The organism is Enterococcus sp. 2G9_DIV0600, assembly GCF_002140615.1.
Classification (GTDB): Bacteria; Bacillota; Bacilli; order Lactobacillales; family Enterococcaceae; genus Enterococcus_D; species Enterococcus_D innesii.
This window is the reverse complement of sequence record NZ_NGLL01000001.1, coordinates 1,091,002-1,287,648: the sequence shown is the minus strand read 5'-3', so window position 1 is coordinate 1,287,648 and position 196,647 is coordinate 1,091,002. Positions and strand designations below refer to the sequence as shown.

Annotated in this window: 174 protein-coding genes, 7 pseudogenes, 1 riboswitch and 1 other annotated feature (1 of these 183 only partly in view); of the genes and pseudogenes, 47 read left to right on the top strand and 134 right to left on the bottom strand. The window is 42.6% G+C overall.

What is annotated here, in order from left to right; translation table 11 throughout:
- Positions 1-161 precede the first annotated feature (161 nt).
- Complete coding sequence (locus tag A5870_RS06115; protein ID WP_086292127.1) at positions 162-647, bottom strand: GNAT family N-acetyltransferase; 486 nt, start codon at positions 645-647, stop codon at positions 162-164.
- A 171-nt stretch (positions 648-818) separates the two neighbouring features.
- Here A5870_RS06115 and A5870_RS06105 point away from each other — a divergent pair, with 171 nt between their 5' ends.
- Positions 819-1,082 (top strand): hypothetical protein, encoded by a 264-nt coding sequence (locus A5870_RS06105; RefSeq protein WP_086292126.1) that lies wholly within the window; start codon positions 819-821, stop codon positions 1,080-1,082.
- A gap of 117 nt (positions 1,083-1,199) precedes the next feature.
- Here the strand turns inward: A5870_RS06105 and A5870_RS17290 are convergent, their stop codons facing one another.
- The 3 genes from A5870_RS17290 to A5870_RS06095 form a co-directional block, all read right to left on the bottom strand.
- Entirely contained in the window at positions 1,200-1,370 is a 171-nt protein-coding gene (locus A5870_RS17290) for a hypothetical protein (protein WP_170924020.1), read from the bottom strand.
- Between the two features lie 131 nt (positions 1,371-1,501).
- On the bottom strand, positions 1,502-2,377 hold the full coding sequence (locus A5870_RS06100; RefSeq protein WP_077454478.1) for a cation diffusion facilitator family transporter: 876 nt from the start codon (positions 2,375-2,377) through the stop codon (positions 1,502-1,504).
- A 200-nt stretch (positions 2,378-2,577) separates the two neighbouring features.
- Positions 2,578-3,603 carry an NAD(P)/FAD-dependent oxidoreductase gene (locus tag A5870_RS06095; RefSeq protein ID WP_086292125.1) on the bottom strand — a complete coding sequence of 342 codons (1,026 nt, stop codon included), beginning with the start codon at positions 3,601-3,603 and terminating at the stop codon, positions 2,578-2,580.
- Positions 3,604-3,869: 266 nt separating this feature from the next.
- Between A5870_RS06095 and A5870_RS06090 the strand changes: the two genes are divergently transcribed.
- Entirely contained in the window at positions 3,870-4,595 is a 726-nt protein-coding gene (locus A5870_RS06090) for an alpha/beta fold hydrolase (RefSeq protein ID WP_005225694.1), read from the top strand.
- A gap of 2 nt (positions 4,596-4,597) precedes the next feature.
- Positions 4,598-7,144: a bifunctional lysylphosphatidylglycerol flippase/synthetase MprF gene (gene mprF, locus A5870_RS06085; protein ID WP_086292124.1), complete on the top strand. Its 2,547-nt coding sequence runs from the start codon at positions 4,598-4,600 to the stop codon at positions 7,142-7,144.
- 66 nt (positions 7,145-7,210) lie between these two features.
- Here mprF and A5870_RS06080 read toward each other — a convergent pair whose 3' ends face one another.
- On the bottom strand, positions 7,211-8,170 hold the full coding sequence (locus tag A5870_RS06080; RefSeq protein WP_010747934.1) for an SPFH domain-containing protein: 960 nt from the start codon (positions 8,168-8,170) through the stop codon (positions 7,211-7,213).
- Positions 8,167-8,379, bottom strand: a complete 213-nt coding sequence (locus tag A5870_RS06075) for a hypothetical protein (protein WP_005225691.1) — start codon at positions 8,377-8,379, stop codon at positions 8,167-8,169. The genes A5870_RS06080 and A5870_RS06075 overlap by 4 nt, the downstream gene beginning before the upstream one ends.
- Positions 8,380-8,629: 250 nt before the next feature.
- Here A5870_RS06075 and A5870_RS06070 point away from each other — a divergent pair, with 250 nt between their 5' ends.
- Together A5870_RS06070 and A5870_RS06065 are read left to right on the top strand one after the other, a co-directional pair.
- Positions 8,630-9,040 (top strand): organic hydroperoxide resistance protein, encoded by a 411-nt coding sequence (locus A5870_RS06070; protein WP_081118133.1) that lies wholly within the window; start codon positions 8,630-8,632, stop codon positions 9,038-9,040.
- Between the two features lie 58 nt (positions 9,041-9,098).
- Complete coding sequence (locus A5870_RS06065) at positions 9,099-9,533, top strand: MarR family winged helix-turn-helix transcriptional regulator (RefSeq protein ID WP_081118006.1); 435 nt, start codon at positions 9,099-9,101, stop codon at positions 9,531-9,533.
- A 50-nt stretch (positions 9,534-9,583) separates the two neighbouring features.
- On the opposite strand, the gene A5870_RS06060 is transcribed toward A5870_RS06065, so the two are convergent.
- Both A5870_RS06060 and A5870_RS06055 read right to left on the bottom strand, forming a co-directional pair.
- The gene (locus A5870_RS06060) at positions 9,584-9,946 is read right to left on the bottom strand and encodes a hypothetical protein (protein WP_077454481.1); all 363 of its coding nucleotides are present in this window, start codon (positions 9,944-9,946) and stop codon (positions 9,584-9,586) included.
- A gap of 276 nt (positions 9,947-10,222) precedes the next feature.
- Positions 10,223-10,591, bottom strand: coding sequence for a DUF7006 family protein (locus A5870_RS06055; RefSeq protein WP_077454484.1), 369 nt, complete (start codon positions 10,589-10,591; stop codon positions 10,223-10,225).
- A gap of 451 nt (positions 10,592-11,042) precedes the next feature.
- Here A5870_RS06055 and A5870_RS06050 point away from each other — a divergent pair, with 451 nt between their 5' ends.
- On the top strand, positions 11,043-11,219 hold the full coding sequence (locus A5870_RS06050; RefSeq protein ID WP_081118005.1) for an acetyl-CoA carboxylase: 177 nt from the start codon (positions 11,043-11,045) through the stop codon (positions 11,217-11,219).
- Positions 11,220-11,274: 55 nt separating this feature from the next.
- Here A5870_RS06050 and A5870_RS06045 read toward each other — a convergent pair whose 3' ends face one another.
- The 3 genes from A5870_RS06045 to A5870_RS06035 are packed head-to-tail and all read right to left on the bottom strand — an operon-like array spanning position 11,275 to position 15,112.
- Positions 11,275-13,443, bottom strand: coding sequence for an L-type lectin-domain containing protein (locus A5870_RS06045; RefSeq protein ID WP_086292123.1), 2,169 nt, complete (start codon positions 13,441-13,443; stop codon positions 11,275-11,277).
- A gap of 33 nt (positions 13,444-13,476) precedes the next feature.
- A complete protein-coding gene (locus A5870_RS06040) occupies positions 13,477-14,520 on the bottom strand; it encodes a DUF916 and DUF3324 domain-containing protein (RefSeq protein ID WP_086292122.1) in 1,044 nt (347 codons plus the stop codon).
- A 16-nt stretch (positions 14,521-14,536) separates the two neighbouring features.
- Positions 14,537-15,112 (bottom strand): WxL domain-containing protein, encoded by a 576-nt coding sequence (locus A5870_RS06035; protein ID WP_086292121.1) that lies wholly within the window; start codon positions 15,110-15,112, stop codon positions 14,537-14,539.
- 180 nt (positions 15,113-15,292) lie between these two features.
- Between A5870_RS06035 and A5870_RS06030 the strand changes: the two genes are divergently transcribed.
- A complete protein-coding gene (locus tag A5870_RS06030; protein ID WP_086292120.1) occupies positions 15,293-16,801 on the top strand; it encodes a helix-turn-helix domain-containing protein in 1,509 nt (502 codons plus the stop codon).
- A gap of 85 nt (positions 16,802-16,886) precedes the next feature.
- Here the strand turns inward: A5870_RS06030 and A5870_RS06025 are convergent, their stop codons facing one another.
- The 7 genes and pseudogenes from A5870_RS06025 to A5870_RS05995 form a co-directional block, all read right to left on the bottom strand.
- Positions 16,887-17,774 carry an SDR family oxidoreductase gene (locus tag A5870_RS06025; protein ID WP_077454560.1) on the bottom strand — a complete coding sequence of 296 codons (888 nt, stop codon included), beginning with the start codon at positions 17,772-17,774 and terminating at the stop codon, positions 16,887-16,889.
- A 238-nt stretch (positions 17,775-18,012) separates the two neighbouring features.
- Positions 18,013-19,713, bottom strand: a complete 1,701-nt coding sequence (locus A5870_RS06020) for a DUF4091 domain-containing protein (protein WP_086292119.1) — start codon at positions 19,711-19,713, stop codon at positions 18,013-18,015.
- Complete coding sequence (locus A5870_RS06015) at positions 19,710-20,687, bottom strand: alpha/beta hydrolase (protein ID WP_086292118.1); 978 nt, start codon at positions 20,685-20,687, stop codon at positions 19,710-19,712. The genes A5870_RS06020 and A5870_RS06015 overlap by 4 nt, the downstream gene beginning before the upstream one ends.
- Positions 20,688-20,690: 3 nt before the next feature.
- Positions 20,691-22,055 (bottom strand): annotated as a pseudogene (locus A5870_RS06010) (glycoside hydrolase family 1 protein).
- Positions 22,048-22,953 carry an ROK family protein gene (locus tag A5870_RS06005; RefSeq protein WP_081117996.1) on the bottom strand — a complete coding sequence of 302 codons (906 nt, stop codon included), beginning with the start codon at positions 22,951-22,953 and terminating at the stop codon, positions 22,048-22,050. Before A5870_RS06005 ends, A5870_RS06010 begins: the two are co-directional and overlap by 8 nt.
- A gap of 9 nt (positions 22,954-22,962) precedes the next feature.
- Positions 22,963-24,315, bottom strand: a complete 1,353-nt coding sequence (locus A5870_RS06000; RefSeq protein WP_086292117.1) for a PTS sugar transporter subunit IIC — start codon at positions 24,313-24,315, stop codon at positions 22,963-22,965.
- Between the two features lie 19 nt (positions 24,316-24,334).
- Positions 24,335-26,536 (bottom strand): glycoside hydrolase family 3 N-terminal domain-containing protein, encoded by a 2,202-nt coding sequence (locus A5870_RS05995; RefSeq protein ID WP_086292116.1) that lies wholly within the window; start codon positions 26,534-26,536, stop codon positions 24,335-24,337.
- 159 nt (positions 26,537-26,695) lie between these two features.
- Here A5870_RS05995 and A5870_RS05990 point away from each other — a divergent pair, with 159 nt between their 5' ends.
- From A5870_RS05990 to A5870_RS05980, 3 genes are all read left to right on the top strand, one after another.
- Positions 26,696-27,871, top strand: coding sequence for a helix-turn-helix domain-containing protein (locus tag A5870_RS05990; protein WP_086292115.1), 1,176 nt, complete (start codon positions 26,696-26,698; stop codon positions 27,869-27,871).
- 106 nt (positions 27,872-27,977) lie between these two features.
- The gene (locus A5870_RS05985; protein WP_086292114.1) at positions 27,978-28,235 is read left to right on the top strand and encodes a hypothetical protein; all 258 of its coding nucleotides are present in this window, start codon (positions 27,978-27,980) and stop codon (positions 28,233-28,235) included.
- A 343-nt stretch (positions 28,236-28,578) separates the two neighbouring features.
- Positions 28,579-28,764, top strand: a complete 186-nt coding sequence (locus A5870_RS05980) for a hypothetical protein (RefSeq protein WP_086292113.1) — start codon at positions 28,579-28,581, stop codon at positions 28,762-28,764.
- A 48-nt stretch (positions 28,765-28,812) separates the two neighbouring features.
- Here A5870_RS05980 and A5870_RS05975 read toward each other — a convergent pair whose 3' ends face one another.
- From A5870_RS05975 to A5870_RS05965, 3 genes are all read right to left on the bottom strand, one after another.
- Complete coding sequence (locus A5870_RS05975; RefSeq protein WP_086292112.1) at positions 28,813-30,282, bottom strand: glycoside hydrolase family 1 protein; 1,470 nt, start codon at positions 30,280-30,282, stop codon at positions 28,813-28,815.
- A 91-nt stretch (positions 30,283-30,373) separates the two neighbouring features.
- Entirely contained in the window at positions 30,374-32,275 is a 1,902-nt protein-coding gene (locus tag A5870_RS05970) for a beta-glucoside-specific PTS transporter subunit IIABC (protein ID WP_034868462.1), read from the bottom strand.
- Between the two features lie 170 nt (positions 32,276-32,445).
- Positions 32,446-33,288, bottom strand: coding sequence for a PRD domain-containing protein (locus tag A5870_RS05965; RefSeq protein WP_081116752.1), 843 nt, complete (start codon positions 33,286-33,288; stop codon positions 32,446-32,448).
- Positions 33,289-34,345: 1,057 nt separating this feature from the next.
- On the opposite strand from A5870_RS05965, the gene A5870_RS05950 reads away from it, so the two are divergent.
- Entirely contained in the window at positions 34,346-35,209 is an 864-nt protein-coding gene (locus A5870_RS05950; protein ID WP_010747920.1) for a helix-turn-helix domain-containing protein, read from the top strand.
- A 257-nt stretch (positions 35,210-35,466) separates the two neighbouring features.
- Here A5870_RS05950 and A5870_RS05945 read toward each other — a convergent pair whose 3' ends face one another.
- Positions 35,467-37,260 (bottom strand): oligopeptide ABC transporter substrate-binding protein, encoded by a 1,794-nt coding sequence (locus A5870_RS05945; protein WP_081116753.1) that lies wholly within the window; start codon positions 37,258-37,260, stop codon positions 35,467-35,469.
- Between the two features lie 377 nt (positions 37,261-37,637).
- Here A5870_RS05945 and A5870_RS05940 point away from each other — a divergent pair, with 377 nt between their 5' ends.
- From A5870_RS05940 to A5870_RS05920, 5 genes are all read left to right on the top strand, one after another.
- Entirely contained in the window at positions 37,638-38,939 is a 1,302-nt protein-coding gene (locus tag A5870_RS05940) for a DUF1576 domain-containing protein (protein ID WP_081116754.1), read from the top strand.
- A complete protein-coding gene (locus A5870_RS05935; RefSeq protein ID WP_081116755.1) occupies positions 38,936-39,286 on the top strand; it encodes a hypothetical protein in 351 nt (116 codons plus the stop codon). Before A5870_RS05940 ends, A5870_RS05935 begins: the two co-directional genes overlap by 4 nt.
- Positions 39,287-39,453: 167 nt before the next feature.
- Positions 39,454-39,816 (top strand): YxeA family protein, encoded by a 363-nt coding sequence (locus A5870_RS05930; protein WP_081116756.1) that lies wholly within the window; start codon positions 39,454-39,456, stop codon positions 39,814-39,816.
- Between the two features lie 7 nt (positions 39,817-39,823).
- Complete coding sequence (locus A5870_RS05925) at positions 39,824-40,576, top strand: ABC transporter ATP-binding protein (protein ID WP_016610385.1); 753 nt, start codon at positions 39,824-39,826, stop codon at positions 40,574-40,576.
- Between the two features lie 13 nt (positions 40,577-40,589).
- A complete protein-coding gene (locus A5870_RS05920; RefSeq protein WP_081116757.1) occupies positions 40,590-42,395 on the top strand; it encodes an ABC transporter permease in 1,806 nt (601 codons plus the stop codon).
- Between the two features lie 104 nt (positions 42,396-42,499).
- On the opposite strand, the gene A5870_RS05915 is transcribed toward A5870_RS05920, so the two are convergent.
- From A5870_RS05915 to A5870_RS05900, 4 genes are all read right to left on the bottom strand, one after another.
- Positions 42,500-43,207, bottom strand: coding sequence for a demethylmenaquinone methyltransferase (locus tag A5870_RS05915; protein WP_086292111.1), 708 nt, complete (start codon positions 43,205-43,207; stop codon positions 42,500-42,502).
- A gap of 159 nt (positions 43,208-43,366) precedes the next feature.
- Entirely contained in the window at positions 43,367-44,095 is a 729-nt protein-coding gene (locus A5870_RS05910; protein ID WP_081116759.1) for a GntR family transcriptional regulator, read from the bottom strand.
- Between the two features lie 101 nt (positions 44,096-44,196).
- The gene (celB, locus tag A5870_RS05905; protein ID WP_086292110.1) at positions 44,197-45,552 is read right to left on the bottom strand and encodes a PTS cellobiose transporter subunit IIC; all 1,356 of its coding nucleotides are present in this window, start codon (positions 45,550-45,552) and stop codon (positions 44,197-44,199) included.
- Positions 45,536-46,048 (bottom strand): hypothetical protein, encoded by a 513-nt coding sequence (locus tag A5870_RS05900; protein ID WP_015509419.1) that lies wholly within the window; start codon positions 46,046-46,048, stop codon positions 45,536-45,538. The genes celB and A5870_RS05900 overlap by 17 nt, the downstream gene beginning before the upstream one ends.
- A gap of 418 nt (positions 46,049-46,466) precedes the next feature.
- Here A5870_RS05900 and A5870_RS05895 point away from each other — a divergent pair, with 418 nt between their 5' ends.
- On the top strand, positions 46,467-46,835 hold the full coding sequence (locus A5870_RS05895; RefSeq protein WP_081116761.1) for an iron chaperone: 369 nt from the start codon (positions 46,467-46,469) through the stop codon (positions 46,833-46,835).
- Positions 46,836-46,911: 76 nt separating this feature from the next.
- On the opposite strand, the gene A5870_RS05890 is transcribed toward A5870_RS05895, so the two are convergent.
- On the bottom strand, positions 46,912-48,252 hold the full coding sequence (locus tag A5870_RS05890) for a peptidoglycan DD-metalloendopeptidase family protein (protein ID WP_086292109.1): 1,341 nt from the start codon (positions 48,250-48,252) through the stop codon (positions 46,912-46,914).
- 283 nt (positions 48,253-48,535) lie between these two features.
- Here A5870_RS05890 and A5870_RS05885 point away from each other — a divergent pair, with 283 nt between their 5' ends.
- Positions 48,536-48,967 (top strand): GNAT family N-acetyltransferase, encoded by a 432-nt coding sequence (locus A5870_RS05885; RefSeq protein ID WP_086292108.1) that lies wholly within the window; start codon positions 48,536-48,538, stop codon positions 48,965-48,967.
- Between the two features lie 253 nt (positions 48,968-49,220).
- Here A5870_RS05885 and A5870_RS05880 read toward each other — a convergent pair whose 3' ends face one another.
- From A5870_RS05880 to A5870_RS05810, 19 genes and pseudogenes are all read right to left on the bottom strand, one after another.
- The gene (locus A5870_RS05880; RefSeq protein ID WP_010747907.1) at positions 49,221-50,531 is read right to left on the bottom strand and encodes an alpha-glucosidase/alpha-galactosidase; all 1,311 of its coding nucleotides are present in this window, start codon (positions 50,529-50,531) and stop codon (positions 49,221-49,223) included.
- A 19-nt stretch (positions 50,532-50,550) separates the two neighbouring features.
- A pseudogene (locus tag A5870_RS05875) lies at positions 50,551-50,652 on the bottom strand (carbohydrate ABC transporter permease); the annotation flags it as partial.
- A 147-nt stretch (positions 50,653-50,799) separates the two neighbouring features.
- Positions 50,800-51,822 (bottom strand): LacI family DNA-binding transcriptional regulator, encoded by a 1,023-nt coding sequence (locus tag A5870_RS05870; RefSeq protein WP_010747906.1) that lies wholly within the window; start codon positions 51,820-51,822, stop codon positions 50,800-50,802.
- A gap of 219 nt (positions 51,823-52,041) precedes the next feature.
- Positions 52,042-52,734 (bottom strand): response regulator transcription factor, encoded by a 693-nt coding sequence (locus tag A5870_RS05865; protein WP_010747905.1) that lies wholly within the window; start codon positions 52,732-52,734, stop codon positions 52,042-52,044.
- Between the two features lie 11 nt (positions 52,735-52,745).
- Positions 52,746-55,346, bottom strand: a complete 2,601-nt coding sequence (locus A5870_RS05860; protein WP_086292107.1) for a sensor histidine kinase — start codon at positions 55,344-55,346, stop codon at positions 52,746-52,748.
- A gap of 12 nt (positions 55,347-55,358) precedes the next feature.
- On the bottom strand, positions 55,359-55,895 hold the full coding sequence (locus A5870_RS05855; RefSeq protein ID WP_010747903.1) for a potassium-transporting ATPase subunit C: 537 nt from the start codon (positions 55,893-55,895) through the stop codon (positions 55,359-55,361).
- Positions 55,896-55,936: 41 nt separating this feature from the next.
- Positions 55,937-57,967 carry a potassium-transporting ATPase subunit KdpB gene (gene kdpB / locus A5870_RS05850; RefSeq protein ID WP_086292106.1) on the bottom strand — a complete coding sequence of 677 codons (2,031 nt, stop codon included), beginning with the start codon at positions 57,965-57,967 and terminating at the stop codon, positions 55,937-55,939.
- Positions 57,968-57,979: 12 nt separating this feature from the next.
- A pseudogene (gene kdpA / locus A5870_RS05845) lies at positions 57,980-59,664 on the bottom strand (potassium-transporting ATPase subunit KdpA).
- A gap of 265 nt (positions 59,665-59,929) precedes the next feature.
- Entirely contained in the window at positions 59,930-60,145 is a 216-nt protein-coding gene (locus tag A5870_RS17855) for an LPXTG cell wall anchor domain-containing protein (protein ID WP_254907655.1), read from the bottom strand.
- Positions 60,146-60,280: 135 nt separating this feature from the next.
- A pseudogene (locus tag A5870_RS17850) lies at positions 60,281-61,924 on the bottom strand (bacterial Ig-like domain-containing protein); the annotation flags it as partial.
- A gap of 15 nt (positions 61,925-61,939) precedes the next feature.
- Entirely contained in the window at positions 61,940-63,448 is a 1,509-nt protein-coding gene (locus A5870_RS17845) for a bacterial Ig-like domain-containing protein (RefSeq protein ID WP_242595992.1), read from the bottom strand.
- 120 nt (positions 63,449-63,568) lie between these two features.
- Positions 63,569-65,857: a hypothetical protein gene (locus tag A5870_RS17840; protein WP_010747899.1), complete on the bottom strand. Its 2,289-nt coding sequence runs from the start codon at positions 65,855-65,857 to the stop codon at positions 63,569-63,571.
- 27 nt (positions 65,858-65,884) lie between these two features.
- Positions 65,885-66,613 (bottom strand): LytTR family transcriptional regulator DNA-binding domain-containing protein, encoded by a 729-nt coding sequence (locus A5870_RS05835; RefSeq protein WP_010747898.1) that lies wholly within the window; start codon positions 66,611-66,613, stop codon positions 65,885-65,887.
- A gap of 614 nt (positions 66,614-67,227) precedes the next feature.
- Complete coding sequence (locus A5870_RS05830; RefSeq protein ID WP_081116763.1) at positions 67,228-68,262, bottom strand: DUF916 and DUF3324 domain-containing protein; 1,035 nt, start codon at positions 68,260-68,262, stop codon at positions 67,228-67,230.
- Positions 68,263-68,373: 111 nt separating this feature from the next.
- A complete protein-coding gene (locus A5870_RS05825; protein ID WP_010747896.1) occupies positions 68,374-69,021 on the bottom strand; it encodes a WxL domain-containing protein in 648 nt (215 codons plus the stop codon).
- The gene (locus tag A5870_RS05820) at positions 69,018-69,326 is read right to left on the bottom strand and encodes a hypothetical protein (RefSeq protein WP_010747895.1); all 309 of its coding nucleotides are present in this window, start codon (positions 69,324-69,326) and stop codon (positions 69,018-69,020) included. Before A5870_RS05820 ends, A5870_RS05825 begins: the two co-directional genes overlap by 4 nt.
- A 14-nt stretch (positions 69,327-69,340) precedes the next feature.
- Positions 69,341-69,763 (bottom strand): WxL domain-containing protein, encoded by a 423-nt coding sequence (locus A5870_RS17585; RefSeq protein WP_252086090.1) that lies wholly within the window; start codon positions 69,761-69,763, stop codon positions 69,341-69,343.
- A gap of 21 nt (positions 69,764-69,784) precedes the next feature.
- Positions 69,785-70,810, bottom strand: coding sequence for an adhesive domain-containing protein (locus A5870_RS05815; protein ID WP_242595990.1), 1,026 nt, complete (start codon positions 70,808-70,810; stop codon positions 69,785-69,787).
- A gap of 102 nt (positions 70,811-70,912) precedes the next feature.
- Positions 70,913-71,293: an LPXTG cell wall anchor domain-containing protein gene (locus A5870_RS05810; RefSeq protein ID WP_086292105.1), complete on the bottom strand. Its 381-nt coding sequence runs from the start codon at positions 71,291-71,293 to the stop codon at positions 70,913-70,915.
- On the opposite strand from A5870_RS05810, the gene A5870_RS05805 reads away from it, so the two are divergent.
- Positions 71,293-72,018: an Rgg family transcriptional regulator gene (locus A5870_RS05805; protein ID WP_086292104.1), complete on the top strand. Its 726-nt coding sequence runs from the start codon at positions 71,293-71,295 to the stop codon at positions 72,016-72,018. The genes A5870_RS05810 and A5870_RS05805 overlap by 1 nt on opposite strands.
- A 72-nt stretch (positions 72,019-72,090) precedes the next feature.
- Here A5870_RS05805 and A5870_RS05800 read toward each other — a convergent pair whose 3' ends face one another.
- Positions 72,091-73,653: a polysaccharide deacetylase family protein gene (locus A5870_RS05800; RefSeq protein WP_170924021.1), complete on the bottom strand. Its 1,563-nt coding sequence runs from the start codon at positions 73,651-73,653 to the stop codon at positions 72,091-72,093.
- 234 nt (positions 73,654-73,887) lie between these two features.
- Here A5870_RS05800 and A5870_RS05795 point away from each other — a divergent pair, with 234 nt between their 5' ends.
- Positions 73,888-74,562, top strand: a complete 675-nt coding sequence (locus A5870_RS05795) for a CPBP family intramembrane glutamic endopeptidase (RefSeq protein WP_086292102.1) — start codon at positions 73,888-73,890, stop codon at positions 74,560-74,562.
- A gap of 78 nt (positions 74,563-74,640) precedes the next feature.
- On the opposite strand, the gene A5870_RS05790 is transcribed toward A5870_RS05795, so the two are convergent.
- Complete coding sequence (locus tag A5870_RS05790) at positions 74,641-76,596, bottom strand: MucBP domain-containing protein (RefSeq protein WP_430599463.1); 1,956 nt, start codon at positions 76,594-76,596, stop codon at positions 74,641-74,643.
- 3 nt (positions 76,597-76,599) lie between these two features.
- Positions 76,600-77,565, bottom strand: coding sequence for a SpaA isopeptide-forming pilin-related protein (locus A5870_RS17835; RefSeq protein WP_231472428.1), 966 nt, complete (start codon positions 77,563-77,565; stop codon positions 76,600-76,602).
- A gap of 636 nt (positions 77,566-78,201) precedes the next feature.
- Here A5870_RS17835 and A5870_RS05785 point away from each other — a divergent pair.
- Positions 78,202-78,816 (top strand): helix-turn-helix transcriptional regulator, encoded by a 615-nt coding sequence (locus A5870_RS05785; RefSeq protein ID WP_086292101.1) that lies wholly within the window; start codon positions 78,202-78,204, stop codon positions 78,814-78,816.
- 116 nt (positions 78,817-78,932) lie between these two features.
- Here A5870_RS05785 and wecB (A5870_RS05780) read toward each other — a convergent pair whose 3' ends face one another.
- From wecB (A5870_RS05780) to A5870_RS05710, 13 genes are all read right to left on the bottom strand, one after another.
- A complete protein-coding gene (gene wecB / locus A5870_RS05780) occupies positions 78,933-80,060 on the bottom strand; it encodes a non-hydrolyzing UDP-N-acetylglucosamine 2-epimerase (protein WP_086292100.1) in 1,128 nt (375 codons plus the stop codon).
- A 1,168-nt stretch (positions 80,061-81,228) separates the two neighbouring features.
- Complete coding sequence (gene wecB / locus A5870_RS05765; protein ID WP_086292097.1) at positions 81,229-82,353, bottom strand: non-hydrolyzing UDP-N-acetylglucosamine 2-epimerase; 1,125 nt, start codon at positions 82,351-82,353, stop codon at positions 81,229-81,231.
- A 2-nt stretch (positions 82,354-82,355) separates the two neighbouring features.
- Entirely contained in the window at positions 82,356-83,465 is a 1,110-nt protein-coding gene (locus A5870_RS05760; RefSeq protein ID WP_086292096.1) for a capsular polysaccharide biosynthesis protein CapF, read from the bottom strand.
- Complete coding sequence (locus A5870_RS05755) at positions 83,462-84,484, bottom strand: polysaccharide biosynthesis protein (protein WP_086292095.1); 1,023 nt, start codon at positions 84,482-84,484, stop codon at positions 83,462-83,464. Before A5870_RS05755 ends, A5870_RS05760 begins: the two co-directional genes overlap by 4 nt.
- Before the next feature lie 2 nt (positions 84,485-84,486).
- Positions 84,487-85,710 carry a glycosyltransferase family 4 protein gene (locus tag A5870_RS05750; protein WP_086292094.1) on the bottom strand — a complete coding sequence of 408 codons (1,224 nt, stop codon included), beginning with the start codon at positions 85,708-85,710 and terminating at the stop codon, positions 84,487-84,489.
- Positions 85,707-86,573 carry an NAD-dependent epimerase/dehydratase family protein gene (locus A5870_RS05745; protein WP_086292093.1) on the bottom strand — a complete coding sequence of 289 codons (867 nt, stop codon included), beginning with the start codon at positions 86,571-86,573 and terminating at the stop codon, positions 85,707-85,709. The genes A5870_RS05750 and A5870_RS05745 overlap by 4 nt, the downstream gene beginning before the upstream one ends.
- Positions 86,570-87,184 (bottom strand): sugar transferase, encoded by a 615-nt coding sequence (locus A5870_RS05740; protein WP_170924024.1) that lies wholly within the window; start codon positions 87,182-87,184, stop codon positions 86,570-86,572. The genes A5870_RS05745 and A5870_RS05740 overlap by 4 nt, the downstream gene beginning before the upstream one ends.
- A 12-nt stretch (positions 87,185-87,196) precedes the next feature.
- Complete coding sequence (locus A5870_RS05735) at positions 87,197-89,014, bottom strand: polysaccharide biosynthesis protein (protein ID WP_086292091.1); 1,818 nt, start codon at positions 89,012-89,014, stop codon at positions 87,197-87,199.
- Positions 89,015-89,026: 12 nt separating this feature from the next.
- Entirely contained in the window at positions 89,027-89,791 is a 765-nt protein-coding gene (locus tag A5870_RS05730; RefSeq protein ID WP_086292090.1) for a tyrosine-protein phosphatase, read from the bottom strand.
- A 23-nt stretch (positions 89,792-89,814) separates the two neighbouring features.
- Positions 89,815-90,522, bottom strand: a complete 708-nt coding sequence (locus tag A5870_RS05725) for a CpsD/CapB family tyrosine-protein kinase (protein ID WP_005234973.1) — start codon at positions 90,520-90,522, stop codon at positions 89,815-89,817.
- Between the two features lie 9 nt (positions 90,523-90,531).
- Positions 90,532-91,311, bottom strand: coding sequence for a YveK family protein (locus A5870_RS05720; RefSeq protein ID WP_074931986.1), 780 nt, complete (start codon positions 91,309-91,311; stop codon positions 90,532-90,534).
- Between the two features lie 15 nt (positions 91,312-91,326).
- Complete coding sequence (locus tag A5870_RS05715) at positions 91,327-92,259, bottom strand: LCP family glycopolymer transferase (RefSeq protein ID WP_074931990.1); 933 nt, start codon at positions 92,257-92,259, stop codon at positions 91,327-91,329.
- 45 nt (positions 92,260-92,304) lie between these two features.
- On the bottom strand, positions 92,305-93,171 hold the full coding sequence (locus A5870_RS05710; protein WP_086292088.1) for a hypothetical protein: 867 nt from the start codon (positions 93,169-93,171) through the stop codon (positions 92,305-92,307).
- Positions 93,172-94,028: 857 nt separating this feature from the next.
- On the opposite strand from A5870_RS05710, the gene A5870_RS17580 reads away from it, so the two are divergent.
- Positions 94,029-94,703, top strand: a complete 675-nt coding sequence (locus A5870_RS17580; RefSeq protein ID WP_242595989.1) for a helix-turn-helix domain-containing protein — start codon at positions 94,029-94,031, stop codon at positions 94,701-94,703.
- Between the two features lie 56 nt (positions 94,704-94,759).
- Complete coding sequence (locus tag A5870_RS17575; RefSeq protein WP_231472426.1) at positions 94,760-95,497, top strand: hypothetical protein; 738 nt, start codon at positions 94,760-94,762, stop codon at positions 95,495-95,497.
- A 223-nt stretch (positions 95,498-95,720) separates the two neighbouring features.
- Here A5870_RS17575 and A5870_RS05700 read toward each other — a convergent pair whose 3' ends face one another.
- The 3 genes from A5870_RS05700 to A5870_RS05690 all read right to left on the bottom strand — a co-directional run bounded on the left by A5870_RS05700 (position 95,721) and on the right by A5870_RS05690 (position 98,408).
- A complete protein-coding gene (locus A5870_RS05700; protein WP_086292087.1) occupies positions 95,721-96,920 on the bottom strand; it encodes a 3D domain-containing protein in 1,200 nt (399 codons plus the stop codon).
- Positions 96,921-97,125: 205 nt separating this feature from the next.
- Entirely contained in the window at positions 97,126-97,893 is a 768-nt protein-coding gene (locus A5870_RS05695; RefSeq protein ID WP_016608128.1) for a putative ABC transporter permease, read from the bottom strand.
- Positions 97,894-98,030: 137 nt separating this feature from the next.
- Entirely contained in the window at positions 98,031-98,408 is a 378-nt protein-coding gene (locus A5870_RS05690; RefSeq protein WP_086292086.1) for a DUF7006 family protein, read from the bottom strand.
- 489 nt (positions 98,409-98,897) lie between these two features.
- On the opposite strand from A5870_RS05690, the gene A5870_RS05680 reads away from it, so the two are divergent.
- The gene (locus A5870_RS05680) at positions 98,898-99,521 is read left to right on the top strand and encodes a hypothetical protein (protein ID WP_060793034.1); all 624 of its coding nucleotides are present in this window, start codon (positions 98,898-98,900) and stop codon (positions 99,519-99,521) included.
- A gap of 62 nt (positions 99,522-99,583) precedes the next feature.
- Here A5870_RS05680 and A5870_RS05675 read toward each other — a convergent pair whose 3' ends face one another.
- The 3 genes from A5870_RS05675 to A5870_RS05665 all read right to left on the bottom strand — a co-directional run bounded on the left by A5870_RS05675 (position 99,584) and on the right by A5870_RS05665 (position 103,976).
- The gene (locus A5870_RS05675; protein ID WP_086292085.1) at positions 99,584-101,479 is read right to left on the bottom strand and encodes a glucosaminidase domain-containing protein; all 1,896 of its coding nucleotides are present in this window, start codon (positions 101,477-101,479) and stop codon (positions 99,584-99,586) included.
- A gap of 33 nt (positions 101,480-101,512) precedes the next feature.
- Complete coding sequence (locus A5870_RS05670; RefSeq protein ID WP_086292084.1) at positions 101,513-102,991, bottom strand: C40 family peptidase; 1,479 nt, start codon at positions 102,989-102,991, stop codon at positions 101,513-101,515.
- A gap of 364 nt (positions 102,992-103,355) precedes the next feature.
- Complete coding sequence (locus tag A5870_RS05665) at positions 103,356-103,976, bottom strand: TetR/AcrR family transcriptional regulator (RefSeq protein WP_015509375.1); 621 nt, start codon at positions 103,974-103,976, stop codon at positions 103,356-103,358.
- 109 nt (positions 103,977-104,085) lie between these two features.
- Between A5870_RS05665 and A5870_RS05660 the strand changes: the two genes are divergently transcribed.
- The gene (locus A5870_RS05660; RefSeq protein WP_005225613.1) at positions 104,086-104,688 is read left to right on the top strand and encodes an ECF transporter S component; all 603 of its coding nucleotides are present in this window, start codon (positions 104,086-104,088) and stop codon (positions 104,686-104,688) included.
- Between the two features lie 132 nt (positions 104,689-104,820).
- On the opposite strand, the gene A5870_RS05655 is transcribed toward A5870_RS05660, so the two are convergent.
- The 8 genes from A5870_RS05655 to A5870_RS05615 form a co-directional block, all read right to left on the bottom strand.
- Positions 104,821-105,180, bottom strand: a complete 360-nt coding sequence (locus A5870_RS05655) for a DUF1304 domain-containing protein (protein ID WP_015509373.1) — start codon at positions 105,178-105,180, stop codon at positions 104,821-104,823.
- A 2-nt stretch (positions 105,181-105,182) separates the two neighbouring features.
- Positions 105,183-105,470 carry a putative quinol monooxygenase gene (locus A5870_RS05650; RefSeq protein ID WP_086292083.1) on the bottom strand — a complete coding sequence of 96 codons (288 nt, stop codon included), beginning with the start codon at positions 105,468-105,470 and terminating at the stop codon, positions 105,183-105,185.
- 14 nt (positions 105,471-105,484) lie between these two features.
- Positions 105,485-106,120: a nitroreductase family protein gene (locus A5870_RS05645; RefSeq protein WP_008378805.1), complete on the bottom strand. Its 636-nt coding sequence runs from the start codon at positions 106,118-106,120 to the stop codon at positions 105,485-105,487.
- A gap of 14 nt (positions 106,121-106,134) precedes the next feature.
- Entirely contained in the window at positions 106,135-106,542 is a 408-nt protein-coding gene (locus tag A5870_RS05640; protein ID WP_034857624.1) for a MarR family winged helix-turn-helix transcriptional regulator, read from the bottom strand.
- Positions 106,543-106,751: 209 nt separating this feature from the next.
- On the bottom strand, positions 106,752-109,418 hold the full coding sequence (locus A5870_RS05635; RefSeq protein WP_086292082.1) for a cation-translocating P-type ATPase: 2,667 nt from the start codon (positions 109,416-109,418) through the stop codon (positions 106,752-106,754).
- 767 nt (positions 109,419-110,185) lie between these two features.
- The gene (locus A5870_RS05625; RefSeq protein WP_086292081.1) at positions 110,186-111,100 is read right to left on the bottom strand and encodes a cation diffusion facilitator family transporter; all 915 of its coding nucleotides are present in this window, start codon (positions 111,098-111,100) and stop codon (positions 110,186-110,188) included.
- 178 nt (positions 111,101-111,278) lie between these two features.
- Positions 111,279-112,418, bottom strand: coding sequence for an LCP family protein (locus tag A5870_RS05620; RefSeq protein ID WP_086292080.1), 1,140 nt, complete (start codon positions 112,416-112,418; stop codon positions 111,279-111,281).
- A gap of 193 nt (positions 112,419-112,611) precedes the next feature.
- Positions 112,612-113,076, bottom strand: coding sequence for a VOC family protein (locus tag A5870_RS05615; RefSeq protein ID WP_074535065.1), 465 nt, complete (start codon positions 113,074-113,076; stop codon positions 112,612-112,614).
- 77 nt (positions 113,077-113,153) lie between these two features.
- Between A5870_RS05615 and A5870_RS05610 the strand changes: the two genes are divergently transcribed.
- The 5 genes from A5870_RS05610 (at position 113,154) to A5870_RS05590 (ending at position 118,706) form a co-directional block, all read left to right on the top strand.
- On the top strand, positions 113,154-114,086 hold the full coding sequence (locus A5870_RS05610) for a helix-turn-helix transcriptional regulator (protein WP_086292079.1): 933 nt from the start codon (positions 113,154-113,156) through the stop codon (positions 114,084-114,086).
- Between the two features lie 74 nt (positions 114,087-114,160).
- Positions 114,161-114,520, top strand: coding sequence for a hypothetical protein (locus A5870_RS05605; RefSeq protein ID WP_010747849.1), 360 nt, complete (start codon positions 114,161-114,163; stop codon positions 114,518-114,520).
- A 149-nt stretch (positions 114,521-114,669) separates the two neighbouring features.
- On the top strand, positions 114,670-115,209 hold the full coding sequence (locus A5870_RS05600; RefSeq protein WP_080646972.1) for a GNAT family N-acetyltransferase: 540 nt from the start codon (positions 114,670-114,672) through the stop codon (positions 115,207-115,209).
- Between the two features lie 15 nt (positions 115,210-115,224).
- Positions 115,225-116,955 (top strand): ABC transporter ATP-binding protein, encoded by a 1,731-nt coding sequence (locus tag A5870_RS05595; RefSeq protein ID WP_010747847.1) that lies wholly within the window; start codon positions 115,225-115,227, stop codon positions 116,953-116,955.
- Positions 116,952-118,706 (top strand): ABC transporter ATP-binding protein, encoded by a 1,755-nt coding sequence (locus A5870_RS05590; RefSeq protein WP_010747846.1) that lies wholly within the window; start codon positions 116,952-116,954, stop codon positions 118,704-118,706. Before A5870_RS05595 ends, A5870_RS05590 begins: the two co-directional genes overlap by 4 nt.
- A gap of 69 nt (positions 118,707-118,775) precedes the next feature.
- On the opposite strand, the gene A5870_RS05585 is transcribed toward A5870_RS05590, so the two are convergent.
- From A5870_RS05585 to A5870_RS05560, 6 genes and pseudogenes are all read right to left on the bottom strand, one after another.
- Positions 118,776-119,048 carry a GNAT family N-acetyltransferase gene (locus A5870_RS05585; protein WP_016613524.1) on the bottom strand — a complete coding sequence of 91 codons (273 nt, stop codon included), beginning with the start codon at positions 119,046-119,048 and terminating at the stop codon, positions 118,776-118,778.
- Complete coding sequence (locus A5870_RS05580) at positions 119,036-119,314, bottom strand: (4Fe-4S)-binding protein (protein ID WP_170924025.1); 279 nt, start codon at positions 119,312-119,314, stop codon at positions 119,036-119,038. The genes A5870_RS05585 and A5870_RS05580 overlap by 13 nt, the downstream gene beginning before the upstream one ends.
- 190 nt (positions 119,315-119,504) lie before the next feature.
- Positions 119,505-121,697, bottom strand: a complete 2,193-nt coding sequence (locus A5870_RS05575; protein WP_086292077.1) for an alpha-galactosidase — start codon at positions 121,695-121,697, stop codon at positions 119,505-119,507.
- A 40-nt stretch (positions 121,698-121,737) separates the two neighbouring features.
- Positions 121,738-122,553: pseudogene (locus A5870_RS05570) on the bottom strand (carbohydrate ABC transporter permease); the annotation flags it as partial.
- A gap of 2 nt (positions 122,554-122,555) precedes the next feature.
- Complete coding sequence (locus tag A5870_RS05565) at positions 122,556-123,431, bottom strand: carbohydrate ABC transporter permease (protein WP_005225588.1); 876 nt, start codon at positions 123,429-123,431, stop codon at positions 122,556-122,558.
- 61 nt (positions 123,432-123,492) lie between these two features.
- Positions 123,493-124,782 (bottom strand): ABC transporter substrate-binding protein, encoded by a 1,290-nt coding sequence (locus A5870_RS05560; RefSeq protein ID WP_086292076.1) that lies wholly within the window; start codon positions 124,780-124,782, stop codon positions 123,493-123,495.
- 168 nt (positions 124,783-124,950) lie between these two features.
- Between A5870_RS05560 and A5870_RS05555 the strand changes: the two genes are divergently transcribed.
- Together A5870_RS05555 and A5870_RS05550 are read left to right on the top strand one after the other, a co-directional pair.
- Complete coding sequence (locus tag A5870_RS05555; RefSeq protein WP_086292075.1) at positions 124,951-126,474, top strand: response regulator transcription factor; 1,524 nt, start codon at positions 124,951-124,953, stop codon at positions 126,472-126,474.
- The gene (locus A5870_RS05550; protein ID WP_086292074.1) at positions 126,471-128,174 is read left to right on the top strand and encodes a sensor histidine kinase; all 1,704 of its coding nucleotides are present in this window, start codon (positions 126,471-126,473) and stop codon (positions 128,172-128,174) included. Before A5870_RS05555 ends, A5870_RS05550 begins: the two co-directional genes overlap by 4 nt.
- A gap of 106 nt (positions 128,175-128,280) precedes the next feature.
- On the opposite strand, the gene A5870_RS05545 is transcribed toward A5870_RS05550, so the two are convergent.
- From A5870_RS05545 to A5870_RS05505, 9 genes are all read right to left on the bottom strand, one after another.
- Positions 128,281-129,708, bottom strand: coding sequence for a 6-phospho-beta-glucosidase (locus tag A5870_RS05545; protein WP_086292073.1), 1,428 nt, complete (start codon positions 129,706-129,708; stop codon positions 128,281-128,283).
- Between the two features lie 16 nt (positions 129,709-129,724).
- Entirely contained in the window at positions 129,725-131,596 is a 1,872-nt protein-coding gene (locus A5870_RS05540) for a beta-glucoside-specific PTS transporter subunit IIABC (RefSeq protein WP_086292072.1), read from the bottom strand.
- A 115-nt stretch (positions 131,597-131,711) separates the two neighbouring features.
- A complete protein-coding gene (gene licT, locus A5870_RS05535; protein WP_010747835.1) occupies positions 131,712-132,548 on the bottom strand; it encodes a BglG family transcription antiterminator LicT in 837 nt (278 codons plus the stop codon).
- A gap of 227 nt (positions 132,549-132,775) precedes the next feature.
- Positions 132,776-133,822 (bottom strand): hypothetical protein, encoded by a 1,047-nt coding sequence (locus A5870_RS05530; protein ID WP_170920121.1) that lies wholly within the window; start codon positions 133,820-133,822, stop codon positions 132,776-132,778.
- 241 nt (positions 133,823-134,063) lie between these two features.
- The gene (locus A5870_RS05525; RefSeq protein WP_074932078.1) at positions 134,064-134,879 is read right to left on the bottom strand and encodes a carbohydrate ABC transporter permease; all 816 of its coding nucleotides are present in this window, start codon (positions 134,877-134,879) and stop codon (positions 134,064-134,066) included.
- A gap of 21 nt (positions 134,880-134,900) precedes the next feature.
- The gene (locus tag A5870_RS05520) at positions 134,901-135,785 is read right to left on the bottom strand and encodes a carbohydrate ABC transporter permease (protein WP_170924026.1); all 885 of its coding nucleotides are present in this window, start codon (positions 135,783-135,785) and stop codon (positions 134,901-134,903) included.
- A 30-nt stretch (positions 135,786-135,815) separates the two neighbouring features.
- The gene (locus A5870_RS05515; protein WP_086292070.1) at positions 135,816-137,126 is read right to left on the bottom strand and encodes an ABC transporter substrate-binding protein; all 1,311 of its coding nucleotides are present in this window, start codon (positions 137,124-137,126) and stop codon (positions 135,816-135,818) included.
- Positions 137,127-137,296: 170 nt separating this feature from the next.
- Positions 137,297-138,409 (bottom strand): NADH-dependent flavin oxidoreductase, encoded by a 1,113-nt coding sequence (locus tag A5870_RS05510; protein ID WP_086292069.1) that lies wholly within the window; start codon positions 138,407-138,409, stop codon positions 137,297-137,299.
- A 171-nt stretch (positions 138,410-138,580) separates the two neighbouring features.
- A complete protein-coding gene (locus A5870_RS05505; protein WP_081118156.1) occupies positions 138,581-138,952 on the bottom strand; it encodes a MarR family winged helix-turn-helix transcriptional regulator in 372 nt (123 codons plus the stop codon).
- A gap of 320 nt (positions 138,953-139,272) precedes the next feature.
- On the opposite strand from A5870_RS05505, the gene A5870_RS05500 reads away from it, so the two are divergent.
- Complete coding sequence (locus A5870_RS05500; protein ID WP_086292068.1) at positions 139,273-139,932, top strand: hypothetical protein; 660 nt, start codon at positions 139,273-139,275, stop codon at positions 139,930-139,932.
- Positions 139,933-139,974: 42 nt separating this feature from the next.
- Here A5870_RS05500 and A5870_RS05495 read toward each other — a convergent pair whose 3' ends face one another.
- The 10 genes from A5870_RS05495 to A5870_RS05450 form a co-directional block, all read right to left on the bottom strand.
- The gene (locus A5870_RS05495; RefSeq protein ID WP_016608177.1) at positions 139,975-141,351 is read right to left on the bottom strand and encodes a TrkH family potassium uptake protein; all 1,377 of its coding nucleotides are present in this window, start codon (positions 141,349-141,351) and stop codon (positions 139,975-139,977) included.
- 78 nt (positions 141,352-141,429) lie between these two features.
- Positions 141,430-142,059, bottom strand: a complete 630-nt coding sequence (locus tag A5870_RS05490) for a V-type ATP synthase subunit D (RefSeq protein ID WP_010747829.1) — start codon at positions 142,057-142,059, stop codon at positions 141,430-141,432.
- Positions 142,040-143,437: a V-type ATP synthase subunit B gene (locus A5870_RS05485; RefSeq protein WP_010747828.1), complete on the bottom strand. Its 1,398-nt coding sequence runs from the start codon at positions 143,435-143,437 to the stop codon at positions 142,040-142,042. The genes A5870_RS05490 and A5870_RS05485 overlap by 20 nt, the downstream gene beginning before the upstream one ends.
- A complete protein-coding gene (locus tag A5870_RS05480) occupies positions 143,421-145,208 on the bottom strand; it encodes a V-type ATP synthase subunit A (RefSeq protein ID WP_086292067.1) in 1,788 nt (595 codons plus the stop codon). Before A5870_RS05480 ends, A5870_RS05485 begins: the two co-directional genes overlap by 17 nt.
- Before the next feature lie 15 nt (positions 145,209-145,223).
- Positions 145,224-145,532, bottom strand: a complete 309-nt coding sequence (locus A5870_RS05475; RefSeq protein WP_005225570.1) for a V-type ATP synthase subunit F — start codon at positions 145,530-145,532, stop codon at positions 145,224-145,226.
- Positions 145,522-146,508 (bottom strand): V-type ATPase subunit, encoded by a 987-nt coding sequence (locus A5870_RS05470; protein WP_086292066.1) that lies wholly within the window; start codon positions 146,506-146,508, stop codon positions 145,522-145,524. The genes A5870_RS05475 and A5870_RS05470 overlap by 11 nt, the downstream gene beginning before the upstream one ends.
- Positions 146,509-146,511: 3 nt before the next feature.
- A complete protein-coding gene (locus A5870_RS05465; protein WP_086292065.1) occupies positions 146,512-147,096 on the bottom strand; it encodes a hypothetical protein in 585 nt (194 codons plus the stop codon).
- Positions 147,097-147,109: 13 nt separating this feature from the next.
- The gene (locus A5870_RS05460) at positions 147,110-147,580 is read right to left on the bottom strand and encodes a V-type ATP synthase subunit K (RefSeq protein ID WP_005225567.1); all 471 of its coding nucleotides are present in this window, start codon (positions 147,578-147,580) and stop codon (positions 147,110-147,112) included.
- Complete coding sequence (locus A5870_RS05455) at positions 147,577-149,538, bottom strand: V-type ATP synthase subunit I (protein ID WP_086292064.1); 1,962 nt, start codon at positions 149,536-149,538, stop codon at positions 147,577-147,579. Before A5870_RS05455 ends, A5870_RS05460 begins: the two co-directional genes overlap by 4 nt.
- Positions 149,516-149,848 carry a V-type ATPase, subunit F family protein gene (locus A5870_RS05450; RefSeq protein ID WP_170924027.1) on the bottom strand — a complete coding sequence of 111 codons (333 nt, stop codon included), beginning with the start codon at positions 149,846-149,848 and terminating at the stop codon, positions 149,516-149,518. Before A5870_RS05450 ends, A5870_RS05455 begins: the two co-directional genes overlap by 23 nt.
- A gap of 110 nt (positions 149,849-149,958) precedes the next feature.
- Positions 149,959-150,012 (bottom strand) — a sequence feature (sodium ion sensor (DUF1646 type); this cis-regulatory element may regulate processes involved in with the transportation of sodium ions).
- A gap of 709 nt (positions 150,013-150,721) precedes the next feature.
- Between A5870_RS05450 and A5870_RS05440 the strand changes: the two genes are divergently transcribed.
- From A5870_RS05440 to A5870_RS05405, 8 genes and pseudogenes are all read left to right on the top strand, one after another.
- The gene (locus A5870_RS05440; protein ID WP_086292061.1) at positions 150,722-150,934 is read left to right on the top strand and encodes a hypothetical protein; all 213 of its coding nucleotides are present in this window, start codon (positions 150,722-150,724) and stop codon (positions 150,932-150,934) included.
- A 52-nt stretch (positions 150,935-150,986) separates the two neighbouring features.
- Positions 150,987-151,487: a GNAT family N-acetyltransferase gene (locus A5870_RS05435; RefSeq protein ID WP_086292060.1), complete on the top strand. Its 501-nt coding sequence runs from the start codon at positions 150,987-150,989 to the stop codon at positions 151,485-151,487.
- Between the two features lie 55 nt (positions 151,488-151,542).
- The gene (locus A5870_RS05430; RefSeq protein WP_086292059.1) at positions 151,543-152,028 is read left to right on the top strand and encodes a tetratricopeptide repeat protein; all 486 of its coding nucleotides are present in this window, start codon (positions 151,543-151,545) and stop codon (positions 152,026-152,028) included.
- A gap of 258 nt (positions 152,029-152,286) precedes the next feature.
- A pseudogene (locus A5870_RS17570) lies at positions 152,287-152,658 on the top strand (hypothetical protein).
- A 113-nt stretch (positions 152,659-152,771) separates the two neighbouring features.
- Positions 152,772-153,356, top strand: a complete 585-nt coding sequence (locus A5870_RS05420; protein WP_086292058.1) for a hypothetical protein — start codon at positions 152,772-152,774, stop codon at positions 153,354-153,356.
- A 103-nt stretch (positions 153,357-153,459) separates the two neighbouring features.
- A complete protein-coding gene (locus A5870_RS05415) occupies positions 153,460-153,882 on the top strand; it encodes a glyoxalase (RefSeq protein ID WP_086292057.1) in 423 nt (140 codons plus the stop codon).
- Positions 153,883-154,104: 222 nt separating this feature from the next.
- Positions 154,105-154,293 carry a hypothetical protein gene (locus tag A5870_RS05410; protein ID WP_086292056.1) on the top strand — a complete coding sequence of 63 codons (189 nt, stop codon included), beginning with the start codon at positions 154,105-154,107 and terminating at the stop codon, positions 154,291-154,293.
- A 403-nt stretch (positions 154,294-154,696) separates the two neighbouring features.
- Positions 154,697-155,548: an Rgg/GadR/MutR family transcriptional regulator gene (locus A5870_RS05405; RefSeq protein ID WP_086292055.1), complete on the top strand. Its 852-nt coding sequence runs from the start codon at positions 154,697-154,699 to the stop codon at positions 155,546-155,548.
- A 72-nt stretch (positions 155,549-155,620) separates the two neighbouring features.
- On the opposite strand, the gene A5870_RS05400 is transcribed toward A5870_RS05405, so the two are convergent.
- The 4 genes from A5870_RS05400 to A5870_RS05385 all read right to left on the bottom strand — a co-directional run bounded on the left by A5870_RS05400 (position 155,621) and on the right by A5870_RS05385 (position 159,314).
- Complete coding sequence (locus tag A5870_RS05400) at positions 155,621-156,823, bottom strand: glycoside hydrolase family 3 protein (RefSeq protein ID WP_086292054.1); 1,203 nt, start codon at positions 156,821-156,823, stop codon at positions 155,621-155,623.
- Between the two features lie 130 nt (positions 156,824-156,953).
- Positions 156,954-157,484 carry a folate family ECF transporter S component gene (locus A5870_RS05395; protein WP_005225551.1) on the bottom strand — a complete coding sequence of 177 codons (531 nt, stop codon included), beginning with the start codon at positions 157,482-157,484 and terminating at the stop codon, positions 156,954-156,956.
- Positions 157,485-157,510: 26 nt separating this feature from the next.
- A riboswitch (THF riboswitch) is annotated at positions 157,511-157,612 on the bottom strand.
- A 223-nt stretch (positions 157,613-157,835) separates the two neighbouring features.
- Positions 157,836-158,018: a hypothetical protein gene (locus tag A5870_RS05390; RefSeq protein WP_077452720.1), complete on the bottom strand. Its 183-nt coding sequence runs from the start codon at positions 158,016-158,018 to the stop codon at positions 157,836-157,838.
- Between the two features lie 30 nt (positions 158,019-158,048).
- Positions 158,049-159,314, bottom strand: coding sequence for an MFS transporter (locus A5870_RS05385; protein ID WP_081118173.1), 1,266 nt, complete (start codon positions 159,312-159,314; stop codon positions 158,049-158,051).
- A gap of 222 nt (positions 159,315-159,536) precedes the next feature.
- On the opposite strand from A5870_RS05385, the gene A5870_RS05380 reads away from it, so the two are divergent.
- Positions 159,537-160,193 (top strand): Crp/Fnr family transcriptional regulator, encoded by a 657-nt coding sequence (locus tag A5870_RS05380; RefSeq protein ID WP_077452722.1) that lies wholly within the window; start codon positions 159,537-159,539, stop codon positions 160,191-160,193.
- Positions 160,194-160,250: 57 nt separating this feature from the next.
- On the opposite strand, the gene A5870_RS05375 is transcribed toward A5870_RS05380, so the two are convergent.
- From A5870_RS05375 to A5870_RS05305, 15 genes are all read right to left on the bottom strand, one after another.
- On the bottom strand, positions 160,251-160,643 hold the full coding sequence (locus A5870_RS05375; RefSeq protein WP_086292053.1) for an OsmC family protein: 393 nt from the start codon (positions 160,641-160,643) through the stop codon (positions 160,251-160,253).
- Positions 160,640-161,530 carry an ATP-binding cassette domain-containing protein gene (locus A5870_RS05370; RefSeq protein ID WP_016608213.1) on the bottom strand — a complete coding sequence of 297 codons (891 nt, stop codon included), beginning with the start codon at positions 161,528-161,530 and terminating at the stop codon, positions 160,640-160,642. Before A5870_RS05370 ends, A5870_RS05375 begins: the two co-directional genes overlap by 4 nt.
- The gene (locus tag A5870_RS05365) at positions 161,530-162,408 is read right to left on the bottom strand and encodes an ABC transporter ATP-binding protein (RefSeq protein WP_086292052.1); all 879 of its coding nucleotides are present in this window, start codon (positions 162,406-162,408) and stop codon (positions 161,530-161,532) included. Before A5870_RS05365 ends, A5870_RS05370 begins: the two co-directional genes overlap by 1 nt.
- Positions 162,409-162,411: 3 nt before the next feature.
- Complete coding sequence (locus A5870_RS05360) at positions 162,412-163,242, bottom strand: ABC transporter permease (RefSeq protein WP_086292051.1); 831 nt, start codon at positions 163,240-163,242, stop codon at positions 162,412-162,414.
- A complete protein-coding gene (locus A5870_RS05355) occupies positions 163,242-164,201 on the bottom strand; it encodes an ABC transporter permease (protein WP_077452725.1) in 960 nt (319 codons plus the stop codon). The genes A5870_RS05360 and A5870_RS05355 overlap by 1 nt, the downstream gene beginning before the upstream one ends.
- A gap of 72 nt (positions 164,202-164,273) precedes the next feature.
- Positions 164,274-165,854: an ABC transporter substrate-binding protein gene (locus tag A5870_RS05350; RefSeq protein WP_074535034.1), complete on the bottom strand. Its 1,581-nt coding sequence runs from the start codon at positions 165,852-165,854 to the stop codon at positions 164,274-164,276.
- A 50-nt stretch (positions 165,855-165,904) separates the two neighbouring features.
- A complete protein-coding gene (locus A5870_RS05345; RefSeq protein WP_086292050.1) occupies positions 165,905-166,735 on the bottom strand; it encodes a MetQ/NlpA family ABC transporter substrate-binding protein in 831 nt (276 codons plus the stop codon).
- Positions 166,736-166,990: 255 nt separating this feature from the next.
- Positions 166,991-168,085, bottom strand: a complete 1,095-nt coding sequence (locus A5870_RS05340; RefSeq protein WP_086292049.1) for an aminotransferase class I/II-fold pyridoxal phosphate-dependent enzyme — start codon at positions 168,083-168,085, stop codon at positions 166,991-166,993.
- Positions 168,075-169,274 carry a MalY/PatB family protein gene (locus tag A5870_RS05335; protein ID WP_086292048.1) on the bottom strand — a complete coding sequence of 400 codons (1,200 nt, stop codon included), beginning with the start codon at positions 169,272-169,274 and terminating at the stop codon, positions 168,075-168,077. The genes A5870_RS05340 and A5870_RS05335 overlap by 11 nt, the downstream gene beginning before the upstream one ends.
- The gene (locus A5870_RS05330) at positions 169,264-170,232 is read right to left on the bottom strand and encodes a homoserine O-succinyltransferase (RefSeq protein ID WP_086292047.1); all 969 of its coding nucleotides are present in this window, start codon (positions 170,230-170,232) and stop codon (positions 169,264-169,266) included. Before A5870_RS05330 ends, A5870_RS05335 begins: the two co-directional genes overlap by 11 nt.
- A 398-nt stretch (positions 170,233-170,630) precedes the next feature.
- Positions 170,631-171,401, bottom strand: a complete 771-nt coding sequence (locus tag A5870_RS05325) for a C39 family peptidase (protein ID WP_086292046.1) — start codon at positions 171,399-171,401, stop codon at positions 170,631-170,633.
- A 138-nt stretch (positions 171,402-171,539) separates the two neighbouring features.
- On the bottom strand, positions 171,540-172,151 hold the full coding sequence (locus A5870_RS05320) for a hypothetical protein (RefSeq protein ID WP_005225537.1): 612 nt from the start codon (positions 172,149-172,151) through the stop codon (positions 171,540-171,542).
- A 118-nt stretch (positions 172,152-172,269) separates the two neighbouring features.
- Entirely contained in the window at positions 172,270-173,157 is an 888-nt protein-coding gene (gene rsmA, locus A5870_RS05315) for a 16S rRNA (adenine(1518)-N(6)/adenine(1519)-N(6))-dimethyltransferase RsmA (protein ID WP_086292045.1), read from the bottom strand.
- On the bottom strand, positions 173,154-173,726 hold the full coding sequence (gene rnmV / locus A5870_RS05310) for a ribonuclease M5 (protein WP_077452733.1): 573 nt from the start codon (positions 173,724-173,726) through the stop codon (positions 173,154-173,156). The genes rsmA and rnmV overlap by 4 nt, the downstream gene beginning before the upstream one ends.
- On the bottom strand, positions 173,719-174,489 hold the full coding sequence (locus A5870_RS05305; protein WP_086292044.1) for a TatD family hydrolase: 771 nt from the start codon (positions 174,487-174,489) through the stop codon (positions 173,719-173,721). The genes rnmV and A5870_RS05305 overlap by 8 nt, the downstream gene beginning before the upstream one ends.
- A gap of 185 nt (positions 174,490-174,674) precedes the next feature.
- Here A5870_RS05305 and A5870_RS05300 point away from each other — a divergent pair, with 185 nt between their 5' ends.
- The 3 genes from A5870_RS05300 (at position 174,675) to A5870_RS17285 (ending at position 176,733) form a co-directional block, all read left to right on the top strand.
- A complete protein-coding gene (locus tag A5870_RS05300; protein ID WP_077452735.1) occupies positions 174,675-175,391 on the top strand; it encodes a hypothetical protein in 717 nt (238 codons plus the stop codon).
- Between the two features lie 173 nt (positions 175,392-175,564).
- The gene (locus tag A5870_RS05295; protein WP_086292043.1) at positions 175,565-176,425 is read left to right on the top strand and encodes a metallophosphoesterase; all 861 of its coding nucleotides are present in this window, start codon (positions 175,565-175,567) and stop codon (positions 176,423-176,425) included.
- Positions 176,426-176,559: 134 nt separating this feature from the next.
- Positions 176,560-176,733 carry a hypothetical protein gene (locus A5870_RS17285; RefSeq protein WP_170924028.1) on the top strand — a complete coding sequence of 58 codons (174 nt, stop codon included), beginning with the start codon at positions 176,560-176,562 and terminating at the stop codon, positions 176,731-176,733.
- Positions 176,734-176,761: 28 nt separating this feature from the next.
- Here the strand turns inward: A5870_RS17285 and A5870_RS17755 are convergent, their stop codons facing one another.
- A complete protein-coding gene (locus tag A5870_RS17755) occupies positions 176,762-178,519 on the bottom strand; it encodes a metal ABC transporter permease subunit (RefSeq protein WP_081118193.1) in 1,758 nt (585 codons plus the stop codon).
- Between the two features lies 1 nt (position 178,520).
- Positions 178,521-179,243 carry a metal ABC transporter ATP-binding protein gene (locus A5870_RS05285; RefSeq protein WP_086292042.1) on the bottom strand — a complete coding sequence of 241 codons (723 nt, stop codon included), beginning with the start codon at positions 179,241-179,243 and terminating at the stop codon, positions 178,521-178,523.
- A gap of 572 nt (positions 179,244-179,815) precedes the next feature.
- Here A5870_RS05285 and A5870_RS05270 point away from each other — a divergent pair.
- Positions 179,816-181,330 (top strand): flavocytochrome c, encoded by a 1,515-nt coding sequence (locus tag A5870_RS05270; protein WP_061054396.1) that lies wholly within the window; start codon positions 179,816-179,818, stop codon positions 181,328-181,330.
- 82 nt (positions 181,331-181,412) lie between these two features.
- On the opposite strand, the gene A5870_RS05265 is transcribed toward A5870_RS05270, so the two are convergent.
- The 4 genes from A5870_RS05265 to A5870_RS05250 form a co-directional block, all read right to left on the bottom strand.
- Entirely contained in the window at positions 181,413-183,479 is a 2,067-nt protein-coding gene (locus A5870_RS05265; RefSeq protein WP_086292040.1) for a beta-galactosidase, read from the bottom strand.
- Between the two features lie 9 nt (positions 183,480-183,488).
- Positions 183,489-184,343 (bottom strand): sugar ABC transporter permease, encoded by an 855-nt coding sequence (locus tag A5870_RS05260; RefSeq protein WP_081118196.1) that lies wholly within the window; start codon positions 184,341-184,343, stop codon positions 183,489-183,491.
- A gap of 1 nt (position 184,344) precedes the next feature.
- Positions 184,345-185,580 carry a carbohydrate ABC transporter permease gene (locus tag A5870_RS05255; RefSeq protein ID WP_016613570.1) on the bottom strand — a complete coding sequence of 412 codons (1,236 nt, stop codon included), beginning with the start codon at positions 185,578-185,580 and terminating at the stop codon, positions 184,345-184,347.
- 139 nt (positions 185,581-185,719) lie between these two features.
- A complete protein-coding gene (locus A5870_RS05250) occupies positions 185,720-186,991 on the bottom strand; it encodes an extracellular solute-binding protein (protein ID WP_081118197.1) in 1,272 nt (423 codons plus the stop codon).
- Positions 186,992-187,242: 251 nt separating this feature from the next.
- Here A5870_RS05250 and A5870_RS05245 point away from each other — a divergent pair, with 251 nt between their 5' ends.
- Positions 187,243-188,241, top strand: coding sequence for a LacI family DNA-binding transcriptional regulator (locus A5870_RS05245; RefSeq protein WP_086292039.1), 999 nt, complete (start codon positions 187,243-187,245; stop codon positions 188,239-188,241).
- Positions 188,242-188,323: 82 nt separating this feature from the next.
- Here A5870_RS05245 and A5870_RS17775 read toward each other — a convergent pair.
- From A5870_RS17775 to A5870_RS05205, 8 genes and pseudogenes are all read right to left on the bottom strand, one after another.
- Positions 188,324-188,845 (bottom strand): annotated as a pseudogene (locus tag A5870_RS17775) (GNAT family N-acetyltransferase).
- A 17-nt stretch (positions 188,846-188,862) separates the two neighbouring features.
- Positions 188,863-189,624 (bottom strand): YibE/F family protein, encoded by a 762-nt coding sequence (locus A5870_RS05235; RefSeq protein ID WP_077452746.1) that lies wholly within the window; start codon positions 189,622-189,624, stop codon positions 188,863-188,865.
- Positions 189,621-190,652, bottom strand: coding sequence for a YibE/F family protein (locus tag A5870_RS05230; RefSeq protein ID WP_086292038.1), 1,032 nt, complete (start codon positions 190,650-190,652; stop codon positions 189,621-189,623). The genes A5870_RS05235 and A5870_RS05230 overlap by 4 nt, the downstream gene beginning before the upstream one ends.
- A 164-nt stretch (positions 190,653-190,816) precedes the next feature.
- Positions 190,817-191,776 carry a D-2-hydroxyacid dehydrogenase gene (locus A5870_RS05225; protein WP_086292037.1) on the bottom strand — a complete coding sequence of 320 codons (960 nt, stop codon included), beginning with the start codon at positions 191,774-191,776 and terminating at the stop codon, positions 190,817-190,819.
- Positions 191,773-193,104 carry an APC family permease gene (locus A5870_RS05220; protein WP_010747783.1) on the bottom strand — a complete coding sequence of 444 codons (1,332 nt, stop codon included), beginning with the start codon at positions 193,102-193,104 and terminating at the stop codon, positions 191,773-191,775. Before A5870_RS05220 ends, A5870_RS05225 begins: the two co-directional genes overlap by 4 nt.
- Positions 193,105-193,227: 123 nt before the next feature.
- Complete coding sequence (locus tag A5870_RS05215; RefSeq protein ID WP_086292036.1) at positions 193,228-194,448, bottom strand: MFS transporter; 1,221 nt, start codon at positions 194,446-194,448, stop codon at positions 193,228-193,230.
- Between the two features lie 188 nt (positions 194,449-194,636).
- The gene (locus A5870_RS05210; RefSeq protein ID WP_086292035.1) at positions 194,637-195,236 is read right to left on the bottom strand and encodes a YczE/YyaS/YitT family protein; all 600 of its coding nucleotides are present in this window, start codon (positions 195,234-195,236) and stop codon (positions 194,637-194,639) included.
- A 107-nt stretch (positions 195,237-195,343) separates the two neighbouring features.
- Positions 195,344-196,647: the 3' portion of a response regulator transcription factor gene (locus A5870_RS05205; protein ID WP_086292034.1), read on the bottom strand. 181 nt of this gene lie beyond the right edge of the window; only the last 1,304 of its 1,485 coding nucleotides appear in the window; its start codon lies beyond the right edge, outside the window — the gene reads right to left on this strand; it ends in the stop codon at positions 195,344-195,346.

The window sequence follows — 196,647 nt, the reverse complement described above, 5'->3', positions numbered from 1 at the left end:
GTATACAACTATTTTTTTGTGTTGATAAAGGATTTTTTGAATTAGCTAGATACAAAAAAACCTATTGGCAATGTTTTCCAATAGGCACGATATTAAAATAAAAAATAGTATTCTTGATTCATTAAATGTTTTTTTGTTTATCAAATGAATTTTCTACTTAATTAGACTTTCTTCTCATAAATAAAATCATCCATCACAAATCCCGAACCAATTGCAACGCTACGTTCAGAAATGCGCTTAAAGCCGCGATGCTCATAAACAGCGATCGCCTGCTGGTTTTGTTTGTTGACGTTTAAATGCAGCGTTTTGCCTGATGCGATCTCCTCATACCAATCAAAGACTTGGCTGGCATAGCCTTTGCCTCTAGTGGATTGATGGAGATACAATTTACTTAAATAAATCTGATGCTGCGTTTCTTCATACGCTGTATATCCTACTGCTCGGTCTCCTTCTAATAACAAAAGATAGACTGCTCCTTGCTGGACTTCGTTTTGAATTGCTGCTGGTGATTGGTAATGAGCCAGCATATACGCGACTTGATCGGACCCAATGATAGGTGTAAACACTTCTGGCCAGATTTCTCTGATCAAACGATCCAACGTTTGGAAGTCTTCTGGTGATTGAATGATTTTTTTTGTGATTGCCATAAGAACCCCTTCTCTCTGTTGCTGTAAGAAACAGAAACTCGTTTATAAATATCTCTATTATAAGGGAAGAAGCAAAAAAAGAAAGGGCACGTTGAATAATGCCCCCTAAAAGTCTCAAAAGATGGTAAACTAAAAGTGAAAAAATGGCTACGAAAAGGAGGTAGCAACACGATGCAACTCTTACAACTACTTTTACTGGCAATCATTTTTGTTTCTTTCTTCATGGCGTTGATTGGCTGGGTTTTATCGATGACCAATGGCTTAATCTTCTCTCGTTCTCCTCAGCAATTTAAAGCGCACGCTCATGATCCTAACTATGAAAAAGAGCGACAAGCAGGCAAGCGTTTGAAAGAGATTATATTCCGACGTATTGTTCCTTTAGGAATAGCTTCTTTGATCGTCTATGGGTTATTCGCATTATTAAACGTCCTTTAAAAGTTTTTTAAAAGACTCAAACAAATTTAAAAATAACCGGCATCTTTTCCTGTTGATCAACACTCCTTTCGCTTTTGCGGAGAGGAACATCAATGCGTAAGATGCCGGTTTGTTTTTTTATTTGCTTACTGCTGCTTTAGAGGCTTGAACTTTTTTCAGTAAAGCAAAGAGGACTTGGCTATCATCGATAGCCGCAATATATTGTTGGCAAAGTGCCATCATTTCTGTTTCATCCATTTTATCTAAAGAAATAACTAAATCATTTTCTACTACCTGTTTATTATTCATAAGGCTCCCTACTTTCTTCCTTTGTTACCTCTAGTTTGCCATGAATCAGCAGGTTCCGTAAGAACTTTTCAGTTTACAAATAGGAAACGGGTGGTTTACATCCTTGTCCTATCAAGGTTTTGCCATAAAATTTATTCGGTAGCAGGCTCAATGTGGATGTCAGTATCAAACACCTGAAAACGATCAGCTAAGAGATCTTCAATAGCATCTGCCACATTATGACTCTTTTCAACCGTCAAAGATTTGTCCATCGTCACGACGACATCGAGAAAAACATTGGCGCCATACATTCTTCCTCGAATCGATTTGACAGATTTCACTTCAGAAAAACCAGCGATTGCCGCTTCATACTCCACGACTAACGATTCATCAAACCCATCAGAAAGTGAAAAGGCACTCTCACGAAAAATATCGACGGCGGTTTTGATAATCAAAAGAGCTACCACGATCGCAGTCAAACTGTCTAACCAACCGATACCAAATGAGGCGGCAAAAATAGCGATCGCCGTTCCAATACTCGTCCAGGCATCACTCCGATTGTCTTTAGCAGCTGCTAGCAAAGCGGAGCTTTTTACACGAGCAGATAATCGCTTATTGTAGTAATACATGCCATACATCAAAATAGCTGAAATGATACCGACGACTGCCGCGATCATATCGGGACTTTGCGTTTCACCGAGTAGAATTGTTTGAATGGAGGACCATAAAACCTGCAGACCAACCGCCAGCATAATCAAGGATGTTACGAGACTCGCCACATTTTCTGCTTTCCAGTGTCCATATTTATGGTCTTCGTCTGCTGGTTTTTGTGCCAAACGTAAACCGATCAAGACAGCAATAGATGCCACGATATCCGTCGCATTGTTTAATCCATCTGCCCATAATCCTTCAGAATTTGCCAAACGACCGATGGCAAGTTTGGCGATGGAAACAAAAATATAGGCAACGATACTTAAGATAGCGCCTCTTTCTGCTTGCTTTAATTCTGCATATCTTGTTTGATTCATGTCATCCCCTCCAATTAGTCAACTTGAAAATAATAGCTGAAATTTTCATCCATTGCATCATTTATTTGAGAGATTTTATTTTTTAGGAGCGGCAAACATTCACTTCTAGTGAAACGAATTTCTGTTCTGAGGACACCAAAAAAGCAGGACTCATACGGGACTCCTGCTTTTTCTACTTTTTCATTCACAAAGAAGCATGGCTACTCATTCACCAACAACTGACGATTTCTTTCACTGAATTTCTCATTGTGGGAAGAAACCATCGCCTGTGGGACACTGGTCGGCTCTAAATAGTGTTTGATTTGGTTGACTGCTTGCGCAGCATCTTGAAAGGCTCCCGCCAAAAGATTCACTTTGCCTTTGAAATAATGAATGTCGCCCGCCGCAAAAACACCTGGATGGCTAGTTTTTGTAGGAATCTCGCAATTGAGGTAAAAGTCTTCATGGCGTGCCAGATCAAAGGAAATTTTATCTAACAAGCCACTGTCACGGTCATACCCGTGTTGGATCAGTAGATGATCGCATAAAAAATCGATCGTTTCATGGTTGGCACTGTTTTTTAGTCGTAGAACCATATTGAATGTTTCTGCTTGATTCACCCCATCGATGGTGTGATTCATCAGCACTTGAATCCCTTCTGCTTTCATCTTCTTTACTTGTGCTTCATGGGCTTTCAGTTTTTCCCCTCGATAGCACAGCGTGACTTTGGCACCATAAGACACTGCTTCGATCGCATAATCCACCGCCGCATCGCCGCCGCCAGAGATCACTAGATGTTTGCCTTGGATCGCTTGCTGGTCAGGAAACTGATAGTGGATATAGTTGTCGACATTATTATGGATGAAACATGGCAATTTTTGCGGAGAAACGACACCGCCGCCAATACAAACTAAAATGGTGCGTCCAACATGGGTCCTCCCTTGGTCATCCACTGCATAAAAAAGGTTGTCTTCCTTGGTCAATTCGATGATTTTCGTTTTCAGATAGATCGTTGGATCAAACAACTTAGCCTGTTCAATCAAGTGTTCTTTGACTTTCTTCCCCTTGGTTGGCGGCAATGCACCCACATCCCAGACCATTTTTTCAGGATAAAAATTGATCTTCCCGCCTAATTGGGCTTGTGCTTCAAACAATACGACCGATAGATCACGTAATCCGGCATAAAAACTTGCATAGAGCCCCGTAGGCCCTCCTCCGATAATCAGAACATCTGCTATAGTGGTCATTGGCTAGCCTCTCTTTCGTAAATGAAAATCATTCTCAATTAGTTAGTTCGATTATAGACAACGTATCCGGGTTTGTAAAGAATTTTCTGAAAACAAATTAATTAACTTAGCCGATTATTTTTCTTTACATTGTAAAGAAAAAAGCCTTTTCCTGAACTTCTGGTAAAAAAAAGATGAGCAGATTGTTATTTTTTCTCATTTTATCTAGTGATATGTTTGTGATAGCCCCTGACTTCAAGGTATACTCTTAGAAAGTAGGTGAAAAAATGGAAGTTGAAAAATGTTACGCGCCCTTACCGGACGGGTCTGTCCTCTATTACGAGAAAACCGGTTCAGGACGCCCACTTTTTTTACTGCACGGAAATGGCGGCAGCAGTGCCTATTTCTCAAAGCAGGTCGACGCTTTGCGTCAAAAACATCAACTGTATTTAATCGATAGTCGAGGACATGGCAAATCCACCAATACGCAGAAGAAAATCGATTTTTTTAAAATGGCAACAGATCTCTTAGCAATCATTCAGCAAGAAAAGCTAACGAAAATCGCCTTACTAGGATTTAGCGATGGTGCCAATCTGGCGATGGTCTTTTGCCATCTCTACCCAGAGCATGTCAGCTGCATGATTTTAAACTCTGGCAACACGGAACCGCGAGGTGTGAGGCTCTTTTCTCGAATCGGCAGTGTCTTGCAATATCTGATCGTTTGGCTTTGTTCCCCATTCTCCAAAGGCATGCGGGGCTTTCTGCCTATTTTGGGATTGTTGTTTCGTCCAATCGGTTTATCTACAGCCGATTTGAATCACCTCAGTGTGCCGACATTGATTTTGGTCGGCAAACGTGATTCGATCAAGCTTTCCCATTCTTTTTATATTGCAAACAGTATCCCTCAGTCCAATTTTATCGTTGTCAAAGGACAAGGACATAGTTTTGCACGAAAGAATCCTGAAGTTTTTAACACGAAAGTATTATCTTTTTTAGAAAAGGTCGGTGAATAACTATGAGAATCTTTACTTGGCTCCGTGACCACCGCTCACTGTTTAAAACCCTCTTCTTAATTGCAGTCGCCGTGATCGTGTTCGGCGAGCTGCTTTCGTTAAGCAAGACGATTTCGATTGATCAACTAAAACAATTGTTTGCGCAGCTATCCCTTTGGCGAGTGGCTTTAATGGCTGTCATTGGCTTACTGTGTGTTTTTCCCATGGTCTTATATGATATCGTCTTGAATCGCTTACTAGGGGACAAACCTGAACGCCGCTATTTACTAGAAACCAGCTGGATCATCAATACCATGAACAATTTGATCGGCTTTGGCGGATTCATCAGTATCGGGTTAAGGTCGGAATTCTATGGCAAAGGAAAAAAAGGCAAAGACGTTGCCCAAGCAATATCGAAGATTTTTATCTACTTGATGTCTGGTCTTTCGATTTTATCGCTTGCAGCGCTGGCATTCGTCCTCTTCGGTCCCACGACCGATTATCTCCAACAGTATTGGATCTGGCTTTTAGGCGGCAGTCTTTATTTTCCAATCGTCTATGCGCTTAGTTTTTCCAAAAAAAATGCCTACTTAGGTGGGCTGCAACGACGTGATCGTCTGCAGCTGATCGCCGCTTCCTTATTAGAATGGCTGGGTGTTTTTGCCGCCTTCTTCACGACGGGTCTCTTGATGGGTATCTCGGTCGATGTGTTTCAACTGTTGCCGCTTTTCATTGCTGCTTCCGTGATTGGAATCGTATCGATGATTCCTGGGGAACTTGGAACGTTTGATGTCATGATGATCATGGGAATGGGTTCACTGCAAATTCCCCGTGAAAGTGTTATTGCTTGGCTCTTGCTGTTCCGCCTGTTTTATTACATTATTCCCTTTTTGATCGGTTTGATCTTTTTCTCAAAAAATGTTGGCGTCTCCCTCAACCAGCGCTTTTCTGGGATTCCCAAAAGCTTGTTGTTGGAAGTATTCCATAAGATCGAAGTATTGCTGCTTTATCTGACGGGAACGATGTTGGTACTCTCCGCCACGATCCCAGAAGCCTTTGACCAAATCAAATGGTTAGCCCATCTCAATCCGATTCGCTTGAATTTCGTGATGCAGTACCCGAGTATCTTTCTCGGCTATCTCTTTTTGATTGCTGGTCGCGGCATCTCTGCCCGTGTCAGTCGTGCGTATGTGCCGACACTTTTGTTGATTGCAGCAACGATCGGTTATGCTATTTTTGCGGGTTTCCGCTTTTCGACCATGCTGTTTCTTCTATTATTATTAGCGATCATGATTTTTTCAAAAAGCGAGTTATTCCGTAAACAGCTAGTCTTCTCGTGGGAATGGTTGACGGTCGATGGTTTGTTGATTGGTTCGCTGACGATCCTCTATGTCATTATTGGGGTCTACAATATGCCTCATCTCAATCGACATCCGACGCACCACCATTCGATGGACTTTTTGCTTTTCCCCTCTGAAAAATTGTGGCTCCAAGGCTTCGTTGCGATTTTATTTGTCGCCGTTGCGATGCTGCTGTTTGCCCGCTACTTGATGGGACCAAAGCACCAACTAGGCGTCAGTGCTGCTACTGATAAAGTGAAACATGTTTTGAACACCTATGGCGGCAATAGCGACAGCCATCTTGTTTATTTAAAAGACAAGCAAGTGTACGTTTATCCAGAAATCGGCGAGCCGACGGTCTTTTTTCAGTTTACGACCTTTAATAATAAATGCTTGGTCATGGGGGATCCTTCTGGGAAGCAAGCAGACTTTCCGCAGGCACTGGAAACCTTCTTAACAGAGATGGATCAGTGGAATTACTTGCCGGTCTTTTATGAAAGTAGTGAAGAAATGGTGATGCTGCTGCATGAATTCGGGTATGACTTTATCAAATTCGGTGAGAAAGCTTATGTGGATCTACCTAGCTTCACCCTTTCAGGAAAAAAAATGAAGGGACAGCGGGCATTGAACAACAAGATCACCAAAGAAGGCTTTACTTTTGATGTGCTCACTCCACCCTTTTCAGCCGAAACCTTTGCAACCCTTAAAGAAATTTCTGACAACTGGCTAGATGGACGGAAAGAAAAAGGGTTCTCCCTTGGATTTTTTTCAGAATCTTATCTAAGTACCGCACCAATTGCAGTCGTCCGCAATCAGCAGCAAGAGATCGTCGCGTTTGCCTCCTTTATGCCCACGTATCAAACAGGTCTGGCCTCCATCGATTTGATGCGCCACGATCCTGAAAAAGCGCCAAATGGAACGATGGATTTCTTGTTTATTCAGCTATTCGACTATTTTAAAGAACATGGGTATCAACAATTCGATTTAGGCATGGCACCGTTAGCCAATGTTGGTACTTTCCGCAGTAGTTTCTTGCAAGAGCGGATCGCCTATCTCGTTTACACCTTTGGTTCTCGCTTCTATTCTTTTGAAGGGCTACGAGAATACAAACAGAAATATGCCGCTTCTTGGTCCCCTCGCTACATCTTATATTCTCGGGACAGTTGGATCGGTTATGTCATGATTGCCCTGTTGATTGTCGATAATCAATCGGCAGACAAAACGAAATAAAAAAAGCTCAAATGCGCCGATTTGTACTCGGAGCATTTGAGCTTTTTTAATTGTTGTGCTTAGAAGTTATTCTGCTGATTTAGATGGTGCGTTTTCCCAAAGTTGTTTGACGACTGGAATATTTCCCAGTTCCGTCATGTTTGATGGCAGAATGACCGTATTGGTATTGCTATTGACCACATCTTTAAAAGCTTCGATACCTAGATATGATAGTGAGCGCTCGTCTAGTTGACTTTCTTTGATAGCTTCATTGATGGCTAAAATCCGCTTGCGTTCAGCTTCAGTGATTTTCGCGATTCGTTCCGCTTCTGCCTCGGCATCGATCCGTACACGTTTTGCCCGTGCCTCCGCGTCGATTTGGGTTTGTTCCGCCCGAGCTTGCGCATCGATTGTCATCTGAGAAGCTTTGGCTTCCGCACTCAAGACAGAAGAAGATTTCTCCCCCTGAGCTCTTGTGATCATCGACTCTTTGTCTCTGGAAGCTGTGATCAGTTTGTTCATTGATTCAATGATTTCTTGAGAAACTTTGATTTCCCCAATGTTGATTCGGTCGATCGCTAGCCCATAGCCGGCCGTGATGTCTTTGATTGAAGTAAACAGTGCTACGTTGATTTCTTCTGTCCCATTTAAAACCTCATTCAGATCCATTTTCCCAATGATCCCCCGTAAGTTTGATTGGGCATCTTGAATCATTGAGATAACGGAGTTTTCATTTTCGTAAACAAAGGCACGCACATCTGTGACGTGGTATTTGATTGCTTCATCGATCTGCACGATCACGTTGTCTTTTGTAATTGCGCTTTGCGGTTCGATCTCCAAAGGAATCTGTTTCAAGGACACTCTTTCTCTTACTGTATATAAAATCGGAACAAGAAAATGAAGACCTGGTTCCAACGTTCGAACATATTTCCCAAAACTTTCCACGACTTTGACTTCCCCTTGACGAACGATCACAGCAGTACTTGCGATCAGCCAAATCAGAATCACTAATACGAAGATAACTAAAATAATTTGGATAATGATCATTGTAAAAACCCTCTTCCATTTTCAAATAATGTATTGTTTACACGGGTCAATAAGACACCGTTTTCAACCCCGATAATCTCTAACATCACATTTTCAGCAGGAATCCCTGCAATCACCCGATATTCTGTGTAGGTGCCATAAAGACGGATATAACCTGAATAATGATCCGTCAGCGATCGAAAATAGCGTCCAACCGCTCGTTGTTCCATGTAGTCTACGATGATTTTCCACCCTCTTTGCCTGCATGCAGTAAATTCTTCGTTTCAAACTAATTGTTCATTCTGTTACAAGTGTTACTAACTATAATAGCACGTTTCACCCAAGAGAACAGTAAACTTTTTATAATTCCCTCCTTTTTAGAAAAAAAAGACAAACTGAAAACCAATTCCTTGCATTCTTCAATTAAATTGCATACAATTAAATTGTACAAAATACAAAAAACACAGGAGTGAAGAAATGATGAAAAAAATGTATTCAACAAAGATGATCAACACTGGTGGCCGTTCAGGAGAAGTACACAGCCCTGATCATTCATTTGAACTAAATATCACTGCACCTGGCAAACGAGTAGAAAATGCAACGAATCCGGAACAACTTTTTGCAGCTGGCTTTAGCGCTTGTTTCAATAGTGCCCTTGAATTGGTGAAAAGCAGCAAAGGGATCGAAGGTGCTTCTACCGTGAGCGCACAAGTGACCTTATACGCAGAAAGTGAATCAAGTTTTGTCTTGGGTGTGGAGATCGAAGGCCAAATCGAAGGTTTGTCAACAGAAGAAACACAAGAATTGCTTGAGATCGCTCATACCGTATGTCCTTACTCAAAAGCTACAGCTGGCAACATTGAAGTGACAGTCAAAGCCGTTAGCGAGTAGACTTTCGTTGAAAAAACAGCTATGATAAGAGGCGGATGTTAGAAAAAGGGGTGAAAACATGAATGTCTTAGCGTTAGAAAACCAATTGTGTTTTCCTCTATACGCCGCTTCAAAAGAAATTATCAAACAGTACAAAGACTTACTAGATCCGTTGAATTTGACCTATACCCAATATTTAGTGATGTTGGTGTTATGGGAAGAAGAAGCGATCAGTGTCAAAGCATTGGGGAAGCAATTATGTCTCGATTCTGGCACACTGACACCGGTTTTAAAAAAACTTGAGGCAAAAGGCTACCTCGCAAGAAATCGAAATCAAGACGATGAACGTTCCTTGCGGGTTACACTGACGGAATCCGGCAAAGCACTTCATAAGCAAGCGCTAGAGATTCCCTACAAAGTAACTGAATTCTTGCCCCTTGAACCGGAAGAACTGTCAGTCCTCCATGAATTGACGACAAAGATGGTACAAAAATTTCAAGAACAAGAAAAATGATCCGCTGTTTTCACAGCGGATCGTTTTTTTATCATCCAAACGAGTTTTATTTAAGAAGCTTTGGTTTTCAATTCACCGATCACATTTAGTAACTGAGTTAATTGTTCTGGGTCCTCAATTTTTTTGATGGCGATTTTCACTAATTCAAAAATTTGATCATCGGTTAGACCGGTCTGCAATATCTCTAATTCACTTACAGCTGGCTGAAAACGACGAGCCAAAACTGATCCACTCATTTTAATGCTCGCAATTTCTAGAACTCCTTGGTTAACTAATTTGCGAATCACGGACAATGATGTGTTACGATTCAAGTTGAAACGTTCACTAAATTCTGTACAGCATAATGGTTCATCTACAGCCCAAAAACAAACTAAGACTTCCCACTCTTTTTTTGAGAAACTTAAGTAATCCATAATTGCTCCTTTCCACGCCGATTAGGCTAGTTTCTATTTTCTAATTAAAACAATCGCAGCTTTTTCAATCAGCTGGCTATCCTCTTCCTCTTACCGATTGTTTTTTCTTTCACTAAAAGGATTATATATCAATAATAATCTATTTTATTCATAATTTCAAAATATTTTTTATTTTAATGATAAATAACGTGTTTAATTATTCTTTTTCTTGATAAAAAAAACGACTAGCTTACCTAGTCGTTTTCTTACTCTACTTGATACTCCTACGAAAAATAGTTATTGAACACTAAAGATCAAACTCTCATGCTCTTGTTCTTTCAAGGAATAGCCACAGAATTCTTTATTCAAATTCGGATAATCCCGTTCGATCATTTGAAGGATTTCTAGCTCCGTCAACAATTTGTCTTCTGACAATTGCAGAGAGTTCAACAAAACAAAACGAGAATCATAGCCTAAAATTTCCGGCATCAACTGCCAAAAGTTCGTGCTGTCAATTCGTTGGATCGTTTCCTCCATAGAAGCGATCAGTTTTTGGACATGATCATAGACTTTGGGATAATCAGTTTTTAATAGATCCAACAGCGCTTGGTCCAGCACTTTATCAAAATAAGCCTTTGTGTCAGTATAAATTATTGAAGAAATCACTTGTTTCATCAATCCTTTCATTCAAATGCCATATTCGACATCGTCAAGGATGGCTCCTTGTTCCTATATATAGCATACTATCGGTGATTTTCGCTCTCAAATTAAGGACAGAATTTAGAAAAAAAAGAGAAGCTACTATTCTAACCCCTAATCTTACTCAACAATAGCAAAATTTTGCCAAACTGATAAGCAAAGCGAATCAGCACTTGTCGAAAATGAGAAAATTGTCAGATTCCTTTCTTTTTTTATCTAGCGCGGTCCCTCTCCAACAGGAACTGCAACTGCATTCGCTCAGTAATTATACACTCCTACGCTTCCCTAATGAATTTAGGGTTCGTCTCATTTTCACAAACGACTGACACAGCATAATTTCAGACAGAACCTTATACAACATGTATAATTAAATTATAGAAAGACATCAAAATAAAACGAAACGAGGAGTGGATCACAGATGAAGAGTCATTGTAAATGCGGAAAAAAATTGAGTGCCCATGAAAAAAGCTGTCCAGACTGCAAACACAAAAAACAGCAAACTTTAGAATCCTTGGAAAAATTCGTTAAATACGGCAGCTTCGCATTAGCCGGTCTGTCATTAGTTTTGAAAATTGCGAAAAGCCGCCAAAGCTAACTTTATCACTTCAGTCAAAAAAAAAAAACGCCATCTGGGCGTTTTTTTTTTTTTGCTATTCATCGATGATCGTACTTTCCAACCGCCAATTGATAGCGCCTGTATAAGTTCCGGGTGAAATTAGCTCCATTTTGGGAACAAAGCGAAAGTAACAATCGTATTCTTTAAGATCAACCGTTAAATTTGCTTCGCCTGTTGGTTGCTGTTGAAAAATCACTTGTTCCTCAGAGGTTATGGAAGCCATCAGCTGATTGGTCTCCGGATCATAGAGAACCAATTGGACTTCATCCGCCAGCAGTTGTTGCTCTTGCAAAAAATCCGTCATCTGACCATTTAATTGCCAAGTTCCCTCACTAGTATTCGTGATTGATAAAAGAGGTGGTTCTTCGTCATAAGAAAGTGCTAGATAAGCATAGCCATCGTCTCTGATGGAACGCGCCAGCTCATTTACAGTGACTACAGTTCCATTGATTGAGGTAGGCGCCTGGTGAAATTCCACGATCCCACGAAAGTCGATGCCATAAAAACGTGTCTCCGATCGATTCCCTTCCGTGTCGATCACATAAACCGCCAGATAATACGTCGTACCCGGTGCCAACGCATCGGTATCCAACATCAATGTATCCGTCAAAGGCTCGGTTATTGCACTTCGTTCAATGAGTGCCACCTCTGAAAAATCATCTTCAGTGATAGCCGTTTCTTCAGTAAAAAAATCCGTAGCGTACACTTTGGCTTGAGTCGAGTTTTGGTCCTCGATCGTAATTGGTAGATAACAATTACGCTTTTGTCGCACGATCTGTCGGTTTGCTTTTGCTTCTGTTAACGACACCAAACCTGTGGTCAAGCTCGGCGGAAAGTTTCCGGTCATTTGATAATAGTGGGTTTCTGGATCCCCCGAGGTCAAACTAGAGACAAAGGCATTCCCATTAAAAATCGTTTGGACAGGAATGATGGTATCCAGATTCTCATCGATCGGAGCTTCTGTGTAATTGACGGAAAAATGAACAATGTAGTCGTTTCCTTTGACCATATCAGGCAGTGTCGTAATTAACTGCCCATTTTCAATGACAAAGGGTAAGGCGGTTCCGCCTTCCGGCAGACCATTGACCATAATTTCGCTGGCCTTACCGAAATAAACAGCTTCCGGTACGAGAGACAAGCCCTCCGGAAAAAGACTGGAAAGCGTGATGCCTGATTCTAAATCAGCTAAATCGCTGGTGTCCTTGTAGGAAAGATAGGTCGCATAGGTGATCGTCTTGCTGTTATCGACGATGGCTGGCTGGGTCAGGTTCGTCTCAGTATCCAGCAACAATTTCACTGGCTCCTTTTCAAACACACCCGTTCGTATCGTCATATCGACCAATCCTTCGACGTCGACGAATGCCACCGCCTTCTCTTGAACATAACCACCATTCGCACCAGTAAAACCGAAGTAAACCGGTGCGTTATTAGTTAAATTTAGATTTGCTTTAAAGGTATCATCCACAGGTACTATGACATCGACCCCAAAATCTGGGACTGTGTATTGTAGTGTTTGATTAGGCTGATCAAACACGACTGTAAAGAGATGCCATTGACCATCTGAAATATCTGAGACGGATACCGTATCACGATGATTTAAAACTTTGTCAATAATCAACCACCCATCAGTCGTATAAGCATCATTTGAACCAGGAAAATTCCATGCAATATGATGGCTGTTGGGCACATCTCGGTCCAGCATGCTCCCGCCTAAGACAGTGGTAGTATTGTTATAATACGTGTCAAATTCAATCGCAAAACTTTGCGGGATCGCCCCAGAACTTAGCGGATCTGTTCCTCCGACATCTGCCCAAACGCCAATGGTGGGACCGGCTTGGTTAGCCAATGCGTTTAACCCACTACTTTGCATAACAAATGTCAATCCATCACTGTCTGTATCCGTATTGTCGATAAAAAAAGCCATCTCCAAGCGAAAGGATCTTGTAAAGGAAACGGGTTTATTGAACCAGACACCGCCACTTGAGTTTGTGGTTGTGCCATCATTGATTTGAACGTAATTGAATCCCGGCTCCCCTTGAGGCGCCCCCGCTTGTCCAACGTGGGTAATCAGCGAATCATCAATTGGCAAAGTTGGAAAATTGGGGGCCACGATCGAAGCATAGATTTTTACTGATCCAAAGCTAAACAAGAATACACTAAACAAGAATACACATAACCATCCCTTAATGCCGAACTTTTTCATAGCTAACCTCCACTTTCTCTCCCTTTACAAACCTCACTCTATCGGGTCATCGCTTGAGCCTTTGTCCTTTTTTTGTCGTATGTACCACAGGAACAACAGAACAAGTAGCAGAATAACTAGGAACAAAAGCAGTCCGACGATCCAAAGCCAAACGTTGTTTTTCAGGGACGCTGCACCTAGCATGGTTTTTTGATTGACTTGGTTTGCCACTGCGCGATCAATCACGATCGTGTCATCAAAGACCCAACTTCCTTTTGGGGCAGTAAGTTCGATCCGCAAAGTATAAGTACCTGGTTCAAGAATCTCTTGATCAAATTCACTGAAAAGAGAGAGAATGGAATTCGGTGCCATCTGAAAATTTTCGGCAGAAAAACCGCCAACTCGAGTATTGCTTTCTTTTTCACGGATCGTCGTTGTTACAGCAATCTTACCAAAAGCCGTCGGTTGGTTATTGCGGATACGACTCATAAGTGTAGCTACACCATTTCGCTCTTTTGCTTTCGTCTCAATCAAGTCCAATTCAGGTAGAGGCAATGAATCGATACGTTGACGCAAGCGTACGCCTTGTTGAATTTTATAATTTGCTTGGAGATTCGTTTCTTGCCGATCGACTGTTTCTGGCAGTTCTTCTTCGAAGGAAAAGACCCCTAATATCTCACCATTGAATTTTCTTTTATCCATTGATAGTAAAAAAGTGATCTGTCTCGTTTCACCAGGCTTCAGCTCTACCGTCTGAGAAGGATTGCTGATCAATGTCGTAAACGAGATTCCTTCATTCTCTTCGGCGGTTTTCTCTTCTTGATAAGCAATGATGCCGCTGGAAGCAGTGAAGCTATTCAGAGCCGCTGCCCGTATCGTTAGTGTCTCTGAGCTTGTATTATGAAGGGCAACAGTCAAATCCTGTTTGGTCTCATCCGTTACCAGTAAGTCAAAGTAACTGACATCGCTAAGTTGATTTTGGGGAAGTTCTGAGGTTACTGTGAACCGCGTCGTTTGTGCATAACCGGTAACTTTTATAAAGCAAAACAGACTAATAAAAAAGCTGATGAGTACCAACCACTTGATTTGTTTTTTCATTGTCGCCCTTCCTTTGTTATTCTGCTTGATAAGTATTTGATAATGTCCAAGTAATCGTGCCGCTATAAGCACCACTATTGACGTTTTGTTTTGGAATCGTCAAGGTTGCACTTGTAAAATCAAAATCATTTGTTGCCAGACCCGTCGTTCCATTAGCACTAGCAATCAGCGTAGGATCTGTTGCCCCTACCATCAATTCTGTTCCTGAGACGAGGGAGGCATCGCCGGAATCAATTGACCCATTGAGGGTGACTTTTGCATTTACAAGTTCATTGTTTGCAGCATTCGTCATTTTTGATAATTGAGCAGTCAACTGCCAGCCAGCTTCATTGGGTCCACGATAATCGGTAATTGACGTTGCCTCATTCGTTGCAGTGGTAAGCACTTGATCGCCTGTCGCAATATCTTTGATGCTTGTAGTACCAAAATCAAAATTCGTCACTTGATCTAACGATAAGATTCCTTGTTCGATGGTTATTGTTGCCTGGCTGGTCATTGAAGCAGTCGGATTCGCTTCCGCCGCAAATGCCCTAACAGGTGATAGTGCCAAACTGATACCGATTAAACCTAATACTCCCGCCTTTTTCTTCATTTTTATCTCTTCCTTCCTTTTTTGATGAGTAGTCGATGGATGAAAAAAGCACCGATAAAAAATAATAATTTAGTTTGTATTTTTTCATCTTATTCTCATCTATTATAAGTATAATCCATCATGGTTATCATACGGTTCACAGATTTAGCGTAAAAAAAACGCCAAAAAGGAGAATGCCTTATGTATCGAGAATTTATTTCTCCCGCAGAAGAAAAGAAATTAGCTATTTTCAAGTATGTGTGTAATTCGAATGGAGTAACACTCGTTAAACTCTCAGAAGCCCTAAAGATCCCATTAAAAAGCTTACAAAAGTACATCTATTTTTTAAACGAAGATTTGCAGCAACTTTCACCAACGTTACTTTTGAATAAAAACAATTACAATCAATATTTTGTGGATTGTGGTGAGGAAGAAGAGCAACCTTTTTATTCCAAGCTGATGTATCATTATTTGCTCATCTCCACACAATATCACTTTATCCATTCATTGATTGGCCGTAACCAAACAACCCTCACACAGCTATGCCTTGATTTACACATTAGTCAGTCTCATGTGTACCGCTTGATCAAGAAAGTCAATCAATTACTAGAAAAGTTTCAGATTGTTATCCGAACAGATCACCAAAATCGGATTGAATTAGCGGGCAAGGAACTTGATATCCGTATTTTTATTTATAGCTTTTTAACTCAAAGTGCCCCTGCTGAATTGTGGCTTTTGTCAAGTATCTCTCCAAAAGAGACCGCCAAGTTTACCGCCTATTTTGAAACTTCGGCTTTTGATCAACTAACAAAAAACAAATTAGCTGCATTTTGGCAAACCGTTGTCGGCCGCAGTATCAAAAGAAAATATCTGCCAATAATCCCTGATAAGTATTTGGAGATGATGGAATTCTACTGCTTTTTACCAGCAGATATTCTTGACTCACTCTTCTTAAGTGCTGAGTATGTTTCAGACAAAACGCGTCGATCAGAGTATCTGTACTTGAATTTCTTCCTCCATGTCTTTTTACCGGGGGTTGTTCCCCAAGAGAAAACACAAGCCATTATTCAAGCAATTAAGTACTCTAAAACGGATCTTGTCTGTTTTTTCACTACTATGATCGAAGATTGGCATACTACCTTTGCTCCTAATCAGGGAAAAGCCGAATTCGAAAAGCTTTTGAGCAGTTGCCTGCTAGTCTTCAACCTATCGATCATTATTGGGATCGATCTCTTGGAGGTTTGGCAGCTAGAACACGAAATGCTGACGGAAAACGCTCCAACAAATGACGAGACCTATGAGGCCATCAGCCAACTTTTACTGACCCACGTTGAAAACTACCCATTTGCCGACCTGGATAAAGACTATTTTAAACAGACACAATTGTCTTATCTGGCTCATCTCTTATATTTGGAAACACTGATGAACACGCCCCCTACCGTATCGATCTATATTCAAACGACGATCCAATACCGCACAAAGCAAATGATTGAGACGAGGATTCGTTCGATTTATGCTAAAGCTTCTGTGACTTTCGTCAAGCAAATGGAAGCCGCCGATTTATTGATCACGGATAATTATGAAGAAGTGATGTTCTCCGAAAAATTAGTCTTGCTGTCAAACCTGCAAGATGAACAAGAGTGGGCAGCGATTTTTGCAAAAATCAATCAACAAATGATGACAAAGATGTTTGCGAAACAAGAGAAGTAAGCTGCCGATTCCATTTACATCCGCAAAAAAAAGCCCGAGCACCTTTGCTCGAGCTTTTTTACTACTATTTTTAGTCCTGACAATATTAAGCGAAGAAGCTACCACCAGTTACACTGTACACTTGACCAGTTACATAACTTGCTTCATCAGAAGCTAAGAAAACGTAAACGGGTGCTAATTCCACCGGTTGACCGGCACGTTTCATCAATTCTTTTTGACCAAATTCTGGGATCGCAGATTGTGGTTGACCACCAGAAATTTGAAGTGGCGTCCAGATTGGACCAGGCGCAACAGTATTGACTCGAATGCCTTTTTCACTTAATTGCGCAGCTAACCCCTTACTAAAAGAAGTAATGGCACCTTTCGTGGCTGCATAGTCTAACAGATGGGCACTTGGTTCCGCACTTTGGATCGAAGTGGTGGTGATAATGCTTCCACCGGCTGGCAAATAATCCAATGCTTCTTGAACAGTCCAATACATGGAAATGATATTTGTTGTAAAGGTGTCTTGAATTTGTTGCGTAGTCAACTCTTTGATGTCCTTCACCGCTTGTTGCATCCCAGCATTTAGAACTAACGTGTCTAAACCGCCTAATTCTTTGGCTGCTTCATGAACCAATTGACGAGCGAAGGTCTCATCTTTTAAGTCTCCTGGGATCAAGACTGCTTTGCGTCCAGCTTTCTCGATGACTGCTTTAACTTCTTGCGCGTCTTCTTCTTCAAAAGGAAGATAGTTGATTGCCACATCGGCGCCTTCTTTGGCAAAAGCGATGGCTGCAGCTCGACCAATACCAGAATCACCACCGGTCACTAATGCTTTGCGTCCAGTTAATTTGCCTGAACCAGCGTAGCTTTCTTCCCCGCAATCAGGTACTGGCTGCATCTTCCCTTGAATCGCCGGTGCTTCTTGCACCTGTTTTTCAAATTTGCCATCATAATACTTCGTTAACGGATTGTTGATTTTTTCTGACATGCTCGTTTCCTCCTTGATTATTTCTACTTCAATTTGCCATATTTTCTTATGACCTTACTTAAAAGTGTAAAGGAAGATGGAGGGAATGAGAAACGAAACGCTCAGTAGAACAAATGAAGCCCAGAGGAAAAGGAGCTTTATTCATGCTGGAAATCACCCTAGATCACAATCGAAAACGTCACCATCGATGATCCATTCTTTTAGGAAATGACTCATCAATGGTGACGTTTAAAAATGTCTATTTTACCAAAAGTGCGCGAAGTGCCTGACGAAACGCCTCCATCTCCTCGGCGGTCTGTAGAAAAACATCGGGATGACTGTGGTGGCTGTCGCTCATCCAGTGTTTGGTGTCTGTAACTTTAAGAAAATCTGCTACTAAGGCGTCCGTTTGCTTCGGTTGAGCAGCTTGGGCTGTCTTCATAAGATAAAAATCTTCAATTCCCCGTTGGAGTTGCTTATATCTTAGTGACAGCAATATATGTCCATGATTGCCAGGATAGACGAAGCAAAGATCACCGATCGGTAGTGAGCTCGTATTGTATCGAATATCGGTCCGAGCCTGTTCTGGCCAGCAATTGTATGCCCAACGCAGGAAGCCGTCTGTTTTGAACTGATACGATAAGATTCCTTGCATTCGCGTTTCTAACAAGGGACTATGCAAAAAGGTATTCGGTTTGTCGGGATAATTGCAGACATAGTACTGCATCTTCCCTGGATGGCTTTTTATCAGTGATTCGTAATGGTTGCAAGTACAGTAATAGGAAGTGACAGGATGATCGATCACTGGCAGCAGCTCAAACAATACGTCTTCTTTATCAAAAGCAGCTTTGATCTGGATCGACGGATCAATTTCTTTTAAGACCGCTAACGAGGCTCGGAAACTGTCGATTTGCTGTTTCTTCGGTTCGTCAGAAACGATGCGAACCTTCTCCCATAGATTCTTCCCTTTAAAATAATCAAATACTTGGCGTAGATACTCCTGCAAATCAGCTTTTTGATTGAGAAAGCCAAAGGTGCCTTTTCCCTCATCGTAAAAGCGAATCACCAACTTTTCTGGATGGTCCAAGTTGACCAGCGGGAAAAATGGCGGCTCCCAGACCCCTAATAAACCAAACACATCAATTTCTTCTTTGATACCCGCAGCAAAAAAACAATCCAAGTAACGCGTCAGCACAGAAAAATCGCAGGACAGTTCTCCGTCTGGCGTCTTTTTGACCTTGACCATCGAATACTCATATAAATTAGCAGGATAATCTTTGACGATGTAATTGAACCAGCCCTTCCATGGGATCTCTCCGGCGATCACTGTAATTGCTTTTTGTCCGATCGCAGCGAGACTCTCAGCCATTTCCTTGATCAAGTCAAAGTGGGCATCGCTCCATAACGGAACGTCAAAGGTGCGAGCCAAATTGCTGGGCTGCTGCCACATATTTAAGTTGAACGTCTCTAAATAGTCTTTTGGAAAAGTAAAGCCATCCACTTCAATCGTTAGGTTCTTTTCTAACAAGCATTCCTCATGGCTAGTCAAGTGTGCCCGATAGACCTTGATTTTCACGGGATATGCTTGTGGTTTGATCGTCTCATCGATCTGCCACTCCAAATAAAGAGGCGCAAAGCGATCGCCAGGATAGGTTTTGGCAGTTTGTTCAAGCAATTTATCGGCGTACGCCAATTCCTGCTGACCGACATAATAATCGATGAATTGCGCTTTGACCGGCAATTCGCTGATGATTTCAATGCGGATCATTGGAATCTCAATTTCATCGGGAATCGAAAATTCTTCTCCGATGATGTAATGATTCAGTTTGCCATCGTGTAGCAACAGCTGACAAGCAGCGTGGCTGTTGCGAACAGCTGATAGCGTGGTAATGGGTTGCGGCTCCTGGGTTAGCAACGCCGTTGATGCCTTATAACTTTCATGTACAAGGATTGCCTTCATGCTTCTTCTTCCTTTCTAGGATCAGTCAGCCGTGCAACAAGGGCTTGATAGGAAACTTGCTCAAATGCTTCCGGCATGATTGCTAATAACTGCTGCAGGCTGATATTCTTTACGATTTTTAAACGACTTTTGTCTGCCCATGATGGAAAAGCCTGCAACAGCAAGCGTTTGTTTTCATCTGAGTCGAACAATACCCGAATCGGCCACTGGCCAAGATCAGGCAGCAAAGCTGGTTTAGTAACCTTTTCTGCCCAATTCAACTCTAGCCATTCGACGCATTCATCAAACCAGCGAGCAAAGCGCGGATCGACCATTTCTTTACGATTGCCAAAGCGTTCGGTTGCCAAAGAAAGACCGTGACGTCCTTTTTGGAAAATATGACTTTCAAAAGGGACCTCATGCTCTTCTAGGGCTTGTAGGTAGGCCAGCGAGTTTTCGATAGGAACAACATTGTCTTCATAGGTTGAAAACAAAAAGGTGGGCGGCGTATCTTTCGTGACACATTCATTTAATGAAGGCGCGTCGATCTGCATGACTGTGGCAAATGAGGACAAAATCGCTGGATAGCCTAACAGGCATAAACTTGGTTTCATATGGGAGATCGTCGATAGCGCCGCCGCTAGATGACCGCCGGCCGAAAAACCGATCACAGCGATTTTTTCGGCGTCGATTCTCCATTCACTGGTTAGTTCTTGGATTTTAGCAATCGCTTTTTCGGCATCTACTAAGGAAAGGCTGAAACTGCGATGGACCCCCACATGATAGCGTAAGACCCCGGCGTGAAAGCCTTGGGCAGCAAAATTTAAAGCGATCGGCTCGGCTTCTCGCTCACTGCAAAAGGAGTAGCCGCCGCCAGGGATCACCAAGACAAACGGTCGATCCCCCACCCGATCATACTCCGCTTTTTCCTCGTGCAGATAAACCGTCAACCCGGCTTGTGCTTCTTGATCAAATAGATATTCCTGAATAAACACCGCTTACTCTCCTAACCCGTTTTTATCGATGACGTTTTGATACCAATAAAAACTGTCTTTCTTGTATCGCGCCAAGTCCAGCAGCTGCTCATCCGTGCGATTGACATAGATAAATCCGTAACGTTTAGCGATGCCTTCATGAGTACTGACTAGATCGATGGCACTCCACGGACAATAGCCGATCACATCGACACCATCTTCGATCGCGAGTGCCATTTGTTCAATGTGCTGTTGCAAATAGTCGATGCGATAATCATCGTGAATTTTACCATCGGTTGTCAAAACATCTTTGGCACCGATGCCGTTTTCCGTGATCAAGAGAGGCAGACGATAGCGGGAATAAATTTCATTCAACGTAAAGCGAAAGCCTTAAGGATCAATGGGCCAGCCAAATTCAGTCATGGGCAAATGAGTGTTTTCTACTGCTTGAAAAAAACCGGGAATTCCAAAACCAGACTGTTGATCGAGTTTTGTCTCTTTTTGAAAATAACTGCTGACGGTCATCGTGTTGTAGTAATTCAATGCAATATAGTCACAGGTACCCGCTGCCAAAATCTTTCGATCTGCTTCGGTCACTGTGGGTGCTGCGCCAATCGTCTCTAATAAATGCCATGCGTTATGATTGTACGTACCGAAAACAGCGACATCTAGGAACAACCAATTTCTCAGGGCACTCATATAAAGAGCTGCCAGCTGATCGGCTGGTTTTTCAGATGCAGGATAGACGCTGGCGATATTCGGTGCCGGGCCAATCCTGCCGCTAAAATTGCCTGCATGAAATTGCTGAGTAACCAATGCTTGTGCCACCAGCATATGATGATTTTCTTGAAATTTTTCTTTCATGGATTTTTGACTCGTACCAATGACCGAACCAGCAAGCGCCATCACATTTTGTTCATTGATGGTTTGCCATAGTGGGACTTGTTGACCAAAGTTCTCGAACAGCACTTGGCAATAATCAGCAAATGCTTGGATCGTTGCTCGGTTTTCCCAACCACCTTCTTCGGCAATGGCAAGGGGCAGATCAAAATGAAAGACTGTTACGATTGGTTGGATCTCATTTTCAAGTAAAAGGTCGATCAACTTCTGATAAAACGCCAATCCTGCTGGGTTGACTTTACCATCGGGCATGACTCGGCTCCATGAGATGGAAAAACGATAGGCTTTTAACCCTAATTCTTTAAACAATTTCACATCTTCTTCATATCGGTGATAGTGATCTGATGCTACTTTAAAATCAGTAGTCCCTTGTGGAATCTCTTTGATGTCTTGCACTGAGGGACCCTTGCCGTCTTCTGCCCATGCGCCCTCTACTTGATAAGCACTAGTGGATGCTCCCCACAAAAATGCTTCTGGAAAATTACTCATTCCAAGGTTCCTCCTTAACTGCACCGATCAAATTGGCATCCGCTTGAAAATAAGCGGCTTGGATCGCAACTGGTTGTAGTGTTTTTTCAATGATTGGTGCCGTTTTAAAAATTCCTTGATAGCTGGTGGTTATGGCATCGATCACACGCGGCTGACGACTGATACCGCCACCGATAACGATTTTCTCCAGTCCCAATAGACACTGAAGATCAAAACATAAGACGGCGACTTCTTGGGTATAGGTCGAAAGCAATGCCTCTGCTTCAGGGTCACTGGTTTTTTCAAGCGTTTCGAAAACCAGCGGGCCATCAGCTGTTACCTTCAAACAAGCAGCCAAACGCTCAATCAAGCCGACGGCGGAAAGACCGACCCCAACGAAGGAATTTCTGTCCATGATTCGCCGATCACGGATCATGAAACTGACCTCCCCTGCTTGACCGCGATTTCCACGATAGAGCTTTCCATCAAGGCAAATTCCGACACCAACACCCGTTCCTAAAATAATCGCCGCACCATTTTGAATGCCTTGCAGATTTCCAGCTTTCATTTCTCCTAACACTGCGGCCTTTGCGTCATTTTCGACCGTAATGGTTGTCACCTTTTCTTCACTTAACTGGCAAAGCAAATCGGGTAAGTTCACCCCATCGAGGTACGGCAGGGCGCCGCCAAAGAAGACCGTCCCTGTTTCATCGACGGAACCAGGAACTGCGATAGCTACTTTGGTGAAAGAATCTTGACGAGCATAGGTCTGGAGGATCATTTTGATGGTTTCATTAAATGCCTTCAGTGTTGTCGGGGTGGGAAAACACTGTCTTTCATTGACCTCGTTGTTTTTGACCCATCCCGTTTTGATGTGCGTCCCGCCGATATCAATTCCTAAATAAACCAATTGTGCCACTTCCTTTGTTTACGCTTGTACTTCTTCGGTGATTTTTTCTGTCATTCCTGTTGCTTCACTTGCTTGCTTTTTTTCAGCAGCCAGTTCTAATTCATACTCTTTCTTGTCGGCAATTTTTAAGAATGGATACCACATAACAATCCCAATCAGCATACAGATGACCATCAAGATCGTGTAATTGAGCCCTCCTGAAAACGGCATTTTGATGAAGGTCGGTGTCGTCCACGGCAACAAGCTCATAGTAGGATTCAAGCTAATAGGCAAAATCGTTGTCGCCAATCCCCAGGTCACGAACCCAGCAATCAGTTGTGTGAATACCTGTGGGATAAAGAACAAGGGATTCAAAATAATCGGCATCCCAAACATGATCGGTTCCGTGATGTTAAAGATCGATGGGATAAATGACAACTTTCCTAGTTGTTTCATTTTTGCCGATTTGCTGCGGATCATAAAAAAGGTGACAAAGCCCATGAAGCCGGCAGCATACATCCCCATGTAGATCACAGAAGGAATCAGATAAGGCAACGCTTGGCCTTGTTGGTAGGCGGCAATATTTGAAACGACCATGGTCATGCTAATCGCCCCAAGCGGCCCTTGTAAGACTGCGTTATGGATCCCAAAGAACCATAAGACGGCTAATAATTCCATAATGATGATGATGGATAATGGGCTAGCAACCAATGAATTTAACGGTGCATTAATTACATCAATAAAGAATTGGAAAATCGAGCCTGATGAAGTAAACCCAAATAAGACGCGTATGACAAAAACGACGACAAAAATAATCGTGACCACAAACACTGGTGCTAAGGATTGGGTTACCATTGGGGGAACACTATCCGGTAGCTTGATCATGATATTTTTTCTTGATAGGAAAGCATAGAAACGTGTCGCCAATAAAGCCGTCAGCATGCCGATAAACAATCCTTGTCCGCCTAGAAAATCAAGCTTCAAAGCTCCGATCGTTTGTTCCACTGCTTGGCCATCTTGCATGACGGTCGTTGCCACCGTTTGGGGCATCAACATGATGAAACTAGCTAAAGAAATAATCGCTGAGTTGCGTTCGTTGCTTCCCAACTGTTTTGCGTAAGAATACGCCAAACTGTATACGACATACAATGCAAAGACGCCAGTTGCTCCGTTGGTGATCGCTTCAACATGTTGAAAGATGCCAATTTTCGTCAAATAGTCTGTCCAACCGGGAATCGGAAAGTTACCCACGATTGTGATAAAGGCGATCCCTAAAGTGATGGGACTTGTTCGAATGAACCCTTCCATCAAAGCCGCCAAGACTTTGTTTTGCTGCAATTTTTGTGACATTGGTAATAGTTTGCTACTTAAAAATGCTTCTAATTTTTCCATTTTCTCTCACTCCTTCAATTTATATGGTTACGGTAAGCAACGTTTCTTTTTGATCGATCCGCATCAGGAATCGATAGGTACCATTAGATAAGTGTTTTGCCCCTTGATTGTCATAAAATCCGAGTACTGATATCGGCAACGACAATCTTTTCTCTTTGTCTTCTTGGGGTGCCAATAAGACGAGGTCACTCGCAATCAATTGTCGACTTGGACGAACCATCGATGCAGGGCGCTGCAATAGATAAATCTGAACGACGGTTTCTCCAGCTACTTCCGCTTGATTTTTGATGCGATAGTCCAGTTGGATCGTTTCACTGAGGACCGCACTCTCTAGCCATTCACCAGTAAACGTACCATAACTGAGACCTGTCCCGAATGCGAATAAGGGTCCATTTGATTCATCGCGGTATTTTGACAAAAAGCGATCAGAATGCTCACTAGCTGTCAAAGGTCTCCCCGTTGGCAGCTGGGCACTGTGTATTGGGATCTGCCCTACACTGCGAGGAAAGGTCATGGACAGTTTTGCTGTCGGAGAAGCCTGACCACTCAGCAGATTGGCAATTCCGATCCCACCCATCGTTCCCGGATACCAAACTAGCAGTAGGCTGTCAAACAGCGGCTCCACTTGAGTCAAGACGAGAGGCCTGCCAGTGTAAAGCACGCCGATCAAAGGCTTACCAGTCTTTTTCAACGCTTGGATCAAGCGAATTTGTTTCAGCGGTAGCTGCAAATGAGCTTTTGATGCACCTTCGCCGCTCTCCATAAATTGTTCTCCAAAGGTCAAGACGATGACCTCTGCTGCCTCAGCCGCTTTGACGGCTTCCACAAGCAGCTGATCTTCTGGTTCGATTGGTCCATTCAGCTGCTCGATGCCGGCTTTTAAAGGACCGAATTGCTCATAAGAATCAAACAAATTGTATCCGCGGGCAAAGATCAGGTTCTCAGCTGCGAAATGTTGCAACAAACCGGTTTTTAAAGGAATCGTGTCTTGTGGCTTGCCACTGACGGATGCCCAAAATCCTAAGGTCAACCGGCTTTCTCCATAAGGACCGATCACAGCGACGGTCTGGTCTTTTTTCAAAGGTAAGCTGCCATCATTTTTTAACAACACACAGCTTTTTTCTACTAGCTTAACGGCTAGCTCTTTGGCTTCATCCGATAAAACTTCCCCAGTCTGCTGCGTTCTCAACCCTCGATAAGGATTTTCAAACAGTCCTAGTTGATTTTTTAATACCAGAATACGCCAAACTGCTTCATCTAATAAAGCCGCAAGTTCAGGTTGTTTGATCAGTTCTGGTAAGTGAGTTGCATAGACCGAAGTCATCATATCAAAATCGACGCCTGCTTCCAAACCTTTTTGGGCGGCTTCTCGTTCATCTTTGGCAAACCCATGAGGGACCAATTCCTTGATGGCTGCATGATCGGAGACCAGTACCCCATCAAAACCGAAACGTTCGCGTAAAATCTCTCGGTTCAGCCAGCGACTGCCAGTTGCGGGCTCACCATTCAGTACATTGAAGGCCGTCATCACCAGCAATGCTTGAGCTTCGATCGCCGCCTGATACGGTTGCAAGTATTCATTGAATAAGCGCTGATTGGACATATCGACTGTATTGTATTCTCTACCCGCTTCTGGTGCACCATAGCCAGCAAAATGTTTGATGCAGGCAGCTACGTGATTTTCTGCCAGTCCATGGGTGAGATCGCCTTGATAGCCCGTCACGACACTTCGGGCAAAACGCTTTGCCGTATACACATCCTCTCCTGGCGACTCCATTACTCTGCCCCAACGAGGATCCCGAACAAGATCCAGCATGGGTGAAAAAATAACATGAAGACCATTTTGGTAACATTCTTTGGCGGTCATCTCAGCGGCTTGCTCGATCAAATCAAAATCGTAGGAACCTGCTTGGGCAAGGGGAATCGGAAAAATGGTCCGAAACCCGTAGATGACGTCCGACATAAACAGCATAGGAATCTTGAGTCGGCTGTGTGCTAACGTTTCCCTCTGTAACTGAATCAATTTTTGGTAATCGTTCACATTATAAATCGAACCAATCTCGTGAATCTTCAAATGTGGTGGAAGCCCCAAATCTTGCATCGGGCCAGTAGTCATCACCTCATTTTCGATGACCAGACTCCCATTTAGTTGAATCGTCTGGGCGATTTTTTCTTCAGGAGTTAGTTGCTGAAACAACTCTTTCAATTTTTCACTATCCATGTTTGATCCTTTCTGTAACCGTTTTATTTAACTGAATTATAGAAGGAAAGAAATCTTATATATACTAAAAAACTAGTATTTATAGCAATATATTTATTGAATACGAAAAAAATTACGTTATACTAAAAGAAAAATACGACTAAACTTTGAGGTGTTTCCATGAATAAAACAACGCTGACCACCGTAATGGATCTGCTTTATCGCAAATACTTGATTCCCATGATCCTCTTGGACCAAGACGGGACTCCTTTATATCCCTCACTGACCTTAACATCCAACAATCCCCTCAAACACTATTTGGAAGAAACGAATGGCCCAGTTGCCAACCTCTATCATTTTGGAAAATATATGCTGGGGTGTTTTGCGTTTCAGTTAGCCGGAAGAACCTGTTATATGGTCATCGGTCCCTGTGGCGTGATCGGCACACCCGAGACGTCTTACACGTTTCTTGAACATGAATACCACTATAATGTGCATTATTCCAAAGAAGATACATACTCCTTTGAAGAATACATCCAGCTGCTTTATACGCTGTTTGTGGAGCGGCCACTGGAAAAAGACCAAATCCATTGGCATTACCAAAATGATCCCCACGATCGATCAATGCAAACGGATCTGAGTCTGGAAACCAATCTTTATGAACGTCGTGTGCATGAAGCCACCTTTGATTCTTATCATTTTGAATTGCGTTATCTTGATTACATCAAGCGAAACGAGCCTGAAAAAGTGGTTTGGGTATTTAACAAAATGAAAGAGACTTATAGTGTTTCTCTCTCCCCTTATGAACTTGAAAGCTTGAAGCTAAAGTTCTCAGCCTTTGTCGCTGTCGTGACCCGCATGAGCATTGATGAAGGCGTACCAGTCAACCAAGCATTTGGTTTATCCGACTCTTTGATTCAAGGACTAGTTTATATTCATTCTGCCGAAGAATGCCTCCGCTATATCAAAGAAGCAACTTATCGTTTTATGGAACTTTTGCATAGCTATCCATTGGCAAAAAAATCACTATTGGTCAAAACGATCGTTAATTATATTGATAGCCATCTCTATGAAAAAGTGACCATTGATGACCTCGCTGCCATTACTGAAAAACATAAGACGCATCTATGCAATCAGTTCAAAAAAGAAATGAACAAAACGATCCACAATTACATTCAAGAACGAAAAATCAGTGAAGCCAAACATCTATTGCTGTTCACCGATTATTCCTACGAGAAAATCAGCACCCAGTTGGCATTCGCGAATCAAAGCCATTTTATCCGTAATTTCAAGGCCGTTACTGGGCAAACACCAAAAGAATTTAAAGAAAAATATTACGCTCACGCTTTAAGTTAACACACGTTTTTCTTCACTACGCCTCATCAGCAAGGGTTATTATTTTTAATAACAAATGTTGTAAGCTATCCTTTTACTCAAATCAATTTGAATGAGGAGAGATAAAATGATCCAACTTGCTCGCTTGATCTTTTGGGTACCAGTCATCTTTTTTTCGTTAGGATTGATCATCGTAACGAAACGATTGCCGCGTTTCACATGGGTTTCCTTATCCATCACGGTTTCTTTAGTGATCTTTGTTTGTAAGATTTTAGAGTATTCCTATGAGATGGCTGATGCACTGTTAATCTTTTATTTCCTAGGATTTTTGCTTTCCGCTAGTCTCCTCGGCTATATTTTTTACTTACGAACTAGAAAACGTTGACTGGTGGTTGCTGACTGCACACTTACACAGGTCGTGCATTCAGCAACTAAGGACACGTAGCTCCATCAAATATGCGGTTTCTTCCAATAGTTCTAACCACCAGCATCCCCTGAAAAGGGGTTTTTTATTGAGGGCTCTGATTTTATCCTTAAGCATACTCCGTTACTCTGTTAGATTTTGAACTTAAGTTCAATGAGATGCCAATCGTTTGTCTATCTCCTTCTTTCAAACGATCACTACTCCCATAAGCACCTTGTCTCCTTGATGGATTAAATATATAATTAAATTGTAATTTAAAACACATAACAAAAAACCGCCAACACTCTTGAAAGGAGCGTGCTCTATGAATTGGCTCACCTTTATTATCCAACCACTGACCCTGTTGTTTTTTCTTACAGTATTCTCTTTTGTCTATTTGATGCCCGAATCCGTTGTGCCTAAATTAAAAATGAAAAAATGGGCGTTGACTGTTTCATTGATCTTTCTAGCATGGCAGCTGCTAACCCCCTTTCTTTTCTTTTTTTACTGAGCACAACAAAAAAGCGGCTCTCTTTGGTGAGAGCCGCTTTGGTTTATTTTAATCCTGTAACAAACTACCGCCATTGGTAGCAATGACTTCTTTGTACCAGTAGAAACTATCTTTGCGGGAACGGTCAAAGCTGCCGTTTCCTTCATCATCCGCATCTACATAGACAAAGCCGTAGCGCTTCGACATTTCTGACGTGGAAGCCGATACTAAGTCGGTACAACCCCAAGGCGTATAGCCCATCAATTCCACACCATCTTCGATTGCTTCATACATCTGTTCGATATGCGCCTTCAAATAATCGATACGATAGCTGTCATGGATCGAACCATCCTCTTCCACCGTATCCAAGGCACCTAAGCCGTTTTCAACGATAAACAACGGTACTTGGTAGCGGTCGTACAAGTTATTCAAAGTCACACGCAAGCCGATTGGATCGATTTGCCACCCCCAGTCAGAGGCTTCCAAGTAAGGGTTTGATTCGCCTAAAGAAAAGTTGCCAGCAGTTGCTTCGCCGCCTTCTTCAGGATTGTGGCGAGCAATAGAACTCATGTAGTAAGAAAAGGACATGAAGTCGACAGGGTATTGCGCAAGAATGTCTAAATCGCCGTCTTCGAAGGTCACTTCGATGCCGTTTTCTTTAAAGAAGCGCTTCATATGTGCGGGATACTTCCCACGAACTTGGACATCAGAGAAGAAGAGATTCTCGTGGTCACGCTTGATTTCTTCCATCACATCTGCTGGATTTGGTGTAGCTGGGTAAGCTTGCATTCGTGCCAACATCATTCCTACTTTGATGTCAGGATTGATCTCGTGGGCAAATTTTGTTGCTAAACTAGAAGCCACAAATTGATGATGCACAGCTTGATACATGTCAGAAAGGTTTTGCGTGCCATCTTCGGATAATAAAGCACCGCCAACATAGCCAGAGATCCCCATGATATTGATTTCATTGAAGGTCAACCAGTATTTGACTTTGTCTTTGTAACGGGTCAAGACGGTTTCTGCGTATTTAACAAACAAATCGATTACTTGACGATTTTTCCAGCCGCCATAGTTTAACGCGATCCCAATAGGTGTTTCGTAGTGAGAGAGGGTCACTAAGGGTTCGATCCCGTATTTTGCACACTCATCAAACACATTGTCATAAAATTGCAAGCCTTCTTCATTTGGCTGAGCATCGTCACCATTTGGAAAAATTCTTGACCAAGCGATGGATAGACGGAAGGTTTTGAAGCCCATCTCTGCGTACAAGGCGATATCTTCTTTGTAACGATGGTAGAAATCTGACCCCCAACGTTTTGGATACAAGCCTTCTTTGTCATTTAAGGCAAACAAGACTTTTTCCCGAGTCATTGGTGCAGCAAATTCTGCCATGTTTTTGCGGTCTTCTGGTTTGACAGCAATCGCTGTATCGGATGTCGCTGGACCACGTCCGCCTTCGTTCCATGCTCCTTCAAATTGGTTGGCTGCAGTGGCGCCGCCCCATAAAAATCCTTTTGGAAATTGTTTTTCTGTCATGATTAGCCTACTTTCTTTTTTCTCATTGATCGGCACAGTGGATCAGCAAGAAAGCAATCTTACTGATCCTGCGACGTGCCGTTAAACGCATTTATTTTACGACTTCGATCAAATTGTCCTGCGCTGTTACTTCTTTTGACTGTGTCGTTTGGATGTCACTGTAGTCGTTAGAGTTCGTGACGATGACTGGTGTCAGCAAGGAATAGCCTTCCGCACGAATCGCCTCTGTATCAAAAGAAATCAATTTTTGACCAGCTTTGACTTTGTCTCCTTGGTTGATGTAGGCAGTAAAGTGATTGCCTTCAAGTTCTACCGTATTCATGCCGATGTGGATCAATAGTTCTGTTCCATCTTCTGTCACTAAACCAATGGCATGTTTTGTTGGAAACAAGATTTTGACTTCTGCATCTGCTGGCGCAGTGATTTCACCGATCGCTGGTTCAACTGCGATCCCTTTTCCCATAGCACCTGAAGAAAAGACTTTGTCTTCCACATCTGCTAAAGCAACCACTTGACCAGTTACTGGGCTTTTGACTGTTTCATCTTTGACGCTGGCAGAAACAGTTTTTGCTTCTGGCGCTGGCGCTGCTGGTGTTGCTTGACCGTCGACTGGTGAATCAACAGTTGTATACAATGTTGGTACTTTCAACAACATCATGATGATAAATGACGCTACGATCGCAATCACTGTACCGATGGCTAAGTGAATGACGCTATGGAAGCTGCCTGTTGCTGGATCGATATATGCAGGATACAAGAAGATCCCCATACCACCCATTGCATAACCAGTGACGTTAAAGATTGACAAGTAGATACCGACGAAACCTGAAACTAAACAAGAAACGATAAATGGTGTTTTCATTGGCAACGTGTACCCGTAGATCGCAGGTTCAGTCACACCGAAGATTGATGAGATCAAAGCTGGCATTGCGCCTTGTTTGACTTTTGGTTCTTTCGTTTTCAACCAAATCGCTGCTAACACACCCGTTTGCGTGAAACATGGTAGCACTGCTGCGGTCAAAATAATCGAAGAGCCGTTTTGCGCCATATCCATGATCGCCAATGGCACAAGACCCCAGTGAAGACCAAACATAACTAATACTTGCCATAATGCCCCTAAAGCAAAGCCGTAAATAATTGGGCTGAAATCGTACACCGCTTGGAAAGCAACACCGATCCAGCTAGAGGCTGTATTTGCGACTGGACCGACCACAAAGAAGGTCAACGGCACAGTGATCAAAATCGTTACAAACGGAACCACAAACATTTTGACTACGTCAGGTGTGACTTTGCGCATAAACTGTTCAATTTTTGAAGCGACAAAAATCGCTAAAATAATTGGCAATACGCTGTTGAAGTAGCCGCCTGCTGGCAAGGTCAAGGTTAGACCGAAGACTTTGCTCGCTTCAGCCACGCTTTCTGCTAAGCCAGGATAGACCATCGCCCCTGCGATCGCTAATGCTGTATAGGTATTCATCTTGAATTTCTTCGCTGCAGTGACGGCTAAGATCATTGGTAAGTATTGGAACAAACCATCGCCTAGAGTATTCATTACTACATAGATACCATTGGTCGCTTCCATCCCAGTTGCTGCCAGCAACGCCGTGATCCCTTTTAAGATACCAGCTGCCGCTAATGGGCCTAAGAACGGTTGGAACAGGCTTGAGATAACATCGATAAAGCGGTCAAACAAGCTGCCTTTTTGCCCGTCGCCTTCATCGATATCAAGACTGCCGCCATCGGCTAATCCGCCGACTTTCAACACTTCATCATAAACATCTGGCACATGATTGCCGATAACGACTTGGTATTGTCCGCCTGCTTTGACGACGGTCACGACACCGTCACGTTTTTGCAAATAATCAGTGTCCGCTTTGCTTTCGTCTTTTAAGTGGAACCGTAAGCGAGTCACACAGTGTTTTACAGATGAGACATTTTCTTTGCCACCAACGTGGGCCAAAATGTCTTGCGCTAATTCAGTATATTTTGCCATTTTGATTGCTCCTTTTTTATTGGTCATTTAATAAAAATAAAAAGACCAGCCATTTCTACAATAAACAAGCATGAGAGATCCCCTAAAAAAAGAGTGACGGGTTTCCTCATCTAGTATTGTAAGAAAGTGCAGGTCTTGCCAGCCGAACTGTAACGAATCCATTTCCATTCTTAGGTTAATTTTGAGTGAGCGGCTAAGTTACCGATATGCAGAATCAAATACATCAATTCCATATCGTTGACATGCCAGCCCTTTTGTTCAAATAAGTATTCTTTGATCGAATCTGCGGTTTCTTTTTCTTTTGGATAGCTGCTGAAGGCCAAGGCAATCATTGGATTTGCCAATACTGGCTCTTCTTTTTCTTGACTTTGTCGAATTAAATAATAGCGAATGTGGGTCACGAACCGTTGGAAGTAAGAAGAATTCTCATCAAACTCGATGTTCATGCTGTACTTAACGATCCGTAAAATATTGTTCGTCAACTCGGTGTGCTCATAAGCACTTTGATTGGCGCTTTTTTCAATTTGCGCATTGACGAAATGCAAAGTGATAAACGCAGCTTCTTCTTGTGAAAAATCGGGATACAGCTCTTTGCGGATCAACTCGACCGCTTGGACACTGACCGCATATTCCTTGGCATAGATTTTCTTGATTTCCCAATGCATGGGATTGGTCAAAACAATTTCTTGCTTTTGGCGACTGATGGCAAACAAGATATGATCCATCAGTGTGAAATAAACATTTGGATTGAAATCGGTTCCAACACTATCCCGAAAAAGACGCACGATTTCATAAATGACGGCCATTTGTTTTTCGTCAGCCTTCGTCATGACTTTCGATATATGTTCCACTGTCAAATCATCTTCTGGATAGTATTTTTTTTCGATTCGCTCAGCTGGAATCGGGTCACCCGGTTTCGTTTGAAAGCCGATCCCTTTTCCCATTAGGATCACTTCAACTTCATCTTCTTTTGAAAGTACAACATTGTTGTTGATCCTCTTGATAATCTTCACGAAAGATCCTCCTTGATCAGCATAGCCCGTAAAAACGTTGCATCCTTTGACGTCTATGCAGAAGGTCTTGTATTTTTTTCTTTCTCTGATGTGCCGTTAAGTGACGAGGTGATTGACTGCTCCAGACAGTGCTGCAGGCTATCGTCAAACCTAGCTGGCAGTTCATTGCGTTTTACTTCTCCCCTCCTTTGCTGATCAATGACTGGACCTTACCTTGGAACCGGTTCTTTTTTTAGCTATTAGAAATAATGGAGCAAAAAAAGAAGACCAAAGCAAAAAAGTGTACAACCCAAGAAACTTTGGGTAATCAACGCACTTTTTTCCTCTGGTCTTGCCTGCCGAACAGTAACGAATCCAGTAATGAGAACACTCTCATGTTCCGTTGAGATAATAGTACTCATTCTGAGAAAAAATGTCAACACTTTTTTTGCAAACGTTTTTCTTTTTTCGTTTTCGGCTTCGTTTCACTCTTATTTGCTCGTAGTTTTCTTACTGATAGTGAGGGGTTTTTCTGTATAAACCCTCTGTGACAACTCTTGCAGATTTTATCCAATAGCACACAACAAAAAAAAACCGTAATCTTCGTACATTACGGTCATAGCTAGAAGGATGATGCTTTACAAAAAACGATCAATCACAAAGAATTGGGGAAGGTCTGGTGCATGACAGACATTCAATGTGACTGACCGCTTTTAGCGATTCATGTGCTTCATGACTTCCACAAACGAAAAGGTGTCTTTGAGAGGGGGAAGCAATCAAATAACCTTTCGATTCTTCAAGATGTTGCTCGATCCTGCGATAAAAACCGCAGAGAGCGAGGAATATGCTGTTCCTATCATAAAGGAAACAGTCACAAGACTTATCATTGAAAGGTCAACGATAAGGTTTCGCAGAAAAGGCAGTACTAGTTTTTAAATGGGTTGATTTCCCAAGGGCCGAATGGTTCAAATTCCATGAAAAACTACCTCCTTTATTATTTGCTATACCTTATTATATTTGATAACATGTTATTAAAATCACATTGTTCAGAAATGCGTCACAATTAAGGAGGTCCCCCATGAAACAGCAAGGCTCTTTAATCAAAAAACTGCGCACAGATCGCAAAATCTCGCAAGCCAAGCTTGCCGAAGGTATTTCCTCACGCACCACCCTTTCTTCATTCGAAAATCGTAAAACAAACCTCTCATCACAAACCCTATTTGACTACTTAGACAAAATGAATATCACGGTTCATGAGTTCAGTCTGTTGATCGACAGCGAAGTCACGGATCAGAAACGTCAGCTGGTGCAAGATTTCTATACCCGTTACTATGAGCGAACACTGACTCTCGACTACTTGACTAGCCTGGAAAAACGCTACTTTGAGACACAAAATTTTTTCTATTATTCTTTGTATGTCCAAGGATTGCTGCTGCTCAACCGTGAATCATTTCTGATGAATCAAGGAGCTTACACCCAAGAAGTCGAACTGGTAAAGCAATACTTGTTTGATATCGAAACCTGGGGGCGCTTTGAGTTAAATTTATTCTCAAATTTGTTATTTATTTTTGACCAAGAAACGATCAGTTATTACTTAGATCATGGGATCAAAAAAATTCTTCACTACGCCAATGATCCATTTTATGCAAATCTGTTAAGTGTCGTGATCTTAAACGGCTGTGCCTTTGCCAGCGAAAATAAAGATGCCTATCTACTAAACAAGTTTCTGCTCTTGTCTGAACCACTCCCCAATACACCCCTCTATTTTTATTTGAAAATCCATCAAGTGCTGTATCAGGAAATTTACTCGTATTTGCAATCCGCTCAGTTGAACAAAGAGATTCTAAAAAACACCTTAGTCGTTATTGAACAAGCCGGTTACCAGAACCATAAAAACGATCTCCAACAGTTGCTTGCTGCTGTTACCAATCGTGCGATTTAGCCGCTTATTAAATGGACATTTATGTAATGTTATCTAACAAAAAAAGCTGATCTTCCAACGGAGCTCAGCTTTTTCGTCAATGTCACTCCAACCCGCCCACGAAACAGCCGCTCAAAATGAAGGGTTCAACATGCGACTTGCTTCTTCCGTCTACATGGACCAAGAAAAAACCAGTTAGGTTTTAATCCTAACTGATTTTGCTTGGCAAAAGCAACGAACACGCTGCTGCCGATTCATTTGTGTAATTTACTAACCGATTAACGAGATTCTGAAGTCACACCGATGGTTGCCCATGGGTTATGATCGGCGTCAAATGCCCAGGTAAAGTTTGCGACACGATCAGAGATCGGTAAGATTTGATTCCGATACAACGTTGGGATCGCAAAAGCTTCTTCAATCGCATATTCTTGCCATGCATCAAAAGCAGCCTTCCGTGTTGCTTCATCAAAGGAATCGATTGAATCGATCGCAGCTAACAATTCAGTATTTTCATCTGACTCAAAACGAGTGTAGTTAAATGCTGAATTTGGTCCCCATAAGCTGGTTGGTGATGGATCTGAACCAGTAGACCAAGCAGCTTGGAAGACATCGATATCTGGATCATCGTTTTTCAGCTTGTCGTAGAAGGCTTGGAAATCGATCAAACGACCTGTTGAATATTGAACATCTAAACCGATTTCTTGCCATTGTTGAACATAGTAATCCGCCAATGGTTGGGCAACTTCCCCACCAGACATTGACGCAAAGTTGATGGTCAATTTGTTGCCATCTGGATCTTCTCGGAAGCCATCGCCATCCACATCGATAAAGCCAGCGTCATTTAGAAGTTGGTTTGCTTTCTCCATATCTAAATGGTATCCTTTTGCATCGCTGTTGTGCAACGTACCATAAACAGGTGGGATCAATGTTGAAGCATTTGAACGCAAGCCGTGATAGAAACGCTCACCGATCGCATCATTGTCGATGGCATAGCCCATTGCTTGACGCAATGCTTTGTTCGCCATTTTTGCATTTGGATCAAAATCAACACTGTTTGTTTCATCATTCCATGAACCTAAATTAAAGCCAAGATACGTATAAGATTGTTCTGGACGACCTAACATTTGGTAGCCATCCATGTTTTGATACGTATCAAAGGTATCTGTTGGCATTTTTAAGACTAAATCGTATTGCTTCGCGTTTAACGCTTCATTGATTGAAGCCGAAGGGACGTTACGCATCACGATTTTTTCTAAGGTTGGTGTATCGCCATAGTAATGTTCATTCGGTACATATTCCACCGTCTCACCTGGTACGATATTACTCATTTTGTATGGACCAAAACCGATTGGATTGGTTCGAACGGGATCACTTGAAGGCATATCTGCCACTTCAATGCCTTCAAAGGCATGTTTCGCTAGTGCAGAGTTCCAGATCGCTCCACCGGATTGCTGCATACCTGGATGCATTTCTTTAAACTCGATTTCAACGACTTTGTCACTGACTGCTGTGATCCCCGAGATCGTATCAGCTTCGCCGCTGTGGTATTCTTCCATACCAACGATATTTGTAAAATCATTGTTGTAACGAACGCCATCATAGTCTTGATGTCCGATGACTTCATAAGAGAAGATCACGTCTTCAGCCGTTACATCGACCCCATCAGACCACTTCAAGTCCTCACGCAAAGTGATCGTTGCCTTGTTATTATCGACATCTAATTCTAAATCAGCTGGTCCACCATTCACAATTCGGAAATCTTCATCTTGTAGGAACAAATATTCATGGCTTGGTAACATGAAGTCACGGTCATAAGCATCTTGATAAAACTCCCATTGAAACAACCCTTGGAATTGCGTATCTGTTACTACCGCAACATCTAAGACGCCCCCATCGATCACTTCATCGTTATTTTCAACTGCAAGCTGCAAATCATTGATATCAAATCCAGCTGCCTCAGTTGATGATTCTTGTGTATCTGTCGAACCTGTTCCACCTTCGTTACTTTGTCCGCAAGCCCCTAAAACAAGCGCTGCCAATAAAGTAATCATGCCAAACTTCGTTTTCTTCATACTCTTCCTCCTTATTTAAATCCCTTCCTCGTGATTCAGTGATCACTCGATCTTCGAATAAAAAAACCAAGCAAACAGTTTTTTTTATCTTAAAATGGCTTTTTTATTAGAAAATCTGAACGAGATTAACTAAATTATAACAATTTTCGTAAAATTCTTTCTGTCAATAATTTCACCGATTGATGAAATTATTGAAAAAAGGGCGATTCTCCTTGATACATCGCCGTTATTTTTATTCGCATTTTCTTAAATTTTTCTTTTTCTCCCTTTTTTGGTTCTCATTTCTCTCGTCGTCCTGCTACTTAAAACTGTCAAAAAATACTTTTTTGTCGCTAAAAGGTGTGATACTATGAAAAAAAGGAGCGTTCAATGAAACTATGGCAGATAAACGAGTTTTCTTACAAACAAAATCGAAACCCTTTGCACCTATCTCACAGCTCTTAACCCAGCGCTTGCTTTTGGCGTATAGCATCGTCTTGATCCTCATTGGCTTGGTTGCTTCCCCTCCTCAAGCTTTGTGGCAAGGCTCGCTGGCAATCTTAAATGCCCCCAGCAATTTGATTTCTGATTATTTTGCGATCGGCAATCTTGGAAGCGCCTTTTTAAACAGTGGCTTATTGACATTGATCAGTATCCTCCTTGCGAAAAAGCAAGGAACGATTATTAGTGGACCAATGATCGCTGCTTTTTTTACCATATCTGGCTTTTCTTTTTTTGGAAAAAACATCTTTAACTCGATTCCCATTCCACTTGGTGTCTATTTATATTCTTACATACAGCAACGCCCCGCTACACAATATTCACTAGTTGCCTTATTTGGCAGTGCCGCCTCGCCGGTCATCAGTTACTTAGCATTCGGTTTAGGGTTGCCTTTACCAGTCGGGATCGCTTTTGGTTATGGGATCGGTCTATTGATCGGTTTGGCGCTCCCTCCTCTAGCAGCTCAATTTTTACAATTCCACCAAGGTTTTTCTTTGTATAATATCGGGTTTGCTGCTGGCATCATCACTATGTTTTTCACGAGTTTTTTACGGCTGTTCGACTTGGAAGTCTATTCAAACAAACAGTTGACGACGGAGTATCACTATTATCTGACTGGGTTCTTGCTCATTCTTTGTCTTGCCATGTTTCTTATCGGTTATCTTCTAAATCAGCGATCCCTCAAAGGCTTGCCTGAGCTTTTTCAAACGTCAGGGAAATTAATGACGGACTATGTCACGATTTTTTCCCTTGGGGTCACGATGATGAACATGGCGATGATGGGGATGTTGATGCTGTTCTTTGTCTTCTTCTTACAAGGCGAACTATCTGGTCCCCTTTTAGGCGCAATACTGACCGTGATTGGTTTCAGTGCTTTCGGGAATCACTGGAGAAATAGTTTGCCTGTCATGATTGGGGTGGTTTTAGCAACCAAGGTCGGTTTGACCTCTGATGTCTCGACCTTCAGTTTATTGCTGACAGCGATCTTCGGCACCAGTCTAGCCCCCATCAGTGGGTATTATGGTCCAGTTGCTGGCGTAATCGCTGGGGTGGTCCATGCAGCCTTGGTCACAAATATCACCTATTTACATGGAGGATTGAACTTATACAATAATGGCTTTTCCAGTGGATTTGTCGCGGCAGCAATGGTACCATTGTTAGATGAATACCAGCAAATCAGAAGGCGGAGAAGAAAATGATTGAAAAAGAACGGGCACGGCGAATCGTCGATGAAGTGGTCACCTACTTTTTGTCCCATGACTGTCAAAAGATAATAAGTGAGATGGCCTTTGAAGCAGAGGGGTTTAAAGCAGTTGTGCAAGGTCAATTTCCAGAGCAGCCCACTGATTTAGAACACTTTATCGACATGCTCAACACACCAAGAGATAGCACGTTAGAAAATTATTATGTGGAGCTGTTAGGCGGTCATCAAACGATCCATGAAGAAAAAGATTACTATCTATTAGGATTAATGATCGACGAAGCCGCCATTATGTATGACGAGGGCCAACTAATCGTTGAACTATTTCGCAAAAAATACAATTGAAAAGCCCTACGCAAAAAACGTTTCTAAGCGGTGACCTTCACCCTTTAGAAACGTTTTTTGTTCGTTTGTCGTGACAAAATTGAAAGTTTATTGATAGATTTTTCACACTACTTTTCAGAAAACCAGCTTTATACTTTCATCATAATAAAAAATGAGGTGACCGATAGATGAAAAAACTTCTGATTGGACTTGCAGCGCTCCTCCTCATAGGGTTCGGCGCATTGCAAGTCGCACAAACCGTCATCATGGGCGGCGACAGCTACTATGTCCAAATCACCACAGATGGTGAAAAGACGAATTCTAAGGATGACAATGGGAATGTCTATACTCAATACCATTACGAATTGCCAGGGTATGATGAGAACGGCAAAAGCAAAACCCTTGATTTCAACGGTTTCCAAGAACGACCATTGCGCAAAGAAGCCTATTTGAAGCTTACTTGGAACGAAAAAAAAGGGGTAACTGGCTATGAAGAGGTCAAAGAAAAAGATATCCCAGCCAAAGCATTAACCCAATTAAAAGGAGCGTAACGCAACGATGGAAAAAATTATTCAAGCAAATGAACTGACCAAAGTATACGGAAAAGCCAACGAAAAACAAACCGAAGCCTTAAAAGGCATCAGCTTTGATATTGAAAAAGGCGAATTCATTGGAATCATGGGGGCTTCTGGTTCAGGGAAATCCACCCTACTCAACATTCTTTCAACGTTGGATCATCCGACAAAAGGTGCCATTCGCATCAACAATAGCGATATCACCAAACTAAAAGGCGATGCCTTGGCAGATTTCCGCAGCCGTGAAATCGGCTTTATTTTCCAAGACTTCAATCTATTAGAAAACTTAACGGCTTCAGAAAACATCGCTGTCCCGTTGTCTTTACAAGGAGTCAAACCAAAGATCATCCAACAACGGATCAAACAAGTCGCAGAACGCTTGTCCATCACACATATTCTCGACAAATATCCAGCAGCGATCTCTGGTGGTCAAAAGCAACGGGTGGCAGCCGCGCGAGCCTTGATCACGGAACCAACGATCCTTTTTGCGGATGAACCGACAGGTGCCTTGGATTCAAAAAGTGCGAAAGACTTATTGAATATGATGGACGACTTGAATACCAATGACCAAGTATCGATTTTATTGGTCACTCATGATCCCCTTTCTGCCAGCTATTGCCAACGTATTTTATTTATCAAGGACGGAAAGATCCATCAAGAAGTCAAACGTGAGGATCAAAGCCGCGAAGCGTTTTACCGCCAGATCCTTGTCATTCTAGGAAACTTGGAACAATAAGGAGGAAGAACACATGCTTTGGAAACTATCACTTACCGGGATCAAAGCTCGGTTGAAGGATTATATCGTCCTCTTTTCTGGTCTAGTCATGGCTTCAGCCATCTTTTATATGTTCGAATCAATGGCGAGCAATGAAGCCTTTTTAAAAAGCAACTCGATCATCAGTATGGTGGTCTTCGTCTTTCGTTTTGGCTCGGTCCTCTTAGGGATCATTACCTTTGCCTACATCTTATACGCCAATTCTTTCTTGATGGCGATGCGCCAAAAGGACTATGCCATGTTTATGATGTTAGGAGCCAAAGGACGAAAGATCGCCCAAATGATTTTTATCGAAACCTTTATGGTAGGTATCGTTGCCACCGCAGTCGGCTCGATCTTAGGGATCGGCTTAGCAAGTGGTGTCAATACTTTGCTAGTCAATCAATTAAACTTGCAGATCTCCCATTATGCAGCATTTAGTCCCGAAGCATTGATCGTAACCGTCGTCTTCTTCTCGGTTCTCTTTTTGATTGCTGCCATCTTCAATGCACGGGCAATTGCCAAAAAATCGATTTTAGCATTATTACGAGAAACAAGCACGCCGGCACAAGTCAAACAACGGCCATTCTTGCTCTTCTTGCAAACCATTTTAGGTCTTTGTTCCTTAGCCATCGGCTATTATATGATGAGCGATTTGATGACCTTCCAATTGATCGGGATCGGCATCGCCCTTGTCACGATCGTTCTTGGCACATACCTCGTCTTTCGTTCGGTGATCATCGCTCTTTTATCCCTATTAAAGAAGAACGATACGATCGCGTTGAAAAAGTTAAACAATTTCACCTTGTCGCAATTAAGCTTTCGGATTCGTGAGTATACCCAGATGCTTTCGATGGTGGCGATGCTTTTTGCTCTAGCATTAGGTGCCTTGACGGTTGGTCTTGGCTTTAAAAACGAGATCCCTATCCTAGCAAAAACTGTTGCCCCTTATGACTTGTATTTGAACAATGCCCAAAACGCCTCTGACGAAAAAGTCAATGCGTTAAACCCGACCCTTGATGTGACCTACAGCATGAAAGAAACAGATGACACCATTTATTACGTGAAGGAACAATTCAACGAAAACAACTTGCCCAGCTCCAGTATGGATCAGATGAGTGTCGATGTCACTTACAACAAGCTGACTGGCGATCAATTAGCTTCTGATCTGACCGCCCAAGACCAATTGCGTAGCTACCTCTTACCAGAACAACGAGGTAAGGAGATCCAAGTCGTGGATCAAACCGCTTTTGGTGCAGTCAATGCGCCGGAAACTAGCTTGCGAATGGTACAAGTCAAAGACTTCCAAGCAAGCTACGATGCGTTGCGTGATTTGGCGCAAGCAAATCAAGACGCAAATTCTTCAGAAACCGCCGATATGAATTTCTCACAACGGGTCTTCGCCTACGACAGCTATAACGGGATTTTCTCTGGTTTTGAATTTATGGGCTTCTTCCTGGGTATCGCCTTCTTGACGATGTTAGCAAGCTGCCTGATGTTCAAAATTCTTTCAGGGGCAAACAGCGACATTCAACGTTACACGATGCTGAAAAAAATCGGTACCCGCACGCGTTTACTGAAAAGCTCGATCCGCAAAGAGATCGGCGTGCTCTTCCTAGTTCCTGGTATCTTAGGAATGATCCATGTCTTGTTCGGTCTAAAAATGTTCACAACCTTGATGATCGATCCGTACCATGACCTATGGCTACCTTTTGGCATCTTTATCGCCCTCTACGCCATTTATTACGTGGTGACCATTGGGTTATACACCAACATTGTTTTAAACCCCAAAAAAAAATAACAATCACACTCTGAATTGCTCAACGCAAAGAGACCACCAAGCCATAAAGGGCATGATGGTCTCTTTCATTTTTCTCGTTTTTTTCGGACAAAGGGAAGACAATTTTAGGGTTTGACCCCTAGATGCATCGCCGCCGCACCTCCTGCATAGCTTTTGACTTGCAGCACATCAAAGCCAGCTGCCTGAAATTCTCGTTTCAATGCCTCCCTGTCAGGAAAATCCCGTGCAGACTCCTGCAGCCAGGAATATTCTTGATAGCTTTTGGCGAACAGTTTGCCAAATAACGGCATGACATGGTGAAAATAAAAAGTAAACAGTTGCCGCCAGCCGATCAGTGTGGGCTGTGATGTTTCGAGACAAACGATTTTCCCACCTGGGCGCAACACCCGATGGATCTCTGCCAAGACTTGTTGGCGATCCGCGACATTTCTCAACCCGAACCCGATCGTCACATAATCAAAGTGCTCGTGTGGAAAGCTTAATGCCATCGCATTGCCGGTCTGCCACTGGATCTGCGTTTGTTGCTTTTTCTGTGCCTTTTCTTTGGCAACCGTTAACATTTCTTCGCTAAAATCAACGCCGGTCACTTGCCCCGTCGGACCGACCGCTTCATTCAACGCAAACGCCCAATCCCCGGTACCGCAGCATAAATCTAATATCTCAGCACCCATTGGTACTGCCATTCGTTTCATGGTATCCTTGCGCCACCGTTTGTGCAGCTGAAAGGAGATAATACCGTTCATTCGATCATAACGGGAAGCGATCGATTCAAATACATCATGTACTTTGGTTTCTTTGGCTGTTGTTGCCATTGCGGCACGTCCTTTCTTTTCCTCGTTTTAGACCCTAAATTCTTAACATTTAGCTGCCAGTTGCTAAAAGCTGCTGATAATTTTAGTCTAGCACGAAAAAACGAGGGGAACAAAGACCATGCTTGCCATCGTTTTTAGTCGATTTGCATTGTTAATAACTTAAAGTATTATCTTTTTGTGCATATACAAGGTTGCCATCCGATAATCATAATGAATCATCGAAAATGCCAATAGTTCGCCATTTTTTAAGTAACTATCATCCCTTACAATCAGTGCGGGCATGCCTTCTTCTAGATGAAAAAACGCTGCTTGTTCCTGTGATAGCGGTTTGCTTTGGATGAACTTGTCGATGAAGGCGACTGTCAGTTGTTTTTCTTCTGCCAAAGCTTGGAACATCGACCCCTCCATCATTGTTTCGGAGATCTCCCCCACGATTTCAGGTATATAATAGGAACGTTCAATCAAATAGGGTTTGTCATCTAATGTGCGAAAACGTTGGACTTCGATAAAGTGTTGATCTTTCGCAAATTGTTTTTGACTTGGAAGAAACAGCGCCTCTGATACTTTGACCAGCCGCTTTGAGGCTTTGACCGTTCGAATGTTTTTCTCGCCCCGTGTCAAGTCTTCATTGAAGCCAAGATCACCTTGTTCAATGGCCGGTTTTTGGTTGTTTTGAAAGCGAATATACGAGCCGCGGCCTTGCATCTGGTAGATCCAGCCCATCTTGCTCAATTTATTGAGGGCTTGACGTAACGTATAACGAGAAACGGGATAAATCGCCAAAAGCTCTCGTTCACTAGGCATCTTCCCCTGCTCATTTCCTATGTCACCCGCTTCGATCTTTCTGATCAATTCCGCTGCTAAGTCTTCAATACTGAGTTTCGTCATTTGCCTACTCCTTTCCTTCGGATTCTCTACTACTATTATCATCTTTGGCGTAAAAAAAGCCAGCTATTTTTCATAGCCGGCTTATCAAAAAAACAGATTGATTATGCCTTCGTTGCGTTTGCTTGTTCGTCCTTGTATAATTTGCCATCATACATTTTGATGAATGGGAACCAAATCAAGAAAGCAACGACTGCACAGATGATTGCTAAGACAAAGGCACGCCAGTCACCACCTGAACCAATAAAGCCAGATAATCCAATTGGGGTCGGCCACGCTACTTGAGCAATCGGTGGGTTAACAAAGCCTAAGTTGATGCCAAAATAAGCAACGGACATTGAAGCCATTGGTGCTAAGAAGAATGGGATCGCTGTGTACGGGTTGTATACCACTGGCATCCCGAATAAAATCGGTTCATTGATATTAAAGAAGGATGGCACGATCGCTGCTTTTCCTAAAGCACTTAACTGCGCTGATTTTGCAAAGAAGGCGATGAAAATCACCATTCCTAACGTCGCTCCTGAACCACCGATCGTAACAAAACTGTTGTTAAATTCACCCGCAAAGGCAATGTTGGCACCATTTTGGTTTTCCACCATATTTGACAACACGATTGGCGTCAAGAATGAGGTCACGATCGTTGCCCCATGAATACCGACGATCCATAGTGCATGCATGAAGAAGTAGATAACAAGCAGTCCGATCCAGGTACTGGTCAATTGCGTCACGAAACTAAACGGAATCGCAATGACTTTGAAAATATCTGTGCCCATTGCGACTAATGCACCATTGATAACGATCACAGCTAATGAAGTCAGTGCCGTTGGAATCAATGCCGTAAAAGAGGAAGATACTCCTGTTGGCACTGTGTCAGGCATTTTAATGACAATATTGCGTTTCACACAGAACGCATAAATTTTTACGGCAATGATCGACATGATAATCGCTGTAAAGATCCCAGTTGTTCCTAAACGAGTAACGCCGCCAGCCATTTCCCAGCCATCGATGATTTTTTGGTCATCAGAAATCACATTGACTAGTGTTGCCATACCGCCTTCAAAAACTAATTGTGGCAAGCACATAAAGAACGCCATCATAGAAAGTAATGCTCCATTGACTGGGCTAAGAACGATTTTCTCTTCTTGCGCTTGGATTTTCGTGTACTCGTAACCAAACACGACACAGAAGTAAAGTGCTAAAATCCCCATTGTTGCGGTATTACCTAACATGTAAAGATTTTGGATTTTATCGAATGACGCACTCCAAATACCCTCTAATACAGGAAAACTTTGTGGCAAAACGCTGATGATCAAGAACATTGATCCTACGATAGTGAAAGGAATCGACGCCATCCCGGCTGCCATGACCCCACGAACGATCCGTAATTGTGAGATTTTCCCCATTGGACCCATTAAGTAGCGGTCCAAGAAGGCAAACATTTTGTTATTTTCTGAATCCATTGACTGTTCCTCCTTGAGTTTCAAATGTAGTCAAATACGTGAAATATTTGTCGCGGTCATGCTCGATCAACCACGCTTTACGCTGAATGAACAAACACGCCATCATGCCGACAGAAAACAAGGCAAGTAAGATCCCTCTACCCGATTGATTCATAAAAGGAATCAACGTTGCTTGCTGCCCGATCAAAATACCAAAAATTGCAATGAGATTGACGCCGAATTGGAGCCAATAACCGATCTTTGTCACCAGTAAACGATTCGATTGCTGCCAATATTTTTGAGTTTGTTCAATAAGTATAAGTCCATCAACGATCAATAAGGCAATGGGAATCAAACCAGCCCATGTCCATTGAGACAGACTCAATAGGGTCCAATAAAGATTGACAAAGAAAAAGATCGCAGTCATATAACGAAAAAGTAAAAAACGATTAAACCGCATACTTTTGTTTGCATATTCTTTCTTGGCTGCTTGGGTTACCGGTTTCCTTTTGGTCACAAGTCCTCCTCCTTTCGTTTTGCTTTCGCTCAACAACTTGTTCGAACAAGTTATATTCTAGCAGAATTCTTGTTGAATGCAACCGATTTCTTTTTGAAAGTGTTCTCTGAAAATAATCTGCTTTTTCATTCGTTATTTCTGAAAAGTTAAGCGAATCTCAAGGAACCTTGCAGGATAGCGAGGGAATGTTCCTGACTCTTGGCTTTTGTTCGAGTAGAAAAAAGTTATTTTTAGCATTCGTTTTTGCAAACAGTGTTTGTTCCTGAAGGCTTTATCCCCCAAACAAGGCAACAGGTTTGTAAACTTGCTAACTTTACAGTACACTCTAAGTAACAAAATGTTTGATTTCGAACACGCGTTATTTTTAGTGATCGACATTCCCTGTACTCGTTCCTTAAAACGAAAGGAGATCCTCCCAATGGATGTATTAGAAACTTACTTAACCAGCATTGAAGATCCAGTAAAGCAAGAAAAACTGCGTGCCTTATTTGCCGCTATTACCAAGAAATTTCCTGACCTCGTTCCAGTCATCAAGTGGAATCAGCCGATGTTTACCGCCCATGAGACCTTTATTATCGGTTTCAGCGTTTCAAAACCGCATTTTTCTGTCTCCCCTGAAACCAAGTGTCTTGAACAGTTTGCCGATGCTATCGAAAAAGCTGGCTACAGCCACACGGATAACATTTTTCGCATCAGGTGGACTGAGCCGATCGATCAAGCATTGATTGAGGACATGATCGCTTTCAACCTGAAAGACAAAGCGGAGATGACCCGCTTTTGGCGCTGAGCCAATCGAGACTTCGTAAAAAATGAGCAACTTAAAAACCGCAGAAGCTGGTTCGCTTCTGCGGTTTTTCTGACTATTATAAGCCTAATTCTGGCGCCGGATCAAAGAATCCTGACCATAAGCTTGTTGACATCCCTAAATGTAGATGGACGCCAGTTGAATTTCCAGTCGTTCCCATACCGCCAACATATTGTCTAGCTGAGACGCTTTGTCCGACCGAAACAGCTGGCAGCGTACTAAAGTGCATGTAGTAGCTGTAAACGCCATTGGCATGTTTGATGATCACATAGTTACCAGTTGACGGACCATAGCCCGCTTCAACGACTTCGCCTGCTTGGATCGCATAGATCGGCGTTCCTGTCCCCCCAGTAAAGTCGATGCCATTATGTTGATTTCCTGATGCACCTGTTGGATCTGTTCGATACCCAAAACGACTCGAAATATGAACCGAATCGACTGGCATTTGCCATCCACTTGTGCTTGCTTGTTCCTTTGGCTCAGCTGCTTGCTGCACAGGTGCAGGCGTAGCTGCAGTTTTTTCTGACGACACCGATGTTTCTGGCGCCACTGCGGCTTCCGTCTTCGGCTGGGCTGCTGCCACTGCTGCTTGTTGAACGGCAGGACTTTCGGCGGTTTCAGCTGACTTGGCTTCTGCTGCTTGCTGACGTTTTGCTGCTTCTTCTGCTTCTTTGCGCGCTTTTGCTTCTTGTGCTTCTTGCTCAGCCAGTTGCTTCAACGCTGCTTCTTTTTGCCGTTGTGCTTCTGCTTTGTCTGCTTCCAATTGGTCTTTTTTCTCTTCCTCGGTGTTCAACGCCAAGGCAAGGTCGGCTAGTGCAACTTCTTGATTCAATTTGACATCAGCTAATTCCGCTTGTTTTCCTTGCAATGCGTTTGACTGCTCTTCGATCGCAACCAATTGTTCCTGCAACTCTTTTTCCAATTTCTGGCTCGTTGCGATATCTTCTTGCTGTTGTTCGACGATACTGTTGCTGGCATTCATGATCGTTACAGAAGCGATCGCCCGTTGAATGGCTTCTCCGATGGATTCCGCATCAACGATTTTTTGGAACAAACGATTGGAAGGTTCCGACGTTTGAATGTCACGCGCTTGATTCGCCAGTACTTCTGTGCGCTTGATGATTTTCTCTTCAAGGACTTGGATCTCTTGTGCCAAGGCATTGACTTCTTCTTCCGTCGCCGTTTTCTTTTGTAGGATTGCTTGGATTTCTCCTTCAATCGATTGAATCTCTGCCTCTGTAGATCGTTTCAGTGATTCTAATGAGGTGGATTCATTTTTTATGTCATTGATTTTTTCATTTTGCTGCTGGATCTTCTGATCAAAGCTGTCTGCGGATACCGTCACGACAGGCAGCGTCAGCAAAACAAGTGAACTTGCAACCAAAAGTGTCTTTTTCATTTTTTCTCCTTAACTAGATGTGTCTTATCGCTTTCTCTAGCATACCGAAAGATGTCACTCTTGGGGCTGTTTTCACACAAATAACATCTGGCTGCAAGAAATTGACATCTAGCTGAAACAAAGTTGTTAGAATATTTCAACGAAAAAGATTGCTTTTCTTCGCCATTTAACCTTCGTTACTTATCAATCGGTTCATCTCCTATCCGATTGCCTACGAAAATGCCGCGATTTGCAGTAATCAGCAGTGGACCTATGCTATACTGAATAAAAAAAGGAGGTTCTCATGATACAACAAGTGACCAAATTTACCGATTCTGAATTAGAAACTATCGCCCAGATTTGGCTGCAAAGCAATTTGGAAGCCCATGACTTTATTTCAGCTGCCCATTGGCAAGATAACTATGACTTTGTGAAAAAAGCCTTTGCCGATGCCCTTATCTACACCTATTCGGTGGATGATCAGCCTGTCGGCTTCATCGGGATGTTGGATGAGTATATCGCTGGTATTTTCGTTTTGAAAGACTATCGTGCCCACGGCATTGGAAAGCAGCTTTTACAAAAAGTACAAGCAGAACACGAGAAGCTGACTCTGAACGTCTACCAAAAAAATACAGCTGCTATTGCGTTTTATCTCAAACAAGACTTTACCATCGTTTCTGAACAACTGGACTCTGATACCAATGAAATCGAAAACACCATGGAGTGGCATCGTTGATGCTGCTTTTTTTCACCTTCTTTTTCCCCTTTTGATCAATCGTACGACCATAACCGCTGATCGGCTGACCCGTCGAATCAATGGATACATTAAACGTCAAAAAGCATTGCCTTCCATTTGCTGGATCGGCAATGCTTTCTTTATTTACTAGCGGTATTTCAACCAATGGTTCCCCCATTGGTGACAATCACTTCGCGATACCAATCAAAGGATTTTTTTCGATACCGTTTGAGTGAACCAGTTTCCTTTTTTATCAGTGATAATCTGGTAAATAATCCCCATGGGCTTCGATCAAATCGTCGACTAATTGGGTAATGTCTGCCAATGATAGTTCTGATGATAAATGAGGATCGAGGTATGCTGCTTGATAAATCTTGTCTTTCTCAAGGGTCAACGCTGCTTCGACAGTCAATTCTTGCACATTGATGTTGGTTCGGTTCAATGCAGCAAGCTGCGTTGGTAAAGCGCCGACGTAGGTTGGTTGGATGCCGTTCTTATCCACCAAACATGGAACTTCCACACAGACATCTTCTGGTAAATTGGTGATCAAGCCTTTATTCAAAACATTTCCAGCAATAACGGTTGGATTGCCGGTCTTGATGGCATCCATGATATAAGAGGCGTATTCCCGACTTCTCTTATGGGTCAAATCGCCATTATCGACGATATCCTCCCGCATCGTTTCCCAATCGCGAATCTGATTTTCGCAACGGGTTAAATATTCATCCAACGGAATCCCCAAATCGTCGATCAATTCTGGGTATTTTGATTTAATGAAATAAGGGTGATACTCGGCATTGTGCTCACTAGATTCTGTAATATAATAGCCAAAACGTTTCATCAATTCAAAGCGGACTGAATCACGGTGGGGATTTTCTTTCTCTTCAGCCAACTGACGGATCGTTGGATAGAAATCTTCCCCATCTTTGGTAATTTCCAATAAAAATGCCATATGATTGATCCCAGCAATTTTCCACTGGAAGTCAGCCAGATCATATTGTTCTTTGATCCCTAAATACTCGAATAATTCTGGAACACATACTTGCACACTATGACAAAGCCCAACCGTTTTGATGGATGTTGCTTTCAATACCCCCATCGTCAGCATCGCCATCGGGTTCGTATAATTCAGCAACCATGCATTTGGACAAACTTCCTCCATTTCTCGAGCAAATTCCAACATGACTGGTAACGTACGCAACGTCCGAAATATTCCGCCAATGCCCATCGTGTCACCTATTGTTTGACGTAAGCCATATTTCTTCGGTATCTCAAAGTCAATGACGGTGGAAGGTTTGTAGCCACCAACTTGAATGGCGTTTACTACAAAGTCGGCATCTCTTAGTGCTTCTTTGCGGTCATGATAGACCTGTATTTCTGCTCGGTTTTGATTGGCATTTTTATTGATCGTCTTTAACATTGCCTCGGATTCACGAAGTCGTTTCTCATCGATGTCGTAAAGGACGATGTGGGAATCTGCTAAGCTCGGGGTCAACATTGCATCTCCTAGAACATTTTTAGCGAAAATAGTGCTTCCTGCTCCAATAAAGGTGATTTTTGTCATTCTCTATTGCTCCATTCTTTTATAATTTACCGCCAGTAGTGGCAATTCCTTCAATAAATTTACGTTGAAAAATGATAAAGACAGCAACCATGGGCCAAATCGCTAGTAGCGAGCCTGCCATTTAGAGCCACTTTCTTGAAATGATTCATGCTCTTTTTATGTATCCGTTTTCTTTTTACAAAACAAATATACTGTTTACTAATCAGATTGTCAATGCCTTTTAACTAAAATAAAAAGAGTAAACACTTTACAGTGTTTACTCTTAGCATTAATCTCTTTCTTTTTCACTTTCTCTGACGATCATCTTACTGGCCACCATGATTTTAACAGGTACTTGACGAATGCCTTTGATCCGCTCTTCTACCATCCGTAAAGCAATTTTTCCCAGTTCTTCCATATCGATGGCAACGGTACTTAAAGATGGGGTCAAAAATTCTGCAACTTCGATATTGTTGAAACTGACTACTGAAATATCTTCTGGTATCCGATACCCACGTTTTTGCAAGGAGCGATATGTACCAACTGCAATCGAATCATTGGCGACCATAATAGCTGAAGGAAGGCTCTCTTTGCATTGTTCAAGCAATTGCTCAGTGGCTTTGATACCGTCTAATGTGTTCCATCCTTCTAGGTAGACATTGATGTATTCTTCCAATCCTTTTTCTTTCATCCAATACACATAAGTGATCATCCGCATATCATCTGGCGATTGATGTATCTCACTGGATGCATCCAGACGTACCCGATATCCCCCAATAAAAGCGATATTTCGATGCCCTTTTTTATACAAACGCTCTAAGTGCTCGGTTGCTGCTATAGAGAAATCCGTATATACCGCATCCCATTCTGAAGACAAAGAAGGATCATCGATCACGACTATATGAGGATTGACTGCTGCGATCTTTGCTAAAAAAGTTGGCAAGACTTGACCAATGACAAGGATTCCCTGATACTCCCTTAGCTCCTCAATGGCAACGGGGTGTTCAGACATATAATACGTTTTTTTTATGCGAAACTTATTTTGTTCTGCTTGTGCTTGAATGCCACGACGAATCGCCCGAAAATAGGGATCTTCTAATTCAGCTTCTTCCGAAACAGTGGATACCACTGCAATATTCATTGCCTTTTTCACAGGTACTTTCTTCTTACTATAGTGAAAATATTCCACGGCTTCGTTGATCTTATTTTTTGTTTCTTGCGTGACAGATAACGTAGGATCTTCATTGAGCACCCTCGATACAGTTGCGATCGATACACCCGCTCGTTTTGCGACGTCTCTAATTCCTGCCATAATACTCTCCTTTTTTACTTTATACTATGATATAAACACAAAATGATCAGAATGAAAAGAAATTTTAGTTAACAACCAACCTACTTGTTTACCCACAGTTTCAAATCATCTATGGAGAAGCAATCAGTTCAACGTCTCTTCGCAATTAACAAAAAATAGAAACGAGCAGCGACCAAAGAACCGCTGCTCGTTTTTCCTCCTTATTTCCTATGACGACCGCTACTCTGCTGGATACTCCCGCAAGCGATACCCGACGCCGATTTCAGTGATCAAATATTCTGGCTGCAGCGTATTGGTTTCGATTTTTTTGCGAATGTTTGAGATATTGACTCGCAAAGTTTGTGCATCCGCTGCAAAAGGTCCCCAGACTTCGCTAGTCAGGGTATCGTAAGTGACGACTTTGCCTAAATTCTTGAACATAACTGCCATGATGCGGTATTCGTTTTTGGTCAAATGGATCTCATTTTGATTCTTGTACAGGATTTTTTTTTCAAAATCGATCGTTAACTCCTTGTTTACAAGAATTGGGCTGCTGCTAAAGGCAGTTGTCTCCTTGTGCCGTAGTGCCGTGCGAATGCGGGCAAATAACTCATTGGTACTGAAGGGCTTCGTTACATAATCATCGGCACCGAGGTCTAATGCTTGCACTTTGTCTTGTTCATCTTTGCGAGCAGAGATCACGATGATCGGTGTGTTCATGCGCTTACGGATGATTTTCAACAGCTCCATACCATCAATGTCCGGTAAGCCCAGATCCAGCAAGATGAAGTCGATGGTTTCTTCCTGCAAGAGCATCAATGCCTCCATGCCAGTGCCGACTGATGTAAAGTTGTAATGCTCTCTTTGCAAGACGACTTCCATAAAATCAACGATATTCGAATCATCTTCAATCAATAAAAAATGTCGCTGCATGTTCTCCCTCCTTACTGCTTTAAATAAATACGAAAGATCGTACTCCCTGCTTTCGTTTCGATCGCCAATTTGCCTTCATGGGCATGGATGATGGTTTTAACGATACTCAGTCCGATACCTAATCCATTTTTTGAATCCACCGGCACTTCGGTGTCATTGGTCAAATTCGCTTGGATTTTTTGGTATTGCCCTAAGGGGATCTCCCCTTGGTTTTCGATTTCAATGACCACTTCTTGCTCTTGAGAAACTCGCAAGAAAATCGGTGTATCGGCGGTTCCATGGCGAACCCCATTTTCAATCAAATTAAACAAGGCTTGTTCGATCAAGATGGGATCGACTTGGACAAAAATCAGCTGATCAGGCATCTTCACGATGATTTTTTGTTGCGGATAGACTTTCTTTAGGTGTGTCAAAACCGCTTCGATAATTTCTTCGATTGGTTCTTCACTGCGCTTGACCGCCATATTGGTCAAGTTGATACGGGTCACCGACAATAAGTTTTCAACCATGCGGATCAACCACTGGGATTCACTTTGGATGTCTCCTAGCAGCTTTTGTTTCGTTTCCTTTTTGATCACGCCTTCGGTTTCACTCAATGTTTCGGCAATGCCAGAAATTGTCGTCAAGGGGGTCCGCAAGTCATGGGAGACCGCACGCAGCAGATTGCTGCGGACTTTTTCCCGTTCGTTTTCTAATTGGATCTGTTCTTTCTCACTCGCTAATGAGACTTGTTCCAACACGGTCGCGATTTGGGTGATCACAAGGCGCAAGTAATTCAATTGACTATTGGCCAACTGATGCTCCTCGTTGCGTTCTACCCCAAGGGCGCCTAGTGGTTTGCCGTTTAAAACGATCGGCAAGTAAAACCCATTGGCACCAATCAGAGTATCTGTGCCGCGACCAGCTTCTTTTTGATTTTTCACGACCCAAAAAGCGACGGCTTTCTCATCCTTGCCAGTCAGTTGAGACAGTGTTTCTCTTGAAGAATGCAGACTTCTTAAATGGCCTTCTCTGTCATATAACGCCACTTCTCGCTGGAGTAAGCGTGCCAAATAGGTGGTCGTACTTTCATAGATTTCTTGCTCATTCCGCGTTTCCATGTATTGTTTGTTCAGTTCATACAATATCTCCATTTGATGCTCTTTTTCCTTGGCATTTTCTGCTTGGGTCTTCAATCGAACCATCAAGTTACTGATCATCAAGGCAACGATCAGCATGATCACTAATGTGATTGGATAACCTGCTTTATAGACCGTCAAGGAATACAAGGGTTCGACAAAGAACCAGTTGTAAGAAAGGACACTAATGATCGATGCCATGGCACTCCATAGATAGCCACTCATGTAACGGGCCACTAAGAGAACAAAAAAGATGTAGACCAGCATCAAGTTCTGCTCGCCGAAATGCAGATACTGCATGCCTTCTGTCACTAAGGTGGCGAGCATGATCAGCCCAAAGGTCAAGGTGAAATCTCGACCGCCGCCTTCAAATAATTGCGAAAATGTCAGCCGTGGTCGCTGCATTTTTTCTTTAAAAGGAATCAAATGGATCTCAATGTCATCAAGGCGGCGAATCAAGCGGTCTTCTAAATCCTCGACAAACAATTTTTGGAACCACTTTTGAGAAACCTGTTTCCCCATGATAATGTCACTGGCACCCGTCATTTTGGCATACTCTACGATGGTTTCAAAACTGTCATCCGCTTCGATGTTGATGACTTCTGCTCCCAAACGCTCTGCCAATGGCACTTCGGTAGGTGTATCATCTAACGATCGAACTTGGATGACCGTCCATTCGGCACCCACTCCTTGGGCTAAGCGGGCGGTCCAACGAATGCATTTCTCTGCCATTTTCGGCAAGCGATCATCAATGATGGTCAAAAGCTTGCTTTGGACTCGTTTTCGACCGCCGTTCATTTGATTGATATGATTGGAAGCTTTTTGGATCGCTAATCCACGTAAGTGATCAAGTTTTTCTGGCGTAAAAAAGTTTTTTAGCGCTCGTTTGGCATTTTCATCAGCATAGATTTTTCCTTGTTCCAATCGATCGATCAGTTCGTCTGGTTCAACATCCACTACCCGCAAACTGGCGTGTTGGAAAAAGGTGTCAGGCACCGTTTCTCTGACTTCCACTTCCGTGACCTTTTCCACGATATCATTCAGACTTTCGATATGCTGGACATTGATGGTCGTGTAGACGGTGATTCCTGCATTCAATAGTTCATCGACATCTTGGTAACGTTTTTTGTTTCGCGCACCAATGGGATTGGTATGTGCCAACTCATCGATCAAGACGATATCTGGTTTTAGTTGGATCAGTCGATCGATATCTGGCTCATAAAGGGTCAATTGCTTGTGCTGGTATTGCTTTAATGGTACTTGTGGTAACCCTTCAAGCAATCGATTAGTATCGGGACGTTTGTGGGGTTCGATATAGCCGATCACCACATTTTTGCCCATGAGCAAACACTCATGGGCTTCGGTTAACATCGTATAGGTTTTTCCGACACCGGCAGCAAAACCGAAAAACACCCGTAGTTTGCCACGTTTAGGTCCAAAGCCTGCTTGCAGCAGTATCTCTTCTGGGATCGTCTGCTGGTTGTTTTCACTCATAGATGCTTCCCCCTATTCCTCGGGTAATTGATCGAGCTGCTGATTCAAGGTCATGATATTGACGTATTCTCTTGCGGAGAACAGATCAGCTACTTTATTCCTGTTTATTATATCATGAATTATTTGTTCATCGATGCCTCTTGTGTCAGCGATCCGCGGCAGTTGAAAAAGTGCCGCTTCGACACTGATATCAGGATCGACGCCACTACCCGAAGCGGTCACGAGATCGATCGGCACACTGGTTTGGGTTGGGTTTTCTGCCAGCAACGTCGCTGTCCGCTCAGCTACAGTCTTTTTTTGGGTCGTATCATAGGGCGACAATTGTGAAACGGTTTGATCACGCCCTTGGAAGTAACCTGCTTGGTCAAAAGGTTGCGCAATTAGCTCAGATCCTTTGATCGCTCCGTCTTCCACGATTTGACTGCCGTTGGCTTGATGGGCAAAAAAGACTTGTCCGACTCCAGTGACCAACAATGTATAGAGACCGCCAAATAGCACGGTACTAACTAGTAAAAATTTGATACTGGCAAAGAGGGTGTTCTTCATCATGTTTTCCTCCTAAATGACTCCTTGACTCTGATGGATTTTTCTTATAGCAGAACAGCTGACAAAAGCAAATCTACTAGCTTGATGCAAATGAATGGTGCGATGATGCCGCCTAGGCCGTAGACGACCAGATTGTGCCGCAGCATTTGGCTGGCTGGTTTTTCTTGGTACTTGACCCCTTTCAACGCCAGAGGGATCAAGGCGATGATCACGACTGCATTGTAGATGACTGCGGACAAAATCGCAGTTAAGGGACTACCAAGATTCATGATATTCAGCGCTGCGAGTTCTGGATAAATCGCATAAAACAGAACAGGGATCACTGCGAAATATTTGGCGATATCATTTGCGATACTAAAGGTCGTCAAAGCCCCACGGGTCATCAGCAGCTGTTTACCAATTTGGACTACTTGCAGTAATTTGGTAGGGCTGGAATCAAGATCGATCATATTGCCCGCTTCTTTGGCTGCTTGCGTACCAGTGTTCATCGCCATTGCCACATCGGCTTGGGCGAGTGCGGGTGCATCGTTGGTTCCATCCCCCGTCATCGCCACCAAATGCCCTTTTTCCTGATATTCGCGAATCAGGTTCATTTTGTTTTCTGGTGTTGCTTCGGCTAAGAAATCATCGACGCCCGCTTCGGCGGCAATAGCAGCTGCCGTCAAAGGGTTGTCCCCAGTGATCATGATCGTTTTGATACCCATCTTGCGCATGTCGGCAAATTTTTCTTTAACCCCGTTTTTCACGATGTCTTTTAAATAAACGACCCCGAGTACTTGGCCATTTTTCACTACGACCAATGGAGTTCCACCAGCCTTAGCGACTTTTTCTACGATCTCGTCACATGCCGTGGGATAGGTCTGCCCTTTTGCCGTCACATATTGCTTGATCGTATCCGCAGCTCCTTTACGGATCTCATCACCACGATAGTCGATCCCAGACATCCGTGTTTTGGCACTAAAATCGATCCAATGAACATCGGCTTGCTGAAATTCCCGTTCACGAATATTGAAGGCTTCTTTGGCTAAAATCACGATACTGCGTCCTTCTGCCGTTTCATCGGCAAAAGATGCCAACTGCGCTGCATCTGCCAACTCTTTAGCGGTGAACCCCGGTACTGGCAAGAACTCACTGGCACGGCGGTTTCCCAGAGTAATGGTTCCTGTTTTATCCAGCAGCAAAACATCCACATCTCCTGCTGCTTCAATCGCGCGTCCACTCATGGCGATGACGTTTTCTTTGGTCAAATGACTCATTCCAGCGATCCCAATCGAGGAAATCAAGGCGCCGATCGTGGTCGGTGCGAGACAAATCAACAAAGCGATCACGATCACACTGGAAATCGCCGTTCCCCGACCAGATAACTGACTGCTAAAATCGGTAAAAGGAATCAATGTGATGGAAACTGCCAAGAAGATGATGGTCAGTGTCACTAAGAACAGCTGCAAGCCAATCTCATTGGGTGTTTTTTTCCGTTGCGTCCCTTCCACCATCGCAATCATCTTATCCAAAAAGGAGTGGCCATTTTCAGCGGTCACTTTGATGACCAAGTAATCGGAAACGACTAACGTTCCTCCCGTGACTGCACTGCGGTCGCCGCCAGATTCACGATTGACAGGTGCTGATTCTCCTGTGATGGCACTTTCGTCCACCGAAGCAGCACCTTCCACGACATCCCCATCGGCAGGAATTTGTTCGCCAGATGGAACATACACCAAGTCGCCTTTTTTCAAATCGGAGGAACGGACTTCGATAAAAGCCTCTTTCGCTACATCTTCCAAGGACATGACTTTGTAGGTCATGATTTCTTTTTTGGCTTGCTTCAAACTATCCGCTTGTGCTTTGCCGCGCCCTTCTGCCACTGCTTCGGCAAAATTGGCAAACAACAAGGTCAACCATAAGAAGATGGTCACACTGATGCTAAACCACAACGGGACCGTTTGTTCTTGAAAACATAAAATCGTTGTCAAGATTGCCCCTAAATAAACCACAAACATCACGGGGTTTTTGATTTGGTGACGAGGATCCAATTTCTTAAAGGATTCGCCGATCGCCCATTGATAGATTTTTTTCATTTTTTCTCTCTCCTATTTCGTTGTAAAGAAGTCTGCGATTGGACCTAAAGCCATCGCTGGTAAAAAGCTCAGTGCACCGATCACGATGATCACAATGATCAGCATCGTGACAAAGACTGGACTCGTGGTTGACAAGGTTCCTTCATTACGAACGGTTTTCTTTTTGGCCCCCATGTTTTCTGCCAGATATAAAATGGCTGCGATGGGAACGAAACGTGAAACGAACATCAAGATACTACCCAAACTATTTAGGAAAACAGTATCTGCGGTCAAGCCGCCAAAGGCACTCCCGTTATTGTTGCTGAAGGAAGTTGCTGCATACAACAGTTCGCTAAAGCCATGGGCGCCTTGGTTGGTTAGCCAGCTCATGATGTCAGGATGCAAGGTCATCAACATAGCCCCGAAAAGAGTCAGTAGCAATGGCGTCAAAATAACGATACTCGTCATTTTAATGTCAAAAGCTTCGATTTTTTTGCCGATATATTCAGGTGTTCGTCCGACTAATAAACCAGCGATAAAGACCGTCAATAATAGAAAAGCGATCATGCCATAAAGTCCGCTTCCGACACCACCAAAGATGATTTCCCCCAGCTGCATCAAGAACATCGGGATCGCACCCCCGAGTGGTGTGAAACTATCCAGCATGGCATTGACTGATCCATTGGAAGCAGCGGTGGTACTCACTGCCCAGAGACTCGACCAACCGATACCGAAACGTACTTCTTTGCCTTCTAGATTGGCATTCCCAAGCACTTGACTGAATTGCGGTCCATAAGCTTCACTGATCCACTGATCACTACGCCAATAAAAGCCAGGATCAAAAAGACGGTTGCGGTGATCAAGATCGTACGTCCTTGTTTCCACTCTTTGATCCAAAAGCCAAAGGCAAAAATCAAAGCAGCTGGCAGCAACAAGATCGCTAAGTTTTCTAAAAAATTACTGAACATCGTTGGGCTTTCAAATGGATGAGCAGCGTTGGCGCCAAAGAAACCGCCGCCGTTAGTCCCTAATTGCTTGATGGCGATTTGACTCGCTACTGGTCCGAGCGCCATCCAAAAGGATTCTCCCTCAAATCCATTGACTTCCACGCCGCTACTGAACGTTTGAACGACACCTTGAGACAGGAGCAAGATCGCTAACATCAATGAAAGTGGCAAAAGGATATAGAGCAAGGAACGGGTGATGTCTTGCCAAAAATTCCCTACCGTACGTTTTTGTTTTTGCTGCAGCCCACGAATCAAGGCACACAATACGGCTAGTCCTACTGCCGCTGACAAGAAATTTTGCACCGTTAATCCTAATGCTTGGGAAAGATTGGTCAGTGCTTCTTCCCCAGCGTAAGCTTGCCAGTTCGTGTTCGTCACAAAACTGACGGCTGTGTTCAATGCTAAGTCAAAGGACATATTCTCAACGGCTGCCCCTTGCGGTAACCAGTGCTGAACCATCAATAATCCGGTCAAGCCGATGATGGAAAAGACACTGACGGCCAAGACGGACAATAGATAGGTTTTGGCGGTCATTTCTTTTTTACTGACCGAACCAATCACTCGATAGGTCAACCGTTCAATGGGTTGAATAAAGCGGACAAACCGCGGTGTTTTTCCTTGCATGATTTCTTTGATATACCAGCCCAAAGGAACCGCTGCTGCTAGTAAGATCAGTAAAAATAAAAAGCCTTGCACAAAATAGCTACTCATCGTTCTCCCCCCTCAAACAAGTACCAAAAGAGATAGATCATTACGATCACTCCGATTATTCCTAAAACAAGATTCATATTCTTCACTCCTTCATAACGTAAGCATACGCAAAAAGAAATAAAAATAGTGTAAATCTTCTGCTAGCATCTTTATATCTTCTTTATACGGCTGCTTATCGGACAAGAAAACCGCAATACAGCAGGTATTTTAAAAAACAAAAACAGCGGATATCCTTCACGATATCCGCTGTTAGAGTCATTGCGACTTATTTCGTTCTTCTGCTTTTGTTCGTGTGTTTCTTACGAAAGAAGACGATCCCCGCTAGTGCAACAAGGCTCACTCCTGCAATCGAATAGCCTTGAGTGATGGCTGTACCGGTCTTTGGTAACACCCGTTTGTCCTTTGCGGTCGCTTTGGTTTGTTTGCCAGTCTGCCCTTCATTCGTTGGTTTTTCTTGCCCTTTGTTAGAATCATCTTTCACTGGCTGCTTATCGTTCTCCTCTGGTTTTTCTGCTTTTTCAATGACTTTAATCGTCGCTGTGGCGGTGACTGCTTCTTGTGAGTCAGTACCAAATAAGCGTGCGAAAAAGTTAGGAGTTGCTGCTTCATCAGTGACGATTGAATAAGTGACTTGATAGGTGCCCGTTTTCTTCGTATCCACCGAACCGCCCACCAGCAGTTGCTCCAATGCGAGTGACTTACCGTCACGATCTGTAGCGGAGACAAAATTGTCGGCTGCTGTCCAGTTATCACCGACATAAATCACGCTATCTTTCACAGTCACAGACGTTTGATCTGCCAACACGGTGATCGTTGCAGTTGCTTCAGCTTTGCCTTTGCGATAGATGACTTGGTATTTTCCAGGCACATCAGTATTGACTATACCGCTAATCAATACTTGATCATAATCGACTGCTTGTCCGCTTTTATCTGTTGCCGAGACAAAATTATCGACGGCTTGCCACTTCTCTCCTTCATAGATCGTACTATCTTTTGCTACGACCGTTTCTTCGTGAGCAACCACAGTGATTGTCGCTATGTCGCTGACTTTTCCATTCGTATAAGTGACTTCGTATGTGCCTTCTTGATTGGTATCGACGGTACCAGTAACGATCACTCCTGATAATTCAACCGTTGCTCCTGTTTTGTCTGTGGCTGAGACAAAGTTGTCGGCAGCTTCCCAATCGTCGCCGACATACAGAGTACTGTCTTTGGCTTTGACACTCGTTTGATCAGCTAACACGGTGATCGTGGCAGTCGCTTCGGCTTTGCCGTTGCGATAAATCACTTCATATTTCCCTGGTGTGGCGCTATCGACTGTACCTACTGTTGTGATATCAGCCAGTTTTACTGCGTTGCCGTCTTTATCTGTTGCCGATACAAAATTGTCGGCGGCTTGCCAGTCATCGCCTTCATAAATCGTACTATCTTTAGCAACTACCGTTTCTTGGTTGGCAACGACCGTAATCGTCGCCGTTGCTTTTACTTTTCCGTTTAGATAAACCACTGGATATTTACCTTCTTTGGAAGTATCAACTGAGCCACTAACGGTCACTCCTGAAAATGGTAGGTTTGCTCCCGTTTTGTCTGTGGCTGAGACAAAATTGTCGGCAGCTTCCCAATCGTCGCCGATATACAGAGTACTGTCTTTGGCTTTGACACTCGTTTGATCAGCTAACACGGTGATCGTGGCTTTCGCTTCGGCTTTGCCATTGCGATAAACCACTTCATATCTGCCTGCTTTAGAGGTGTCAACTGTGCCGTCAACGGTTACTTCTGTTAGCGGCAATGCCTTGCCGTCTTTGTCTGTTGCGGAAAGAAAATTATCCGCGGCTTCCCATGAGTCACCTACATACAACGTACTGTCTTTAGCTGCCACCGTTTCTTGGTTCGCAACAACCGTGATCGTCGCTGTTGCTTTTTGATTGCCGTTTTGATAAACCACTGGATATTGACCTTCTTTGGAAGTATCCACGGTTCCACTAACGGTCACATTTGAAAATGGTACATTCGCTCCTGATTTGTCCGTTGCCGAAACAAAGTTGTCGATTGCTTGCCAGTCATCACCAACATACAAGGTGCTATCTTTGGCTGTAACTGAAGTTTGATCAGCTAGAACAGTGATCGTGGCTTTCGCTTCAGCTTTGCCATTGCGATAAATGACTTGGTATTCTCCTGGTACTTTCGTATCCACGTCACCACTGGTGGTGAGCTCTGCCAAGCTTAACGGTTGCCCCTTCTTATCCGTTGCTGAAACAAAATTATCCGCAAGTTCCTACGCATCTCCAACATAAAGTGTACTATCCTTGGCAACGACGGTTTCTTGATTGGCAACCACGGTGATCGTCGCTGTTGCTTTTTGATTGCCGTTTTGATAAACCACTGGATATTGACCTTCTTTGGAAGTATTCACGGTTCCACTAACAGTCACATTTGAAAATGGTACATTCGCTCCAGTTTTGTCCGTTGCCGAAACAAAGTTATCAGCAGCTTGCCAGTCATCACCGACATATAAGGTACTGTCTTTAGCTTTGACCGAAGTTTGGTCCGCTAAGACCGTGATCGTGGCAGTTGCTTCGGCTTTGCCATTGCGATAAATGACTTGGTATTCTCCTGGTGTGTCCGTATCAACTTCGCCGTTGATAGTCACTTCTGCGATTGTCACTGCATTGCCGTCTTTATCCGTTGCCGATAGAAAATTATCAGCTGCTGTCCATGCATCGCCCACATATAACGTGCTGTCTTTGGCTGCTACCGTTTCTTGGTTGGCAACCACGGTGATCGTCGCTGTTTGGCTAACGCTACCGTTGATGTATTTGACCTCATAGGTGCCAACGTTTGTCGTGTCGACCTCGCCATTGACGGTAATTTCCGAGAAGGTCAACGCATTGCCGTGTTTGTCTGTCGCTGAAACAAAGTTGTCTTCAGCATGCCATTCATCTCCCACGTAGATCGTGCTATCTTTGGCGTCGATCGTCGACAAGTCTTCTTCTGGTGTGATGCCGACAGAAAGATGATTGCCCGTCCGGTTCACTTGCACCTCTTTACCAAGCTGAAGTTCCTGTGGTATGACGTAACCTTCTGGGACGTAGGAAACATAAAGCGTATAGTTCCCCGTATAAATATCAGTTAATTGGTATTCTCCATTTTCATCCGTTACGACAGAAACGATATCTCCAGTCAATTGATTCCAAAGCGTCAAAGTAACCCCCGCAATCTTCTCAGTTGGCTCTTCAGTATTATAAACATCAAGCGTCGCATTGGTTTTGTAGATGATCCCACTGGAATCGCCTGCCGAAAATTGCAGATTGGTCACCGTCGAGGTAGCCGTCCGTTTGGCTTCCGACAAGGTATCGATCGTATCAGAAACGATCGTCGCTGAGGCTGAGATTTGGCCGGCATTTTGGGAAAGCACATTGTAGCTGATTTCGATGTTTTTCGTTAGAACATAGTTTGAAAAGACAAGCTGTACGTTCCCATCAACTTCTTTGACTTCATAGCTGTCATCTGGCACATTCGAAACAGTGATCGATCCTAAATCGATTTCGCCATTGGTGTTCCCTAACGATTTTAAAAGGATCGTTGGATTTGCTACTTTTTTCGAGCCATCATCGATATTTTTTGTCGTGACCTTGACCTGCGTCATGTTTTTCGTATTATTGACGGTATTTTGCGTAATGCCAATAATATCTGTCGCCGTATTGGATACTGAAACTGTGGCTGTGCCTTGTTGATTATTAGATAACGGTTCTTTTGCATAACCAGGTACATAAATCGTACTCATTTCCTGCCATCCATTGGCGTATTGATAAGCAATAATGTAGCGCCGATTGGTCGTCCCAAAATCAAAGGTATAATAGTTGGTTTCTTCATCATGGGTGATCGTTGGATAATTCGGATCGCTTTACTTCATGGCTTGATTATTATAAGCGCCGCGATCCCAATATTGCGGATAAATGCCGTTTACTTGATCATTGGAAACATCAATGATCGAAAAAACAACCTCCGTGTTTTTCGGAACATGGGTCTCCACAGTCAAATCACTGATGGTATCTTGACGCGCGTTGACTAAAAACTGATTCTTACTGCTTTGGAGCGTGCGTTCAGAATACAGCTTTCTTCCGGTATAGACGGAGGTATGAACCGTGTCAAGTCCCGTTGCGGAAATCGTGATTGGAATTGTATCATTAGGAATCGATTTTGTCGGTGCTAAACTGTCTGGCACGTAATTGAAGCCAATATCAAATTGAACGGAATAGGTAATGGGCGACGTAAAGGTGACCATCGTTCCGCCTGCTACTTCTTCAATCGTATAATCTTTTCCTAATGTGTAGTAAAAACTGACTTTTGGTACCTTTCTCAAAGAAAGATACTCTGGGTGTTCAATAAACATTTGTAAATTTTCGATTGGTTGTGAGTTACTGCCTTCGATGTTGATGGAAGTATCACTCATGTAAGCACCATTTTGATCATAATTTCCCCAAGCCGTTTCAGCATTGTTGGGATTAAGAACACTGATTGGTTCGACATAGTTGTCTTCAACGATTTTGAATTCTCTATTGGCGATCAACGGTGTCGAGACATTGAGAATGATATCTTTCTGATCAAAGGGTACGGTTACGTTCGTGGAACCAAGAGTGAGATTGCTGTCTTTTGTAGCGGTCACAATCAGTTTGTCCCCACTATTTTCGACAGAAAAATAATCCGAAAAAGTCACATTTTGATAGAAGGCATCTCTTGCTGTTAACTGTTTCGCCGTGATCGGCTGTCCGTTTTGACTCGAAAGGATGATTTGTTGACCAGCTTTCATCTCCGTCGGCATTTGATGAATTGATACATAGTAGTTTCCTTTAGAAAGGCCATTCATAAAACTGGCAGAAGCAACCCCCATATAATACCTAGAATCGACTTCTTTTTCATCTTTGCTGGTTTTTGCGATAAAGGAAAACCCTCTGTTTTGGGCAGTTGTTTGTTTTAGCTGTACCGAACCAAATCCGGTCGTTGGATACCCTTTTGAAAAAGAAGCAGTATAATCCGTCAGCTCGGTCAGGCTCATCGTAAATTGATAAGAAACCCCATAAGCCTTTTGTTTGTCCATCTGTTTGACTTCAACGGCAGTATTGTAAAGACTATTTGAAGTGATCGTATAGTCCGTCCCTTCGACTAATGCTGTCTGTGTTTCTGGTTTGATCTTTCCTTTGATATCCACCTCATAGCTGAAAACTTTTAACGGTTGGGTCTCAATCTTTTTGAAGGAAGCCCCCGGCGTATCAACCAAATTCAGTGAAAGAGTTTCAGTTCCAGATAATGTCCGATCGTTATTGTAGTAGACCATTCCTTCCATCCCAAAGACATTTTTTTCTGACACATATTGAATCGGATCGACCTCTTCATACAAATCAATCGCATAGCTTGTCTGGTTTTGATCGCCGATCTCAATCGTTAGCTGAGGCTTATCTTCTGAATATAGATAACTAGTCAACTCGATCGAAAAAGAGGCATCATGAACCGATTGATTAAACGTGATCATCAGTTGATGAGCTGCACTATCTACAGCCCACGATGCATTGATCGCTTCATTGGTTTCTTGCACATCACTAAAGCCAAGGCCTTGCGGCAAGTCAAAAACAGCAGTGGTGCCAGCGAAATAATCTTTGTCATTGATTTCAAAATCCAATTTCAGTTTCACTGGACTATTGTTTAAGATTCGTGTTTCTTCCGTTCGGCTGAATTCTTCGCCAGCAATGGTCAGCAGGGTGCCTTTTTCCAAAAGTTCTTGGTCATTGATGCGCGTGCTGATACGAGGTGTCTGTTGCTCTTCTTTGGTTTCTTTTGAATCGGATGTTGAAGAACTTTCTTGTCTCGCATGGCTAGAATCTTCCGTTCTATTTGAGGAAGCCGATGTGCTCGTTTCACTTGGTTCCGTGTTTTCTGAACCAGCTGATGATTCCTCTTTGCTCGCTTCGGAAGAATAATCTGTTTGAGCATCCTCAGCTGCTTGTGCTTCGTTTCCGTTAGCTTCATTTGTCGATTCAGTCATCGTTTCTAGTAGTTGATCTGATTTGTCTAGCGTGTTGACGGTCTGTTCTTGTTCGGTTGTTTCCGCTATCGCCATGACCGGAGTGATCACTTGAGTGATTCCTAGTGCGGTAACAACGATGCCATGACGAATTCTTTTGCTTCTCTTATTCATTTTTTCCTCCAGTAAATGTATGTAATTTTAACTGATTGCCTTACGGATTTTTTTCCCGACTTCTAACTCTTCTCCATTAAAAAAGCACAAAACATTGTTTGTTCGATCGATCATTTTGATTTGTCGCGCATTGATAATGTAAGATTTAAAGACGTTATAATACTCTGGCAGCTCTAATTGTTTGATCACCTTCAAGGAAGTTTCGAGAAATTCGATCGACTTTTTTTGGTGAAAAGCAATTCGGTTTCGCTCTCCTTTGATCGTTGTAATATAGTTGATTGCTTCTGCATCAACCACCATCAACTCTCTTTTACTGACGATTTTTAATAAGTGCTTTTTTCCGAGTAAGGATCGTTTGACTTCGATCGCTTCCGTTAATAAATTTTTTAGCTGCATTGCCACCTCCTTTTCTTTTGTATCGATGATCCCTAAAGGACAGATAAGATTCAGCTTCTTGATTTCGATTTTGGAGGCATAGGCACCATAAAAAGCGATTTGACACTTTTTGCATTGTTCCCTCAAGCTTCCTGCTAATTGAAAACTTCGATCAAATCCTTTCATTTCAATGGAAAATAAGAAGAGGTCGTTCACATCTGTTAGGTATCCGTCAAGAAAAGGGGCTAGTGCTTCAGGCGAAAGAATCTCAACTAAATAATGCGGAACACGACTTTCCGTAATCATTTTCTTCATCAAATTCTCATTAAAAAAGTTGTCATCTACTATATAAACAGCGAAATTGCTCAAATTTGCAGACATCTTAATTCTCCTTTTTGTATCATTTCTAATTGTATTCTTAATCAAAAATGCCTGCTTGCACTTTCAAACGAATTAACGAAACATTCATGCAAAAAAGGTAGTTTAAATTAAAAACAAAGTAAGAAAAGACGCTGTAATTGGTCTAAACCTATTATAGATAAAAAGACACGCTAAAGAGTTTTCTTAAAGCTTTTATAAGGGAGTAAGCGTAGCCAACAAAAAAATATTATGTTTTTTTAACAATATCTACGACAGACTTTCAGGGAAGCGGAAACACTTTTAGGTAAAGTTTTATGATAATTCCATGTGAAAAAAAACGATTTGAACCCAACATCACAAACGTTATTTATTTTCCACTGGATGCTTCTCTCCTTTCAACGATTGAAGAACAATTATTCATCAGTGATGACATGACCTCCTATTGGTTAATGTCAAAATTTCCCCTTCACTGTTCTCAACAAAATGTGCGGAACACGAAAAAACCATTTATTCTCAATGATAAATGGTTTTCTTTGCGATTCTTTTCATGAGTGGTGCTGCTTTTAGCTATTTGAAAACATTTCTTACTATAATAGTAGACTTTTCCTGCAACCACCGTTGATTTCCACTACCTGCTAGTCATCACTTTTTTTCAATGCTCGCTTCAGCTTGCGATTATGCCAAATCAAATAGGCGATGATCAGACATAAAACACCACCAATCGATAAATAGAGTAGGATCGGCGAAGAGGTTTCTTCAATACTGACATCTTGCTCGTTTCTTTCTTGCGCTTCTTGACTTTTAACTTGAAAGGTAGGCTCTCCTTGCCATTGTTGATCAGCTGCTTTGAGGGTCGTTTTTATTTCATACTCTCCTGATTGCAGTTCGTTTCCATCTAATGGCAGTGCGTAATTCATTAACGCATTGGGCGCTAATTGGATCTCTTTTTCCCCTTTGATCGCTGTTGCTTGTCCATCATGAAACACTTCATAAGCAAGCGTGGCCTTACTAAGATAATTTGCCGCTGTATTTTCCACCGCTAAGATGATGACATTGCGGCGATTGATTTCTTCCAGATGTGCTTCCTCAATTCGGACCGCTGGTGGGATGTCGGTCTCTTTGTTACGGAGCAACACCGCCACTTCTCTGGCTAGTAGGTTTTGGACATTTCCTTGAAATTCTTCACTGCCGGTTTGCTGGACGTATAGTCCCCCTGCCAAAATCCCATCAAAGGATTCAGATGGCATCTGGACTGTCAAGGTGATTTCTTTTTGCTCATTAGGGGCTAACGAAAGGGTTTCATCACTTAAAGTGACGAGTTCTTCGATCGCGTACGGAGCAGAAGGCGTTGCTTCCTCATTTGCCCCAGAGTACTCAACGACACCCGTCATGTTCGTGACCGCTCGATTAAAGGATAGCTGTAGATTGATTGGTTGCTCGCTTTTATTGGAAACCATGACCGCTAGTTTTTCTTCTGCCTTGGGCTCCAGCAACAAATCATAGTACATCAGCTCTTTGTCCCGCTGTGACTCTGGCAATTTGATTTGAACATCGAAGGTATCCAGTGAATCTGCTGCCCCCGTACTGCTCGTACCAATGAAAAATAAGACCGTTAGAATACTTACTACCCAATACTGAAATCCTTTGCCTCGAACTTTCTTCTGATGCATCCTGTCAGATCCTTTCTACACGATATAGGAAAGAAAAATCAGCTAGCATAAAAAGCAGCCGCTCAGGCAAGCTGCTTTTTTTCTGCTAACTGTTACGCAATAACTACTGCCCTATGGGGTCGTCGGCGCACTGCTGATCGTCCAAACGAGGGTCGTTTGGTAGGTTGCTGATTGTTTTTCCGTATTAGCTGGGATCGAAAGGGTAAATTGTTCTAAAGGCATCGACGTTTCACCAATCCCTTCGCCAGCATTGGCGGTCAAGAACGCATACTCATTGTTGATCGCCGCAAAATCAAGCTCGCCATTGGCAATATCACTGGTTCCTGTTGGCGGCGAACTCAAGTTATTGGTCAACGTCCCCGTATCTACCGTTAATACCGCACCGTCCAACGTGCTGTCTCCTGCCGTAAATTGGGTTGCTTGCCGTACTTTGATCGCCCAAGAAGAGTTTGCCTGTCCTCGATTATCGCTGACCGCAACTGCCCCTCTTTGCAGCGTTGACCCATCCCCAGGTAGTCCAGTTCCATCCGTAGTAGCTACCCACGTTTCGGCATTTTCTGTTTGGATTTCATGGGCACCAAAATCTAAATTCGTTGGTAGCTGCGTATTGGGATCACTCCCGCCTTTATCCGGGTCAAACACGATGCCCCCAGAGGTATATTCTACGACACCGGTCGTGTCATCTGCTTGCACTGTCGCACCAATGCTAAGGGCAGTCAATACCCCCAATGCGCCTATTATCGTTTTCTTTGAACTCATTTTGCCATCCTCCTTTTTTTGATGCAAATGATCAATGTCAGACTAATGAAGAATCCGCCTATTACGGGCAGCCAAAAGTGATTGGTTTCTGCAAGCTGTGGCAGCGGTTCTTCTGCGTTAGTAACCGTTTCTTGACTGGTCGGTGGTTCAATTTCTTCATCAATGGAATCACTGCTAGCTGTTTCCGTTGGTCCTTCATAAAACTCAATGTTGCCGGTCGTCGTATTGGCTACTGCTGATGGAACGATACTGTAGAAACTGCCGATCATCAAAATCAGAAGCAGCACAAGGGAATTTTTTTTCATTCTGCTCTTCCTTTTCAAGGTGTATCAGAAACGGTCCACACGACTGTGGCGCGATACTGACCTTGAAATTTAGGTGTTTTCTCAGGTACAAATAAATTGAACTGGGAAAAATTAACAGTCAGTCCACCAGTCGATGCCGCATTTTCCAACGTCACCACATTTTTTTCGACATTTTGCTGCAGGGCAATCGTTGCATTATCAGGTAAAACCACTCGACCATCTGTAAATGTCGAATTGACAGTTCCAAGCTGAACTCTTAATTCGGCAGCTGGCAATGTTCGCGTGCCATTGACCCAATTGGTGGATTGTCTGACCTTGACTTGCCATTTTTTCTGACGATTGCGGGTATCATTGATCCGTAAAATCCCAGTTGTAGCTGCTGCGCTTTGGTCGCCGTTGGCGGTTGCCCGCCATGTCTCACTCTTTTTCGTTTGAATGGCATGTCGGCCAAAATTCAGCTAAGTCGGCAGATTCGTCCGATCCATCGTCAGTGCTTCGACCATGAAATAAATCATGGTTTGGCGACTGCTGATATTTAGCGCACTAAAGTTCAAGAGATTGATGTCCGTCGGCTTTGCCTTCAACACAGAAGCCGAAAAATTGGCGGTCCAATTTGCGGTCAACTGTCCTGGACCCGAAAGTAGCGTAGGAATTTGAACATCCGTTGCTCCTAAAACGGCTGCATCCGCCATTTGTTCTTGGACGGTTGCCAAATTATTTAACGCTGACGTTACAGTGTTAAGCAGGGTATTCAGCAACCCTTGCAGCAATGCACGAACGACACCACCAATATCGATGCCGATCACTCGGATCTGGGTATTTTGAATCGCCGTGCTTAAATTCCGTAAAATTTGCGGGACATTGGTTCCTAAAACGACACCGAGGTTCGAACTCATATTGGCATACAACGCTTCTCTTTGGGTGGTGAACTGCAACGGACTGCTTATTTCTACATTGCCTAAATTACCAACAGTTTTTAGCAAGGAAATTTGCTGATTGACAGCCGTTAAATCGATTTGCACGATCCCGAGATTGAAATTTAAGGAGCTGGTCAAGGAATCAAGCGCTGTTAAGATCGCATTCAAAAGCGGGACATTGGCAATATTGACTGTGGTCGACGTTTTGATAGCTGCTGATCCATTGGCACTGATGCTAGTTCTCAACTCTGCGGGGATCGCCAACAAAGCAAATTTATCCTCACCGTTGACATTGACAGAAGCGTTCAAACCCCCGTTCCCTTTGATCGAAAAAGTCACTGGTCGATTTGTCACACTGCCTGGCCAAGGAGCACTTGCTGAAGTACCACTTGTATTGGCACTCGTCAAATTGCTTAAAATTTCCACATCTAATACGTTCACTGCCGCCTCGGCTTCTTTGGTCGTTGTTAAAAGATACAAATTGACGAAACTGATGCTGGTCAACAAGAAAATCAACTGAGCGATCGTCCATTTGTAAAAACGTTTTTCCCTCCTTCTGCTTTCCATACCATTTCTAACCCTTTCTTTACGAAACGATGATCAATGCTTCAACGTTTTGATTCACTAGAGATACCAGCGGAGGATGTCCACTCCGCTGGTAAAGTCATGCTATTTTTGCTGGTCTTTTTTCTTTCTTGCTTTGAAGAACAAGCCGATTCCTCCGACAACGAAGACTGCTGCTCCAATCATTGAAGCGTACCAGGTTCCTTCTGATCCCGTTTTCGGCAAGAATTTACTTCCCCACCAGCTTTGGTTGTGATTGTTGCTGTTCCAATTATTGTTTCCCCAATTGCCCCAGTTGCCCCAAGCGCCGTTACTTCCGTCGGTACCATTCGTACCATCAGAACCATTGGTGCCATCCGTGCCATCGGTACCGTCCGTACCATCTGAACCATCCGTGCCATTGTCACCCATTGGTACCACGATTGGTGTTGCTGCACTGCGGTATTCTCTGCCACCTGCTGTTGCAAATCTTAGAAAATCTGTCAATGGATATCGATGAATTTCTCTATATCGCGAATGGCTATCGGCTGGATGAGCAAAACAGCTACAACCATCGGTACACGCAATATTCAAACAAGCACGATATCAACCAGTTACAAATTCTATTACAGGAGCTGCAGCAAACTTCTAGCCGACTTAACAATGTCCGCATCGCGGAGGTTCACTCACGGATTCGCATGCTGCAATGCTTGGCAGAGCATGGCGTCTATCGGAAACGTGCGGTTTTGGAATGTGATCGTCAAACGATTATCTCCTATCTCGTTGATGTTGAGAGCTGGACGTTACAAGAAATCCAACTCTTTGGCAACACCATCGATCTTTTGGACAACGACCATAATTTCCTCTTTTTCAAAAAAGTATCCAAGATGCTCGAATACTACATCGATATGGAAGTAGGTCGGGAAATTTATTGCGCACTACTGATCAATTTGATCGAATATACGCTAAAACACCAGCAATACGATGCGACGGAAGTTCTCGTCGTCCAATTAAAACTTTTGGCGACAGACTACAAAGAATTTTTCCACCAAGCCGTCTGCAAGTTTTTCCAAGGCGTGTTGCTCTTAAGAACCGGTGACAAAAAAGCAGGCAAAAGGATTATCACAAAGATGCTAGCTATCATGCGAGAATTGGATCAAGGTGCCCTTGCCGATGATTTTGCTTTACTGCTGGATGATGACTACCTCCGAGCATTTGCCTCCTCCGAGTGATAAAGCGGCAACTGCAGCGTTCGTTTAATAAAAAAAGGAAGTGATGATTGCCATCACTTCCTTTTTCAGCTATTAGCTAACACTGCGTTCGTCTGTTGCACCAAAGTATTGATACATTGGTTTTTGGCTGCCATTGAGCAATTGATCGACCGTCACAAATTCATAGCCTTGCGCTTTGAGTGCTTTGATGATGGCCGGCACGGCTTGAACAGATTTCGGATGAATATCATGTAGCAAAATAATCGATCCATCGTAAACATTGTTTTGGACGACCTTCAAAATCTTGTTTGGATCTTTCAGCTTCCAATCCTCGGTATCAACACTCCATTGAATGATCGATTTTCCTGCCGCTTGGGCGCTTTGCTGATCGATCGCCCCATACGGTGGGCGCAAATTCTTAGGCAAGACCCCTGTCGCCTGATAGATGGCTTTGTCCGTTTTGGTTATTTCCGCTTTGACCTCCTCTGGCGACAACGTATTTAATTGAGGATGAGAATAGGAGTGACTGGCAATTTCATGCCCTTCCTCATGGACTTTTTTCGCGACTTCAGGGTATCGATCCACCATTTGGCCTAATTCAAAGAACGTTGCCTTCACATCATTGTCTTTCAAGATTTTTAAGAGATCCAATGTCGAGGTATCATTTGGTCCATCATCGAAAGTCAACGCAACATATTTTTTGTTTTCGTCTAACATCGCTTGTTGCTCTTTCAATTGATCCGCATTGACAAGCTCTGGATCAATAAACGGTGCAATCTCTTTGTAAGCCAAAGTGATCTCGGCTACACCTGTTTGATTTTGCGGCAACTGGAGCGTTATTTTTTCAGGATCATAAGTAAACTTTGAATCATAGGTGATTCGGTCCATCCCCAAGACGGCATCAATGATTTTAGTCGGTTCTTTGGCTTGATCCAAAAGCTTTTGTTGAATCACTTGCTGGATCCCTAGCAAGCTGCCTTCATCTGGAACCAAGTCGTTCAAGGATAGTTCATTGCCAGTTTTCTCGGAAATAAAAATTGGATCGGCAACCACGCTATCCGCATCTTCAAACCGCCCAGTCTCCCGATTCCAAACATAGCTGTCCGCTTTTAAGGAATAGGTTGATACTTTTGATGCAACTGCTTGTGCTTGAATCCGAGCGATCGTAACGGTCTCTTTGTCGGCGTGTTTTTTGCATAGCTTGTTCGCCATGGTCGATAATTTCTTACTTGCATCCTTTACAGGGATGGCATTTTCTTCTTTTGGTCGGAAAATCAATTCTTTTTTGTCCCCATCAGACAATGTTTCAAGTTTTGCTGGAATTCCCTCTTTGGCCTGCTCTTCTTGGATCGATGCTAATAGCTTTTGCGCGGCAGCTTCATATTTTTCGCGTGCCAATGCTTCTTGCTGCTTCAATGTAAAGGCGATATAGCCCCCAGTGGCGATAATCACGATTGTCAGCAGCGTCATCAATGAAAAGAGATACTTGCGATGGGTTGGCTTCTTTTTAGAAACTTGACGATTGGCGGATGGCGTGCGTCTTGTCGTTCCCGTAGTTTGGTTTTGATGTGATTCGACCCTTGAAGTAGGTGCTTGTTTTTCAGAAGTCGCTTCTCTATGTTGTGAATTATTTGAATCATTGCTTGCTTTCTTCATAAACATTCTCCCTCAAACATAATAACGTAAACAAAATGTAACATAAGCGTAACAATATTTCAACAGTGTTACAGAGATTCTTATAAACTTCTCTTTTTGTTCACAAATTTTGAGAATTGTTCTTAGAAATCCTTTATTCTGCTTTTAAGAAAACCAATTCTGCCAAGTATGATATCGTGTTCACTGCTTTTTCTTTTTGTTTAAAAATAATGAGAGATATCTTTTTGTACTTTGATGCTTATTCTGTTTATAATTCAGCGTGTGACAATTACTTTAAAGGACGTGTTCAAAATGAAACACAAGTCAGCAACGTATTTATTTATTCTTACATTAGTCATCGGTTTAACCTATCAAATGCTTCCCTATACACCCCTAAGCGCTTCCGTTTTATCCATCATTGGTACTGTATGGAATGTGATTTTGGCATTTGGCGCAGGGTACTTCCTTTTACGAGGAACCTTTTTGGAACAATTCAAGCATTTTCGTTTCATCGTTTTATTATGGGGTGTCCCTTTCGTCATTTTGACTGGCGTGTTCTTTTCCTTTATTTATGCCGCTATTTTTGGACAACCAACAACCAACTCGATCAGCGAAACCATCACTGTCCAAATGGTCTTTTTACAAGTACCTTTCATGTTGATGGGAGAAGAATTGCTTAGCACCAACCTCTTGTTGGCGTTGCAGAAAAGAGGTCTTTCTTTTGCCTGGTCATCCATCATTTGCAGTGTGTTATTCGCTTTATGGCACATCCCAGCGTACGGTTTTCATCCAGCACAATTATTGATCACCTTGATGCCCGCAAGATTGGCACTCAACTACGTTTGGAAAAAATCCAATAGCGTATGGGTCAGCTGGATCTGCCATTTTCTTTATGATTCCCTGGGATTCATTTCATTTTTAGGTAAATAAGCAACAAAAAGGACAGCTGAAGCATAGCTGTCCTTTTTGATAGTCAGTAACGCCTTTCCCCAATGGCTTACTTAATCGCTATTTACGCTTTCTGAAATAAAGCCAGCTTGCCGTGGCGATAAAGAACAAACCAACTACAAACGGGATCAACGTCCCCTGTTCATCGGTCTGCGGCAATCTTTGTGCAGAAGCGCTTTTTTTCGAAACAACAGTCGCCGATGGTTCTTTTTCTTTTTTATCAGAAATAATGATGGTTGCTGCGTTTTCTTTTGTATAAACATACGTCACAGTTGCCTCTTCCTTACCGAATGTACCTTTGGCATTTTGCGGCAGCCGACTTTCGTCTACTATGTAGCCGTCGATTGTTAGTTGATATTTTTTTGTGCTGGCATCGTAAGACTCGCCCACGTTTCCACTGATCGTTTGTGAAGGATGAATTTCTTTGCCTTCTGTATCTACGTATTCGACCGTTACATCAGCTGCTGGTATCGGATTTTTTGTGTAGATGTAGATGATTGTTTGTGCTGTTTCGCTAAATACACCTTTACTATTTTCTGGTAATTGGCTTTCGTCTAAAGTGTAGTCTTCGATCGCTAGTTGAAATTCTTCTGTACTGGCATCGTAAGAGTCGCCTACGTTTCCTCTGATCGTTTGTGAAGCGTGTATTTCGTTGCCTTCTGTGTCCACATACTCGACCATCACATCCGCTGCTGGTACGGGATTTTTTGTGTAAATGTAGGTGACGGTTTGCGCGGTTTCACTAAATACGCCAGTACTGTTTTCTGGTAATTGGCTTTCGTCTAAGGTGTAGCCTTCAATCACTAATTGATAGTTCTTCGTGCTGGCATCGTAAGACTCACCTACGTTTCCACTGATCGTTTGTGAAGGGTGAATTTCATTGCCTTCTATGTCCACATACTCGACCGTTACATCCGCTGCTGGTATCGGATTCTTTGTATACACATAGGTGACGGTTTGTGCCGTTTCGCTAAATACGCCTTTACTATTTTCTGGCAATTGGCTTTTATCTAAAGTGTAGCCATCGATTGTTAGTTGATATTGTTCTGTACTAGCATCGTAAGAGTCACCCACGTTTCCACTGATCGTTTGTAAAGCGTGTATTTCTTTGCCTTCCGTATCCACGTACTCCACTTTTACATCAGCTGCTGGTATCGGATTTTTCGTGTAGATGTAGGTGACGGTTTGTGCTGTTTCGCTAAACACGCCTTTACTATTTTCTGGCAATTGGCTTTCGTCTAAGGTGTATCCATCGATCGATAGTTTATATTGATCTGTGCTGGCATCGTATGTATCACCTACATTACCGCTAATTTTTTCAGCAGCGTGAATTTCGTTGCCTTCTGTATCAACGTACTCGACCGTTACATCCGCTGCGGGTATCGGATTTTTTTTGTAAATGTAGGTAATTATTTGCTGGGTTTCACTAAATATGCCTTTGCTATTTTCTGGCAATTGGCTTTCATCTAGTGTATAGCCATCGATCGATAGTTTATATTGATCTGTGCTGGCATCGTAAGAGTCGCCTAGGTTTCCATTAATCGTTTGAGAAGCGTGAATTTCGTTGCCTTCTGTATCCACGTACTCCACTGTGACATCCGCTGCTGGTATCGGATTCTTTGTATAAACATAGGTGACGGTTTGTGCTGTTTCGCTAAACACACCTTTAAGATTTTCTGGTAATTGGCTTTCGTCTAAGGTGTAGCCTTCAATCACTAATTGATAGTTCTTCGTGCTGGCATCGTAAGAATCACCTACGTTTCCACTGATCGTTTGTGAAGGGTGAATTTCATTGCCTTCTGTATCTACGTACTCGACCGTGACATCTGCTGCTGGTATCGGATTTTTTGTGTAAATGTAGGTGATGGTTTGTGCTGTTTCACTAAATACGCCTTTACTGTTTTCTGGTAATTGGCTTTCGTCTAGGGTGTAACCGTCAATTGGTAACTTATACTCATCCGTACTAGCATCATATGAAGCACCAATGGTACCAGATAAAGTCTTCGTTTCATGGATTTCTTACCCTTGAGTATCAAGATATCTGACAGTTACCTCTCCCACCTGCTCCGGGTCAACAATGACATTGACTACATGTGTTGTATATACACTATATGAGGCTTGTCTAGCCATAAAAATTGCTACGTAAGTCCCCGGTTTGCTCGGATCAACATTTGTGTAGTACGGAAAGATCTGTGAGTCAGAAATACTTTTTTCTATGTTGCCGCTAAAATTTAACTTAAACGCCTCGATCCCTGATGCCTGTGTTGAGAAATCGAAGTTACTGTTTACAGGAATATGAATCGTATCGGGGCTATCTCCAAAAGCATACTCGCCTACAATTTGACGCTCATAAAGTGCCAATGTTTTGGTTTCTCCTGCTTGCAAATTGATAGAATTTCCAATCGATGTAAATGCGTAGTTCAATCTTTGATTCGTTGTACCCACTTGCTTAATAAAGTAGCCCCCTGAAGGAACCTGAATCGTTACCTTTCCTGAACTGTCCGTGACTAACAACGTCACTTCACCAGATGTCGAGGAGGTCAATGTGAAATAAGCGCCTTGGATTGGCTGGTTTGAATTACTATCTAAAACTTGAACCGTCAGTTGCGCATTGGCAGCTCTTGCAGAAGACGGATCAACAGAAGAAGGGTCATTATTTACTGTGTCTACAGCAGATTCTTCTTTATTTTCCGATCCGCTGGTGGCTCCTTCACTGTTACTACTTGCTTGTGTTTGCTCGTTCTTAACATCCACACTCGATGAGGTCGTTGTTGTCAGCGTAGGATTTTCTACTTGAGAGGTAGCTTGTCTAGCATCCGCAGAAGCATTCGTATCATCAGATTGCACTGTATTCACTTCTTCCTGATCCACCTGCGGAGATTCTGAAAACACTTGGCTTTCCGCCATTACCTGAAATGCTGGCGTTACCACCACAGCACTTAATAAGATTACTAAAGATAGAATAGATTTAAACTTCTTTTTCACAAACTTTCACCTTAACCTTCTTTTTCAAAATTAAAACTTTTTTATCCAAACTTTTTTTACGCCTAAAAATCATTATAATTTATTAATTTTTAATTTACAAACATTTTTTTATTTAGCGTATCATTCACTCCTATCAAAAAATTTTTATGCGGACACATGAAATACCATTGAGCGTATGTATACTTAATTCACTTGTCATCGCATTGCATCACCTCTTCAGAATTTTATAATTCAAGCACCCTTACCTTCAAGCAAATCCAGTGCAAATCAGCGCAAATCTTCTTTGCATCCTTGTTTTATCAATGATTTCATTTTCAAAAAAGCAAATTATTTTTTACTTAATCGTGGCATTCTTTTTTTGAATGATTCGAGCAAGTCTATCTTCTACTCTCAATATGTGATATCTTTGAACATTTATCAGTTCATATATGACAATTGTTACCTATTATAGGTGAAGGATTCACTGAAAAAATCGAGCACTTTCAGGAAATTTTTTAGGGATATCTGGCATAAGCTCATTTAAATTTAATCTTTTAAGAACAAAGAAAATATCTTGTGCATTTTTTCGTTAAATCGAGCTTTACAATTGTTTCTTTGAACCGCTTTATGATAGGATATGTCAGAAGGAGCATTGAAATGACTATAGCTGAAAAAATAAAAGAGAGTCGCTTGAAATTAGGACTCACCCAACAAGAAGTTTCCGAAAAATTATTTGTTACTAGACAAACGATCTCAAATTGGGAAAACAATCGAAGTACCCCAGACATCGACACATTGATCAAATTAAGTGATCTCTATCAAATCGATTTAGAGTCACTGCTAAAACCAGAACAATTAGCAGAAGAACCAGAAATAAAGATCGGGGAGAAGAAAAAAACCTTCCGCCTTCCTCTATACATGCTAAATTTGACTGCAGTCGTCGCTTGCGTTTTCACCGACTTCTTAATACCTACAGGAACAATGACCCTATGGACAGCTGCTGCACATTTTTTGTTACTAGTTAACTTTGTCCTTTTATTCGGCTTTTTCCTCACAAAAAAAAGACCCCTCCCTGCAAAAACAATTGTCTTTGCATTAGGAAAAGGTCTGCTGATCTTAGCCATTATATTAGGTTTTACTCTTTGGTCGAATAAAGGAGCTTCCGCTGATGCGTTACATCTGATTGGCCATAATTATGGTCATTTTATCTATTTGACGTTTAAAGCCATTGGGGTGATTTATTTGTTTGATTGGCGGAAGTTTATGTACTAAAAAATTTAAGCAGTTTAAAAAACCGCGTGTTTTTTATCCTATCAGATAAACAGTTAAAATCCATATTAAATAGAAAAGTACTCTGATATCTATACAAGATATCAGAGTACTTTGTTTTAAAACTCAGAAGGTTTTTCATTAGTTAAGCCAAAGCTGTATGCAATAGCATCTAAAATTCTCTGACTAGCAAATCCATCTCCGTAAGGGTTTGAAGCTTTAGACATTTGGTCGTAAATATCATTATCTTCAAGCAATTCTTTGGCAGAGACAAATACTTTATCTTCACTTGTACCAACTAATCTTAATGTGCCAGCCTCTATTCCTTCTGGTCTCTCAGTTGTATCACGTAAGACTAATACAGGTTTTCCTAAGGAAGGAGCTTCTTCTTGCACTCCTCCAGAATCTGACATAATCATATAGCTATGATTAGCAAAGTTTTGAAAATCCACCACGTCTAATGGTTCAATTAAATGAATTCGATCGCAATCAATCAAAGTTTCTTTTACCGTTTTTCGAACTATCGGATTCTTATGCATAGGGAATACCACATGTACATCATCAAAGTGTTCGACAATTCGATTTATCGCTTTGAAAACGTTCTTCATAGGATTTCCTAAGTTTTCTCTTCTATGCATTGTAACTAGTATTATTTTTTTATCCCCTATATCTGTTAATAAAGAATGACTATATTGGTCTGAAATGGTATATTTCATAGCATCAATAGCCGTATTTCCGGTAACGTAAATATCGCTGACATTTCTTTTTTCATTTAATAAATTCTTCTTACTCATCTCAGTAGGAGCAAAATAAATATCTGCTAAAACATCAGTGAGCTGTCTATTCATTTCTTCGGGAAACGGAGAGTACTTATTCCAAGTTCTTAGACCTGCTTCTACATGCCCAATTTTTATTTGATGATAAAAACTAGCTATTGATGCCGAAAAAGTTGTTGTCGTATCACCATGAACAAGAACAATATCTGGTTTTGCTTCTTCAAAAATCTGATCTAATTCTTTTATTACGCGACTTGTTATACCCGCTAATGTTTGTCCATCTTTCATTATATTTAAATCGTAATCTGCTGATAAATCAAAAATATTCATTACCTGATCTAACATTTGGCGATGCTGAGCCGTCACAGTTACAATTGATTCGAATCGAAGATCTTCTTCAATAGCTTTGACAAGTGGTGCCATTTTGATAGCCTCTGGCCTTGTACCAAATATTGTCATTATTTTTATCATAATTATTTACTCCTATTTAAAGATAATTTCTTAACGAAATATAGCGCATTTCTAAAATCCTGTTCATAAGAAAATAAAATTACATAAACTAACGTATTACATAAAAATGTACAAAACACGCCAATTATAAAAGCGATAAATGAATGAGTAGGAATATATTGCTTTAAGAAAAGTCCTAATGTAATAGCTATAGAAAGTTTAATAAAGAAAATTATAGTTTTCTTTGCGTAATCTATGGAAGAAGTTTTCAAACCATATTTAAAAACGAGATAAGGTTCATACCAAAATATTACTAACATAGTTGATAGAATTGTTCCAAGTATAATACCACTTATCCCTAAATTAAATGATTTCACAAGGACTAATGATAACAATATATTTATTAAACCTTCAATTATAGATTTCCACCTCTGTTGCCAGAATATTCCATATGCAGCTATAAATGTTCTGCATGTTCCCAGATATATTTGTAAAGTAATTTGTATAACTATAAGTAACATTAGTTGATCCGAAAAAAGAAAATCTTTTCCGACCCAAAGTTCTATGAAAGGATTCATTACTGTAACCAACGTAACAGAAATAAAATAAACTATTGATGATAAAATAAACTATTGATGAATTAATAAACAAATGAATCTTAAATAACTCTAATTCCTTCCTTTTGTTTTTTTCTGTAATAGCATTTCCTAAACTAGGAGTAACAGCACCTGTAATCTGACTTGTAATACCTCGAATAGCAGTGATTATCATTGTATAGTTAGCATATTTACCAACTGTCGCTAAACCAATAAAATAAGATATCATTATATTATCAGTAGCCAAGACGAGTACACTTCCGATTTGAGATGAAAAATTTCCAATAATATTTCTTTTCAAACGATTGCGTATTTCTGAAGAAGTTTTTGTTGGATTGATCGCAAAGATATCCTTATATTTTCTTGAAACAAAAAATGAAATTACAATATTACCTCCTATTGTAGCTATAATCTGTAAAATCAAATATATAATAAAGTTGTTAAAAAGAATCAAAGAAATTATCTGTGAAATACTAAGTGCAACAAAGAACGAAAACTCAATTATAACAACAACATAATTTTTTTGATCAGCATTAAGTCTGTCTCTTATACACATCTAGATGTGTATAAGAGACAGGTTACAAGCAGTACTTTCATGATAACCACACCACACGATTCACATAATCTGTATAAGAAACAATAATCCGTAATACTTTTTCAGATACATTTGGCATTGAATAATCTGATACTTGTCGGAGAGTATCATCTTCTTGTGACTCTAAAACTTCTAATCCTTCAAGAATTCTGGTTTTCTTTAAACCAACCATCATCACACTAGCTTCTTCCATAGCTTCTGGTCTTTCATGTGCCTGACGGATATTTAAAGCTTTGAACCCGAGGATCGATGCTTCTTCACTGATCGTACCACTGTCACTTAAAACAGCTTTAGCATTCATTTGAAGCTTATTGTAATCATTAAATCCCATAGGTTTCATGGTTTGAATCAATTCGTGGAATTGAATACCCTCTGCTTCTATCATTTTCATTGTCCGAGGATGAGTACTGATAATAATTGGATATTGATATACTTCAGCAATTGAGTTTAGCGAATCCACTAGATCATGAAAATTTTCTTTTGAGCTAATATTTTCTTCCCTATGTGCGGATACTAAAAAGTACTCATTTTGCTTAAGATTTAGTTTTTCCAAAATAGATGAATTCTCAATATCTTCTTTTCTAGAATTTAGTACTTCAAACATCGGACTACCTGTCTTAATAATTCGATCAGCTGGCAATCCTTCTCTTAGTAAATATTCTCTGGCGATATCACTATACGTTAAATTAATATCAGCTGTATGGTCAACAATTTTTCGATTTGTTTCTTCTGGTACTCTTTGATCAAAACAGCGATTTCCAGCTTCCATATGAAAAATAGGAATGTGTCTTCGCTTCGCGGCAATTGCACATAAACAACTGTTGGTATCTCCCAAGACCAAAAATGCGTCTGGTTTTACTTCTTCAAGAATTGGATCTATTTTGATCAGTATATTCCCAACGGTTTCAATGGCTGTACCTGTTGCTGCATTCAAAAAATAATCTGGTTTCTTTAATTTAAAATCTTCAAAAAAAACTTCATTTAGTTCATAATCATAGTTTTGACCAGTATGTACAAGTACATGGTCAATCGCTTCAGAACTCTCTAAACGATTAATAACTGCTGATAAGCGAATGATTTCTGGACGAGTCCCGACGACTGTCATAACTTTTAATTTTTTCAATGTTAGACCTCCACGTAATAAGTATCAGGATTTTCAGGGTCAAACGTTTCGTTCACCCACATAACAGTAACCATGTCAGTATTACCTAAGTTCTCAATATTATGAGTATAGCCAACAGGTATATCGACTACTTCTAATTTCTCACCAGAAACAAAATACTCGATAATTTCTTCAGAACCAATCTTTCTAAAGCGGATAACGCCTTTTCCACTTACTACCAAAAATTTCTCATTTTTGGTATGATGCCAGTGATTTCCTTTAACAATCCTCGGCTTTGAAATATTAATTGAGACTTGTCCGCGATCTTCAGTCCTCAAAAATTCGGTGAATGATCCGCGATCATCGATATTCATCTTTAAAGGATATGAAAACTCATCCTCTGGTAAAAAGCTAAGAAATGTACTATACAGATTTTTTTCTATTCTACGATTTAATTGAGGTACAGATAGATTTATTCTACTTTCTTTAAAAGAAAGAATTATATCTCTCAAAGCGCCCACAGTTACTGTATCCGTTTCTCTTACTGAACAAAAGTCATCGACAATAAATGGTTTTGCTTGAAGGCAATGCAGCAATTCTTTAACAACATCATCAATATAGCAAAGTTCAATTTCTGCATTTTTATCATTGACGGTTATTTCTTCACCTCGAGCCACTTTATAACAAAAAGTCGCTACTACCGTATTATAATTTGGTTTCGACCATTTTCCATACAAATTAGAGAATCGATAAATGTAGACTTTCGCTCCAGTTTCACTTTGATATTTTCGTAAAAGATCTTCTCCAGCTTTCTTACTGCGACCATAAGCATTGTTAAGAGCAGCTTGAATAGAGGATGATATCATTACTGGACAGGTATTGTTGTATTCCTTTAGTTTATCTAGAAGAACTGAGGTGAAACCGAAATTTCCTTCCATAAACTCTTCTTCTTCCTTGGGACGATTCACGCCCGCTAAATGGAAAACAAAATCTGCTTTTAAGCAATATTCATCTAATAAATGTGGACGAGTATCTATATCATATTCAAAAATATTTCCATAACCTTCATTTCGAAGCTCTGCAATTAAATTTTTACCTACAAATCCATTTGCTCCTGTAACTAAAATATTCATCGACTTTTCCACTCTTTCAACTCTTCTTGAACATAATCTAATGCTAATAATTTTTCCTTGATTTGTTCTACAGATAGTCGTTCTGTGTTATCAGAATTGTATTCACCTTCGTGTGTCAACTCAGTACTGCCTTCACTAAAATATTTCTCGTAGTTAAGATCTCTAGTATCAGCTGGAACACGATAGAAGCCGCCCATATCTTTCGCAACGAGATATTCTTCTTTTGTAAGAAGCGTTTCATATCTTTTCTCACCATGACGTGTACCTATAATTTGAATTTCATTTTCGACTTTAAAAAGTTCATTCACTGCTTGTGCTAGATCACCAACCGTTGACGCAGGCGATTTTTGAACCATGATGTCTCCTGCTTTTGCATTTTGAAATGCAAAAACAACTAATTCAACTGCTTCTTCTAAACTCATCAAGAATCTAGTCATGCCCGGGTCCGTTACAGTTAACGGTTTTCCTGCTTTTATTTGCTCAATAAATAATGGAATCACAGAACCTCTGGATGCCATGACATTACCATACCGCGTTCCGCAAATCATTGTATTTTCATCTGCCACAGTTTTCGCTTTTGCTACAAAAACCTTCTCCATCATTGCCTTTGAAATCCCCATTGCGTTGATTGGATAAGCTGCTTTATCTGTTGAAAGACAAATAACTTTTTTTACCCCCATCTCAACAGCAGCTGTCACAACATTATCCGTACCCATGACATTTGTTTTAACAGCTTCCATCGGAAAGAATTCGCATGAAGGAACTTGTTTTAAAGCAGCCGCATGAAATATGTAATCTACTCCGTACATTGCATTTTTAACACTATTTATATCGCGTACATCCCCAATATAAAATTTCAATTTGTCATTGTTGTATTTCTTTCTCATGTCATCTTGTTTCTTTTCATCTCGAGAGAAGATACGGATTTCTTTTATATCGGAGTCTAAAAATCTTTTCATTACTGCATTACCAAATGAACCTGTACCACCTGTTATTAATAACACTTTATTATTAAACACTTTTATTCCTCCAATATTCTTTTGAATAATTTAATGTATTTTTGAATTTGAATATTTCTACAATAGTTTTTGGAAACTTTGTTTGACATATTCTTACTCATAGAGCGAAGTGTTGTTTTATCATTATTTAAAGTCAACAAACTACTTATTAATTCTTCCGAATCTCCATTATGCACTGCGATTCCTGCATTATTTAATAATAATTCACGAGCAATGTCAGTGTTCGTATCCATGATCGCAATTACTGGTTTTTCTGCTTGATAATAACTATATGTTTTACTAGGAACTGCTAATCCAGAGAGACCCTCTTCAAGTGAAACAATAAATATAGAAGTGATGCTTAAAGCATCATTAAATTCATTCCCACTTAAATAATCAAACATAAAGCAATTCTTTAGACTTTTTTCTGTGATGACTTCTGATATTTCTTTTTTCTTATTGCCGTGACCAGCAAATAAAAAGGCGATTTTTTCTTTAGCAATACGTTCATCAGAAATTGTCTTCAAAATGGTATCCATATCCTGTGCCGTTCCCATATTACCAAAATAAGAAACTATGAGTGGATACTTATTACTTATCTCTATAAACTCCTGTGTCACAAGTTTATTCAATGATTTTTCTTCTGTTGCCCAATTTGGTATTACTATTATTCTTTCTGGATCAATGTTCCTATTTTTTCTAATATACGATTTCATGTCATTTGACAAAGCCACAATATTTGATGCTTCCGGATATAATCGTTCATTTATTTTTTGCATAAATCTAGAAATAAAACTATTCTTCCTAATCGTACCTGTTCTTTCAGCAATTTCAGGATAAAGATCATAAGCAACAAAAATAATTTTACATCCATATAGTCTTTTTGCAATAATGGATATTAAAGGCAAAATAGGTGGGTTTGAATAGACAATGATTGTTTTGTAATTTCTACACATTCGTACATTAAATAGTATTGTGAATATAAATGAAAAGTAATTTATTAGTCTACTTAAAAAATTCTTTCTGCCAAGTTGGATATATTTTTTTCGATAAACCGTCATATCATCGATTTTTTCGTTAACTGGTATTTTTTCATTTTTTTGTGTATATTCTCGAGGATAACCACATAGGACATCGACTGTTAGACCTGCTTTACTTAATCCTTGAGCAGTCTGATAAGGTAAGAGTGCCGAAGAAACATACTCTGGATAAAAGAATTGGCACATAAATAGTATATCTCTTTTCACTTTTCACTCTCCTCAATACTAGTCTTAAAATCTCTGATTTGATAATCAAATTTCACATTATTAAAAATCGATTCTGGATAACCCTCCAGCGTTGAATCATAGAAGAGCGTGCCAAAAACTTTTTGAAGTAATTTGCTATGCTCCGAAAGTTTAGAAATAAGGGTATCAAATCCTTTTATTAAATATATATTTCTGCTATGAAATTTTGCGATTTCATTTACCATTAAAGACGTGTTGACGAGCACTTTGTTCTGGGGATGGAACGTTCCATTTAACTGATTATCTATAATTACTTTGACAAAGCAATGGAGATTATCAATATAAAGCATGCTTCTCTTGTTGTTTACTTTAGGAAATACATTAATTTTTTTTGCCACATTTGATAATCTTTGGTAATTTCCAACACATTGCGGACCGTAAATCATAGGAGGTCTGATTATCGCTACTTTGAAAGAATCAGTTGCTAACCTTTCAATCTGTATTTCAGCTTCTCTCTTAGATTTACCATATGGTGTTTTAGGATTTATTTTAGTCTTTGCAGAAATAGCTCCACTCTCTACTCCAAAAACAGACATCGTACTAAAAAAAATAAAATGCTGTACATGTTCTTTCTTTGCTTTTTCTGCTATTCTAATAGCTAAATCACGATTTACTTTGTAATACAATTCTTCATTCGTTTCTTTGACGTGAACAATAGCTGCAAGATGAATCAAAACATCATATACAGAAAAATCAACATCTTTCCAAGTACTATCCCTAACACTAATCGTTTCAATTTGATAATATTCTTTATATTGCTCTATCCATGTTTTAAATGATGTACCAATATAGCTATTCTCTCCTGTGATGAGGATACGCTTCATTGCCCATCCTCCTTCTTAATACTACTTGTTCCGCCTTCTATAACACCCTCACTTTTAAAAACAGAAACAATCGTTCCAAGAAAACACTTCAGATCCATAGAGGGTGAAATGCTTTCAGTATAATTCCCATCTAAAAGAGCTTTTTGTTTAATTTCCAACTCGTCTCGACCACTAATTTGAGCTAACCCAGTCAATCCTGGTCGAATATCATTTGCCCCATACTTATCTCGTTCTTCAATCAAATCATATTGATTCCATAGCGCTGGACGAGGTCCAATGACAGCCATATCGCCTTTGATAATATTGAATAATTGGGGCAGCTCATCCAAACTAGTTTTTCTTAAAAATTTCCCGACCTTGGTGATATAAAAATCAGGGTCTGCTAATAGATGTGTCGGCATTTCTTTCGGTGTATCAATCTTCATTGTCCGAAATTTATAAATGTTAAAATGAGTTTTATTTTTACCAACCCGTTTTTGCTTGAAAATAATTGGCCCCTTAGAATCTAGTTTTATTGCTAAACATAAAAGTAATAAAACTGGTGATAACACAACGATCCCCATTAACGATAAAATAAAATCAATGATTCGTTTCAATCCATCCTTATACAACAAAATCCACTCCTATTTGTTTGAAGCATTTGCAAATTTCACGATTTCATTAGCCAATGTAGCACTCTCTTTAGGAAGTGCTTCTACAAAATAAAGTACCTCTTCCAATGAATATCCTTTGATATTACCAACAAAAATTTTCTCAAAGACTGCTTCATCATTCCGTTCTTTATCTAGTAATAATTCTTCGTATAATTTTTCACCAGGCCGGATCCCTGTTTCAATAATCTCAATCTCTTCTTCGCTATAACCACTTAGACGAATCATATTCTTCGCAAGATCAACGATTTTCACCGGTTCGCCCATATCTAATATGAAGATCTCGCCACCTTGAGCAAGTGCGCCTGACTGAATAACTAAGCGGCTAGCTTCTGGGATCGTCATGAAATAGCGAGTCATGCGAAAATCAGTCACTGTAATCGGTCCACCTTTTGCTATTTGCTCACGGAATACTGGAATCACACTGCCTCTTGAACCTAAGACATTACCAAAACGTACAGCAGAAAATTTCGTGCAACCTTTTTCATTTAAGCCAGTAACAATCATCTCAGAGATGCGCTTTGTTGCCCCCATGACGTTTGGCGGATTATTGGCCTTATCTGTAGAGACCATTACAAAGTTTTTCACCTTCGCATCTTTAGCAGCTTCAGCAGTATTCTTCGTTCCGTAAATATTGTTTTTGACTGCCTCTCTAGGATTGTATTCCATCAACGGCACGTGTTTATGGGCTGCCGCATGATAGACGATATCCGGTTTGACTTCGTTCATGATTTCAAACATCTTTTCACGATCTTGTATATCGGCTATAACGGGAACGATTTCGGTAATATTGTCTTTAAAATTGTTGTTCAACTCGCGGTCAATTAAGTAAATCGAGTTTTCTCCGTGTCCTAACAAAACTAGTTTTTTAGGATTGAATTGAATCACTTGGCGACAGATTTCGGAACCAATCGATCCACCAGCACCAGTCACTAATATCGTCTTTCCAGTAATTTGATCTTTGATGGAGTCGATATCCAATTTGACTTCATCTCTACCTAGCAAATCAACGACATCGATTTTCTTCAAACGTGAAGTGCTGATTTTTCCAGAGGCGATTTCTTCCATTGATGGCATCGTGTTGACTTTGACATGCAAAGGTTCAATTAAGCTAAAAATACTCCGCAATTTTTTCCGTGACAAGGATGGAATAGCGATCGTAACCATATTGATCTCATACTTTTGAATCAATTCAGGCAAATCGCTGATACAACCCAAGACTTTTTTCCCAGAAAGATAAGTGTTTCGTTTATTCGGATCATCATCGACAAATCCGATAATATTAATGTCACTTGCCGTTTTCGAACCTACGAAGCTATTGTAAAGAATACGGCCGCCTTCTCCTGCACCGACGATCAGGGTATTTTTGACAACCTCATTGGACGTACCCCTCATGTTTTTTCTTTCAATATAGATCCGCCAAATCAATCGACTAGCAATAATCAGAAAGAGCGAAAGAAAGTACGTAAAGATCACTAAGCGCACGCTATAGGTTTCATCACCGAAAAACAAGATCACGTTACAAGTAAAAGCGCTGCATGATACAGCCAAGAAGATAGCAATCATTTCTTTCAAGTTCGTGTAACGATTGATTCGAGAAAAAACACGAAACACTGATCCATAAAAAAGATAGAAACCGACAGAAAGGCTCACCGACATCAATGTAAATTCTTTTGGAATCGCCACAAAGGGTTTCATAAAATAAACTGCTGCAATATTTGCTGCTATGATCAATAAACTATCTACAACTATCAAAGTTACAATTTTTCTTCTTCTCGTTAATTCAAACAACCCAGTTGCCCCCTAAAATAACCCGAATTTCTTTTTTTTCACTTCTGTAAAAGCTGGAAAACTGATTTGATCCCCGTTTATCAAATCTTTTGCTACTTGTTTCATCAAGGTTACTTTGAGCATGCCAAAATCTTGCTCAATTTGCTCATAAGCTTCTTTTAAATTAAAGGTGCGTTTTGTAACGCCATGGGCATCCGAAGCGACCATCTGAACAAGATTATGTTCAACCATTGTTTTTGCTGTTTTTTGGATTTCTTTTCCAAATACGCCGACATAACTTGGCGCAGTTAACTGTGCCAAACAGCCCATATCCAAAAAAGGGATGAGATTGTTAGGGTCTTTTCTAAAATGAGCATTCCGCTCGGGGTGGACAATGACTGGAATCTTTCCCAGCTGTAGTAAATCGAAGAATATTTGTTCTGTATACGTAGGCACTTCAATCGTAGGAAATTCTATCAAGATATACGTATCATCAAGATCTGTAAAAAGGATGTCATTTTTCTGTATATCCTCAATTAAATCTCCTGTTATCCTAACCTCTTGCCCCTCAAGAACTGTCAAGGGCAGGTTCCGTGCGTCTAATTCTTCTTGTAAAGAGGTAACGAGAGAAATGACCTCTGACTTCGGATTGCGGTATTTTCCATTGTTATGATGTGGGGTACAAAGGATATGCGTAATTCCTTGGCTAATCGCTTTTTCAGCCATAGCAATGCTCGCAGTGATGTCTTCTGCACCATCATCAATTCCTGGTAAAATGTGGCAATGTAAATCAATCATTTCACTCGTCTCCTTCAAATTAATTAATTTCCATAATAATAGTAGTAACCTGAATCTTTCGAGTGTTCGGCACCGTTATAGACCACCCCAATGATTCTTGCTTGAACCATATTCAAAAGATCTCTCGCTTTTGTTAAGGATTCTTTACGTGCAACATTTTCTCGAACCACTAAGATCGTCCCATCTGCTTTAGATGCCATGATTTGTGCATCGGTGACTGCTACAACTGGTGGCATATCAAAGATAACCACATCGTAAAGGTTTTTCGCTTCTTCCATCACTTGGTTCATTCGTGCTGACCCAAGTAGCTCAGATGGATTTGGTGGTTTTGGTCCGCTAGTTAAGACAGATAAATTATCAATCACCGTTTTTTGAGCTGCTTCAAGGACGCTCGTTGAGGTACTTAATACGGTACTCAATCCACTCGCATTGTTTAAGCTGAATGTTTTGTATACAGTAGGCTTTCGCATATCGGCATCAACTAACAATACTCGTTGTCCTGATTTTGCAAAAACAACCGCTAAATTAGCTGAAGTTGTCGATTTTCCTTCACCTGGACCAGAAGAAGTAACAACAATGGTCTTGATTTGTTTATCTGCTGAAGACGCAAATTGAATATTTGTACGGATCGTACGATATTGCTCTGAGATTGGTGAAGAAGGATCAATTAGCGTGATCAAACTTACTGCATGTGTCTGCGTCCCAGTACGTTCTTGTTTTTTTGCCATCATTGTTCCCTCCTAGACTCGACTACGACTGCGGCGTGATTCTGCCGCTTTGTCGCCTTGCGGTTTCTTAATAAATGGTGCACTTGGTTTTTTCTGAATGGTCGCAGCCAATTCTTTTGGTGACATTTGGGGTACAGTACCTAATACGGTAAAGCCTAATGTTTCAGTTACAAATTTATCATCTTTGACAGTTCGATCTAGCAACTCCAATAAGAAGGCTAAGCCAACACCGACCATGATGCCTAGTACTAGACCAATGGCTAAGTTTAGTTTGTTGTTAGGTGAAACTGGAGTGGTACTAGCTACCGCACTTGAAATGATTGAGATTTTATCAACATTCATAACATCTTGGGCATTTTCTTGAAAGACTAATGCAGTCGTGTTGGCAATATTTTGCGCTGACACTGCATTGGTACTAGTTGCCTGAATGGAAAACATTTGTGAGTTTTGCGATTGATTGATTGAAATGGATTCTTTCAATTGTCCGACAGTCAAGTCAAGGTTGTTTTCGGACTCCAGTCGATCCTTTACTTGTGTCATAACTAAATCACTGACGATCATATCCTTATACGTATTGATCATTTGCAGGTTTGTATTTACATCGTTTGCATTGGTAGTTTCTGATTGAGGCAATGTCACAATCAACTGGGCTTGTGAACTGTATTTAGGTGTAATGACAAAGAAGGTGAATATCCCTGCTAAAGCTAAACCAGCAAACATTGAAATAAAAATAGCAGCTAAGTGTTTCCGTAGAATTGCGAATATTTCTTTTAAGCTAATTGTTTCTTCCATCTTTTCTCCACTTTCCTATTCATTCTCTAGATTTAGTTGAGCTTTCAACTCTTTTTGAACTCTTGCTAGTTCTTCTTCACTCACACGTTGATATGAGATGCCGTCTTGCATGAATCCTTCCCCTTGCAACTGATCTTGTTTGATCGTTTGAAAGGCACTGCGATAGTTAAATGCTAAGGTTCGCATGTCATCGAAACTCATATCTGTCTTCATGTTTTGCTCAACAGCATTTAAGATCGTTTGATATTGGGTGATTCCATCAAGACTCAAGACTTTCTTAACGATCCCTTCAACGATTTTCCGTTGGCGTTCTTGCCGTCCATAATCGCCGTTTGGATCTTCATAACGCATTCTTGAATAGGCAAGAGCTTGTTCGCCATTTAGTGACGTACGTCCGATAGCAAAATCAAAGCCATCTTGCGAAAAGGTGATTTCATTATCAACTTCAATGCCGCCGACTGCATCGACTAATTCTTTTAACCCAGCCATATTGATTGATACATAATGATCGATCGGAATATCTAAGAATTTTTCTACGGTATTCATTGCCATCGCTGGTCCACCAAAAGCATAGGCATGATTAATTTTATCTGTCGTCCCATGTCCAACGATATCAACATAGGAATCTCGTCCAATACTCACCACCGTCGTCTGATTGTCTTGCGGACTGATGGTCGCAACCATCATGGTATCAGAACGGCCTTGTTCGACTCTCCCTAAATCACCGGTATCGATCCCCATCAGTAAAACCGAGAAGGATTCTTGTTGGGATAGATCGACATCATTTTCACGTAGGCGATCTTCTCGATCACGCTCGACTGATTGATAAGTTTCGTTAATTGAGTTTGACACATCAAAATATAGTTTGGCAGCGACACCGATCAATCCGATGACTAACACTGCGACGATTGAAAAAATAATTAAAAAGATTTTTTTTCCTTTTGACATTTGCTTTCCTCCAGTTATCTCTATTTTCTTTGATACATGTATCCATTAGTAGACAACGTCTGAACTTTGATCTGTCCAGGTGCCATCTCCTGCTGATGTATCCTCTGAATAACTTTCCGTTGAAGCGGGTGTATACGTGCTGTATCCTGTGTACCCCATTTGGGTAGCGACTTTATCTGCTAATTCGGTGTATTTATCTTTCAATTCTTCATTGCGAACTTTGCTGATACTGTCGACTGCACTCAGATATTTTTCTAAGGTGACTTCACTGGTCACCTCATCCCCATCAAGCATTTCATCAAAAGTTTCTTGTAACTTTGCAATGCGGTCTAATTGAGTATCCGCATATTCTAAATAGGAAACAACTAACTCTTTCCATTTACTATCCTCAAAAAAACTCAGATTTTCACGGACATTCCCAACATCCGTTTCTTTTAGATCGGCTCTAATGATGACATCATTTTCAGCACTTTGCCAATTTGAAACGCCTTCAGTAAATAAGGCTTCCGTATCCGCTTGTACTTTTAATTTTGCCTCGATGTCTTTTAGCTGATCATCAAGGGCGGTTTTTTCTTGTTGGATCTCCACTGACTCACTTGGCAGTGCATCATCATCGATCCCATAATCGTCTGCTGATACTTTCACTGCAGAAAGTTTTGCGACTGTTTTAAGAACGTCTTCTTCTTTAAGATCTTTTCTCAAAAACGTTTGATCTTCGTTGCTGTAAAATTCAGCAATTTCATTAGACAACTCATTGATGCGATCTTTTTCGCTGGCAATCGCTGTCTGTGCGTATTCGACTCGTTGCTGATATTGCCTTTGGTTATTTTGTCGGTAACCAATGAAACATATTGCAACTGCGCCAATACCAACGGCTAAAACAGTCAAAGTCTTTACTAACGGCTTTCCCATGAACACACTCCCTACTTCAATTGTGCTTGTTTAAGCATTCTGCCTTCCTCTCACATAATAAAGGCAATTCTAGTTTATTATAAGAGAAATGTATCATTAAATAAAGGAAATTCCCGCTTTTTATTTATTAAGGTATATTTTTCGTCAATATAAGACTTATATAATGCCAAACATCAGTTATTTTAAAAAACCATAAATAACATCTACTCTACTTGACAGTTTTTTTAAACCCTCATTTTAAATAATAAATAATTCAGTTATAATCGTTGTTCTCATCACCTTTTAGGGTTGTCACTTTATAGAAAAATAACCTTGAGAGATTGTATTCATTCATTTTCCCAACATCTTTTCATTATAAATAGAAAAGATAAGAAATTCAGAAAGTAATTTTATACACTTTTCTTGTTATTATAAATCAATTTAGCAAAGATGAATTTTTTTCTTGGTGCACTTAGGGTTTCCTTCGCGTTTACTATTTATTTACACCAATCGTTCCTGTTAAAATTATAAGTTATCTTCTGTAAACTGACTTTCCCCCTCAATTCCTCCCTCCAATTTCTATGGTTTTTTTAAAATATAGTTAATCATTCATTTTTTATTTTATCACAATAAAATCATCACCCCCCTCTCATACTACTCAATGCCAATCAATTTCCTTCTATGCGCTGAAAGAAACGTGTTTCTACCTATATATATATGCTGGTCGTCAGTTGATTTATAGAAAATGCAAAAAATCTTGCGCAGGCTCAGGTATAGATTTCACCAACCGATGAAATACGTGATTTGTTTTTTCTTCCCTATCTTCTTTAAGATGAATAAGTAAGATTTGCGATTTTATTCATGAAAGGAGCCACGTCTTGAGAAATTTTCAAATTAATTTCATTACCAACACTGCAACGATTCGATGGCTGAAAATTTTGATGGCATTCGAGAAAAATTATCAATGTTCGACTCAAGGTTTGGCAAAGATTTCAGGAAGTACCACGCGAACGATCGTTACGGACGTGACAGATCTCAAAGAGTATTTTGGCGACTGTTTATCGATCGACTCTTCTCATAAGGGGTATATTTTTTCAATCAAGCAGTCCGCTGTGTATTTAACGAAAAAACGTGCGCTGATTGCCGATGAGATTTTGTTCCATATCATCGAAAGTATTTTCCACAATGATCTTTATAGCTCATCGGAATGGGCAGAGAAGTACCATATATCAGAAAGCACCGTTCTTCGCTATTTACGGAAAGTACAACCTATTTTTTCTTTCTATCGTTTGGAGATCCAAACCAATCCTATTTGCTTTCTTGGTGAGGAGATCAATATTCGCAAGTTTTTCCATGATTTCTATTATGAATCGGAAATTACTGCCATACGATCTTTCCACCGATCGCCATCCAAAATATCACTGCTAGTGCTTTTTCAAGATGTTATCAACTCGACCAGCATGCTTGTTCATTTGGTGAATTCAATTATTACTTGTATATCACCTTTGAGCGCCATTTTGCAGGTCAAAGTATCGAGTTGCCTAAGCAAATAAAAAAAATATTTGAACAGTATAATGATTTTCGGTTATTTTCTGAAATCAATGAGGCTATGAGTGAACAATACCAAAAAGAACTTCCGTATGAGGAAGTCCTTTATTTGTTCTTATTGGTAAAAACTCGCCGCTCGATCAGTAATTTAGCGATCGAGCAAACCTTTTGTAGAGAGTATAATCATTGGCCTGAAATCAAGCAGCTTGCGGCAGCCTTTGTCAAGGATTGCTTGCCAGGTACACAAGATAGCGCTCGCGACCGACTCTTAGTAGAGTCCTTTTTTACGGTAGCAAAAATCAAGCAATTATTATCCCCTTTATTAAACCATATGATTTCTGATACCGTTCAATTTGTCGAAGAAGCATATACGGACGATTACCATCTATTTAAAAACTATCTGTTGACGCAACCATTAGCTAGAGAAATTTGGGACAGTAACACACTGGAGCACTTAGGAACGAGCCTTACGATGTATGTTACTTCTATTAAATCTTTGTACTGGCAAGCGAAGAAGAATATCGCTTTTTTGTTCGAAGGCCCCTTTTATTTATGCCAATTATTAAAATGCAAATCTGTTCGTTATTTGCGCAGCTCTCGGACCTTTTATTTCCCGGACTCCAATGAATTGTCCGCAGGCTATTTGGAAAAAAATCAAATTGATTTGATCGTTACCAACTATACGGAATACATTACCGAATATGCCCAAGACATTGATTATTTACTATTCAAAACCTTTCCCGATGAGCACGACTGGGAAGCTTTAGAGGAAAAACTGAACGCCAATTTCAATCCTTGATAAACGAACACCGTATGTTTGACTCCATCTGACCAAGCTATTCAAAAAATGCTCCTGAGAACGAGCGCAAGAGATTGTGATCAGTTTAACAATACATCCAGAGTATATCGTCTATGTCGTCACTGACGCAGCGATACGCTCTTTTCTTATGCCTTCCTACATTAAAAGCAAAAAAAAGAAGCAGCCACTTCATTCAGTGAGCTGCTTCTTGCTAGTTGATTGATTAATCGAGGATCGTTACTTTTACTTGACGACGTCCCCATTGGATACATTGTGCGACGTTATCAAAGTGAACATCAATGATGTTTCCTTTGATCGCGCCACCCGTATCAAGCGCTAGTGCTACGCCATAGCCTTCAACATTGACTAAGGTGCCTAACGGAATCACGCTTGGATCAACGGCAACTGCCATTGGATTTTTACGTAAGTCTGTGCCACTTGCTGTAAAGAAACTAGAACCAGCTTCTTTATACGAGTAAGCAGTTGATTCCATCATCAATGTCCGACCGCTACTTGTATTGCTGTTGTTGCTATTGTTATTACTGTTGTTACTTGTATTGCTTGAGCTGTTAGTTGAGCTATTGTTACTGCTTGAAGAGCTGCTCGATGATGAGCTGCTGCTTTCAGTCGTATTGCTGTTCGATGAAGCAGACGCTTGGGATTCAGAAGCGCTTGAACGTTCCGCAGCTTGGGCTGCTTCTTTTTCAGCTTTTTCTTTCGCTGCTTGTTCCGCCGCTTCTTTGGCTGCTCGTTCTTCTGCTGCTTTTTCAGCAGCTAAGCGAGCTGTTTCAGCTTCTTTGCTGGAAGCGATTTGTGCCAAGGTTGCTTCGTTTTCTTTCAATTGGGCTTGTAGATTCGCAATTTTTGAATCCAGTGTTTTGGCTTCTGATTCTAATGCGGTTTGATTTTCTTTCAATGATTGCTGTGTTGACTGTGCTTTTTCTTCTAAAGCTTCCAGCTTTTCTTTTTCTGCTGTCAATGAATCGATCTTTTCTTTTTCCAAGTTTTGTAACATCGTCATCGCATAGGCACGATTGATAAAATCTTGGATGTTGGATGATTCTAATAGTACCGTCCAGTCTCTGGTAGCCCCGCCATTGACTTGGATGTCTTTCATACGTTCCGCAACGACAGCTTCACGCTTTTCAATTGTTTCTTGTGCAGTTTTGATTTCTGCTTTGGTTGTTGCTAATGATTCTTCATTTTCAGCGATTTGAGCTTTTAGCTCTTCTACCTCACTGTATTTCGCATTCACATCAGTCAATGCAATCTGCACTTCCGTACTGATTTCCTGACTTTGCTGCATGACGGCACTTTCTTGCTCTTGCAATGATTCAAGTGACTCAGCCTGCGCAAAGATTGGAGAAACGATTCCTGCCGCAAAGACAGCGACAACGATTGTTCGTAGTTTCTTTGCCTTCAAAAAATTCCCTCACTTCTCACTATGGTTTCCAACATATCCTATTATACAAATTCTTAAGAAGAATTTTATTGCAGGACCTTTACAATTTGTTACAAATTATCGTAACAGTGGGTGTTTTCATCGTCTTTTCCGACTGAATTTAGTCAGAAGTGGGAAGAATCAGCATTGATAAGGGTTTATTTTTTGTAATCTAACCGTAACAAACCTATTTTTTCTTACGAATGGCTTCAATAAATCGAGACAATTCCTGACTGCTTTTTATCTGATTGATTTCTAACTTTTGAAAGTTTTTTAAGAGTCTTCTTTGATGAAAATTCAATCTCGGTAGATTTTGTTTTAAAACGCGCCATTCTTCTGGAAACGCTGCGAAGCGCCCTTGCCAATCGTTTTTATATTGCTCAATATTTTCAGCCAATTCTTTTTTGTGCTGTTCGAAGGCTTGATTGACTTGTTGCACCGCTTTCTGAAAGGCAACCAAGTTAGCAAGGGTATAGCCCATATCAAAAGAAAGAACCATTAATAAGAAAACGGGCAATAAGAATCCGACCCGAGCACTCAATGTTTGCACGATCTCCAGCATTTGCGGATGAACAAATCGAACAATGAGCACACAACACACGCCCCAAAAAAGAGAAATCGGCAATGCCACCCGTCCATTGATATTCAGTGGTACTTCTTTGTAATCCCACCATGAGGCATGAAAAAACCGCTCAAGTAAATAGCTTGTCACATATTCAAGCACGGTGACCAACAACGCTGCCGCAAAGAACAGTGGAATCACTTGCTCATGCAATGGCCGTAACAAATAGACAACGCCAAGAATTCCAAAGCCGTAGATGGGTGTGATTGGACCAATAAGGAACCCCCGATACACAAAGTGCTTGGCTTTTAGTGAGCAATAAATGGTTTCCCAAAGCCATCCGATAAATGAGTACAAGAAAAACAATAAAATGATCCGTTCAAATTGAACCATACTTCTCCGCTCCTTTTCAAACTGTTGCAATGATCTGTGCAATCGTACTTGTCATCACAATCATACCACAAATCAATCGGTCTTATTTTGAATCAGTGCAGTAGCTTATTCCTCGTTTGAACGGTCTTTTTTGTTGCTTATTGATCACCAAAAATAATTGATGGGTGCACTTGTTCTTTCAAACTATAGCCACACAGTTCTTTGTTAAAGGTAAAATGATCTTGTTCCACATTGGCAATGATCTCATCTTCGGAAAATCCGTGAAAATCGTAGTCATTGATGTAACTGCGAAGTAATACTAATTTTGCATCGATCAAGAGAACTCGTTGGATGTCCATCCAAAAAGCCATGTCTTTGTTTTTCAATATTTTTTTCAATTCTGCTTCCTGTGCTAACCAGTACGCATAGACTGATGGCATTTCACCTTTAATGGTTTCAGCAGATAATCCTTCTCTCATTTTTACTAGATACTCATTCACTGATTGATAAAACAATTTCTTTCCCCCTAGTTCCATTATTTTTAAACGTAGATCCTATGTTCCTTCTATTTCCTCGCCGCTTTGAGCTATCTTCCTCTATCCGACTGTCGCTGATGTCGCCTACTTTTTGTATCGAAAGAAGCCATAGTATTTCGCAACAAAATTCTGACAATTATTCAAAACAAATAGATAAATAAAAAGCACACTATTATTTTATAGATATAACCGACACAATTTTTAACTTCACTATTCTTTTAATGCTTCCTTTCTTTTCTAAAGCATAGCAAAAGTCGCCCCGTATTTATAATCAACTTTTGCATCAATCTAAGAAAAAAGTGAAAATAAGCGGTAACAGTCAGTTATTTCCGCTTCACTTTTTTAAATTTACTATTTAACAATCCTTTATTTTTTTCGATTCATGCAATAACTGAGAATATTTTATTGCGTTATTTCCTTTCCTATTATACGATTAACTAAATAATGTTGGTTATTTGAAAATAAAAAACAAAGGGGAACGTGAGAATAATGAGAAAAAGTGTTGTTTTTAGTTTATTGGGGTTCACACTTCTTTTTGCTGGCTGCACGCCAAAAGAGGAGAAACCAGCTTCAGAAAGTACGGAAAATGCAAGCGCTACAAGCTTATCTATGACATCATCAACCGAAGTCGCCCAAGAATCGACGGTCTCTTCCAGTGAAACGGCTTTACCTAGTTCAGAACAAACCATCACAGGCGTTAGCGGAACAAACTATACCATCGATTTACCTAGCAATTGGCAAGAGGTACCTGATTTCACTTCATTGAATCCTGACAATGATTTTATGTTGTCCGATGCGTTAGAAACGAAATATTTAGCTGCAGTCGTTGAATCGAAACAGGATTTTGCCGATTTAGAAACTTATCTTGGATTGGTTCAAGAAAATTTGGCAACGAGCTTCGATACGACTGCCACCTTTTTACCAATTCCTGACACAAAGGCCTATTTCGTGGATTTTCCTGCGACAGTTGAAGGGCTAAATATCCACTATATTTATTATGTACTTGAAACCGAAAATAATTACGTTCAGTTGTATGGCTGGACGTTAGAAAGCTTATACGACTCTTCAAAAGAGGAACTAACAGCAATCATGAACAGCTTCAAAGAAGAATAAACAAAATATCTGTACCCATTTTGGCAAATAGCCAGAAAAATGGGTACAGATATTTTTTCTTTTTATCTACGGACTACAAGACGTTGCCCTACAAGAATCAATGAGCCAGAAAGGTTATTCCATTGCATCAACTGATTCACAGTCACACCGTAGCGTCGCGAAATCCCCCATAGAGTGTCTCCCGAACGTACAGTATAGGTGGTGCTGTTTGATGAGGAAGCGTTCGTTTCTTGAACGTACGCTGCACTTACCCAGCCACGCCCTTCAATTCGATACCAGACATTGTTGCCATTGACACTGGTTCCGGTCTTTTGCGCAACTGCACGAAAAGAGGAGTTGTTTAACAAAGAACCAACAATTCTGGCACTGGTAGACGCATCAGAGCGAATATTCAATGTTGCGGTAGTGCGAAACTCTTTGTTGATGCTTTGTTCAAAGCTATTACTTCCAGCGGTCACTTCTGTCACGTACGCAGCACTCACCCAGCCGCGTCCTTGGATTCGATACCACACATTGTTGCCGTTGACACTCGTTCCCGTCTTTTGAGCGACTGCTCGAAATGTTGCATTGCTTGCCAAGGAGCCGACAACAGAAGCGCTAGTCGATGCGTCTGAACGGATATTCAAGGCAGCGGTGGTGCGAAACTCTTTGTTGATGCTTTGTTCGGCATTGTTGTTGCCGTTGCTGTTATCATTGTTATTATCGTTGTTATCATTATTATTGTTGTTATCATTCCCACCCGTATTCGATGAGATCTCCGTCACATGAGCGGCACTTACCCAGCCACGTCCTTGAATTCGGTACCACGTCGTATTGCCGTTCACACTGGTGCCGCTTTTTTGCGCTACTGCTTCAAATGTTGCATTGGCAGCCAATGAACCCACGATCGAGGCGCTGGTGGAAGCATCCGAACGGATATTGAGTGCTGCATTTGTTCTGAATTGTTTATTGATCGCCTGTTCAGAATTGTTATTGTTGTTATTGTTGTTATTGTTGTTATCGTTTGAACCGCCACCACTTGATGTATCGTACTGGGTCAAATTGTACGTTTCAATCAAGTTGTTTAGCTTACTTGCATAAGCCGTGTCGGTGGCATAGCGTCCTTGCAGCCATTGTGTCACGTCACGATAAGAATTCGTATTAGACTTCCATGCCCCATGGTAGAAGAAAACACCCGGCGAAAATGAGGTGGTTCTCAAAACGTGCGCATTGTCTTGAAAAGATTCTTTTAATGAAGGGTATTTACGAAACTTCGCAATAATCGGATAGAGATTGCCATTCCCGTCATCTTCCAAGGTTTGCATCTCTACAAATTGTCCATTGTAAGATCCCTTGATACCAAACATATTATTGGCAAGAGTAGTCAGCGTGGATTGCCCCCAACCTGATTCTAAGATCGCTTGTGCAATCATAACTGAAGCGTAGAGGTCATTTGCCCCCGCCACTTCTTGTGCCATTGGTCCTACTTGCTGAATAAATGCTTGCTGATTATTAGAACGTGCCATTGGATTGTTGTAGTTGGGCATGACCTTCGTTTCAATGGCGATCCGCTCTTCTTCTGACAGAACAGGAATGTCACGATCGATTTCTGCTTCATTCTGTTCAGAAGCATCATCTGCTAGTTCATTTTCGGGTACGTCTTGAATTTCTACTACATCCGAACTTTCAGCTTCTGATAGTTCGGTACTATCTTGCGTTGCTGGTGATCCCTCGTTGACTTCTTGATCTTCTACAATGCTCACAGAATCTTGCGTCGATGTGTCTTGGGTTGACTCTGCTGTTTCAACTACTTGAACACCATTTTGGGTTTCTGCTGACTCAAGTGTATCTGCTAAGACATTCATCGGCAAAATATTCACCGTACTAACAAGTGCAGCGGTTGCCGCCGCACTTTTACGGTAAAGAAGCCCTCTTTTTTGTTTCTTCGCACGATAACGAAGCTGTTTTCTTTCTTCCATTTGTCTCTCCTTAAAACTACAGCTAGCTACTTCTTACATTCTTACTGCAAAACTAGGTGTAAAATGAGCGGTACTGCCAACAGAAACATTTTGTCCTGGGCGTGGTGCATGAATGTATTGTCCGCCACCTAAAGCAATGGCTACATGATAGGTGCTGCCTGATGAACCCCAGAATAATAGATCTCCTGGTTGTGCTTGGCTAACGGAAATCACTGTACCCGCTGTTTCTTGTGGTACCGTCCATCCACCAATATCTCTCCCTGTTACTTGTAAAAAGACATAGCGAGTAAACCCAGAACAGTCAAAGCTGTCCGGTCCTTTGGCACCCCAAACATAGGTTTTTCCGATATGCTTATACGCTTCTGCCACGATTGCAGCCCCATTTGTTGATGCTGGTGCAGAAGGTGCTGGCGGCGTCACGATCGGTGCTGGTGACGGAGCAGGCGTTGGCGCCGGTGTTGGTGTAACGGGCGTTGGTGCAGGAACTGCAGGTGCACTGTCCGCTGGCGTCTCTGGTGCTGCAGGTGTCACTGGTGTGCCTGGCTCTTGAATTTCTGGTGTATCTACTGGTGCTTCTTCTGGAGCCTCTGGTGTTTCAACTGGTTCAGATTCTTGCGTTTCCTCTGGCTGCGTTTCTGCTGGTGCTGCTGGCTCTTCCACTGGCGCTTGGCTCTCTGCTTCTGCGTCAGATTCGGTGCTCTCTGCTTGAACAGCCGCTTCATTCAAGGCTGCTTCTTCTGCTGCAGCTTGCTCTGCCTGCTGTTGCGCCGCTTGTTCCGCTTGGGCTTGTAAAGCAGCAACGCGGGCAGCTTCTTCACGAATTCTTGCTTGCTCCGCTTCATAGGCTTCTTTTTCCGCACGCAGCTGTTCTTTTTCTTCTTCTTTCGTTGCTTCTTCGTAGGCTAACTGACTAACCAAGACATTTAATTCTGCTTGGCTTGCTTCCAAGACACCTTTTTGTGCTTCCAGATGGCTCTGTGCTGCTTGCAATTCTGCCACTTTTTCTTGTGATTCCGCACGCTTTTGTTCAACTGCTTGTTGGTCGGCTTTTTGCTGTTCGATCACTTCATTATTCGCTCGAATGATCGTCGTCATGGCATGGACCCGACCCACTAGATCACTGACAGAATCAGCTTCTAGTACGGCTGTTAGAAAATTGTCGCCTTTTCCATTGACTTGTGTTTCTCTGGCTTGCTTTTCGATGTTTTCTGAGCGTTTGGCAATCCGCTCTTCTAACTGACTGATTTCCTGATCCAATCCTTCGATCGCTTGCAACAAATCACTTTGCTGCGCTAAAATGATTGCTGCTTCTTGATTTAATGAATCAATTTCTGCAGACAATCCATCAATTTCCCCTTGTACGCTTTGACGTTGCTGTCTCAACTGATCAATCTCGTTATTTTTTTGTTCGATCAATTGATCGTGATTCGTAGCAAAAACGGTCACAGGTCCGCCGAATGATGACAATACAATGCCACACATACACACAGTTGCAAAGATTTTCTTCTTCATCTGATCCTCCAAATTCAATTTTAAAACTTTTTTTTCATTTATTTGACCATTTTCATTTTACCATAGTTCAGCAACAAACCCAATCCGTAAGCGATTTACATTTTAGTTACACAAATAAACTCTGTTTTTTTATTGCATGTTCCCCACTCCTATGCGATCGACACGCCACGTGAATGCCTATATATCACCTATTCAAGAAAACTTCATAGAAAAAGTCCTTTTTCTTAAGAAAAAATAAATAATGTTGTAGATTTCACTTTGATTACATTAATTTTCTGCAAAATATGCTTGATTCACAAAAATTTTACAGACGAAAAAAGCTCCTTCCTAGAGTTTTCTAGAAAAGAGCGAGTTTTTGTCTGGGTTATTCGCGATAAGGGAGTAGTTGTCTCATTACGGCGATTTGGTCATCTATGGTCTGTTCTGTGATGTGACCGGTCAGGGCCAAAATCCCCAATCCTTCAATCACGAACATATAGTTTTCTGCAATCACTGCCAAGTTTTCATCTTTTAACACACCTTGCTGAACGCCGACTTGAAAGATCTCATGGATCGTCCGTTTCGTCTCAGAAAGTTGTGCTTGCTGCAGGGAACTGGAGGCTTCGGTTTTATGCGTATAGTAATACTCGTAGACGGCTCGCAGCATACCGTCAGAAATGCTGTGGAGTAGACGCTTGCGATGGTCGGAAAAATATTTGTTTAAAATCGTTTCAAAGGGCACTTGCTCCATGATCATCTCTCGTACATCATCAAATTTTCGTTTGGAGCGCTGCTCTAACACTGCCAAAAAAATCTCATCCACCGAACGAAAATATAAATAAATGCCACCACGACTAATGCCGCACTCTTCGATAATGTCCTTCATTGTCGCATCGATCAAGCCTTTCTTACTAAAGACGACTTTGGCACTTTCAAGAATCAAATCACGCTTTTGTTGTTTTTTCTTTTCCGCTGTAGTCAATTCGCTCTGTTGCTTCTTTGCCATTTTTTTGGCCCCTTTCATCACATTATTAATGACACTCGTGTCATTTTGTTGTATAATCAACCTAACTTAAAAATGACACGAGTGTCATTATAAAAAAGGAGTTTTTACAATGAATACAAAAAGCAAAACCTATCGCCTTGTCATTCGTGCCATTTTGACTGCTATTATTATTTTACAGACGATGGTGCCTTTCCTTGGATTTATTCCGATCGGTATCACTAGTTTAACGATCATCCATATCACGGTGATCGTCGCTGCCATCGTTTTAGGGACAAAAGACGGGATGTTCATCGGCTTAGTCTGGGGGATTTTCACCATGATCCGTGCGTTTACCTCTCCGACAACGCCCTTAGACATTGCTGTTTTCACCAACCCAATCATCTCGGTGGTTCCCCGTGTATTGGTTGGCTTAGTGGCTGGTCTCTTGTTTACGATCATTTACAAAAAGACCAAAAAAGTCGTCGCTGCTTCGATTGTTGCCGCAATCTTTGGGACCATCACCAATACAGTTTTGGTCTTAACGTTAATGGGAACCTTGTATACTGGCTTAGTTGCCACTACCTATGGTGTCGATGCTTCGGCTTTATTCGTGACCCTCGGTGGAATTGCTGTAACGAATGGAATCTCTGAGGTGATCACAGCTGCGATCTTAACACCCATTCTAGTAAAAGCCTTATTTGCAGCAACCAGCTTACGTCCAGAAAATCGTTAGTCCCTTCTCTTATCCTATCATTTTTTTCACGTTCTGAGTACTCTTTGCCCAAACATTAAAAGCCCCCGATCGAAGAAAGCTTCTATTGTATAGAAAAGCTTTCTTCGATCGGGGGACTTCTTCTTTTATTGGTTAAAAAAAGGTGGACAGCAAGGCAAGGATCGCTAGACCGCCTTGGGTCAAAATAATTTTCTTGTCGCTAGTTACACTGCCATATGCAGCTACTAAGATAATGTAGATCAACAGCAAGCGACTGATTTCCAATGGCGCTGAAGCAAAGGTAATACTATACAGTAGCCCCAAACCGATCAGCCCATTGTAAACCCCTTGGTTTTTGAACAAGGTCACGACGATCGGTCGTTCAAGCTCTGTTTTCGTCACGTTGAAGACCCGCGCTGTTGCTTTGGACGTAGTGGCAAATGTTTCTAAATAGAGAATATAGAAAAACTCTAAGGCAACCAGTACAATCAAAATCGTCGATAAAATCGTCATCTTTATTCTCCTTGCTGAGCGACAACGATCTCGCTCGGTTTGGCTGTAAAGTCAGGCATTTGTTGGAATAATTGTTGCAGCAGCGGGTTTTGATTGTGGGCGGTGATCGCTTCTTGATTCGCCCATTTTTCGACCATGACAAACCGATTGTTCTCTTCCAATGATTCATAGAGATGATAGCCGTGGCAGCCTTCCTCAGCTCTCGCCGATGCTAATAATGGCGTAACAGCGGCTAAAAAATCTGCCCGCTTTTCTTCTTTGATGTAAAACGTTGCATTGATGATTTCCATCGTTTTCCCTCCTCTTATAGAAATGTCGTAATTTGTTCTGCGTCTAACCGAACGGATTCATAGCCTAATTCTTTGGCTTTTCCGACTGAAAGGATCATGACAGGAACATAACGTTCTTTGTCTAAGCCAAAAGCTTCGGCTAATTGATCTGCTTCAAAGCCGCCGATTGGGTTGGTTTCATAGCCATGCGCCCGCGCAACTAACATAAATTGCATCGCTGCTAAACTAGCGTCGATCTTCACCACATCATTCATTTGTTCTTTTGTAAGATTTTCGTAATGCGGAATGATCGCTGCTAATTGTTGGTCACGTACTTCCGCTGGCATTTTGCCTTCTGCTACTGCTTTGTTATAAATTTCTTCCCCAAGTTCATGACAAAGCATATCGCCAAAAATCAAGACCATTGCAGAAGAGGTATCATTTTGACGGACGTTGAAACGAATTAATGGTTTCAATTTTGCTTTTTGCTCGTCGCTTTCCACAACGACAAAGCGCCAAGGCTGCATATTGACTGAGGAAGGTGCTGTCGTTGACTCTTGGATCATGGTCAACATTTCTTCATGGGGGATTTTGTATGTTTCATCATAGACACGAACCGATTTTCGGCCAAAGGTGATCTCTGAAAAATTGTTATTGCTATATTCTGTCATGGGTTTGCCTTCTTTCATGGAACTAATTTCATAAGTAATGTTAGAAGCTGTGCTTCTTCTTTTTCGGTCAAATTGATGCCTAACGACTCCTCAGAGCTGGCATGCTTTGAAGCACAACTAGCCAAATCGGCTTGTGCTTTCGGTGTCAAAGAAACAAAAATCTCGCGGTTATTGTCTTTGTTTCGTTCCCGTGTCACAAATTGTTTTTCTTCGAGAATCTTCAAATGCCGCGTGACCGCTGCACTATCGATCTTCAATTCATTCTGTACTTGATTTTGGGTACAGCGTCCTTGCTCATTCAAAAACTGCAGCAACTGATAACGGGTCAGACTAAAGCCAGTCTCTTTTTCAAAGATCGCCGTTAATTCTTGATTCACGATTTTCATCCGATACAGCAATCCGCTTAGCTCACGTAAATTCATTGCATAAACCGCTCCTTTCATCATTGACTTGTCAACTGTTGACTAGTCAAGTATAAATCATTTTCTTTTGCTTGTAAAGAGTAAGCAAAAAAGACCCGCAGCTAGGCGAACCTCATCAAGAATCGAATCAGAAATTCTTTGATGAAGGTACACCAGCAGGCTGCGGATCTTCGTTACTCCAGTATTGAGAAAATACGGTAGAATTTATTTTATTTTAATTGGAAGAGTTTCTTCAAGCCCATCACGATCAGTGTAGAGATCGCTGCTGCTGCGAAGATAATGCCCCACGTGCCAGCTTGAATCGGCATCGTATCCAATAGCTCATTCATAAACGGTACATAGACCGCTGAAAGCTGTAAGCCGACGGAAAGGAGCAATGCCCCCATCAATGGTTTGTTTTTCAAGAGGGTTTTGTCTAAACCAAAGCCGCTGCTTTTACGAACGTTGAAAATATGCATCAATTGCGCCACTGCCATAAAGGTAAAGGTTGCTGTTTGTGCATAAAGCAACTCGTGATCCGTCAGCATCAGGAAGTTGAAGAAGCCAAACGCCACCAAACCAATCACGACCCCACTTAAAATAATGCGTCCTAAGAAACGCTTGTTAACGAGGCCATCCGCTTTTGTGCGGGGCTGGCGCTTCATAATGTCGTCTTCAGCTGGTTCAAAGGCTAATGCCATGGCTGGAGCAATATCGATGACTAGATTCAAGAAAAGGATATGCAGCGGTTGGATCGGCATGGGCATCAAGAAAATGACACTTAGAAAGATCGTCACGATCTCAACCATATTACAAGAGAACAGGAAGGAAACATATTTTTTGATGTTGTCAAAAATGATGCGTCCTTCTTTGATAGCATCGACGATCGTTCCAAAACGGTCATCCGTCAAAATCATATCGGAAGATTCTTTGGCTACTTCTGTCCCCCGAATCCCCATGGCGATCCCGATATCGGCGCCGTTGAGTGCTGGTGCATCGTTGACCCCATCGCCAGTCATTGAAACGATATCGCCTTCTTCACGCAACGCTTCCACAAGCTGTAATTTATTTTTTGGTGAAACTCGAGCAAAGACAGCGACTTCTTCGATTTTTTCGTTAAAGCCTTCTTGCCCTGCCAATTCATCGATCTCACGACCCGTCATGGTTTTTTCATGGTCTTTTAAGCCAATTTCTTTGGCGATCATGGATGCCGTCTTCGGATGGTCCCCCGTGATCATTTTCACTCGGATCCCCGCTTCTTGTGCGACCTTCACTGCTTCTTTGACATCTGTTCGCGGCGGGTCGACGATGCCCGCAAAGCCTTGGATCTTGATTTCCTGTAGTGCTGCTTTCAGCTCTGCTTCGTCCGTTCCACCTTGATAATCCTTGATGCAACCGACAGCGATCACCCGCTGCCCATGACTGGCTAACGTGTCATTGTATTCATGAAGCTGTTCTTTTTCTTTGGCATCAGCATCGGCTAAATCAATCAAGACATCTGGTGCCCCTTTGATGATCAATGTCCTGTGCTTTCCTTCATACACGGTCACCATGTATTTGTTGTCGGAATCAAAGGGCATTTCTGCGATTTTCTTCAGCCCGCTGTCCTGCTCTTTTTGGCGATCAATGCCGATTTTTTGACCTAAAACGACGAACGCCCCATCTGTTGGATCACCGAGGATCTCGTATTGCCCTTCGTTTTCACGTAAAGTAGCGGTGGTACATAAAGCACCGTTTTCGATCATCCCTTGCAGCGCATCATGATTGGCTGCATCGATCTCGGTTTCATCCTCCGAGTCTGCCTTGTAAAATTTTCCGTTGGGTTCATATCCATTTCCTGTTACTTTGAACATTTCTCCTGAACCTAAAATGATCTCAGCAACCGTCATTTGGTTTTCTGTCAGCGTCCCCGTTTTGTCACTGGCAATGATACTGGTGGCGCCCAGGGTCTCAACAGCTGATAACGATTTGACCAGTGCTTTATGCTCGGCCATCGTCCGCATGCCTCGGGACAATGTGATCGTCGAAACAGCTGGCATTGCCTCAGGTATCGCTGCGACCGCCAAAATAATCGAGATATGGATCATTTCGACAAATGGTTGATTCGTCAAGACCCCAGCGATCAAAACTGCCACCGCAGCAAAAAGCGCGGCAATAATGATTGCTTTTCCTAGCTTGTCCAATTCGATATCTAACGGCGTTTGACGCTTTTTGTCACCCGTCAGCATGTCACTGATTTTTCCGACCTCGGTCTTCATACCGGTTTCTGTCACTACAGCATAGGCATTTCCCCGAGTTGCCGCAGTTCCTGCGAAAACGACATTGCGGCGATCGCCTAGTGGAACATCTTCTTCATAGGTTTCTCGTGCATCTTTTTCAACAGCTTCTGACTCACCGGTCAGCGCTGATTCGATGCAGGCAAAGTTGCTCGTTTCAAGTAAGCGGGCATCTGCCGCAATGGCATCCCCTTCTTCCAGAACGAGAATATCGCCTGGAACGATTTTTGCCGACTCGATCTCCATTACTTCTCCATCACGAATCACTTTTGCGGTAGTGTAAATCATGCTTTGAAGAGAATCAATTGATTTTTGTGCTCGTAATTCTGTGATAAAACCTGTCATTACAGCAATCACCACGGCAATCAATACTGCAATTCCTTCAATCGTTTCCCCCATCGCAAAAGAGAGTAACGCAGCTGCTAGCAATAAATAAACAATCAAGTTGTTCAAGTTATGCCACAGCAATTCCCATACAGAAAGGGATTCTTGTTGCTGGATCGTGTTTTCTCCGTATTTTTCTAAGCGTTTGTCGGCTTCTTTCCCGCTTAGGCCTTGCTTGCGGTCACTTTCAAAATGTTTCAAGGTCTCTTCAGTCTTTTGCTGGTAAAATTTTTCCATCAAATTCCTCCTTTAAATTGTAAACTTCTTGCCGAGGGTTTCCACGTTTCTGAAGGGATAAATCGGTACAGATACCTTGCACAGTCATTTTTTGATTTGAATCGGTTCAGGCGATCGCTGAATGAAGGGAATATAACCAATAAGAAAAGCAAGCGCAGGTTGACTGGCTGAGGGAAAAGGTATGTGTGTTGAGCATCGATCATTTTGCGAGCAATGAAGTCGCTTCTTTTAATCGTCGCAAGTGATCTTTCTATGTACGTACTTTGTGAAAAAACCATTCGGCCTACTTCTAACCTATCATGGATGAAGATGTTCGCAAAGGATTTTGCTTCACAAGTGGTGTAAAAAAAACAGTCGTAACAAAATTAGCACCACCGCTTTTGGTGACGATTGGGCAGCATGTCAGTAATGCCAAACAGGTACTCGTTTCGGTGTTTTCTTAATAATCTAAGCTTTTGCTATGTTGTGATTTACAATGTTACAACTCTAGCAAAAAAATAACTTTAAAAAGAGAACGCTTGCTGTCCTTACTTTATTTTAACAAAAAACAACAAACTTTTGAACAAAAAAAGTGTTTATTGCTAAAAAAACAATTGAATTACGACCTCTCGCTGACATTCTCCTTCCTGATCGCCAGAAAAGGTTGAAGCAAAACAAGCCATTGATCCATTGTGTTCATATAAAACAAGCACGCCAATACCCCAAAAAAGCATTCCTCGTTTGAATGATAAATCACCAACCGAGGAATACTTCGTATCTATTCTAATTTAAGAGGGAACTTCCTCACTCTCGATGTAGCAATAGACTCGCAGATCAGGCAAAGCCTGTTTGATCCGCTGTTCGATGGTATCGATAAATACGCTTGGTTCTTCGGGTCCTAGCTTCAAGGCAAGGTCGGCGACGATCAAAAGTTCTTCTGGACTTAGATGGAGGGTTCGCAAATCTTTGATTTGGATGATGGCAGGGTCGGCTAAAATTCGTTTGATCGCCATTAAATCAGAAGCAGAAGCGCCTTCTCCAATCAAGAGGCTATAAAATTCTTTGGCTAAAAAGACAGCAGCAGCAATCAGCAACAATCCACCTAAAATGCCGCCGAGGGAATCAAATATCGGATTATCCGTCAATGCGGTCAATAAGATTCCTGCGATGGCGATCGTCACACTACCTAAAGCAAACAAATTTTCCGTGAAGCCTAAAAGCAGATCGGAATCGCGGCTTTCTTTTAAGAAACGGATGAGGGGCTGGTTTTGCTTGTTTTGTTCTTTGACTTCTTGCCATCCCTCTTGAACAGCTGTCACTTCAATGAACAAACTGACAAATAAGATCGCTGCCACCAGCTGGAGCTGTTCCACTTCATGGGTTGGGTCTAGTAGATCACGGCTGGCTTCAACAACCGCTAAAATCCCACCACCTAAAAAAACTGTCATGGCAACTACAGTACTAAAAAAATAGGTTGCTCGTCCTTCACCAAATTGATGCAGTTCACTACGCCCTCGCTGTGCTCGGTTTTCACCGATGGCTAGAAGTCCTTGATTGATGCAATCGATCAGACTATGGATACTTTCGTTCATCAAGACAGCACTGCCGCTAAAGAAGTAGCCGATGGCTTTCATGATCAACCCTAAGACATGGGTCAGCAAAACGATTCTACGGGCTTTTTGTCCTTGCTGTTTTTCCATCATGGTTCCTCCTTCGGTGTCGAACTCGCTGTAACAAGCTGTCTCTTTTCTTAAGCATAGCACTGCACTTCCTAGATGAAAACGAAAGTGGCTTGCGGGTCTGACCTTGTGTTCACTCAGGGTTAAAAAGGACTGCGGGCACAAAAAAAAGTCAGGATCGCTCCTGACTTTTTTCTCTTGATTAATAGCCGGTTCCGTCATCAACGACTTCCGAGCCGTATCCGTCGCCAGTTCCTGCACCTGTTTCGGTTCCTGTATCGGTACCTACGCCGGTTTGGGCTTCTGTATTCGCATCTGCTTGTGTATCTGCTGGCGCTTGACCTAATGCTTTCAACATATCGTTACGAATTTCATTGTAAGAATAATCTTGAATATATACGATCGATTGTCCATCATAAGATTCCCCATCGTACCATTCAAAGGTATGTTTTTGAATATCGAATCCAGACAACATATTGCCTGCTAAAGATACTAAGTCTTCAAACTTAAAGTTTGTATTCACGTCTTCGCTGACTGAGTCTAAGATTTCTTGGTACTTGGTGACATTGTTGATTTTCAAAGCTTGGTGGATCGCTGCTTCAATAACTTCTTGCTGACGATTTCCTCGATCCACATCGGTATCCATTTTACGGATGCGGGCAAAGATCAAGGCTTGTTCACCGTTCAACAATTGACGACCTTCTGGAATCAATGTTTCTCCCGTGTTGTCTGAAGTATATTTCTTGTTGATGTCGTAAGGCACATCAACAGTGATCCCTCCGATGGCATCGATGATTTTCTCAAAACTGGTAAAATTGATGTTTACGTAATAGTCAATTGGCAATTGCAGGTAGTTTTGGACTGTTTCAATCGTTGCGTCTTCCTCACCAATCGTGAATGCACTATTGATCTTGGCGGTAGCAGCAATCGTCCCGGTTCCTGTTCCATCATAAATGTTGGTCCAAATGTCTCGAGGGAGACTGACCATATCGATTTTCTTGTTTTCGCCATCGTACACCATGTAAATCAAACTGTCGGTACGGGCACTGTCCAAATGTTCTGTCTTTTCACGTTCCGCATCATTATCAACACCCATTAACAAGATCCCAAACTTTGAATTCACGTCAGAAGCTTTTAATGAGTTGTCCTGTTTACTTTTATTAGAGCTGATCACAGCGGATTCTTTAAACATTTTATCCACTGAATTTTTTGCTGCATAATACGTATAGCCGGCAAATAAAACGATGCCTGCAATGGCGAAAAGAAAGATTCCTCCAATAATCACGCGTTTGTTGCGCGCTTTGTGGGCTCTTTGCTGTTTATATCTCGTCTTTCTATCCATAGTGCCTCCTTCATTTCTCCTGAATTGCTCTCCCCGATTGTACCAGAATTTTTACGATCCGCCTATTTTTTTAAGAAGTTTTATTCTTTTTCTGTGAAGTCCTTTAAACATTCCTTAAAAATAATTCTGGGATTGAAAGAAACTTAGATAAATAGTCAACTTCTATGGATATTTTATTAAAAAACGAGTTTTTTCATTCCCCCTTTTTGGATGGATCAACTTCTTTTTCGACAGTCAGCTGAATAATTACACCAAATGGATCGCGAACACTTGCATAAAAAAACGCAAAAGCATTCTCACTTGGTGCTTGGATCGTCTGACTGCCTTTTTGCATCAATCGTTGATAAAGCTTCTGAGCTATTTGGCTCTCCGCTAGCGTCAAACTCAGTGACAAGTGATTGCCTCGCTGAATCGTCTCTCCTTCAACTAGTGGATTGTCTGCCAGCTGCAACTGGAAATCTCCGATCTGTAGGATGGAGTGAGAAAGATACTGTTCTTGTCCCGCAAGAATCTCCAGCGTTGGATCAAGTCTCTCACGATACTCCTGGTTGGTGATGGCAAATAAGAGGGTTGCGTCTAGTGTTTCTTGATAAAATTGAATGGCTTCTTGGGCTTTGCCGTCTAAGGTTAAAAACAAAGCGATTTTTGGTTCGATCATTTGTTGGTTCCTCCTTTTCTTGTTACCATAAGTGTAACTGTGAATATTGCCAAAACTTGGCACCATTGGAGAAAGAAATGAAAAAATCAGAACGCTTAACACAGGAACTATTGTATTTACAAGGAAAAACCACTTTTCATCTAGCCGATTTGATGGAAACCTTCGCAATTTCCAAACGTACAGCCGTCCGTGATGTCCAATCATTGGAAGAGCTGGGCTTGCCTCTCGTAGTAGAAACCGGTCGTTATGGCGGCTATCAGATTTTGAAAAATCAACTGACTCCGTTGTACTTTGATAAAAATGAACGGTATACCCTTTTCTTTGCTTTGCAGCTCTTACAAAAATTAACCGATTCTCCTTTTGATCGGAGCTATCAAGGGTTACGGCGAAAATTGTTGCAGTCTTTTTATCAAGGAGACACCGAGTGGTTAGAAAAAATGGAGACGGTGGTTTCGTTTCAAGGGGTGCCTCAATTGACGAGTGCGCCGATCCTCTCAGCGCTTTTTTCAGCGATCGTACAAGAACAGGTCATCCAATTTAGCTATCAGCGTTATCAAAAAACGAGCAAAATCGTTCAGCCCTATCAGCTGAATTTTCGTGCTGGCTACTGGTACTGTTTGGCCTATGACTGTCAAAAGCAGGCTTTTCGCCGCTATCGCTGTGATGCAATGCAGGGACTTGCTCCGACTGAAAAAACAGGCTATACCTTGCAGCAGTTAGCTGAAAAACAGCTGCAGCAACAAGTGTTGACACAAACACTGGGCTATCACATCCGCTTTGATCTATCGGCAAAGGAACGCTTGTGGCAAGAAAAATATCCTGACATGGCAGTGGTGGAACGTTCAAGCGAGCTTTGCTTAGAGGGACACATTGCCGACAATGAGCTGGGTTTTCTGGCTGATTTTCTCTTGCAATTTGGTCCAACCATCAAAGAAATCCACCCGTTAGTCCTCAAACAAGCGTATACTGAAAACGTTCGGCGGATGCTGCAGCCATTTGCAACGGACTGACCGCTTTCCTGCATTGATTATTGATTGCTTGCTTGCACCGAAACTGATTCTAATTGATAAGGAGTTTTCTACCTATGTTTCTTTTAAATAAAAAAACCTTCCAAGCATTGGCTGCCCCCTATAGGACAGAAGGGGCTGCCATCGGCTATGCAAAATGGCAGTCCTTCAACGCCATCACCAGCCGTAGCCTGCTCGTCTTGGATGATCAGCATTTGACGATTTTGGCGTTGAATCTTTTCTCGACAAAAGTCGTGCAGCACAAAAGCATACCGCTTGCTGAGCTGAAAAAACAGCACAAAGATCCTATTGTAGGAATGCTCGTCCCGATTCGCTTTACTTATAAAGGGGAAACCTACCGTTTTCAAATGCAGCGAGTGATCTTGCCCTTGGGAGATTGGCAAAAAACCTTTCTTGCCCGCTGGCAGTCGTGGTAAATGAGCAGCAACTGGCAAGGTTCGTTTCCTAGAAAAATACTTTTCAAGTGATTTACATTTTTTTTGCAAGAAAATGAATAGATTTTTCAAGGGATGTTTTCGGCTATTTCGTTCTATGGTAAGATGTCCCTAAAGAAATGGAGGCTGTTATAGGTTTTATTGCAAGTGAACGTTTACTGCTTCGTCCGTTTCAAGAAAGTGATTTTGCCGATACCTTTGCTATTTATCGGCAAGCGGAAGTCTGCCGATTCTTACTTCATGAGCCTTGGCAGACAGAAACGGCAGCTGCGGCTTTTTCCAAAAAATGCCAACAGCACACCTTGGCGGACCAAACAGGTCTTTCTTTGGCAGTACTACACGATCAAACGGTCATCGGCGATTTGTCGGTGTGGTCTACTGGTCAGCCGTCTTCCGTTGAAATCGGCTATGCCTTCCATCCGTCATTTGGCGGACAAGGGTTTGCTCAAGAAGCATTGAAAGAATTGTTGGGCTGGTTGTTTGCCAGTCAGAAGATCCATCGGGTCCAAGCGACGCTAGACGCCCGCAATCAGGCCTCAGCTAAGCTTTGCCAACGCATTGGATTACGCCAAGAAGCACATTTTATCCAAGACTGGTGGAACAAGGGGGAATGGACCGATAGTTTGGTTTTTGCCTGTTTGGCCAGTGAACATCCTGCTCATCCGAAATAATTTAGGAGGTTTTTTATGATTAGCTTGTTACGCTATGCCAAGGATTATCGCAAACAGATTATTCTTGGTCCGTTTTTCAAATTTTTAGAAGCGGTGTTTGAATTGGTCCTGCCTTTGCAGATGGCCGCTTTAGTCGATGAGGGGTTACGGCAAAACAATTGGTCGAAGGTCGTTGAAATGACGATCTGGATGATCGTGATGTCCGTGGTAGGCATGATCTGTGCCGTCATCTGTCAATATTATGCTTCCGTCGCTTCTCAAGGCTTCGGGACGGAACTACGCAATCGCTTGATGAAAAAAATCAACACCCTTTCCCATAGCGAACTAAACTTATTCGGGACGGATACCTTGATCACCCGAATGACCAACGACATCAACCAGATGCAGATTGCTTTGGCAATGCTGATTCGGCTAGTGGTCCGTGCGCCCTTCTTAAGTATCGGTTCCGTGATTATGGCCTTTGTCATTGATTGGCAAGCTGGCTTGATTTTCCTACTCGTCTTACCGCTCTTTTGTATCGTCTTATTCTGGATCATCGCCAAAACCGTGCCATTATATAAGAAAGTTCAAATTCATCTCGACGAATTGAACGAACTAGTGAGTCAAAATTTAAGCGGGATTCGGGTGATTCGTGCTTTTGCCCGCACAAAAACGGAAACGAAACGCTTTGATAAAGCAACTGATGATTTAAGTGATGTCTATTTACGGGTCACAAATCTCTCTGCTTTATTGACGCCTGCCACCACCTTGATCATGAATGTCGGCATTATCGCGTTGTTTTATATCGGTGGATTCAAGGTCAATATTGGCAATTTGCAGCAAGGACAAGTATTGGCACTGGTCAATTACATGAATCAAATGCTCTTAGCGTTGATCGTGGTTTCCAACTTAGTGATCATCTTTACCCGTGCCGCAGCATCTGGTTCACGGATCAATGAAGTGTTAGCCACTGAGCCGTCGATCGGCGATGAGCTTTCAGAAGTCTTTATGGATCAGCCGAAAAACAACGTCGGAGCGATTCGCTTTGAGCACGTTGATTTCCGCTTTTCAAAAGAATACGGATTAGCCTTGAAAAACATTGATTTCCAAGTCGCGCCGGGGTCTATTTTAGGTATCACTGGACCAACCGGGAGTGGGAAATCTGCCTTGACCCAATTGATCCCCCGCTTCTACGATGTGGCTGATGGCAAAGTGATCGTTGACGGGCACGATGTGCGGAAATGGCCTTTACAGCAATTACGCCAAAAAATCGCCATGGTGCCTCAAACCGCCGTGCTGTTTACGGGAACGATTCGAGAAAACTTGCAATGGGGCAAAAAAGATGCCACCGATGAAGAGTGCTGGCGAGCACTAGAAATCGCTCAAAGCCGCGACTTCGTTGAAGCCTTGCCGCAGCAACTGGATACCCCGATTTTTGAAGGCGGCAAGAACTTTTCTGGGGGACAAAAACAACGGTTAACGATTGCCAGAGCATTGATCGCTAAACCAGATATCTTGATTTTGGATGATTCTCTAAGCGCCCTTGACTATCAAACCGATCTTGATTTGCGGATGGCTTTAAAAGAAAGCATTCGTGGTACGGTCATCATCATCTCCCAACGGGTACGCTCCATCCAAGATGCGCAGCAGATCTTGGTCTTAGACCAAGGGAATTTGGTAGGCAAAGGGACCCATGAAGAGCTACTGGCAACGTCAAAAGAATACCAAGAAATCGTGGCATCACAGGCAGAGGAGGAAGAAGCATGAAAAAGAAATCATTCGATTGGTCGGCCTTTCGTCGCTACCTCCCTTATTTGACTGCCTACGCGAAGGAAACTTGGGCAGCAGTTGTCCTCGGGATCGCTGCTGGTGTTTCCTCGGTTTATATGACGTATCAGATCGGTCAAGCCGTCGATCAGCTGATAGGTGCCGATCAAGTGCAGTTCAGCGCCCTCTATCGTATTTTGCTTTTGTTTGCCGGAGTGGTTTTAGTGACTGTGGTCAGTCAATGGTTAATCCAGCGACTAGGCAACCGCGTGGCGTATTTATCCGTCGCCGATTTGCGTAAAAAAGGCTTTGCCCATCTCAATACATTGCCGTTGCGCTATTATGACCAAAACTCCCACGGCAACATCGTCAGTCGCTTTACCAACGACATGGACAATATTTCCATTGCCGTCGCTGCAGTCTTTAACCAGTTGTTCTCTGGTATTTCGGTCGTCTTGATCGCCTTAGTCGTCATGCTGCAAATGAGTGTGCCCTTAACGTTGGTCGTATTGGTTTCGACCCCGATCATCTTTTTGGTCAACTGGATCGTGGCACGAACGTCTCAATCGCATTTTGCTCGCCAACAAGAAATCGTCGGCGAAATTTCTGGCTTTGTTACGGAAATGATCGGCAATCAAAAAATCGTCAAAGCCTTTGATCGAGAAACCATCAACCAAAACCGTTTTGAAACGATCAACCAAGAATTGAATGTCCGGGGGCAAAAAGCACAGTTTTCTTCTTCTTTGACCAATCCCCTTTCACGATTCGTCGATCACTTGGCGTATCTGTCAGTCGGCTTTGTCGGCGGTCTGCTTTACTTTTCTGGTTCAGGTGCTGTCACGGTTGGGGTGATCTCCAGCTTTACGATCTACTCCAGTCAGTTTTCGAAACCATTCATTGAATTGTCGGGAATTACCACCCAGATCCAAACGGCATTAGCTGGACTTTCAAGAACCTTTGAGCTATTGGATCAAGAGCCAGAAACAGCCGATGACCAAGAATCTCAATCACTGGGTGAGATCAAAGGCGAGATTGCCTTTGAGGAGGTTTCTTTTGCTTATGATCCTGGTCAAAAATTGATTGAAGATTTCACTTTTACCGCAAAACCTGGAGAAACCGTCGCGATCGTCGGAAAAACTGGTGCTGGTAAATCGACGTTGGTCAATTTATTGATGCGTTTCTATGATGTCGATAAAGGGGCAATCAAGATCGATGGCACCGATATTCGTCAGTTGAAACGAGAAGAATTACGGCAAAGCTTCGGAATGGTCTTGCAGGATACGTGGCTCTTTGATGCCTCTTTACGAGAAAACCTGCAATACGGCAATGACACTGCCACAGATGAAGAAATCTATGATGCCTTAAAGCATGCCTATATGTATGAGTATGTGATGCGCTTACCAGAAACACTAGATACACCGATCGGTCATCAAGGGATCAAGATCTCTGACGGGCAACGGCAGCTCTTGACGATCGCCCGCACGATGATCAGCAACCCACCAATGCTAATTTTGGATGAAGCAACCAGTTCGGTTGATACTCTGACTGAGAAAAAAATCCAAGATGCTTTCTTGAAAATGATGGAAGGCAAAACCAGCTTTGTGATCGCCCATCGATTATCAACGATTCGAGCAGCAGACAAGATCCTTGTAATGGATGCCGGTCAAATCGTGGAGCAAGGAACCCATGAAGAATTACTGGCAGAACAAGGCTATTACTATCGCCTGTACCATGCTCAATTCCAACATTGATCATCCATACAACAACCCCCACCAGCTCAAAGAAAGACTCTTGAGTTGGCGGGGGTTGTTTTGGTTGATTTATTGGTTCCAAACATCGGCATATTCTGGTTTGCGTTCAAATTCTTTTTTGGCAAAGGGACACAAAGGAATGATTTTCTTTTGTTCTTTGCGGGCTTTTTCCACCCCTTTTGCCACTAATTTTTCTGCCAATCCTTGCCCCCGATAGGCAGGATCGACAAAGGTATGATCAATGATCAAGCGCGTTTCACCCGCTTCCGACCAGGTCATTTCACCGATTTCTTTGTCACCGTCTTTTAACACAAATCGAGCATTTTCTTCTAAGATTTCCATGATTGTTCCTCCTTTAACACATACTTTAATGCACCGCTGGGGCAAGTTTGGATCACTTGTGCCGCTTGGGCTGCTTCCCCATTATCAGGAATCACCCAGGGACGCCGTCCAACTTCAAAAATGGCGGGATTGCCCCGCACACAATTACCGCTGTGGGTGCAGATCTCTTTGTTGTAATAAATATCGATCGCTTCGCCACGATACTTCCGATATCCTGCAGCGATCAACCCTTCTTCTGTTTCATTTGCTAGTGGCTGTTCGTCCATGTTGAACACCCTCCTCTTACTGATTGTCAGAAGCAAACTGCCTGCCTCCTCCTTCATCATACGACTTCTCGAGAAAAAAATAAATCATTTGTTCTAAAATAGCCTCTCAGTTGCCGATCATTAATTAAAAGCTTGCGTTAACACAATAAAGCGCCCCGTCAAAACTTGCTACTTTGACAGGACGCTTTTTTTATTCATGAGGTGCTTTTGCAACAAAATGAAACCGCTGCGTGGCATAATCCCCGGCTAAATGAGGATCGATATACAACCCGAGTTGCATCAATTCATCGCCACCGAAGCTCTCTCCCCCACTTTGATAGGTGAGGTCAGGATCAAGACCAGCCAGCTTTAAAGTAACCAATGGTGCAGAGGCTTCGGCTAAGACTCGGAAGTAAAAGACGATCGCTTCTTTTTTATCTGGAGAAACATACAGCCAGGCGGCGTCATTGCCTTCATAAGGGCTGAGTAGTCGAACAAAGCGGCCCAACTGCAGCAGGCGCCGATGTTTTTTATAAAAAGTGATTTGTTCTTTGATCTGTGCTTTTTCTTCTGCTGTCAGTTGTGTCAAATCAAGCTCATAGCCAAGCAAGCCGGACATCGCAGCATTGCCGCGAATCGCTAGATCCGTTGCCCGTTGGGTCTGATGGTTCGGGATCGCCGAGACATGCGCACCCATGGTGGATGGCGGATAGACCAGACTGGTTCCGTATTGGATCTTCAGGCGGGCGATGGCGTCGGTGTTGTCGCTGGTCCAAATCTGCGGCATATAATACAAGAAGCCAGCATCAAAGCGCCCGCCGCCACCAGAACAGCCTTCAAACAGGATCGTTGGATAGGCAGTGGTCAGTTTCTCGAGGAACTCGTACAAGCCCAGCAGATAGCGATGCGCGACCTCCCCTTGCTGGGCAGGATCGAGGAGCAAGGAATAGACATCCGACAGACTGCGGTTCATGTCCCATTTGATATAGTCGATGGCAACCGTATCAAACAGTTGGGATAATTGCTGATAGAGATGGTCTCTGACATCTTGTCGAGAAAAGTCCAACACATACTGACTGCGGCTTAGCGCCGGCTTGCGATTTGGTACTTGTAACAGCCAATCAGGGTGTTGTCGGTTCAGTTCACTGTCGCCCGAAACCATTTCTGGTTCCAGCCAAAGCCCGAATTGCAGCCCTTTGTCATGGACTTTTTGGGCAAATCCTGCCAAGCCAGAAGCTAGCTTGCCTTCGTTTTCAAACCAATCGCCTAATGAGGTTTGGTCATCTTCTCGCTGACCAAACCAGCCGTCATCCAAAACAAATAGTTCGATTCCCAGCTCCTTGGCTTCATCAACGAGGGCATCCAGCTTTTCTTCATTGAAATCAAAGTACGTTGCTTCCCAGTTATTGATTAGGATCGGCCGTTCTTGCTTTTTGTATTTGCCCCGAATCAAATGCTCATCATAAAAATCATGATAGGTGGCTGACAGCTGGTTCAAGCCAGCCTCACTATAAGCAATCACGGCTTCTGGGGCTTGAAAGCTTTCAGTTGGCGGCAATTGCCAGGCAAATTGATAGCTGTTGATCCCCATGATCACACGGGTTTGTTGATAAGGATCTTTTTCGATGATGGTTTCATGGTTGCCGCTATACAGCAAGCTAAAACCAAAACATTCCCCAGCAAACTCCGTAGCATTAGGTTCCAGCAAGACAGCAAAAGGATTTTGCTGATGGCTGCTGGAACCCCGCTTGCTGTCTAAACGCTTGATGCCGCGATGGATGGGTTCTCGGGTCACTTGACGTTCCTTCGCCCACGCCCCCGGCAAGTGGATCAAATCAAAGGGCCGGTTAGGAAAATCCAGCGCTTGACTCGCTAGCTGTTCGATGGTAACAGGCTGGTTTACGTGGTTGATCACTTTACTAGAGCGGACGATCACTGCCGCATCCTCAAAAATCGTGTAAAACAGCTGCAGTTCGAGTCCCGCCACGCCATCTTTTAAGGACAGAATCAGTGTTTCGACGCCGTCGTCGGCCCCATGGGTCTGAGGCAATCCTGCTAAGGCTGGTTTGCCTTGTTGAATCTGGTAATCACTAAAGACAAAATGGCTGACTCGGCTGCCGTCAGACTGGCGAATCGTATAGGCAGCTTCTCGAAAGTCCCCGAAACCATTACCAGGAAACTCCAGCATCAAGGTATCTAATGAAAAAAGCCGATCGCTGCTGTCTGGGGGATTAGGTGAAAAGGACCGATCAAGGCGTGGGTAGCGATAGCCACCAGAATAATGGGCGATTTTCTTCCCAAAATAAAGGTGCGCCACATTGCCCCCTTCCTCTATCTGTAAGAGATAGCTGATTTGATCGTTGCTTAAATGAAAGACGTTTAATTGTTTGTCAAAAAGAATCATATCGTACCCTCTACTTTGTATTTGTTTGCTGATGTCCCGCTTATTTCACGGATCCCAGCATCCCTTGGACAAATTGTTTTTGTAAAACGAAGAAAATGATGGCCGTCGGCAGTGTGGCGATCACGATGCCGCACATCATCATGCCATAGTCAGGTGTATAAGAAGCACCCATTGCTGAAAGAACCAGTGGAACGGTCCGTTTGTCTGGTGATTGCAGGGCAACTAATGGCCATAAATAATTGTTCCAGCTGCCCATAAACGTAATGATCGCGGCAGCTGCGTAGGTATTTTTAGCCGTAGGCATGTAGACTCTAAAGAAAATACTCAGTTCATTCAAGCCATCGATCCGAGCAGCTTCGACTAATTCTCTAGGGAATGCCTTGATGTTTTGGCGGAAAAAGAAAATCAAAAAGGCGGTACAGACCGAGGGCAAAATCACGACAGCGAAGGTATTGATCCCGATCGGTGTGCCGCTAAGCTTGCTGAACATCCGATAGAGCGGGATCATTAGAGCGGCAAAAGGCACCATCATCGACAGCAGTAGAATATTAAAGATGCGGTCTTTGGTTTTCGTTCGATAAATCTCAAAGCCATACCCTGCCATGGAGGAGAACAACAGCGCAAAGACGGTCGTAATCACGGCAATCACTGCGGAATTGCCTAATGCCCGAGTAAAATTCAAATCAGAAGAAAAGAGATTTTGGAAGTTGATGACCAACTGATCGCCAATCATGATTTTTCCAGCAACGATATCAAAGGTTTGATTGGTCATCCCTAGGATCATCCAAACAAATGGAAAAATGGAGATGAAAGCCAAAATCGCCAGAAAGACGTATTTTAAAGTGAGTGAGATTGTTTTCAATTTTCTTTTCCTCCTATTTTCGTTTGGATGATCGATAGGATCACGATCGCGATCACAATGACAAAGGAAACCGCGGCAGCATACCCAAAGTTTGGCGTGAATTTGTAACTTAAATTGTAGATGTATTGTGACAAGGTCGTCGTAGCATTGGCTGGTCCACCGCCAGTGATATTTTGAACTTCATCGAATAATTGCAGCGTACCGATCGTTGAAGTGATCGTGGTAAATAGGATGATTGGACGCAAGTTGGGAATCGTGATTTTGAAGAATTGATCCCATTTTGAAGCGCCATCGATCTCTGCCGCTTCATAAATACTTGGATCGATATTTTGCATGCCTGAGATGAAAAAGATCATATTGTAGCCGGTCCAACGCCAGGTGATGGCAAAAATGATCAGTACTTTTGCCCAAAAAGGATCCGTCAACCACTGGATCGGTGCATCGATCAGGTGTAGCTGCGTCAAAAAGTTATTGACTAACCCGTTTGCCGAAAAGAGACTTTTCATGATCAAGGAATAAGAAACCAAGGATGTGATACATGGTAAGAACAAGGCGGTGCGGAACAACCCTTTAAACTTCAATTTTTTGTCATTCAATATGTTCGATACGATCAGCGCCAAAAAGAGCATGATCGGAACTTGGACTAATAAGTATAAAAACGTATTGCCAAAGGCTTTTTTAAATGTTGAGTCGCTCAACATCCGCTGATAGTTGCCAAGACCGTTAAAGGTCATCGCTGTTGGTGGTCCTGATTGGAATGACGTGAACAATGCCGAGACCATCGGAATAAAGACCAGCATCGTGATCAAAATGACGGGTAAGGTAATAAAGGCATTGCCGTTTGCAAACCAATTTTTTGTTTTGTTTTTCATTGTAATTCCCCCTTAACACAGAAACTCGCGATCGCTCACGAGTTTCTGCAAAGTTGTTCGATTAGTTTGCAATTTGTGCTTCCACTTGTGATTGTGCTTCTTCTAATACTTTATCGATGTCTTCACCGTTGATCACTCGTTGCAAGCTTTCAGTCAAGACGGATTCAATGGCATAGGTGTGATTGCCGTAGTTCACGGCTGGAATTTCTTGTGACCATTGAGAGAAATCTTGGAAGACTTTTTGACCGCCATAGAAATCAAGACCCGACGTATATTCTTCCGTTTCTTCTGCAGCATTCATGGTTGAAACCAAACCGATCTCGGTAGCTAATGTACCCATCAATTCTTTGTTTGAAGCAAAGGTATTGGCTAAAAAGTCTTTGGCATTTTCTTCACCGTCAACCCCTTTGATCACGTACCAGCCAGCTCCACCGATGCTGGAAGCATTGACTGAATTGCTGTTGCCAGCGATAGATGGGATTGGAGCGATCGCCCATTTGCCGCTTTGATCTTCAGCCCCTTGAATTGTGCTAGAATACCACGCACCGGTTGGGGCAGAAGCAACATTCCCCGATTGAACGGCATTGACCCCGCCATCCCAATCAGAAACTTGTTCAACTAAGCCTTCATTCAACAATGTTGCCAAGACAGTTAGACCGGCTTTGAAGGATTCATTGTCTTTGATGGTCACGGTGGAGCCATCTTCACCGGTATACCATTCGCCTGCCGATTGCATAATGATTCGAGCCAAGCCAAGATCGCTTGGGTCTAACGACATCATAGCGTGACCCGTTTTTTCTTTGACATCTTTGGCAATGCTGATAAAATCATCCCAGGTAATATCTTGGAGATCCGCTTGCTCATAGCCTGCATCGGTCAAATAATCTGTGCGGTAAAATAGTCCTGCGACGCCACTGTCAAATGGCACCCCATAAATGACATCGTCGACTTTATTGACCGCAAATTTATAGCTGGAGAAATCCTCCTCATTCACGATATCCGTTAGATCACTAAACGCATCTGGATAAGAAGAAAGGTATCCTTGAATGCGGTAGTCTTCGATCAAAACGATATTTGGTAGTCCGTCCGTATTTCCAGATGCCAGACTCGTATTTAATTTTTGGACGATATCATCTTGCGACATCGTCACGACTTCCACATCGACATCTTGATTTTCATACACTTTTTTGGCTTCATTGACTGCCTTGATGTTGAAGGTCTCATCCCATGCCCAGACCGTGACTTTGTTTGAGGACTCGCCGGAATCACCAGAGCTTGTGTTGCTATTTCCGCAAGCCGCCAAAGTCAGCACTGCAGCCACCGTTACCATCGATGCAAGTAGTTTTTTCATTTTTATCCCTCTTTCCTTTTATTTACATGGCTAACTATACACTGATTTTGTAACCGTATTCAATGAATATGAAAGAGCTTACTAAATTTGTCCAAAAATAGAAAAAAGTTACAATACCTTTCTTTTTTGAAAGCGTTTATAATAAAGAAGAGATATAGGGGGGATACCATGACGATTTTACGCACGGTCTTAGTCGTTGATGATGAGGCAACGATCCGAGATGGATTGAAACATATGATACGTTGGGAGCAAGAAGGGTTCCGTCTCTTAGGCGATGCAGCGAACGGGCAAGAAGCATTGGCGCTGATCCATGAACTGAATCCCGACATCGTGATCACGGATTTGAAAATGCCACAAATGGACGGTCTTCAACTCACAACGATCATTCAACAACAATATCCAGAAGTCCATTTTTTGGTCTTGAGCAGCTACGATGATTTCCAATACGTCAGTCAGTCTTTTAGAAATGGTGCCGTAGATTATCTTTTAAAACCGACACTGACACCGACACTCTTGTTGAAAACGCTACACAACATCTCACAAAAGCTGTCACATACAAAAGGCTCCGTGACTGAGGAGACGCAACTGCAAGAATCGTTGAATCGCTATTTAGCAGGGTATGAAGAACCGTTGGCTCCTTTGGCGGACTACCTTGCATTGGATCAGCCGCAACAGCAAGCTCAAATTTTGACCACCAATTTTAGCGGCTTTCGTGCCAATGATCAGCTGCTGCATGCGTTGACAGAATTTACTCAATCACAACCGCAGGTAAAGACGCTCTTTTTTCAAACCAGTAACAAAGATGCCGGCTTAGTGATCAGTTATCCAGAAGGAACGGATGTTTATTCCTCCTTGAAAGAAACATTGGAGCAATTGCGTTTTACCGAGCCAGATGCCTTCTTTACTCTCAGTGTGCCCTTTCGAAAGATTGAACAGTTACGGGATCATTTTGTGACGCTTAAAGCCAAAAGCCAAGGACAATCGTTTTTTTATAAACGACAACGGCTGGTGCTAGAACAAGAACTCTTTTTGTACATTGAAAGTGATCGTTTTGATACCAAGAAGTTCTTACGGGCTTTGTTAGACAACAACTTTTTGCTAGGAATCACCAGAATCGAGGAATATTTCAATGACATGATCTTATCCAATGTCGATCCGACATTCTTAAAACAGCAGGCCAGCAGTATTTTTTACACGTTACTTTCCCGCTTGGAAGAAGAATTCCCCACTGCTCCACGCTTTAGCCGCTTAAAAGCTGAATTTTTGCATGCCATCGGTCACGTGCAGTATTTGGAAGATTTTTCTGATTTGTTGTTGGCGACCATTGATGATATTCGTCAACAGCTGACGACCTTATCACCATTGGATGAAGATGATCTACTCGTTGCGATTCAGCGCTTTATTCAAGACAACTACACCAAAAGCCTGTCTTTGTCTGAACTAGCTGAAACCTTTCACTTTAGTTACACCTATCTTTCGGCTTTTCTTTCTGCGAAACTGAAAATGAGCTTTTCTGAGTACGTAAAGAAAACCCGCTTGGAAAAAGCCAAAGAACTACTGACACAATCTGATCTGAACCTATCTGAAATCAGTGAAGCGGTCGGTTATTCAGATATCAGCTATTTTTCTCGCATCTTTAAGAAAGAATGTCAGGTCACCCCATCGAAGTATCGGCGGTTGAATCAATTATGAAAATCAACCAATGGATTCAGAAAAATGAATTATTCAGTCGGATCTTCCTCTTTGTTGTCGTCGGGGTCATCAGTGTTTGTCTGCTAACCGTCATCGTGATCTATGGTCGTTCGAAAGATGCCTATGTTGCCTCGTACCAAAGCTCCAATCATCTACTGCTGGAAAAAATCCAAGAAGATTATGAGCGTCTGAACGAGAATATCCATCGGATTTTTGATATCGTCGATGAAAGCAAAGCCGTTGAAACTTACTTAGAAGGCGACATGAATCAAGGGCGTACGATTTTAGAATTAAACGAGCAATTAAAAGACACTCGCTCTTTGTTTCAAGACATCCCCTCGAATTTAGTGTTGATTGGGGTCAACGGGGGCACTTTCTTTCAAAACGATGCGGTTCGCAATCAATCGGTGGATGAGTTTCTCGCCAGCGCCTTTGTTCAGCAGATCAATGACAATGACGCCATCAGTCAGTATTATTTCTTGGACCAAGGCTTAAGTACCTCCACCAGCGACTCCCCTGGCTTGATGTACGTGCGCAAATTAATGAAAGAAGAAACGATTTTCGGCTATGCCCTGATTTTCTTAAAGGAATCTGATTTTTCTTCGATCTATCGTCAACTCTTAGATACCAGTCTTCACTCGATCTATATCGTCAATGAGCAAAATCAAATTCTCTCCACTTCTGATCTGAGCCTTTTAGGCAAGCCATTTGAGGATCGTCTCATCACGGTCAAAAAAGATACCAGCATCAATCAGCTGCCCCTTTATTCGTATCACTTTACTTTTTATGATGTTTTGGATGAATCGCATCTGGTACGCAATATGAATCTGATCAAGCCAGCTCTTTTGATTTCTGTCGTCAGTATTTTACTCTTTAGTCTGCTGGCATTTTGGATCATCCGCAACATCACTCAACCGATTTATCAGCTGATCGCCAAGCTGCCGGCGGTCACGCAAGGCGATTTCAGCGACAAGGTCACCATCAACGGGACGTATGAAACGCGAGAATTGGGGCGTGCCTATAACTTGATGCTGGAGGACTTGGAATCTTATGTCGATCATTTAATGGTTACAGAAGCCGAAAAACGCAAGTTCGAGATTCGTTCACTGCAAATGCAGATCCAACCGCATTTTGTCTACAACACATTGACTGCTATCAAGTTTTTGATCTGGCAAAACGAACAAGAAGCCGCCACCCAAGCGATTGAAAGTTTTGTGCAATTGTTGCGGCATACCTTTAACCGCAAAGAGATCGTCCCTTTAAAGGATGAGCTAGCGATCGTGGAAGAATACCTCGTTTTAATGAACGTACGTTATGGCAATCGTATCCAATCGACGATTTTTTCAGAAGATGGCTGTGAAGATGTTCTCGTACCGAAGATGATATTACAACCGATTATCGAAAATGCCTACTTGCATGCCTTTCCCGAAGAGGATTCAGGATTGATCCAGATTTTTTCTCGCGTCAGTAAGGAAGTCCTGAAAATCGAGATCATCGATACGGGCATCGGGTTCAATGAAGAGCACCCAACTAGCACCGCCAACCACTTTGAACACTATTCGGGTATTGGCTTAGACAATATAGATCAGCGTATCAAGCTGCTCTATGGGGAAAAATATGGATTGACTGTAGAATCACGCATCAACGAAGGAACCACCGTTCGCTTGCTGCTGCCGATCCAACGGGAGGAATCAGAGTAATTTCTTTCATTAAATAACAAAAGCGCCAACAGAACCAGACTGCTTCCATGAGCAGTTCTGTTCCGCTGGCGTTTCTTTCCTTAATGATAATCGTTAGTTAACTGACTTAAGCCAAATCTTCTCCATTTGAGGCAATCACTTTTTTGTACCAATAAAAAGATTGCTTCTTGCTGCGGGCTAATGTGCCATTGCCTTCATTGTCGCGATCGACATAGATATAGCCATAGCGTTTCTTCATTTCTCCGGTTCCTGCTGAAACCAAATCGATACAGCCCCATGAAGTATAGCCCAAAAGTTCCACACCGTCTTGGTCAATGGCTTCTTTCATCGCAGCGATATGCGCACGTAAATACTCGATGCGATACACATCATTGATTTTTCCATCTTCGTTTGGTGTATCCACCGCTCCTAGACCATTTTCGACGATGAAAAGCGGTTTTTGGTAACGATCATAAAGATCATTCATCGTGATCCGCAAACCAAGCGGATCAATCTGCCAGCCCCATTCCGACGCTTCTAAATACGGATTTTTAATGGTCGGGAACAAGTTGCCTTCCGTTTTCTCAACACCGGAATCTTCTGAAGCAGCGACCCGAGAGGCATAGTAAGAAAAGGAAATAAAATCAACGGTATGGGCTTTTAATAAAGCCGCATCTTCGGCGGTTTGTTCCAAAGTGATTCCTTTTTCCGCTAGCATCTTCAAACCATAATTTGGATATTCTCCTCGCGATTGCACATCGATAAAGAAATAGTTGCCGCGATCGCTTTTTTTGCTTTCCCAGACATCTTTCGGATTGCAGCTGTAAGGATAATAACTAGCCGCTGCCAGCATACAGCCTACTTTGTTTTCTGGATCGATCTCGTGGGCGATTTTTGTTGCCAACGCACTAGCGACTAACTCATGATGAGCAGCTTGGTATTTAATTTGTTCTTCATTTTCGCCTACAGCAAAGGTCAGCCCTGCACCGAGAAATGGGGCATGCAAGATCATATTGATTTCGTTAAAGGTCAGCCAGTACTTCACCAATCCTTTGTATCGAGTGAAGATCGCCCGACAAAGGTTTTCGTAAAAGGCAATCATCTTACGGTTGCGCCAACCGCCATATTCTTTGATCAGATGGATTGGACAGTCAAAATGCGTGATCGTCACCAAGGGCTCGATTTGGTATTTACGGCACTCTAAAAAAAGTTCTTCATAAAAGCGCAAGCCTTCTTCATTAGGGGTTTCTTCATCCCCCTTCGGAAAAATTCTTGACCAAGCAATCGATAAACGATAGGTTTTAAAGCCCATCTCCGCAAACAAGGCGATATCTTCTTTGAAATGATGGTACATATCGATCGCTTCTTTTGCCGGATAGAAATACCCTTCTTCAAAGGCAAGCATCTCACGCTTGCCGGTAATGACTGCTCGGCGGTCCTTGCCAGTCGGAATTACATCGACATTAGCAAGTCCACGTCCCCCTTGATCAAACCCGCCTTCACATTGATTGGCGGCTGTTGCGCCGCCCCATAAAAAGTTTTCTGGAAATCCCATGTCTTCTTCTCCTTTTTTAGCCGATCACTTTGATGATTTGATCGCCAAATGTGATCGGACCACTGTTTGCCGTCAAAATGTCCCCCACTTCTGCACTGTTGGTGATAACGATCGGCGTGATTACTGGATAGCCTTTTTCTTTGATAAACTCGATATCAAACGTAATTAATGGGTCACCAACTGATACTTTCTGCCCTTTTTCTACTTGATAGGCATAGCCTTCACCATTTAATTGCACTGTATCGATCCCCACGTGGATCAATAGTTCAATGCCTTCCTCACTAGTCAAGCCAATAGCATGTTTTGAATCAAAGACTGCTGTGACAGTCCCGTTTACTGGAGCTAGCACTTCTCCGACGGTTGGCTCAATCGCTACCCCTTGGCCAAGAATCTCTTCCGAAAACATGCCGTCATTGACTGCTTGCAAGCTTTTTAGTTCCCCTATTAAAGGTGCTTTGATCTCTGCGCCGCTGATTTGATGTGCGGGTTCTTGCGCTTTGTCTGCCGGTGTTGCTTCAGGTGCTTCTTCTGTAACAGGGTCTTTGTATAAGAATAATGTCGCAATAAATGTGACCACAATACTGATTGCGGCACCGATACAGGCATTGGTCAAATGGCGTAAGGTGTCATCGCCGATATAGCTTGGCAAAGTCAATAGGCCTGGTGAACCGCCTGAGAAATTGCGAACACGCATGATTCCCATAAATAGACCACCAAATCCGCCACCGATCATTGCTGCATACAAAGGTGTTTTAAACCGCAAATTGACCCCATACAACGCCGGTTCAGTAATACCGAATAGCCCAGTCAGACCAGCAGAAAATGCCAATTGTTTGATCGTAGAATCTTTTGATTTGAAACCAACGCCGATAGCTGCAGCTCCCTGACTGACGTTTGAAGCCAGCATGCCAGGATAGATCACTGTGTCGTAGCCGGCAGTCATTCGATTATTGATTCCGATAGGCACTAACCCATAATGGGTACCAGTTGCCACGAACAATGGCGTGAAGGCACCAATCAGTAATGGAACGATCCATGGGCTGACCGTTTCTAGGGCTTGGATCCCTGCAGAGATCGCTTCACTGATCATGTAGCCTAGCGGGCCTAAAGCAACTAATGCGACTGTTCCTACGACGAAGATCGTTAGCAACGGTTTGCTAAAGAATTTGATTGCCTTTGGTGAGACTTTATCGGCAATCGGTTCAACATAAGACATAAACCAAACACTTAAGATGATTGGAATCACCGATGATGAATAACTCACTGGTGAAATCGGTAAGCCGAACAAATGGATGCCGCCGCCTGACTCATTGACTGCTGTCACCATTGCGATAAAGTTCGGATGGAGTAAAATCCCCCCCACCATCATAGCTAAATACATATTGGCTTTGAATTTTTGTGCAGAAGAAGCAGCCAGCAAAATAGGCAAGAAGTAGAACGCCGCATCCGCCATAAAGTTTAGGATTTGGTAGCTTTGACTTTCTGCCGTCAAAACATTAAAGACCACCAGCAATGAAAGAACTGCTTTTAGCATCCCAGCTGCTGTGATGGCTGGCAAGATTGGGGTGAAGATCCCGGTGATCGTATCGATGACTTTTGCCACACGTCCGCGATCGTCTTCTGCTGTTTCTTGGTCACTGTTTAAATTGGTTTGGGCAGTGATTTCGTTGTAGACATTGCCAACATCACTGCCGATGATTACTTGGTATTGCCCACCTTTATTGACCACACCCATGATCCCTGGTGTATGTTTTAAAGTACTTTCTTGGGGTTTGCTGTCATCTTTCAAGTTGAACCGCAAGCGGGTCGCACAATGGGTCAAGCTTTGGATATTTTCTTCCCCGCCAACATTGGTGATGATCGTTTTTGCTAACTCTTTGTAATTCATGTCGTTCCTCCTATTTTGGTCTTTCGTTTGCTTTTTGTGTGTCAAACCATAAAAAAATACCTAAACAAACCCCTTGGGAGTTCATTTAGGTATAGCCTGCAATCCAGTAACAATCCTAAGCACTTGTTATTCGTTTGATGTGTATAGTTAAATAGATCAATTCGTCTTCTTCTAACGGTCTACCGAATTCTTTGTTGATGTAGTCGCTAATTTTCAGTGCACACGCATATTCCTTCATGTAGCGGTCTTTCAACATAAAAATAAAACTGCCGGTTCCTGCATCATCGAGCTTTGTTCCGCTGAATAAGCGCTGCACAAAAAATTTCAAATGGGTCACAAAGCGTTCGTAGTTCAATGAATACTCATCAAGCTCCATTGAAAAATGATATTTGACGATGTTCAGGATATGCTGAATGATCTTCGCCATTTCCGATACTTGACTGACCTGCGCCATATCCAACTCCGCATTGACGATATGTAGCGCAATGAAGCCGGCTTCATCTTCTGGCAGCTCGATCGCCAAGCGATTTTTGATGATCGATAACGCTTCTTTGCCAATGAGGTATTCATGGTTATAAAACCGCTTGATCTCCCATAGCAAGGCATTTTTGATTTCCATGCCATTTTGATAGCGCTCGATAGCATAATTGATATGATCGGTCAGCGTCAGAAATAATTTTTCGCTCAATTTTTTCCCAAGGGAAACTTTTGCAAAACTGATGATCTCATTCGCTGCTTGAATATGTTCGATAGGGATAGAAGAAAGTAATTGGGTTAGTTTTGTGACATTCCACTCTTGTGTACTGAGATAGACTTTTTCAATCTTGGTATCGTCGATCACATCGCCTGGCTTTTTCTTAAAGCCTAAGCCTTTGCCCATGACGACCAATTCTTGTTTTTCCTCATTCTCAGAAATCACAATGTTGTTATTGATCACTTTTGTTACGTTCATTTTAACGACCCTATTCTTCTTTAGATTTCTTCACACAAAAAAATAGGTATAGCCCACCTAAAGCGGTAACAATCCTCAGAGCCAGTGTAGCATGAGAAAAATCACTCGTCAATGGGGATTTTTAACCGCTTGTTTAAAAGCAGAAAACAGCGCTGCTGCCATTTGAGTCTTTGGCAGAACGCTGTTAACTGGTTTATGGCTCACTAACTCTCTTTGTGAGAGATGAATTAGATACGATTTTCGTGGTCAGCAGTTTTGACTAAGTTTGCACCCACCATACCACCGATTGACGTAAGAACGAGTCCTAAGACCATTGCCACAAAGCCCCAAATGGATGCTTTGGCTGTTGCATCACTTGCTTCTTCCGCTTTTTGACGAGCGTCTTCCACTGCTTGGTCAATGTCTTGTTTGGCTTGTTCAAGATTTTGTTGTGCATTTTCGATTTGTTTTTGCGCTTCATCAGAAGCATCTTGTAAGCCGTTCACGATATTGTTCGTTGCTTCTTCTGCTTCTTGTTGGCTTAGCTCTGTGTTTTGAGCCACTGCATTTGAGATTGCTTCTTTATCGACTGAATCACCGATCGTTGTAGCACGGTCTTGCAATTTACTTGCTAAATCATCAATGATTTTGTCGGCATCATTGGGATTCGTTGCAATGTCTTTGCCAGCATCTTTGATATCATTTGTCGCGTCAGACAATTGGTTTTGCAAGTAGTCTGGTTGCAATTCCGGAACATCGGTATCTTGTAAAACATCATTGACATTCGCTTGTAATTCATCTGTGTTGACGTCTTCCATGTTTCCTGTTATTTCATCGAAGGCTTTTGAAGCGACATCGCCAGCACCTGAGGCAACTGTTTCAACGCCACTGCCAACAGCAGAAGCAACGTTTCCTAAAAGTGAACCGACTACAGAAAATGCACCGATCGTTAAGTAAGAGAGCATAACCATCATCACGATCATACTGGTTGCCCATGTTAAGAAACCATGAACCAATCCAACACGTCGAGCCGCCACACCTGAAACAAAACCTGCACCGAATAATGCCAAGACAAAGGTAATGACTGTCCAAATCAATAATCCTGTACCCACACCATCTAATGGATTATTTGATGTTGGTTCCACCAAACCAAAACCGATTGCTGAGCCAATCATTGACAGTGTCATGAACAATGCGATAAATGTTACGACCCCTGCAAAGATAGACCCCCAAGACAAATTGTAGCCTGCCTCCCGCTCATCTGAACCTAAATAATTTCTGAATCCTCTTTTCATCATTACATCCCCTTTTTGTTTTTTTAACCTGTATTCAGTCTAACAACTGATTGTTTTTTTATCAATCAACTCGACTTGCGCTATCTTTTTGTAAGAAAAATGAATGATTCTGAATTGTTTGACTATTTATTAAAATAATGCCTCTCACTGCAATTGTTTTTTATCTGGGGAAAGCTATTTCACCCCCTGCGTTAAGCCTTCCCCAACCTTTTGGAGAAGTAGCCAAGCTGGTTATTGCTACTTATAGTTTCAAAGAACCGGTCATGCCTTTCACAAAACCTTTTTGCATAAACAAAAACAATACCAACGTTGGGATCGTTGCAATCACGATCGCCAGCATTTGAACGCCATAATTTGGTACGTAACTGGCTGACGATAAATTGGAAATCAGCAATGTCATGGTTTGACGACTTTCCGTTTGCAAAAAGACCAAGGGTAGCAAATAACTGTTCCATGCGTTCATAAAGGCGTAGATGGCAGCGGCAGCATAGGTCGAGCGCATCATAGGAAAAACGATTCGGAAAAATATCGTGTACTCTGTTGCCCCCTCGATGCGACTCGCATCTAAAATACCGTCAGGAAAAGACTTGAAGTTCTGGCGAAAAAAGAAAATCAGAAACAGGTTATTGACCAAAGGCAAAATGACCGCCACGTGCTGATTGACTAGCTGCATTCCTGCCATCATCTTAAACAAAGGGATCACCAAAGTTGCCAGTGGCACCATCATACATAACAGAAAAACCGCATAAATCCCTTCACTCGCCCGCGTTCGAAACTTCTCAAATCCAAAGGCAGCCAAAGAAGTGACCAGTAGACTGACGAGGACGGTGATCAATGAAATCTTGATGGAATTCCACATGATCAATGGGATGTCGTAATTGCTGAACAGCACCTGAAAATTGCTTGCTAACTGATTCCCAAAAGTCAGCTTCCCTTCGGCAACTTGATTGGCGGTATTGGTAGAGCCCACCATCATCCAGTAAAACGGAAAAATCGAAAAAAATGAGACGATCAGTAAAAATCCATATTTGATGCATCCACCTAAAGTAACTTTCATAGCTGCTCCTTTCTATCGCTTTTATTGATTCGTTTTCGAGAGTTTCAACTGGATCACAGATAAAAGAGCGATGATGATCACTAAGACCCAAGAAAGCGTAGCCGAGTACCCAAAGTTTGACGTATAGACAAAGGAGTGATTATAGATCAGTTGGGCGACAGTCAACGTCTCATTGGATGGGCCACCACCTGTTAGATTCACCACTTCATCAAAGAGCTGGATCGTCCCAATGGTGGAGGTGATGGTTGTGAAAACGATCACCGGCTTCAGTTGCGGGATCACTACGAAAAAGAACTTTTGAAACCCATCCGCTCCATCGATCGCAGCAGCTTCTAAGGTGTCATCCGAGATATTTTGCAATCCTGCCAAATAAAAAATCATGTTATAGCCTGTCCAACGCCAGCACAACGCAATAATAACGGTCAGTTTTGCTAGAAGCGGATTATTTAGCCAATCTAGCGGTTGCGTGATCAAGCCAATGTTCAGCAGCCCTTGATTAACGATCCCGCCAATTTGAAACATCATTTTAAATAAAACTGCATAGGAAACCAACGAGGTGACACAGGGTAGAAACAACGCTAATTTAAAGAAGGAGCGTCCTACAAGTTTCGGCGTGTTCAAAACAAACGCTAGCAGAAGACCCAACAACACCATGATCGGTACTTGAAAGATCAGAAAGATAAAATTATTGAGTAAAGCTTTTTGAAAAATCGTATCCTGCAGCATGCGTAGGTAATTGCCGAAGCCGACAAAAACCGATTGCAGTCCCTGCATCCGATGCAGGGAAAGGTATAAGGAATAGACGATGGGATACAGCAAAAAGACACTACTGAATACTAAAGAAAGGCCAATAAATCCCCAGACTTGTTGGTTTTTGGGGCTCTTTTTTCTGATCGTATTTTGCATATTCATCACTCCTTAAGTAACACAAGTCGGCTATTCGCCGACTTGCATCTTGTAGGTGTTTTCTGCTTCCGTCAACATGTCATCTAAGGACATGGCACCATCAAAATAGCTTTGCATTCCCCCACGCAAGGCATCTACTGCCGCTTGGGTATTTACCCCGTAATCAACGGCGGGGATGTCCGCCATCCAACTGGAGAAATCTTTATAGATTGGGGCGTCATTAAAGAAAGGATCTTCATATTGATAAGCTTCTCCTTCTTGTGAGGGTAGGTAAGTCCCCACTGCCCCATTTTCTACTAAAATCTCTTGATAGAATTCATCATTTCCAGCAAATTCTTGTTTGAGAAAATCAATGGCCAACGCTTTATTTGGTGAGTCATTGAGCACCAACCAGCTAGAACCACCCAAGTTCGAGTAAGGTGTCGCTCCAGACACTGCCTCTAATTGAGGAAGATTCGTATAGCCCCATTTTCCTTTTTGATCTTCTGCGGAGCGGATCGTCGCTGAAAACCAGATGGCTGAATTGACTGCTGCCACTTCTCCACTCGTCACTGCACCGATCCCTTCTGGCGCAAAATAATCTACTGGTTTTGCCAACTCTTTTTCTTCGATCGTCTTCAGGATCGGCAGCATTTCACGAATAGCAGGATTGTCTTTCAAAAATATGTTTCCGTCTTCATCAAAATACCATAATCCGGCTGACTGCATCGCCATCTGGATATAATGAGTGCCGCGATTTGGAATAAACGCAACGAACCATTTCCCCGTTTTTTCTTTGACTGTCTCACCAATCTCCACAAATTTGGACCAGGTTAGATTGGTGAGTTCACTTTCATCGATCCCCGCTTCACTTAAATAATCTTTGCGGTAGTAGAGTCCAGCAGAACCTGAATCAAAAGGAACCGCATAAACGCCTTCTTGATAGGTCGCATTCGTTACTTTGTAAGGAGCAAATTGGTCAAAGTCGATGTCTTCCGATAATTCTGCAAATTTTCCTTCGTAGTTCAGCAAATAGTTCTGCACATCATAGTCATCCATCAAAACAATGTCTGGCAAACCTTCGGAGACCCCTGAAGTAAAGGATGAAACCATTTTTTGTTTGGTATCCTCGTTGGACATCTCGAGGACATTAAGGTCGATTGCATCATTGTCCGCATTGTAATATTCCCCAGCTTTTTCCATAATTGGAATATTAAAATTTGTGTCCCAAGCCCAAACAGTCAGCGTATTCTCATCTGTACTGGCAAAATCTTGTGAATCTGCTGTTTCTTGATTTCCTCCACAACCAGCGAACAACACCCCTGTGACAATTACTAGCAAAAACAAGCTACTTTTTTTCATTTTTCTCCCTCCAATATGATTCTCTCCTCATCCCCATCAGCATAAAAATAAAGCAAACGCTTACCATTACATCAATTATAAAGAATGATGTTCATAATTGAAAATAATCGGATCGTTCCTCTCCTTCTATCAAAAAACCACCTTCGCCCAAGGCAAAGGTGGTTGTCTGCTTATTTTTCTTCATTTAGGCGATCTGGCATCATGTTTTCCATAAAACCCCAAACGCCGTTTTGTAATACGAGTTCCTCACGTTCGTAAGTAGAAACCGTGGTGCGGATCAACGCATCTTGACCGTCTAAGACTTTTTGTCCCCAATGAGGATCGATCAACAATGCCCGGCCCACTGCTACAAAGTCTGCATGTTCTAGCAAGCCCGCGGCATCTTTCGACGTTCGGACATCCCCTACACCAATCAAAGGAACCCGCTGAGCGATTTTTTCATAGACATACGCCAACATCGATTTTGCTTGGTACGCTTTTGAAATCGATTTACGGGTATAATCCGCAAGAGAAATGTGCAGATAGTCTAAACCTTTTTCTGCCAGTTGGTCTACTAAGAACAACGTATCTTCAAAGCGAATCCCTGGTTCTTCGAATTCTTCCGGAGAAAACCGATAACCGACGATAAACTCCTTCACACCTGATTGGTCTACTGTTTCCAACACTTCATCGACGAGCTTCTCAATAAAACGATAACGGTTCTCTAGTGAGCCACCCCATTCATCGGACCGACGATTTGAGTGAGGAGAAAAGAATTGTTGGATCAAATACGTATTGGCTCCGTGGAGTTCTACGCCATCAAACCCCGCCTTGATCGCCCGTTCGGTAGCTTTTTTAAAGTTTTCAATAATCGCTAATATCTCAGCCACCGTAACTTCCCGGGGAACTTGGGCATTTGGTCGTTCAGCTGCAACTGCGCTGGCAGAAATCGGTTGTGTACCTCGTAGAACCGAGTCATCCGTCATCCGACCGGCATGAAAAATCTGTAAAATGGCTTTGGTCCCATTGGTTTTGATGGTGCTAGCCAATGTGCTTAATCCAGGTAAAAAGGCATCGTCGTAAGCGCCTAATTCCCCTTCCCAGCCTTTGCCATCTTCTTGGACATTGGCTGCCGCTGTGATGACTGCTCCGACTTCCCCGGAGCGTAAGCCATAGTATGCCAACTCATCTTTCGTAATCACCCCATCAAAGAAGGACATCTTGGTCGTCATTGGTGCCATGATAATTCGATTTTTCAACTGCAATCCGCGCTTAAATGTTGCTTTATCTGTTACATTTCGCATGGGTTTCCCACCTTTTCCATTGGATTCATATCGCTTTGTAGATCTGATTGGCTTGGTTTTCTAAGGAGATCCTTAAAGCAAATTGGTGCATTTTCTTCTCTTTTGCCAAAATATACATGCACATGCATCTATATTACAAAAGAATCAATGAGAAAACAAGTGAAACCTTCGTTAGTCCATCATTTCCTCCAAGACTTTTTCAAAAACGACTTTTGATCGCTGCAGTTTCTTTTCCCCTAATTGGGTCAAATCAATATAGATCCCTCGCTTATCATCTTGACAAGAATGCCGTTCGATCACACCGCACAGCTTGTCTTCCATGCGCATGATCATGCGTGACATCGCACTTTGACTCAAATCAAAATGAGCGATCAAATCATTGAGGCGCATGCTATGATTGGGGGTCTTTTCTAAGTAATAAAGTACGTAATACTCATTCAAAGACAGATTGCTTTCTGCTTTGAGAACTTGCTCCAAGCGAGCTTCAATCGCTTGATGCTGATTCGTAAAGGCTAGCCATTGCCCCATCCGTTCTTTTTCCATCCTCTTCACCACCCATTCTTCTATACCAAGGTATTTTAATCTAGATCCCTGCGTTACGCAAGCCGCCAGAAAGCTTCGCCAGTATGGCTGACACTTTATTATACAAAACTAGCCAGCTGCGGCGGACGTTAATGAGTTTTTTATGATAGCAAGGATGAAATATTCAGCAAAAACTTCCTGTTCTTTCTCAATATTCTATACTACAATAACTTTAACACCAAAGAATATTTCAACACTATATCAGCAAAATTGTGCATTCCGACACAATGATTTGCTTGTTTTAGATGTTCTAGTATTCTAAGGAAAGGATGAAGCAAACGATGAAAAAAACAATTTCTTTGATTGGCGCACTGACGCTCGTCAGTTTGGGGCTTTTGGCAGGCTGTAACAACGAAAAAGATACTGCTCAGTCAACCAGCGAGCTAAGCCAGAGTCAGATGTCTACTGAAAGCAAACAAAGCACGTCGACGCAAACGACTGAAAGCAATTCCTTAGCGTCAACCTCTACTTCAAAACCTTCGACCACAAGCCAGCAATCGACGGACCACTCTGATTCGAGTCAAACAACAGCAAGCTCACCATCCATCAACGAGTTTCCATATGCCGTTGATCTTTCCCAATATGGCCCTTCACTGACTTTTTATTTCCATGGCGTCAATGTACCAGATACTGTCACGATTCAAAATACGAGCCCATTGATCATTTCGATCGGCGACAGCGCAAGCTATGAAGCACAAGTCGATACGATCGCAACAAAAGAGATTCGCGTGTTTTCTGCGAAAAACAATGAGATTCGCACCGTAAAAGTGAACACTCAGTTGACCTTTGCAAAAGGGATCACTTCCAATGGAAATCCTGATTTTAGCCATAACCTGTACCTATTTACAAATAAGGAGGGTGGTCTATCTTTGATCACGCCGAATTATGCGGGAAATGTCAGCGATGACCAACGAGATGTGATGTTAGAAGTACTTCAATAAACGAAAAACAGGGAAACGAAGCGTGCTTCGTTTCCCTTTTCGTTACCCGATCATCACGGTTTCATCAGGATATTTGTAGCCAGCTTCTTGTTTGTTGGCTTTTTTCATCAATGAAAAAGCAACGGTCATGATGCCGACTCGACCAATGAACATCAAAAAAATGATCAAAAGTTTGCCAAAAACCGACAAGTAAGGCGTCAACCCCATGGTCAACCCCACCGTTCCAAAAGCGGAAAAAACTTCAAAGGCAATGGTTGGTAATCCAAAGTTTGGGGTTTGCGGCATACTCTCAGTGATCGACAATAAGAAAATCGCTACGAAGCATAACGTCAAGGTAAGGAAGAACAACGTAAAGGCACGCGATACAGCAGATTCTTTGATCGTGCGACCAAAAACTTCCGCTCGACTGCGCCCTTTCAATAAGCTGCGGATCTTGATGATCAAGACCGCAAATGTCGTTGTCTTCAATCCCCCAGCAGTTGATCCAGAGGTGCCGCCGATATACATGAAAATCATCGTCAGCATCAAGCCTGCTTGACTCATTTGTCCGTAATCAATACTGAAAAACCCAGCGGTTCTTGGGGTGACCGCTAAGAAGAGGTATTGGAAAAAACGTTCGATGACCGAATCACCCGTGATCAACTGTGAATTGGCTTCGGTCAAAAAGAACCCTGCCGTTCCAAAAACCACCAAAACGATCATAGCGATCCATGCCAAGCGGCTATGCAAGGACCGTTTTTTGGACGCCGTATGCAGGAGATCGAACCAAACGAGAAATCCCAGACCACCTGCGATGATCAAGAAACTGATGACCCCCAGCACAAATGGGTCGTTTTGAAACCCTACCATGCTGTTGCCGAACAAATCAAACCCAGCATTACAAAAGGCCGAGATCGCATGAAAAACACTGTACCAAAGGCCTTGCTCCCAACCAAAACGGGGCACGAATGCAAAAGCCAGCAAGATGATCCCACTGACTTGGATCAAAAAGGCGATCCGAATCAGGTACCATGCCAAATGGATTTCTCCAGACATTCGGTCCAGATTCAATGATTCCCGCAAAATCATCCGAGTACTAAGATGGACTCTTTTTCTCGCCAAGATGTAAAAGAAGACGGGAATCGACATGAAGCCGATCCCACCGATCTCAATCAGCATCAGCAAGATCCCTTGGCCCCACAGGTTGTAATGATCGGCTACGGTCAAGGTCGAAAGACCCGTCACGCAAACAGCCGATGTGGCAGTAAACAGCGCATCTAAAAAGTTAGTGCCTTCACCACTTTGGGTGACAGCCGGCAGCATTAGCAAGCCAGTTCCTGCCAATATCAGCAAAACGAAGACCAGTGTGACGATCTGCGGAATCAAAAAGCGTTGCGATGCCAGCTTTTTTTTCAAACGATTTCTTTTTTTCATTTTCATTTCCTTTGACCTTTTGCAAAAACCAATGTCTTAGTAATCCAAGTTTATTGCATTTGTTTTTTCTCTTATCATACCATTTTATTTTGATTTATTCTTCACTTTGATCATTCTTGTTACGTTTGCTCGTTCATTTTCTTCCAGCCGCATTTTGATTCCATAAATGGCTTCTTCCAGCTCGGGAATCGTCAAATATTCTAGGGCATTGACGCGTCGGCGCGTCCGTTCGATTTCCCCTGCCATCAATTGACAGGTCTTTTCGATTTCCGTTAGCTCCAACAGCTTCGGCATAACGTCGGTAAAACGGGCGACAGCATTATCTAACGGAACATTGGAATTCAAAAAGCCGTACTCGATCGGCGCTTGCATCACCGTATCGTCGTAATCAAAATGCATCACTGGCACTTCCACACTCATGATATTTTTCGTGGATAACTCAAGGGAGACTTCAGTTGCTGGTAAAATAAACATTTCTTCAATGTATTTTTCATTGATCGTGGCATTGGCTAAGCGAAATGCCTTCATGGCACGCTGCAATTGTTCTTCGACTTCTTTACGCAAGCGGTCATTCTTTTTGATCAATTCAATAAATTGACGCATGAGTTCGTCTTGTTTGTCTTTTAATAATTTGTGTCCGCGTTTGGCTGTCGCCAATTGTTTGCTGAGGCGCGACAGCTCCATGCGGGTTGGATTAACGGTTTTTTGCGCCATTGTTCTCCTCTCCCGGTAAGTATTCCGCCAGTAGGGCATCGCTGATCCGCTTCAGTTCGACTTTTGGCAGCATCGCCAATAATTCCCAGCCTAATTCCAAGGTTTCGATAATCGAACGGTTGGTGCGATACCCTTGGTTCAAGTATTCATTTTCGAAGCGTTCCGCAAATTTGGCATAGGTTTTATCTACTTCCGACAATGCCGATTCTCCTAAAACGACTGCCAATTCCTTGGCTTGCTTTCCTTGAGCATAGGCAGAAAACAACTGGTTCATCGTTGCGGCATGGTCTTTACGGGTTTTTCCTTCACCGGTCCCTTTATCTTTTAACCGTGACAATGACGGCAAGACATCGATGGGTGGCTGGATGCCGTTTTTATACAAATCACGAGACAAGATGATTTGTCCTTCGGTGATATAGCCGGTCAAATCGGGAATCGGATGGGTTTTGTCATCTTCTGGCATGGTCAAAATCGGTAGCTGGGTCACTGAACCTTTCAAGCCGCGAATCCGTCCCGCACGTTCATATAACGTTGATAGATTGGTATAAAGATACCCAGGATAACCCCGACGTCCTGGCACTTCACGACGAGCAGAGGAGATCTCCCGCAAAGCTTCACAGTAGTTGGTCATATCCGTCATGATCACCAAGACATGCATGCCCTTTTCATAAGCCAAGTATTCGGCTGCTGTCAGTGCCATTCGGGGAGTAGCGATCCGCTCGATCGCTGGGTCATTGGCTAGATTCATAAAGACGACAGAATGGTCGATGGCGCCAGTTTGACGAAAATCTTCCATGAAATATTCTGCTTCTTCAAAGGTGATCCCGATGCCAGCAAACACAACAGCGAAATCGTCTTCCGAGTTCAACACTTGTGCTTGACGCGCAATTTGCGAAGCCAATTCTTTATGAGGCAGACCAGAACCAGAAAAAATCGGCAGTTTTTGTCCCCGAACAAGCGTATTCAAATGGTCGATCGATGAGATCCCCGTTTGAATAAACTCATCAGGATAATCCCGCGCTGCTGGATTGATCACTTCGCCGTTGATGTCCATAAATTTTTCTGGGACGATCTCTACTCCGCCATCTTTGACCCGACCTAAGCCGTCAAAGACTCGCCCGATCATTTGCTCGGAAACGCCTAATTCCAAAGGATGTCCTAAGAAACGCACCGCAGATTCCCGCAAATTGATCCCGCCGGTTCCTTCAAAAATTTGGACCAACGCTTTGTCTTCTTGGATCTCCAGTACTTGTCCTTGCCGCGTTTCGCCGTTTTGCATGCGGACTTCGATCAACTCTTCGTATTTGACACCGGAGACGCGATCGACGGCCATCAATGGTCCGACGACTTCTCCAATCGTTTTATATTCCTTGATCATCGGTGCGGTCTCCTTTCTGTAAAATTTCTTTCATCGTTGCTTTGATCTCTTGATGCAAAGCAGGAATTTTTGCTAATTCCGTTTCAGGCAAGTACTTCATACGTGCCACTTTGTCTCGCAATTCTTCGGTTCCTGCATAGATTTCTGAAAGATACGCACCTAGTGTCAACGCATCTTCCGCTTCTTTGTGGAGCAGCAAGATCGTTTCCAGCATTTTGAACTGCTTTTCACGAGAGGTAAACGTATCGACGTCGTCAAAAGCGTTTTGCTGCAAGAAATCTTCTCTCAATGATTTGGTGGTTTCCAGCAATAACTGATCTTTTTCGGACAAAGCGTCGATGCCGACAAGTCGAACGATCTCTGACAACTCAGATTCTTTTTGCAGCATCCGCATGGCTTCTGTTACTTGTTTGGACCAATCCACTTGCATTTGTTGGTCCAAAAAGGCACCCAATTCGTTTTCGTATAAAGAATAGCTCTTCAACCAATCGATCGATGGAAAATGACGCTTTTGCGCTAAGGTGGCATCTAAGCCCCAAAAGACTTTTACGACCCGCAACGTATTTTGGGTAACTGGTTCTGAAATATCGCCGCCTGATGGTGAAACGGCGCTGATGGCAGTGATACTGCCTTCTTGATCAGAACCTAAGCAAATCGCTTTTCCAGAACGCTCATAATACTCTGCCAAGCGGCTGCCTAAGTATGCTGGATACCCTTCATCCCCAGGCATTTCTTCCAGACGACCAGACATTTCTCGCAGTGCTTCTGCCCAACGTGAGGTGGAATCCGCCATGATCGCCACTGAATACCCCATGTCTCGGAAGTATTCCGCAATCGTGATCCCAGTATAAATCGACGCTTCCCGAGCGGCTACCGGCATATTGGAGGTGTTAGCGATCAACACGGTTCTCGCCATTAAAGATTCACCACTACGAGGGTCGATCAACTCTGGAAACTCGTTCATTACATCGGTCATTTCATTGCCGCGTTCGCCGCAGCCGACATAGACGACCAGATCGACATCCGCCCATTTGGCGATTTGGTGCTGAACGACAGTTTTCCCTGCACCAAAAGGTCCTGGAACGGCTGACGCCCCGCCTTTAGCGATTGGAAAGAAGGTGTCGATCACTCGCTGGCCAGTAATCATTGGTTCGACTGGATTCAGTTTTTGCTTTACTGGACGGCTATGACGAACGGGCCATTTTTGCAGCATCGTGAAAGACCGTTCTCCTTTGGGTGTATCTAAAACATAAATCGTTTCATCGATGGTAAATTCCCCCGCATAAACAGCCTTGACTGTTCCTGAAACGCCATGAGGAACCATGATCTTGTGATTGATCAACGGTGTTTCTTGCACGGTGCCGATGACCATCCCGGTACTGACTACTTCGCCGACTTCGACTGTCGGTACAAAGGGCCACTTTTTCTCATGATCCAACGCAGGCAATTGCACCCCACGCGTCAAGAAGTTGCTTTGGGTGACAGACATGAAGGTTTCTAAGGGACGTTGGATGCCATCAAACATTTGTGACATGATCCCAGGCGCCAATTCGACGGATAGCGGTTCACCGGTGGTTTCGACTGGTTCACCAGGTCCGATCCCAGACGTTTCTTCATAGACTTGGATCGAAGCGACGTCGCCGCGCATTTCGATGATCTCACCGACCACGCCTAAATCTCCTACATAACAGATATCTTCTAAACTTGCATGGCCCATATTTTTGGCTAACACCAATGGACCAGATACTTTAATAATTGTTCCTTTTTCCACAACATCGGCTCCTCTCTATAGTATGTTTTGTCCAACTGCTTTTTCGACATTTTCTTGAATCATTCGCTTGCCGATTCCTCGGGAACCATCATAATCAGGAATCAAGATGACTGCAGGTGTCATTTTTTGTTGGACTTTTGCTAATTCATCGGGAATCAGCTCGGCACATTTTTCAGTCAGGTAGATGATCGTACTGTTCTTCATTAATTTTGCCAGCGCCTGCTTCACTTCTTTTTCTTCCGAGGCATAGCAGACCTGAAAGCCAAATAGTTGAAAAGGAATGACGGATTCTTTCTCGCCGATTACGCCGATTTTATGAGTCATAGTGCCGCATCCTTTCTCTGAGTTGTTCTTCCGTAAAGCCACTGCGTTTGCCTACTAGCAAGATACGCAGATTTTGCAGTTCCAAAACCTTAGCATTCAAAAATGCGAGTAAAGGCAGTGGTCCTAAAGCATCTGTTTGGGCTTGGCCATAGCTTTCTGTGATCAAATTGTCTTGTAAAAGTGCCAAGCCAGCAAAGTCGATCACCTGTTCATGAATCAAAGGCCGCAACACTTCCTGATAATCACTTTCTAATAAGAAGGCTAAAAAGTCACTATAGGACGCATCCGCAAACGCTAAAAATTCTTCTTTCGGGATACTGCCGACACTCACTAAGACTGCCTCCATAAAACTGCGCGATCGTTTTTGAAGTACACAACGTGCGGCAATCGTTATATTGGTCAGATCGATCATCTTGATGACAGCTTCTTGTAGCTCAGGGATCTTGATTTCATCTGCCAGTCGCCGTTGTTCATGTAAATACCGGCGATCGTAAATGATATCGATGCCTTGCAGCACGGCGCCGCCTTCTAAGTACTCCCGCACCTCTTGGATCGTAGTCACGATTTTCTCAGGCAATACCTCTGAGGTTCCCGTTTTGATGGCGGTCCGACACTCATCGATCGTGTAAAAACCGTCTTCGATCAGTAGATGATCATAATCTTTTCCAGTCACTGACTCTTTGGTCAAGACTTTTAGATTATGGAAAGTAAAAGGCATCATATACAGTCGGAGGATCTCTTGATCAGGAACCAGCTCGGTCAATTCTTTGATCGTCTTTAACAATTCTTCATCGAGATAGGTTTCGAATCGTTCATGAAAATCCGGCTTCAAATAGCGCTGATAATGAGTCTGCTGCAACACAGCTTCGACTTCAGCAAACCCTTTTGCCGCAATCATTTGTTCCACTTCTTGCGGCTTTAGCAACGTCATCTCTTTCAGCCGAATGATTGGATTCAATTGATGATAGTTCCTCATGGATCAACCTCCTTGTTGTATGATCTGCAACCACCGTTCCCGGGTTTCTTTCTTGTATTCATCAAGCAGTACCTGATAGGTAAAATTGTATTGAATGCCGTTGTCATCCACCAAAAAGCCCGCTTCTGTCAATGGTGCGCCTGCTTTGATTTGATACGGTAGTTTTGATTGACAAGACGTAAGCCAAGCGGCATCTAGATGGGCTGCTTGCTCAGGACCAGCGTGGAAGGTCACCGTCCCACTGATCGGCAACTGCTGCAGCACATTTTCAGCAAATGATTGCAGCTCTTCTGGCGTCCAGGCAACCATTTGTTGATACGCTTGCTCAAAAAGTTGTGTCAGGTATTCGTTTTGTTTCACCATTTGCTGCTGCTTAGCGGCACTTGCTTGGCGATTCAGCGCTTGCTGATAATTTTTTTCGGCTTGCTTTTTTGCTTGCTGGGCACGAAGCTGCAAGTCCGACTCTTTTTTCGCCCAGTCACGTGCCATCGTTTCACTGATCCTAGCACGTTCAGCGGCAGCCAAACGTTCTCGTTTTGTCTGCGCTTCTTGGTCTAGTTCAGCAATTATTTTGTCGATTGCATCCATACCTTCGCCCCCTTTAAATCGTTCCTAAAAGTAAGAAAGAAATAACAAAGCCTAAGATGGCATACATCTCAACCATTACTGAGAACATGACCCCTTTAAAGAAATGCTCGGGTTTCTTCGCTAAAATTTGAATCCCAGCTGCAGCGACCTTCCCTTGGGCCATTCCTGAGAATAAGCCAGTAAAGGCAACTGGCAGTGATGCCATCAAGTACGCCATACCAGTCACTGTCGACATTTCACCACTTAAGCTACCATAGATCATAAACGCAATAACGAATCCGTATAGTCCTTGCGTTCCGGGAAGCAATTGTAAAATCAAGGCTTGTCCAAACTTCTCCGGCTGATTCGTCGTTAAGGCTGCCGCTGCTTCACCAGTTTGACCCACCCCTTTGGCTGAACCGATCCCAGAAAAGATCGTAGCGATCCCCATTCCGATAATTGCAAACACCATACCACCATTGTTATTAATTAAGTAATCAATCATTTATTGTCTCCTCCATTTTCTTTATCAAAATCAACGTATTTCTCACTTGGCTTAAAGGTTTCAAATTGACGCCCCCCACCAGTGAAAAATTTTCCGAAAAACTCTACATATTGTAAACGAGCGGCATGCACATACGCACTCAGTAACGATAAAAAGATGTTTAAAGCTTGTAGGACAACCAATAAGAGAATGCCTACAGAAAAACGAGCAGCTGGCGGCAAATAGCCCACCAATAAGTTGAAGGCTGCTGCGATACTCCCACCAGAGATCCCTAATGCCATCAAGCGGCTATAGCTGACAAAGTCGCCGATGTAACTGGTCACACCGTATAAGTCATACAAGCCTAAAAAGAAGCCGCCCACTTTGGTTTTCCCTTTAAGAATTGGTACCACGATGATCAATAAGGCACTAAAGCCTGCTAAAATCAAGCCGACGATTGTTAGTGCTGGGACATCGATCAAAAGATTGCCTGCGGCTGCCACTAAAAGACCACTCAAAAGTCCTAGCCACGCAAAGCCTTCGTTGACTGCACCTAAAAGATCCTTTTTGCGGATATTTTCTTTGGCTGCTAAATAAAGGCCTGTAAACAGTTGGATGCCACCAAAAATCATGGATAGACCAAAGATCGCCATAAAATCTTCGGAGGGCGATAAAAGTTGGAAGGGCAATGTAGCACCAAAGAAGGAGCCGTAGATTGCGCCCCAAATCATAGTTGGCACAGACAAAATCTGGAACAATTTCAGAAACCGTTTGGTCCCTTTGGGCAAACGCAAGGCGTGTAGCCCAATCGTGGTCGCGACAGCCATTAATGCACCATAACCTAAGTCAGCCACCATCATACCAAAGAAAACATAGTAAAAAGGCGTCATCCATGGGGTTGGATCGATCTCATCGTATTTTGGCAAGCTGTACATTTCCGTCAACATTTCAAAGGGTTGAATAAACGAGGCGTTTTTTAGCTTCGTTGGCACTTGATTGGCAGCGATCTCCTCTGCAGTGGGTTCTTCAAATGAATAGTAAATCTCGTTGGCAAAGGATTCTTGGACCATTTCCGCCACTAACGGCTGATCCTTTTCTTCGATCCAGCCGCGCAAGAGGGCAAAGGTCTGACCAGCTGCTAAGCGCTGTTGCATCATTGCCCGATTCTCACGAGTCAAAAACAGTTCTTCCGCTTGCTGCAGCAGGATCAGCCGTTGTTTGTGCTGACTGATTTCTGTAATCATTTCTTTGCGCTGCTGCGTCAAGGAAGTCAAGGCTTGTTTCGTATTTTGCAAAACCACTTTTGGTGATTCGGATGTCAGGCCAGTTTCTTTCTTCACCCCATATCGGTGAAACAATTGGAACACTTGCTCTTCGATCGCTGTTAAAAACAGGCAGCTGAAATTGACTTTTTTGGGTTCAGAATAGATCACTTCGATATGAACCTCTTCCAATTGACGCAAGGCTTCAGCTAGATCTTCCCAGCGTGGACCTTCGACACGCCCAGCAAAAAAACTTGTATGTGCAGGCGCTTCGATCTCCAAGGGTACATCAAGATTTTGCCATTGTGTCGCCCATTCTTCCGACTGCGTCGCTGCTTCGATCGCTTCGATCGTCTCTACCCAGCGCTCCTGCAAATTCTCGACTTCAACCAGCTCCGTTAATGCTGCGGCTTCATCGAAGCTTGTTTCAAAGTCCGACAGCCGTAAGGCCTCTCGTTGCCATTCCGTGCCTTTTTTCGCATCACCATTTTGACGAATAAAGCGGATCGCTTCTTGCAGTCGACGAATCATTGGTTGATGAGAAGCACCTTCTGGGGTGGCTCCTGCAAAAAATTCCCGCAGCCAAGTTTCGTTGGCTTCCTGCTCAAATACGTTCTCGATTTCAACAAACTGCATCGTTTGCAGCTTCGTCAATAACCTTTCTTGGTAGTGCTTCGGGGTGATCAACGTTAGTTTATTTAGTTTGGTTACTGTCATAAGTCCCGATCACTCCTTCAACGATCTGTTGAACCGCTTGCTCTTGGAAGCTTTGCATATTTTTTTGGTAACGATCTAACACTTGCTGGTTCTCTTTTGCCAGCTGCTGCTTTTGTGCTGCTAGTGACTGTTGCAACTGCTCTTCGATTGTTGCTTGTTCTTGAGCAAGCGCCTCTTCCAAAGCGGCTGATCGCTCTTGCAATGCTTGTTGCTGCTGCGCTTCTTCCGACTGCAATTCTTTTTTCAAAGCGCGCAATTGCTGTTCATTGGCTTCTTCTGCTTCTCGTAAACGAGTCAAAGCTTCTCTCATCGATTCCCCTCCTATAATGATTTGTATTCTCAACTGAAAAATAAACAAAAAAAGCATACCTCACGAAGAAGTATGCTGATATGAAAAAAGGCCAGCATTCCTCCAAGAATGTTTGCCTCACCCCTTGGCAAACCTGATCCTTGAAGCATAAAAAATGCTCAACCTTTGTCTATTTTATTTTTCAATTCCTGAACTATTATAGCAAAAAACGGCGTTCTATTCAAGTAGAATCGTCTTTTATGAGAAAAAACCGGTTTCTACTATTGTATGTTCGCTCGAATATCCACTGCTATTGATTATCGGAATGACTATTATTACTCGCTCAGTCTCTTAAAAACTTTTCACCTAAAATTTGCCAGGAATCGCGTTGTTCTTACCAAATTGAAATCGGTAAACATCAATAGAAGACTTAGAATGGATTGAATGAAGAACGTTGAGATTTTTTGAAAATGCTAAACATCATTTGATTGGTACCAAAAAGGAGATAACAATTCCAACAACCTATTCGATCCCTGACAAATCTTAAGTGAGAATTTTGCTTACTTCGCTTCTTTTTTTATCGCTGGCAGCGGCTGGCCCTTTTCTTCACAAATGAAACAAGCGCCTCGATAAAGGCATGTATAAATCTTACCGGGTTCCATGGTTAGAGGAAGCCCATTTTTTACATACATCGGTTTTCTTTCCATTGTCAACCCTTGCCTTTCTGGGAAAAATAAGTCAAAATATACAATAACGTCTTTTATATCTTGCTTTCTATCAAATATTACCAAAATATTCAGATAATTTCTAGTAATTTTTCGCAAAATATCGTAGGATTTCCACTTTTTCTTTTAAAAAATGATCGATAAAAACCAAATTAGGAGGAAACAACTGATGTCAGATGAGCGTTGGTTTCAAAGGAGAAGAAAGCGAAACATCGAATTAGGCCTCTGTTTACTTGTCGTCCTGCCGATGGTCTATGGCTTATGGTTTCAACTGGCTTTTTTGATTCACTACATGTCTTTTTTGTTTATTGTGGCTGTTCTCACTGCAATTTACGAAGGAATTCGCATCATTTGGGAAGTTATGAGAAACAAGCAACACTGACAAAGTGACCTTCTGCTAAATTAAGCCAAAACAACGAGAGAGGAGTCCTCTAATGAAACGAATCATTATGTCATGTGACTTACAGCATGCCTCCAGTCGTCAGGCTGAAGCCAGCTTTTCTTTTGACGCCTTTCCCACAGATTCACCAAGAGTTGCAGAACTTTTCTATTCCGCTTACCATGAAACCATCGATGATGAAGGAGAATCGATCGCTGATTGGCAAAAGGAACTTAGAGAAACTGCTGAAGGCAAATACGGTCCCTTGATTCCAGAGCTCTCTTTTCAATTACTGAAGGAAGACTATCCGATTGGCGCCATAGTGACAAGCACTTTTCAAAAAATTCCACTGCTATTATTTGTCGTTATTGATGCAGCATTTAAAGGAAACGGCTTATCCAAGCTGTTAATGAGTGAAGTGATCCGACGAGCTAAAGCCATGGGACTCACTCACCTTTACCTGGTAGTGACCGTTGAAAATCAACCAGCCTTCAAACTATATGAAGCATGCGGCTTTTCTTTTGCGGGTGAAAGCTGGACTGATCTTTCCTCTTAGCTCTACTTACTATCTAACTGAAAATTTTTACCCATTGAAAGCGAGGGATGAACCGATGAATGAACGTCTAGCTACGGCGATTCAACTGCGAGCTGAAAAAAAGCTGCAACAATCAAATGAACAATTGATTCAATTAGCTACCGAAAATCCCCAAGATGCCTTTGTCCAATACCAAACGGCTTGGAGTTATGATCTTTTAGGGAAAGAACAACAGGCAATTCCTTATTATGAACAAGCAATCGCGTTAGGTTTATCAGAAAAAGACTTGCCAGATGCCTACCTAGGTCTAGGCAGCACCTATCGTGCCCTCGGAAATTATCAAAAAGCCGAAGAAGTGTTTTTACACGCGATGAAGCAGTTTCCAAAAAATCATGCTTTGCAAACCTTCTATGCCATGACACTGTTTAATCTAGCCGAGTATGAGCAAGCCACTAAACGGCTATTGACCCTGCTTGCCGAAACTTCTAGCGATCCAGATATCCAATCTTACCATCAGGCGCTTTTGTTTTATGCCGATAAGCTCAACGAAACATGGAATTAGAGGTTTCCGTTGGATCAATCCTTCTGCTCCCTTCTCGATTAAAGAAAGGGAGTATTTCTTTTTTTCTGTCCCCTAAATATTCCTTCCCTATCAGCGCTTTGTTGAATCAATAGCCATCGACTTTCCTATAATCCTTTTTCCTTCAATCAATACCAACCATCCATTATCGAAAATTTCGATAACAAAACCAATTGACGAGTACGGTCAAATTTGCTAATTTATCTATGCTTTTTCTATCAATATTTTGGAGGAATGACTATGCCCTTTATTGTCTATTTTTTTCTATCCTTATTGATCATTTATATTCCCACGCCCACACTTTTGCTATTTTTTCAAAAACTTGCCTCCCAACATGACAATCTGACGGCTTTTAGCAAACTTTTTCTGTTATTGATGATCTTGCTGGATTATTACTTAAGCTATTATTGATTGAAAAACTGCAAGGTCAAAAAGGCTCACTATATTTACTTAGTTTTTGTCAATGTCTTCGAATGGCTGATCCACTTCTATCTTTATTCACGATTTGAAACGATCAATCTACTAGTCATTTTGTTGTTCCAGACCGTGCTACTATGTTGCATGATCTTTTTCCCTCTATCGGAGAAATTTCGCTCATTCCTTTTTACCTAAAAAAATCATCTCTGGTTTCCACATAAAAAACCAGCTTCTCAATCGTTTCTTTCTAAGATGCGATTTACACGTTCGCTCTCCTTTGTTACGATTGTTAAAAAGGATGTGTTGTGATGTCATTGATCGTCTTGATTGGCGCGCAAGCAGTAGGGAAAATGACGGTGGGAAAAGAACTGGAAAAACGATTAGATGCAAAGCTTTTATTCAATCACCAGACCATTGATCTTTTTGCGAACTTTCTTGGCTATAGCCCTGCGGCATTCGCTTTGTCTAATCTAACGCGGATCGAACTTTTCAAAGCCTTTGTTCAAAATGAAGCCAACAATACGACAAAATCAATCATCTTTACGGTCTTGATTGATTTCGATCAAGCGGCAGAATTAGCTTTTTTACAAGAGATCGCCCAACTATTTACCGATGCCCGACAAGAGGTCTATTTTATTGAATTAGTGGCTGATATTGAGGAACGCTTAAAGCGCAATTGCCATGAGGACCGTTTAGTCGCAAAGCCGTCAAAAAGAGCGCTGGCTTTTTCTAGAAACGAGCTTTTGTCTTCGTTTGAAAACTATCGCTTAGAAAGCCTGCCACAGGAATTAACTACCCTTTTTCCAACGATTCCTTCGCTGAAAATCAACAATACCCACTTGTCACCTGATGAAGTCAGTCAAAAAATTATTGCCCATTTTTCCTTGACTTAAGTGCCAAAGAAACGCCATTCTCAAGCTTTGCTTCAATACGAAAATGTCTATTGACTTTGACGCTGCGTCAAGCGGTATCCTCTAATTAAGAGGAGGTGTCAAAATGAAGGTTTATGTTATGCCAATGTTTTACCAATTGAAGACCAAAGATATTGAACAATCATCGAAATGGTTTGCAGAAATCTTGGGGTTCCAGTCATTGTATCAGTTTCGCAATCAAGAAAATCAAGTGACGATGGACCATCTGCGTCTTGCTGACTACCAAGATTTGATGCTGATTGCCGCAGACTCGTTCACTGTTGGCGATGGGGCAATTTTGAATGTAGCGATGATTGATCTTCAGAATATCGCTCAGAAAATTCCCGAAAAGTGGATCGTGGAACCTTTGATGGAAAAGCCTTGGAATGCCCTTGAAATGACCATCAAAGACCCCAACGGTTATTTGTTTACCCTAACAGAGGCGATAAGAAAAAACGAATCAGACTTTCAAACCTTGATGGACCAGACCAAGGATTATTTTCAATAAAAGGAACCGAGTAAGAAGGATGCTTTCTTACTCGGTTCCTTTTTTATAAAAACTTGATTCGGGCAACAATGACAAAAACGAACGCTCCCTAAATTTTACTAGGAAGCCTTTTCCCCATCAGATATACCAATATACCGTTTTAGTATATTTTTAAATATTGAAGATAATTATTAACACACTCAACTCAGAACATGCTACACTATTTAAAAAGGAGGATTTCCTATGGAAAAGAAATCGCAGCTTCCGTGGTACAAGCGTAAAAAATTCTACCTTCCAGTTGCCGTCGCCCTCGGCGTGATTGGGTTTCTTCCCAGTCTCGTTTCTCTTTTCGGGGTCTCGATCGATGATGAATTCAATCCTGATTACTATTCTGATCCAAATGAACCAATGTTCAAGAAAAAACAAAACTGACTGTTGCGATGCCGTATGCAGTTTTTTGACCAACAAAAAAAGAGCAATCACTCGCTGTTGTGTTTGCTCCTTTTTTAAAAGGGATTCGGCAGACCTACGCACCTTGACAGGGTAAGCTGTTTGGGGAGAGGGCGTTTGAATGCACGAATGAACAGTAACTTATTACGTGAAACCACTTATACTTTTTTCCTGTTAAAAAATCAATTGCTAACCAATCACAAAGGATCGATTATTTGAAGAAAGAAAAAACGTTAGCCATTAGTTCTACAACTTCCCAGGGAAAACTAAAAAAATCAAACATCCATTTCTCCTCCTTTAATTGACTTTCTTCAAGTTTACCCGCAAAATAAAGCTGTAACATATTTGGACTATTTTTCCGTCCACTTTTTTTAGGAGGGATTTTTTGAAGGCCAATGACTTGTTAAAAGAGTTACGAACGGAACGAAATATCTCACAGCGAAAATTGGTTGAGAACATTTCAGAACGCAGTACACTGGCAACCTTTGAACAAAAAGGGCACCGCATCGCCTTTGATATTTTGCACCAATATTTGGACCGCTTAAATGTCACCTTGGAGGAATTTGAGTATCGCTTGGATGACAATCAAGTCAGCGAGAAAAAGCAGCTATCCAAACAGTTGACCACCGCTTACTATGAAAGCAATTATTCTGAAGTCCTCTCTTTGAATAACAAAGCCCAAGCGCTGTATAAAACCACGAAGGATTTCTTCTATTATGTATTGTATAGTCAATTCTTTTTGATTTTAGAGAAAAAAGGCGTGGTTACCGACGAGGAAGAACGGCGCATCATCGAAGCGACCATCAAGAAATACTTGGAACGCATCGACACGTGGGGAAAATTTGAAATCTCCTTATTTACCAATCTGCTTTTTCTTTTTTCTGACGAATACATCTTGTATCAAATGAAACACCTGAATAAAAAAATTTTTTACAGCAATACGTTAAGTATCAATTATCAAATCTACACAAAATTGCTAACGAATGCGGCTTTCTTGTTTATCGATCGCAAAAAACCTGCCGAGTTGGCGCATGTGCTGACGTATCTAGCCGATCACCTGCCGCCGGACAATGATCGTATTCGCTTGATGATTCGTTATTTCGAAGGCATCTACGCCTTGTTTCAAGGAGATCGTACGCTGGGAATGGCCACGATTGAAAAAGCACTGGATTATTTGCGATTTATTGGTCAAGAAGCCTTTGCCAAAGAATTAGAGGTACTGGCTCAGAGTATCTAAAAAAACCTGCTGCTTCCTCTCAGTGAGAGAACAACTCTCTTACACGGAGGAAACAGCAGGTTTATTTTTTTCTTAAAGTAAATGCAATGCTTCTTTCCAGAGCAAGACTCGTTTGACGGAAGCATTCAAATCAGCTTCCAAATAGCGCCCATCTTCAACCGCTTGTACCACAAAAGGAATCTGTTCTTGATAGGTAGAGGAGATCACTAGATCATTTCCCGCCTGCAACGCCTGTAATGCGGCTTCTTTTTGCGGAATGAACTCAGAAAGTCCTGCCATATCCAAGTCATCCGTCATGATGACCCCTTCAAAATGCAATTCATTTCGCAACAGCTCATGCACGGGTTTTGAAATAGAGGCGGGTACGGTCTTATCGATACTATTGACGATTGTATGGGCCACCAAAATACTATCGGCACCAGCCTTGATCCCTGCGGCAAAAGGCAGAAAATCCGTTTCCCGCAGTGCAGATAGCGGACGGTCATCGGTGACGATTTCGACATGCGAGTCACGATTATTGCCATAGCCAGGAAAATGCTTCAAGGTAGACCCAACGTGGTGTTTCTGTAAAACTTGAACCACACGTTCTACAAACGCACTCGTGCCCTGCGCATCCATGTCAATGGTTCGGTCGTAGATAAAGGACTGCGGATCAGTGGAAACATCGGCAACGGGAAACAGCCCAGCATTGATGCCGTAAGCTTTTAAAATTTCCGCTTTCTTTGCTGTATCTTCTTCGATCGCTGACCATCCACCTTGGGCATACAGCTGTTGTGGTGAGAGAAAACGCTGATCCGTAAGGTTCGGATTGCGGCTGATGCGAGTCACTGTGCCCCCTTCTTCATCCATACCGATCAACAGCGGAATGGCGCTGGCTGCATGGTAATCTGAAATTTTCTGTTTCAAGCTCTCCGCCGTCTCATTTTCGGTATCACGGCCGAATAACAGATAGCCGCCAAAGTGATAATTTTGAAGCTCTTCGATTTGATTGCTTTCTGGTACACGGACAAAAAACAATTGCCCCACCTTTTCCTCCAAACTCATCGTGGCGATTTTTTCTGCTATTGTCTTTTCTGGCTGTTCTTGCGCAGAAGTTGACGTGTTTTTTTGGCCTTCACTGACTTCTTCCTTTGTTTCGTCTCTCGAGCTGCTTTGCTGGATCACGGCTGACTCCTCCGTTTGCTGTTTTTGCTGTTCTATCACCCACTTCATCCCTCCCATTGCTACTAAGACCAAGAAAAGAAACAGTCCCATAGCGAGTCCTTTTTTATTCATAGGTTCACCTTCCCCTCCAAACAAGTTATCGAGAATGACTAAGCCAATTCTTAGAAAGAAAAAAGTGAACCACTGACGAAATATTCGCAGATGATTCACTTCAATGGATGTTATCGTTCTTTTTTACTCGTTAAACGAACCGTCGGATCAGCCGTTTGTATGGTACCGCACGCCCTACGATGTAAATCAACGCAGTTTGTATCGGGAACATGATGACTGCTTTTAGCAAGCGGACCGACCAGATGGCCCAGCTTGTCAAAGGAATATTCAGCATCATAGCTAACCAGATCGGAGTTAAGATCAAGGTTATTAAAAGTGTATTTAACAAGACGACCATCGCCGCTCGTTTTAGTGTGACTTCTTTCCGATAAAAGAAGTAGCCATAAATCAGTCCACCAACGAAGGCATTGATGGTAAAGCCGAAAAAGTAGGCTGATTTTGGAAAAATCACCATTCCTGCGATATCAGCTAATGAGGAGCCAACTGCCGTCCAAAACGGACCAAACAGCATACCCATGATCAGCTGGGGTACAAAAGAAAATGTGATTTTGATATAGGAGGTTTCAAACCCCAAGATTTGCGACAAGACCACCATTAAGGCAATCAAAAGTCCCATGACCGCAATCATGTGTGCATCGACTTTTCTTTTCATAGCGAGCATCTCCTTTTAGAGTTGCTACAAATTCATGCAGCGAATGCGAAAATAAAACCGCGAACGAATGATCGTTCTTCGTCCGAAAGGCAACATCCCATCCTTCCAGCACTTAACGCTTTATTTCCTACTCTGATTTTTATTAGGTATTGCTACCCAGACACACTATAGCATACAAGCGGGGACTGCTACAATTTTTCTTGCTTATTTTTTTGTACAAACTCTGTCAATGTTCGCTTTTCGTTTTTGCATATCAAAAAAACGCTTTTCTCATGTGAATCTTTCTGCCACTAGTAAGTGAGCAGCAAACATTCTCAAAAAAAGCGTTCATTCCTGTTTCTTGTTTCATTTCGTGCCTTACTACCCAATCAGATTGTCATTGATCAATACCGATTTGATATCGCGTAATTGATGATCGATAGCAAGTTGTTCATGGGTCATCGTTGCGGTGACCTCTTTCATAGCGTGCATTTCTTCATTCAATTCGTTGAGGTTCGTCACTAATTTGTTCAATGCTTCAATAATCAGTTGGTTGTTATCCATGGTGAAACACTCCTTTTTGTAATGTTGAGGTTAGTCTTCTTCGTTGATTGGCTGCTTCATCGTACCAACGGCGGCAACTGCGCGTTTCGTTTTATAAAACAATTTGTATAAAACAAGAACGACGACTGGGATCAGTCCGCATAAGATGTAGATTTGCGAATAATCAAACAGACCGTGCAAGCTTCCTAATGCATAGGGACCTACGCCTAAGCCGAGATCCAGCCCGATGAAATAAGTGGAGAGCGCTACGCCGACACGGTGAGGATCGACCTCTTTCAGACAGACGGCTTGGCCATTGGACATGAAGGTGCCATAGCCTAAGCCGACAAAGCAACCCGCAAGCAACAACATCCAGCTGTTGCCGGTAATACTTAATAAGAAAAGACCAAGGGTCAAGAAAAGAAAGCTAGGATACATGACTGCATCGGCGCCATGACGGTCAAATAGTTTGCCAGTCATTGGTCGAGTGAAGGTCACGGAAAGTGCATAGACGATGAAGAAAAAGGCACCGGCCGTTTCTAATCCAAGGTCACTGGCGTAGATCGACAAGAAGCCGAGAACACTGGAATAAGCCAACCCGATCAAAAAGGCAATCCCGGAAATGAAAAAGACTTTTGGTTCGACAAAACTTTTGATGGACCATTTTTTTAGTTGTGCTCTGTGTTCTTCTGTTAATGGGATGTTTTTGACTGGGAACCAGAAACAAGCGATGGCTGTTGCGATTGATAAGATGGTTGCTAACCAAATAATGAAATCAAAGCCGACCGTCGGTAGTAAAAGCATGCCAATAAAAGGTCCGACTGCCGCTGCTAAACTAGTACTTAATCCATAGTAATTGATCCCTTCCCCATGTTTGGAAGCTGGGATATATGCGGTGACGATCGCATTAGCCGCAGTTGAGACAGCACCATAAGCAAACCCATTGAAAAAGCGTACGGTATCTAAAATATAAATATTGACTGAGACTAAATAGGCAGCGGTGGTAATGACATAAAACAAAATCCCCCAGCGCAAAACGGCTTTGCGACCGACTAATTCTAAAATTTTTCCGACATACAAGCGAGCGATCAAGGTCCCGATAATGTAGATCCCCGCTGCCAAGCCAGCTTGTGCAGTGGATGCCCCTAACTCCTGCGTGGCAAATTTCGCGGTGATGACGACAAAACAATAATACACGAGAAAGACGATAAAATTGATCAAGGTAATCGTGATAAACCCTTTGTTCCATAGTTTTTCATTTTTGGTTGATGGCAACGAGCTGACGACTCCTTCTTGATTGGTTTCCCTATCTGACATGTTTCTTCCATTCCTCCTGTTTGTGCTGTGATGCGTTCTACTATACCGAAACTTCCTCTGCTTGAAATGCGCTTTTGCTGTTAAAAAAGAGCATTAACAAGAAACATTAACATTTGTTATTGCTTTTTCACCAGAAATGTCTTTTAATGAAGCATGAATAGAGGAAATTTCAGATTTTTTTCAGAAAATGTTGGGTTGGCATCAAGTGAAGGAGTAACGTGGGTGGAGAAACAGATATTACGTGATTATTTAGAAAAACAAGCAATACCGGTCGTTATCCGTAAGAAAAAGAGTTACTTGACGTATGAAGGGATCCCGGATCGGTACGTCTACATTTTAAAAAAAGGCATCATCAAAACTAGCGTAGTGACCCATGAAGGGCGCGAATTCAACTTGCGCTATTTGACGGATTTCGAAATCGTCTCTTTGTTTAAAGACGAATCCTCTCAAGAAGTCGAAGCCCCTTTTAATGTGCGGGTTGAATCAGAAGAAGCCGAATTATACAAAATCGTGCGGGATCAATTTTGGGCAGATGTCAATCGTGACCGTCTGCTGCAGGATTATGTCAAAGAGTATTATCGACGAAATTTGATGGATACGATGAAAAAGATGCAGCAAATGCTGATGAACGGCAAATTTGGTGCTGTCTGTACTCAAATCAATGAGTTGTATGAAACTTTTGGGGTTCAAACAACTGACGGTGTCTTGATCGATTTTGAAGTCACCAATGAAGAGATCGCTCGCTTTTGCGGCATTACCTCTGCCAGCAGTGTCAATCGAATGATGCAAAAATTACGAGAATCTGGCGCCCTAAAGAGTGTCGATCGCAAATTATTAGTGACAGATATCGACTTTATTCGGGAGAATATTATTTATTGATCAAAAAAAAAGACTTTGTATGCCTATTGGTTTCAGGCACACAAAGTCTTTTTTCGATTAAATAAACGTCACCGTTTCCGTCACTTCGATCGTTGGATCTAATGATTGGATCACGGGGCAATTTGGTGAAACGAGTTTTAGGCAGCGGGTCGCTTTGTCATGATCAGCTTCGGCGATTTTCGCATAAAACTGAATTTGGATAGCACTGACTGGTTGGGCTTTTTTGTTGTCGTCTCGGTCATAGCTGACTTCGATCTTTTCGATTTCTGCTGCAACCTTTGAATTTTCTAAGACGGATGCGTATACATAGCCGCCGCAAGCAGCGACCGCACTCACCAGCATTTGGACTGGCGAATAGCCTTTTTCCCGTGCTAACACCCAATTGCCAGTTGGGGTCGTCATTTCAAATTTGTCGCTTCCTTGATGGATCGTCAATGTTTCTACTGTCATCGTTTTTCTCTCCTCACAAAATGATCTGGTTCAACTTCGACCCATTCATACAATGGTGTCAAAGTAATCGTGCTTTGAATTTCCGTTTGTTCCATCGCACCTCTTGCTAACACAGGATCAGCGATCGGCGCTGCTGCTAATAATTTCTTCGTGTAAGGATGCAGCGGATTTTCAAACAAACGGTCGGTAGGTGCCAATTCAACTAATTTCCCTTGATACATGACGGCTGTTCGATCACTGATATGACGAATCACGGACAAGTCATGGGAAATGAATAAATAAGACAATGAAAACTCTTTTTGTAGACGCAGCAGCAATTGGATGATCTGAGCCTGAATGGAGACATCTAATGCCGAAGTCGGTTCATCACACAAGACGAACGCCGGGCGATTGACCACCGCACGAGCGATGCCAATCCGTTGCCGTTGTCCGCCGCTGAAACTGCGCGGCAATTTATGGACATCATCACCGGTGATCCCGACGATCGCTAAGATTTCTTTGGCTTTCGCTCGAGCAGCATCTTTCGTTTCATGATACAACGGCTCCATCACCAGTTCAAGTGCCGTCATACGGGGATTCAATGAGGAATACGGATCTTGGAAAATGATCTGCATTTGCTGATACGCTGCTTTGCGATCTTCTGCCGTCAATGCTGTTAACTCTTTGCCTTCAAAGAAAATCTCCCCGCTTGTTAAGGTCTCTAAATTTAAAATACTGCGTCCTAAAGTGGTTTTCCCACTCCCGGATTCCCCCACTAGCCCCAATGTCTCGCCTCGATGAATCGTTAGGCTGACATCTTCGACCGCTCGGACTTCGCTGACAGTGCCGCGCCAGTTTTTACTGCGAAAGGTTTTCGTAGCATGTTCTACGCGAATCAGTTCTTCCATTATTCTGTCACCTCCTGATTACGCCAGACGCGATGGGTCTTAGATAGCTGCGTTTCTTGCAACTCATCTGCCAATGTCTCGTGATAATCAAAGACTTTTAATTCAGCATGCTTGTCGCCTAAATGGGCCGCTTGCAATAACTGTTTCGTATAAGGATGTGCCGGTTGATAAAAGATTTCTTCCGTGGTGCCTTCTTCCACAACTTGGCCTTGATACATCACTTTAATAAAGTCGCACATTCCTGCAACGACCCCGAAGTCATGGGTCACAAGGACGACGGAAAGCTGGTTCTCTCTTTGCAAGTTTTTGATCAATACCAAAATCTGTGCTTGGATCGTCACATCTAAAGCCGTCGTCGGTTCATCGGCGATCAGCAATTTCGGTTGCGCCAACAAAGCCATGGCGATCATCACCCGCTGACGCATCCCCCCAGATAGCTCATGAGGATATTGTTTCATACGTTGTGCTGGAAAAGGTATGCCGACTTTTTCTAACTCTTTGACGGCGATTTCTTGTGCTGCTTTTTTCGATACTTTTTGTGAGCGGCGAATCACTTCGATCAAATGATAGCCGATCGTGCGCAAAGGATTTAACGAAGTCATCGGGTCTTGAAAAATCATAGCAATTGGTAATGTTCGACGATCGCTAACTGCTGCTCCTTCAAATGTATAACTGGCATAGTGATCGGTCACTTTATCGGGCAAAAGATCCATGACACTTTTCATGGTCATACTTTTGCCGCTGCCTGATTCGCCCACGATCCCAACCACTTTGCCCTTAGGAATCACCAGATCAAGATTTTTGACTAACGGTTTCGGCCCAGTTTTGCTTTGAAATGTCACATTCAACGCTTCGATCGCTAATAACTCTGTCATCATTGGTCACACCTCTCTTTGCAAGACATGTTTGATCATGTCGCCGATATTGTTAAAGGAATAGATGGTGAAAATAACAAAAAGCCCGGGAAGGATCGCCATGTATGGTGCCCGCTGCAAGCTGTTTTGCGCGTTTTGCAACAGACTGCCCCACGAAGCCATCGGTTGCTGAATGCCTAAGCCTAGAAAACTCAAAGCCGATTCGGTCATGATCGCTCCTGAAATACTTGCAGATGCCGCAACGATCAAGGTTGGCAGTACTGCTGGGAAAACATGCTTAATGATAATACTAAATGAAGAACGTCCGATAAATTTCCCGTAAGCGACATATTCCCGTTCTTTCGCCGCTAACGTTTCACCACGAATCAAACGAGCGATGTTCATCCAGGAGAAGCCGCCGATCACAATAATAATCGTAGTTAGTCCGGGACGTAAAAAGACGCTCAAAACGATCACTAACACCAACCAAGGAATCGATGACAATACATCGACGAGCCGCATCAGCAAGTTGTCGATCCAACCACCAAAGTAGCCAGAAACAAGACCGACAAAAGTCCCAATAAACGTCGCAGTGATCATTGCCAACACACCTACAAACAAGGACACCCGACCGCCGTAGACGACCCGAATAAAGTAATCCCGCCCCACTTCATCGGTTCCAAATAAATGAGCCCAACTCGGCGGCTGTGACATGTTGCTGACATCCGTTGCATTGGGATCGATGGGGATCAAAGGTGCAACAAGCGACAAAATAATCAGTAACGTCAGGAAAACGACAGAAAAGGTATAGATGGGCGAAGCAAGCATGACTTCACTGATTTTTTTGAAACGTTTCATTACTTACCCCCTCCTTTACGGATACGTGGATCAACCACGGAGTATAATACATCCGCTAACAAATTCCCTAAGATGACCAGTGTTGCTGACAACAGCATGATGGCCATGATCACAGGATAATCGAGGCTTTTCGTCGCACTCATCAAGTAAGGGCCGACGCCCGGCCAGCCGTAGATCGTTTCTGTAATGATCGCACCGGTAACTAACATCGGCAACGCCAAGCCGATTTGGGTGACAACGGGAATCAAAATATTGCGACTAATATGACGGCTGAAAATCTGCCATTTGCTGGCATGAAATGCCCGTTGCACCATCACGTAGTCTTCTGAAACTTGTTGTGTCGCTGATGCCCGGATATACCGCGTCAAATCTGGAAAGAAGGCGACTGTCAATGTGGTATAAGGCAAAATAAAATGCTGCAGAAAATCGCCAAAATCCCCTTCTTTACCGACCGTATACATGCCAATGATTGGAAACATATTTAATAAGTAACCAAACACATAAATCAAGATCATCGCAAACCAGAAGGTCGGCACAGCGATCCCTAAAGATGCCACAGCGTCAATGATCCGATCCCAAATCTTTCCTTTGTTGGCAGCAGCCAACAGGCCCAAAATGATCGCCAACAACAAGGCAGTCAAATAAGCGGGGATCACTAGGCGCATGGTATTGGGAATCCGAGTCGCAAGTTCTTGTGAAATGCTACTTTGAGACACCAACGAAAAGCCAAGATTACCGGTAAGAACATTTCTGATCCAAAGAAAATATTGAACCAAAAAGGGTTGATCCAAGCCATAGCGCTGCCGCAAAAGATCGATTTGCTCTTGCGACATATTGGGTGTCGTGATGGAGTCGATCACATCATACGGTGCGATATGTATAAGCGAAAAAACGATAAAAGAGATCACAAACAGCAAAGGGATTGCTTGCAATACTCGTTTTGCAATGTATCGAAACATAACTGACCTACTTTCTTTTTCATAGAAAAAAGCTGTGATAAAAAAGATTCCTCTTTATCACAGCCAATGGATTTACTTGATTGTCAATTTAGACATATCTTCGAATGTATAGATTGGGATCAAACCTGCATCTTCTACATTACCAATTCGGTTATTGACCGCTAGGATTTTCTTGTTGTCAACGATTGGGTAAATGATCGCTTCGTCAGCAATGGCTTTTTGCAAATCATCATACAATGCTTCACGTTTGTCCGTGTCTAATTCAACTGCTGCTTGGGCAAACAAATTGTCAATGGTTTCGCTATTGCTTTGGAAGTAGTTGGCACTACCGCCAGTTTCAAATAGACTGCCGTATAAGTCAGGGTCATTTCCCATGATATACCCGCCAAGGAATAAGTTGTACTTCGTTGAATCAGGTTTCTTCAACTCGGTAAAGATCGCTGTACCATCGCCCCCTTCAAGGGTAACTGTAATGCCTGCTTGTTGCAATTGTTGTTGGATCAACGTAGCTTGGATCGTTTGGGCTGGATCGGTTGAGTTGAAAGCCAAATTCAACGACAAATCAGTCACACCAGCTTCTTGTAAAAGTTCTTGAGCCTTTTCGACATTTGTCTCGTATTTTTCAACATCATCAGTGACGTATGGGTTGTTCGGTGGCAAGAATGAATATGGTGTTGCATAATACTCTTCATCTAAATACGCCGCTTGATTTAATTCATCTTTGTTCAACGCATAAAGAACTGCTTGTCGAACTTTCACATCTTGCAAAGCATCTGAGTGAGTGTTCAAGCCTAGATAACCGACACGGTTTTCAGTATAAGGATAAACAGAGATCTGCTCATCATCTAAGTCTTCAATATCTGAAGGCAAGACAACGGCTGCATCCACTTCCCCTTTTTGCAAAGCGACTTTCGCCGTATCGGTACTTTCGATGATACGCAACGTCACATTTTGAATCGAAGGCTTGCCGCCATAATAGTTTTCATTGGCTTCAAAAGTAAAGTACTCACCACGTTTGTATTCTTTCAGTTGATACGGACCGGTGCCGACTGGTTTTTCAGGCAGTTCACTGACAGAGAAGTCGGTAACATCTTTAAAGATATGCTCGGGAATGATGTATGTTTCGGTTGCGATGTTGCTGATCGCTGCGGCACTTGGTGTCGGCAACACGAATTTGACGGTGTATTCATCCACTTTTTCGATCGCGATTGGTTGGTCGTCGACCCAAAGGGAATCGGCATTGCCATTTTCTTTTTTGACTTTTTGTTCATATGTGAAAACAACGTCATCGGCGGTAAAGTCTTCGCCATCTGACCATTTCACATCTTGTTTCAAATGTACTGTCAAGGAAAGGCCGTCTTCAGCTGGTTCCACTGATTCTGCCAACGCATTTTGTGTCGTTCCATCTGCTTCCACTGTAACTAATGGAGAATAGATCATGTTTGTCACTGTCAATCCCCAACGATCACTGGTGTTAATCGGGTTAGTGGACGATGGGTCCCCGCTGATCGCATAAGTGAATGTTGAATCATCCCCAGCTCCAGCTGCACTACTGGTTGACGTTTCTTCTGTATTTGATCCACCGCAGGCTGCTAGAACAAATCCTAGTCCAACGACGGCAACACTTGCTAAACCTTTTTTCCAATTTATCATTTTTCCATCCTACTTCCTGTTCCTATATAGTAATAGTCGTTTTTACCTTTCTATTCCCATACAGGTATACTAGATTTCTTTGTTACTTCCTCGATAATTGCTTTTACTTCATCGGTCTGATAATATCGAACGACCGTTTGGTAAACGTCATTGTCTGCTTCGTCTGCTCGCGCAGCGATCACATTATAATAAGGCTTGGAGGAATCAGCCACGGGTTCTAAGAAAATCGCATCTTCTGTAGGTACCAAACCAGCATCAACGGCCATGCCATTATTGATCAAAGAAATGTCGACGTCAGTCATAGCTCGAGCAGTCTGATTGGAATCAAGCAGCTCAAATTTCAAAGCTTTGGGATTGTCAGTCACATCACTAGTTGTCGGCAGTAGACCCTTGGATTCATCCAAAGTGATCAAACCAGCCGTTTGTAAAAGCAGCAGTGCGCGACTCTCATTTGAGACATCATTCGGTAAAGCCACTGTAGCTCCATCAGCCAATTCACTGACATCTGTGATTTTATCGGAATAAATACCAAGTGGGTTTAATGTCGTATACGCAATCGTTGTGTTGGAATAACCACTTTCTTCGTTGACGTTGTCCATAAAAATCTCCGTCAATGCTGCGTGTAGATCGATCGACCCATCCTCTAGTGCGACGATTGGTTGGCGATAATCGGTAAACTTCACCAATTGCAGGTCGATGTTTTCATTTTCCTTCAGTTCTTCCTGCACATGTTCCCAGGCTTCGTTTTGTTCACCAACGACACCCAATTTGACAACGGTGGCTTCCTCATCTGCTTGACTGCTGCCGCAAGCGGCGAAGCTGAACAATGCCAGCAATCCAAGAGCCCCTGTTGCCAATCCCTTTACTACGTTTCTTTTCATTCCTTTTTCCCCTTTTGTTCCCTCCTCAGATCAATCGTCTCGTTTTCTTGTGGCGTTGCTCAACTAGACCAATTTCACCTTTTCTTTTAGAAAGAACTGCTTTCTCGTGAGAAAAAAGGGAGAATGCCTGTTGCCGTCAACCGAAAACATCGGACTCACTATTCATATGTAGTGTAACTTTATCCTATACAACTAAAACTGTCAATAAAATTACTCTACAAAAGTAAGTTTTTAACTAGCTGATCTGCGGTCGGGTTATTTGAATATCTTCAGTGCATTTTCTAAGTCATCGATCAAATCTTTACTACTTTCGATCCCAATGGAGATTCGTAAAAGATCCGGCGTCAATCCATAAGATTCTCGTACCTCTTGAGGAATATCCGCGTGGGTCTGTGTCGTTGGATACGTGATGAGACTTTCCACACCCCCTAGGCTTTCCGCAAAGGTAAAGACCTTTAATGCTGCTAAAAAGCCACTGATTTTGGTTTCATCAAGCACCCGAATGCTGATCATCGCGCCGGCATTCGGATACAGCACCTCTTTAATCGCCGGATGGGCTCGTAAAAAGCGGCCGACTTCCTTGGCGTTGGCTTCTTGCCGTTCAAAGCGCAACGGCAGCGTCTTTAAACTTCGAATAAATAACCACGTATCAAAGCTGCTCAAGGTAGGGCCAGAAGTATTGGCTAAATAGTTCAAACGCTCCCCCAGCTGCGCATCTTTGGCGATGACGACGCCTGCCAAAATATCATTGTGGCCAGATAAGAATTTGGTACCTGAGTGGATCACCAGATCGGCACCTTCCTCTAAGGGCAACTGTCGCAAGGGCGTCAAAAAGGTGTTATCTACAATCAATAGCGCCCCCTGTTCGTGAGCAAGCTTGGCGGTTTCAGCAATATCCGTCACGGTCATCAAAGGATTCGTTGGGGTCTCTAAAAAGACAGCCGTTACCTCGTTAGTTAATTTCTCACTTAATTCTGTTACAGTACTGAAGGTATCGAAGAATGCCCGCTGGCTTTTTTCCAATTCCGCAAAATAGCGAAAGCTGCCGCCGTACAAGTCACGAGAAACCAAAAAGCGGCTGCCGCTGGCAAACAAATCAAAAATCAAAGCGATCGCACTCATGCCAGAGCTGGTCACTACTGCCCGAGCCCCTTTTTCTAATTCAGCAAGACCCGCTTCTAAAATATCACGGGTTGGGTTTTTGGTACGGGTATAATCATAGCCGGTACTTTGCCCCAATTCAGGATGCGCAAAGGTCGTGGAAAGATAGATCGGTGGGCTGATCGCCCCAGTTTGCTGATCCGAATGATTGCCTAATTGTGCCAGAAAAGTTGCTGTATCAATCGTCATGTCGTTCCTCCTTTTTGATTGCCTCGATCATGCGATCAAGGGCTTGTTGAATAATAGTCGGTGTTGTCGCAAGATTCAGACGAATCAAGCCTTGACCGTCTTTGGCGAACCATTCCCCATAATCGAGTGCCAAACTGGCAGCATCTTGGATCACGTGCTTGGTTCGTTCTTTGGCAATGACTTGCCGCAGATCCACCCAGAGAAGGTAGGTTCCTTCTAAGGGCAGGAGCTCAATCTTGGGAAATGCTTCTTGCAGTTTCTGGCGGACCATTTGTTCATTGGTAGCAATCACCAAAAGCAGGTCCGCTAGCCATTGATCCCCCGATTCATACGCGGCTTTCGCAGCCACCAATCCCAAACGATTGACTTCCGTCTGCTTGTATTGTCGGCACCACTCCTCATAGGCTCTACGCATCTCTAAAACAGGAATCCAAACATGAGAGAGCAATAATCCTGCTAAGTTGAAGGTTTTTGAGGGCGAATCCAGAACGATCAGCTTCTCAAAGCCGACCCCCTGTGCCACTGTCACGGCTGAAACAAATTGCTGCTCACCGAGTATCAGCTCACGATGGATCTCATCGGCGATCACGACAACCTCATGTTTTTGACAGATTGCCAATAACTGATGTAGCTCTTCCTCTTGCCAGACCCGCCCTACTGGATTGTGGGGGGAGCAGAGAATAAATAGTTTCACTTTTTCTTCAATGATTTGGGCTTCAAAAGCAGCAAAATCGATTCGATAGGAATTCCCCACTTTTTGTAAAGGTGCTTCTATCAAGCGTCTTTTCGTCTCTTTGATGCTGTCAAAAAAGGGATAGTAGACGGGCGGCTGGATCAAGATGCCATCGTCAGGTTCTGTGAAACAATGAAGCAAATCAACCAAAGATTGGACGACCCCTGTGGAAAACGAGAGCCATTTTTCTTCAAATTTCGTCCCCCAGTGGCGATCTTGCCAGCCCTGATAGGCTGAAAAATAGCCTGAGGGGGGAATGCCATAGCCGAAGGTTCCTTGAGCAACCAGTTGCTGCAAAGCTTTTTCTACTGCTTTTGGCGCCGCAAAATCCATATCGGCTACCCATAAAGGCAAAAGCTTTTCTCCTTGGAACCGTTGATCGACAAGATCCCATTTTAAAGAATCAGTGCCTTTTCGCTGTCTGGCATAATGGGAGAGAAAGGACTCAATCGTCATTGATACTCACCCGACCTTCTGGCTCGCTACCGATCCGATAACCTTCTTTCGTGGGCTTGACGGACAGGTCATACGGCGTTCGCAAATAGGTTTCATTGATCCAATTGCTGAAAAACAAGGAGGCATGTCCCCGCCAACGGTTGGTGATTTTCCCACCTAAACGGTCATAGGCAAAGTAATTTTGCGGCAATGCGGTAGCTAAGCCCCGTTCCATGTCTCGCAAGTACTCTTCATTCAAGGTCGTTGTATGGTATTCAAAATGTCCTAGTAAAAAGACATTTTTATGATCCTCTGATACGAAGATGGAGGGTCCCGTTTCAACTCCCGCTGCCAATATTTCTAAGGGGGCTTGGGCGAGCTGGACTTCATCGATGCCAGTATAGCGCGAATGGGGCGTATAAAAGACGTCGTCAAAGCCCCGAACGAGTGGATGGAAATGCGTGACTGTTTGTTCGAAGACACCGAACAATTTGCTTGGGTACAACACTTTTTCGATACCGTAATGGTAATAAAGTCCTGCTTGCGCTCCCCAACAAATATGCAAGACTGAAGTGCAATTCGTCTGGCTCCAATTCATGATCTCTTGCAGTTCTTGCCAATAATCAATGGCTTCAAATGTCATTTTTTCAACAGGGGCACCAGTAATGATCAAGCCGTCTAAGCGTTGGGACTGGATCACTGAAAATTCTTGATAGAACTTTTCCATGTGATCGACAGACGTGTTTTTGCTTTCGTGGTACTTCATTTTCAGTAAAGTCACCTCAATTTGCAGAGGGCTTTGAGAAAGCAGACGCAACAACTGATTTTCTGTAGCGATCTTTTTCGGCATCAAATTGACGATGGCGATTTTCAAGGGACGGATCTCTTGCTTCGCCGCTTTATGCTGCAGTAAGGCAAAGACATTTTCTTTTTGCAGGACCGCTGCAGCGGGTAATTCTTTGGGAATAATGATTGGCATTGCTTCAACCCCTTACAGATAAATTTCTTGTTGAAGAGAAAGCGAACAGTTTCGGCTGTGAAAAACAAAAAAAGCCGCCCTTTTATCCTTGCGGATAAAAGGGACGACTTGATGCGCGTTACCACCCTAATTCGTGCTATTCTCACAAATAACACCTCAACAGTACACTATGATACTTGGCGCTGTAACGGGCGCATGCCGTTTTGCTGGCGTGAACCAACAAAAAAACTCAGAGCTCATCTTCACTGATCACCGCATGTCTCCTTTTTCACCAACCGGAGTCTCTGTACCTTTGTTGATCTGCTACTCTTCTCTTCAACGTTATCGAAATCTTTGTTTAATTTTAAAAAATTATAATTGTTTTTTCATTTACTGTCAACGTCAAGTTTATTTTTTTCTTATAGTTCTTCTAAATATAAATATTGTTGCCCCATTTTTTCATAAATCGTTGCTAAGTCTTCTTTGCTGACTTCGCGATCTTTATGCCCATAAGGGTCATTGACATACATCGTCTCTCCGTCGATTCCCGTGATTACTACCGAGTGGATCAATGCAGTCACAAGGATTTCGCCATTTTTCGTATTCCATTGAAAGAAGTCAGCATCGGTAGGTACTTGTAATTCTAAGGTCGCGATCATCCAAACGGGTTTTCCAGATTGCAGTACTTTGACGATCTCATCAAAGCTTTTGTCTCGTCCACTAACAACTTCATATTGCTCTTTCACAATCCTTTCGGCAACATCGGTGATCGGCTCAACGTCAACCCCCATTGCGCTGTCGCCGCCATAGATGTTTCCAACAAAGCCTTCTCGCGGATCGCCATGGTGATCGTAATCCTCATAAAGCGGGACATACGCTAATTCTTCCGCCAATTGATTTTTATTGGTACCAAATCCGTAAAAATTCAAGAGCATCGATAAAGCTGTTACTTCACAGCCGTTTCCTAGGGCAACTTCATCGAATTGATTTTCTAACGGAACATCTAATTGAATAACCTCACTGTATTCCGGCTCTGGTGTTTGTTCCTCATCCGAAAGTGCTAATGTCAATTCATCCTCTATCACTTCAAAGGGGGATTGCCCGTTCTTACTGTCATAAAAAATCAGCAGAAAGAAGAGCATCAAGACGAACATACTTAAAAGTAACCGTTTTAACTTTATCTTCTTCATCTACTTCCTCCTCTTGTATATTATAACTTATTTCTGTTTATTATTTCACTATAATAAACTTATTAGGAAGGAGTATTTTCTTAATCTAAACACAAAAAAATAGACCCGTTTAGGCAGCGGGTCTATTCAAACTGGCGCTTATGCCGCTTTCTTCTGTTTCTGAATAAAGCGTCCTTTTGCTTTCGAAAACGAACGAATATCAAATTGTTTGCTTAAGGCACCTGCAACAAAATAAGCCAAATTGAAATCGATCAAGCTATGGATCAAGCCACCGATCCCCATCAAAACGAACAAGAAATAGTAGAAATTGCCATCAAATGCGGTTCCCGGGACATTTCCTGTGAAGTAAAAGGCGGCAACGACTGCCATTTCAACGGCAGAATGAATCAGTCCAATAATCAAGTTAAAGCTCTGAAATTTGATATTCAATAAAGAGGGTTTGCCATTTTTCAGTAAAATATCTGGGTGCTTCTGTAAATAGAAGGCACCGATGACTGCAAAAACAACATGGGACAATGCCCGTAAAGCAATGATTGGTGGCAGTGTTAAGAAAAAGCCAAAGGTTGTTCCTAAAGCTACCGCGATCGCCATCGCTGGTGAAAAGAACATCGCCACAAATACGGGAACGTGGCTAGCTAAAGTAAAAGATGCTGGTCCAATGACGATTTTGGGCATTACCATGGGAATGACGATCCCCATGCCGATCAACAATGCAGCGATCGTTAAATGGCGGATGGAATGATTTTTCATTTATACTCTCTCCTTCAATGTGTCATGACAGTTCTGTCTTGCTTATTCTACTGGTATTTCCACGAGGTGTCAAGACACAAAAAAACGAATGTTTATTCAACATCCGTTTTTATTGAAGTTATCCTTTACGCGCTTGCATTTCATTGCTTAATTTGGCAAATTCCGCTAACGACAGCGTTTCTCCACGTCGTTTCGGATCGATCCCACTTGCTTCTAAGCTGTCTGCCAACCACTGTTTGGTTGTGTCATCTTTTCCATAGCTATTTTGCAAATTGTTCCAAAGGGTTTTACGACGCAGCTGAAAGGCTGCTTTCGTTAATTTGAAAAACTCTTTTTCATCGGTGACTGCGACTGCTGGTTGTGAACGACGCGTCAATTTCAAAATAGCCGAATCAACATTCGGTTGGGGCACAAAAACGGTTTTCGGGACGATGAATGCCAGTTTTGCTTCCATGTAGTATTGCACAGCGATCGACAACGAGCCATAGGCTTTAGTCCCAGGAACTGCTGAGATTCGATCAGCCACTTCTTTTTGCATCATCACGACCATTTCATCTACTGGTACCTGAGACTCTAAAAAGTGCATCATAATTGGCGTAGTGATGTAGTAGGGCAAGTTTGCGACAACTTTTAATGAAGCAGCCGTATCGCTGAATGCTGACTGAATGGTCGTTGCCAGATCTGCTTGCAAGACATCTTGATGAATGATTTGCACATTTTGATATGGCTGCATTGTGTCGGCTAACACTGGAATCAACCGATCATCAATTTCAAACGCCAACACTTGCTTGGCATGTTTTGCCAACTGTTCGGTCAACGCACCGATCCCGGGACCAACTTCGATGACGTTTGTCGTCTCGTTGATGCCTGCTGTTTCTACGATTTTCCGTAAAATATTCGGTTCTGTTAAGAAGTTTTGACCTAAACTTTTTTTAAAGGTAAAGCCATGTTTCGCTAAAATCTCTTTGGTTCTTGAGGGGGTTGCTATATCCCGTTCTTCTTTCACAATTCTTCCTCCACTGTTTTCATTGCTTCTGCCAGCTCTGCATCAGTGATACGAAACATTGCCAGCCGCTTCTCTAATTGTTTGCCGTTCGTATAGCCGATGCGTAAAAGATCCCCCAACCGCTCTCGTTTCTCTTTCGCTCCAGCCCCTGCGATCAAGCCATACGCTAACAACTGTTGCCGATCAATGGTCCCTTCGCTAGCTTCATTTGAAGCAATCGGGGTTACGACTTTCCGCAAGGCTTCTTTCAACGCTTCATGGCTGGCGTGTTCCACGCCTAAACTGCCTTTGTTTTTCGGTGCTGCCTGACTGCGTGGTAAAAAGGCATGCTTGGCATCCGGAACGACTTCCATAATGATCTTGCGGATCTTTTCTCCTGAAAAATCGGGATCGGTAAACACGATGACCCCTCGTGTCTCTTGGGCGTGCTCGATTTGATCAAGGATCGTATCATCGATTGCCGAACCGATCGTTTCGATGGTATCTACTTCGAACACTTCTTGCAATCGGCGGGTGTCGTCTTTGCCTTCGACGACAATGATTTCTTCGATTTTCGGTTTATCAGTCATTGATCCTAAACAAGCGGTGGGCATTTTTTGTCGTGTAGGTCGCAACATCAGCGACCGCTTCTTGCCGCAGCTCCGCGATTTTATCCACTACATAATGGGTATAGCCGGGTTCATTGCGCTTGCCACGATAAGGAACAGGGGCTAAATACGGCGCATCAGTCTCAACGAGTAGCCGATCTTGTGGCACAACTTGCGCAGCTTCTTGTACCTCCGTAGCCTTTTTGAAGGTCACGACACCACTAAAGGAAATGTACATTCCTAGATCCAAGAACTTTTTCGCCCATTCGCCATCCCCGCTAAAGCTGTGCATGATGCCGCCGATCGTTTGGACTTTTTCATCCTCTAAGATCGCATAGGTATCTTCTAAGGCTTCACGGGTATGAATACTGATGGGCAGCTGATGTTCACGAGCAATCGCCATTTGCCGACGAAAGACCTTTTCTTGAACTTCCTTCGGATCTTCCATCCAGTGGTAGTCTAAACCGATTTCACCTAGGGCAACGACTTTTGGTCGTTCCAAGCGCTCTTGCAAATAGGTTTCTACATTTGGGGTATAAGAACCAGCTTCGGTGGGATGCCAACCGATAATGCTGTAAATGCCAGGATATTCTTTACTTAATGCTAACGATTTTTCAATCGTTGGCTGATCGAAACCGACGACCGCCATCTCCGTTACTCCTAGTTCTTGCGCACGGGCGACCGTTTCGGGAATGTCTTCGTTAAACTGTTCGGCATTCAAATGTGTATGAGAATCAAAAATCATGAAATCTCCTCCTTAGTCCTTCTATACTCTAGCATATTTTGACGGTTTAAGAAACGAATCCTCTCCGCTTTTTTCAGCAGTTTAAGAAAACTTTCAGCAAGCAAAAAAAATCCGCCCAAAGTTGGAGGACGCCGAAGCTGATTTTCTCTATACTGAGGGTAACGAAATCGTATGGAGGTGGAAATATGGAACGATCAAAAATTGATCCCGGCCGCTTTTTTTCTGGCCAAAAAGCAGCAGCTAAAGGCACGTTAAAACATCAATATCATTACTATCGGCAGCAAAATGCCCATCAAGCATTCAACAGCGACTTTCAGCGAAATTTCCAGCAAGATTTCCCGAATTTTGCTACATGGCTAAAATTGCAGCAGCAGACACCACAAAAGAATCAAACAGCGACTTTTTCTCACTGGTTATTGGTTGGTTTCTTCGGACTTTTGACAGCAGCAAGTTTTTCGCAACAGCTCTTATTCCTACTTTTTGTCTTTGTCTTAGCCGCTCTCGTCAAAGGACCTGGCATGATCATATGGGGCATCGTTTATTCCTTCTTAGTTAGTTTGTTCCCGCCGTTGGGTATCGTTCTTTCTGGCTTATTTTTCTTACTGACCCTGCGTCAATTAACCAAAAACGTCACTTTCGTTTTGACTGCATTGTACTTTTACGGCTATCCCTTTGTGATCACAGCCCTCCAGCACTTTACGAATTGGGACCCGCAATGGCTGTGGGTCGGTAGTATCGGTTTTGCCTTGATCAGTGGCCATTTTGTCTTAAAGCAAAACTATCCCTTTGCTTCAAGTAAAAGTCTCGCATGGGCGATCATCTCCGTCCCTTATGATTGTGTCATGGCTTTGATCCCCGTCAAACACAAGGCACGCTTCAAACGATTGGTGAAAATCAAATAATTGCGATCTAGGATACAAAAGATAGGCTATTGTAGCTTCTTTTGTATCTTTTTTAATGGAAAAATCAAGCGAAATACGATGGATATTTTTTGTTATTTTTGCTTTCGTATGATTGCTTTTTTTGTAAGAATCTACTATGCTAGAAACTAGCAAATCAAAAAAGGAGCCACGCCATGTACACCCTCATTCTTATTGCATTCCTCCTTACGGGCTTGCTAGTTTACTCCTTTATTATTGAACCGCATCTTCTCAAACAACGGCATTATCTCATAAAAAAAGACAAGCGCACCGTCTTAGATATTTCAAAAGCTTATGACCTTTACCAAGCAGAGAGCAATATCGTGATCGCCCATATCAGCGACCTTCATTTTTCTCGTTGGTTTAAACCAAGACGAATGAATCGCATCATTCGATCAACGATCCAAAACAAACCGGATCTGATCATCATCACGGGGGATCTGATCGATAATTATAAAAAATGGCCGCATCGTTCAACCAAGCGACTGATCGAAAAGCTGAAAAAATTGCAAGCGCCTCTGGGTAAGATCGCAGTTATGGGGAACCATGACCATTTGAATGACGGACATTACTTTGTTAAGGAAATATACCAGCATGCAGGGTTTACTTTACTTGATAATGAGTCGGTTTTTGGTTCTGATGACAAGACGTCGATGAATATTGTCGGTATCGATATAGAAAGTCCGAAAGTCAGTTTTACCTATGAAGCAACATTAGCAGAATGGCAGCTGCTTTTGCTCCATGAACCCGATTATGTTTCTCGGATCACCAATCTGCCAAGCTACGACTTGATTCTGTCTGGCCATAGCCATGGCGGGCAGATTCGCTTGCCTTTTTATTATGCGAAAACGAAGGGTGCGTTGAAATATACCGATGGGCTCTACCTTTTAGGCAAGGAGACCTTATTGAGTGTTTCCAGTGGGGTCGGTATGACCAAGATTCCCGCCCGACTCGGCGTCCCGCCAGAGATCCTTTATTACCATCTAGAACCGCAACAGCAATCGAACGTTTCTTAACTGTTCAATGGTGTGATTGGGAAAAAATCAGCGAATCGTTTCCGCAAACGTTCGATTCACTGATTTTCTTTTTGTTTCCACCATGTTAAAATATACCAAATAAATACTTTTAAACAATTAGGAGGAACCAAAAAATGCTCATCTCAGGAACGCTCTGGTTTTTGATCGCCTTCTTCGCTTATACAGCCTATGTATACCTTCAGGGGTTGTACTTTCCTGTCATCGCATTTCTTGCTGCCTTGATGGGCTGCGGATTTTATCTCTTTGCTTTTCTCCAGCACAAAAATACGACGAAAAAACATCCTTAGCCAGAACGAGCTAAGGATGTTTTTTGCATTATTGATTCAAGCCTTGATAAATCGTATCGAGATTCCACTTCATCATGTTATAGTAACTGTCGCCTTCTTCTCCCGGCTCTGCAATCGAATCGGTAAAGACGGTTCCGAAAATCGGGATGCCTGCATCACGAGAAACACTTTGCATTGGACGAGTATTGACGCTGCTTTCGACAAACAAGGAAGCGACGGCTGAGTTTTGCAGCTGATCCACTAAGTTTTTGATTTGCGCAGGGGTACCTTCTTCTTCGGTATTGATTTCCCAAATATAGGCAGACGGTACACCGTAGGCTTTGGAGAAGTATTTGAAGGCTCCCTCACTGGTGACGATCAATTTCTTCTCTTCGGGAATCGATTGGAAGTTTTCCTTCGCTTGCTGATCCAGTTCTTCTAATGAAGCCAAGTAGCGTTCAAGGTTTTCTTCATAGAAAGAGCGATTGTCAGGGTCCTTTTCGCTCAGGCGTTGAGCGATGTTGCGGGCATAGATCATGCCGTTTTCTAGATTCAACCAGGCATGAGGATCGGCTTTGCTGTGGTCTTCATCATCAGAAAGATAAAGCACATCCACGCCATCACTGACGGCAAAGTAATCTTCATTTTCTACCTTATTGGCATTGTTCATCAATTTGGTAAACCAGCCATTGCCACCGGTTTCTAGATTCAAGCCGTTGTAAAGGATAAGATCAGCATCGGTCGCTTTTCGAACATCTTCCACTAAAGGTTCATACTCATGAGGATCACGCCCCACCGGTACGATACTGTGAAGATCGATTCGATCACCGGCAATGTTTTCCGTAATATCAGCAATGATCGAATTGGTCGCTACTACTGAAAGCTTCCCTTCTGTTTGGGCCATCTGTCCGTTTTGCTGTGCCAAAAAGAAGCCGCCGGCTACCGCTGCTGTTGCTAAAACCGCTGTCGCTGACCAGCGCTTGACTGGACTGGTCTTTTGTTTTGGTGAGAACAAGAAACCGATCACGAAAAAGGCTCCTGCGGTCAAAACGATACTTGACCCTGCGGCAATATTAAAGCTGTAACCGATAAACAAGCCGATAAATGAGGCGAAACCACCTAAAATCCCTGCGATGACCATCATATGCTTCAATTGTTTTGTATATAAATAAGCCGTTGCTGCTGGAGTGACTAATAAAGCCACGATCAAGATCGTTCCGACGCTTTGCATCGCTGTCACTGAAACCAAAGTTAACAAGAACATCAATAAGTAGTGATAGGCTTGCACTTTCATCCCAAAAGCCTTTGCCATCATCGGATCAAAAGACGTGATCAACAGTGGACGGAAGAAAAGGATGATCACTGCCAGCACAAGGATAGCGATAGCGATCGTCAGCCATTTGTCGCTATCTTGTACCGCTAGCACATTCCCAAACAAAATGTGAAACAAATCAGTCGAACTGTTTGCTACCCCAATCAAGATAACCCCTAAAGCTAGAAACGAACTAAAGGTGATACCGATCGCCGTATCACTTTTGATCAGGCTGTTATTGGCGATATAGGTAATAATCATGGAAGCCAAGATCCCAAAGAAGATCGCCCCGACAAAAAAATGAACGCCGAAGATATAAGACAAGGCTACCCCTGGTAAGACCGCATGAGAGATTGCATCCCCCATCAAGGACATCCCTCGTAAGATAATAAAACAACCGATCACCCCTGCGACGATTCCGATCGCGACTGCCGTGATCAAGGCATTTTGCAAGAAATGATAGTTACTTAAACTGGTAAAAAAGCTTGTCAACATGTTAAACGCCTCCTTTCACGATGATCGCATCGCCAAATGTTTGCTTCAAATTGCTTTCGGTAAAGACTTCACTGACTGGGCCCGCAGCGATCAGGGTTTGATTGAGCAGAACCAAGTAATCAAAGTATTCGGTGATTTTCCCCAGATCATGGTGAACGATAAAAATCGTCTTGCCAGCATCTCGCAAGTTACGTAACAGCCCGACGATGATCGCTTCACTGGTGGCATCGATCCCTACAAAGGGCTCATCGAGGAAAATATAGTTGGCATCTTGCACCAACGTTCGAGCAATCAGGACCCGCTGAAACTGCCCACCGGACAATTCCCCAATCTGACGTTCCGCAAAGGATTCCATTTCTACCGCTGCCAGAGCGGCTGTCACTTTCTGCCAATCGTTGGCCGACATCCTTTGGAACATGCGCATTTTAGGATACAAGCCTAAAGATACGACTTCTTTGACTGTGATCGGAAACGTGTAATCAACCGCAGTCTTTTGTTCGACATAGGCAATTTCCTTTTGGAAGTCTTTTAACGCTTTTTTGTCGACACTCATGTCCCCGCTGGAAGGGATCAACTTCAACGCCGCTTTGATCAGCGTCGACTTCCCTGCCCCATTTGGACCGATGATCCCTACGATCGCCGGTTTTTCTACTTGAAACGACAAATCCGAGATTACTTGATGATCGCCATCATAAGCTGCGGATATCTTTGAAAAAGTAATCATTATTTTCACTCCATTTCCATAGTTAAGGATAGTTTATTTATTTTTTAGGTAGACCTAACTTATTTTTATTATACAAGAAAGGATTGGTTTTGCAAGACAGTTCTCTTGATTTTTTTAAGAAACACCGCAATTTCTTGGCAATGGTTCTTGAAAACCAGGATTCTATCTCTATTTATTGAATAAAAATTGGTGCCCACAAATACTGATTCCACTAATTTTTTTCTATCTTTTGATCGCAAAGCGTTTGATTTATTTTCAATAAAAGAGATCGTTCCTCAGCACCTCAGTGACGTACTTTTTTCAATAACAGAAGAGAGGCAAATCGAATCCTCTTCGTTTTCTCCCTTCATGATTAAAATCAAACAAATCAAAGAATCAATAATTGTTCTTTTTCTAGAAATTCACGAATTCACTCTTTTTTATGATGACCAAGAAACCCTTTCATCACGACTAAAACGCTTTATAAATTAAACTTTTCTAATTATTATGTGATTTTTCGAACAAAACCTAAAAATAACATGATAACTATGTTAGTCTTTGATTTGGAAAAAGTTTTAGGAGGAATAAAAACAATGAAGAAAATTTTCCAAACACTATTAGTCCTAACCTCGTTAGCAACTTTGAGTGCTTGTGGCGCTGATTCACAAACAAGCAGTAGCACAAGTACTGGTTCATCTGCTAATGAAGAAACAGATGCAACTTCCGCTGCATCTGGTCAAGAATACACAGACCCTAGCGAACTTGCAGACAGCTACGATGTCGTGATCGTCGGTGCGGGTGGCGCTGGAATGGCCGCTGCGATCCAAGCAAAGGAAGCTGGCGCAAACCCAGTTATTTTAGAAAAAATGCCAATTTCTGGTGGGAATACATTGAAATCTTCTGCAGGAATGAACGCTTCAGAAACCAAATTCCAAGAAGCAGAAGGCATCGAAGATTCAAACGATCTATTCTATGAAGAAACATTAGCTGGCGGTCACAACACCAATGATGAAGAATTGTTGCGTTACTTTGTGGATCATTCAGCAGAAGCAATCGATTGGTTAGATTCCATGGGTATCACTTTAGACAACTTAACTACGACTGGCGGGATGAGTGAAAAAAGAACGCACCGTCCATCGGATGGTTCCGCTGTTGGGGAATACTTAGTTGATGGCTTGATGCGCAACATCCATGAATTGGAAATCCCAATTTTTGTAAATGCCGATGTCAAAGAAATCAATGAAGAAGATGGTCAAGTCAACGGGGTGACCGTTGAAGTGGAAGGAACCGAACAAACCATTGATGCCAAAGCAGTTGTCGTTACAACAGGCGGTTTCGGTGCCAATTTCGACATGATCACCGAATACAAACCAGAATTGGCAGACTACGTGACAACGAACCAAGAGGGTTCGACTGGTGATGGAATCAAAATGATCGAAGCATTAGGCGGACAAACGGTTGATTTAGAACAAATTCAAATTCACCCAACAGTGGATCAGTCGAAATCACTGTTGATCACTGAAGCTGTCCGTGGAGAAGGCGCGATCTTGGTCAATCAAGAAGGCGAACGGTTCTTCAATGAAATGGAAACACGAGACAAAGTCTCTGAAGCGATCATTGCCCTGCCTGAAAAATCAGCAACGTTAGTTTTTGATGCAGGTGTCAAAGAACGCGTAACAGCCATTGATTTTTACGAGCAACAAGGATTAGTCAAATCCGCTGACACGATCGAAGAATTGGCAAAAGAATTGGACATGCCAGAAGCAGCGCTTGCTGAAACGATCGCTACCTGGAACAGCAGTGTGGCTGCTGGTGAAGACGAAGCCTTTGGACGCAGCACCGCAATGGACAACGATTTGTCAACAGGACCTTACTATGCCATCGCCATCGCTCCTGGTATCCACCACACGATGGGCGGCGTGAAGATCAACACGAACACAGAAGTGATCGCTACGGATAACGAGATCATTCCAGGTCTCTTTGCAGCCGGTGAAGTAACTGGTGGGTTGCATGGTGAAAACCGAATTGGCGGAAATGCAGTTGCCGATATCATCATCTTCGGACGCCAAGCAGGAACAAAAGCTGCCGAATTTGCGCAAGAAAATTAAAACACTCTCTATAAAAAAGAAGTACTCACGTTTTTCATCAACGTAAGTACTTCTTTTTCTTATCTAATTGACACAATAGTCTTTATTGAACTGGTGCTGTCACTTTGATGATCTGCACCCCATAAGGCGCCAACTGAAGCTTTTGGTTTGTCGTTTTTCCAGTAAGCAAATCGATTCCTGAAGTTGCTACCTCTACTTCTTGATTTTCTTCGGAAAAATTCATCACAAAATAATAGGTGGTCGGAGCGAGCTGCTCTTGCTGACTTTCTCTACTTTGGATCGACACGTTCGTTGAACCTTGACGGACCCACTCATTTTGTAAGCGAAGCTGTTGTGTTACTTCTTGATAGAAGTCTTCCAAAAAGGCTTGATCCGTCCGTCCCCCAAGATAGTAGGCACTCCCTTCACCATAATCATTTACGGTCACTGCAGCTTGACCTTGATAAAAATCAGCACCGTAGACCCCTAACGTTTGGGCAGTGTTTGTTTGGACAACACTACAATAATCATGAATTTGGTACTGCTGCTCCTTCATTAAAAGCAGATTTTTTTGTTTCGGATATAACGTATCGATTTCTTTCACAGATACTCCAAACAGTTCTTGTAACTCTTGGGGCCAGCCCCCTAAATAGGTCAAGTCCGTTTCATTCACGATCCCTGTCAAATAAGTGGAAACCAGTGTCCCGCCATTTTTCGTATACTGTTGAAATTTTTTCATAGTTTCTTTTGGTAAGAGGTAAAGCATCGGAGCGATGATCAATTGGTAAGCATCAAAGTCATGGTCTTTCGTGATGACATCAACCGCGATGTCATGATCCCAAAAATAGCGGTAATGTTCTTGCAACGTTTGTGGGTAGCGTTTGCTCTCTAAACCAAAACCTTGCGCATCATTGAGCGCCCAATTGTTATCCCAATCATAGATGATCGCCACTTTGGCTTTTTTGTGCAATCCCTTGATTTCTTTGATTTCTTCTAAGGCTTTCCCCACTTCTGCTACATCTTGAAAAACACGATTTTGTTCGTCGTTGTCATGGTCCACGACGGCCCCATGGAACTTCTCAGAGGAGCCTCGAGATTTTCGCCATTGGAAATAAAGATTACTGTCTGAACCGTGAGCAATAAATTGCATAGAAGACAGCAGATGCATCCCGGGGCGTTTCGTGCGATTGACTGGATGCCAATTCACACCACTAGGGGTTGATTCCATGATCAAAAAGGGTTGCTTTTTCAAGCTACGGTACTGATCATTGATAAACCCAACCTTACTTGCCAAATCAGCGGTTGTTCCCCAATCATTGTGCCAAGCAGGATAACAATCCCAACTAATGACATCCACATGTTGGGCAAATTTTCCATAGTCAAGGCTATAAAAGGGAATCAAATCTCGGGTATCTGCCATGAAATTCGTTGTGATTGGCACATCTGGAGACAAACGGCGAATGTCTTTGATCTCATGTTCGTAGAAATCAATGGTCTGATCGGTGACAAAACGATACCAGTCTAGATTTAGTCCATGAACTTGCATTTCGCCGATCGGCGAAGGAGATTCGATTTGCGACCAATCGGTGATGGTATGGCTCCAAAAAGGTCCCCACCAGGCCTCATTCAAGGCTGCTAATGTTTGGTACTTCTGCTTGACCCATTGACGAAAGTTTTCTTGGCAAATGGGACAATGACAATCTCCAGAATACTCATTGGATATATGCCACATCAATAGTGCTGGGTGGTCGTGGTAGCGTTCAGCTAATTTCCGATTGATGATCGCCACTTTCTCACGATAGATCGGTGAAGAAAAGCAATGATTGTGTCGCCCGCCGTGTAACATTTTTTCCCGTTTTTCATTGGTTCGTAAAACTTCAGGGTATGTTTTAGACAACCAGGCAGGACGCGCGCCGCTTGGCGTCGCTAAAATGACGTTACTGTTTCGTTCGGCAAGCTCATCCATGATTTTGTCTAACCATTCAAATTGAAACTCCCCTTCTGCTGGCTCTAAGGCACTCCAAGCAAAAATACCAAGGGAAAATGTATTAGCATGAGCTTTTTCCATTAGTTCTAAATCTTTGGCTAAGATCTCGGGATAATTTAGCCACTGGTCAGGATTATAATCCCCACCATGTAAAAAGCGTTCTTCTAAGTTATATCTTGTCATCTTCTCTTCCTATCCTTTTGTGCCACCAGCGGTCAAACCGGAGACAAAATGTTTTTGTAATGCAATAAAGACGAGCGCGATCGGAATACTGATCAAAATAGCCCCTGCCGCAAAAGTCGTATAGCTGGCTCCCATTTTATCCGTGACTAATTTGTATAACCCGATGGGTAATGTATAGTACTCGGGATTACGTAAAATCACAGAAGACAGGGCAAAGTCCCCGAGTGGTCCAGTAAAGCCATTCATAGCAACGACTGCCAGCATTGGTCGTGATAAAGGAATCAATATTTGCCAGAATATTCGCGTATTGCTTGCGCCATCTATCTTGGCACTCTCGTCTAAATCTAACGGGATCGAGTCAAAATACCCTTTCAATAAGTACGTGTTCATGGGAATCTGACCCCCAACGTAAATCAAGATCAGCAACCAATGGCTATTGATCAAGCCGAGCATTTGCGCCAATACAAAAATTGCGATCAAGGCAGAGAACTGCGGGATCATTTGTAGGAGTAAGAACAGCATCAATCCATTTTTACGGCCTGTAAAACGAAACCGTGAAAAGGAATAAGCCGTCATGGAGACAAAGATCAGTGACAGAAACATGGTGCATACACTGATTTTCAATGAATTCAGATACCATTGACTATAATAAAGCGAGTTGTCGCCAGCAAACAATTTCGTGTAGTGACTTAATGTCGGACTCGTCGGAATCAGACTCGTACTTACTAAACTGTTCCCAGGATTAAAACTAGCACCGATCGTCCATAGTAAAGGGTAGACGATCACCACTACCGTAAAAATCAGTACAAGATACGTCAAGGATAGGCGGAAAAATTTTTGTTTTTTCATACTTGCTGCCTTCATATTATCCAACCTCCTTGAATGAATTTGTTCGGCGGAATTGCCATAAAGCAATCGCGATCACGACGATCGATAAGAGAATCGTCAATGCTGCTGCTAGTGCATATTGACTATTTTGCATCGTGAGCTTATAGATCCATGAAACCAAAATATCGGTACCACCAGCGGTCGAACCAGGAACTGCCGGTCCACCAGAATTAAACAGATAAATGATATTGAAATTGTTGAAGTTAAACGTATATTGCGTAATCAAAATCGGTGCCATTGCATAAAGCAGTAATGGCAATGTGATTCGTCGGAATTTTTGCATAGCTGAAGCACCATCGATGGTCGCCGCCTCATACAAATCATCCGGAATGGATTGCAGCGTCCCTGTAGTCACGATAAAAATATACGGAAAGCCTAGCCAGCCTTGAATCAGTAGCAAAGCTAAACGGGTCCAATTCGCACTCGTTAGCCAAGGAATCGGTGAAATCTGGAAGAAATTCAAAATCGTATTATTGATCGCACCAAAGGAATCATTGAACATTCCTGAAAATACCAAGATCGTAACAAATCCCGGAACTGCCCATGGAAGGATCAAAATCGTTCGAAAGAACTTTTTGAATCGTAGTTCTTTTTGATGCACCAGCACCGCTAAAAATATTCCGATAGAAACTTGTAACGTTGAGGCGATCAAGGTCCAGATAACTGTCCAGCCTAGAACATTGAAGAAGGTACTACGCCAAATATCGACAGTAAAAATCTTCTTAAAGGTCTCTAATCCCACCCAATCTGCTAAATTGGCAGGTGCAGAATGATACAGATCATAGTTCGTAAAAGCTAACGCGATACTAAAGAGAATCGGAAAAATAACAGAAAACACGAGTAAGAAAAATGCTGGGCTACTCATTAAATAAGGATAGCCTTCTCTTAATAGTGCCTGGTAGCTTTCACGGATAGAGTTGACTGGTAGCTCATTGTCTCTTAATTCGCCGTTTTTATAGGCATCACGGATGTTTAAATAATAGAACAACAGACCAAAACCAATGACGATCAAGGCAACTAATCCTTCTGCTAATAAAAAGATGGAATTGTCTCTCGGCACTTCCACGCCTAATGTCACGATGCCCCAAAGTCCCATATTAAATAAATCTTTAAAGACGACAAGATACATAGCAAAAAAGAAGAAAAATAAAGCGCCTTTGATTTTTTGCCGATTATAAAATTGACCGAATCCTGGTATTATCGAGAATAGCATTGCTCGTTTTGCATACGACTGCGTGTTTTTCACATTTTCGCCCCCTGTAAGAAAAAGCCGCTGACAAACGTTTCGTTCGGCATTACTTGATTCCTAGTGCTGAATCACCATCCGAAACGTTTGTCCTCGTAACGACTTTTTAGTTTTGAATTGCCGCAATGGCTGATTTGATCTGATCAACTGCTTGTGGTAAAGCTGTTTTCGGTTCAGCCTTTCCAGTAGCAATGGTTTGCAATGCGGCATCCATTGGTTCCCATACTGAATTCATTTCAGTGATCCCAGGCGTTAGTTCTGCGTGTTGGGACTGAGCGGCGATGGCTGCAGCACTTTCACTTTCTTGAACTGCTGGATCATCTGCCAAAGAAGCAACCGCTGGTACTTCCTGTGTTTTTTCATAACGAACTTTTGAGTTTTCTTCATTGCTGATAAATTTGACGAACGCTTCAGCTAATTCAGGGTTTTGGGAATAGCTACTTACGTTGTAGCTTTTGACACCGATAAAGGAGCCCATATGTTCACCATTGCCTAATAATGGCAATTCTTTCACACCATAGTCGATGCCAGCTTCTTTATAAGGAGACAAGTTCCATGGTCCCGAGATGACAGCTGCAGCTTTTCCTTCCGTAAATAAAGAGTCCAACACATTGATTCCTTGTTCACCGACCAATCCCGATGGAAAAACACCTGCTTCATAAAACTGTTGGATATAGTCTGCTCCTTCGATCGCGCCTTCATTAGCTAATCCAATATCTTCAGGGTCATAGGATCCATCGGCATTCTCGCCAAAAACATACCCGCCATAACCGCTCAATACACCTTGTGCGTAATAAATTTGATCCCATAATGCCAGTAACCCATAACTGTCAGCACCTAAAACAGACTTGGAATACTCCAGCCATTCATCCGTTGTCTGGGGCAAGTCTTCTTCGGAAATTAGTTCTTTGTTATAATACAAAATTTGTGTTTCAACCGCTTTTGGTAAGCCGTAGACTTTGCCGTCAACGATTTGCGATTGCATTGCTGATTCTGTATACAGATCTTGTAGCGTTTGATCGACTGTTAATTCTTTCAACAAACCTTCGGTAACGGCTGTACCGATTTGATCGCCAGGAATCGTGATGACATCCGCACCTGTACCAGCGGGTCCATCCAATCGTAAATCTTCGATCTGTCCACCATAGGCTTTTTCGACCACTTTGATCGTCACATCGTGTTCTTCTTCAAATTGTTTGACTGCCTCTTCAATCCCAGCTGATTTTGCTTGGTCTTCCCAGACCAATAGATCATAGTCCTTATCGCTGCCACTATTTGCTGCAGTACTATCTGTCCCTTCACTTTGTGGACCGCAAGCACCTAATCCTAAAGCTGCTACACTTAAAAAAAGAACTCGAGACATTTTTTTCATCATCATTTCTCCACCTTTTCTTTATTTTGCAAACGCTATCTTCTCGTTTATAATAAATTATTTTACTTAATATGTAAATAGTTTTACTAAATTAATTCTGTCTCTTATACACATCTAGATGTGTATAAGAGACAGCACAAATATTTTTTTCTAAATACCTCTACGTTATTAACTTTCACTATTCAGTAAATATATTTAGTAAATTCATTTACTTGGTAAAGTTGTTAGCGTATACTAGAAGAAAGAGGTGAAGAAGATTGGTTACAATAAAAAAAATTGCCGAGCAATCAGGCTTTTCACAAGCGACTGTGTCCCGATTATTGAAAGGCGACGAATCGTTGTCGATCGCAGCCGATACGCGTCAAAAAATTATTCATACCGCTTTATCACTAGGTTATGATCGCTCAAAAATAAAAACAACACTAGAAAAAATCGCGGTCCTTTTCTGGCTGACAGAACAAGAAGAGCTGCAAGATGTCTATTTTCGACAATTGCGAATCTCTTTAGAAAAATATGCGAAAATCAACAATTTGGAAATTCAACTGATCACTCATGAAGATGATGTTTTAGAAACACTGCAAGAAGTCGCCGGGTTTATTGGGATTGGCTCTTTCACTGAGAAAGAAACGCAGCAGTTCAAATCCATTTGTCCCTATGGCGTCCTTTTGGAAATCAACCCCTGTCCAGAGCTGTTCGATACGGTCAAACCCGATACTGATCGAATGACGCAACTGGCGATCGATCTATTTTTAACAAAAGGATACCGAAAAATCGGCTTTATTGGTGGTGCTTATCTAAATCCTGATACCCAACGTGCAGAAATGGATAGTCGCGAGGTCATCTTCCGTCAAACGCTGGCTCAGCGAGACGCCCTCGATGAGGCATTCTTGTTTACTGGTGGCAACTTTTCCGTTGAAACCGGCTATCGTTTGGCGAAAAAAATGGTGGAATCCCTTGGTGACGATTTGCCAGAGGCGCTCTTTGTGGCTTCTGACACCATCGCAGTTGGTGTGCTCCAAGCGTTAAATGAACAATCCATCATCATTCCTGATCGTTTGGAACTAATCAGTATCAACGACAATGAGATCGCAAAATTTGTGGCTCCCCCTCTAACAACGTTTAACATCGATGTGGAGGAAATCGCCAAAACCGCGATCGATTTATTGGTGGATCAGATCGTGCATCCTCGAGCGATCACCAAAACAGTCCTTTTAGGGGCTGAACTCATCGAGCGAAAAAGCTTTACGCAAGCATAAAAAACGCCCTTACAAAGTTAGAAAAAGCTAACTTTCTAAGGGCGTTTCATTGTCTAAATCGAAAAAAGCATTCTTTCGTTTTTCACCTCTCTTTCGCCACAGCATACACAAGATGCGGCATGTCCACTTGCCGATAGTGTTTAACAAAGCGATCCACCAGCTTCATTCCATTGCGCAATGCCACATTTATGGAGGCTTGATTGTTCTCACGAATGATCGAATAAACAATGGCGGCATTTAGCGTTGCAAACGCATAGTCTTTACAAGCCTGGGCGGCTTCTGTGGCAAACCCATGATGCCAGAAGTTCTTTTGAAACAAGTACCCAATTTCTAAAACGGCTTCTCCCTTGACGTCTTGCCATGTCAAACCGCATTGACCGATCGCTTGCCCGGATGCTTTCTCAATCACTAGCCACAAGCCAATGTGATCGTTTTGATAGCGTTACAGCTGTTTGTCGATCCAACCAGTGACTTCCTGCTCACTGAAGGGTCCTTCATAAGCAATCATGACTTCTGGATCTTGCAAAATCTTTTCAATCGCTGGACGATCGTCATGACTCATTTCTCGCAGCAATAATCGCTTGGTTTCAATTAGTGGTTCCATGGTGGTTTAGCTCCCTTCTACTCCATTCGGTTTCTTTTCAAAAAATACCAACTCGCTGCCCATGCGGTGATGGGTAAAATAATCACCGCTGCCAGACCCGTGATCAAACAAACGATCAATTCTGAGACGAACGCCTTCGAATTGATCATTTCACCAAAGGAGATCGATAAATCTTGAAACCACGCAATCAACGCCAGATTACTTCCCATAAAGGCAAACAATAAGGTATTGATCGTCGAAGACAATACGTCTGATACCACTGTCATACTACTTTTACTTAATGCCTTGATTGAGACTTGCGGGTTTGCTTGAAAAAGTTCAAAGGTCGCCGTGCTGATCGCCATACTCCCATCTGCCACCGCCCCCGAAAAACTCATCAAAATGATTGCGGTCATCAATGTCTTAAAATCGATGGCTACATCAAAGGAATACATCGCCAACTCATCCAGTTCCTCTGCCGAAAACCCATGAAGATTCATTGCAGCGAGCACAAGCGGAAATAGTAGTAGAAAAAGCCCTAGAAAGACCAACACACAGACAAAGGCAATTTTGGTTTTCTGATTGACACCGTTCACGAAAAACAAGGTGATCGCCGCCACGGCTAAAAAGGCAACACAAGCCGCTGGTAAAATCGGTGCCCCTCGGTCAATCAGAACCAGTAGCGCTAGAAAGACGGCCACATTCATAAACAGACCTGTGACTTGAAACAGCCCTTCGATCCGAAAAACAGCGAAAGTCAACAAGAGAAAAAGCAAGATCAACACAAACAAAACAGTCATTTTGCTTTCCTCCTATGCACTTCAAAACAAAGGAGCGTCAACGGTACCGATAAAACCAACGCAAAGCCGCCGCATACTGTACGCACTATTTCTAAAGAAAGATGCATCGGCAATGCTTGCGAAAGCAGCCAGCCATTGGCTAGGTAAAACAATAGCGCTGGCATACTCCCACTTAAATAGGCAAACAACAAGACATTGATCATCGAAGAAGTCGTATCTTGCGCGATGGACCGACCGATCGCTAATCGTTCCTTGCGGCTCGTCTGGGGATTGATGCGTTGGATCTCATCTAAACTGGCAATCAGCATGACGATATTGTCCATGCTGGCACCAATCGCGCCAATCAGCAGACTCCCTAGATAGACACTGCGATACGGACGGGTCAGAAACGACATTTCCTCATAGCGCAACCCATGATCTTGCAAAAGATCCATGGCGAACCGACAGAGAAAAAACGCCAAGAGGACGCTGGCTAACGAGGCAATGATTTTGCGGCTGTCGATCGTACGAAAGCCATAGGAAATCCCCATCGTCAAAACCAACGAGACGATCGTAAAAACGATCATCAAAAAGACCAATGAAAAGGAGCTGTTGCCTTTGTGAAACCACAGAAAAAGGAGCAGCAAGCCAGTATTCACAAAGATACTAAGTAAAGCCCGCAAGCCCTTTTTGCCACCAATTGCGACTACTGCCATCAGGAATAAGGCAAGGAAGAAAAAGAGATACCCATCCCGTTTTTGTGCTTGTACCTGCCAGCCATCCCCTTCTTTTTGCAAAAGCAGCTGTTGTCCGGTCTGATACAACGGATGAATCGCACCGTTGGGCGTGTATTCTGTAATGACTGTCCGTAGTACCCCAGCTTCTTCTCCGTTACGAAGGATCCCTTGAATCTGCTGCTGGTCGGCGGTGACTTGAACCGTTTGTACTTCTATGATCGGCTGTGCATAAAAGCGGCTACTTTGGGTTTGGATCAGCCAGCTAAAGACCAGCACGCTAACAAAGGCCACTAGATAATAATACTTTTTCAAGACCGTCTCCTTTCATTTTCAGCAAAAAAAGACTTAGACAAACCACCAGTCCTACGACCAATCACCTTGTGAGGCTGGATGACTGGTCGAAATGGTTACTGTGTCGGCGAGACTAACTGCTTTGCTAGTCTCCTGCTTTGTCAAAGTCCTTTTGCTCGTTTTGCTTACACGACATTTTGCGGTGTACCTGCTTTAAAACCGCTTAAGTTCGCCACAGCGATCCCCATCAAACGACGACGGGTTTCGACGGGTGCCCAAGCGATATGCGGTGTCAAATAGCAATTTGGCGCCTGTAATAAGGGATTGTCAGCTGCGATCGGTTCTTTCGAGACGACATCTGCCGCCAAGGCTGCGATCTGCCCGGTTTTCAGCGCTTCAGCAACTGCCGATTCATCGATCAAGCCGCCACGGGCGGTATTGATCAGGATCGCAGAAGGTTTCATTTGTGCCAATGCTGTGCGATCGATCATTTTTTCTGTCTCAGGAAACTGTGGAACATGAAGGCTAATGATATCTGCTTCTTGATACAGTTCCGCCAGCGAAACTTGTTTTGCCCAAGCAGCTTGTGCTGGTTTTGGTCGATGATTAAAGTAGATTACTTTCAATTGAAACGCATGTGCGATCGTGGCAACTGCTTGAGCGATCGCACCATATCCAATCAGCCCAATCGTTTTGCCTGCCAATTCCATCAATGGTGTCTGCCAATAAGAAAAATCTTTGCTGGTTTGCCAGTCGCCCTGATGCACGGAACGATTATGGTGTCCCACTTGATTCGTCACTTCTAGTAGCAAAGCAAAGGTCGCTTGTGCCACTGCATTGGTACTGTAGCTAGGAATATTGGTCACGGTGATTCCTTGTTCCTTCGCTGCTGCCCAATCAACGACATTGTATCCAGTTGCTAAGACCCCAATGTAGGTCAATTGCGGACATGCTTTGAGCACATCAGCGGTGATCGGTGTTTTATTTGTCAAAATCGCTTCGGCATCGCCGACTCGCTCAATAATTTCTTGTTTATCTGTATACGAGGTACGATCATACACCGTCACCTCTCCTAATTCTTCAAACCCGTGCCAAGACAAATCTCCTGGATTCAACGCATAGCCATCAAGTACAACGATCTTCATTCTTTCGCTCCTCTCGCTTTTCCTTTTGCTTTTCCATAAAAAACGGGAATTCCTAGTAACGTCACACCGATTCCCACGACTGCTAACCACGTGTCAGTGATCAAGGTCATGATCAAGATAAAACAGCCGCCTAAGATCGCAATCAAGGGAATGATTGGATAGAAGGGAACTTTATACGGACGCTTCATCTGCGGTTCTGTTTTTCGCAAACGAAAAACTCCTACAAATAATAATACACTAAAGAACCACATAACAAAAACCAGCATATCGGTCAAGAGATCAAAGGTGCCTAAAAGCATCATGATACAAGCGATGCCTAATTGTAAAAAGGCCGCCGCATAAGGTGCATTGGTGGTTTTACTTAAGGTCGCAAAGGTCTTGCTGAAAGGAATCTCATCTTCTAACGCCATGGCATATGGGACCCGCAAGCCAGTCATTGTATAGCCGTTCAATGCGCCATAAACAGAGATCAAGATACCGATCGTGACCAGTTTTCCGCCAAAGCTGCCAAACAAGGCCATCGCAGTTTCTGAGGCACTGTTCAAATTACCAGCGATTTGATCGATCGGCAATGTTTTTAAAAAGGCAACATTGATCAACACGTACACCAAGGTGACAAAACTCAATCCAAAGATGATGGCTTTAGGCAAATCTTTTTCGGGTCGCTTCATTTCTCCAGCGACATTGCCGACGCCCATCCAACCATCATAAGCAAAAAGGGTTGCTAAGAGAGCACTACTGATACCAGCCGCAAGCGAACCTTGAGTATTGGAAGAAAAATCCACCAATGACACCGAGACTTGCCCGGGTGTCAATAGGCCAGCCACGATGATCACCGCAATCGGGATCAGCTTGACTGCTAATGTGACCGACTGGACTTGAGCAGCGGCTTTTGTTCCCAAAAGATTGATCAAGGTCACACTCGTTCCGGTCAAAATCGATAAAGGAAGCAAATAATTGCTAGGTAGATGAAATAAGTTCAAACACTGGGTCGCAAAAATAATACTTAGAGCCGCAACATTCGCTGGAAAGTAAATGATACTTTGTGCCCAGCCTAATAAAAAGGAGGGTAATTTTCCATAAATTCTTTCAATATATCGAATGGGTCCGCCAGTCTCAGGAATCGCCGTCGCTAATTCTGCCACGGTCAAACCACCGCAAATCGTTAGAAAGCCGGCAAGCAGCCAGACCAACAAGGTCAATCCAGTCGATTGCGTCTGCTGAACCACAGCCGCTGCTTTGAAAAACACGCCGGCGCCGATCACCGTTCCCATTACTGTCGATAATGCCCCAAAAAAACTGATTTCTTTTTTCAATTGACTTTTCACAACATCACTTCCTTTTTAAATGAATAAGTCAAAGTATAGCGGATAGAAACTATCTTGACTAGAGGAATTTCAGAAAACAAAAAGCAAATACCATGAAAAGACGGCATTTGCTCTAAAATTTTTTTATTCTTTTGTGGATTCCTGAAAAACGAACAACGGAAGCTGCCGCTTTTTGTGCATTTGTTGAACCAAATAAATTCCTACCAGCAAGATGATTGGGAAAACGATCGCCCCTAGAATCCCGACCTGTAGCTGCTGTCCCGTCCATTCAACGATGCTACCAACGACAGCAGGGCCGATTGAACACCCTAGGTCTCCCGCTAATGCCAAATATGCAAATAGCGCCGTCCCGCCGTTGCGAATGTATTGCGCAGAAAGACTAAAGACCCCTGGCCACATGATCCCTACGGCAAAACCGCTTAAGCCGCAGCCAATGAACCCGATCAACGGCAATGAAGCAAAGCCGATCATCATATACGCCAGTAGACAAAGCAAAACACTCAAAAACATAAAGCGTTTCAAATCGATCCGTTCCCCGAACTTGCCGTAAAGCAAGCGCGAGATCCCCATCATTAAGGCAAAAACCATTGGCCCTGCCAAATCGCCTAGCGTTTTACTAACGCCTAAGCCCTGTTCAGCAAACGTCGATGCCCATTGACTGACCGCTTGTTCGCTGGCTCCGGCACAGACCATCATCACCAGAAACAGCCAAAAGCTTTTCAAAGAAAAGAGCTGTCGAGTGGTCAAGCCTCGTTCTCCTTCGGCAACAATTGGCGCCAACGGGACTTTGGTAAAGAAAAACAAATTAACCAACGGGATCAGCGCCCAGATGATCGCCAAAATCGGCCACTGTTGAATACCGAACACCATGAAGAACGCCGTCGAGAGCAAAACGACTCCAACATACCCCCAGCAATAAAACGAGTGCAACAAGCTCATGGTTTTTTCTTTATGTTCCGTCGGACAGGCTTCGACGATGGGACTGACTAAGACTTCCAACAAGCCACCGCCAATGGCATACAACAAAACCGCTGCTAACAGCCCGCTAAACGGAGTCGGAAACCATAAGGGAAAAACAGCTAAACCAATCAAGCCGATCGCTGCAAAAAAATGCGCCGCTACGATCGAAATACGATAGCCGATGCGGTCTACAAAAAAGATCGCTGCAAAATCGACGGCTAACTGGGTCAAAAAGTTAAAACTGACCAACAAGGTGATCTGACTGATCGGCAGCTGGTATTGGCTTTGAAAGGTCAAAAATAATAAGGGGGCAAAATTATTGATCACGGCTTGAACGATGTACCCTACAAAGCAAGCTGCAATCGTCGAACGATAACTTTTCATTTTCACTTCTCCTTTACTCGTCTTATCAGTATACCAAGTCCAATAAGACCGTAACCATGGAGAAAACACTTTTTTTACCCAGAGAATCTTAAGGAAATCAGGATTCCTCTCCCTTCAGATAATTCCTTTAAATGGAAGCAGCAAAAAAGCTGCCCTCACAGACAGCTTTTTCCGACTTATTCTCAAGGCTAGGCATTTTTCTTTCGAGCAGCGATGGTTTTCATGGTGGCTTCAAAGATTGGGCCAATAAAGACGATACACAAGAGAGTACCTAACCCCACACTGGCGCCTAACGCAAAACCGATCAAGACCATGGCTGCATCCAAGCCGATACGGATCGTTTTTTGCGTCAATTTGCTTCGTTTGTAGATCAAGGCCGTCAAGGCTTCAAGTGCGGCTGAACCTTTGTTGGAAGAAACGTAGATACCGGCGCCGATCCCGAATAAGATCGGTGCCGCGAAAATAGCGATCCACGGGTAGAAAGGCAAATGAATCGATACTTTGTCCATCACTGGTTCAAAGATCCCAATCAACAGGCCTAAGCCGATCCCATTGATAAAACTGCCAATGCCTAATTCAGCACGATCAAAGACTGCAACGATCAACAAAACAACAATATTAAAACACAAACTGGCAATCCAAAAGGGGACATCGACAAAATTCAAAATTCCTAGTAAAAACGTACTGATCGTATCATATCCTTGATGGGCGGTGATCAATAAGGATATGGCTAGCGCAATCAGCCCGGTACCTATCAAAACTTGTGCAAATTTTTTGGTTTCTTTCACAACATCACGCTCTCTTCTTTATTTTTCCTCTCTTAGTTTACCGTGAAAGCGTCACAATTACTATCATTTAATCACAAAAACCGGATTTTTTTTGAAGAAATCTAAATTCAATCAAGGGATTCATAATGCTGTTCATAGGCATCGCGAAACTCTTTGGGGGTCAGACCATTCAATTTCTTAAACATTTTGGAAAAATAGTTGGTATTGTTGTAACCGATGCGATCCCCGATCTCACTGATCGTGGCTTTCGAATGAAGCAGCAGCTGCTGGGCTTGCTTGATTCGCACCAGATTGACGTACTGATTAAAACTCATTTCCGTTTCTTTCTTGAAGAGCTGTCCCAAATAAACGACGCTGACGTGCAGTTCTTCTGCCGCTGATTTGACCGTCAAATCATGGGTATAACCTTCTTCGATCAGCTGAATCGTCTTTTGAACGATCTCTGAATAACGTTTTTGCGGCGGCTGTGATTTCGCCAATTCCAGCACATCATCAAAGAGTTGCCGCAAATCTGCCAATGTATTGGACTCGCGGATTCGTGCTAAAATCTGCTCATGGTTTTCTTGGGAAAGCACCGGCAGTTGCCGATAAATATCATTGAACAATAAAAAAGAAACATAACGAACATGCTCAGGGTCTGCTTGGGTTTGTTCCAAAATAGCGAACATTTTATCCAACTCATGTTGGATCGTTTTAACATCCCCGATGGTCAGTGCTTTGTTAAAAGATAGAAACGGTAGTTCTTCGTTTCGCTCTAATATATCCACGTGGATCGTCTGTTCTTGTAAAAACAGATCTGGATAGAAGGCTTGCAGCGATTGAACCTGTTTGATTTTTTCATAGGCTTTATACAAATTCTCCCACTCGTTGATGGTTTCGCTCATGATCAACTGCCAGTCTTTACTATCAAGCTGCTGGGCCAGTGCTTTTAGGTCAGCGTTGATTTGTTGTCTTGGTCCGGCTGCGGTAATGATCACTTGGTTTTCATCTAATCGCCCTGGTAAGATCAATGGCTGATCGTGTTGCTGAAAAAACGTCGTGATTTTTTGTAAGATCTCGGCAGTCCCATTGAACTGCAAAACGGTAAAGGGTGCTGCAAGCGGTACCCGCTGTTGCGCCAGCAAATGGAGGTACTCGCTTTCGTTCAATTCATCATTCAACCAAAGTAGGAGGCTTGATTCTTGGTACAGTTCTTTTTCTGCCAACAGTTTTTGCTGCTCCTCTAACTCAGCTGCAATCGCTTGAACACTGCTACGCAGTTCTTCTTTGTTAACAGGTTTGACCAGATAATTACGCACACCTAACGCCATGCCTTGTTTGACAAAGGCAAACTCTTGATACCCTGAGAGAATGATCGAGAAGAATCGATTCCCAAACGCTTGCGCTTGGCGGATCATATCGATGCCGTTCA

Coding starts and splice junctions, on each gene's coding strand:
- A5870_RS06115 (WP_086292127.1), bottom strand. CDS start 647: ATGGCAATCACAAAAAAAATCATTCAATCACCAGAAGACTTCCAAACG.
- A5870_RS06105 (WP_086292126.1), top strand. CDS start 819: ATGCAACTCTTACAACTACTTTTACTGGCAATCATTTTTGTTTCTTTC.
- A5870_RS17290 (WP_170924020.1), bottom strand. CDS start 1,370: ATGAATAATAAACAGGTAGTAGAAAATGATTTAGTTATTTCTTTAGAT.
- A5870_RS06100 (WP_077454478.1), bottom strand. CDS start 2,377: ATGAATCAAACAAGATATGCAGAATTAAAGCAAGCAGAAAGAGGCGCT.
- A5870_RS06095 (WP_086292125.1), bottom strand. CDS start 3,603: ATGACCACTATAGCAGATGTTCTGATTATCGGAGGAGGGCCTACGGGG.
- A5870_RS06090 (WP_005225694.1), top strand. CDS start 3,870: ATGGAAGTTGAAAAATGTTACGCGCCCTTACCGGACGGGTCTGTCCTC.
- mprF (WP_086292124.1), top strand. CDS start 4,598: ATGAGAATCTTTACTTGGCTCCGTGACCACCGCTCACTGTTTAAAACC.
- A5870_RS06080 (WP_010747934.1), bottom strand. CDS start 8,170: ATGATCATTATCCAAATTATTTTAGTTATCTTCGTATTAGTGATTCTG.
- A5870_RS06075 (WP_005225691.1), bottom strand. CDS start 8,379: ATGGAACAACGAGCGGTTGGACGCTATTTTCGATCGCTGACGGATCAT.
- A5870_RS06070 (WP_081118133.1), top strand. CDS start 8,630: ATGAAAAAAATGTATTCAACAAAGATGATCAACACTGGTGGCCGTTCA.
- A5870_RS06065 (WP_081118006.1), top strand. CDS start 9,099: ATGAATGTCTTAGCGTTAGAAAACCAATTGTGTTTTCCTCTATACGCC.
- A5870_RS06060 (WP_077454481.1), bottom strand. CDS start 9,946: ATGGATTACTTAAGTTTCTCAAAAAAAGAGTGGGAAGTCTTAGTTTGT.
- A5870_RS06050 (WP_081118005.1), top strand. CDS start 11,043: ATGAAGAGTCATTGTAAATGCGGAAAAAAATTGAGTGCCCATGAAAAA.
- A5870_RS06045 (WP_086292123.1), bottom strand. CDS start 13,443: ATGAAAAAGTTCGGCATTAAGGGATGGTTATGTGTATTCTTGTTTAGT.
- A5870_RS06040 (WP_086292122.1), bottom strand. CDS start 14,520: ATGAAAAAACAAATCAAGTGGTTGGTACTCATCAGCTTTTTTATTAGT.
- A5870_RS06035 (WP_086292121.1), bottom strand. CDS start 15,112: ATGAAGAAAAAGGCGGGAGTATTAGGTTTAATCGGTATCAGTTTGGCA.
- A5870_RS06030 (WP_086292120.1), top strand. CDS start 15,293: ATGTATCGAGAATTTATTTCTCCCGCAGAAGAAAAGAAATTAGCTATT.
- A5870_RS06025 (WP_077454560.1), bottom strand. CDS start 17,774: ATGTCAGAAAAAATCAACAATCCGTTAACGAAGTATTATGATGGCAAA.
- A5870_RS06020 (WP_086292119.1), bottom strand. CDS start 19,713: ATGAAGGCAATCCTTGTACATGAAAGTTATAAGGCATCAACGGCGTTG.
- A5870_RS06000 (WP_086292117.1), bottom strand. CDS start 24,315: ATGGAAAAATTAGAAGCATTTTTAAGTAGCAAACTATTACCAATGTCA.
- A5870_RS05995 (WP_086292116.1), bottom strand. CDS start 26,536: ATGGATAGTGAAAAATTGAAAGAGTTGTTTCAGCAACTAACTCCTGAA.
- A5870_RS05990 (WP_086292115.1), top strand. CDS start 26,696: ATGAATAAAACAACGCTGACCACCGTAATGGATCTGCTTTATCGCAAA.
- A5870_RS05985 (WP_086292114.1), top strand. CDS start 27,978: ATGATCCAACTTGCTCGCTTGATCTTTTGGGTACCAGTCATCTTTTTT.
- A5870_RS05980 (WP_086292113.1), top strand. CDS start 28,579: ATGAATTGGCTCACCTTTATTATCCAACCACTGACCCTGTTGTTTTTT.
- A5870_RS05975 (WP_086292112.1), bottom strand. CDS start 30,282: ATGACAGAAAAACAATTTCCAAAAGGATTTTTATGGGGCGGCGCCACT.
- A5870_RS05970 (WP_034868462.1), bottom strand. CDS start 32,275: ATGGCAAAATATACTGAATTAGCGCAAGACATTTTGGCCCACGTTGGT.
- A5870_RS05950 (WP_010747920.1), top strand. CDS start 34,346: ATGAAACAGCAAGGCTCTTTAATCAAAAAACTGCGCACAGATCGCAAA.
- A5870_RS05945 (WP_081116753.1), bottom strand. CDS start 37,260: ATGAAGAAAACGAAGTTTGGCATGATTACTTTATTGGCAGCGCTTGTT.
- A5870_RS05940 (WP_081116754.1), top strand. CDS start 37,638: ATGGCAGATAAACGAGTTTTCTTACAAACAAAATCGAAACCCTTTGCA.
- A5870_RS05935 (WP_081116755.1), top strand. CDS start 38,936: ATGATTGAAAAAGAACGGGCACGGCGAATCGTCGATGAAGTGGTCACC.
- A5870_RS05930 (WP_081116756.1), top strand. CDS start 39,454: ATGAAAAAACTTCTGATTGGACTTGCAGCGCTCCTCCTCATAGGGTTC.
- A5870_RS05925 (WP_016610385.1), top strand. CDS start 39,824: ATGGAAAAAATTATTCAAGCAAATGAACTGACCAAAGTATACGGAAAA.
- A5870_RS05920 (WP_081116757.1), top strand. CDS start 40,590: ATGCTTTGGAAACTATCACTTACCGGGATCAAAGCTCGGTTGAAGGAT.
- A5870_RS05915 (WP_086292111.1), bottom strand. CDS start 43,207: ATGGCAACAACAGCCAAAGAAACCAAAGTACATGATGTATTTGAATCG.
- A5870_RS05910 (WP_081116759.1), bottom strand. CDS start 44,095: ATGACGAAACTCAGTATTGAAGACTTAGCAGCGGAATTGATCAGAAAG.
- celB (WP_086292110.1), bottom strand. CDS start 45,552: ATGGATTCAGAAAATAACAAAATGTTTGCCTTCTTGGACCGCTACTTA.
- A5870_RS05895 (WP_081116761.1), top strand. CDS start 46,467: ATGGATGTATTAGAAACTTACTTAACCAGCATTGAAGATCCAGTAAAG.
- A5870_RS05890 (WP_086292109.1), bottom strand. CDS start 48,252: ATGAAAAAGACACTTTTGGTTGCAAGTTCACTTGTTTTGCTGACGCTG.
- A5870_RS05885 (WP_086292108.1), top strand. CDS start 48,536: ATGATACAACAAGTGACCAAATTTACCGATTCTGAATTAGAAACTATC.
- A5870_RS05880 (WP_010747907.1), bottom strand. CDS start 50,531: ATGACAAAAATCACCTTTATTGGAGCAGGAAGCACTATTTTCGCTAAA.
- A5870_RS05870 (WP_010747906.1), bottom strand. CDS start 51,822: ATGGCAGGAATTAGAGACGTCGCAAAACGAGCGGGTGTATCGATCGCA.
- A5870_RS05865 (WP_010747905.1), bottom strand. CDS start 52,734: ATGCAGCGACATTTTTTATTGATTGAAGATGATTCGAATATCGTTGAT.
- A5870_RS05860 (WP_086292107.1), bottom strand. CDS start 55,346: ATGAGTGAAAACAACCAGCAGACGATCCCAGAAGAGATACTGCTGCAA.
- A5870_RS05855 (WP_010747903.1), bottom strand. CDS start 55,895: ATGATGAAGAACACCCTCTTTGCCAGTATCAAATTTTTACTAGTTAGT.
- kdpB (WP_086292106.1), bottom strand. CDS start 57,967: ATGAAAAAAATCTATCAATGGGCGATCGGCGAATCCTTTAAGAAATTG.
- A5870_RS17845 (WP_242595992.1), bottom strand. CDS start 63,448: ATGAGTACGATTTATGTACCTGGTTATGCAAAAGAACCGTTATCTAAT.
- A5870_RS17840 (WP_010747899.1), bottom strand. CDS start 65,857: ATGAATAAGAGAAGCAAAAGAATTCGTCATGGCATCGTTGTTACCGCA.
- A5870_RS05835 (WP_010747898.1), bottom strand. CDS start 66,613: ATGTCTGCAAATTTGAGCAATTTCGCTGTTTATATAGTAGATGACAAC.
- A5870_RS05830 (WP_081116763.1), bottom strand. CDS start 68,262: ATGCATCAGAAGAAAGTTCGAGGCAAAGGATTTCAGTATTGGGTAGTA.
- A5870_RS05825 (WP_010747896.1), bottom strand. CDS start 69,021: ATGAGTTCAAAGAAAACGATAATAGGCGCATTGGGGGTATTGACTGCC.
- A5870_RS05820 (WP_010747895.1), bottom strand. CDS start 69,326: ATGAAAAAAAATTCCCTTGTGCTGCTTCTGATTTTGATGATCGGCAGT.
- A5870_RS05815 (WP_242595990.1), bottom strand. CDS start 70,810: ATGGAAAGCAGAAGGAGGGAAAAACGTTTTTACAAATGGACGATCGCT.
- A5870_RS05805 (WP_086292104.1), top strand. CDS start 71,293: ATGGATATCGATGAATTTCTCTATATCGCGAATGGCTATCGGCTGGAT.
- A5870_RS05800 (WP_170924021.1), bottom strand. CDS start 73,653: ATGAAGAAAGCAAGCAATGATTCAAATAATTCACAACATAGAGAAGCG.
- A5870_RS05795 (WP_086292102.1), top strand. CDS start 73,888: ATGCTTATTCTGTTTATAATTCAGCGTGTGACAATTACTTTAAAGGAC.
- A5870_RS05785 (WP_086292101.1), top strand. CDS start 78,202: ATGACTATAGCTGAAAAAATAAAAGAGAGTCGCTTGAAATTAGGACTC.
- wecB (WP_086292100.1), bottom strand. CDS start 80,060: ATGATAAAAATAATGACAATATTTGGTACAAGGCCAGAGGCTATCAAA.
- A5870_RS05760 (WP_086292096.1), bottom strand. CDS start 83,465: ATGAATATTTTAGTTACAGGAGCAAATGGATTTGTAGGTAAAAATTTA.
- A5870_RS05745 (WP_086292093.1), bottom strand. CDS start 86,573: ATGAAGCGTATCCTCATCACAGGAGAGAATAGCTATATTGGTACATCA.
- A5870_RS05730 (WP_086292090.1), bottom strand. CDS start 89,791: ATGATTGATTTACATTGCCACATTTTACCAGGAATTGATGATGGTGCA.
- A5870_RS05725 (WP_005234973.1), bottom strand. CDS start 90,522: ATGATGGCAAAAAAACAAGAACGTACTGGGACGCAGACACATGCAGTA.
- A5870_RS05720 (WP_074931986.1), bottom strand. CDS start 91,311: ATGGAAGAAACAATTAGCTTAAAAGAAATATTCGCAATTCTACGGAAA.
- A5870_RS05715 (WP_074931990.1), bottom strand. CDS start 92,259: ATGTCAAAAGGAAAAAAAATCTTTTTAATTATTTTTTCAATCGTCGCA.
- A5870_RS05710 (WP_086292088.1), bottom strand. CDS start 93,171: ATGGGAAAGCCGTTAGTAAAGACTTTGACTGTTTTAGCCGTTGGTATT.
- A5870_RS17575 (WP_231472426.1), top strand. CDS start 94,760: ATGAGTGAACAATACCAAAAAGAACTTCCGTATGAGGAAGTCCTTTAT.
- A5870_RS05695 (WP_016608128.1), bottom strand. CDS start 97,893: ATGGTTCAATTTGAACGGATCATTTTATTGTTTTTCTTGTACTCATTT.
- A5870_RS05690 (WP_086292086.1), bottom strand. CDS start 98,408: ATGGAACTAGGGGGAAAGAAATTGTTTTATCAATCAGTGAATGAGTAT.
- A5870_RS05680 (WP_060793034.1), top strand. CDS start 98,898: ATGAGAAAAAGTGTTGTTTTTAGTTTATTGGGGTTCACACTTCTTTTT.
- A5870_RS05675 (WP_086292085.1), bottom strand. CDS start 101,479: ATGGAAGAAAGAAAACAGCTTCGTTATCGTGCGAAGAAACAAAAAAGA.
- A5870_RS05670 (WP_086292084.1), bottom strand. CDS start 102,991: ATGAAGAAGAAAATCTTTGCAACTGTGTGTATGTGTGGCATTGTATTG.
- A5870_RS05665 (WP_015509375.1), bottom strand. CDS start 103,976: ATGGCAAAGAAGCAACAGAGCGAATTGACTACAGCGGAAAAGAAAAAA.
- A5870_RS05660 (WP_005225613.1), top strand. CDS start 104,086: ATGAATACAAAAAGCAAAACCTATCGCCTTGTCATTCGTGCCATTTTG.
- A5870_RS05655 (WP_015509373.1), bottom strand. CDS start 105,180: ATGACGATTTTATCGACGATTTTGATTGTACTGGTTGCCTTAGAGTTT.
- A5870_RS05650 (WP_086292083.1), bottom strand. CDS start 105,470: ATGGAAATCATCAATGCAACGTTTTACATCAAAGAAGAAAAGCGGGCA.
- A5870_RS05645 (WP_008378805.1), bottom strand. CDS start 106,120: ATGACAGAATATAGCAATAACAATTTTTCAGAGATCACCTTTGGCCGA.
- A5870_RS05640 (WP_034857624.1), bottom strand. CDS start 106,542: ATGAATTTACGTGAGCTAAGCGGATTGCTGTATCGGATGAAAATCGTG.
- A5870_RS05635 (WP_086292082.1), bottom strand. CDS start 109,418: ATGGAAAAATTTTACCAGCAAAAGACTGAAGAGACCTTGAAACATTTT.
- A5870_RS05625 (WP_086292081.1), bottom strand. CDS start 111,100: ATGATGGAAAAACAGCAAGGACAAAAAGCCCGTAGAATCGTTTTGCTG.
- A5870_RS05620 (WP_086292080.1), bottom strand. CDS start 112,418: ATGGATAGAAAGACGAGATATAAACAGCAAAGAGCCCACAAAGCGCGC.
- A5870_RS05615 (WP_074535065.1), bottom strand. CDS start 113,076: ATGATCGAACCAAAAATCGCTTTGTTTTTAACCTTAGACGGCAAAGCC.
- A5870_RS05610 (WP_086292079.1), top strand. CDS start 113,154: ATGAAAAAATCAGAACGCTTAACACAGGAACTATTGTATTTACAAGGA.
- A5870_RS05605 (WP_010747849.1), top strand. CDS start 114,161: ATGTTTCTTTTAAATAAAAAAACCTTCCAAGCATTGGCTGCCCCCTAT.
- A5870_RS05595 (WP_010747847.1), top strand. CDS start 115,225: ATGATTAGCTTGTTACGCTATGCCAAGGATTATCGCAAACAGATTATT.
- A5870_RS05590 (WP_010747846.1), top strand. CDS start 116,952: ATGAAAAAGAAATCATTCGATTGGTCGGCCTTTCGTCGCTACCTCCCT.
- A5870_RS05585 (WP_016613524.1), bottom strand. CDS start 119,048: ATGGAAATCTTAGAAGAAAATGCTCGATTTGTGTTAAAAGACGGTGAC.
- A5870_RS05580 (WP_170924025.1), bottom strand. CDS start 119,314: ATGGACGAACAGCCACTAGCAAATGAAACAGAAGAAGGGTTGATCGCT.
- A5870_RS05575 (WP_086292077.1), bottom strand. CDS start 121,697: ATGATTCTTTTTGACAAACAATTAAACGTCTTTCATTTAAGCAACGAT.
- A5870_RS05565 (WP_005225588.1), bottom strand. CDS start 123,431: ATGAAAAACAAAACAAAAAATTGGTTTGCAAACGGCAATGCCTTTATT.
- A5870_RS05560 (WP_086292076.1), bottom strand. CDS start 124,782: ATGAAAAAACTACTTGCATCGATGGTAACGGTGGCTGCAGTGCTGACT.
- A5870_RS05555 (WP_086292075.1), top strand. CDS start 124,951: ATGACGATTTTACGCACGGTCTTAGTCGTTGATGATGAGGCAACGATC.
- A5870_RS05550 (WP_086292074.1), top strand. CDS start 126,471: ATGAAAATCAACCAATGGATTCAGAAAAATGAATTATTCAGTCGGATC.
- A5870_RS05545 (WP_086292073.1), bottom strand. CDS start 129,708: ATGGGATTTCCAGAAAACTTTTTATGGGGCGGCGCAACAGCCGCCAAT.
- A5870_RS05540 (WP_086292072.1), bottom strand. CDS start 131,596: ATGAATTACAAAGAGTTAGCAAAAACGATCATCACCAATGTTGGCGGG.
- licT (WP_010747835.1), bottom strand. CDS start 132,548: ATGAACGTAACAAAAGTGATCAATAACAACATTGTGATTTCTGAGAAT.
- A5870_RS05530 (WP_170920121.1), bottom strand. CDS start 133,822: ATGAAAAGAGGATTCAGAAATTATTTAGGTTCAGATGAGCGGGAGGCA.
- A5870_RS05525 (WP_074932078.1), bottom strand. CDS start 134,879: ATGAAAGTTACTTTAGGTGGATGCATCAAATATGGATTTTTACTGATC.
- A5870_RS05520 (WP_170924026.1), bottom strand. CDS start 135,785: ATGCAAAATACGATCAGAAAAAAGAGCCCCAAAAACCAACAAGTCTGG.
- A5870_RS05515 (WP_086292070.1), bottom strand. CDS start 137,126: ATGAAAAAAAGTAGCTTGTTTTTGCTAGTAATTGTCACAGGGGTGTTG.
- A5870_RS05510 (WP_086292069.1), bottom strand. CDS start 138,409: ATGCGAAATGTAACAGATAAAGCAACATTTAAGCGCGGATTGCAGTTG.
- A5870_RS05505 (WP_081118156.1), bottom strand. CDS start 138,952: ATGGAAAAAGAACGGATGGGGCAATGGCTAGCCTTTACGAATCAGCAT.
- A5870_RS05500 (WP_086292068.1), top strand. CDS start 139,273: ATGAAAAAAACAATTTCTTTGATTGGCGCACTGACGCTCGTCAGTTTG.
- A5870_RS05495 (WP_016608177.1), bottom strand. CDS start 141,351: ATGAAAATGAAAAAAAGAAATCGTTTGAAAAAAAAGCTGGCATCGCAA.
- A5870_RS05490 (WP_010747829.1), bottom strand. CDS start 142,059: ATGGCGCAAAAAACCGTTAATCCAACCCGCATGGAGCTGTCGCGCCTC.
- A5870_RS05485 (WP_010747828.1), bottom strand. CDS start 143,437: ATGATCAAGGAATATAAAACGATTGGAGAAGTCGTCGGACCATTGATG.
- A5870_RS05475 (WP_005225570.1), bottom strand. CDS start 145,532: ATGACTCATAAAATCGGCGTAATCGGCGAGAAAGAATCCGTCATTCCT.
- A5870_RS05470 (WP_086292066.1), bottom strand. CDS start 146,508: ATGAGGAACTATCATCAATTGAATCCAATCATTCGGCTGAAAGAGATG.
- A5870_RS05465 (WP_086292065.1), bottom strand. CDS start 147,096: ATGGATGCAATCGACAAAATAATTGCTGAACTAGACCAAGAAGCGCAG.
- A5870_RS05460 (WP_005225567.1), bottom strand. CDS start 147,580: ATGATTGATTACTTAATTAATAACAATGGTGGTATGGTGTTTGCAATT.
- A5870_RS05455 (WP_086292064.1), bottom strand. CDS start 149,538: ATGACAGTAACCAAACTAAATAAACTAACGTTGATCACCCCGAAGCAC.
- A5870_RS05450 (WP_170924027.1), bottom strand. CDS start 149,848: ATGAGAGAAGCTTTGACTCGTTTACGAGAAGCAGAAGAAGCCAATGAA.
- A5870_RS05440 (WP_086292061.1), top strand. CDS start 150,722: ATGTCAGATGAGCGTTGGTTTCAAAGGAGAAGAAAGCGAAACATCGAA.
- A5870_RS05435 (WP_086292060.1), top strand. CDS start 150,987: ATGAAACGAATCATTATGTCATGTGACTTACAGCATGCCTCCAGTCGT.
- A5870_RS05430 (WP_086292059.1), top strand. CDS start 151,543: ATGAATGAACGTCTAGCTACGGCGATTCAACTGCGAGCTGAAAAAAAG.
- A5870_RS05420 (WP_086292058.1), top strand. CDS start 152,772: ATGTCATTGATCGTCTTGATTGGCGCGCAAGCAGTAGGGAAAATGACG.
- A5870_RS05415 (WP_086292057.1), top strand. CDS start 153,460: ATGAAGGTTTATGTTATGCCAATGTTTTACCAATTGAAGACCAAAGAT.
- A5870_RS05410 (WP_086292056.1), top strand. CDS start 154,105: ATGGAAAAGAAATCGCAGCTTCCGTGGTACAAGCGTAAAAAATTCTAC.
- A5870_RS05400 (WP_086292054.1), bottom strand. CDS start 156,823: ATGAATAAAAAAGGACTCGCTATGGGACTGTTTCTTTTCTTGGTCTTA.
- A5870_RS05395 (WP_005225551.1), bottom strand. CDS start 157,484: ATGCTCGCTATGAAAAGAAAAGTCGATGCACACATGATTGCGGTCATG.
- A5870_RS05390 (WP_077452720.1), bottom strand. CDS start 158,018: ATGGATAACAACCAACTGATTATTGAAGCATTGAACAAATTAGTGACG.
- A5870_RS05385 (WP_081118173.1), bottom strand. CDS start 159,314: ATGTCAGATAGGGAAACCAATCAAGAAGGAGTCGTCAGCTCGTTGCCA.
- A5870_RS05375 (WP_086292053.1), bottom strand. CDS start 160,643: ATGACAGTAGAAACATTGACGATCCATCAAGGAAGCGACAAATTTGAA.
- A5870_RS05370 (WP_016608213.1), bottom strand. CDS start 161,530: ATGGAAGAACTGATTCGCGTAGAACATGCTACGAAAACCTTTCGCAGT.
- A5870_RS05365 (WP_086292052.1), bottom strand. CDS start 162,408: ATGATGACAGAGTTATTAGCGATCGAAGCGTTGAATGTGACATTTCAA.
- A5870_RS05360 (WP_086292051.1), bottom strand. CDS start 163,242: ATGAAACGTTTCAAAAAAATCAGTGAAGTCATGCTTGCTTCGCCCATC.
- A5870_RS05355 (WP_077452725.1), bottom strand. CDS start 164,201: ATGTTTCGATACATTGCAAAACGAGTATTGCAAGCAATCCCTTTGCTG.
- A5870_RS05350 (WP_074535034.1), bottom strand. CDS start 165,854: ATGATAAATTGGAAAAAAGGTTTAGCAAGTGTTGCCGTCGTTGGACTA.
- A5870_RS05345 (WP_086292050.1), bottom strand. CDS start 166,735: ATGAAAAGAAACGTAGTAAAGGGATTGGCAACAGGGGCTCTTGGATTG.
- A5870_RS05340 (WP_086292049.1), bottom strand. CDS start 168,085: ATGACGATTGATACAGCAACTTTTCTGGCACAATTAGGCAATCATTCG.
- A5870_RS05335 (WP_086292048.1), bottom strand. CDS start 169,274: ATGACGATTGAGTCCTTTCTCTCCCATTATGCCAGACAGCGAAAAGGC.
- A5870_RS05330 (WP_086292047.1), bottom strand. CDS start 170,232: ATGCCAATCATTATTCCCAAAGAATTACCCGCTGCAGCGGTCCTGCAA.
- A5870_RS05325 (WP_086292046.1), bottom strand. CDS start 171,401: ATGAAGAAGATAAAGTTAAAACGGTTACTTTTAAGTATGTTCGTCTTG.
- A5870_RS05320 (WP_005225537.1), bottom strand. CDS start 172,151: ATGAAAAATCATTCCATCCGCCATTTAACGATCGCTGCATTGTTGATC.
- rnmV (WP_077452733.1), bottom strand. CDS start 173,726: ATGACTGATAAACCGAAAATCGAAGAAATCATTGTCGTCGAAGGCAAA.
- A5870_RS05305 (WP_086292044.1), bottom strand. CDS start 174,489: ATGATTTTTGATTCTCATACACATTTGAATGCCGAACAGTTTAACGAA.
- A5870_RS05300 (WP_077452735.1), top strand. CDS start 174,675: ATGGAACGATCAAAAATTGATCCCGGCCGCTTTTTTTCTGGCCAAAAA.
- A5870_RS05295 (WP_086292043.1), top strand. CDS start 175,565: ATGTACACCCTCATTCTTATTGCATTCCTCCTTACGGGCTTGCTAGTT.
- A5870_RS17285 (WP_170924028.1), top strand. CDS start 176,560: ATGCTCATCTCAGGAACGCTCTGGTTTTTGATCGCCTTCTTCGCTTAT.
- A5870_RS17755 (WP_081118193.1), bottom strand. CDS start 178,519: ATGTTGACAAGCTTTTTTACCAGTTTAAGTAACTATCATTTCTTGCAA.
- A5870_RS05285 (WP_086292042.1), bottom strand. CDS start 179,243: ATGATTACTTTTTCAAAGATATCCGCAGCTTATGATGGCGATCATCAA.
- A5870_RS05270 (WP_061054396.1), top strand. CDS start 179,816: ATGAAGAAAATTTTCCAAACACTATTAGTCCTAACCTCGTTAGCAACT.
- A5870_RS05265 (WP_086292040.1), bottom strand. CDS start 183,479: ATGACAAGATATAACTTAGAAGAACGCTTTTTACATGGTGGGGATTAT.
- A5870_RS05260 (WP_081118196.1), bottom strand. CDS start 184,343: ATGAAGGCAGCAAGTATGAAAAAACAAAAATTTTTCCGCCTATCCTTG.
- A5870_RS05255 (WP_016613570.1), bottom strand. CDS start 185,580: ATGCTATTCTCGATAATACCAGGATTCGGTCAATTTTATAATCGGCAA.
- A5870_RS05250 (WP_081118197.1), bottom strand. CDS start 186,991: ATGATGATGAAAAAAATGTCTCGAGTTCTTTTTTTAAGTGTAGCAGCT.
- A5870_RS05235 (WP_077452746.1), bottom strand. CDS start 189,624: ATGACTGTTTTGTTTGTGTTGATCTTGCTTTTTCTCTTGTTGACTTTC.
- A5870_RS05225 (WP_086292037.1), bottom strand. CDS start 191,776: ATGAAGATCGTTGTACTTGATGGCTATGCGTTGAATCCAGGAGATTTG.
- A5870_RS05215 (WP_086292036.1), bottom strand. CDS start 194,448: ATGAAAAGTTATCGTTCGACGATTGCAGCTTGCTTTGTAGGGTACATC.